We start from the raw sequence: 230,686 nt of genomic DNA, 5'->3' as shown, positions 1-230,686 counted from the left end.
GAGGCCTGGGGCCCCAGCACAGGGCGCGGCGTGCTAGGGCAGTCCGTCACCGGGCGCTCGCCGTCGCCGTCCTCCTTCATGGCTTCAAGGTCGGCCAGGGTCACACTGCTCCGGTAGCAGCCCTTGGCATCGATCAAGTGGGCCTCGCTGTGGCCGGAGCGGCTCAACCGGGTCACTGCCTCGCTGACGCCCTGATCCGGCGGCAGGGTCACGCAGTCGTGGCTTAGCAGGTCGTGGAGCCGGGCATCCTGCAGCACGGCGCGGCTGCGACCGGCGGAGAGGTCCAGGCCCCGCTTCGCCAACTGGATATCGAATAGCGAGCGACCGAACAGCTGTGCCGCGATGGGACTGGCAAGGATCACGCTGGCCAGCGCCGCTGTAGTCAGCGCGTAGTTGCCGGTGAGCTCGAAGACGATCAGCAGGCTGGTCAGAGGAGCGCCGATCACCGGCGCGGTCACCGCCACCATGCCGCAGACGGCATAGAAGACGAAGGTGTCCTGGGCGCCGCCGAGGGCGCCGACCAAAGTGCCGCACAGGGCCCCGAACAGCGTGCCGATGACCAGCGCCGGGCTGAATATTCCACCGCCAAAGCCCATGCCCAGGCACAGCGCCGTGGCGGCCAGCTTGAGGCCCAGCACCAGTAATAGCTCCTGGGCGCCAAAAGCACCTGCAATGGTGGCGAAGCGCAGGGTTTCCTGGCCCATGCCGAGGATGTCTGGCACCCATAGGGCGGTTACGCCGAGCAGGGCCCCGGCAATCGCCGGTCGCAGCGAGGGAGGGAAGGGCAGTCGTTCGGCCAGCCGACCGACGCCGAGGATCGAGCGCATGTAGGCACCTGCCACCAGGGCGCCCAAGCCGCCGATGAGCACGAAGACGGCGAATTCCCAGGGGCGGGGCAGCACGGTATCGGCGACATGAAAGAGGGCGCCGCGGGAGAGCACATTGGTGGCGATGACGTGCCCGACGATGGCCGCGGCCGCCACCGGGGCGAAGGCGCGCAGAGCGTAGTGGCGCAGCACCACTTCATGGGCGAAGACGATGCCGGCCAGGGGGGCGTTAAAGGCCGTGGCGATGGCCGCCGCCACGCCACAGGCGATGGTGATGTTGTCCTCGGAGCGGCCCAGCCGGAGCAGCCGCGCCCCTAAGGACCCCAGGCTCGCTCCCAGATGCACCAGAGGGCCGTACTGCCCTACCGAGGCGCCAGCGCCAAGCGAGACCAAGCCGGAGAGCGCCGAGAGCGCGCCTTCCCGAACCGGCAGCCGCCCGCGGCGAGTCTGCACGGCGGCGATGACGTCGGCGGGGGTGTGAGGGCGGCGCCCGGGCAGCGTGCGGTGCAGCTGACCCACCACCAGCCCACCCAGGGTCGGCACCAGCACCGTCGCGATCACCAGCGCCCCGGGGTGGGGGAACATCATGCGCCCCCGGGGCGAGACCAGCAGCACGTCGTTAAGCCACAGCACGGCCGCCACGAAGCTCACCGCGGCCAGCGCCGCCAGGCCTCCGATCAATGCGCCTAACGCCACCAGTCCCAGGAAGCGCAGCATTCCCTTGGGCCCGTGTGGAACATCTTGCCCTGCATCCGGCATGGTCATCTTCAAGGTGTAGGCGGGTCGGTCACCGCTTGCAAGGATGATCGACCCTGGCGGGGCGAGGGGAAACCGCCTCATCCCGCTTTTCGCGACCAAGCTGCACAGGCACGATGCTCTGATCCAGTGTGGCTTCAAGAGTCAGTCAGGCAGAACTATGGCCTCGCTACTCGTACTGGGCCTCATGCTCAGCTTCAGCCGTGAATGTAGCGCAGGCGGGCATCCCGCCGCAGGCGGAAGATGGTGACCACGTTGGTCACAAAGATCATGCTTTCGGCGAGGGTGCCGCCAATCGAGCCGGCCAGCAGGTTGCTGATGACCCAGCACAGCGCGGCCAATGCCAGAGCGGCGCGCATGGCGATGCCGCTTAGCATGAACATGCCCCAGGTGCCCAGCAGCCCGGCCGCCAGCGCCGGGATATCCCGTGGCCCACTCCAGGTCAACAGAGCCACCGCCAGCGTGGCCAGCAGCATCATGATCATCAACCTGCGGTGACGCGGGAAGCGGCGCACCAGGGCGATGCGCAATACGATCAGCGCTGAGATCCCGGCCGCTACCCAGCTTTCAAACAGCGCGAACTGGGCGGCGAAGGCGACGTTGGCGAAGAGCAGCAGCACAAACAGCTTGTCATCACGCTTGCTGGCGAACCCCACCAGGCACAGCGCCAGCGCCACCAGGCTTACCGCTTGGCCCAGTAGCCATCTCAGTCCGATCTCTTCCATGCCAATATCCGCGTTACCGTTGAAAATGGGAGAGGCTAGCATGCCTCCCGCTCGACGTTTGCCGTGTCGGGTGGCTAGCCGCTGCACCGATCATACGCCTCGCCAGGCCTCGTGAAGAATCTTTGGCTACGATGAAAGGGCTGTTTTCATCTTCATGACGGTCTCTACGCTTGTTCATGTCTTACGTTGCCTGATGCCAGGATCAGGCCGGACATGAAGCTGACACGGTCGGACATGGGACAGTTATCGGCATCTCGTAATGTTTTAATTCGACGAGACGAGGTGCGTGCCAGTTTTGACGCTCCCACCTTGACCTGCTGGCATAAGGTGCTGAAGTTGTTCCGTGATTCCACCATGAGATGCTGCATGGGGATCCAAGCCAATAACGATATCGAGCATCAGCGGGCGGATACCGCGTTTCAGGTACAGCACCTGGAAGCGCAATGAGCCGGAATCGTCGATGCCTGCCATAAGGAGGCCGAATGAAGCCACTTTCGAGCACAGGGTTTGCGCTCTTTGGTGCCATACTCATCGCGATCAGTTACGGGCTCGCCCGTTTCGCCTTTGGTCTGTTCGTGCCTCCCATACGCGATGAGCTGGAACTCACGCCCTATGTGATCGGTATCATCGGTTCTCTCCCTCTTATCAGTTTTCTGTTGGCTACGCTGGTCGCGCCGTTTGCCGCGGACCATCTCGGTGCCCGCAACGCGGCGGTGCTGTCCGGTGCGTTCGGTGTCGGTGGTCTGACGCTGATCAGTCAGGCATCTAGCGCGCTGACACTCGGTGCGGGGGTGTTCGCCTGCGGTGTCTGTACTGGGTTGATGATGCCGGCGCTGACGGCTGCCATGCAGGCGTTGGTGAGGCGCTCGTTGCACGGGCGTGTTAGCTCGGTCATGAACGCAGGCACCAGTATTGGCGTGGTCGTGGCCGTGCCGACGGTGCTGTTCATGGCCGGCGCATGGCGCCTTGCCTACATTTCCTTCGCCGTGCTGGCTGTCATCGGCGTGATCGGTGCCTGGTTTCTCCTGCCCTCGGTATCTCGGATCCTGCCGGCAAACGCCGCGCCGCCTGCGCCGATCAGCGAATTACCATGGTCGCGCCTCATCAGGCTCTCGCTGTTTGCCTTCGTGATGGGCTTCGTCTCGGCCGCTTACTGGATATTCGCGCCTGACCTTGTTGTTACCCTGGGTGGCCTACCCGCCAACGCTACCGGTTGGCTATGGCTTGCGGTGGGTATTGCCGGCCTGGGTGGGGCCGTGGTGGCCGACCTGGCCGATCGCAACAATCCCCCCATTACGCATGCCCTGATGCTGATGATGCTGGCCGCAAGCCTTGCACTGATTGCCGCCAGCCCAGGCCAATCGGTGCTGGCGGCATTTTCAGCGCTGGTCTTTGGCTTGGCGTATATGAGCCTGACGGGACTCTACCTGATGACCGGCATTCGCCTGTTGCCGGGCCGGCTGTCAACGGGGCCCGTGCTGCCCTTTATGGCCGTGTCGCTTGGACAGGCGACCGGCTCGCCCGTCGTCGGTATGTTGGTGGACGCTTATGGCTATGCCAATGCGTTCTCTATTTTCTCTGCTCTCGGCATTCTGGTGGCGATCCTCTCGCCATTTTACCCGGGCTACATTGCCCAGGCGGAAGAAGAGGAAGGCGACGAAGATACCGGTCTCCAGGCCGCATACGACTACCAGCTGCAGGACGATGAGGGCGAGCCCCTTCATCCCGAAGCGGATATTGTTGAGGAAGCAGAAGAAGCAGAAGCTGAAGCCGCCGAAGCTGAAGCTGCCGCAGCGAATGCCGCCGCCGATGAAGCTGGCGAAGCGTCCGAAGAAACCAAGGGCTCTGAAGAAGCCAAGGACGCCGAAGCGGGCAGGGATTCTGAAGAAGCTACGGGGTCTGAGGAAGCCAAGGATTCTGAGGAAGCCAAGGACGCCGGAGAATCCCCAGCATCTGACGAGTCTGACGCCAACAAGCCAAACAATAAGGGTAATACCTGAGGTATCGGTCACCGGCCTTTTTCTCGGCCAAAGGCCGGTGACCGGCTTCTTCACAGCGGTGGGCTAGATGGCCTGAGTTCTGATGAACGGGTATCGATGACCGGGTCTCGATGACCGGGTCTCAAGAGCTCAGTTAAGCGCAGGGTCTATCGACGTCGGCGTGGCGATGGAAATCGAGGGCGCCGCTGATGGGCGCCACTCGCGCTGGGTCGACCAAGAGGCGGATTACTTGAAGCGGGTTCGCGCCTTCTCGAGGGATTCGCTAAGCGAGGCCCAGGCACGCTCCGCGCCGGCTTTCACATCATCCCAGGCGTCGTCGCTCGAGTTGCGCAGCTCGTCGAGCTTCTGGCGCATCTCATCGCGCTTGGCCTCGAGCTGATTGACCTCTTTTTCATGCTCGATACGTTTATCGGCTTCAGCGCTTTGGGCACGCGCCTTCATCTTATCGACTTCGGCCTGCAGCTCATCCAGCTTGGCGCGCAGTTTCTGTTCGTAGGCATTCCTGTCGCTCATGTGGGTCTCCTTTCCGGCTTCTGACAAGTGGAACCTTGAAGATAGCCTATCGCCTGGCGACGAGGCATCTGCGCCTCAGGATGGCATACTCCGCCGGGTTGATTGCAAGGGAGCGGCCTTATTGCGCCGCGCGGTCACTCAGGGCCATCAGGAAATCCTGAATGCGTGCAGCATTGGTCCCCAGGTCACTCTGGCCGATCCTTGAAGCTGAGCGCATATCGACGCGAACACCGTCGTCTTTCTCTGTCAGGCGAATCACCACATCGTCCTTGAAGCCGAACCAGCGGGTGGTCGCCGTGGCCTCAAGTTTCGAATCACTGACGGTGGCAATCTCCCAGCCCTGAGCGTCTACCGTGGCTTCTACCGCCGCCATGACATCCTCCATTGAAAGCGGCAGCTTGATCGCCTTCAGCCTACCGTAAGCGGCTTGCTGCTGGTCGGCGAAGCGCTGCGGATAGGCCACAGCATTGGGAGCAGCGTCGCGTGCCTCTGCCAGCGCCTCGAAGGTGGGCGGATTCTCAAGATCGGTAGTGATGTCATGGATCGGTGGCACCGTCTGCGCGCGCTGCATCATGTGGGCGGGAAGGGCGACCATCGCCACCACTGCCGTGCTAGTGATAAGCCCTGCCAGCAATGGGCGTGGGCGGCGGCAGAACGCCGCGATAATGACCGCCACCAGCCCCACCGCACCGGCAGCCGCCGCAATGTGCGCGCCTTGTCGCAGCATCGAGAACGACGTCCCAAGCGATACCCAATCCCATCGATAGGCCGTACCCGAGCCTGCCATCAGCACGCCCGCCACGATCAGCAACACAAACCCCAGCCAGGCAACTACAATCGGCCATGCACCGCCGCGCGGGCGCGGTTTGAATATCGATGATGCCATCTCGACTCCTTGTTGGTTATTTGTCCGCTATTCACAGGCGGTTCAGCGGGCTCGTACTTTCTATCGAGTTGTCTCTGTATCAGTGGTCTTCAGCATACGTGCTGGGGGGTGCTCTTGCCCATGCCGGCCGGTGATCCATTGTCCTTGTCTTATCGGACTCTCACCAAGAGCGGAGGAGAGGCTAGTAACCCCTAGCCTGGCGGAAAACCTAAGCCCGGCGCTATTCTTTACGGCAGCCTCTATGTCATCAGCACCTATGTCATCAGCACCTATGTAATCAGTCTCTGTTCCCCCAGCTTTATGGAGCGAACCCCAAGCGCTATGCCTTTCACGCCTCCCGCGAACCCCTTTAACGGTCAGGCTGATAAAAACGCCGACCACGGCATCACGCATCCCGCTACGACAAGTGTCGCCGTGATCATGGCCGCCGGCGCCTCGCGGCGCTTCGGTGCCGACGACAAGCGCCTGGCAACGCTGCCGGATGGACGCCACCTGCTCGCCGCCACCGTGGCGTTGGTGACGACCGCCTTTCCTGCTCTGCGCGTGGTGCTGCGTGAAGACGACGACCCCCAGGCACTCGGGCTTTCAGCCGATACCCCTATCATTCGCACCGCCCATGCCAGCGAAGGGCTGGGCGCGAGCATCAGAGACGCATTCATCGCTCTGCAAGGCGATGATGACCTCATCGACATGCAGGCCGCCGCCATTCTGCTCGGCGATATGCCCGCCTTGCGCCCCGAAACGTTAGAGGCCTTACAGCGCCAGATAACTCGCCAATGCATCGTGCGACCGGTGCAGGCCGGCAGGCCTGGCCATCCCGTGCTGTTCGGTCGAGCCTTCTGGTCTGAGCTTGCGGCCTTGGGTGGTAAAAATCGCTATAACGAAGAAGGGGAGAATCTCAAGGATGAAGGCGCGCGAAGCGTGATCCGTGCCAACCGGGAATACGCCATTGAGCTCGCCGTCGATGATCCGGGTATTCACCTGGATATCGACCATTCCACCGATCTCAGGCGCCTATCCTGAACAAGGACACTGATGAAAGCCTGTCACAGCACAGATGGCTCGGGTGTTCGCCTGTTACGCTAGCTTTTTACTTAGCCCGAAAGGAGCCGTGACATGTCTGCCGCCTCAGCGTCACCCCGCATCACCTTGCACCCACATTCCGGCCGGGTGCGCATCTATTCGGGTAACACCCTGATCGCTGATACCGAAAACGCCATCGAACTGTGCGAGCGGGGCTACCCCGATCGCTACTACATCCCCAAGGAGGATGTGGCTATGTCGATGCTGTCGATGTCTTCCACCGTCACCCATTGCCCCTTTAAGGGCGACACCGTGTATTACTCGCTCGACACTATCGCCGATGTGGCATGGAGTTACGGACAACCGAATGAAGAGATGAAAGCGATTGCAGGGCACTTGGCGTTTGATGGCAAAAAGGTCACAGAGCAGCTGGGATGATGGTGGTTTTCGCTCATCTCTGATCGCTTTGCAGGGAGGACGTATGCACCAAGTGGCAGCGCACTGGATAGTGGGATTACTGAGAGACAGGAATATTCCCTTTCTCATCTGCGGAGGGCTTGCGGCCAGGGGGTACGGCTCTGAGCGTGCACTAAACGATATCGATCTTTTTGTGCCCGGCACGCACTTTGGGGAAGTCGTTCAGGCGGGGCATGATTATGTATCCAAGAGTGCTGCTCGCCGACAGGAAGAGGGCTGGTATTTAACCTACGTTCAGTTCACATATGAAGGTATTAAAGTGGAGGTGGGTAATGCTGATGACGCTCGAATCTTCGACATGAATAAACAGACTTGGATACAGCTCAATATAGACTTTTCGCGCTACAAGACAGTTCGGCTGTTGGGCATGGATTTGCCCCTTATGCTGAAGGAGGATCTAGTCAAATATAAGTCAGCACTTTCACGCCCAGTAGATATCCAGGATGTTCGTGACATCAATGAGCGCGAATAGCCAGGCCATGAGCTGGATGCCGAAATCTCCGGTTCGCTACGTTGTTATCACCGGAGGTGGCAGGCATTAGCATGGACGCCGAATCACAGATCAAGGAGTGGGTGAAAAATGACCTTGAGCGCATGGAGGCGCTTACCGTAGCGGCTGCGCTGGACTTGCCAGAGTGGTGTCTTGCTGCGGGGTTTGTCCGAAATCTGGTCTGGGACAAGATGCATGGGTTTTCGTCGGCGACACCGTTAAATGATATTGATCTGATTTACTTCGATTCATGCGACTCGAGGGAGTCTGTCGACCGAGAAATGGAACAACGGCTCACCAGTGCCTCAGGACTTCCCTGGTCGGTAAAAAACCAGGCAAGAATGCACGAGCGGAACCTGGATAGCCCCTATGATTCCACAGAAGATGCCATGAGTTACTGGGTTGAAGTGGAAACAGCGGTCGGTGTCGCGCTGGATGGTGACGGAGAAGTGGTGTTGGTGGCCCCTTTCGGCGTTGCACCATTATTTAACTGCACCATCACGCTGAACGCTAAAAGGCCCAAGCCAACAGACTTCAATAGCCGCATAGGCGCGAAAAGGTGGCTGGAAATCTGGCCGAAGCTAGTGGTGAACACCTGAGGAATGCGAGCACGGCGTCACCTTTTGCATTGCGCCTTCGCCTGCATGCCAGAGCCACCCCTGCGCTGCGCACGGCGGTGGTTGGCAACTACTGTGATGCCGAATAGCCGAAGGTGGCCGATGGCTATGTCTGGTCGCTACCTTAGCTAAGGGCAAGGATTCGGGAACAGTTAGCATGGGAGAAGAACATGGACGTGATCGAGATCGTCGCCATCATGGCCTGTACCATCTTTGCCGGTGCGGCCGTCTACATCAATGTCGCTGAGCATCCCGCGCGGCTGTCGTGCGGCACCCAAGTGGCGGCGACGGTGTTCGGGCCGAGCTACCAGCGAGCGGCCATCATGCAGGCGTCGCTTGCCATTCTCGCCGCGGTGGCCGGGGCTGTCGTTGCGCTGGGGGGCGGGGGCTGGCTCTGGTGGCTTGGGGCGTTGGCGATTTTCGCCGTGGTGCCCTTTACCTTCATCGTGATCATGCCGACCAACAAGCAGCTGCTGGAGCCGGAGAGGGATCGCACCTCGGAGGCAACCCGGCGATTGCTGGTGAGGTGGGGCAGACTGCACGCCGTGCGCAGCGCCCTCAGCCTGGTTGCCGCGCTCCTCTACGTCTCGCTTGGCGTGGCCGCCTGACCGCGGCCAGCACGCCATCCCTCGGAGCTGGCCTCTCAAGCCGCTGACGCCCGGCGCTGTTCAGCATCCAGCAGTAGGCCGTGGCCAGTTCCCCCCGCGCCTGCCAATGGCGGACGCGGGTGATGCCTGAATCAGTTCTGAGTTAGTTCTGCATGGGAATGCCATCTTCCCACCTGAAGCCGATACCGCCGCCTTTCCAGACGCCTTCGCCAAATGGGCTTGCCTGATCAATGTTCAGGTGCGCCGGTAAATCAAAGCCAGGTGCAAGCGCTTGAACGCCGCGAACGGTACTGCGATGCATGATCCGTAACCCCTGTTCATCGGCGGGCAAGTGGGCGCCAGGGGCGGCGCGATGCGCGACCGCCAGATTGTCGATAAAGACGCAGTCGTTTTCCTGATACTCGAATTCGATGGCGTAGCCATTTTCCAAACCGGCATTGAGTATGTCGTTGTACTCATGGCAAAGCTGCTTCATTTCCTCGGCATTCAACAGCCGAAAGCCATCCTCATCGGGCAGTTTCTCAATGACAGCGCCCGTCATGCCCAGGTGCAGCCAAATGCACTTTTTCTTCGAGATCGGGTGCTCATGCACCACCGGATGCAGGACGCCAGACGCGGAATTGACCGAGGAAAGACGCCCCCAGAATGCTTTACGATCTTCCGGCAACGCATCATAAGCGGCACCCTGATGGGCGAAATAGGTGCCGCCGCCTTTTTCCGCCGGGCGAATGATGTGGTAACCCGAGTGCGAAAAGGTATCCGGGATAAAGCTGCCATCATTGTGCCATTGTGGGCCCACGCCGGGGATGCCGTGACGGGGATCGTTAGACAGGCGGAAGATGTGCTGATTGCCCTTGGGAGTGGCCGGGTGCACGCCGTGGGTGCTGTGCAATTCCTTGCCGCCCCACCAGCAGCTGGCGCGCAGAAAATCCTCGGCGTCCAATGGCGTTTCGTTCTTGAACACCAGAAAGCCGCGATTGGCCATTTCCTGCTCGAGTGCTTCGACAACGTCTGCTGGCGGTGTATCCCGCGAGGACAAGTCGATGCCCCTCACCTCGGCACCTATCGGGTCAAGCGGCGTAATGGTGCCGCCAAACCTTTCAATCGTGGCAACGCGTTCTGGATCGAGGGGCAAGATAGTCGATGGGCTAGTCGTCATGGCTAACCTCCTATCACTGTTCCCGTGCGGCGGTCGCAGAGCAGCAAACGCGACCTGGCGAGGTAAGCCCGTTCGTGAGGGCAGGGCAACTATCAAGTGCCAACCATCATGGGCCGCACAGGATGAATGTGCCCTTATTCTCTCAGAGTGCTCCAGCAGGACCAAACGACCGGCAGCTAGGGCATGAATGGCTCGCCGCCCATGACTGGCATTGGCGATTTTCATGGGCGAATTACACTGAAGAGCACATTGGCCAATGGAGGGTGGCGAGATGGCGAATATTGTTGTCTGCGCAGACGGTACCTGGAACCGCCCCGAGGATGACCTGAAAAAGGATGTTCCCACCAATGTGCTGCGGCTCTCCCGAGCCATCAATCCGGTAGGCGGTGACCTGAAGCAGCATGTCTTTTACGACTGGGGGCTTGGCTCATACCACGACAGCCTGAGCGCGGGGGTGACCGGTAAGGGCATCCAAAAGAACATCATGGATGGTTATCGCTATATCCTGCATAACTACGCTCCCGGCGACCGGATATTTCTGTTTGGCTTCAGCCGTGGTGCCTACACCGTGCGAGCGATAAGCGGGCTGATCAACAACTGCGGCATTCTCAAACGCCAGGATGCGCGCCTGGTGACAGAGGCCTGGAAGATCTACAAGAGCCCCAGCGCGAAGAACCATCCCCACGGCGAGGCCGCCAAGGCGTTTCGTGCCCGCCATAGCCATGCATCGCGGCAGGTGCATTTCATCGGCGTCTGGGACACCGTTGGTGCCCTGGGGATTCCCCATAGCCTGATGGGGCTCTTCGATCGGGATGACGAATTCTACGATACCAAGATTGGTGCCAACGCCTCGGTGGTACGCCAGGCCCTGGCCATTGATGAAAAGCGCGAAGACTTCGAGCCCACCCTCTGGCGGCCCAGAGCGGGGGTCGACATGAAGCAGGTCTGGTTTGCCGGTGTGCATACCGACGTGGGTGGCTCCTATCCGCCGGATAAAGAAACGGGCCTTCGCGCCTCTGATACGCCGCTAGAGTGGATGCTCAACGAGGTCGAAGGCGCGGGCCTGATGCTGGAGCGGCATCTACGGGCTAGCCTGACGCAAGGAGAGCAGGGCAAGCTCCACAAATCCCGTAAAAACGTGTACCGGTTGAAGCCTCCGTTGCAACGGGAACTGATCGTCTCAGGCAAGCCTACCCTCATTCACCCCAGTGTTAGGCGCCGCTACGAAGCCGACCCCAGCTACAGGCCACCCCAACTGAAAAGACTGGTCGATCGCTACGGCTGGGAGCATCTGGACGTGGGCGCCTGACCGCGGGCGCATCGACGGCACGCGGCCAAGCCAAGCTCGTGAGATCAGTCCGCCTCGCTATTCGTAATGCTGCTGCCAGCGCTTCACCGCTATCTGCTCCTTGAGCAGTTCCAGCATATCCACCAGCACCTGCTCGGTGATCTGCTCGGTTTTGGGATCGGTGCGCAGCCAGGCATCGAAGCCGCTGTCGGCCAGATGCTCCACCAGCGATGAAAACTCCGCCGACTTCAGCCCCGTCAGCGCCTCGTCGACCAGGTGGCAGGCCAGGTCGGAAAGCGATCCTTCCAGGCCGCGCGTCAACTGGCTGCCCATCGGCAGACGTGAGAGCCGCTTGAGCTCCGGGCTTTCCGCCAGGGTGCGGCTAACCAGACCGCGCACATAGCGCAGGGTATCGTCTCGGTTGTTGGTGTAGGCATCGCCCGCCATGGCCTCCAGCCGCTGGCTGACCTCGCGTATCAGCGCCTGTTTGCGAGGCTCCACCACACGCTCGACCACCGAGGACGAGAGCCCATCGCCGGAACGCAATTCCTGCTGCACGTTATCGAGCATGCGAATGGCGATACGGTCGGTCAGCTCCTCCATCAGGATATCCACGTACTTGGCGGCCACACCGTAGAGGTACCAGCGACGTACATCGATCAGCCCCATGCGTTGCAGGCGGTGCAGCAGCGAGATGACGCGCAGGATACGCAGCAACCTAAAGCCGCCCAGCGGGATGCAGCCCAGCACGTCGTACCAGTGCACGAAGGGATAGAAGAACCAGCGGTGATAGTGCCGCTCGGCGATGGCCACTGCCCAGCCCAGCAACACGTCGAGCAGGAAGATGCTCACGAACGCTAGGTCGATACTGAGGAAGTTGGCGTGGATGTTCTGCTCGTAAGCGCCATACAGGCCGGGCGCCACCGCCTCGAAGGCAGCGTTCAGCGGTGGTAGCAGGAACAGGCTATCGAACAGCAGCAGCGACAGGTTGACGATCACCAGCGCGATGATGAACAGGTCCCACACCAGATGGGCCCGTTCCAGGGCCGGCGAGGTCGTGCGGGTGGCAGGCATGGTGCCTCCTTGAACTCGATGCCGAGGGGTTGTTGTCCATCCTATAGTCTCCGCCTGCCGTCGACACCCTAGGCAATGTCTGAAAAGTACTACGCTCGCCCATACGGCGTTAAAAATCGGCTCGGGCGCGAGTCCGATCAAGATGCTCATTTACACCCCGTAAACTCCGCTCTTTCGCCAATTTTTGCCTTGTCTGGCCTTCGCTCGTCGACTTTTCAGACAAAGCCTATACGTGCTCCTCGATGTCGGCACCGCACGGCATTCAGGCGTTCACCGTGCCCATGACGTCAGGTGGCGTCTCGCCATTCCTGTAGAAGCCGGTTCACGAGTTCGCCGGCGGGGAGTTCGCGTGCCAGTGGCGCGCCCTGTCCGGCCCAGTGCGCCGCGAATTCATGATGGCCAAGACCGGCCGCCGCTGCGTTGAGCCGCTTGGTTGCGTCGTACGCCACAGGGTAAGCGGGGGGCGTCGTTTCGAGCATGGCTTCGGGCGTGGCTTCGGCGTGGCGAATCAGGCGGTTGAGGATGCCGCGTGCCGGGCGCCCCGATAGTACCGACGTCATGCGGGTCATCTCGGCGCGTTCGCTCTTGAGGGTCGAGCGATAGCCTTCGTTGGCCGCCGATTCCGGGCACAGAATAAAGGCGGTTCCCAGTTGGGCAGCAGAGGCGCCGAGCGCCAGGGCAGAGCGGATGCCCTGGCCATCCATGATGCCGCCGGCCGCGATGACCGGCAGGGCCATCTCCTTGACCAGCCGGCGAACGAGCACAGACGTGCTTAGCCGTTCATCTTCTGCCTGCGGATCGAAGCAGCCGCGATGCCCGCCCGCCTCAAAGCCCTGGGCCACGATCGCGTCGACGCCTCGCGCCTGGATAGTTCTCGCCTCTTGCAGGCTGGTGGCCGTCGCCAGCGTGTAGATGCCGGCTTCCCGCAGGGCGCGTATCCGCGTCTCGGAGGGTAAGCCGAAGTGAAAGCTGACCACGGTGGGGCGCGTCTCGAGCAACATCTCAAAGGCTATATCGTCTTCCACGAAGCTGCGGTAGATCTCATCGAGCTCAGCCGGCGGCTCACCGCCACTTTCCCGAAACAGCGGCGCCAGATGCGCGAGCCAGGCCGACTCCCGAGCCGCGTCACGCAATGCGGGCGCATGGCAGAAGACGTTGACGTTAAACGGGCGAGACGTCAGCGCCCGGGTCTGTTCGATCATGGCCCGGGCCTGGTCGACGCCGCTGGCGCCGATGCCCAGGGAACCCAGGCCGCCGGCGTTCGACACGGCCGCGGCCAGTTCCGGCGTGGCGACGCCAGCCATGGGCGCCTGGATGATCGGCTGGATGCTCAGCCGGTCGGTCAGGGGATTCGACGGTGTCATGTGAACGGCCTCCACGAGCGCGAGAAACGATGGCTTTTTTTATTCTCATATTGAGAATAAATTAGGCTAATGGATCCCAAAAGGCGAATATCGTGGACCTGGAAACCCTGAAAATCTTCGAGGCCGTCGCCGCTGAGCTGAGCGTGACGCGGGCCGCCACGCGGCTCGGGCGCGCCCCTTCCAACGTCACGACGCGCATCCAGCAATTGGAAGCGGAGCTGGACGCGGAACTGTTCATTCGACTCGGTAAGCGCATCACGCTTTCGACGGCGGGCCAGCGCTTCCTGACCTATGCACAGCGCCTGCTGGCGCTGGAGGACGAGGCCCGGCAGGCCGTGGGCGCCGGTAGTGGCGGCAGTTTGCGCATCGGCAGCATGGAAAGCACGGCCGCCAGCCGGCTGCCTGCACCGCTGGCGGCCTTCAACCGCGCCCATCCGGCGACCCGGCTCGAGGTCAGCACCGGCCCCTCCGGCCCGCTGGTAGAAGAAGTTCGTGACGGGCGGCTGGACTGCGCCTTCGTGGCCTTGCCCGCCGAGCTCGAGAATGAGAAAGCACTGACCGAGATGGGGCTGCAAAGCGCACCGGTATGGGAAGAATCGCTGCTGCTGCTGTTGCCGCCCGCCGATGCCGGGGCCACCACACCGGCGGAACTTATCACCCGTACTCGCACCCGCATCCTGGCGGCCTTCAAGCCCGGCTGCACCTATCGGGCCATGGCGGAGCAACGGCTCGGCATCGTCGCCGGGAGCGAGTGGCGTATCCAGGAGCTGGGGTCCTACCACGCCATGGTGGCGGCCGTGTCGGCGGGCGCCTGCGTCACCCTGCTGCCGCGCAGCGTGTTGGACCTGAGCGGCGTGTCGGATGACCTGACCACGCTGGAGATGGGCACCGTCACCACGCGTTTGCTGTGGCGCCGCGGCTACGAGACGCCTGCGTTCCAGGCGTTTGCCGAGCAGTTTTTGGGGGACGCATGACCCGCGCACCCACGCGGCTGCGCTCTGCCATTATCATTTGACACCAGCAGGTGGCATGGCGTCCTTTATGGGCGCGGTAGCGGTACATGACGCAACAAGGGAGTGTTTGATGAACGTCGAGAGCGTAAGGAAAGAAGACTATCGTGAGCTGCTGGATGTCTGGGAGGCATCGGTCAGGGCAACCCATGATTTCTTGCGCGAACAGGACCTGTTGGAGCTGAAGCCACTCATTTACGAGCAGTACTTCGGCGCGGTCGATTTAACGTGCGTCAAAGACGGGAGTGGTGAAATCCTAGGTTTCTGTGGCGTGCACGACGGCAATATCGAGATGCTGTTCATCGCACCGCATGCGCGCGGGGAGGGCATCGGCTCTTTGCTGCTGGATGATGCAGTGACAGCCCAAGGCGCCACCAGGGTAGACGTGAACGAACAGAACCCACAGGCGCTGGGCTTCTACCAGCACAAGGGATTTGCCGTCAGGGACCGCTCACCGCTAGACGGATTGGAAAAGCCCTACCCATTGCTGCATATGGAACTCGTGGATACGCCGTGACGTGCAGCGTCAGCGGCGCCGCCGCGCAGCGCCTTGCTCATCCCGATAGTTTCCCACAGCCCATTATCGCTACCCTTATGGTGGGCAAGTGGCGTTAGCGCCAAGCATCCGATGCCTCGGTTGATGTTGCGCGGATTATTCTCATGAGACTGACGTTGATCAAAAGCCTAAGTGAAATTGTCGCCAAACGGTGACATTCTGACTCCCTCGTTCTAGGCTGATGGATCAGCCGATACGCAAGGGAACTGCCGATGGCCGAGCACACCGCCTCACCCCGCATGACCCTTCATCCGCATTCCCCGCGGGTGCGAGCCCTTGCTGGCGCCCCCCTGATCGCCAATACCTTCAATGCCATCGAGCTGCGCGAGCGCGGTTATCCACAAAGGCCTGGTCTTAAAGAAGAGCTGCCGCGAGCGGATGTGGATATGTCGAAGCTCACTGTTTCTTCTACTGTCACTTACTGCCCCTTCAAGGGCGACACCGCCTATTACCCGCTGACCGATATTGCTGATGTGGCCTGGAGCTATGAACGTCCGATTGACGAGATGCAGGCGATCGCCGGACGGCTGGCCTTTGATGCGGAAAAGGTGACGGAGCTTGTGGAATGATGGCCGCTATCGACCCAAAGCGCTCCTTCCGAAAAATGCAGCAAGCACGCGAATTCGGTAAAAACTGCCTGATCAAAGTTAATATCATTACGAATCATGCGGTTGCGTCTGACTCGGTAGCTGTATTGTTCAGAAAAACGTGCCAGCACGTTCATCCAATCATAGAGCGCGCTTAATACCTATTAGTCTCCGTCAGCACTGAGAGGTTTAAATGACTGATAATAGTAAAACCAAGAAAGTCAAAGTAAAAAGAAATATCTATGAGCATGGGTATTTAGGTTCAATTGCATTAAATCAGCTAAAGCAGGCTAAAGCTGAAGAGGATGGCCACCGCTTTAGGTGGATAATCCCATCAATGGCTTTTTCTGTGTTTCGCGTAGAGGCACTATGTAATATTTATGGGGGGCAATTATTTCCGCATTGGACTCATTTTGAGTCTACTTCATTCATCGGGAAAATTGCGATGATATCTGAGTTTCTCAACATTGAAGTAGATTTTTCAGCGGAGCCATGGCAAACATTGAACAACATGAAACGTTTCCGAAACGCACTAGCTCATGCAAAACCTCAAAAGGTTACAGAGATTCATGAGGTGCCGGAGAGTCGCCCTGAAAGGTTAGTGCCATTCCCGCAAGATAAGAAGACTATCATGTCATATTTATCAATAGAAAATGCTGAGCACTTCGAAGAAGTAGCGACTGAATTAGAAATGATGTGGATGCAAGGCGCTAAATTATCAGGACATTCAGTTGATACGATTGGCGCACCGACATATGAAACCATAGGTTAAGGCTAACAAGCGAATGTTGTCGGACTGTTTTTCCGCTGCGCTCCAAGTCAGCCGCAAATACGGGCGTTATGGTTTACATCACGCTCTGATTAGAGAATAGATTTATATGAATTTTAAACAGAAAAGAGAAAAGACTAGTGCGCGTTGGAACTTTTTTTCTAAAGCGGATGTTCTTGGCTCGTTCGACTTTATGACCTTAACTATATCACTAGACTCACTTGGTATGGATGATTTCAATCGCTTGGAGGGATTGCTGGCTAGTGGGGACTACAAAGATGGAGTTTTAAATCGAAATCTTGAATATGACCTATATGAAAACCTCAAAAAGCTGTATGGCCTTTCATTTCATGAGTACACCCACTTCATAGATTCCACATCGACTGCTTGGGGTGCGACCTTCTTGCTTAGTCTAAATGAGGCATACCTGACGAATCCCGATATATTTGGTGTGGAAGAAAGTGAATATCATAAGGCCAAGTATTTCTTTGATTTAGCTAAGTCATTCAAGCTTCCTGATTACTATACAGCAAAGACTCCTGAGGTAGATCCTTCTACTCCTTGGTCATATCAGGTAACGGCAGGCAAGAGATTCAATAACAAGGGAGAACTCTCAGATACTCCCATAACGTTTATCTCTTTTGGGAACTCAAATGGGGAAAGAATTGTCAGGTCGCCTCTATCTATGATTGCAGTTTTAGAGGTTTCGGCTATGGCCCAGGAAATCCTCTACAAAAGCTTTTTAGTAAATGTGCTTCCAGAAGATTCCCGCTTGGTAGAAAGCTCGCTGCTGGAAAGAGAGTCTTTGAGTTTTATATACAACCATGATCTTACCGAGTACTCTGCATGCGCACATTTAGTGGCCAATACCCACGGGTTTACTGATATTATAGTGGCTTATAGGGTTTGCGAGAAAATCGCGACAGTTGTGCTTAATTTTACCGACAAGTGTTTTGATGAGATCTGCTTTTCTAAGTCCGCTAAAAAAATACTTCAAATTGATAAAGATGAGTCTCTCAATGTCGTGTATAAGAGTTCTATAAAAAACAGAGATAGAGGTTTTATCTTCTATTTGATTTGCCTTTTAATGCCAAAAGGGAGTTATGAATATAGCGAGGAAATCATCAGAGGGATATCAGATTCATTGGGAAATATGGGTCTCAATTACCATCAAGTTATAATGGCTGCGAGGCGAGAAGTTGAAGTGGCTTCACAAACGCTGTCAACATCACCAATAAGATCAGTATCAAAACTTTCTGGATCTCTGCTCAAAAATTTCGATCAAAAGCTGGCAGGCAAACAAGGGATGTATGACTTTTCATCTTTTGACCTGCCTCCTGTTCTTCTGGGTGATTGTGAGACCGTTACTGCAAGCCCAGGAGTTGATAATGCCTTAAAAAAATTCGATATCGAAGAGGCATACAACGAACTAGTTGAAGGGCAACTATGGGTAGAACGCTTTTCAGAAGCCTGTTCATAAGGGCCATAACAAGGCGCTGCTGCGGAAAATGTACTAGCTAGCGCTCCAAAAGTTTCCGCAGAGCGCTGGCATTATATCAAAGCTTGATGAAGGACCGTTCCTAGCCGAAAGCTGACTTACAATTCGGCCTATATTATAAAAGGGCAGAAGCCCATCAACTCCCCAGCCCACTCACCCTCATCACTCTTCTCTGCGCCGCGTCCAGCAACTGACCGCGGCCGGTTTCCACCAGCGTTAGCCAGTGGCGGGCGCGGGTGATGCCGGTGTAGACCAGCTCCCGGGTGAGGATGGGGTTCGGCGCATCGGGCAGCACTAGGGCGGCGTGGGTGAACTCGGAGCCCTGGGATTTGTGTACCGTCATCGCGAACACCGTCTCCACCGCTTGCAGGCGGCTGGGCAGCACCCACTTGATGCGGTCGGTGCCGTCGCCGGCGGGGAAGGCCACCCGCAGCAGGCGGCGGTCGTTGCCGGCCACAGAGCGCGGGCGCGGCATATCCAGGGTGATGCCGATATCGCCGTTCATCAGCCCCAGGCCGTAGTCGTTTTTCGTCACTAGCACCGGGCGGCCAGGGTACCAGCGTTGGCGGCCGTCCTGGCTGTCGATCAGTTTTTCCCGCTCAAGCGCCTGGCGCACCCGCTCGTTCAGGCCTTCCACGCCCCAGGGGCCACGGCGCAGTGCGCACAGCAGTTGGAAATCACCGTGCGCCGCAAGCACGGTGCGGGCCCAGTCATCGAATGCTTTCTGTTCCGCGTCATCCGCCGGGCGCCGCTCGGCCATCACGCTCAGGAAATGGCGATAGCCCACCGGTGGCGGCAGCGTTTCGTCGTGGTGTAGTCGGCCCTGGCCTGCATTGGGAAAACGCTCGGGGCAGCCGGTCACGGCCAGGCGGGCCAGGCCGCGCTCGTCGTCGGCGGAAAGCTTCAGGTGTGAGAGGTCCGCGAAGCCATGGTTGAGGGCGTCACCGATGGCGCGGCGCTTGTCGGCGGGCTCGGCTTCCAGATTGATCGCGGCGGCCAGTTGACCGATGCCGCTGTCGGCGGTGAAGCGGTGGCTGACGCGCAGCATAGCGATGGCCTGGTCCAGCGGCTGGCCGTCGGTGTTCAGGGTGTTCTCGGGCAGCGGCTGGCCGGTGGCCTGGGCCAACCACTCGGCGGTGGCCGGGGTGTAGTGGCCGCCCTCGGCCCGGGCGCATAGGTCACCCAGCACGGAACCGGCCTCCACCGAGGCGAGCTGGTCCTTGTCGCCGAGAAGCACCAGCCGCGCTCGGGGCGGCAGAGCCTCGAGCATCGCGGCCATCATGCCCACGTCCACCATCGAGGCCTCGTCCACCACCAGCACGTCAAGCGGCAGCGGGTTGTGGCGGTCGTGGCGGAAGCGGCGGGTGTCGGGGCGCGAGCCGAGCAGGCGGTGCAGGGTGGAAACCTCCTTGGGAATCACCTCGCGCAGCCGCTCGGGATCGTCGGCGAGGCCGTTGAGGTCGAGCCTGGCTACTTGGCCGGCGATGGACTCGTTGAGCCGCGCGGCGGCCTTGCCGGTGGGCGCGGCCAGGCGGATGCGCAGGGCCTGCTCTCTTGCACCCTCACCTTCGCTGAAGGCTTGAGCCTGAAGCAGAGCGAGCAGGCGTACCACTGTGGTGGTCTTGCCGGTGCCGGGGCCGCCGGTGATCACCGCGAAGCGCGAGCGGCCGGCCAGGGCGCAGGCCGCCTTCTGCCAATCGAGGGGCGGGGGCTGTGTCGGCTCGGGAAACAGCGCATCGAGAATCGGGCGCAGGCGGGCCGCGTCCGGGGTGTCGGTGTTATCCGTTTCACTAAGCCTTGCGACGATCCGGCTGTGGATATCCTGCTCGTGCTGCCAGTAGCGGCGCAGGTAGAGGCGTGGGCACGCATTGGTGCCGGCGAGCACAAGCGGGGTGCTGCCGGGGCCTTCGGCCACCAGCTCGGGCTGTGCCAGCGCCCTGCGCCAGGCGTCGAGCTCCAGCGCGGCCATCACCCGGCTGGGCAGCGGCGGCGGGTCCTCCAGGCTATCGCCCTCCGGCGGCAGCGAGAGCGCCAGGTCCGGGGTGGCCAGCGTCTGGGCAAGGTCGAGACACACATGGCCGCGGCCGAGCTGATGGCTGGCCAGCGCCGCTGCGAGCAATAGCAGAGGTGAGGCCTCACTTACGCTGCTTTCCTTGTCCTTCCCGCTTTCACGGCTCGCTTCGCGATGTAGGAAGGCGGCGAAGGCGCGGTCCAGCGAACGCAGCCAGCCGCGATTCACCCAGCGGTCGAGCAGGGCGAACAGCACCGCGTGATCGGTCAGCGCGGTTTCGGGCGCTCGAATAAGCGCGTTTTCGGGCGCTTGAATCAGCGCGGTCTCCGGGGCGTCGGTATTGACCGGGGAGGTGTTGGAAGATGTCGGCATCATGCGGCGGCCTCCTCGGCACTGAATAGGGCATCGAGCGCGAGGATCAGCTCGCTTGGCGGACGTTCGGCGTGCACGCCGCGGGAAGGCGCGCGGGTGCCGCGCAGGAAGACGTAGAGCGCTCCGCCCAGGTGGCGTTCGATATCGTAGTCCGGCAGCCGGGCTTTGAGCAGCCGGTGCAGGGCCATCAGGTAGAGGCAGTACTGCACGTCGTAGCGCTTCTCCAGCACGGCCTCAAACATCGCCGCCTCGGTGTAGGCGGCATCATCCGCACCCAGGTGGTTGGACTTCCAGTCGAGCACGTAGAAGCGCCCTTCGTGTTCCACCACCAGGTCGATGAAGCCCTTGAGCATGCCATTCAGCGTATCGGGCTCCAGCGCCGGCCGTGGGCGCCCACCGAGTGTGTGAGCGCTTACGAGGGCGTCCAGCTTGCGCGTATTCACCTTGTGGGCGGCAAACCAGAATTCCAGCTCGACGCGGTAGTCGGTGGCGCCGTTCAGAGCATCCAGGCGCAGCGGCGCGGCCTCGCCATCGCCCGAATCCGGCACTGGCAGCGGCGTGGTCAAGAGCTCCGGCAGCCACTGTTCGAGGGCGGCGATCTGGCCTTCCCAACCGCGACGATTGGCGCGCCGGGCCAGGGTATCGGTACGTAGCTCGGCGTCCTCGGCAATCTTGGCGAAGCCTTCCTCGCCGGCCCATTCCAGCAGGCCGTGCAGGAAGGTGCCCGCCGAGGGCCCGCGGGGGAAGCGGTGAAGCGAGCCCTCGCTCACCGTGGCGGCGTTGGCATCGAAGGGCTCGTGGATCACCTCCATGGCCGTCGCCTCATCGGCGGTGGTGGGTTCGGGGGATGGCTCGGTCTCGTTGGAGGCTTCTGCGTTGTTCTCATCTGGGGTGGCGCCGGTACGCAGCGCCGAGTAGCTGGCGATCCACCAGTGTTCGCGAATCGCCCGGGTGGGCGCGCGGGCCTCACCCAGCGGCGTGTCGTCACTGGCGAGCTCGACTGGCGTGGTATCAACCTCGGGGGCGTCCTGCACCGTGACTCTTGGAGCGCCATCATTGTCGTGCTCGTCGGCCAGCGCCTCGAGCGCCGGGCGCAGGTTATCCGGCGTTAGCGCCTCGCCCCCAGCGATCAGATGGCCGACGGCGCTGCGCTCGATGGCCTCCAGCGGCGCCAGGCCGAGCCAGGTAGCGTGACGGGCGCGGGTCAGGGCGACGTAGAGCTTGCGCAGATCCTCGCCCAGCCGCTCGTGGTCGGCGCGGGCGAGCGTCGCTTCGTCGGCGGACAGCGTCAGGCGCAGGTGGCCATCGTCATCGTGCCAGCGTAGCGGCAGGTCGCCGGCCTTTACCGGGCGGAAGGCGGCGATGAAAGGCAGGAATACCAGCGGGTATTCCAGGCCCTTGGACTTGTGGATGGTCACCACCTGCACCAGGTCGGCGTCGCTTTCCAGGCGCAGGCGGTGGGTGTCGGATTGCGCCTGCGGGTGCGCGCGCGACTCGGCCAAGAAACGCAGCAGGGCATGCTCGCCGTCGATCTCGGTGCTGGCCTCCTGGAGTAATTCGCCGAGGTGCAGCAGGTCAGTGAGCCGTCGCTCACCCTCGGGCACCGCCAGCAGCCTGCCGGGCACCGCGAAGTCGGCCAGCAGCCGATGCAGCATGGGCAGCACGCCACGGCGCTGCCATTGGCGGTGGTAGTCGCGGAATTGCATGACCCGCGACTCCCAGGCCAGCTCGTCTTGCTGGGGGCCGCCGTTCAGGGCATCGAGTTCGGAAAGCGACAGCCCGAGGCTGGGTGTGGCCAGCGCAGCGCGCAGGCAGCGCTCGTCGTCCGGCGCGGCGCAGGCGGCCAGCCACACCTCCAGCTCGGCGGCGGCCTCGGTCTCGAACACGCCTTCCTTGTCGGAGAGGTAGACGCTGCGGATGCCCCGGGCCAGCAGGGCGGCGCGGATGGCGCGGGCCTCGCCGGCGTTGTTGACCAGCACGGCCAGGTCCGACGGTGCCAGCGGCTTAAGCGCTTCGTTTTCGGTAAAGCCCGTTTGCCCGGCCTGGCCCTCGCGCAGGAGGCTTGCCATCTCGGTGGCGCAGCGCCCGGCTAGCTCGTGAAGATAGGCCGATTTCGACAGGGCCTCTTCAGCGTCCAGGTGCCAGAGCGTCAGCGCCGGCTGGGGCGCGCCGTGTCTAACCAGAGCATCCTTCCTGCCATTCGCGTCCACCGGGGCGAAGGGCACCGGGTTGTCATCCCCGCGCCTGAACAGGAAGGCGCCGGCTTCGCTCTGTTCGGCGTGTTCGAACACCCGGTTGACTGCCTCGACCATTGGCGTGGCGGAGCGGAAGTTGGTGCCCAGGGTGACGTGGCGGCCGGCGGTGTCGCGCCTAGCTTGAAGGTAGGTGTGAATATCGGCGCCGCGGAAGGCGTAGATCGCCTGCTTGGGGTCGCCTATCAACAGCACGGCGCTCTCTTCACTGTCATCAGCGGCGCCGCGATTCTCGGCTAGCCGGTAGACGCGGTCGAACAGCCGGTACTGCACCGGGTCGGTGTCCTGGAATTCGTCGACCAGCGCCACCGGGAACTGCTCGCGGATACGCGCGGCAAGGGTCTTGCCGGCCTCGCCGGCGAAGGCGGCGTCCAGCCGATGCAGCAGGTCATCGGGGCCGAGCTCAGCGCGGCGGCGTTGTACGGTCTCGCGGCGGGCGGCCATCCAGTGCACGGCGTGGGCGAGCAGGTCGGCGAAGGGGTCGGGCAGCTCGGCGAGCTGATCCGGTAGCGCTTCCAGGGCCTCGAGCGCCGGCAGATTCGGTGTGGGGTCTTCCTTCCATATCTCGGCGATGCCCTCGGGCGTCAGGCGCTTCCAGGCGGCATCGGTCAGCGCCGGCTTGGCGAGTTCGGGATCATTCGCCCAGTCGCGCAGGGCGGCGATCCAGTTGGCGCGGCTTCGGGCGTTGAGCTTCTGGCCGTTGAACGCCTTGCGCTTGGCGGCGGCCTCGAGCAGTTCCTCCAGCTCGTCCAGCCAGACCGGCCAGGGCGCCTTAATTTCGGCCAGCGCTGCGGCGCGCTGCTCACGGTAGTTGGCCAGCGCCTCGAAGGGCGGGGGTGCGACGGGCAGGGCGGCGGCGTGGGTGCGCAACCGGCCGGCGGTGTCGTTGAGGGTGTCCGGGGTGGTCCAGTAGCGGGCAATGATCTGCAGCGCCTCGGGGTCGAGGTCATAGTAGAAGCTGCGCCAGTAGTCCCGGGCGATCTCCAGGTCCATCTCCGACTGGTCCAGCGACATCTCCAGGGCGAACAGGCTGCCGCTGTCGAAGGCGTGCTCGCGCAGCATGCGGTGGCACCAGGCGTGGATGGTGGAGACGGCGGCCTCGTCCATCCATTCGGCGGCCAGCCGCAGGCGGCGGGCGCAGGTTGGCCAGCTCTCGCGGGGGTAGCTGTCGCGAAGGGCGATCAGCGGGTCGTCGCTCGGCTTCTCATTGCTCAATGGAACGCCGCCCGACGGGGCGCCGCCCGACACTTCGTCTTCAGGCGCCACGTTATCCACCGGTGGTTCGGCGAAGAGGTCGCCTGTCATGGACGGGGCTTTTCCTGTGGCAGCCCTTTGCGGAGGCGCTGTGGACCCTTCCCTGGGCGCTACCGATGCCATCCCTGGCATCGGACCTCCGCTACGGTCTGCCCCAGGCGCCCCTTCGTGGCTATCGCTACTTACCAAGGAGCCAAGGGCCGTCACTGATTCGGGCGTGTCGTCGGGCGCCTGTGGAGAGAAGGCTTCGGCGGCCTGCACTAGCCGGGCGCGGATGCGGTCGCGCAGCTCCTGGGTGGCGGCGTTGGTGAAGGTAACCACCAGGATCTCCGGCGGCGTCAGCGGTCGGGGAAAGCTGGCCGCGTCGGCTTCATGTTCTTCGTTTGAGCCCCGCGGTCCAAGCACCAGGCGCAGGTAGAGCAGGGCAATGGTGAAGGTCTTGCCGGTACCGGCGCTGGCTTCGATCAGCCGGCTGCCGGTCAGCGGCAGGGCAACCGGGTCGAGGCGTGGCGTCTCGGAGGCCTGGGTGGCGACATCGCTCATTTCGTGCCTCCCTTGCTGCCTTGCTTCTTGTCGGCACTCTTAGTCTTTACGGCATCATGTAGCGGGGCGTAGAGCGCATTCGTCAGCTCGGTGAAGTGCCGCCCGGCGGCCTGATGGCGTACCAGGTGCTCAAAGTCGCGCCACTGGCGGGCAAGGTACGGATCGCGATCGCGCTCGCCGGGCGTGTAGTCGTTACCCTCGAACACCTGAACGGCGGCCTTCCAGGCCTTGAGGTCGGCTTCTTCTGCCTTCTCTTCATCACCGAAGACGCGGGCCAGGGCGCCGTCGTCGCCGCCCTTCTCGTGCCAGGCGAAGGCGGTGTCGCGGGCCAGCGGCAGCGGGGCGGTCATGCCGGCGCGCCAGGCGCGGGCGATGGCCTCCAGGTGCTTGCGGGCGGTGCTGGCGTCCAGCGGCGCCAGGGTGCCGCCGCCAGCGCGGGAGAGCAGCACCGTGGTCATGGGGCCGATGGCGAGCTGGCCGGCCAGATGCGCGACCCAGGGGGCGAGCCAGTGCTTCCAGTTGTATTTGCCCTTGTTGACCAGGCTGCTGGTCATCAGCACCAGCCGGCAGCGCTCGCCGTCTTCGTTCTCCCGCAGGCCGTCCAGCCAGTCCTCGATGTGCAGGGGGCCGGTATCGGTGGCGAGCTCCAACGACACTGCCGCTGGGGTCTCCCAGGCGAAGGGCCAGGCTTCGAGCTGGTCGGCGTAGTCGCCAAGCACCTTGTCTAGCGGCTCGACGAGTTGCTCGCGCATCAGCTCGGCGAAGCCGCCCATGGCCAGGCGGCCCTCGCGCTCCAGGCGCTCCAGAGTGTCGTGGATGGCGGGTGTCGGCGGCTCGGCTGCGTCCACGGCGCGGCGCCCGGACTCGATCAGCGCCTGCTGGAGCTGCCAGTGGTCCAGGCCATCCAGGGCGAAGGGTTCGTGATCGGGGCTTTCCAGCGCCTCGCGCTCCAGGTAGACGCCGAGCCGGGTGGTGAAGAAGGCTTTGACCGGGTCCTTGAGAAAGCCGGAAAGGCGCGCCAGGGGCAGTGCCGTGTCGATCTCCATCGGTGGTAGCTCGCCGTCTACGGCGGCTTCGGGAGATGGCTGGCCGGCGTGGATTGCCCGCCATTCATGAGCGTAGGTAAATAGTGCCGGGTTGTCGGAAAAGCTCTCTACCGTGCCCGACCCCGCGCGGCTTTCTACTGCGCCCGAACCCGCACGGCTTTCTACCGTGCCCGAACCCGCACGGAAATATTTCCGACTAAACGGCTGTAGCGGATGCTCGGTGGTCAAGGCGTCGACCAGCGCCTGGCCGGCGTCCTCATCCTCCGCTGTGCCGGCGAGCCGCCAACCAGCGGCGAGGTGGTCGCGCAGCTGGCCAAGCAGCACCGAGGGTGGGCGTGGCTCGTTGTCGTGAATGCTGCGGCCGACCCAACTGATCATCAGGCTGTCGCGGGCCGAGAGCAGCGCCTCGAGGAACAGGTAGCGGTCGTCCTCCCGGCGCGAGCGGTCGCCGGGGCGGTAGTCGCTGCCCATCAGGTCGATGTCCAGCGGGCGCTGCACGCGTGGGTATTCGCCGTCGTTCATGCCCAGCAGGCAGACGTGGCGGAAGGGGATGGCGCGCATCGGCATCAGGGTGGCAACGTTCACTGCGCCGGCCAGGAAGCGCTGAGAGAGATTGGCTTCGTCGAGCTGGCCAAGCCAGTGCTCGCGCACCACCGAGAGCGGCAGGGCCTCGGTCAGGCCGGCGTCCTCGGTGGTCTCCTGCCAGTCTTCCAGCAGTTCGCCCAGGCGGTTGAGGGTGGCGAGGTCGGCCTCGTCCTCGGCGGCGAAGCACTCGCTCAGCAGGTCACGTAGGCGACGGCACCAGGTGGCCACGTCGGCGGGCTCGGATAGCGCGCGCCACTGGGCTTCGAGGGCATCGAGCAGGTCCATCAGCGGGCCGGCCAGGGCCGCTTCCAGGCCGCCGATGTCACCAAAGGGCTCGATGTCGTGCCAGGGGCCGTCCGCCGTATCGCCCACGGCGTAGCCCAGCAGCAGCCGGCGCAGGCCGAAGGCCCAGGTGTTGGCGGTGAGCCCGCCGGGTAGGTCGAGCTGGGCGCGCTGCTCGGCGTTGAGCCCCCAGCGGATGCCAGCGCCCTCGATCCAGCGGCGCAGCACCGGCAGGTCGTCGGCGGTCAGTCCGAAGCGCCCGCGCAGGGCAGGCACTTCCAGTAGGTCGAGCAGGTCACTGACCGTGAGCCGCGATTCCGGCAGGTGCAGCAGCGCCTCCAGCGCCACCAGCAGCGGCTGACGGTGGCGGCTGGTCTGGTCGGAGAGCGTGAAGGGAATATGGCGCGGGTCGTCCTGGGGCAGCCGGCCGAATACCGCCTGCACGGCGGCGGCGTAGGTATCGATGTCCGGCACCATCACCAGCACGTCACGCGGGCGCAGCGTGGGGTCGGCGTCGAAGGCGGCCAGTAGCTGATCGTGAAGGATCTCTACCTCGCGCAGGGCGCTGTGGGCGACGTGGAAGCGCAGGCTGCGGTCATGAGCCGGGTCCACCGCTGGCCAGGTGTCGCGGGTCTCCTGGGGTGGCCGCAGTTCGAGAATGTCGTCCTGCAGTTGCTGTAGCAGCCCCGCGGCTTCGCCTTCGGCGGGCGAGTCGAACAGGTCGATGCGCAGCGACTCGGCATCGAACAGCGCCCGGTAGGCGTCCTGGTCGTCGAACTCATCGAGCAGGCGTAGGTAGTCGCGGCCCTGCTTGCCCCAGGCGGCCAGCAGCGGCTGGGCGTGCAGGTGAAGCTGGGTGTCATCGAGTTCGAGCGGCATGCCGGGGCGATGGCGCTGGCGCCGGCGGGCGGCCCGCAACAGATCCTTGTGCTCGATGATGTCCGCCCAGTAGTGGCGGCAGGGGTTATGCACGCAGAGCAGTACCTGGGTGACCTTCGACACCGCGGCCAGGGCCTCCAGCGTCTGGCGGGGCAGCGAGGAAATGCCGAATACCACCACCCGGCGCGGCAAGCCAGCCGGTCGCGTCTCTTTGTTCAGGGCGTCGGGCGTCAGTTCGCGGCAGGCCTCGAGGAAGCGGGTGTGCACCCAGGCGCGGCTGGTGGCGAGGCCGTTTTCGCCCAGTCCTTGAGAAATGTCGTCGCGCAGCCGCCGCCACAGCGCTGGCTGCCAGCATTGGTCCTCGGCCAGTGGCCGGGCCTGGCCGCGGGCATCGATCAGCTCGTCACGGCCCTCGGCCCAAGCGGAAAGCCAGTCGGCGCGGTAGACCTGGTATTGGTCGAACAGGTCGGCCAGGCGCTCGGCGAGCTGGTGGCGCTTGCGCAGGTCATCGTCGTCAGCCAGGAAACGGGCGAGGGGGGCGAAGGTCTCGTCATCGGTAAGCTCTGGCAGTAGGCGCATCAACCGCCAGATAAGGCGCGGTTTGTCGAGCGGCGAGGCCGGCGGCACGGCCTCGTTTCCCAGCACTGCACGATAGGCCTGCCACAGATAGCGCGCCGGCAGGGTGACGTCCATCGCCGCGGCGATGCCGGCGCCGGCGGGCGGATCGGCGGCCAGCGCCAGCTTCAGCCACTGGCTGATGCCGTTGCTCTGCACCAGAATCACTTCGTCTTCCAGCGGCCCCAGCGGATGAGTCCGCAGCCATTCCACCGCCAGGTCGCGCAGCGTTTCCAGGCGATTGCCGTGGATCACCATGAAGCCGGGGCTGAGCTCGGTTCCCTGAGAGAGACTAAGGGGCATGGCGATTCCTTCGCGACGATGAGGTGAGGATCAATGGTGCCGCAAATCGCCGAGGGTATGAAGCGGGCGAGATTAGGGTGAGCATTGATGCTGGGCAGGAGTCGAGAAGGCGTGCCAGTCTTGCCTGGCGAGAATAGCGATCTGGTGCCTTTTTCACCTGCCTTTTTCACCTGCCTTTTTCACCTGCCTTTTTCACCTGCCTTTTTCAATCTGGCTGGGAGTGACCTTTACCATGAGCTTATCGACACCGCTGACCACGCCGGACTATACCCAGTACAAGGTGGAGAACTCGCCCTACGCTGATTGGCACGCGGCGCTGACGCGCACTTGAAGAGGCTGTCGGGAAGCGGATGCATGAATAACGATCACGTTGAATTCGACGCCACAATCGACGCCCCGATCGGGGTGATCGCCGATACCCATGGCACGCTGCGCGACGAAGCATTGGCGATGCTGGAGGGCTGTAGGTTGATCCTGCATCTCGGTGATGTGGGCAGTCGCGACCGTGATGAGGCTATTCTCGCGCGACTGGGCGAGCTGGCGCCGGTGCTCGCCGTGCGCGGTAACGTCGACACCGCAGACTGGGCCGAGAAGATGCCCTGGCATCGTGATCTCACAATCAACGGCTGGCGTCTGCATTTGGTGCACGACATCGCCGATTTCGATGCCGAGACGCCATGCGATGCCGTGCTTCACGGCCATTCCCACAAGGCACGCAACGAGTGGCGTGACGGACGGCTGCTGTTCAATCCCGGTGGCGCCGGTCGGCGCCGCTTCTCGCTGCCACTGACGCTTGGCAAGCTGTGGGCCGATGCCTCGGCCGTGCGCGGCGCCATCCTGCATCTACCGCTGTAGCCTTTATCAAGCGTGGCGATGCCCGGCTCTCTCGTCGACAGGTGACTAGGGGGCGGCAGTTGCAGCAGTCATAAGGCCGGGGTATTTCATGTTGACTGGTGGCCCTTCACCCCAAGTCGAAGGGAATTTCGCCGGCCTCGTGGGCGAGTAGCCACTGCTTGCGACCGATGCCGCCGGCATAGCCGGTCAGGCGCCCGTCACTGCCGATCACCCGGTGGCAGGGCACGACGATGGCCAGCGGATTCTGGCCGTTGGCGCGGCCCACCGCGCGCTGGCCGCCACGGCGGTTAAGCTGCTCGGCTATTTCGGCGTAGCAGCGGGTCTCGCCGAAGGGAATGGTGGCAAGTGCCTGCCAGACACGTTGCTGGAAATCGGTGCCCTTGGGAGAGAGCGGTAGATTGAAGGTCTGGCGTAGGCCGTCGAAGTATTCCTCTAATTGGGCGCGGGCGCGATCGGTCAAGGCATTGGAGTGGGTCGGCTCGGTTGCCTCCGCCTCGGTGACGAAGGCGATCTCGGTAAGCCCTTCGTTATTGGCGCGCAGTCGAATTAGGCCCAGGGCCTCGCTCTCCGGCGGGCGGTAGTAGTCGATAGCGACGGCGAGATCGTCGGCTAGCGGGGCAGCGGATGAGTCGCCGTCCCGTTCGGCGAGATCATCATCGCGCTGATCGAGGCGGGAGACAGCGGGGGCAGAGGACATGACGGTGACTCCTGGAGCGGTCGTGCCGGCGCGGCGCTGAGAAAGCGCAGCAAGAGGCACAGGAAACAGCACTACCGAGACCATAGCGGAAAGTGACGCCTCTTGCCGGGGACGCCCCGACTTTCTTGCCGCATTATTGTGACTATTGCCGGTCGTATCGCACACGGGACCACCTGGCGAGGTAGCCTCGCGGGCTCCCCGATCGAGGGACCGTAGTTCAGTCGTTGGCGTTGGGCGAAGATGTCGAAGAGGCTGTGGCTTATTGGGTAAGCGCGTCGTGCTGGATTGATATTGAGACCTGACCGAAGGGAATCTTGGCCGCGCTGGCGTGTCCCTGTAGGGTAGGCGGGCCCGTTTTTGAGGAGGCGTCATGTTCCCGAGTTTTTCCCTTCGCTATGCACACTTGCCAGCGCGCATGAGTGCTGAGTGCGCCCCGACCCCGGTGACCAAGCCGCAGCTAGTGGCCTTCAACCATGCGCTCGCCGAGGAACTCGGCTTCGATGCGGCTGCCTTCGACGCCGGGCAGGCCGCCGATGCGCTCTCAGGCAATGCGCCGCCTGAAGGCAGTGCGCCGCTGGCGATGGCCTATGCCGGTCATCAGTTCGGTAACTTCGTGCCGAAACTAGGCGATGGCCGGGCCCTGCTGCTGGGTGAGGTCGTTGACCGCGAGGGGCAGCTTCGTGAACTGCAACTCAAGGGCGCCGGGCGCACGCCTTTCTCTCGAGGCGGCGATGGCCGTGCCCCCTTGGGGCCCGTGCTGCGCGAGTACCTGGTCAGCGAAGCCATGCATGCGCTGGGTATTCCGACGACCCGCGCGCTGGCGGCGGTGACTACCGGGGAGCGTATCGTGCGTAGCCTCGCCGAGCCTGGCGCGGTGCTGACACGGGTGGCGTCAAGCCATCTTAGAGTGGGTACCTTCCAGTACTTCGCCGTGCGCCGCGACGTGGAGGCGGTCCAGATCCTGGCCGATATGGCCATCGAGCGGCACTATCCGCACCTAGAGTCGCTCAGCGGTAGCGAGCGCTACCTTTCGCTGCTCGAGGCCGTGATCGCCCGCCAGGCTGAGCTGGTGGCACGCTGGATGGGGGTGGGCTTCATTCATGGGGTGATGAATACCGATAACACCACGATCTCCGGCGAGACGCTGGACTACGGCCCCTGTGCCTTCATGGACACCTTCGACTCGGACACCGTGTTCAGCTCCATCGACCAGCGTGGCCGCTACGCCTTCTCCAATCAGCCGCATAGCGCCCAGTGGAACCTGGCACGTTTCGCCGAGACGCTTTTGTCGTTGCTCGACGAGGATCGCGAACGCGCCATCAAGATGGCGACCGACGCTATCGAGACCTTCCCCGAGCATTTCGAGGCCAGCTTCGGCGCGGTCAAGCGCGCCAAGCTGGGCCTTCTGGGCGTCGAGGCCGACGATGAGTTGCTGGCCCAGCAATTGCTGGATGCCATGCAGGCTGGCCATGCCGATTACACCCTGACGTTCCGCCGCCTGGCTGATGTGCTCGAGAGCGAAGAAGGCGAGTCGCGCTTGATCGAGCTCTTCGACACTCCCGATGCCATCGCCTCCTGGTTGGTGCAGTGGCGCGAGCGTGTGGCCCGTGAGGATGTCGATACTGCGACCATTGTTGCGCGTCTGCGCGCCACCAATCCTGCGGTGATTCCCCGTAACCATCAGGTCGCGCATGCCTTGAAGGCGGCCGATGATCAAAATGACTACGCTCTCTTCGAATCGCTGCTGGCGGCCGTGACGCGGCCCTTCGAAGATCCTGACGGCGAGGTCGACTATCGCCAGCCGCCACAGTCCAATGAACAGGTGCTTCGCACTTTCTGCGGCACCTGAGGCAACCAGACTGATAAAGGGCTAAAGAGGGTCTGAAAAGGGACTAGAAAGCAGACCTGCGCTACAGCAAACGGCCGCCATGTTACGCATGGCGGCCGTTCTTTGTTGTGACGGATAAGCAAGTTGTTGTGGATAGCACGTTGTTATGGATAGCAAGGTGCGCCGGATGTCGCGGTGTGACGTTTCGGACTGGGAGACCCTGGCGGGCTCGCCACCCGCCAGGAGGTGTCCACATGGGCCTTGACGTTAATCCAGGACGGTAGCCGCCATGATCAGGCGGGATCTATCGTCAGCAACAGTCGCTCATGGCTTGCCGGCAGGTCGGGGCTCCGATGTACCAAGCCATGTTCCTCGTTGCCGATCCACCCGCTGCCCTTGAGAAGCGCCAGGTCACCGGTGCCGAGCCGTCGAATGGCGGATGGGGCGGCGGCGATCTCGGGTTTGTCCGGCCGCGGTGCCCCCAGACCCTGACGGTTCACGGCCCATTCGGGGAGCCATTCACAGCCGGGGCCATGGTAGGTCGTGACCAGGCGCACCGGCAGATGGTCGCAGTGAAAGCGTGGACACATGGCGGATGCCAGGCGGCGCAGGCGCAGTCCCACGGCCTCGGTGTCAAACAGGCAAGCCATGGCCTCGGCCAACGTCACGATATCCTCGATGAGGGCACCGCAGGCATCAGGGGCATGCAGTCGTTGCGCAAGCTCGCAGCGCAGAGCATCGCCGGGTGGACCCAGCCAGGAAAGGGAGAGCGCGCTGTTCGCCTGGAGCTGGGCGTTGACGCCGGCCTGTACCTCCTTGGGGAGTTGCCGGCGCAGGATGGCGATGTTGATGTCATCCTCGAAGATCCGGGGCAGGATGCTGATATCCTCGCCCTCGGCATGGCGGGGTGTCTCGGGAAAGTCGGGTGAGTCGTGTGAGTCAGGTAAGCCGGGTGCGTCATGGCGTTGTGCGGTCGTCATCATGGCATGGTCTCCGAAAATACATGGGTCACATAAGTGATATGATATAACGTAACTTTTATTGCGCTTGAAGCAAGGCCCACCCCGTCTGACCGGGGGATACCTGGTCGTGCGCCCCATCACGCCTTCTCGCACCGCTGGCTGGAGTCCTGTTGCCGAGTATCACGGCCCATGGGCGAGACCACAGCCCTCATCCGCATGACCATGATGGTGCCCATGACGATGACTAAGACCAAGACCGTGGCGTCGATAAGGCTTTAAACGTGGCCACTCGCAGGGGATGCCGCAAACGAGGCCGTCCTGGGGACTCGCACACGGTCATGCCTGCCGCTCGGGCTTCTACATCGAAGTGCATCAAGGATGCACCCCAGCGGACGAGGTGGCGCCTACTATCCGACGCTTGAACAGTCCGGCCAGACCGGACAGGGCAAACAGGATGGCGGCCAGGCTGACGATGGTGGGACCGGTGGGGGTATCGAGCCAGTAGGCGGTCTGCAGGCCACCGGTAGTTGAGGCAGCCCCGATCAAGGCGGTCAGTAGTGCCATGGCTTCCGGTGTGCGACAAAAGGGCCGCGCGGCAGCGGCAGGGATGATCAGTAGCGCGGTGATCAGCAGCGCCCCCACCACCTTCAGCGCCACGGCCACAACGATGGCCAGCGAGAGCGTCAGCACCCACTGCTCGCGTCTGGGATCGATGCCGCTTGCCCGGGCGAGGTCGGCGTCCAAAGTGGCGGTGAGCAGTGCCGACCAGCGCCATCCCACCAGGCTTGTAACCAGCAGCGCGCCGGTCCCAATGAGTGCCAGGTCGTCCTTGCCGACGGCCAGGATGTCGCCGAACAAGTAGGCCGTCAGGTCGATGCGTACCCCGGATGAGAAGGATACCGCCACCAGGCCGAAGGCGAGCGCCGAGTGCGCCATGACCCCGAGCAGCGTGTCCATGGCATAGCCCCGGCCGTTGAGCAGTGAGACAAGTGTGGCCATCAGCAAGGACACCAGCAGCACGCCGACGAAGAGGGAGGTTGAGAGCAGCAGCGACAGCGCCACGCCGAGGATGGCGGCATGGGCGGTGGCGTCGCCGAAGTAAGCCATTCGCCGCCAAATGACAAAGCAGCCCAGCGGGGCGGCGGCGAATGCCACGCCGAGCCCGGCCAGGGCGGCGCGAACCATGAAGTCATCGAACATCAGGGGCTGGCCTCCAGGCGGCTTGTCTCGGTGGGCTGCGGTGCGGCCATGTCGACAGGAGGGGCATGGCGGTCGCGGTCATGATGATAGAGCGCCAGGGCATCATCGGTATCGGGGCCAAACAGCGCCTGATAGGCCGGCGAGCTGACGACTCGCTCGGGCGTGCCCTGGCAGCAGATGTGGCGGTTCAGGCAGACCACGCGGTCTGTGGCGCGCATTACCACATGCAGCTCGTGGCTAACCATCAGCACCGCACAGCCCAAGTCGCGACGCACGCTTGCGATCTGGCGATAGAAGTCGGCCGTGCCGCGGTGGTCGAGACCCTGAGTCGCCTCGTCGAGCAGCAGCAGGTCGGGCTTATCCAGGAGCGCCCGGGTGAGCAGGACGCGCTGGAACTGGCCACCCGAGAGGTCTGCTACCTGTTGCTGACCCAGTCCGGGAATGCCGGCCTGCTCAAGGGCCTGGCGTATCGCCTGCAGTGGGTGGCGACGCGGCAGATTCAGGAAGCGGGTGACCGTCATCGGTAGAGTGGCATCGATGGCCAGCCGCTGGGGGACATAGCCGATGGTGAGGCCTGTCTGACGCACGAGCCGGCCACCTGCCGGCCGGACGGCGCCGATGATGGTGCGCAAAAGGGTCGACTTGCCGGAGCCATTGGGTCCGACCAGGGTGACGATCTCGCCGCGATCGAGGTGCAGGTCGATGCCCTGGAGGACGGTCTGTCCCCCGAGGGCGACGTGCAGGTCATCGATTGACAGCAGCGGCATGGCGATTCTCCGGTATGGGCTTGATGCTAATGATAATGTTATATCATAACATTATGTGTCACAATCGCCTTCTGTCGACTGCGCCCCCTGGAGAAATAGATGAAGATGAACACGTTGTTACGCTCGCTTTGCCTGCCTTGGCTGCTGGTGCCCGCGTTCGCTGCCGCCGAGGTGCCTGCGGTGGCCGTGGATATTCCGCCGGTCCACTCTCTGGTCGACCGTGTGATGGGAGAGCTTGGCTCGCCCGATCTGGTGATTCAGCCGGGGGCCTCGCCTCATGGCTACGCCATGCGCCCCTCGGAGGCCGAGGCGCTAGCGCATGCCGATGCCGTGTTCTGGGTCAGCGATGCGCTGACGCCCTGGCTGGCCGGGGCTCGTGAGTCGCTTGCCGACGAGGCGCTGAAAGTGGCGCTGATGGAGACCGCCGGTACACGGCAGCTCGCGTATCGCCAGGGAGCAGCGCTCGAGATCCATGCACATGACGACCACGACCACGGCCATAGCCATAGCCACGAGGGAATGGATCCACACGGCTGGCTCGATCCAGTGAATGCCCAGGCCTGGCTCGAGGCCATCGCCGAGTCGCTTGCTGACCTCGATCCCGCTAATGCGGACGTCTATCGTCGCAATGCGTCCAAGGGACAGGCTGAGCTTGAGACCCTGGTCGATGAGCTCAATGACCGCCTTGCCGACGCTCGCGATGCGCGTTTCATCGTGTTCCACGATGCCTACCAGTATTTCGAGACCCGTTTCGATGTTCAGGCGCTGGGGGCGATCTCTCTGGGCGATGCCTCGGATCCGAGCCCGGCACGCATCCGCGCCATTCAGGACCACGTTGCCGAACTCGGTGTTCAGTGCGTTTTCCGCGAGCCGCAATTCAGCCCGGCGTTGGTGAAGAGCGTGTTTGAGGGTACCGGGGTTGAAACATCGCTTGTCATCGACCCGCTGGGCGTCGACTTGCCACTCAATGCCGACCTCTATCCACAGTTGCTGCGCCAACTGGCCGATGGCGTCGTGCGCTGTGCCTCCGAGGCATGATGGCCGCGGCGGGCAGGCCAGGTACGATATTGCCTTCGCTATTTTTGTTATGATATAACCTCTCCTTTTTTAAGCCCTCTTTCAAGCTCCTCCAAGCATCGGCAAGGCCAAGGCAGGCATTTCACATGACATCAAACTCAACTGCCCCCGTCCTGAGGGTGGATAACCTACGCATGCGTCTTGGCGGACGGTTCGCGGTCGATGACTTGTCTTTCCAGGTGAGCAAGGGCGAGCGCGTCTGCCTGATTGGCCCGTCCGGTTCGGGCAAATCCCTCACCGCCGGGGCGATCCTCGGCATCCCGCCACCCGGGACTACCCTGAGCGGTCACATTCATATCAATGGCCTCGAGGTCGGTGGCGTGCGCGCGACACGGCGCCCACCGGCGGCTCGGGCCGGCATGGTCTTCCAGAGCACGCATGCCGCGCTGAATCCGCTGGTCAGTGTCGGCGCGCAGCTGAGAGAGCCTTTCATGCGCTTTCATGGGCTCTCTCGCCGGGAGGCGCAGCGTGCAGTCGTCAAGCTGCTGGGGCGAATGATGATCGATGCCCCGGAGCAGGTTGCCCGGCGCTCCTCGGCGGCGCTTTCCGGCGGCCAGCGCCAGCGCGTCTGCCTGGCGCTGGCACTGGCCTGCAAACCGGCGCTGATCGTTGCCGATGAGCCGACCACGGCCCTCGACGTCCTGACCCAGGGCGAGGTGTTGTCGCTGCTGCGTGAGAGCACGGGGACGGCGGATACGCCAGCGCTGCTTTTTATCTCCCATGACATGAATGCCGCAGCAACGCTTTGTGAGCGGGCGCTGATCATCGACGACGGTAGGCTCGTGGAGAGCGGCCCCCTGGCCCAGCTCATGGCCGACCCGCAGCATGCGTTTTCCCGGGAGCTGGTCTCGGCGATCCAGCAGGATGCCGTTGCCTCCACGGCCAGTTTGGCGCCACGGCATGAGATGACGGGGTAGCTTATGTGGAGCGACACATTCAATGACGACACACTCAACGACGATGGTTCACTGCTCAGGGTCGCCGGGCTGAACAAGTCCAGGCCCGGGCCGTGGCGGCTCTGGCAGGGCCGGGAGCGACACCACACACTCAAGCACATCGATTTTGGCATCCGCCCGGGGGAGCTCATTGGCCTGGCCGGTGTGTCCGGTGCCGGCAAGACGACGCTGCTGAGCCTGATGCTTGGCCTTGAACGGGCCGACAGCGGCGAGATCGTCTGCCAGGGGCGGCGCATCGTGCCCGGCTCTGTGCGCTCGCTGCGCTGGTATCGGCGCGCCGTGCAGTACATCCCTCAGGATCCGGCCGCCTCGCTGGACCCGAATATGAGCGTTCGCGAGCTGATTCGCGAGCCGTTGGCGCGGCTGGCAATCGACTGTGTCCACGAGACACGGGTGAGGGAGACGCTCGAGCAGGTTGGCCTGGACGAGCGTTACCTGACGCGTCGTCCCGCCGAGCTCTCCGGTGGACAGGCCCAGCGCGTGGCCATCGCCCGGGCGGTCGCCGTGCGTCCGCGGCTGCTGCTGGCCGATGAGCCGCTCAGCGGCCTCGATCTGCCGGTTCAGGCAAGGATCACCCAGCTACTGAAATCGCTCCATCATGATGCCGGCATTGGCCTGCTGGTGATCTCGCATGACCTCTCGGTGGTCTGTCGGCTGTGTCAGCGCACCATCGTGCTGGATGACGGTGCGATCATCGAGGATCGCCCCACCGAGGCACTCTTCCGTTCTCCCGCGCATGCGCGCACGGCGGCGCTGATCCAGGCGGCGTCGACCCTGTCGGGCCAGGATTTCACCTTATTTCCCCCTCATGCCGCCACGCCGGCCTTTCGTTCCCAGGAGTTAGCCCCTTGACCCTTCGCCATGCCTTGCCGCTTCCGCTCACGCTTCTTTCTCTGCTGGTGCTGGCCGGCTGCCAGCAGGAAGAATCGTCTACCGAGCCTTCTTCCAGCGAGGGCGATTCCGCCAAGACCGCTGAAGTCGACGATCGGCGCCTGAAGGTCGCCATGCTGCAGCCGCCGCGCTCCGGGCTGAACCCGCTGACCGATGATGCCTTCAAGCTGTCGCGCTGGAGCACCGCCGAGACGCTGATCCGCCTCGATGACGACGGCAGTCCGCAGCCCTTCCTGGCCACCGAATGGGAACGGCGCGATCCGCGTACCTGGCGCTTCGCGATCCGTGACGGGGTCACTTTCCACGACGGTAGCCCGTTGACCGCCGAGCGCGTGGTCGCCTCGCTGACCGCCGCGACCCAGGCGGCGCCCAAGCCGCGCATCCTGGACGGCGTGTCGATGGAGATCGAGGCCGATGGCGATGACGCGGTGATCGTGCGTACCGCCGAGGCCGACCCGTTGGTGCCCAACCGGCTATCCAGTCCGCAGCTGGCGATCATGTCGGCCAAGGCCTACCGCGACAACGGCACCGTCAATCCGATCGAGGCCGGCACCGGGCCCTTCGTGCTCGAGGAGATCAACGGCACCCAGAGCGCCCATCTCGACCGTTATGAGGAGTACTGGGGTGAGCGGGCTGAGCTTGCCGGCATCGACGCCGACTATGTGCCGGATGGCACGGCACGGGGGGCGGCGCTGCGCACCGGCGAGGCCGATGTGGTCGAGGCCGTGCCGGTCTCTCAGGTCGCGCTGATCGATCCCGAACGGATCCACGAGGTGCCGATGCCGCGCACCAATACCCTCTATCTGAATACCGAGTCCGGGCCCCTCGCGGACCCCGAATTGCGGGCAGCGGCGCGCGAGGCGGTCGATCGCGACGCCATCGTGCGCACCGTCTACGAGGGCCGTGCCGATGTCGCCAACGGCCTGCTGGGACCGGCCCTGAAATGGGCCGAAGGCCTGCGCTCGCCGGTGGACGGACGGCCCGCGCCGGCGGCCGCCGATGGCGCCAGCATCACGCTTGGCACCTTCACCGACCGGGCCGAACTGCCCGAGGTCGCGGTGCTGGTGGAGCAGCAGCTCGAGGCTGCGGGCTTCGATGTTCAGCAGGAGGTACGCCAGTACGCGCATATCGAGGCCGACATGCTGGCCGGCGAGTTCGATGCCTTCATTCTGTCCAGGGCGACCATGCTCGATTCCGGCGATCCGGTGGCCTACATGGCCAGCGACTTCTCTTGTGAGGGCTCCTTCAACATTGCCCAGCTCTGTGACCCCGAGGTCGAGGTGGCGCTTGAGAAGGCCGCTGAGCTGGCGCCGGGGCCTGAGCGCCGTAAGGCGATCATCGACGCCGAAGCCGCGATCCTGAGTACCGATGCCGCCGTGCCGATGCTCCACGAACGTGTCATCCAGGGCGAATCCGTGCGCGTCGCCGGCGCCGTGCGCGACCCGCGCGAGCGCGAGCTGATCAACGAGCATACCCGGTTCATCGACGATGACGGCGAGTAACCCAGGGGATATGCCCGCGGCAGGCCCACGGCCGTCGCGGTGGCGCATCATCGAGTGGGGCGCACTGCTGCCGACGCTATCGCGACTGATCACGCTCGTCGTCGTCATCTTGCTGGTCGGCCTGCTGCCCTGGCTATCGGGACGTGACCCGGCGCTGAGCATCCTGCGCGCGCGGGCCGGTGCCCAGAACCCGACCCAGGAGGCGCTCGAGGCCATTCGCACGCAGCTGGGCCTTAACATGGAGCCGCTCGAGAAGTTGCAGCATTGGCTCACGGGACTATTGCACGGCGATGCCGGTATCTCCTGGATCTCCGGCACACCGGTGTTGCCGGGCATGCTGAAGGCGACGGGCGTCTCGCTGACACTGATGGCGGCGGCGCTTGGCGTCGCGTTTGTTACCACCCTGCTGATCTGTCTGCCGGCGCTGCGCCGCGGCCTCGCGGGACGCCCGGCGCCGACCACCGGAGCCGTCGGGGCCGCGATCACGGCGCTGCCGGAGTTTCTGCTCGCCGCGTTGCTGCTGGTGGTGTTCGCGGCCTGGCTGCGCTGGCTGCCGCCCTATGGCTGGGGCGAGTGGCGCCACCTGGTGCTGCCGGCGCTGTCGCTGGGATTGCCGGCGGGTGGTCTGCTGGGCCGGCTGTTCAGCGACGCGATGACGTCGGCCTTCGCCGAACGTTGGGTCGCGACCTGGCACATGGCGGGTTTCTCGCGGTGTCGCATCGTGCTGGCGGTGCTCAAGCGCACCCTGCCGAGCCTGATGCCGCAGGTAGGCCTGGTAATGGTGGGGCTGACCGGCGGTGCGATCGCCGTCGAGCAGGTTTTCTCCATTCCGGGCCTCGGCCGCGCCACACTCGGCGCGGCCGAGGCCCAGGATCTGCCGGCACTGCAGACCGGCATCCTGATTCTGCTTGCCATCGCCATCGTGTTGGGCGGCCTCGCCAACCTTGGCCGTTCCTTGCTGCTGGGCGGAGCGATGCGGGCGGGGGCGGTGCCAGTCGCCGCCTGCGTGAATCGTGGCGGCCGCGGTCGCTGGGTCGTGCCGGCGATGGCGGGGCTGCTGCTGCTCTTGATCATTGTTGCCGGGCTCGGGCGCGACCCGATGAGCTCGGCCTACCTGCGCCTGCAGCCACCCAGTCTGGCACTTCCTCTGGGCGCCGATGGTGTCGGGCGGGATATCCTGGCACGCGTGAGTCATGGTGCGCTTTCTACCATGGGCATGGCGCTGGTCACGGTGTGGGTCAGCTTCGTGCTGGGAATACTGATTGGCCTGATGCCGCGGCTGGCGGCCGGTCCTATCGAGATCACCAATGCCACGCCGCCCGTCATCGCCGGGCTGATCGTCGCCGGGCTCATGGGGCCCAGTGCCGCCGGCGCGGTGATCGCCGTCACGGCCGTGAGCTGGGCGCCGCTGGCTGCACACACGTCTGCTCTGGTGACCGAGACGATGGGGCAGGCGCATATCCGCATCACGCCAATGCTCGGCGTGGGGCGTTGGCGCCTGCTTTGGCGCTACGTGCTTCCTCCGGTCATCGGGCCGGTGTTTCGCCACGCGATGCTGCGTCTGCCCGGCACGGCGTTGGCGCTGGCGGCACTCGGCTTTCTGGGGCTTGGTCCGCGTCCACCGGCGCCAGAGTGGGGGCTGCTGCTGGCGGAGAGCATGCCCTACCTCGAGCGGGCGCCCTGGGCGGTGCTGGTGCCGTCGCTGGCGCTGGTGCTGATGTCGGTTCTGGCGGTCTCGCTGGCAAGCCTATGGCGCGGCCCCGGTGGCCGCGCGTCGCTGCCCTCGCGCGAGTAGCCTGGCAGGGAGAACGGGCGTTGCTCACCCAGCGCCAGAGGAGGCGGCAAGGGTGGGCTAGAAAGAAAAACGAGATGGGGAGAGCTGAACGGAGGCCAGAGAGGGGAGTTGAATAGAGGAGTGGAAGGTATAACGAAGCGCGCCGGCCCAAGGGCCGGCGCGCTTCGTGTTGCGTGGGTGAGGGAAGCCCGCCGCCAAGACGGCGGGTGAGTGAGGCATCAGGACAGATCGAAGCGATCGGCGTTCATCACCTTGGTCCAGGCGGCCACGAAGTCCTTGACGAACTTCTCCTCGCTGTCGTCCTGGGCGTAGACCTCGGCATAGGAGCGCAGAATCGAGTTAGAGCCGAACACCAGGTCGATCCGGGTCGCGGTGAACTTGGTGTTGCCGCTCTTGCGATCCACGATGTCGTAGGCGTTCTTGCCCGTGGGCTCCCAGCGATTCCGCATGTCGGTCAGGTTGACGAAGAAGTCGTTGGTCAACTGGCCGACGCGGTCGGTGAACACACCATGCGGGGTGTCGCCATGGTTGGTGCCCAGCACCCGCATGCCGCCGAGCAGGACGGTCATTTCCGGCGCGGTCAGTCCCATCAGTTGGGCGCGGTCGAGCAGCATCTCCTCGGGTTTGACCACGTAATCCTTCTTCTGCCAGTTGCGGAAGCCATCGGCTAGCGGCTCCATCGGCTCGAAGGATTCGGCATCGGTCATCGCCTCGGTGGCGTCGCCCCGGCCCTTGGAGAAGGGCACATGCACCTCGTGGCCCGCTGCCTTGGCGGCCTGCTCGATGCCCAGATTACCCCCCAGCACGATGACATCGGCGATGCTGGCGCCAGTGTCGGCGGAGATCGTCTCGTAGACTTTGAGGACCTTGGCCAGGCGCTCCGGCTCGTTGCCGGCCCAGTCCTTCTGCGGGGCCAGGCGGATTCGGGCCCCGTTGGCGCCGCCGCGCATGTCGGAGCCGCGGAAGGTGCGCGCGCTGTCCCAGGCGGTGCAGACGAGTTCGTTGAGGCTTAGGCCCGCCTCCGCGATTTTCGCCTTGACCACTTCTTCGATGTAGTTGGTCTCGCCCTGGGGCACTGGATCCTGCCAGATCAGGTCTTCACTGGGTACTTCCGGCCCGATGTAGCGCGACTTCGGCCCCATGTCGCGGTGGGTCAACTTGAACCAGGCGCGCGCGAAGGCATCCTTGAAGTACTCCGGGTCCTTCATGAACTTCTCGCAGATGGCCCGATAGGTCGGATCCATCTTCATCGCCATGTCCGCGTCGGTCATCATCGGGTTATGCCGGATGGACGGGTCCGTGGGATCGACCGGTTTGTCTTCCTCCTTGATATCGACAGGCTCCCACTGGTTGGCACCGGCGGGGCTCTTCTTGAGCTCCCACTCATGGCCGAACAGCATGTCGAAGTAGCCCATGTCGAACTGGGTGGGGTGGGTCGTCCAGGCCCCTTCCAGACCGGAAGTGACGGCGTTGGTGGCCTTGCCTTTCAGATTGGGGTTGAGCCAGCCAAAGCCCTGCGCGTCGACATCGGCGCCTTCCGGCTCCGGCCCGAGCGCCTCGGCGTCGCCATTGCCGTGGGTCTTGCCGACCGTGTGGCCGCCGGCGGTCAGTGCTGCGGTTTCCTCATCGTCCATGGCCATGCGCGCGAAGGTTTCGCGAACCTGCTCGGCGCTCTTGAGCGGATCGGGTTGGCCATTCACGCCCTCCGGGTTCACGTAGATCAGGCCCATCTGCACCGCGGCCAGCGGATTCTCCATGGTGTCTGGCTTGTCGACGTTGTCGTAGCGCTCATCGGAGGGCGCCAGCCATTCCTTCTCGGCTCCCCAATAGATGTCCTTCTCGGGATGCCAGATGTCCTCGCGACCGAAGGAGAAGCCAAAGGTCTTGAAGCCCATCGACTCGTAGGCGACGTTGCCGGCCAGGATGAACAGATCGGCCCAGCTGACCTTGTTGCCGTACTTCTTCTTGAGCGGCCACAGCAGGCGGCGGGCCTTGTCGAGGTTGCCGTTGTCCGGCCAGCTATTGAGGGGCGCGAAGCGCTGATTGCCGGTGCCACCGCCACCGCGGCCATCGGCCAGGCGGTAGGTGCCGGCCGCGTGCCAGGCCATACGTATCATCAGGCCGCCATAATGGCCCCAGTCGGCCGGCCACCAGTCCTGGCCGTCGGTCAGCAGGGCGTGCATGTCCTTCTTGAGTGCCGCGACATCAAGCTTCTTGACCTCTTCTCGATAGTCGAAGTCTTCGCCCATCGGGTCGGACTTATGATCATGCTGATGGAGGATGTCCAGATTCAGGGATTCCGGCCACCAGTTCGTGTTGGAATGACCGCTGGCCGTCTGACCGCCGTGCATTACCGGACATTTGCCTGCGTTGTTGCCGTGCTGTCCTTCGTCCATCGCGTTATCTCCCGTCATCTCTGCTTGAGGGGGCTAAAGCCCCTGTCACGTCCGTTTGTCCCGTAACCACGCCACCCGCTGGGTGATTGACATGCTCATGTCAGACAGTAGAAGGGACGATGTGTTTTACCCTTGCGCTACTTGTCAGCTTAGTGGCGGCACTCACAGCTTCAATTTTTCTTTACTCAAGAAGCTGATAGCTAATATTCATCAATTGGTGGGCCTGCGGTAAAACTCGCTTCACTGGTCATCATGTCTTGGAAAATATCAGGCGTGCACCAGCATCGCCCATGGTAACGGCGCGGTTATCCTCAACGGTTACGTCGCGCAATGACGCTCTGGTCCGTCGGGCTGGAAGCTGACCTAAGTTCAATTGCCGCCGCGAAAAATACTGACATAACGTGGGGTATTGCCTATTTCCTGAGACCTCAAAACGAGACCTCAAAACACAACAACAAGGATCCATTTCGTGAAGATCAATGCCGCCGTGCTGCAGGAAATCGGGAGCGCTCGCCCCTACACACGCACCCGCCCACTGGTGATCGAGGAACTCGAGCTCTCTCCTCCGGGCGATAATGAGGTGCTGGTAAAGATCAAGGCCGCCGGCCTGTGCCATTCGGACCTATCAGTGATGGACGGCAACCGGCCTCGGCCCGTGCCCATGGCGCTTGGTCACGAGGCGGCGGGGGTGGTGAAGTCGGTGGGACGAGGCGTCACCGATCTTGCCGAGGGCGACCATGTAGTGGCCGTCTTCGTGCCGAGCTGCGGTCACTGTGCGCCATGTGCCGAGGGTCGGCCGGCGCTCTGTGAGCCGGGGGCCAAGGCCAACAATGCTGGCACCCTGGTGGGGGGCGGCCATCGCCTGCACCGTGCCGATGGCACGCCGGTCAATCATCATCTCGGGGTCTCCGCCTTTGCGGACCATGCGGTGGTGTCACGAAACTCTCTGGTCAGGATCGACCCGCGTTTGCCATTTAGGCATGCCGCCTTGTTTGGCTGCGCCGTGCTTACCGGGGTGGGGGCGGCCATCAACTCGGCGGGCATCCGTGCCGGCCAGACGGTGGCAGTGATCGGTTTAGGTGGGGTGGGGCTCAACAGTGTGCTGGGTGCTCTGGTAGCCGGTGCCAGCGACGTGATCGCCATCGACCTGGATGATGACAAGCTGGCGTTGGCCAAGCAGCTGGGCGCGACACGGGTGTTCAACAGTGCCGATACGGATTGCGCTGAGCAGGTGCGAGAGGCAACACGGGGGGGCGTGGATTGTGCCATCGAGATGGCAGGCTCGGAGAAGGCCCTGGAGTTCGCCTACCAGGTCACCCGTCGTGGCGGCCTGACGGTCACTGGCGGGCTCGCCCATCCCGACCGAAAGGTGGCCATCCAGCAGGTCAGCCTGGTGGCTGAGGAGCGCACCCTGCGAGGCAGCTACGTGGGTAGTTGCGTGCCGGTGCGCGATGTCGGTCGCTACGTCGCTCTCTTCCAGCAGGGCAGGTTGCCCGTTGACCGACTACTGTCACGGGTACTGACCCTTAAAGACATCAACGATGGCTTCGAACAACTTGCGGCTGGTCAGGCCGTGCGTCAGGTAGTGGAGTTTGAATAGACCACTCGGATGACGCCTCGGACAACGATCATGCCGCAAGGTCGCTGCTCAACAACGCCAATACGGGTTCAACCTGGCTGACGTGCAGGATGAGTTGCACGTTGCCTGGGGCGTCTTCGGGCGTGGGGGTGACCACGGCGAATTCACCTTCCTCGAGATGAAATTCGTGGATCTCGCGCACGCCCGCGGCAGTCCGGCAGCAAATCGAGCGGTAGGCATCGTCTTCGCCATACGTCAGTCGATGGTAGACCTTGAAGAAGGTGTACAGAGCAAGGCCACCAGGGAAATCGGGCCAGCGGGCGGGGCTTTCGCGGGTCTCAACATCGATATGCTTGCCGTTTTGCTCTGCCGAGGCGATGGCGTTGGCCAGGGGGGCGGCGAGAAGCGATTCGTCGTCACTCGGAAGTGGTGTCAGGTCCGCCAACGCCTGCTGATAGAATGCGAAGCTTGTGGCAATGTCGCTTTCGTCGCGCAACATCAAGTCGTGATGGTGCAGATCACCCGGTGCGAAGGCGCCGTTTTCCCAGCCATGGATGACCTTAAGGCAAAGCCGCCCATCGCGTAGCGGTTTCTTGAGCAGGGCGTCCAGGGCCACCCGCAAATGCAGCTTGCGCTCGGCTACCTCGTTGTCGAAGGCCTCATAGGGCATGGCAAAGATTCTGTGAAGGCGCCCTTCGGCGTGTTCCTTGGCTTCCGTGTATTTCATCCCAATTCCCTGCAGGTGATTGTTGAAGTTAGACGATCTGTGGGTTTATCGATTATCGGCTGACGCTGACATTACCTTAGGAAAAGTTAATCTGGACGAAAAAGATGATCCGGCTGCATGGGTGACGACACCGCCCTGACGCGCGATAATCGTACCGTCCTACACAATTCATTCATTTGTCGCCAGGGGAGTCCCCGACCGCGCTGACGCTTTAGGCAGAGGCGAGTCGGACTGAGAGTGCACGGCGTGCTGACCCTGGAACCTGATCCGGTTGATACCGGCGGAGGAAGTGCGACATGCCCTACCTGACGTTTGCCGCGCTGGTCGCGGCGCTTTTGCTGTTTACCTGGCTTGGCCTGCGCGCCCGGCGCACCCATGGAGCGCTTGCCGGCGATGTGGTCGATGACTACGTCACCGCCCGCAACTCCCAGACCGCCTCGACGCTGGGGCTATCCTTTCTGGCCTCCGGCATGGGGGCCTGGATTCTCTTTGCGCCACCCGAGGTGGGTGCCTTCGTGGGGCCGATTGCGCTTGCCGGCTATGCTATCGGCGCGGCGCTGCCTTTCGTGGTGCTTGCCGCCTGCGGGCCGGCGATTCGTCGCTATCTGCCCGAGGGGCGCAGCATTGGCGAGTTCGCCGAACGCCGTTACGGGGCCGGTGTGCGTCGCTATGTGTCGCTGATTTCGGTGCTCTACATGGCCTGTTTCCTGGCGGCGGAGCTGACGGCCATCGGCGGCATCACGGCGCTATTGTCTGATGTGCCACCGGCGCTGGTGGTCATCGGCGTGGCTGTCTCGACTCTTCTCTACACGGCGCTTGGTGGGCTGCGGGCGAGTCTAGCCACTGACCGCTGGCAGGCGTTGCTCCTGATCGCGTTGCTGTTGATCGTCGGCGGGCTGGGCCTGTCGCGGCTGCCGGATTTGCCGGAAGGCGCCGCGCTGCCAAGCATACCCACGGGGAGTGCGCTGTCCGTGGCGCTGACGCTTGTCATCGCGGTGACGGCGGCGAACCTTTTCCACCAGGGCTACTGGCAGCGGGTCTGGGCGGCGAAGAGCGGTCAGGCGCTGGGGCGCGGGGCGCTGTTCGGCGGCCTGATCACCGTTGCCGTGGTCGCGGTGGTGGGGGGCCTTGGCATCCTCGCTGCCATGTCGGGCGTCGCGCTTGGTGAGCCCCCGATGCCGTTCTTCGCGCTGCTGATCGATGCCCCGGCCGGCCTCAAGCTGCTGGGCCTGGTGCTGGCGGTGACCCTGGTAGCCTCAAGCGTCGATACACTGCAGAACGGCATTGCCTCGCTGTCGGTGGGCGATGGACGTGTCAGTGGCCGCACGGGGCTCGGCCTGCCGATGGCCCGCTGGCTGACGGTGGCGTTGATGGTGCCGGTGGTGGTGCTGGCGCTGCAGAATCTCTCGGTGCTGCGGCTGTTTCTGATTGCCGATCTGCTGTGTGCCTCGGCGATGGTGCCGGTGCTGCTCGGCCTGTGGTCGCGCATGACCACGACGGCGGCGGTGGCGGGTGGTCTTGCGGGGCTTCTCGGCGCGGTCATGCCCGGCTGGGTGGCCCAAGGCAGTGTCATGTCAGGGCTTATGGCGGCAAGCTTTCCCGGGGGCGTGCCGACCCTTGCCCCCTTCCTCGGTGCCCTGATCGCCTCGACGGTGCTGAGTGTTGTCATCGCATCGCTGCGTCCGTCATTTGCCCCCCGTATCGGCTAGCAGGCCATCAAGGGTTTGCAAGGCTATAACATGGCGGCCACTATTCGGGTCTTGATGATCAATCCGCTGATAGGAGGCTCCATGTCTGATACGCCCAAGGATCCACGCCGGCGCTATTCCGCCCCGGTAGTCGATGGCCTCGGGAAGTCCGCCAGTCGCGCCATGCTGCGTGCGGTGGGCTTTACCGATGACGATTTCACCAAGCCGCAGGTGGGCATCGCCTCGACCTGGAGTCAGGTCACGCCTTGCAACAGCCATATCGACGGCCTCGCCGACGAGGCCAAAGCCGGGGCCGACGACGCCGGTGGCAAGGGCGTTATCTTCAACACCATCACCATTTCCGATGGCATCGCCAACGGCACCGAGGGCATGAAGTACTCCTTGGTGTCGCGGGAAGTCATCGCCGATTCCATCGAGACCGTGGCCGGCTGCGAGGGCTTCGATGGCCTGGTGGCGATCGGCGGCTGCGACAAGAACATGCCCGGCTGCCTGATCGGGCTTGCGCGCCTCGATCGCCCCGGCGTGTTCGTCTATGGCGGTACCATCCTGCCTGGCGAGAAACATACCGATATCGTCTCGGTCTTCGAGGCAGTGGGCGCCCACGCCAAGGGAGATCTTGACCTGATCGATGTCAAGCGCATCGAGGAAACGGCAATTCCCGGCCCCGGCGCCTGTGGTGGCATGTACACCGCCAACACCATGGCCTCGGCCATCGAGGCACTGGGCATGAGCCTGCCGGGCAGCTCGGCACAGAACGCCATCTCCCAGGCCAAGCGCGACGATTGCGCCGCTGCCGGCGCCGCGGTGCTCGAGCTGCTCGAGCACGATATTCGTCCCTCGCACATCATGACCCGTGAGGCCTTCGAGAACGCCATCACCATCGTGATTGCACTGGGCGGCTCCACCAACGCGGTGCTTCACCTGATCGCAATGGCGAACAGTATCGGCGTCGAATTGGGCCTCGAGGACTTCACCCGGCTCGGCAAGAAGGTCCCGGTGCTCGCCGACCTGCGCCCCAGCGGCCACTACATGATGAGTGAGCTGGTCGAGATCGGTGGCATCCAGCCGCTGATGAAGATGCTGCTCGAGGGAGGCCTGCTGCACGGCGATTGCCTGACCGTGACCGGCCAGACGCTTGCCGAGAATCTCGCCGGCGTGGCGCCGTATCCTGACGATCAGCGCATCATTGCCCCGCTCGATGCGCCGCTGAAGGCGGAGAGCCACCTGCGCATTCTGCATGGCAACCTGGCACCTGAAGGAGCGGTGGCCAAGATCACCGGCAAGGAAGGCGTGCGCTTCACCGGCACCGCCCGGGTGTTTGGTTCCGAGGAAGAGGCCCAGGCCCGCATCAACGATGGTACCGTGGTGGCCGGGGACGTGGTGGTGATTCGCTACGAAGGCCCGCGTGGCGGTCCCGGCATGCGCGAGATGTTGACGCCGACCTCGGCGATCATGGGGCGCGGGCTCGGTGATTCGGTCGCCCTGATCACCGATGGACGCTTCTCCGGTGGCAGCCACGGCTTCGTGGTCGGCCATATCACGCCGGAAGCCTTCGACGGCGGACCGCTGGCGCTGCTCGAGGATGGCGACCAGATCACCATCGATGCCGAGGCCGATACCATCACGGTGGCGCTGCACGAAGCGGAGCTCGAGCGTCGACGTGCCGCCTGGCAGCAGCCGGCACCGCGCTACCGCCGCGGCGTGCTTGCCAAGTACGCCAAGACCGTGAGCTCCGCCTCCACGGGTGCGGTGACCGACCTGCCTGACTAGGCATTGTCAGTGAGTGCCATGCCTGCAGGCCGGTTGCTTTAGGCTGGCGTCAGGCGGGCCCCGGGCGGCCAAGACACAGGACTGACGGTGTTGGTCGCTCAGGGCTCGCAGTTGGCGGTATGGCGCAGGCGCAGCTTGGCGCGCAGATGCCGAGCGAAGACGTCGACGCCGATGTTGAGCAGGGCGGTGATCAGAATCAGCACCATGGCGCGATCGAAGCGGATCTCCTGAATGGCGCTGTCGACATAGAACCCCAGGGTCGTGATGCCGAGAATGCCGAGGATGGCGGTCTCGCGCATGATGATCTCCCAGCGGTAGAACAGCAGCGCCAGGAAGGGGCCGTAGAGGCGCGGGGTGAGCTCATAGGCATAGCGTTCGAGGCCTTGAGGCGCATCCGGGCGCAGGTTGACCTCGTTGCTGCGACGCCCGACCAGGTGGGCGATGATGCCGCCGTTGTGAATGGCAAGCGCCACCACCGCCGGCAGCATCGACGGCCCCCACAGCTGCAGCAGGATGAATGCCAGCAGGTACTCCGGGGTCGAGCGCATGACCACCAGGAGCCCATGGCCCAGTAGATGGGCCAAGCGGTTGCCCGGCTTAGCGTTACCAGAGCGATGCGTTCTGTTCTGATCAAAACGCCGCTGAAAGAAATGGCGTGACACCAGCGGATAGAGTACCAGTGCGAGTATGCCGGTCAGTACCAGGGCGATCTGGGTCAGCACCAGGGTATGCCAGATACCGGGCAGCGCCTCATGGGCCATGAGGTCGCCAAACCAGCTGGCAAGGCCGGATACCCCCTCCCCATGGCGCAGTGGCGCCGGCACGATGTCCTCGGTGAAAAATCGCGAGACGTTGCTCCACACGATCGGCAGCCCGCTTCCCAGGCAGAAGGGCGCCACCACCAGATACACCGGCACCAGCAGCGGACGCACCCAGAGCCTCAGGGTGGCGATTAACACGTAGAAGAGCAGCAGCAGGGCACCCACGGTGTTGTAGTGGCCCTGGGCAAAGGCGGATTCCAGGTAGAAGCCGATCGTCGGCATGCCGACGAAGCCCAGCACGGCGCTTGAGCGCAGCCCACACTCGAGACGGTAACTGGTATAGCTGACCAGGTGTGGCCAGGCATCGCGCAGCCGCGTAAAGGCAAGGGCCGAGAGCCGCCCACTGCCGGCAGGCAGCACGTGTTCGGGCAGGGGGTCGGTCTCTTCGAGAATTTCGGCAAAGACCTTGGCGAATACCCCTGCATACGGCAGGGCGATGGCCAGCACTCCGGTCAGCGGGTGCAGGCCGAAAAACTGCAGGAAGATCAGTGCCCAGAACAGTTCATGGATGGCGCGCACGAAGGCGCAGGCGCTGCGCACCAGGCGTGAGCGGAAGGCCAGTGCCAGAAGGAAGCCTGCCGCGGCGCCGAGCCCCACGCCAACAAAGGCGAAAGCCAGGGTCCGCAGCAGCGCGACCCCCAGATCATCGACCGCGCTGATATCCGGCTGCACCAGGCCCTGCAAGAGTCGCAGCAGCTCATGCCAGGGTTCGTGAGCGGTAATCGATAAGTCGGCGATGCCCAGGCAGAAGATGGCCAGGGCCACAAAGCCAAGACTTAAACGAACCGTTGCGGAATGCCACATGGGGAAGGCCTTGCGGTGGATGCCTCAATAGAGCGGCAGCAGGTCCTGAGCGGTGAGCTGCACGCTGGGCGCATCCAGTGCGATACCGCCCTCGGCGATGCCGATGACGCGATCGGTATAGCGCAGTGCCAGCTCGACATCGTGCATGGCAAGCACGGCGGTGGGGTAGGCTCGGGTCAGCTCGACCATCAGCGTTTCCGACTGGGGGCCATCCAGCGCCGAGACCGGCTCGTCGGCCAGCAGCACCTCGCCGCCCTGATGAATGGCGCGAGCCGCCGCCACCCGCTGGCGCTGGCCACCGGAAAGCTCGCCGGCGCGCGCCCAGCACTTGTCGTCGATCGATAGCCGCTCAAGCAGTGGCCGGATGGCCGCCACGTCGCGGCGGAAGGGCTTCGCCAGGGTCACCAGGTTGTACCAGGTGGGGTGCATCGCCAAGGCGCCCATGTAGACGTTATGAAAGACGCTTAACGACGCGACCAGTCCTAGCTCCTGAGGCATCAGGGCGGCGCCTCGGCCCCGCCAGTGCTGATGCATCACCGAGAGCAGACTCGACTTGCCGGCACCGCTCTTGCCCACTAGCGCGACGCGCTCTCCACGCTTGAGGGTCAGGTTTAGCGGCCCCAACACTCGCTGGTGGCCATAGTCGGCGACCGCATCAATCAGGGCCAGCGTGCTCATCAGTCGATCAGGCCCAGTTCCTTGCCGACGGATTCGATGATCGCGTAGTCATCGTTGCTGGCCGGGATGAAGCCGGAGCGGGGGAAGCTTTCCAGCAGCTCCGGGTCTTCCATGTTGAGCAGGGCCTCGCGGACGCGGTCGGCGAAACCGGCGCCGAAGCGCTCATCGACATCGCCGCGAATGGTCCACTGATAGTCAGGGTAGTGCGGTGTCTTCCACACCACCTCGACCTGGTCGGTATCGATGTTGCCGGCCTCGACTTCGTTTTCCCATACCGTGTAGTTGACCGCGCCCAGGTCATAGGCACCCGAGGCCACCAGCGAGATGGTGCGGCTGTGGTTGCCGCTGAAGCCGACCCGCGAGAAGACCTCTTCCGGCGGCTGGCCGAAGGCCTCGCGCAGATAGTACTCGGGCATCAGGCGACCCGAGGTGGAGCCCTTGGAGCCGAAGGTGAAGGTCATGTCGCGCATTTCGTCGCTGAGGCCCTCACCTTCCTCGAGCCCGGTGCTCTGGTGGGCGATGAAGTAGGTCATGAACTCGGCGTCCTCGACGCCTTGGGCGAGCGCACGGGAATCCTCCACCCGGGCGCGGGCCTGAACGCCGGAGAGGCCGCCGAACCAGGCCAACTGGACCTGGTTGTTACGAAAGGCGGTCACGGCGGCGGCATAGGACTTCACGGGCACGAAGCGCACATCGACATCGAGTTTTTCTTCCAGATAGTCGGCCACATTCTGGAAGCGCTGCTGCAGGCGGGTCTCGTCTTCATCGGGGATGGCGGTGAAAACGAAGGTCTCGGCACTGGCCACCGGGGCGGTCAGCAGCACGGTCAGGGCGAGCGTCAGGCGCTTGAGCATCGACATTATCCTTGTGAAGCGAAGGTGGGACCGCCGCGGCGGGTGTGATCAGTCGATATGGTACGCAAAAAAAGGCTGCCTTGTCCTGTGCAAGCGGCAGGCAGGGCGGCCAGCACCGCCCTGCAATATGGCCATCGCTGATGCTTTCCCCGGTCTTTTACCTCATTCACGCAGCCGGATCGGCGCCGGGTCGTCGGATGTATCCTCGGACGGTGAGATGACCCGACCGATGATCGCCGCCTCGTGATACCCCAGTGCCCGGAGTTCGGCGACGCAGGCCTCGGCGTCGTCTGCCGGTATGCCGGCCAAGAGGCCGCCGGCGGTCTGGGGGTCGAATAGCAGCCCGTAGCGGGGGTGCTCTCGCCAAGGAACCGGGTCGCGAATGGCCCGGCGCAGGCGCGCGTTGGCCGGCTGCAGCGAGCTCAGAATGCCGGCCGCGGCGGTCGCCTCGGCGCCTTCTAGCAGCGGCAGGGCCGATAGCGACAGCTCGGCATCGACGCCCGACGGGCGGGTCATCTCGATCAGATGGCCAAGCAGGCCAAAGCCTGTGACATCGGTACAGGCGCGGGCGCCGTGAGCCTGCAGACAGGTCGCGCCGGCCTGGTTCGACTGGCACATGCTGTCCAGTGCCGCATCGATCCAGTGGCCCCGTGCGGCAAGCTGTGCCTGGGCGGCAAACAGGGTACCGGTGCCCAGCGGCTTGGTCAGGATCAAGGCATCGCCCGGGTTAAGGCCGTCCTTGCGCAGGGTATGTTCGGGCGCTTCATCGATCAGGCCGTTGATGGAGAACCCCAGCGCCAGCTCCTGACCCTCACCGGTATGGCCGCCGACCAGCTGACAGCCCGCGGCGTCGAGCACCTCGACGGCGCCGGTCATCATCTGACGAAGAGTATCCTCGACCTTGGCTTCAAGCCCTGGCGGCACCGTAGCCACGGCCATCGCTGTCTGGGCCTTTGCCCCCATGGCAAAGATATCGCCCAGCGCATGGTGGGCGGCGACCTGACCGAACACATAGGGGTCGTCGATGAAGGCCCGGAAGAAGTCGATGCTGTGCACCATGGCCTTGCCCGGCGGCACCCTGACCACGGCCGCGTCATCGGGAGAGGCGAGTCCCACCAGCACGTCGTCATGTTCGATAGGGGAGAGGCCCGCGAGCGCGCGAGACAGTACCGAGGCGCCGACCTTGGCACCACAGCCGCCGCAACGCATGGCCAGCGCCGAGAGCGCCTGGGTGTGTTCGGCGTTGTCCAGCGTCACGCGGCTCTCGCTTCGGGACGGCGTCTGATCGGTCATTGCCGGCAGATCGTTGAAGCGCGCCATGAAGCGCCGGTCGATCCGGTCCTTCCAGCGCCATAGCCAGGCGCCGGCCCAGGAAAAGGGGCCGCGAGAGGCCACGGCGTAGCGGTCGCCACTGCTGATCAGGGCCAACCACTGGCGCTGTGGACAGTAGGCGGTCAGCGACCTGTCGATCAGGCTGGCGCGCAGGTTGTCGGCCAATGGTCGCCCCTGGCGTACCGCGAAGACCCCGGCCTTCTCCCGGGGGCGACCGTCCTGGTTGGCAATATCGCCGGCGGCGAAAATATCGGGGTCACTGACGCTTTGCAGGTAGTCGTTGACCCGGATGAAGCCCTGCTTGTCGAGTGCGAGACCCGTATCCTCGAGCCAGGCGGCACCGCCGGCCTGGGTCACCCAGACGGTCTCGTCGGCGCTGAAGGCCTCGCCCTCGGTATCGATCAGCCGGCCGGCCTCGACCCGGGTGATCGGTCGATTGACGTGAACGGCGACGCCGCGGTCTTTCAGTAGTGACGTGAAACGTGCCCGTACCCGGCGATTATGGGTGGGCAGGATCTCGCTGCTCTGGGTGAAAAGCGCACACTCGAGGATATCCGGGTCGCGGCCCTGTGCGTCGAGTTCATGGCGCAGCCGATATTGCATGGCCAGCAGTAACTCGACACCTCCCGCGCCGCCACCCACCACGGCAAGGCGCATGGGGCCCTGATGTTGTCCTGAGGACTCGGTGAGGCGGGTGAGCAGGTCGCGCCAGCGTTCACGGAACTCACGGATCGGCTTGACCGCCACGGCATGATCCTGGGCGCCGGGTACCTGGCCGATTCGGGGTGTCGAGCCGATGTTGATCGACAGCTTGTCATAGGGCAGCGGCGGGCGATGGGCGAAAGTAACCGTTCTCTCTGTGCGCGCGATGCCGATGGCTTCATCGCGCACGAAACGGGCGCCGGCGGCTTGGGCCAGGCGACGCAGGTCGATGTGTACCTCGTCGAAGTCATAATGGCCGGCGACATAGCCCGGTAGCATGCCGGAGTAGGGCGTGTGGGTATCTCGGCAGACCAGGGTCAGGCGGATCCCGGGCTCGGGGTGCATGGCGAAGCGTCGCAGCACCGCGACGTGGCTGTGGCCGCCCCCGATGAGCACAATATCTCGCCTGACGGGGGGCTCTGCTGATTGCATCCGCATGGTCTCTGACGCTAGGTAAGTGAAGGTGGCGAGCCGGCGCGTGCCGACCGGAGGCGTAGGCATCGCTCTCATGGACGGCGGTTTGCCAGCAACAAAAAATCCAGCCTCATGGCAAGGCTGGATTTTCATTGTCTATCGACCGGACGTGGCTTGTCGCCGTGGCATTGTCACGGTGTCGCGATGTTGGCATCGCAACCGTGCTTAAAAGCGATCAGCGATTTGGCCTGCCATCAGGTCAACATAATAGGGGGCTGTGTGGCTAGGGCGGCAGGGGACTGCCATCATCGACGCAGACGCAATGGCGCAGCGATTGAAGCTCATCGACCGAGAAGTGCTCGATCTTGCCGGCCAGCAGGTCGCTTAGCCGTTTGGAAGGAATGCCCGCGCGTTGGGCAATCTCGCGATTGGGGAGCTCGGAAAGAGCGATCTTGCGTGAAACGATGCGCATCAAGCGCGAGCGCTTTTCCAGTTCCCTGACGTCCAGATCAGGTGCCATTCGCGAGGATTCGAGGGCATCCCAACCGGTCGATAATCGTGCCGTACTCATGACGCTCCGTAGACTTGGCTTTCGATGGGCTCAGCATGCAAGGTTTTGGCGACTTGCGCCAGAGGAATTATCACGATTTTTGCGATCTTTTTTCCTCGTGGTCAAGACCCGTATGTGGCGTCATCGTGCTAAGGCGACAAGGGGAGTAAACTGGTGTTCCGATACCCCTGACTGGACGTTTTGCATGGCGCTTTCCGCGACCCCTTACAAGGTGGATCTCAATCTCACCGATCTTGACCGTAACGTCTATCAGACGCTGCGTTTCACTGTGGCTCGTCATCCGTCCGAGACGGAGCCGCGCATGGCGGCCCGTCTGCTGGCCCATGCACTTTGGTATGACGAGTCGCTGGCCTTTGGCCGGGGGCTATCCGATGTTGATGAGCCTGCCCTGTGGGTGAAGAGCCTGGACGGGCGCGTGTTGCACTGGATCGAGGTCGGTCAGCCGGATGCCGAACGCCTGACCTGGTGTTCAAGGCGCACGGAGCAGTTGTCGTTGCTCGCCTACGGCAGTTTGCGGGTCTGGGAAACCAAGGTGCTGCCCTCGGTCGCCACCCTCAAGAATCTGTCCATTGCCGCCCTGCCTCAGGAGGCGCTGGAGGCGCTGGCCCAGGATCTGCCGCGCAGCATCAATTGGGCCATCATGATTTCTGAAGACACGCTTTTCGTGACGGATGAACGTGGCCAGCACGAACTCGCCCTCGAGTGGCTGCAGGGTGGGCGCGATTGATCAACAGGCGGTGTCCATGGCCAAGACGGTGGCGAAGCAGATATCGACGGGAATAAAAAGCGATAGAGTCTATCCATTGGTCGCATGAGCATGGTGACGTCGCGCGACCCCGTGCTAGCTTTTTAGCGAATATGCATAAAATTGGTAGGGCAACCGGCGAGAGCCGGGTGCCGGGTCGCTGCAGATAACCAACAACATCGGGGCCGTGGTGCCGTGTCACCAAGCGCGATGCCACGAGCCCTGTCACAAGGAGTTTCCATGCGCGTTCTCAAGTATGCTCTCGCTGCGTCAGTGATCGCGGCCTCATCATCGGCCATGGCCCAACAGATTTCGATTGCCACTGGTGGTACCGGCGGCACGTATTATCCTTATGGCGGTGGCCTCGCCGAGCTAATCAACAACCAGCTCGAGGGCTACGAAGCCGTTGCCGAGGTGACGGGCGCCTCGGTCGAAAACATGGCGCTGATCTACCGCGAGGACTCGGATCTGGCCATCGCCCTGGCCGACACGGTTTATCAGGCCTACACCGGCACCGGTGACTTCGAGGGCCGCCAGGTAGAAGACGTGCGTGCCATCGCCTCGCTGTATCCGAACGCCGTCCAGATCGTGACCCTGGCAGACTCCGGAATCGAGAATCTTGCCGATCTCAAAGGCAAGGTGGTGTCGGTGGGGGCACCAGGCAGTGGTACCGAGCTCAATGCTCGCGCCGTTCTCGAGTCCAACGGCATCACTTACGATGACTTCGACCCACGCCGCTTGAACTTCAACGAGACGGCCGATGCGCTGCGTGATGGCGATATCGCGGCCGGTTTCTGGAGCGTTGGTCCGCCGACCAGCTCGATCCTGAACCTGGCCACCACTCGTGATATCCACCTGATTGGGCTCTCCGACGAGGAAGTCGCCAACGCCCGTCAGGAATCCGAGGTGTTCGCGCCCTACCAGCTGCGCGCCGGCATCTATGAGGGCATCGAAGACCCGGTGCAGACCATCGGCATTCCCAACGTGCTGACCGTCAACGCCTCGATGGATGAGCAACTCGCCTACGATGTCACCAAGCTGTTGTTTGAGCAGACCGACAAGCTGATCGACATTCACCCGGCGGCCAACGACACCACGGTAGAATTCAGCACAGACGCCACGCCGATTCCATTCCATCCGGGTGCCCTGCGTTACTACGAGGAAGTGGGTGCCGATATAGCAGACGCTCAGCGTCCGTAATGACATGACGTCTTCGAAGCATGACGATCCAAAGGGGCGGGCCAGTAGGCTCGCCCCCTTGTGTTGTGGCTCACGCTTTCCAACGGCCTGGCTGCCTGTTTTCCGGTCGGGAGTCGCCTCGCGGTGGCTCGCTTTGGCGGCGATACTGATACTGGCCGTGACTGACATCACGTCAGTCCTTGCGGCATCACAGCGCCACGACGGTACGGCAACCGCCAAGGCCAGTGCTGGTCCGTCTCAGGATCGAGTGCTCGAGGTGAGGGGGCGTCGCGATACGCTGCTGGCGAGCCTATCGGTGCCAGAGGGCGAAGGTTGGTGTCTCGAATGGAACCACTCGGTCGAAGGTTTCCCGGTCCTTGATTGCTACCGCAACGACCAGGGGCAGATGGTGCTTGAGCGCAGCCATCAGCCGGATTTTGCCGCCGGGCTTGGCCATGTGCCGGGCCGGGGGCGACAGGTCAGCGATGGCCATGGCGGTTACTGGATCGAGGATATCCACGAGCCGGTGCTCGGCAATCGTTATCTGCTGAGAGTCGGGTCGCTGCGGGTCAACCATCGCTTGATCCATGCTGGCAAGACCGTAAGTTTGAGCGAGCTGGCAGCGGGGCAGCGGGTGAGCATCGAGCTGCGTCCAATGCCTGCGCCCTGATCGTTTTTCTTACGCCCGTCGGCTAGTGGAGCAGTCGGGCGATATCATCGTATTGAAGGGACTCTATGAGCGATTCGGAAAACTCCCCTGTCGTGCCTGGCAGTCAGACCAATCATGCGCGCCCCCTTCTGTGGTTGATCGCTTTCGTGGCGGTGGGCCTGTCGCTTTTTCAGCTCTATTCAGCCGGTATCCAGCCGCTGGGCCTTTTCTATCAGCGAAGCATTCACCTTGCGCTGATCATGATGTTGGCCTTTTTGATGTTTCCTGTCTTCGGCCCAAAGCGCCGTCGGGGCATCGTGGGAGGAGTGATTGACCTGGCCTTCTTCGCTGGGGCGGTCGTCACCGGCGGTTACCTGGTGCTTTATCTGGATGACATCTTCAACCGTGCCGGCTTCTGGAACGATACCGATATCATCATCGGCTGCATTGCCACGGTCACGGTCCTCGAGGCCAGCCGCCGGGCGGTGGGGCTCGGCATGACGGTGATCGGCATTCTGGCATTGCTCTATGCCTTCGCTGGCCCGCGGGGTGAGCTGCCCTGGCTGGGTCAGTTCCTGCCCGGCATCATGGAGCATCGCGGCTACAATCTGGATAGGGTCGTGGGCCAGTTGTACCTGGGGCAGGAAGGCATCTTCGGCCTGCCGATGGGGGTGGCCGCCACCTACATCTTCATCTTCGTGCTGTTCGGCGCCTTCCTCGAGATCACCGGCGCCGGCAAGTTCTTCATCGATCTGGCCTATGCGGCCACCGGTCGCCAGCGGGGTGGCCCGGCCAAGGCGGCGGTGCTCGCCTCGGCGGGCATGGGTTCGATCTCGGGCAGCGCCATTGCCAACGTGGTCACCACCGGGGCCTTCACGATCCCGCTGATGAAGCGACTCGGCTTCAAGCCGGCCCAAGCCGGGGGTATTGAGGCCGCGGCGTCCACCGGTGGACAGATCATGCCTCCGCTGATGGGCGCTGGCGCCTTCCTGATCGCTGAATATACCCAGATGCCCTACCTCGAGGTGGTCAAGGTCAGCGTGCTGCCGGCGGTGCTGTACTTCGCGACTGTCTACCTGTTCGTCCACATCATCGCCCTCAAGCAGGGAATGCAAGGCATGCCGCGCGCTGAACTGCCACAGATGCGCGAGGTGATGCGCTCGGGCTGGCATTTCCTGCTGCCGCTTGGGGTGCTGGTGTGGCTGCTGGTAATGAACATGTCGCCAATGCGGGTGGGCTACTTTGCGGTGATCACCATGCTGACGGTGGCGGCACTTCGCTTCTCGGTGTGGTTTCTGTTCGTGGCGCCAGCACAGGGCAAACCGGTAACAGGGCCGCGCATCGTTGAGGCGCTGTGGTCGGGTATCGTCAAGGTGACGCAGGGCCTGGAGCTCGGTGCGCGTAATGCCGTGGCGGTATCAATGGCCTGTGCGGTGGCCGGGATCATCGTGGGCGTGGTGGGGCTGACCGGCCTTGGGCTCAAGTTCTCGGCCATGATGCTGGCCTTCTCGGATGGCAACCTGCTGCTGGCGCTGCTCATGGTGCTGCTGGCGAGCCTGGTGCTGGGGATGGGCCTGCCGGTCACGGCGAGCTATATCGTGCTGATAGTGCTGGTGGGGCCGGCACTTTCCAATGAGTTCGGCGTGCCACTGCTGATCGCCCACCTGGTGGTGTTCTGGTATTCCCAGGACTCCAACGTCACGCCACCGATTGCGCTGGCGGGGTTTGCCGGGGCGGCGATTGCCGGCAGCAAGCCTATGGAGACCGGCTTTCAGGCCTGGAAGTTTGCCAAGGGCCTTTACTTGATCCCGCTGTTCATGGTCTTCAATCCGGAGATCATCATCGGCGGCCCTGTGCCGGTGGTGATCTGGAATGGCGTGATTGCCATTCTGGCGCTCGGTGCCTTCGCCGCGGCCCTGGAGGGCTTCCTGTTCACCCGCATGTCCTGGCCGGTGCGGCTGGCCATCGTGCCGGCAATCATTGGAGTCTTCTACCCTGATCTGCGCGCCGAGGTGGCAGGCGCGGCGGTGATGGCATTGGCCATTGCCGGTAACTGGCTTGCCTGTCGCCGTGAGGCCTCACCGACGGTGAGCTGATGGCGCCAGTCATCCAGCGAAAGGCGAGGACGTTGGCACGTCGCATCAAAAGGTGAGTCAAAAAGGCAGGCTGTTACGCCACGAAGGCCCCGCCGGGTGATCCCGGCGGGGCCTATTATTAGTGTGGCTGCATGGGTTAACGGCTAGGGTGACACAGCACTCATTGCATCATGCCGGTCTCGCCTCAGGCGTTTTCAGGTGCCTTGTCTGCTGTCTTGTCAGTCGTTGTCTTTTGATCTGACTGGCTGACGGCCTTTTCGCCTGCTTCCAGCTCCTCGTTTGGTGCAGTTTCCACCGGCTCCAGCATCAGGGCCATGGGGCCCGGCTCGCTGTTGGCGCTCAGGGCCAGGGGTTGTGGTTCGGCGGTCGACCACAGCACTCGATCATCGGCGTCACGGACCTCGGCCTGGAGTACCTGGCGGTGGTCATCGTTCAGGTCTTGGCTCGGCATGCTCAGGCTGAAGGGCAGGGGCAGGGCGATCTTCTCGGCGTCGAAGACTTCCTCGGACAGCAGCTTGGCGTTGCCATTCTCGAGGGAGACGTCGATCAGCTGTACGTGGATGTCGGCCTTGGGCGGCAGGCTGATGTTATCGGGACCGCTGAGCGTGCCGCTCAACGTCAGTGTGGCGGCGTTTTCCAGGGCCTCGCCCTGCTGATCGCCATTGTTGCCATCAGCGTTCTGCTGGCTGAGGTTCTTCTCGGTAGAGCCCTGTTCCTTGCCATGCTCGGTGCCTTGATTGGTGCTGCCTGCATGGCTGTTGGCGGCGGTGTCTTCGTTGCCAGCATCGCAGGCGGCCAGAGTCAGGGCGCTGGTCAGGGCGGCGATCAGGGTCAGGTAGCGTGTCATTAGGGCGTCTCCTTCTGGTATTTCCGAGGGCGGGCCTCGGTATGGCCGGCAATCCTGCCGACGTCGATGGGATGACCCTAACAAGCAAGTACGCACGCAGGGTGCAAGTTGCTGTCTCCGCCGGGCGACGCCCAACCATCAAGAGACTTCCCCCAGCGCGTGCGAGGCGGTATGCTGCGCGGTTTTCAGGCGGCTGGACCTTGGTTGTGTCGGGCCGTTTCCTCGCCCCGCTGTGCGCCATCCAAAGGTTGTGCAGCCCCAACTATCAGGAGCAAGGCGATGCAGCCGTCGAACGAGCCACCCCGCGTTGGCGTGATCATGGGATCCAAGTCGGACTGGCCAGTGATGGAGCATGCGGTGACGATGCTCGAGACACTCGGCGTGACCTACGAGACCAAGGTGGTGTCCGCCCACCGGACGCCCGATCTGCTCTTCGACTACGCCAAGAGTGCCGCCGAACGCGGCCTCTCGGTGATCATCGCTGGTGCCGGCGGCGCCGCCCACCTGCCCGGTATGGTGGCCGCTCAGACGCCGCTACCGGTGCTCGGCGTGCCGGTGGAGTCGAAGTCGCTCAAGGGGCTGGACTCACTGCTGTCGATCGCCCAGATGCCCGGCGGTATCGCGGTTGGTACCCTGGCCATCGGCAAGCCCGGCGCCACCAACGCGGGCTTGTTGGCGGCACAGATCGTCGGCCTGCAGGATGCTAAGGTCCGTGAATCCGTCGAAGCCTTCCGGGCCGAGCAGACGCAAAAGGTACTGGATAACCCTGATCCCCAGGCTGAGTAGGAGAAGCTGTCATGAGTGATGCTGCGAATAACGCGACTGGAACCACCATCGGCGTGCTGGGCGCCGGCCAACTGGGGCGTATGTTGGCCCTTGCGGGTTACCCGCTGGCCAACCGCTTCGTGTTCCTGGATACCACGGGCAACCCGAGCGCCGGCATCGGCGAGGTGATGATCCTCGACCCGAAGGACCAGCAGCGCCAGCTCGAGGATTTCCTCTCCAAGGTTGATCTGGTCACCTACGAATTCGAGCATCTGCCGGTATCGCTGGTGCAGGCCATCGAGGCACACAGGCCGGTTTACCCCGACAGTCAAGCCATTCGCGTCTGCCAGAACCGCGCCGAGGAAAAGGCGCTGTTCGATCGCCTGAGTATCCCCACGCCGGCCTATCGGCTGGTCGAAAGCGCCGAGGAACTCGAGGCCGCAGCGCGCGAGCTTGGCACGCCGGTGGTCGCAAAATCGGTCACCGAGGGCTATGACGGCAAGGGGCAGGCAGTGCTCAAGTCGCCTGAGCAAGCGAGCGATGCCTGGGCTTCGATCAAGCATTCGCGACTGATCGTCGAATCCTTCGTCGACTTCGTGCGCGAGGTATCGATCATCGCCGTGCGTGGCCGCGACGGGGAGGTGGTCTTCTATCCGATGGCCGAGAACCAGCATGTCGACGGCATCCTGCGTTACTCGGTGGCACCGCTACCGGACCTTGATGACAGCGTTCAGCAGACCGCCGACGATTATATTCGTGCGCTGCTCGATGAGCTTGATTACGTCGGGGTGCTGACTCTTGAGCTGTTCCAGACCCGCGATGGCGGCCTGATGGCCAACGAAATGGCCCCACGGGTCCACAACTCTGGCCACTGGAGCCAGGACGGCGCGGCGACCAGCCAGTTCGAGAACCATCTGCGCGCCATTCAGGGCCTGCCGCTTGGCGATACCGCGGCCCGCGCGCCGACCTGCATGGTCAACGTGATTGGCCGCGAGGGCGACCCCGCCGAGCTACTGGCCATTGAGGACAGCCACCTGCATCGCTACGGCAAGGCCGAGCGGGCCGGACGCAAGCTGGGTCACGTCAACCTGGTGGCGCCGACGCATGAGGCACTGATGGAGAAGGTGCGCGCCTGCACGGCCCTGCTCCCCGAGGCCCCGGCACCCAAGATGAGTTTCGAAGACTAGATCCTGCGTGCTGATCAGAGCCTAGGCAAGACGACGCCGCATCCCGAAGGGTGCGGCGTCTTTGTCTGTGATCGACAATCTTGATCGCAGGCGGTGGGCTTACACGCTCAGCCCATCAGCGCCAGGCTCGCCAGCCCGCCCCCCAGCACCAGCAGCGTAAAGAGACACAGCGCCAGGATCAGCGGCTTGACGCCCAGCGCCTTGAGGCTCGCCAGTCGGGTATTGAGGCCGAGTGCGGCCATGGCCATGGTAAGTGCCATTTGGCCGGTCACTACCAACCCTTGGTACAGCGCCGCCGGCAGCGTGACCAGGCTGTTGAAGATGACCATGCCCACGAAACCGAAGGCGAACCAGGGAATCGTCATGCCCCTCGCCGGGCGCCCGGCGTTTTCACCGCCATCCTCTGCCGTGCGGCTCAGCCACCAGCGGCCGACGATCAGCAGGAAGGGGACCAGCATCATCACCCGCACCAGCTTGACGATCACCGCATTGGCCAGCGCATCGGGACCGATGGCATCACCGGCAGCGACGACCTGGGCGACCTCATGCACGGTGGCGCCGATGTAAATGCCGAAGAGCCCTTCGGGCATTCCGGTCAATGGATAGAGTAGCGGATAGACCAGCATGGCCAGCGTGCCGAACAGCACGACGGTAGCTACTGCCATCGCGGTGGCGGCGGGGCGGGCGCGGATCGTGGTCTCGGTGGCCAGTACCGCCGCGGCGCCGCAGATGGCGCTACCGGCACTCGTGAGCAGGGCGGTCTCCCGGTCCAGGCCCAACCAGCGGGTGCCGAGCTGGTAGCCGATAACCAGCACACTTGAGATGACCAGCAGGTCGAGCAGTAGAATCCTGGGGCCCAGTGCGATCACCTGCTCGAGCGTGAGCGACAGCCCGAATAGCACAATGCCACCGCGTAGCAGCCAGCGAGTGGCAAAGGCGAGGCCGGGTCCGGCGCCCTCAAGAAACGGCAGGCGGGACAGGTGGCCGGGCAGACGGTCGAGGGGGATATTGCCGAGCACCAGGCCCATCAGCAGCGCAAACACCAGCGGGCTCACGCCGCTATCGGCGAGCCCCGGAAGGGCGGCCGCGGCGATGCCGGCTAATGACACGAGCGCACAGAGCAGTAGGCCTTGCCACATGATCGGATCTCCTCAACGTGAGATGACAAGGCTAGGCGAATATAGATCGAAACGTTATGGTTTAATAACGATATCCCTATTCGGTAGAGCCGATATGACGCCCCCGGTGAGTTTTCGCCAGCTCCAGGTCTTTGTGACGATCGCCCGCAGCGGTACGGTGAGCGCCGCTTCCCGCCAGTTGAGCCTCTCTCAGTCGGCAACCAGTCAGGCGCTGTCGGATCTGGAGCGGGCGCTCGATGTCGCACTTTTCGAGCGGCTGGGTCGCCGCCTGCGCCTCAATGACCGTGGGCGTCACCTGTTGCCCCAGGCCGAGCGCTTGCTCGATGGCATGCAGGAGTTCGTCGCCTCGGCCCGGGAGCCTGAGGGGGCGCTGCGCGGTACCTTGATGGTGTCGTCCAGCGCCACCATCGGCACCTATCTGCTGCCGCCCCTGGCGGGCGTCTTCGGGGAACGTCATCCCGGCGCCGACCTACGCCTGAGGCTGCGCAACAGCGGGGAGGTGATGACGGATTTGCTGCGCTTCGAGGCGGACCTTGGCCTGATCGAGGGGCAGTGCCACGAACCCGGGCTTGCCAGCGAGCCCTGGTGCGATGATCAACTGCTGGTGGTGGCCAGTCCCCGTCACTCGCTGGTGGCGCGGCAAGGCCTCGATGGCGAGGCGCTGACCGAAGCCCACTGGATTCTTCGCGAGCAGGGCTCCGGCACCCGTGAGGTCTTCGAGGCGGCGATGGCGCCGGTGCTGCAGGCAGCACCTTCTCGCCGCCTTAGCGTGCGCATGGAGCTTGGCCAGCACGAGGCCATCAAAGAAGCCGTGAAGGCGGGGCTGGGGCTCGGCTGCCTGTCGCGGCTCAGCGTAGTGGGAGAGCTCGAGCGCGGCGAACTGGTGGCGCTTTCAACGCCGCTGTCGCTGGTGCGATCCTTTTCGCTGGTGTGGCACCCCGAGCGCTATCGCAGCCCGCTGTGGCAGGCCTTCAAGGTCTTTCTCGACGAGGCGCGCTGACGCGTCGCCGGTCGCCTGGCAGATTAGAGGTCCTCCAGCCGCCACACCTCATAGGCCGGCTCCTCATAGGGGTGGGCCTTCTTGAGTGCGGCCACGGCATCGTGAATCAGCGTTTCGTGGCAGACCAGCTCGATCTTCAGTTCCTGGACATATTCCAGTTCGCCGACCCGGCCGATATGTGGGTCGGCACCGTTTGTCGGTCGGAACTGCCCGGTACCGGCGGTCTGAAAGCAGCAGGCTTCGTAGTCACCGATACGGCCGGCACCGCTTGCGAAGACGGCCTCCTTGACGGTGTCGGCCTCCTCGGCGGGAACGAAAAAGGCGAGCTTGTACATGGGGTTATTCCTTTTGAGTGAAGAAGCGCAAAAAAAATGTGTGCAGAAGGAACTTATTGTCCAGAATTTGTACAAATAGATTGTGTTGTACAGGGCTGGCGCACCTATCTTCGCGTCCAATGGCCACTTTGCGTGGTGACTCGAGCCTCAATGTTTGGACTCGAGGGCAACATCTTCAACAGGCAGTTCCTATTACCAGGCAAGTCCTAACGGAGTATGTTCAATGAAAGCCATCACAGTCGCAGCACCTAAATGGATGGGCGCGGGTCTTCTCGGCCTGATGCTCGCAAGCACGGCACAGGCAGATCACCATGGCATGGCTAAGGCCGATATTGTCGATACCGCCATCGAAGCCGGTCAGTTCTCTACCCTCGTGGCGGCAGTCAAGGCCGCTGATCTGGTCGACACCCTCAAGGGTGAGGGGCCGTTCACCGTCTTTGCACCCACCGATGAAGCCTTTGCTGCCTTGCCGGAGGGTACCGTCGATACCTTGCTGATGCCGGAAAATCAGGATCAGCTACAAGCAGTACTGACCTATCACGTCGTACCCGGCAAGATCATGGCAGAAGATGCCATGGCGGCCAGTTCGGCCACCACCGTACAAGGACAGGACCTCACCATCACCACTATGGACGGCAAGGTGATGATCAACGATGCAACCGTGACCGCGGCCGATGTGAAAGCCAGCAACGGTGTCATCCATGTGATCGATTCGGTTCTGATGCCTGAGTGAGGCATCAATGTCTGAACTGATGCCAGTACCGATGTCCAGTACCAGTGACCGGTACCAGTGACCGGTATCAGTGACCGGTATCAGTGAAAGGCGTGTGAGATAGCCTTTCTCCTAGCCGACGCCATCCCGTCGCGCCCCTATACCGCCTCCCTCGGGAGGCGGTATTTTTGTGGTTAGACGCTGTGGCCCCCCGCCTGGAAGCCGCCAGGGTGGTGCTTGCTGGGTGAGGGGCATGGTTGCTGATTCAAAGAAAACGTCATTTACCTTCCGGGAGATGAGCATGGACGATCAACTGGCGGCATTGTTGGAACGCCTGGATCTAGCGCCCAACGGCTCGCTTTCACCTCTGAGCGGCGGTGATATCGCGGATGTCGCGCGTCTTGAAACTCGACAGGGGCCGGTGGTGATCAAGCATGACGACCCGGCACGTTTGGACGGTGAGGCCGAGGGACTCAACGCATTGCATGATGCCCTGTCGGGCAGTGCACTGCGGGTGCCCAGGGTGCTCGGCCAGGAAGGGCCTTGGCTGGTGATGGAGGCGCTGAATGTGGCAACGCGCAAGGCCAAACGGGCCACCAGCGATTTGGCGCTGGGCGAAGGCTTACGTACGCTTCACGGTGTAACCCATGAGTCCCACGGCTGGCCGCGCGATAATGCCTGTGGCCAGACGCCTCAACCCAATGCCCGGCTCGATGATGGTCGCGCCTTCCAGCGTGAGCGGCGCCTGAAGCCACTGGCGGCGGCCTGCCATGACAAAGGGCTGCTGGATCAGCGGCTGAAAAAGCGGCTCGATACGCTGTCCGAGGATCTTAAGAGCTGGCTGCCTGATGTGCCGGCAAGCCTGGTGCACGGGGATCTGTGGTCGGGCAATGTGCTGCATACCGGTAGTGGTCCGGCGATTATCGATCCGGCGGTATATGCCCACTACCCGGAGGTGGATCTGGCCATGCTGACGCTGTTTGGCAGTCCTTCCGATGTGTTTTTCGAGGCTTACTGGAACGGTAGCGGCCCTGATGATTGGCCGAGGCGGGAAGCCCTGTTCCAGCTCTATCCGCTGCTCAATCATCTGCTGATGTTTGGCGGTAGCTATCGGGGGGCGGTAGAGCAGGCGCTGGGGCGCGTCGAAATGGGCTAGATCAGGCTGGCTGATGTGTTGCCGGCTGTTAGTGGCCTGCGACCTTCTTTAACCAGTCGCGTCCTCGCTGCCACCAGTGTCGCGCCGGTGTGTCGGCATCCGTGTCAGTGTGATTAAGGAAATCGGCCAGGGGACTGACCTGGCTGGCACGGTCGAGCATCGGCGCATGACCGCAGCCAGGCACCTCGAGACTGACGAGGTTTGGTTGATCCTGTCGCATGCGCTCGATGCTCTCATGGGCCAGCAAGGGCGAGGAGGCGCCGCGAATCACCATCAAGGGGCATTGGATGGCGCGCCAGTCAGCCCAGGTATCACGCGGTGTGTCATGAATGAATTGCTCGACGATGCGTGGATCGTAGTGGTAGGTCCAGCTGCCGTCGGGTAGGCGGCGGGCACTGTCCAGTGCCAGTTGCCGCCAGGCATCGTCGCTGTCGATGCCAAAGCCCGTGTAATGGTGGCGCAGTTCGGCCTCGAGATCGCCGAAGTTGACGAAGCGGTGCATGCTGCCGAAATAGGAGGCGAGGCTTGCCAGGCCGTCCGGATCGAGCTCCGGGCCGACGTCATTGAGTACCAGGCGCTCGATGCGCGAGGCGGTCGTCGGTTCGGCGGCGAGCAGCAACCCCAGTAGCCCACCCATCGAGGTGCCGACCCAGGGCACGCGCTCGAGCTCGAAGTGGTCGAGAATCGCCACCGCGACTTCCTGGTAATGCGCATATAAATAGTCATGGGCGGGGTGGAGTGACCAACTGGACAAGCCGCGGCCTGGTGTATCAGGGGCCAGGATCCGCCATTCAGGCCCTAACTCTCGCGCCAGGGCCGCGAAATCGCCACCATGACGGGCCAGGCCATGCCAGGCCACCAGGGTGCGGGGAGCCTCGGGGTTCCAGATGCGCACGGCGACCTGCAGTGCTCTGATCTTGACCAGTTCCAGGCGATCCATGGCTTGACCCCTCTGATGGCGTGACACGCGCTGATGGCGGTGATTAAGCGCCATGCCGTGATGTATGCTGCATGGCAGCATAACCCAGAATGACGCACGACAACCATGGTTATACTCAAGTGCGCTCGTTGGCGATCATGACGCGAAGGTGGTCGGTAGCGTCGGGATGATGGCGATGCCGGGCATGCCATAGCCAAGCTCAATCGTGACCGAAAAGAGGAATAATCGTTAGCCTGCTAGTATACATACACGCATGTAGCTATAATATGTTGTATCTGACATCAGCGTGATCCGCCGTTGCCTCTGGCAACGGGGCGGGGGAGTAGGTATTAACGCCTTCCCCTGTGCTATACCTGTCTCTCTCATCTTCCTATGATCAAGGAACGCTCATGCCGCTCACCACTGACTTTTCTGCTTCCGGCAGGCGCCTGACACGGCGGGCCATCATGTTGCCCCTGGCGATGTCCATCGCCCTGGCAAGTCAGGCTCAAGGCGCTGATTTGTTGAATATTGCCAACGATGCGCTGGAAAACGATGCCAGCCTGGCCTCAGCGCGAGCCAGCCTGCAAAGCACCCAGGAAAGCCGCGATGTGGCGAGCGGAGACTTGCTGCCCCAACTCAATGCCACAGGCCAGGTCGCGCATAATCAGTCCTATGACCGTCAGGAAACGGCGCTGACAGGTGCTAGTCAGGGAAGCGATGACGCCTACAATAGCGGCAGTCTGGCGCTCGAGGCCAGCCAGGCGCTCTATGATGCGGCCAATGCGCGACAAGTGGATCAGGCCGAAAGCCAGATCGATCAGGAGGCGCTGTCGCTGGTGGCAAGTGAGCAGCAATTGCTGTTCGATGTCTCGAGCGCGTATTTCGAGATTCTGCGTGCCAACGACATTCTCGCCGCGCGCCAGGCTCAGGAACGCGCTATTTCGCGTCAGTTGGAACAGGCAAGCGAGCAGTTCGAGGTCGGTCTGATTGCCATCACCGATGTCGAAGAGGCACGCGCAAGCTACGATCAGGCGCGCGCCGAGCGTATCACGGCGCAAAGTGACCTGGAGGTCAGCTTCGAGGCGCTTGAGCGTCTGACCGGCAAGCGCTATCAAAGCATTGAAAGCCTCTCTGAAGATCTGCCGGTCGAGTTACCGACACCAACGGATCGTGATGAATGGGTCGATATGGCCCTTGAGAAGAGTCCGCTTCTCAAGAGCGCCATGGCAGGTGTCGAGGTCTCTCGCTCAAGCGTCGAGGTAGCCAAGGCCGGACGCCTACCGGTGGTTGAGGCCTTCGCCAACTACAATTATGGGGAAAGCGACCGAGATCAGGTCGAAGGCCACGATTCGTCCAGTCAGGTCGGTGTGCGTGCCAGCCTGCCGCTGTATACCGGTGGTTCGACCAGCGCCCAGATTCGCCAGAGCACCTATACCCTGGCGGCCAGCCAGTACGATGCCGAGGCGCAGCGGCGTTTGACCATCCAACAGGTACGTTCGCTTTATACGCAGGTACGTAACGATGTGGCGACCGTCGAGGCGCGCCGTCAGGCGGTGGTCTCCAACCGCAGCGCCCTGGATGCGACCCGGTCGGGCTATGAAGTCGGTACCCGTAATATCGTCGACGTCCTGGCGGCCGAACAGAACCTCTACGATGCCATCTCCAACCTGGCCGTCGCGCGCTACGACTATGTACTCGACAAGCTCGAGCTGCACCAGCAAGCCGGTACGCTGGATGTCCAAGTGCTTCGTGAGCTCAATGCTCAGCTCAGTGAGGACCAGTCGGTGATGCTGGACGTCAGTGAGGGCAGCAGCGGCTACGATGCCATGATGGAGATCGGCGAGCGTCCACAGCCGGATGCCTGAACCATTGCCGCCGCCCACCTCGGGCGGCGGTTTTTGAGTAAGCTTTTATCAGCGTCTTTTCAGCCTGGCGTTTAAAAACGCCAGGGAAAGACGAGCTGATCATTGATACGCAAGCTACCCACCGTTCAATCCCCTTGAGCCTGCCGGCCTGAGTTCGCCGTTGGGATGGGTTCGTCCTGTCAATATCCATACATGTATGGATGTTTTTAGAGGGCATATCGGCGGTAGTGGCTACGCATTGATTTCATCATTCAGCAGGAGAAGGACATGCACGATAACGCGACCCCCATGCGACGTTGGCAACTGACGTTGCTGGGCCTGGCCCTTGCCGGCCTTGTGGCCGGATGCAACAGCGAGTCGAAGGGGCAGGCGCAGGCCGCGGGCAGTAGCCAGAAGGCGCCTGCGACGCCGGGCGAGGTGATGTCGATTGAACGGCGTAATATCGCCCTCGACAAGTCCTACCCCTCCCTTCTCAGCAGCGAGAACGAGGTGACCGTGGTGGCCCGCGTCAGTGGCCTTCTCGAGGCACGTCAGTTCGAGCCCGGTGATCGGGTCGAGAAGGGCGAAAGCCTCTATACCATCGAGCCTGCCACCTATCAGGCGGCGATGCGCAGTGCTGAGGCCGACTTGCAGAGTGCCAAGGCTGAGCGGGAGCGTGCCCAGCGAGATGCCAACCGTTATGAGCGCCTGCTCAACCAGAACTCGGTCAGCCGCCAGGATTACGATGAGGCCCTGGCGGATCTGCAGGTGGCGCGGGCGACCGTTGCGCAGAACGAAGCGGCGCTGGATAGCGCGCGTATCGATCTCGACTACACCGATGTCGAGGCGCCGGTGAGCGGTGCCATCAGTCTGAGCGAGGTCAATGTGGGCAACCTGGTGGATCCGGGAACTGCCCTTGCCACCATCACCCCGCTGGACCCTCTCGAGGTGCGCTTCCAACTGCCCCAGGCCGATGCCCTGGCGCTGCGTCGTCAGCGTAATAATAAGGACGCACCGATCGAGGCGACCCTGTCACGCCCTGCCGAAGGAGGCAGTGCCGCTCAGCACCTTCAGGGAGAGCTCGATTACCTGGGTAGCCGGGTCAGCGAGAGCACCAGTACCGTCGAGGCGCGGGCGATGTTCGACAATCCCGAAGGCAGCTTTTTGCCGGGGCAGTTCGTGCGTATCTCACTGGCCGGCCTCAAGCGGTTTGATGTACTGGCGGTGCCAGAAATTGCGGTGACCGAGGGACTGATGGGGCCGCAGGTGTTTGTGCTGGACGATGACAACAAGGCACGTGCGCGCACCGTCGAGCTCGGCGAGACCGCTGGCCACTGGCTGATCATCAAGGACGGTCTGGAGGCCGGGGACCGGGTGCTCGCAAGCGACCCCGGCAGTGTCCAGCCGGGTACCTTGATCGAGCCTCAGCCGTTCGATGGCCATGCAGCAAGCGGGAGCTGATCCATGACGTTTTCCGATTTCTTCATCCGGCGGCCGGTATTTGCCACCGTGCTGTCGGTGATCATTGCCCTGGTAGGCATCATGGCGCTTCGTGTGCTGCCCATCGAGCAGTATCCGAGCGTGGTGCCGCCGACGGTCTCGGTCAAGGCCAGCTATCCGGGGGCCGATGCCGAGACGGTGTCGCAGACCGTGGCCGCGCCGCTTGCCCAGGCGATCAATGGCGTCGAGGACATGCTCTACATGAACTCGACCACCGCCGACAACGGCTCGTTGTCGATGAGCATCGCCTTTGCGATCGGTTCGGACGGCGATACCAACACCATCAACGTCAACAATCGCGTTCAGCAGACGTTGTCGCAGCTTCCTGAATCGGTGCAGGCGCAAGGGGTGACGGTCGAGCTGAGTTCCAGCAGCATCCTGATGGTGCTGGGTCTGACCTCGCCGCAGAATGACTACAGCAATATCTTCATGCAGAACTACGCGACCCTCAATATCCTCGACGAGCTGCGCCAGGTGCCTGGCGTGGGCAGTGCCGAGGTACTGGGGGGCGGCGAGTTCGCCATGCGTATCTGGCTCAACCCGGACAAACTGGCCGAGTACGACATGACACCGGCCGAGGTGGCCGATGCGGTCAGCTCCCAGAATACCGAGGTGGCGGCCGGGGGGCTTTCGAAGACGCCGCAGGGCGAGTCGCGAGCCTATAGCTACACCATTACCGCGCCCGGGCGCATGCAGAATGCCGATCAATTCCGTGACATCATCCTGCGCACCAACCCGGACGGCTCGGCGCTGCGACTGGATGACGTGGCGCGTATCGAACTGGGAGCCTCTTCCTACAATATCGATGCGCGACTGAACGGCGGCACCATGACGCCGATCATGATCAATCAGCAGCCGGGTGCCAATGCGCTGGAAACGGCCAAGCAGGTGGTCGCCACCATGGACCGCCTCAAGGAGCGCTTCCCGCCGGGACTCGAGTACGAGGTGCCCTATGACACCACGCTGTTCATCGATGCGTCGGTGAAAACCGTGGAGCATACCTTCATCGAGGCCTTCCTGATCGTTGCCGCGATAGTGCTGATCTTCCTGCAGAACTGGCGGACCACGGTGATCGCCATGTCGGTGGTACCGGTCTCGGTGGTGGGCACCTTCGCCGGACTCTATCTGTTTGGTTTCTCGATCAACCTGTTGTCGCTGTTTGCGCTGGTGCTGGCCATCGGCATCGTGGTCGATGACGCCATTCTGGTAGTGGAAAACGTCGAGCGGATCCTCGAGGAAGACCCCAATATCACGATTCTGGCGGCCACGAGCCGGGCCATGAAGGAGGTGGGCGGCCCGGTCATCGCGACCTCGCTGATCATGTCGGCGGTCTTCGTGCCGGTGGCCTTCCTTGGCGGCTTCACCGGGCAGATCTATCAGCAGTTCGCCTTGACCATCGCGGTGTCGGTGGCGATCTCGGCGGTGGTGGCGCTGACGTTCACGCCAGCGATGTGCGCGATCTTTGTGCGCCACAAATCGCGTCATCCGCAGTCCCGGCTGGTCAGGGGCCTGACCGCGCCGTTGCGCGGCTTCGATCGCGGCTTTGCCGCCATCACCCGTGGCTATCTATGGCTGGTGGATCTGCTGGTCAAACGCTGGGTGCTGGCGCTGGCGTTAGGGGTCGCGACCTGCGTGGGCTCCTATGCGCTTTACGAGCGTACCCCGACCTCGCTGGTGCCGGAGACCGACCAGGGCATGGTACTGGCCAGCGTCACGCTTCCCGAAGCGGCGTCACTCGAGCGCACCCAGGATTACATGGCAACGCTCAGCGACAAGATCGAGCAGGTGCCCGCGGTACGCTACGTGGCCGCCGTGGCGGGATATGACATGCTCTCCAGTGCGGTCAATAGCGCCCGTGGCATCATGTTCATCGCCATGGAACCCTGGGCCGAGCGTGACATGAGCGCCACCCAGCTGATCGGCCAGATCATGCAGTTCGGTGCCGGCATCGATGGCGGCAAGACGATGGCCTTTAACCTGCCGCCGATCATCGGCCTGTCGACCACCGGGGGGTTCACCGGCTACCTGCAGTCTTACGAAGGGGCCAATGCGCAGGAACTCTATCAGGCCTCGATGAAGGTGATGCAGGCGGCGAATCAGCGTCCTGAGCTTAACCGAGTGTTCACCACCTACAACGCCAATGTGCCGTCCTATCGTGCCGATATCGATCGCGAGAAAGCGCTGAGCTATGGCGTATCACTGGACGATCTGTACACGACGCTGTCGAATACGTTGGGCAGTGGCTTCGTTAACTACTTCTCGTATCGTAGCCGTAACTTCCAGGTCTACATGCAGAATGAGGCGGAGTTCCGCCAGACCCCGGACGCCCTGGATCAGATCTTCGTGCGTGGCGGCGATGGCAACCGCATCCCGCTGTCCGAGTTCGTGACCCTCGAGCGCGAGTCCACGGCCTCGGTGATGACGCGCTTCAACGTCTACCCGGCGGCGCAGTTCCAGGGGGGGCCGGCCGAGGGCTACAGTTCAGGCCAGGCGGTCGCGGCCATGCAGGACGTGGTTAAGGATACGCTTGGCGATGGCTGGGGCATGGGCTGGACCGGTACCGCCTATCAGGAAACCAGTGCCGGCAATGCGGCCACGCTGGCGGTGGTGTTCGGTATCGTCATGATCATGCTGATCCTGGCGGCTCAGTACGAGAGCTGGTCGCTGCCGCTTGCCGTGATCACCGCCGTGCCCTTTGCCTTCCTGGGGGCCATCGGCGGCATCGTGTTGCGTGGGCTGGATATCAGCGTCTATGTCGAGATCGGTATGCTGGTGGTCGTAGGTCTTGCGGCCAAGAATGCCATCATGATCGTCGAGTTTGCCGAGCTGCAGCGCAAGGAGCATGGCAAGTCGATCCGCGAGGCGGCCATGATTGCCTCCGAGCTGCGTTTCCGTCCGATCGTGATGACCTCGCTGGCGTTCATCTTCGGTACCCTGCCGCTTGCCACCGCTACCGGGGCCAGCGACACCAGCAGTCAGCACATCGGGACCACCGTTGCGGTGGGCATGGCCTCGGTGGCCGTGCTGGCAAGCCTGTTCGTGCCGACCTACTACGCGATGATCGCCCATGTGCAGCAGTGGCTGGCCGAGAAGCGTGGTAAACATCATGACGAGCGGTCGCTGGAACAGCAGCACGACTGATCGCGTTCACGTGATGACAGGACAAGGCCGCTTCCTTCGGGAAGCGGCCTTTTTCTTTAGTAGAACACGGTCGTGAGGGGCTCAGGCGTGGCTGGCGGCCGGATCTGTTGGGGGGAGGGGCGCATCACGTGACAGCAGGTCGAGCAGATTGTCGATGATCACTCGGCCACGTTCGGTGAGGGAGTATTCCTCTGGCGTGCGCAGCCAGTCATGCAGCATGCCGCCGATGGTGTATTCCATCATCTGTGCGGCCCGAATGGCATCGATGTTGGGTGCGAGCTGTCCGGATTGCTCGGCCATCTGGAAGTGGCGCAGCATCGAGGCGTAGCAATCCTGGGCCATCTTGTGCTGCATCTCGAGCGGGTCGATATCACTGAAAAACTCGCAGCGGTGCAGGATGATCGAGAGGACGCGACGATGACGTGGCTGCTCGATACGCAGCAAGGCGTGTCGGAGCGTCAGGCGAATGGTTTCGAGGGGAGTGCGGCCTTGTTGAGGCGCCTCGAGTTCGAGTGTCAGCTCCTCGAAGGGCAGGTGTACCCGGTCGATCATGGCATGAAAAAGATCCGCCTTGTTCTTGAAGTGCCAATAGACGGCGCCTCGGGTCATGCCAGCATGACGGGCGATCTGCTCGAGAGTGGTGCGGGCAACGCCTTTCTCGAAGAAGATATCTTCGGCGGCGCTCAACAGTGCCTCGCGTGTCGCTTCGGCGTCGGCTTTGGTCTTTCGGGCCATAAGGAAGGCAGGATTCTTGATCACAGGAAAGGTAGCGCTATTCTAGCGCAATGAGCACCTGCTTACATGCATGTATGTATAAATTATGGTCGCATGCAGAGCGCGTCAGGCTCGTCATAGCCGCCCTGAAGGCGTATAACGTCCTGCATCAGGAAACACTGTTTTCAAAGATGCACTCGACCCGGATAGCGCGTGCATGATGCGCTGGATGCAGGCGGCCCACATTTGCCTTGGGCCACCCTCGTTTGCCTCGATTATCCAAAGGAAGATATGCCCATGGCTCGTGCCCCCTTCGAACTCGCCGGTGTCAGAGTGGCGCCCGGTTCCCGTGCACAGATCGATGTGCCGGTCGCCAAGCTGTACACCCATGCACCGCTGCATATTCCTGTCGAGGTGGTGCATGGTCGCCAGCCCGGTCCCACGCTGCTGGTCTGCGGTGCTATCCATGGCGACGAGATCAACGGCGTCGAGATCGTGCGCCGACTGCTGCGTTCCAAGGGGTTGCAGGGCCTGCGTGGCACGCTGATCGCGGTGCCTATCGTCAACGTCTTCGGTTTCGTTCAGCACACCCGCTACCTGCCGGACCGGCGTGATCTCAATCGCTGTTTCCCGGGCAGCGAATCTGGTTCGCTGGGTTCGCGAGTGGCGGCCTTGTTCCGCGAGCAGATCGTCGATCAGGCCACCCATATTATCGACCTGCACACAGGCGCTATCCATCGCACGAACCTGCCGCAGATACGCGCTCAGCTGACGCCGGGTAGCGAAACCGAGGCCATTGCCATGGCGTTTGGTGTGCCGGTCATCCTCAATGCCGAGCTGCGCGAGGGAAGCCTGCGTCACTATGCCCAGAATCGCGGTGTGCCGGTGCTGACCTACGAGGCCGGCGAGGCGTTGCGCTTCGATGAGTGGGCGATTGCGCCCGGCGTGCGTGGCGTGCGTCGCGTGATGCGGGCCATCGGCATGCTGGCAAGCGATCGTCGTCGTGCGACGCCGCGTCCCGCTGAAGTCGCCAATGGTTCGAGTTGGGCGCGAGCGCCGATCGATGGCATCTTGCGGCCCAAAGTGCACCTGGGGACCCGCGTTGCCAAGGGCGAAGTGCTCGGCAAGGTGGCCGACCCGTTCGGCAATTCGGAAGAAGAGGTTCGGGCACCGGCCGATGGCATTGTCATCGGCATGGGGAATCTACCGCTTGCCAATGAAGGGGAGGCGCTTTTTCACGTGGCACGCTTCGATGCGATTGAGGAAGCCGAAAGCGCCGTCGAGACCTTTCAGTCTGACTACGATCCCTCTCCCGACGGCATGTCCTAGGCAATGTCTGAAAAGTACTGCGCTCGCCCATACGGCGTTAAAAATCGGCTCAAGATGCTCATTTACACCCCGTAAACTCCGCTCTTTCGCCAATTTTTGCCTTGTCTGGCCTTCGCTCGTCGACTTTTCAGACAAAGCCTAGCATCAGCCAGGTGTCATGCCCCTGGCCAGGCCAGACGCTATGTCGCTCAACGCCAGCCGTCCATGGCCTTTGCCGGCTGGCGGCTCAGTGCTGGTGTCAGGCTGGCTGGGCCAAGCGTTCTTCAGAGACAAGCGAGAGCGCTTCGTCGAAGACCTCAAGGCCGGCGCCGTCGCGATGGGCGTTTTCCGAGAGGTGACGGCGGAAGCGACGACCCCCGGCACACCCCTGGAACAGTCCCAGCAGGTGGCGGGTAATATGGTTGAGCTTGGCACCCTCAGCCAGCCGTGCGGCGATGTAGGGCCGAAACGCGCGGGCCGCGTCATGGCGGCTGGCGGCGGGTCCCTGTTGGCCATAAAGCGCCTCGTCGACGCCTGCCAGCAGCCACGGGTTCTGGTAGGCCTCGCGTCCGATCATCACGCTGTCGACATGACCGAGATGGGCACGGCATTCGTCCAGTGTCTTGATACCGCCATTGATGCCGATATGCAGCTCGGGACGCTGCTGCTTCAAACGATGCACGCGGCCGTAGTTGAGCGGCGGCACGTCGCGGTTCTGCTTGGGCGACAGGCCTTCGAGCCAGGCCTTGCGAGCATGCAGGGTGAATACCTCACAGCCGGCGGCGGCGACGTCGTCGATGAAGCGCTCGAGATCCGCGTCCTCGTCCTGATCGTCGATGCCGATGCGGCACTTCACCGTCACCGGGATTGACACCGCCGCCTGCATCGCCTTGACCGCCGCGGCGACCTTGTCCGGATGCGCCATGAGGCAGGCCCCGATCAGGTTATTCTGCACCCTGTCGCTTGGGCAGCCGACGTTCAGGTTGACCTCGTCGTAGCCCCAGGCCTCGGCGATGGCCGCGCATTCGGCGAGCTCGCCCGAATCGCTGCCACCAAGCTGTAGCGCCAAGGGGTGCTCCACGTCGTCATAGCCTAGAAAGCGCTCACGGGGGCTGCCATGCAGTATCGCCCCGGTCGTCACCATCTCGGTATACAGCAGGGTGTGATGGCTAAGCGTTCGCGCGAACGCCCGATAATCGCGGGTCGTCCAATCCATCATCGGCGCGACGGAGAAGGTGCGATCCAGAGGTGTAGAGTTCGTCGCGTTGTCCAGATCAGTCATAACGGTCCAGGTCAGTCATCACGTTGCGGTGTTGTGGCGGTCTTCTGCTATCGATGCCACGCAGCATGATCGCGAGGGCTCGCCTTTGCTGAAGGATCGGGCGTTTCGGGGCGATGCGGCGAGCACGTCGTGAAAGAGGGCGTATTCTCCCATACCTGCTTGTCAGGTGCATGCTTGGCTGGCTGATGGCTGATGGCTGATGGCTGATGGCTGATGGCTACGGCTAATGGCGGGACATATTCTGATCGTTGCCCTGGCATGGCAGGGGGCATCGAGTGCACCTTTATAGCGCGGACTACCAAGCGTCGGTCATTTCACGATGATGGCGTCTATAACGCGGAACGCTTGCCAGCACCCAAGCGGCCTTAGCGGTGATATCGCGTACTCGGCTCTTGGATTGATGTAGGTTTAATGCCAAGCAAATCCTGATGCGCGCTATTGTCGATAACCTACCGGATTGCCTGCAGGCAGTGGTCGCCTGACTTTTTAGTGCGAAACGTATTAAAGGCGCTCGATGTTTACCAGGTGACCGATGATGGGGAACCCCGCCTTTTTGGCTGCCTCTTCTGCTTCCATCTGGGCTTCCAGACGAGAAATGCTGCTGGAGCGGTGCTCGAAGATGGTATCGAGTTCCAGGCGTTTGGTGCGCACGGCAAGCTTCACCAGGTGGCCTGTCTTGTAGGATTCAACCTGCTGCTTGGTGGGGCGCTGAGGCTTACTGGGTTGCTTTGCAGGGGCGGTGGCTTGATTAGCGGCCTGAGCCAGGCGTTTGGCTCTTTCTTTTTCGCTGTTATCTTGGAATGCATCGATTTCACGACGCATGCTTTCTTCAAAATCGCTTAAACTACTCATAATGTGTGCACGTTTCCTAGTGACATGTCATTTACCACTATATGGGTTAGTGGTGTCTTGTTCATGATCTGTATTTATCAAGACTCTACATTATCGGTGGCCAAGTCTTAGTGGGCTTGGAGATGGCTTGATGAACACGGTCAATATGTTTCTTGGTAGTGCTTGTTTATATTCCAGCTTGGTGATTAATCGACGTTCATAATAATATTTGGTCTTTCTCTAGACTCTAGATGATGGATAATGTTGCCAACCAACACTTGCAACCTAAGGGGGCATCTTCCAAGGTCATGGGCCGACGATATGGCGTTCAGGTGTCAGTAGGTACATGCCGTATGTGTATCACACCATGAGTATCGTTAACTAGATGGGAATGCCATGCAGCATTGGCGCTAGCGCGAGGCAAGCGCTGCTTATCTAGAGCCATTGGGCCGAGATGGTATGATGATCCTCTGACGATACATGACCCTTGACTCTTTGGCTACTCCCTGCCGAAGCGCGATGAATGAATCTTGGCTTAGGTGTTGTATGCGGGTATTTGCCACGCATATTTTGCTGCCATGTGAATTCAGGCATTCGCGATGATGGATACTAGGCGTCAGAATGTCTGTAAGGAAACGGTCGGATAGAGGCAGATATGCATGATGATGCCAGAAAGATGCTAAGGCGGCCGCCGCATTGGAAGGCTGGCGCCCTTAGTCTCGTATTAATGTGGGGGATGGCTGGTTGCGATCAGAGCTCGGCGCCGTCGACCGGCGAGCAGCGAGAAGAGACAGCCCCCATGCAGAATGAGACAGCATCATCGGTGCAGGGGAATGTCACCACTGAGACTCAAGAGACGCCCGAACCGCTCTCCGAGCCCGTCAGCATGACGGTGACGACGGAATTGACGGAGTCTCGGCGTCTTGAAGTCACGGGACGTACCAACCTGCCCGAAGAGGCCCGCTTAGAGGTGCTACTAGAGCGTCATGCCAGTGGCGTCAATTGGCAAATTCGGACCCAGGTACGCGACGGAGGATTCGTGGTGGGGCCGTTAGGCCCTGGGAGTGGCCTGGTGGGCGGGCGCTACGTGATTCGTGTCAGGATGCCGGTGGCTGATGTCCAGCCGAATGCGGTCAAGGCGCGTATTGGTGAGCGCGGAGAACACTTGAAGGGGCCGCTGGTCGCTCGCTCACCTCATGGGCTGGGTAATATCGTCGAATTTAGCAGCGACTACCTGTTCGACGGCTAGCAGCCTTGTTGGGTGGGGCGAATAGAGGGGGGTTGAGCCTGGTGCAATAGCCATGCGATAGGCACATAAGTGGGTTAGGCACTTACACGGGATAGGCACATAAAAGAAATGCGCGCCGGTTTAGCCGGTCACGCAAAAAAAGAAATGCACTGAAGGCGACATCCAGGCGATGGCGGGATTGCCTTTGCCTGATGACGTTGTCGTCTCCAAGGTGGCGATTCGAACACTGCCCTGGAGACGCTCGTGCAGTATAGGGATTCGGCCTTTGCGGAATAAGTGGGTACAATCGAAAACCAGTGTTTCCATTTTGGAAACGAATGCCTGTGACATTCTGTGAGGAGCCGAGGATGGCGGTACTCGATGCGCTTAGGGTCTTCGTTGAGGTCGTAAGAGCCGGCAGTTTTACCGCGGCCTCACGCCGGCTGGGGATTTCCAAGTCCATGGCGTCCAAGCGAGTCGCGGCGCTGGAAGATGAACTGGGGGTCAACCTCCTGCATCGCTCGACCCGTTCGTTGCACCTCACCGAGGCGGGCCAGATCTATTACGAGCATGGTCTGCGGATACGTGAGGAGCTGGATGCCGCCGAAGCCCAGGTGCAATCGGTCACGGCGCGGCCGAGAGGGCAGCTCAAGATCAGTGCTCAGGTCAGTTTCGGTTTCATGTACCTGGCAGCGCCCACCACTGCCTTCATGCGCCGCTATCCCGATGTGGCGGTCGAGATTCTGCTCGAGGACCAGCGCTTCGAGCCCATTGACGATGCCGTCGATCTGGCGATCCGCATGGGCCCTCTGCCACCGTCGAGTCTTGTCTCGCGGCCGCTGTGCAAGGTGGTCTATGGTCTCTATGCAGCGCCTGAGTACCTGGCGAGAGTCGCCGACCCCATGCATCCCCGGGATATCCGCGATCACGACACCATCTTCTATGGCAATTACGACCTGGGCGCTCATTGGCGCTTCTCGCTCAACGGTCAGCCCCTGGATATCGAGCCTCAATCGCGTCTGGTGATCAATAACCTGCTGGGCGTGGTAGAAGCGGCCAAGGCCGGCTTTGGTCTAGCTTATCTGCCGACCTTCGCTGCCCGCTCGGCCGTCGCCGAAGGCCAGCTGGTGCCACTTCTGCAGCCTTACTGGAACGAGCATGGCAGCATGCTGGTACTGTTTCGCTCGCGAAAGTACCTGCCGGACAAGACCCGCACTTACCTGGATTTCATCACCGACTGGTTCCGTGAGCACCTGGACTTGTAGGTGTCGTGCTTGGTGACGGTCAATTGAGGAAGAGATGACGCCTAGAAGCGGCGACCTCTTTGGTCGCGCCTGGGTCATTCGACAATCGACTCGCACCCTTCACTCTTTACCAGGGAATCGGTTCACCGGCCCAATCCCAGAAGCTGCCACTATCGGCGGGAGTACGGTCATTCATTACCTCAAGCAGATGCTCGGCGACAAAAGACGGCGTGAACAGCTTGCCGTCTGGCACCCTGGCCTGGAAAGGCTCGGACAGTGCGGTATCGGTGGTACCAGGATGCAGGTTAAGCAGAATAGCCTGCTTGTTGAGGCGCTTCAGTTCGACGCTCGCCCCCTTGAGCAGCATGTTATGGGCCGCTTTGCTGGCGCGGTAGGCGTACCAGCCGCCTAGCCCGTTGTCGCCGATCGAGCCGACCCGTGCCGAGAGACTGGCGAAGATGGCCGGGTGCTTGCCTTTAAGCGAAGGCGACAGCGTTTTCAGCAGCATCGCTGGGGTCGCCGCATTGACATAAAAAAGATGCTCGAGGGCCGCGAAGCTCAAATCGTCGAGCTTCTTCTCGGGCGCGATACCGCGTTTTTCGTCATGCAGGGTGCCGATGGCATTGAAGATCAGGTGGACCTTGGTGGCCTCAAGGTGAGCGGCCAGCGTCGCAAGACCTTCGTCGGTGGTGATATCCAGCGCTAGGTGGACAAGGCGCGGATCATCATGCTCAAGCGCCTGTCGCGAGACGGCAATCACATGCCCGGGACGGTGGCTTGCCAGTAGTGCCTCGAGCATGGCACGGCCAATGCCGCCCCCGGCGCCGGTAATCACGGCAGTGAAGTCGTCGGGAAGATGTTTGAGCATGAGTGCGTCCTTGTCGTGGTTGGTCAAGCAAGCGATAGGGGCGATGCATCACGTGTTCACAGGGGGTTGGTTATGGACTCGGCGGGTCACAAATGATTCCCGGCTGATGGGGAGCGGGGGAGTGCGTATAATGCCCGCCAGGTTTCCTCTTCATATGGATCGATCGACATGACCGTACGTACCCGTATCGCGCCGTCTCCGACTGGCGATCCCCACGTGGGCACTGCCTACATCGCGCTGTTCAATCTTTGCTTTGCCCGCGCACATGGCGGTCAGTTTATTCTGCGCATTGAGGATACCGATCGCGAACGCTCTACCGCCGAGTCAGAGCAGATGATCCTCGATTCCCTGCGCTGGCTGGGGCTTGACTGGGACGAGGGCCCGGATGTCGGCGGTCCTCATGGCCCGTATCGTCAGAGTGAGCGCGGCGATATCTATGCCGAGTATGCTCGCAAGCTGCTCGATACCGGACATGCCTTCAAGTGCTATCGCACCAGCGATGAACTGGATGAGCTTCGCGAGTCACGTAAGGCGGCCGGCCAGCACATGGCCCTCAAACCGGACGACCTCGCGCTGCCAGCCGAGGAACAGGCACGGCGCGAAGCCGAGGGCTGGCCCTATGTCGTGCGCATGCACGTGCCCAGCGAAGGCACCTGCGTGGTCGAGGACATGCTGCGTGGCACGATCGAAGTCGAATGGGTGCAGGTTGACGCACAGATCCTGCTCAAGTCCGACGGCATGCCGACTTACCATCTGGCCAATGTGGTCGATGACCACCTGATGGGCATTACGCATGTGTTGCGCGGTGAGGAATGGATCAACTCGGCACCCAAGCATCAGTTGCTCTATGAGTATTTCGGCTGGCCGATGCCGACCCTTTGTCACATGCCGCTGCTGCGTAACCCCGACAAGTCGAAGCTTTCCAAGCGCAAGAACCCGACCTCGATCAACTATTATCGTCGTATGGGCTTTTTGCCTCAGGCGGTGACCAACTATCTGGGACGCATGGGCTGGTCGATGCCCGACGAGCGCGAAAAATTCAGCCTCGACGAGATGATGGCGCATTTCGACATCCAGCGTGTGTCGTTGGGTGGCCCGGTCTTCGATCTGGAGAAACTGACCTGGCTCAACGGCGTCTATATTCGCGAGGATCTGGACGATACCGCCTTGTTACAGGCGCTGCGTGACTGGGCGTTTAATGAGGACTATGTTCGCCAGATTCTGCCCCAAGTGCGCCCACGGGTGGATACGCTGTCTCAGGTCATGCCGCTGGCGGGCCATTTCTTCTCGGGCCTGCCCACCATTGACGAGGCGAGCTTCTCGAGCGTCAAGATGGAGCGCGATGAGTTGGTCAAGCTCCTGCAGTTCCTGGTCTGGCGTCTCGAGGGAGTGGCCCGCTGGGACAAGGAATCGCTGTTGGCCGAGGTCAAGCTGCTGGGCGAGCATTTTGAGCTCAAGATGAAAGCCTTCCTGGCGCCAGTGTTCATTGCGATTACTGGTTCGGCAACTTCGACCTCGGTCATGGATGCCATGGCGATCCTGGGCTCTGACATGACCCGCGCTCGTTTGCGTCATGCGATTGAGGTGTTGGGGGGGGTGTCGAAGAAACAAGCCAAGCGCCTCGAGAAGGAATTTCGCGAGCTGTAGGTCGGCCCGCTAAAATTATCGGAATGTCTTGACGATAACGAGGCGTGTGAGTACTATACGCCTCGTTCTCGAGAGACACGGGGCCTTAGCTCAGCTGGGAGAGCGCAACACTGGCAGTGTTGAGGTCAGCGGTTCGATCCCGCTAGGCTCCACCAGTCTCGAAAGAAACGAATACGGGTTACGATGCGTCCCATTCGTCTAGTGGTCCAGGACACTGCCCTTTCACGGCAGTGACAGGGGTTCGAACCCCCTATGGGACGCCACCCGATTCTCCTACAGCAGTTGTCAGCATAAAAGATCAGACGCTTATAGCGTCTTTTTTTGTCGCTGTTATTCCGTCTGCCCCCTTCTTCTGCACTTGACCGACACCGTCTTGGTGGTTGCTGGTCTCATCCTCCTCGCTAGATCCTTCGTTGGCGCTTTTCGACGATTTCGCCTTCTTGATGCTTGACATAGACGTCGAGTTGTCCACGTCCCCCTCGATGGGCTGATGCCTTGTGTATAATTCTTATACTCTTCAACCCCGAGCATGACTTTTCTAATAAAACCATGTAAATCAAGTAGTTAATATTGATTAAAAAATGATCAATCTGAGCGTAACCCCGCTGTCATGGTGGCTGCTGGCAGTTTTCTCAAGGTTTTGAACAGACTTATCCACAGAAAGTGTGGAAAACGCGGCAAGGCCCGGGTACAGCCGGGTTGCCAGAGGTGGTGGCAGGGGAAAACCGTGTTCGAAGAGCCGCTTATTCGCGCGCCAGCTCGACAATTGATGCTTAAAGGCTTCGACAGAAATTGTGCAGAACCGATGGCTGCCTTGAGTCTGTCAGTCGTGTCTGGAGGTATGCTAAGAGGGTGGCGATGTCGTGACGTCGCTTGCTCAGGTGGGAGTATTGATCGGATCAGGGTGAAGACGGAGGGGGAATGCCTCAATGCGGCCCGAGCGTTATCGGGCCTTGGGTATCGCTTGAGCGAAGGGATGCGTCAGAACGCGGCTCTGGCGCGTGACGTCAGTCACGGCGCAGTCGCTTGAGAAGTGATGAGGTATCCCAGCGGCCGCCGCCCATTGCCTGGATGTCGCCGTAGAATTGATCGACCAGCGCGGTAACCGGCAGTCGGGCATCGAGCTCGCGAGCCTGGTCGAGGCAGATGGCTAGGTCCTTGCGCATCCAGTTGACGGCGAAGCCGTGGTCATACTCATTGTCGATCATGGTCTTGTGACGATTCTCCATCTGCCAGGAGCCGGCAGCACCCTGGGAGATCACCTCGATGACCTGCTCGCGGTCGAGTCCGGCCTGCTCAGCAAAGTGCAGGCCTTCGGCGAGTCCTTGTACGAGACCGGCGATACAGATCTGATTGACCATTTTGGTCATTTGGCCGCTTCCAGCGGGGCCGAGCAGATTCAATGCCCTGGCGTAGATATCAAGCACACGCTGGACGCGTTTGAAATCCCTTTCCTCGCCGCCGCACATGATCGTCAGCGCCCCTTTCTCGGCACCCTGCTGGCCGCCTGACACCGGGGCATCGATAAAGGCGACACCCTGCGCTTGGCAGGCCTCGTCGAGTTCGCGGGCCAGGTTGGCCGAGGCGGTGGTGTGGTCGACCAGCACCGCCCCTTTGTGCATGCCGTGCAGGGCGCCATCCTCTCCCCGCGTGACCTGGTGCACGTCGTCATCGTTGCCCACGCATACCAGTACCAGATCGGCTCCCTCGGCGGCTTGTCGGGGTGTGGCGTGGTAACTTCCTGCGTATTCTTTTGTCCAGGCCTCGGCTTTGGTCGCGGTTCGGTTATAGACGCGCACTGTGTAGCCTTGCTTGGCCAGATGTCCGGCCATGGGATAGCCCATGACGCCAAGGCCAATGAAGCTGATGGTCTGAATGGCAGTATCACTCATGTGGATCTCCTATGGATTGAGGGTGCCGCACTTGCTTCGACAATCCGGTTTGACGACCCGGCTCGACAGTGTGTCTCGACGAACAGTAGCGGCATACGCCGGTAGGCCGTTACAAAAAGAGGCCGCCCGTGGGCGACCTCTTTCATGACGGCATGACCCTACCGGTTTACTCGGTAGGGTAGTCGCGCTTTTCGTAGCCAGTGTAGAGCTGGCGCGGGCGGCCGATCTTATAGTCGCCACTGCTGATCATCTCGTTCCAGTGAGAGATCCAGCCAATGGTGCGTGATACGGCAAAGATCACGGTGAACATGTTGGTCGGGATGCCGATCGCCTTGAGGATGATCCCGGAATAGAAGTCGACGTTCGGGTAGAGCTTGCGCTCGATGAAGTATTCGTCTTCCAGGGCGATTTGCTCGAGGCGCTTGGCAATCTTGAGTTGTGGGTCGTCGGCCATGCCCAGTTCGCCCAGCACCTGGTCGCAGGTTTCCTTCATTACCTTGGCGCGCGGGTCGAAGTTGCGATAGACCCGGTGACCAAAGCCCATCAGCTTGAAGGGGTCGTTCTTGTCCTTGGCGCGATCGATGAAGGCCTGGATGTTCTCCTCGGATTCATCGCCGATCTCATCGAGCATGTTCAGAACGGCTTCGTTGGCACCGCCGTGGGCTGGTCCCCAGAGGGCGGCGATGCCGGCACTGATGCAGGCGTACGGATTGGCGCCAGTAGACCCGGTCAAGCGAACGGTCGAGGTCGAAGCGTTCTGCTCATGGTCGGCATGCAGCATGAAGATGCGATCCATGGCCTTGGCGAAGACCGGGTTGATCTCGTAGTTCTCACAGGGGTTGCCGAACATCATGTACAAGAAATTCTCGGCGTAACTCAGGTCATTACGCGGATACATGAACGGCTGGCCGATGTTGTACTTGTGGCACATGGCGGCCAGCGTCGGCATCTTGGCGACCAGGCGGATCGCACTGATACGGCGATCTTCCTCGCGGGTGATGTCCATGTGATCGTGATAGAAGGCGGCGAGTCCGCCTACCACGCCACACATGATCGCCATGGGATGCGCGTCGCGACGAAAGCCCTTATAGAAGTTGGCCAGCTGTTCATGAACCATGGTGTGGCTTCGCACGGTACGCTCGAATTCCTGGTACTGCTCGTCACTTGGCAGTTCGCCGAATAGCAGCAAGTAGGAGAGCTCGGGGAAATTCGAGTGATCCGCCAGCTGATCGATCGGGTAGCCACGGTGCAGCAAGACACCATTAGCCCCGTCGATGTAGGTGATGGCTGACTGAGTGGCGGCGGTCACCATGAAGCCTGGGTCGTAAGTGAACAAGCTAGCCTCGCTGAGCTTGCGCACGTCGACCACGTCGGGGCCAGTAGTGCCGGAGTAGACCGGCAGCTCGATGGCCTCGTCCAGACCATCTATTGTCAACTGTGCTTTTCTGTCAGCCATGCTAGGCTCCTTATTGTCTGGTATCTGGCGTAAGTCCTTGACTCGCTTGAAGTGAAGGCGAAAAAAAGTTAGCCCACTATAGAAGCGATCCCAGGATTGTCAATTCGCCTTTGGGTTGGCCGCCTTGTGCATTCTTGTAGCTTCTGTACTTGTTTTGTATAATTAATGGTGCTTTGCATCATTGTGCGCCTTTCCCGGTATGGGTCAAGGCGTAACTGCTGGGGGGGTCGGATGTCGCAATTTGTCATGTTTGCGTCCAGTCCTTATAATCCACCTCGCGCGATTGGCCTATAGGTACGGTCGTGGCGACTTGGCAGACGGCCGAGCCCTTCCTCAAAACCACCGCCCGCTCGGGCTCTAGTCCCGATGCACCCCACAGCGGGCCAAGAGAGTGTGTAAAGAGCCGTGAATAGCAAACGACCCGTAAATCTCGATCTCAGCACGATCAAGTTCCCTCTCCCGGCACTAACGTCGATCACTCACCGCGTTACAGGCATCATTCTTTTCATCGGCCTGATCTTCGCCTTCTGGGCGCTGGATACGTCGTTGTCTTCCCCGCAGGGATTTGATGCTGTCAGTAATGCGATTGCCCACAACTTCCTGGCAAAGCTTATCACCTGGGGTCTGCTGTCAGCCCTGGCCTTTCATTTCGTGGCAGGTATCAAGCACCTGTTGATGGATGCCGATATTGGCGTGACCCTTGAGGGTGGTATTAAGAAAGCACAGATCACTGTGGTGGTCAGTGCCGTTCTGGTGATTCTGGCAGGAGTCTGGGTATGGTAACCAACATTACAAACTTCGGTCGCAGCGGTCTGTCTGATTGGCTGATCCAGCGCGCCTCGGCCGTCATTCTGGCGCTTTACACGCTTTTCATCGTCGGTTACCTACTGCTGCACCCGAACCTGGATTATGCCACCTGGAGCGGTCTTTTCGGCGCGACCTGGATGCGCATCTTCTCGCTGTTGGCGTTCGTGTCGATGGCAGCTCACGCCTGGATCGGTCTGTGGACGGTCACTACCGACTACATCAAGCCGACTGGCATTCGAATTAGCGCCCAGGCCGTCATTATCCTGGCGATCTTTGTTTTTCTGGTGTGGGGCGTACAAGTCCTGTGGGGGGCCTGATAAATGTCTAACATGCGTAGCCTGACCTTTGACGCAATCATCATTGGTGGCGGCGGTTCCGGCCTGCGTGCCGCCCTAGAGCTTGCGAAGTCCGGCAAGAAGACGGCGGTACTCTCCAAGGTCTTCCCGACTCGCTCGCACACGGTGTCAGCTCAGGGGGGGATTACCTGCGCGATCGCCTCCGCCGACCCCAATGATGACTGGCGCTGGCACATGTATGACACCGTCAAGGGCGGTGATTACATCGCTGACCAGGATGCGGCGGAATACATGTGTTCCGAAGGGCCGAAGGCGGTGTTCGAACTCGAGCACATGGGCCTGCCGTTCTCGCGTTTCGACAACGGTCGTATTTACCAGCGCCCGTTCGGGGGGCAGTCCAAGGACTTCGGTAAGGGCGGTCAGGCGGCTCGTACCTGTGCGGCAGCTGACCGTACCGGCCATGCGCTGCTACACACGCTCTATCAGAACAACCTGAAGAATAACACCACCTTCCTTAACGAGTGGTATGCGGTTGATCTGGTCAAGAATGCCGATGGCGACGTGGTGGGATGTATCGCCATGTGCATCGAGACCGGCGAAGTGGTGCATGTCAAATCCAAGGCCACGGTGCTTGCCACCGGTGGTGCCGGTCGTATCTATGCATCTACCACCAATGCCCTGATCAATACCGGCGACGGTATCGGCATGGCCCTGCGCGCGGGCTTCCCGATGCAGGACATGGAGATGTGGCAGTTCCATCCGACCGGCATCTATGGCGCTGGCACCCTGGTCACCGAGGGGTGTCGCGGCGAGGGTGGTTATCTGGTCAACAAGGATGGCGAGCGCTTCATGGAGCGTTACGCACCCAACGCCAAGGACCTGGCCGGTCGCGACGTGGTCGCGCGTTCCATGGTCATGGAGATTCTCGAGGGTCGGGGCTGCGGCGAGAATGGCGATCACGTCATGCTGAAGCTGGATCACTTGGGCGAAGACGTACTCGGTAAGCGCCTTCCGGGCATCGTTGAGCTGTCCAAGACCTTTGCCCACGTCGATCCGGCCAAGGAGCCGATCCCGGTCGTGCCGACCTGTCACTACATGATGGGGGGTATTCCGACCAACGTGCACGGCCAGGCGGTCATGCAGGACGAAGAGGGCAACGACCAGATCGTCAACGGCTTGTTTGCCTGTGGCGAAGCGGCCTGTGTGTCGGTTCACGGTGCCAACCGCCTGGGGGGCAACTCGCTGCTCGACCTGGTGGTATTTGGTCGCGCCGCCGGCATGTATATCGAAAGTGCGCTGAACGAGGGCATCGAGTATCTGGACGCAGCCCAATCCGACATCGATGCGGCCATGACGCGCCTCAACCGCTGGAACGAATCCAGTGGCGGTGAGTCCGTGCCAGCGCTCAAGGCTGAGCTGCAGGACATCATGCAGAGTGCCTTCGGGGTCTTCCGTCAGGAAGACAACATGCAAGAAGGCGTCAAGAAGCTCGCCGAACTGCGTGAACGTATCAATAACGCTCACTTGGGCGACAAGTCGAATGCCTTCAACACCGCGCGTGTCGAAGCCCTGGAACTCGATAATCTGATGGAAGTGGCCGAGGCCACAGCGGTCTCCGCGCTGGAGCGTAAGGAAAGCCGTGGTGCGCACTCCCGTTACGACTATCCGGATCGTGACGACGTCAATTGGCTGAAGCACTCCGTGTTTTTCCCGGCAACCAAGACGCTGGGCAAGCGCGACGTCAACTTCTCGCCGAAGACCGTCGACACCTTCGAGCCTAAAGTCCGTACCTATTAAGGGGGTCCACGATGTCCATGCTTCAGGTATCCGTCTACCGCTACAACCCGGAAACCGACTCCGCGCCCTACATGCAGGAGTTTCAGGTGGACACTCAGGGCCGCGATGTAATGGTTCTGAATGTCCTGGCCATGATCAAGGAGCAGGACAGCTCCATGGCTTATCGTCGCAGCTGCCGTGAAGGGGTCTGTGGCTCCGACGGCATGAACATGAACGGCAAGAACGGCCTGGCCTGCATCACGCCGCTTTCTGAAGTGGTCAAGGGCGGTAAGCTGACACTACGTCCGCTGCCTGGGCTGCCGGTCATCCGTGACCTAGTTGTCGACATGGCGCTGTTCTACAAGCAGTACGAGCGCATTCAGCCGTATCTGCAGAACGATAATCCCGAGCCTGCTATCGAGCGTCTTCAGTCGCCGGAAGATCGCGACAAGCTCGACGGCCTGTACGAGTGCATCCTGTGCGCCTGCTGCTCGACGTCCTGCCCGTCGTTCTGGTGGAATCCTGACAAGTTCGTCGGTCCGGCCGGTCTGCTGCAGTCTTATCGCTTCCTGGCCGACTCGCGCGACGAAGCGACCAGTGAACGTCTCGCTGAGCTTGAGGATCCGTTCAGCGTCTTCCGCTGCCGCGGGATCATGAACTGCGTGGCAGTTTGCCCGAAGGGCCTCAACCCGACACGGGCGATTGGCAAGATCCGCGAGATGCTGCTGGCGAATGCTACTTAAATCGTCGCGCTCGTCTTGCTATCATGGGCTCCCATATCAGGATGTGGCGTTTTGCCACACCTGAGCCGGCCCCGTCGCCAAGAGCCGGTGCCTAGTGCACCGGCTCTTGGCGATCGAGACCTGGGCTTTCGGTTCATGCCGAAGCCCGCCGGATAGGACACAAGCCCAACCGGCAGGGCAACAGTCACGCCGATGCGGCGATGCCGTATATGGCGCCGATAACACCCCATCAGTGTAGGGTGACCGAGACATGCAAGAAGGCATAATGGAGTTGATGTGGCGCACATCTCATATCAGTGGCGGCAACGCTCACTATGTGGAAGCGCTATATGAACAGTACCTCGTCGATCCAAATGCTGTCCCCGACGAGTGGCGCAATTACTTTGATCAATTGCCCCGCCCGGATGGCAGTCCCTCCCAAGACATTCCGCTCAGCCCGATTCGCGACCAGTTCTACCAGCTTGGCCAGTCCCGGCGTAGTGCTCAGGCCACCGCGAGCGTCGACAGTGGTGAGAGCAAAAAGCAGGTCAAGGTTCTCCAGCTGATCAATGCGTATCGCTTTCGCGGGCATCAGAAGGCCGATATCGACCCGCTGAAGCTGCGTAGTCAGGTGCCGGTACCTGATCTTGAGCTGTCCTTCCACCAGTTGACCGAGGCCGATCTGGATACAGAATTCCAGACCGGCTCGTTCTTCCTGGGCAAGGATAAGGCGCCGCTCAAGGAGATTGTCGATGCGCTGGAGCAGACCTACTGTCGCTCCATCGGCTGCGAGATCATGCACATCGTCGACACCGAAGAGAAGCGCTGGCTGCAGCAGCGTTTCGAGTCGGTGCGCTCCAAGCCCAAGTTCAGCCCGGACGTGCGCAAGCATGTCCTCGAGCGTCTGACGGCAGCCGAGGGTCTGGAAAGTTATCTGGCATCCAAGTATCCGGGTACCAAGCGCTTCGGCCTCGAAGGTGGCGAAAGCTTCATCCCGATGATGGACGAGATCATCCAGCGGGCCGGTGGCTACGGCACCAAGGAAGTCGTCATTGGTATGGCGCACCGTGGTCGTCTCAATCTGCTGGTTAATATTCTGGGCAAGGCTCCCTCCGATCTGATCGAGGAATTCGACGGCAAGAAGGTGATCTCTCAAGGCTCAGGTGACGTCAAGTATCACCAGGGGTTCAGCTCGAACGTGATGACGCCGGGAGGTGAAGTTCACCTGGCGCTGGCGTTCAACCCGTCGCATCTGGAGATCGTCTCTCCGGTGGTCGAAGGTTCGGTTCGTGCTCGTCAGGATCGTCGTGATGACGCCGATGGCAGCATGGTGCTGCCGATCAGTATCCATGGTGACGCCGCCTTCGCCGGCCAGGGCGTGGTTATGGAAACCTTCCAGATGTCACAGACCCGTGCCTATAAAACGGGTGGCACGGTGCACATCGTGATCAATAACCAGGTGGGCTTTACGACCTCCCACCCTGGCGATACACGCTCCACCGAGTACTGTACCGATATCGCCAAGATGGTTCAGGCGCCGATCTTCCACGTCAACGGCGATGACCCCGACGCGGTGCTGCACGCGACCCAGGTGGCGATCGACTATCGCCATCAGTTCAAGCGTGACGTGGTCATTGACCTCGTGTGCTATCGCCGTCGTGGCCACAACGAGGCCGACGAACCCTCCGGCACCCAGCCGATGATGTACAGCAAGATCAAGGATCATCCGTCGGCGCGAACGCATTTCATCAAGCGTTTGGTTGATGAGGGCGTGATTGGCGAAGACGATGCCAAAGCGCAGATGGAAAAGTATCGGGACGATCTGATGGCCGGCAATCATGTGGCCAACGCCCTGGTCAAGGAGCCGAACACCTCTCTGTTCGTCGATTGGGCGCCGTATCTCGGCCATGAGTGGACCGGCGATGCCGATACCACCGTCGACATGAAGCGCATGCAGCAGCTCGCTACCAAGATGTGTGAAGTGCCGGACGGTATTCAGGTCCAGCGTCAGGTCGCCAAGATCTACGAGGACCGGCGCAAGATGGTGGCCGGCGGCATGGCGCTGAACTGGGGCTTTGCCGAGACCCTGGCCTACGCCACGCTGCTCGATCAGGGGCACCCGATTCGTATCACTGGCCAGGACAGCGGACGCGGCACCTTCTCCCACCGCCATGCGGTGGTGCACAACCAGAAGGACGGCAGCACGTACGTGCCGCTCGAGCATATTGCCGAGGACCAGCCGCGCTTCACTATCCACGATTCTTACCTGTCGGAAGAAGCCGTGCTGGCCTTTGAATATGGCTATTCCACCACCATGCCCAACGCGCTTGATATCTGGGAGGCCCAGTTCGGGGACTTCTTCAACGGCGCCCAGGTGGTGGTGGACCAGTTCATCTCCTCCGGTGAAACCAAGTGGGCGCGGTTGTGCGGTCTGACCATGCTGCTGCCTCACGGCTATGAGGGGCAGGGGCCCGAGCACTCTTCCGCGCGCCTCGAACGTTTCCTGCAGCTGTGTGCCGAGCACAACATGCAGGTCTGCGTACCGACGACGCCGGCACAGATCTTCCATCTGTTGCGCCGTCAGGTGATTCGTCCGCTGCGTAAGCCGCTGGTGGTCATGTCGCCGAAGAGCTTGCTGCGCCACAAGGAAGCGACGTCCACGCTAGAGGAACTGGCTCACGGCAAGTTCCAGATGGTACTGCCCGACCAAGGGAATCTCGAGGCCGAGAAGGTCAAGCGGGCGGTGCTGTGTTCCGGCAAGGTCTATTATGACCTCGCCACCTATCGCGCCGAGAATGAGCGTGAAGACACCGCGGTGGTTCGCATTGAGCAGGTCTATCCCTTCCCCAAGGAAGAACTGCAAGAGGCCCTCAAGGCGTATCCAAATCTCGAGCAGATTGTCTGGTGTCAGGAAGAACCGCTCAACCAGGGCGCCTGGTATCAAAGCCAGCATCACCTGCGGGTAGTAGCAGACATGTTGCGCGATGGCATGGGACGCGACCTGAAATTTGCGGGTCGTCCCGCCTCTGCGGCGCCAGCCGCCGGTTACATGTCCGTGCACGTAGAACAGCAGCGCCAACTGGTGGATGACGCCTTCAACCTTTGAAGGTATCCCCATCGGACGAGAGAGAACTCATAAGGGAAATTCAATGGCTACCGAGATCAAAGCGCCAACCTTTCCGGAATCTGTTGCCGAGGGCAGCGTCGCTGCTTGGCACAAGAAGCCGGGTGACAGCGTCGAGCGTGACGAACTGATTGTCGAAATCGAGACCGACAAGGTGGTGCTCGAGGTCGTAGCACCCGAAGCCGGTACGCTTTCCGAGATCAAGGCCGAAGAGGGCGATACCGTCACTTCCGAGCAGGTGTTGGGTACTCTCGGCGCTGCAGGCGAAGCGAAGAGTGAGCCCAAGGCCGAGGAGAACGCCGACGATAAGGCCGCTGAAAAGAGCGACGCCCAGTCGGCGCCGAAGGCCGAAGCTTCTGGCAAGACCCATGACGTCAAGGCGCCGACCTTCCCGGAGTCCATTCAGGAAGGCACGGTTGCGACCTGGCACAAGAAAGTCGGTGAAGCGGTCAAGCGCGACGAAGTGCTGGTCGATATCGAGACCGACAAGGTGGTGCTCGAGGTTGTTGCACCCGCTGACGGCGCACTTGCCGAGATCAAGGCCGAGGAAGGCGCTCAGGTCGAGTCCGAGGCGGTGCTGGCAAGCTTCGCCGAAGGCGCTGGCGGCGATGCCGCGCCCGACAAGGCCGAGGCGTCTGCTTCGCAGGGCAGCGGCGACGATCAAGGTGGCGACGAGAAAGTCGGCGACAAGATCCTTGCCCCGGCGGCGCGCAAGATGGTCGCTGAGCATGACCTTGACGTGGCCAAGATAGAAGGCACCGGCAAGGGCGGTCGCGTACTGAAGGAAGACGTTCAGAAGGCCGTCAAGGAAGGCGCCGCCCAGAAGTCCAAGGCGGCGCCGACCAGTGCTGCAGCGCCTGCTGCGGCCGCGGCGCCTGTTGCCGAGGGTGAGCGTCCTGAGAAGCGTGTGCCGATGAGCCGCCTGCGCAAGACTATCGCCAAGCGCCTGGTCGAGGCCCAGCAGACCGCGGCCATGCTAACCACCTATAACGAGGTGGACATGGGCGCCGTGATGGACCTGCGGGCCCAGTACAAGGACACCTTCCTCAAGGCTCACGACACCAAGCTTGGTTTCATGGGCTTCTTCGTCAAGGCGGCTTCCGAGGCGCTCAAGCGCTTTCCGGACGTCAATGCGTCCATCGACGGCGGCGACATCGTCTACCACGGTTATCAGGATATCGGTGTAGCCGTGTCCACCGACCGTGGCCTGGTCGTGCCGGTGCTGCGTGACACCGACAGCATGAAAATTGCGGATGTCGAGAAAACCATCGTCGACTTCGGCAAGCGAGCCCGTGCTGGTAAGCTCGGCATCGACGAAATGCAGGGCGGTACCTTTACCATTACCAACGGCGGTATCTTCGGTTCGCTGATGTCGACTCCGATCCTGAATCCGCCGCAGACTGCGATTCTTGGCATGCACAAGATTCAGGAACGTCCGATGGCGGTGAATGGCAAGGTCGAGATTCGTCCGATGATGTACCTCGCCGTGTCATACGACCACCGCATGATCGATGGCAAGGATGCGGTCCAGTTCCTGGTCACCATGAAGGAACTGCTCGAGGATCCGGCACGCCTGCTGCTCGACGTTTGAGCCAGCGTGACGCCAACGATTCCAGCGAACTGAAAACAGGAAGGAAAGCATGGCCGATAAATTCGATCTGATCGTCATTGGTGCGGGCCCCGGCGGCTATGTCGCCGCCATTCGTGCCGCCCAGCTGGGTCTGAAAACTGCCTGCGTCGAGAAGTGGATCGACAAGGAAGGCAAGACCGTGCACGGCGGCACCTGCCTGAACGTGGGCTGTATCCCGTCCAAGGCACTGCTCGAAGCTTCACACAAGTTCGTTGAAGCGCAGCACGACTTCGACGACATGGGCATCCAGGCGGGCGACGTCACCATGGACGTCACGAAGATGATGGCCCGCAAGGACAAGATCGTGAAGAACCTGACCGGCGGCATCGCGGGTCTGTTCAAGGCCAACGGTGTGACCGCCCTGGAAGGCGCCGGCAAGGTGTTGTCCGGCAAGGAGGTCGAGGTCAGCAAGGATGGCGAGAAGGTCGTCTATGAAGCCGACAACATCGTCATTGCTTCTGGCTCCGTGCCGGTCGAGATTCCGCCGACCCCGCTTACCGAAGGCCTGGTGGTCGATTCCACCGGCGCACTCGAGTTCGAGGAGACCCCCAAGCGACTCGGCGTGATCGGCGCTGGCGTCATCGGTCTCGAGCTTGGCAGTGTGTGGAGCCGTCTGGGTTCCGAAGTCACTGTTCTCGAGGCCATGGACAGCTTCCTGCCGATGGTCGACCAGGCTGTCGCCAAGGAGACCCAGAAACTGCTCAAGAAGCAGGGGCTGGACATCAAACTGGGCGCCCGAGTCACTGGCTCGGACATCAAGGACAACGAGGTCGTCGTCAAGTACGCCGACAGCGAGGGCGACAAGGAGATCACCTTCGACAAGCTGATCGTCTGCGTCGGCCGTCGTCCTTATACCCAGGGCCTGCTGGGCGACGATGCCGGGGTCAAGCTCGATGAGCGTGGCTTCATCTTCGTCGATGATCAGTGCCGTACCAGCGTGCCGGGCGTCTACGCGATCGGTGATGTGGTGCGCGGCCCGATGCTCGCTCACAAGGCGTCTGAGGAAGGCATCATGGTCGCCGACATCGTCGCCGGTCATAAGGCCGAGATGAACTACGATGCCATCCCGAGCGTGATCTATACCTTCCCGGAAGTGGCCTGGGTGGGCATGAACGAGCAGGAAGCCAAGGCGGCCGGCATCGAGGTCAAGTCCGGCTCCTTCCCGTTCGCGGCCAGTGGTCGCGCCATGGCCAACAATGCCACCGAAGGCATGGCCAAGGTGATTACCGACGCCGAGACCGACCGCGTACTGGGCATGCATATCGTCGGTCAGCACGCCGGCGAGATGATCGCCCAGGGCGTGATCGCCATGGAATTCGGCTCCAGCGCCGAGGATCTGGCGCTGACCTGCTATGCACACCCGACCATGTCGGAAGCCGTGCACGAAGCCGCGCTGGCGGTCGATGGTCACGCGATCCACATGGCCAATCGCAAGAAGCGCAAGTAAGTCGTCGAACAACGAGCGCCGCCTAATAGAGCGGCGCCATGCTCCGACCGGTTCGGGGCGAACGGGGATGACTTGGCACGCTACAACGGTGGCGTGTCACGATCATCGTTCGAGTCAAATGCAACCAATGGCATGACACGATGAATCTTCACGAGTATCAGGGCAAACAGCTGTTTGCCGATTATGGTCTGCCGGTATCCAAGGGCTTCGCCGTGGATACCCCGGAAGAAGCTGCAGAAGCTTGCAACAAGATCGGTGGTGACAAATGGGTCGTCAAGGCCCAGGTGCACGCTGGTGGCCGCGGCAAGGCCGGCGGCGTCAAGCTGATCCAGAGTCCGGAAGAGGCCAAGGCGTTTGCCGAGCAGTGGCTGGGCAAGAAACTGGTGACCTTCCAGACCGACGAGCACGGCCAGCCGGTCGCCAAGATTCTGGTCGAGAACTGCACCGACATCGCCAATGAGCTGTACTTGGGCGCCGTCGTCGATCGCACCACCCGTCGCGTGGTGTTCATGGCCTCCACCGAAGGTGGTGTGGAGATCGAAAAGGTCGCCGAGGAAACGCCCGAGAAGATTCTCAAGGCCGAGATCGACCCGCTGGTCGGCGCTCAGCCGTACCAGGCACGCGAACTCGGTTTCGCGCTGGGCCTTAACAAGGAACAGATCAAGCAGTTCACCAAGATCTTCCTGGGCCTGTCGAAGCTGTTCCACGACAAGGATCTCGCCCTGCTCGAGATCAACCCGCTGGTGATCACCGGCGAAGGCAATCTGCACTGCCTCGACGCCAAGATCGGCCTGGATGGCAATGCCCTCTATCGCCACCCGGACCTGCAGGCCATGCAGGACCCGTCTCAAGAAGACGAGCGTGAAGCCGAAGCGGCGGCCTGGGAGCTGAACTACGTAGCCCTCGACGGCAACATCGGCTGCATGGTCAATGGCGCTGGTCTGGCCATGGGTACCATGGATATCGTCAATCTGAACGGCGGTAATCCGGCCAACTTCCTTGACGTGGGCGGTGGCGCCACCAAGGAACGCGTCGCGGAAGCGTTCAAGATCATCCTCTCCGACGACAACGTCAAGGCCGTGCTGGTCAACATCTTCGGCGGTATCGTGCGTTGCGACATGATCGCCGAGGGCATCATCGGTGCCGTCGAGCAGGTCGGCGTCAACGTGCCGGTCGTGGTGCGTCTGGAAGGCAACAACGCCGAGCTGGGTGCCGAAAAACTGGCGTCCAGCGGTCTGAACATCATCGCTGCTACCAGCCTGACTGACGCGGCACAGCAGGTCGTCAAGGCAGCGGAGGGCAAGTAATGAGTATCCTGATCGATAAGAACACCAAGGTCATCTGCCAGGGCTTCACCGGTGGCCAGGGAACCTTCCACTCCGAACAGGCCATCGCCTACGGTACCCAGATGGTCGGCGGCGTGACCCCGGGCAAGGGTGGCCAGGAACACCTGGGCCTGCCGGTATTCAATACCGTCAAGGAAGCCGTTGCCGAGACCGGCGCAGAAGCGTCCGTGATCTATGTGCCGGCGGCGTTCTGCAAGGACTCCATCCTCGAGGCGGCCAACGGTGGCATCAAGCTGATTGTCTGCATCACCGAAGGCATCCCGACGCTCGATATGCTGGATGCCAAGGTCAAGTGCGACGAGCTGGGCGTGCGCCTGATCGGTCCGAACTGCCCGGGTGTTATCACACCGGGTGAAAGCAAGATCGGCATCATGCCGGGCCATATCCATCAGCCGGGCAAGGTCGGTATCGTGTCGCGTTCCGGCACCCTGACCTACGAAGCCGTCAAGCAGACCACCGATCATGGCTTCGGCCAGTCGAGCTGCGTCGGTATCGGCGGTGACCCGATCCCGGGCTCCAACTTCATCGACATCCTCGAGATGTTCGAGCAGGACCCGCAGACCGAGGCGATCGTCATGATCGGCGAGATCGGCGGCACCGCCGAGGAAGAAGCCGCGGCCTACATCAAGGCCAACGTGTCCAAGCCGGTAGTCGCCTACATCGCGGGCGTGACCGCGCCTCCGGGTAAGCGTATGGGCCATGCCGGTGCCATCATCTCCGGCGGCAAGGGCACGGCTGACGAAAAGTTCGGTGCCCTGGAATCAGCGGGCGTCAAGACCGTACGCTCCCTGGCCGAGATCGGCGATGCGCTGAAGCAGGCCACTGGCTGGTAAGCCAGCGATCTGCCTCATGGCACAAAGGGCACCCCGCGGGGTGCCCTTTTTTTTGCCGAGGGTCAACCCGCTAGGTCATCAACCTGGTCGGCCATGCCCAGTAGCTGTACGTCGATGCCGTTGCCATTATCGTTACTGGCAGTCATCTCGTCGGGCAGCGACTGGTCGTCTCCATAGGCCTTGAAGGAAAAGCGCCAGGCCTCGCCGGGGGCAAGGGTGTTGTCGGAGTTGTCTTCCACGCGGTAAGTGCCGTCGTCCTCGGTCAGGCTGCCGTTCCACAGCGTATCGATATCCGCGGAGAGGTCGAATTGTACCTCGGGGTTAACGATCTCATCATCGGAGACGTTCTCGATGAAGACCTCGGCGACATAGCCCGATGACCAGCTGCTGGTGGTATTGCTGGTCGCCAACAGCTCGGTGCCGTCCTCGACCAGCCCTGGTAGCTCAGCGTCGCCATTCAGGATTGATGAAGCATCAGGGGTTGCGAGCGGCTCGCCCGAGAAGACATTACCCGATGCCATATGAAGGGTGCTGCCATCGCCGAAGACGGCGAATTCCATATTGGTGAGGCTATCGTGGCTGCCTTTGCCAGTGATCTCAGCGCCTTTGGCGTTGAGGGCCACCTGATGGTCGGCATAGTCACCGACATAACGTGCCGTGTCGATGCCATCACCGCCATCGAGTCGATCGGTGCCATCGATCCAGTCGTCTCCCGGTCCGCCTTGGAGGATGTCATTGCCGGCGCCACCGGTCAGGGTGTCATCGCCCAGGTTGCCGTTAAGATAGACACCATCATCGGAGCCTTGTACGTCATCGCTGCGACGTGAACCGACCATATAGTCGAAGATCACATCATTGGCCTCGGCATCGGTGATGGCGCCGAAGCTCTCGCCACCCGAGTTGGTCCACACGGCAGGGGACATGGTGTCGGCATCGGGGTCACGCACGGATTCAAGGACCCGTACGCTATTATCATGGTCGCGCCCACCGTGGAAATTGACGTCGCGATCGGTATAGGCGACCTCGACGTCGTTGCCCACAGAGGAGCGCCAGGAGGCGAACACCAGGCCATGGCGCATGCCAGTGTCCTCGAGTCCACTGAAGCTGCCGTTGTAGCTCTCATGCAGCTCAAAGGCGTAACCATTGCCGCCGCTGCCCTTGTTGATGGCTCCATGTGCGGCGATATCCTCGACGTTCGTGTCTAACGTCTTGGAGAAATAGAACGCATGCGACGGGCCATCGTTGACCGTGATGTCGTTCAGTTGTGCATCGACGGTACCCTCAAGGGACACGGCATGGTAGCCGGTCAGTTCATGCATAGGACTGTCGAAGTCGCCGGCCTCGGCTGTGCCCAAGTCGAACTCAACGCTGAAGCCTCCAAGGCTGACATCGTTGACCGTTGAGAGCCGTTCGACCTGCGTCTTACCTCCCTCAAAATCAAAATGTACACCGCGATCGAGCGTGACGCTGTCGCCATCGACAGACGCCACCTTGGCCATGCTGGTACGCAAGTCGGCATGTTCGACCTTGCGCCAGGACGTATCGCCGATTTCATCGAAGAAAGCGTCGTCGTTGTCCTGAGAGAGGCGTATGGTGTCGCCGACCTGGAGGTCATGGTCGCGATCCAGCGCAAGGCTCTGATCGCCCTCGCTCATCGCTGACTCCAGCTCGCCTTGGTCGGTATTTTCTGTGCCATTCAGATGGATGGCATGATCGTCATTACGCTCCAGCGCTTCATCATTGAAACGGACAGTCGTCTGTTCGGAACCTGCTCCGATCAGAGAAATATCGGAACGCTCGATGGTGATGGCGTCATCAAACTCGAAGGTACCGGCGGCAAGCCTTAGGGTCGATCCGGCTTCGGCTTCATTGATCAACGTCTGCAATTCCTCGGCACTGGTATCGTTGCCGACATCAATGTACGAACTCATGATTTGTGTCTCTCCTGTGTCTTTAAAAGGCGACAGTACTTACTGACGATAATGGGTGGCTTTATGGGCTAAATGTCTAAAATTAGTGCCTATGTTGTTGCCATTTGAGGACACTTTCTTCCGGTTGAAAGTGCGCATTATTGGCCGATATCGTGCGATGCGAAGAAGTAGGATAGAGACCAAAAAAGTGTTGTATAAGCAGATGAGTGGGTCAATGAGGAGCATGAATTTTTTGCCATATAGCAATTTAGTTTTTGGTCATTTACCAATAAGTATTAAAACATTTTATCCTTTTATGGCAGCAGTGCTGGGAGCCTTATCGCATGGCAGTTGAATCGCGAACCGTGCTCGGTGAGGCTTTAGAAAGCTGTCGTCACTCCCTGCGTTGGGCCTGCTTTTTTAGTCTTTTCATTAACCTGCTGATGCTGACACCTGCTTTATACATGCTGCAGGTGTACGACCGCGTTATTACCACAGGCAGCGAGGCGACACTTGTGGTAATGACGCTACTGGTCGTTTTCTCTTTCTGCATCATGGGGGCGCTGGAATGGGTTCGTAGCCGCGTTCTGGTACGGCTCGGTAACCGTTTCGATATGCAACTGCATGATCGCCTACATGGCGATATGTTCTGGCGGGACCTAAACCTGTCGGGACGTCATGGCGCCTGGCCCCTAGATGACTTGGCAACGTTACGTCAGGCGCTGGCGGGGGGAGGGCTGCTGGTCTTCTTTGACGCCGTCTGGGTGCCTGTCTACCTGATCGTGCTGACCCTTTTTCATCCATGGTTTGGTAGCTTTGCCGCTGTCGCGGGGGTGTTGCTGCTCGCGCTGGCGGTGATCAACGAGAAGGTCACTCGACAGCTTCTCGACGATGCCAGCCGTGACCAGGCTGAGTCTCGAGAACTTGCCGCCAGCAATCTGCGCAATGCCGAGGTGCTACATGCCATGGGCATGCTGGCAGGCATCCGCAGGCGCTGGGCCCGGCAACATCGGCGCTATTTGGCCAAGCAGTCAAAGGCCAGTGATCGTGCCGGTCTGCTATTCAGCCTAACCAGAACCCTGCGTCTGGCTGCCCAATCGCTGATTCTCGGTCTGGGCGCGCTGCTGGTACTCAACGAGCAGATCACCCCCGGCATGATGATTGCCGGTTCGCTACTGATGGGACGTGCCTTGGCGCCGATCGATCAGGCTATCGGCAGCTGGAAAAGCGTGGTCGCGGCGCGTGCTGCTTATCGACGTCTCGAGGCGCTCTTTCAAGAAGTGCCGGATAATGAAGAGCGGATGGCGTTGCCACCCCCGCGGGGCGAGCTGGCCCTCAAGAGCGTCTCCGCGGGACCGCCGACCCAGGAGCGGCCGGTCATAAGAGGCGTCAACATCGCCATTGCCGCCGGCGAGCATGTCGGCATCATTGGTGCCAGTGCCGCTGGTAAGTCGACACTGGCCCGCGTGTTGCTAGGTATCTGGCCGGCCCGTCACGGAAGTATGCGCCTCGATGGCGCGGAGATCACCCAATGGCAGCGCGAATCGCTGGGCCCCTACCTCGGCTACCTGCCACAGGATATCGAACTCTTTGAGGGCAGCGTTGGCGATAACATTGCCCGCTTCGAGGCGTTGGATGCCGACAAGGTGGTAGTCGCGGCCAAACGGGCCGGTGTTCATGAGATGATTCTTCATTTACCCGAAGGCTATGACACCTTGCTAACCCCGAAAGGGGGTGTCTTATCCGCCGGACAGCGACAGCGCATCGGGCTGGCTCGCGCCCTGTATAACGATCCGTCTCTGGTCGTCCTCGACGAGCCTAATTCCAATCTCGATCACCAGGGTGAAAAAGCGCTGACGACGGCGATGCAAGAATTGAAGCGCGAGGGGGTGACTCTTTTGGTGATCAGTCACCGTACTGGCGTATTGAAGGAGGTCGATAGCTTATTGTTGATGGAACAGGGCCAGGTACGTCTGTTTGGTCCCCGAGAGCGGGTGTTGGCGAGCATGGCCGGGGAGGCGCAGACATGAACATGTCCACGGGGTCATCGCCGGATGCAGAAAAAGCATCACTGGGTGCCAACGTCACCGCCACTGCGACCGACATTCACGATGAGGGCCCGCCGATAGGTGACCGCCGACATCGCGGTATCGGGATCGGGATCCTGCTGCTGTTGCTGGTTGGCTTCGGTGGTTGGGCGGTATCGGCCGATCTGGCCGTGGCGGTCATGGCGCCGGGACGGGTGACCGCCGCCTCCTTCAAGAAGACCGTTCAGCACCTCGAGGGGGGCATCGTCGAGCGTATCGCGGTCGCCGATGGAGAGCTTGTCGAGCGAGGCGATACCTTGATCACCCTTGATTCCACCCGTATCGACGGTGAGCTTGAGATTGCCCGCATGCAGTACTGGGTCAATCGTGCCACGCAGGTGCGCTTGCAGGCCGAGCAGGCCGACCAGCAGCGCTTGAACTATCCACCCGCCTTACTTGATCAGGAGGATCGGCGCCTCACTCAGGTACTGATCGTTCAGCGTCAGCTGTTCTTGGCGCGACGACTGCGACTTCAGAGCGCACTGGACGCGCTAGACGAACAAATTGCACAGCGCCGCCGCCAGATCGAGGGGCATGAGGCCTTGATCGATGCAACCGAGCAGCAGCTTGCGTCGCTACGAAAAGATGTAAAGGCACTTGGCTCGCTGTACCAGGACGGCTTCGGCGACAATCAGCGCCTGCACGAGATGCAGCGCGACATTCTGCGCTATCAGGGCGAGCTCGACGAGCATCGTGCCGATATTGCCCGTCTACGCTCGAAGGTCGGCGAGTATGTCCTGCAGAAAGAGGTCCGCGAGCAAAAGCACCAGGAAACGGTCAGCGATCAGCTCCGCGAGGTTCAGCATCAGGTCGCCGACGCGAAAGAGCGTCTGGCCATGTTGCGTGACCAGCAGCGTCGCTTGAATATTTCGGCACCAGCCGCGGGTCGTGTGGTGGGGCTTGCCGTGCACACTCGCGGTGCGGTGCTCGACCCTGGCATGCGAGTTCTCGACATCGTGCCAGTCGGTCAAGACTTCGTCGTCAAAGCCCGTGTCACCGACCGAGACATCGATCATGTGAAGATCGGGCAGCCGGCGGAGGTGCGCTTCACAGCCTTCAATCGCCGCCAGTCGCCGCTGGTGGAAGGCGAGGTGCAGCGTGTTTCTGCCGACAGCTTCGAGGACGAGGCCAGCGGGGAGCATTACTACAAGGTGCGAATTTTGCTCAAGCCCAAGGCGTTGGCAACGCTGCCAGCGGATCTATCGCTGCGCTCGGGCATGCCGGCCGAGGTTCGCCTGCAGGGCGGCGAGCGGACCTTCGCCAGTTACCTGTTCAAGCCAGTGAACGACATGTTGGCGCGAGCCATGCGCCCCGGCTGATAGGGTGTTCTTTAAGGAAGCAACGTCCGTTGCAAGCGTTCAGTTAAGCGCTCCACCCTGTCACTCACGTCGGGACGCGCACTCGGTAGGTGCTACGTCATGTGTCGATTTGGCGGCCTGAGAGTCGCCGCTCACCGACTGTGGCGGTATCGGGGCCGCCATTACCGGCCAGCCATGCCAGCACCGGGGCGCCTGCCAGCAAATACCAATGGTAGGTAACGAAACGCCAGATCAAGATCGCGGCCGCGGTGGTTTCGCCGCCTAGTGTGGGGAGTAAAAATGCACCGATGGTCAACTCGACGCCCCCAGCGCCACCCGGCAGCAGACTCAGTTGTCCGGCTGCCATGGCCAGCATCTGTACCATGAAGGTCCAGACCCAGGCGATGTCGACACCTAGGCCATCCAGCGTCAGGTACAGCAGGCTGTAGCGGGCAAGCCAGTGGGTGCTGCACAGAGCGAAGATGGCGGTGAGCCGCAGTGGTGGTTGGCCAAGCGTGATGGCAAGCCCTTGGCGGAAGTGCAGCATATGACGGCTCAGACGGCGACGCCTCGCCTGGCTTAGCCCCAGGTGCTTGAGCGGCACACGACTCAGGCGCAGTACCCGGGGCAGATAGATCAGTAGCAACGCCATCATCACCAGAAGCATCACCAGTACCGCGCTTGCTAGCTGTATCAGCTCGGGCCGGTGCCAGGCACTCGGATGCAGCAGGGCATAGCCGCCCATCGCTGCCAGGGCGAGCAGGAAAAACAGCATGTCGCAGACTTGATCGATCACGAATAGCCCGGAAGAGGTAGCGGGATGCACGCCGTGACGCTTGAGCAGCATCATCAGCGTCAAGGGGCCGCCGCTACCACCGGGTGTGGCGCAAGTGGCGCACTCGGTCGCCATCACCATGGCAACTGCACGCCGCTGTCCCAGGGGGGCGGATGAAAATCGGGTCAGCGTTCGGCCTGTCGGTGATGGAGCTGCTGGGACGCCATCCTGCTGCGCTCGCCTAAGGCCGCGAGATCCGCCGCGACCGGCAAGCAGAAAACGCAGGCGCAGTGCATTGAGATTCCAGCAGCCCAAGACCAACGCAAGCATCAGCGCCAGGCGTGAGAGGGGAAAATCCAGTAGCGCCGCAAACGGCGTCAGACCATCGAGCAGCATTGGGATCAATGCCGCCACCAGCAGGGCCACGATCAGCATGACTCTGCTGCGCAAGCGCCTCAAATCCTGCGTCGATCTCTTCATAAGGCGTTGAATATGCGATGTCATCGGCAAGCTGTCATGAGCGTACTTGAAAGTGCATTGCCGTCTTTAGCGACGTATGCCGGCTTGCTATCCATGCTCACGGTGAGTGTCGGTGGCGAGCGTTGGCGACAGCGTGCGGTAGTGGTCGAGTAGACCATCGATCACCTTTGACCAACGATAGTGGCGCTCCACGTGGCGACGGGCATGGCGGCCGATGGCTGCGGCATCGTTGAGGAAAAGCTCTTCCACGGCCCGGGCCATGGCATTCGGAGAATGAGGCTCGCAGAGCACGCCGCACCCCAGCGGCACGTTCTCGTTAAGCGCACCGGCCCGGGCGGCCACTACCGGTAGGCCGCTGGCCATGGCCTCCAGGGCCACCAGGCCGAAGGTCTCACGGGTGCCGGCATGCACCATGGCATCGGCACTGGCAAGCGCACGGGCTACCTCGTTGGGTGAACAGCAGCGACTGATCACGCTGACGTTGTCGGGCACCTGGGTCGGCATGCCCGGCCCCATCAGCAGCAGGTGATAACCACGGCCCAGCTGCCGGGCAGTCGCCAGCAGGTCATTGACGTTCTTCTCTCGGGAGTTGCGCCCGGCGAACACCAGCAGCCGGGTGGCGTCGGAAAGCCCCAGCGTCTGGCGCAATTGGCCGTTGCGACGGCGGGGGTGAAAGGTATCGAGGTCGACCCCCAGCGGCTGGACGCGGATGCCCTCGATGCCCCAATCCGCGAGTCGCTCGCCCATTGAGCGGCAGGGCACCAACACGCTATCGAAGCGCCCATAAAGATCCGCCACGTAGTGTTGCAGTCGTCTGGCCACCGGCGCACCAAAACGGTCGCCCATCAGCCGGGGCAGGTCGGAGTGGTAGAATCCCACTACCGGCACGCCCAGCTGCTGGCCGGCCTCCAGCGCCGCCCAGGCGGTAACGTAGGGGTCACCTGCCTCGATCAGGTCCGGGCCAAGCTCGACCAATGCCTCTCGCCAGGGGCGGCGTCGAAGCGGAAAGCGATAGCCCTGCCCCAGCGGTAGGCGACAGGCGGGCAGGGTTTGCAGGGTACCGAGGGTCTGACGCTCGCTGGCTGGCACCAGCAGGCTTGCCTCGACGCCTGGCAGGGTCGCCAAGTGACGGTGTTTGGCCTGAAGATAGGTGCGCACGCCGCCGCTGTCCGGGGCATGAAACATGGTGACGTCGGCGAGGTACAAGGCCATCTCCTTTTGCCGTGAACATGCGCCAGAGAATAACGACGCAATGCGACAGTTCGACGACAGTGGGCTCGCCTTCCCCCCGGAATACCGTCTATTGCTCGATAGGTAGCACTTCGTGGCCATGCATGAGACATATGACAATACGCGTACACGACAAGGAGAGTGGTAATGCCATCTGATACCGGTTCCGGCCGTCAAGGTGACCGTCATTCATGCGAGCAGCAATCGCAGGAAGCTGGCTCGCTCGATAGTCAGGCCACGTCAGGATCAGGCCCCGCATCACCCCGTGAACAGGCCTATTACCGCACCGAGCTCGAATACGCGCTGGGTACGCCATTCACCACCGGCAATCATGTTGATGTGCTTCGCAACGGTGTGGAGATCTTTCCTGCCATGCTGAAGGCTATCGAGGCCGCCGAGGAAAGCATCGATGTGGTGACCTACGTTTACTGGACCGGCGAGATCGCGCGGCGCTTCGCCGATACCCTGGCGCGAAAGGCTCGCGAGGGGCTGCGGGTGCGGGTCGTGCTGGATGCGGTGGGAACGCAGCAGATGTCGGACGAACTGGTGACCCAGATGCGTGAGGCCGGCGCTGAGGTGCGCCTGTTCCGGCCGATCAGGCTGCCGAGGCCCTGGCAGGCCGACAAACGGACCCACCGCAAGATCCTGGTATGCGACGACCGCCTGGGGTTCATCGGCGGAGTCGGAATCGCCGAGGAGTGGGAGGGTGACGCCCGTACGCCGGACGAATGGCGCGAGACGCACCTGCGGGTGTCGGGTTCAGCGGTCATCGGGCTGCATTCGGCCTTTCTCGATAACTGGAACGAGTGTGGCGCCTGGCAGTGGCAGCCGATCCGTCAGGCACCGCCGGTTCACGAGGAGGGCGTGCTGGTCCAGTGCGTGCGCGCATCCTCGACCATCGGCTGGACCGAATCCGCCGCCATGCTGCGCTCGCTGGTGGCGGTCAGCCATGTTCGGCTGCGTATCGTGACCGCCTACTTTGCCCCGGATGACGCCCTGGTCGAACAGATGGTCTCGGCACTCGAGCGTGGCGTCGAGGTGGAGTTGCTAGTGCCGGGGCGCTACAACGATAGCCGCCTGTCGCAGCTGGCTGGGCAGCCGAGTATCGAGCGGCTGCTGGATGCTGGTGCCAAGGTCTGGGTATTTTTGCCCACCATGCTGCATGCCAAGGTGATTACCGTCGATGGCCGGCTGTCCTGCGTGGGGTCAGTGAACGTCAATCATCGCTCGATGGGCAAGGACGAGGAATGCTGCGCCCTGATGCTCTCTGATGCCGTCACGGCAACGCTGGATGGGCAGTTCGACGATGACTGCCAGCGTGCGCAGTACATGGATGCCGACACGTTCCGGCAGCGCGGACGCTGGACACGCCTCAAGGAGCAGGGCGCCCGGCTGCTGCTGGAGCAGCTGTGAATCAGGCCGAGCCCTGCTTCGCGATGGTCCCTGCCAGCTTGCGAGACACGGGCGAAAACGACAACGCCCTGGCCAGTGGCCAGGGCGTTGTCGTGTCACAGTCGGTCAGCGTGGATCAGCCAACCGGACGAGCCACCAGCGAGCGCGTCTCTTCGCGTGCTTCGGTAAGCGCCACGCGCGTCATGTCACCGAGTTTGAAGCGTTCTTCGCCCTCGATCTGGATGCGGCCTTCCTTGTCGTCGATGACCACCTTGTCGCGTTCGCTGTGCATCAACGGTGCCGGGATGAAGGCGGTCGCGCCATTGTCGACCAGACGCACGCGCATGCCGCCGCGGTTGATGGCGATGATCTCGGCCTCGAACTCCTGCTGCTCCTTGGCCGCTTCAGTCAGGTAGCGCACATAGAGCCAGTCCTTGACGTCGCGCTCGGCCATGCGGTTCAGGCGGCGACGCTCGGTGAGCTGCTCGGTCAGCGCCTGGCTGGCCTCGGCCGGGGCGCTCTCATTCTTCAGTACCCGCTTGATCAGGCGATGGTTGACCATGTCGCCGTACTTGCGGATCGGCGAGGTCCAGGTAGCGTAGGCGGCCAGGCCCAGGCCGAAGTGCGGGCCAGGCAGGGCGGACATATTGGTGAAGCCCTGGAAACGACGCAGGCGCACATCGAGCCAGGCATCGTCGCGGGCCTCTAGCTCGCGCTTGAGCTCGCGATAGCGCGGCAGCTCGATGAGCGCCTCGCGTTCGACCTGAATATCCTGGTCAGCGAGAAACTCGTGAGCCGCATCGGCTTTTTCCGGCTCGAAGGCACGGTGCACGTTGAAGATGCCGTGACCGACTTTGTCCGCCAGCAGGTCGGCGCAGCAGGCGTTGGCCGCGATCATCGACTCCTCGATCATGCGGTTGGCGATGCGCCGATCTTCGGTGCGGATGTCCAGCACATTGCCGGCGTCGTCCAGATCGAAGACGTAGTCAGGACGGTCCTTGAACACCAGCGCATGGGCGGCGCGCCAGGCGCTGCGTGCCTCGGTCAGGTCGCGCAGGGCGGTGAGCTGCGGCGCGATGGCCTCATCCGGTGTCCAGTCGCCCTTGCCCTCGATCCAGTCGGAGACATGGTCGTAGACCAGGCGTGCCTTGGAGGTCATGGTCGCCGCGAAGAAGCGATAGTCGCCCAGGTTGCCTTCGGCATCGATGTCCAGCGCACAGGCCAGTACCGGACGCTCCTTGCCTTCCCACAGCGAACACAGGTCGTCGGCCAGCACTTCGGGCAGCATGGTGACGTTCTGGCCCGGGAGGTAGACGGTGAAGGCGCGGGTACGCGCTTCAAGGTCGGCGCTATGGCTCTCATCGACATAGGCGGTGGGGTCGGCGATCGCCACCGTCAGGCGCCAGCCGCCGTTGTCCAGGGGCTCGACGCGCAGGGCATCGTCCATGTCACGGGTCTTCTCACCATCGATGGTGAAGAAGGGCTCGGCGGTGAGATCCTCGCGCTCGAGGCCTTCATCGGCCATCGGCCAGTCGTCGCCGGCTTCCGGTGAGGCCTGCTCAAGATCATGCCGGGCAAGCGTCACGCGCCAGGGCACGGCCGGGTTGTCGGACTTGGCCACCAGCTCATCGATCTGGGCGAAGAAGCCGCGGTCGCCCTCCTTCATGGGGTGGCGGACCAGACGAGCGACGACCCAGTCGCCATCGGCGATGCTGTCTTCGTCGAGGCTGCGCTTGATGCGCGACTTGATCACGTTCTTGACCGACGGGTGGTCAGGCACCACGGCCAGACGGTCTTCGCGCTTCTGCACCCGAGCGACGAAGCGTTGCAGGCCGATCTCCAGTAGGCTATCCGGCTCGACCGAGGTCTTTTCGCCTTCTTCCTTGAGGATGGCCTTGACGCGATCACCATGCAGCACCTGCTTCATGGCGGGGGGCGGCACGAAGTAGGAGTCGCCGTCGTCGGTCTCGAGGAAACCAAAGCCCTTGTCGGTGGCCTTGATCACGCCCTCGACCCGGGGAGTGGTATCGTGGATCTGCTGCTTGAGCTGGGCAAGCATGGAATTATTCTGGAGCATCGGACACTTTTACATGGCGAGAAGAGTGGGAGCCACTATACGGATTCCACCCGCCTGCGCCAATCGGGGCGGGGGCGTACGGCGCTTGCGTGTTCTCCATCACGCGGCTGGTGATAGCCTTGAGTGACCTCGGCGCAGACAGCCAGTCACTCCCTTGGGTATGCTATCGACTGAGTTGCCAAGGAGCCCCCATGTCCCCCCAGTTGATCGTCACCGACCTCGACCGCACCCTGCTCAACGCCGACCATGATCTGGACGCCCACACCATCGAGACCTTCCAGGCCCTCGCCGAGTGCGGCCACCATCTGGCCATTGCGTCTGGCCGTCATTATCGTGACATCCTGCCGCTACGTGAGCGGCTCGGCGTGCCGGCCCATATCATCAGCACCAACGGCGCCTACCTGCATGGGCCGGACGATGCGGTGCTGGCCACTCAACACGTACCCGAAGACCTGGCCCGCGAGCTGATCGCGCTGGAGCGTCCGCCGGGCATGCGGCTGAATCTCTATCGCGACGATGATTGGCTGATCGATGCCCCCGCGCCTGAGCTCCTCGCGCTGCATGCGCATACCGGTTTCGGCTATCGGGTGGCCGAGCCCGCTGACTTCGATGGCATCGGCGTCGGCAAGGTGCTCTTCATCGGCGAGCCAGCGTCGCTTTCTGCTATCGAGGCGGCGGTGGAGGCGCGCCACGGGGCGGCCCTGCACCTGACCTATTCGCTGCCCGGCTCACTCGAAATCATGGCCGGCGGGGTCAACAAGGGCACCGCTCTGGCGCGTCTGCTCGAGCGGCTGGGATTGCCGGCCGAGGCCTGCATGGCCTTCGGTGACAACCTCAACGACACCGAGATGCTGGACCTTGCCGGTCAGGCCTTCGTGATGGCCAATGCCCATCCCGAGTTGCCCGGGCGGCTGCCCCGTGCCACCCGCATCGGCCATCACGATGATGCCGCTGTCGCCCGCACGCTGCGTAAGCATTTCTTCGACTAGTCGGGCGGCCCGGTTCGGCGATCGAGCGGCGAGGCGAGGGCATTCCACTTACCACCTTGGTCGCAAGCATCTTGCCGGGCCATCACGGCATCCACCATGATCGCGTTATACCGCCTTGATCATCATCACGGCCGCCTTAAATGCCACCTGGCACCTTCGATGGCGCCATGGACTCGGACTGCCATGCCCCTGTCGCGATTTTTGCTGCCATGACTCATTCACCCGCCACCCTGATCGTAGTCGATGACGATCCGGAAATCCGTGAGCTGCTGGCCGACTATCTCGGGCGACACGGCTATCGCACCCTGATGGCGGAAGATGCCGAGGCGCTTCAGACGCTGCTGGTCGGCGAGAGGCCGGATCTGCTGATCGTCGATCTGATGCTGCCCGGCGATGATGGCTTCACGATCTGTCGCCGGGTGCGTCGCGACAGCGAGGTGCCGATCATCATGCTCACCGCCAGCGCCGATGAAACCGATCGCATCCTGGGACTCGAGCTCGGCGCTGACGATTACCTCGGCAAGCCCTTCAATCCCCGCGAGCTGCTGGCGCGCATCAAGGCGGTGCTGCGGCGTACCCGCCGGCCGCCCGAGCAGAGCGCAGAGCCGCACCCCGACCAGGCGCGTCTGGTGGCCTTCGGCGACTGGCGGCTCGATCGGGTGACCCGCGAGCTGATCGATGGCGACGGTGAGCGTAGTGCTCTGTCCGGCGCCGATTTCCAGCTGCTGCAGGTGTTTCTCGAGCACCCCGAAGAGGTGCTGTCCCGGGAGGCCCTCTATGATTTGAGCCGCGGGCGCCCGGCGCCGCCGCTGGATCGGTCCATCGACGTGCATGTCTGTCGGCTGCGCCAGCGCTTGGGCGAGGATGCCCAGCACTCCCAGCTGATCCGCACCGTACGCGGCGCTGGCTATGTGCTGGCCACCCGGGTGGACGCGCTGACGTGAGCGCGGGCGCCGACGAGGGCGAGGTGGGCGCCGGTAGGGGCGCGGCATCGGGTGCCGACAACAGCGCCTGGCGCCGCCTGAGGCGCACTCTGGCCCGGGGCCTGCCCGGCAGCCTGCGCGGTCGCTTCGTGCTGATCATGCTGGTCGGGGTACTCGGCGCCCAGCTCGCAAGCTACGCGCTCTGGACCCATCAGGCCCGGGACAGCCGCCTCGAGCAGGTCGATGAACTCTCCCGCAACGTCGCCTACAGCGTCGCCTCCACGGTGCGTTTCTTTCGCTCGCTGCCGGTCGACTATCGTCATGTCGTGCTCGATCAGTTGCGCGACATGGGCGGCACGCGTTTCTTCGTCAGCGTCAACGATCACCGCATTCCCGTCGACGATATCGGCGAGGGCGCCGCCCAATCGGTGGTGATCGACAACTTCCACCAGATACTCGCCTCCGAGCTCGGCGTCGATAACGCCCGCGTCGAGTTCTCCTCTCCCGACACCCTGCGGCTGTTCAACAACGAGGTGCTGCTCAACGACCTGCCGCCCCGCTGGGGGCGTCACAGCCTGCTGCTCGATCCCGTCGACCCGCCGATTCTGGTTGTGCAACTGCCGCTGGATGCACAGGGCTGGCTCTATGTAGCGACCCTGCTGCCGGTGCCTGAGCTCTTCGAGGATGGCTGGTTGTCCGGCGAACGCCTGTTCGCGGCGCTGATCGTGCTGCTTGCCGTGATCGGGCTTTCACTGCTCGGCATCCGCAGCGCCACCCGGCCGCTGGCGCGGCTGTCGCGGGCGGCCCGTCAGCTCGGCGATGATCTGGACAGCCCACCGCTGCGCGAGACCGGCCCCCGCGAGGTGGCGGCCACGGCGCTGGCCTTCAACCGCATGCAGCGGCGCATCCAGCACCAGGTCGAGGAGCGTGAGCGGCTGTTCACGGCCATTTCCCACGACCTGAAAACGCCACTGACGCGCATGCGGCTGCGCGCCGAGATGCTCGACGATGCCCATCAACGCGAGCGCTTTTGTGCCGCCCTCGACGAGCTGGACTTGCTGGTCAAGGGCGCGCTTGCCTCGGTGCGGGGGCTCGACCTGCATGAGGCCATCGAGCCGGTCGACGTGCGCGCGCTGCTCGAGGGCCTCGCCGAGGAGATGGTCCTGCAGGGCGGTGAGGTGACCGTCACCGGCCGGGCTGCGCCGCTGCCCGCCAAGCCGCTGGCGCTCAAGCGCTGCCTTTCCAACCTGCTGGAGAACGCCGTCTTCTACGGCAAGCGGGCCGAGGTGCACCTCGACGACAGTGCCGCGATGCTCACGATCACCCTGCGTGATCATGGCCCCGGCATCGCCGAGGGGCAGCGCGAACGGGTCTTCTCGCCCTTCGTGCGCCTCGAGCCCTCGCGGAGCCGCCATACCGGGGGCAGCGGGCTGGGGCTTGGCATCGCCCGTCACATCCTGCGTGCCCATGGCGGCGAGATGACGCTCGATAACCATCCCGGCGGCGGCCTAGTGGTGACCCTTAAGGTGTCGCGTCACGCCGATCATGACGAACTGAGCTGACGCCGCGTCGGCCGGCTCCGGTTGCCTCGGTAACATGGCCTCGAGGGCCCTCGACCGGGCGTGGCAGGGGGGCGAGAAAAGTGCGACCTTTGGTTTATATACCTTAGTTTAATCAATGGGTTATATATTTCAGTCGTGTAAGAAACCCGCAACACTATCCAGCACTAGGTAACCCCTCGCCTGTCCTCGAATGGGGTAGCGTGTCATCAGCCGCGAGTGAATCGGCTCACGACAATCAATAACAATCGATGGAGACACGCCCCATGCGCGCATTGCTGAGATTCCCGCTCAAGAACACGCTCCTCGGTCTCGCGGTCACCGGCGCGGTGGCCACATCCCCGGTGCAGGCCGGTGAGGTCGAGGTGCTGCACTGGTGGACCTCCGGTGGCGAGGCTCGTGCCGCCAATGTCTTGAAGGAACTGATGGAGGCCGAGGGCCACACCTGGAAGGACTTCGCGGTGGCCGGTGGGGGCGGGGAAACCGCCATGACGGTCCTCAAGTCCCGCGCCATGTCCGGCAATCCGCCGTCGGCGGCGCAGATCAAGGGCCCGGAGATTCAGGAGTGGGGCGAGCTTGGCCTGCTTGGCAACCTCGACGACGTGGCTAATGCCGAGGACTGGGACAGCCTGTTGCCCGAGGTGGTCGCCAACATCATGCGCCACGATGGCCACTACGTGGCGGTGCCGGTCAACGTGCACCGGGTCAACTGGCTGTGGGCCAATCCTCAGGTGCTCGATGAGGCCGGCGTCGAGGTGCCGACGAGTCTCGATGAGATGTTCGAGATCGCCGATGACCTGCGCGACGCGGGCGTCATCCCGCTGGCCCATGGCGGCCAGCCCTGGCAGGACGCTACGGTGTTCGAGACCGTGGTGCTTGCCGAGGCCGGCAGCGACTTCTATCGCCGCGCGCTGGTCGAGCTCGATCCCGAGGCGCTCAACAGCGAGACCATGATCGACGCCCTTGCCACCTTCAAGCGCATGCGCACCCTGATGGACGACGGCATGTCGGGACGCGACTGGAACATCGCCACCTCGATGGTGATCGGTGGCCAGGCCGCCATGCAGCTGATGGGCGACTGGGCCAAGGGCGAGTTCACCGCCGCCGGCCTGACACCGGGCGAGGACTATGTCTGTGTGCCGGCGCCGGGTACCGAGTCGGCCTTCACCTTCAACATCGACAGCCTGGCGATGTTCAAGGCCAGCGACGATGAGGCGCAGGCGGCGCAGGACGACCTGGCGCGGCTGGTGCTGGAGCCGACCTTCCAGGAGGCCTTCAACCTGGCCAAGGGCTCGATCCCGGCCCGCGCCGATCTCGACATGAGCAACTTCGACGCTTGCGCAAAGCGCTCCATGGAAGACTTCCAGGCGACCTCCGAGAACGGCGGCCTGGTGCCCAGCATGGCCCACGGCATGGCGGTGCGTGCCTCGGTGCAGGGCGCCATCTTCGATGTGGTCACCAACTTCTTCAACGACCCGGACATGACGCCCGAGGCCGCCGCCGAGCGGTTGGCGAACGCCGGCAGCTCGCTGCTCTAGGCCCGTCGCCGCGCGCCCCGGACCCGCTGTCCGGGGCGCGCTCCTCCCGTCTCATGGTTGACGAGGCCATTGCCTCGAGGACGTACTCATGTCGACTTCTCTTTCCCGGGGGCGCACTGCGCGCGCGTCAGCCCAGCGCTCGCCGCTTGGCTTGCTGACCGATTGGATCCCGCGCCTGGTGCTGGCGCCCTCGATCGCCGTGTCGCTGTTCTTCGTCTACGGCTTCATGATCTGGACTTTCGTGCTGTCGCTGACCAACTCGCGCATGCTGCCGAGCTACGACTTCGTTGGCTTCGCCCAATACGCCCAGCTAATGGTCAATGACCGCTGGTGGGTGGCCGCCACCAATCTGATGGTGTTCGGCGGGCTGTTCGTCGCCATCTGCCTGGCGCTGGGCGCGGGGCTGGCCATCCTGCTCGACCAGCGCATCCGCCAGGAAGGCAGCCTGCGCACCATCTATCTCTATCCCATGGCGCTGTCGTTCATCGTCACCGGGGTGGTCTGGAAGTGGCTGCTCAACCCGAGCCTCGGCCTGCAGGCCATGGTGCGCGGCTGGGGCTTCGAGAACTTCACCTTCGACTGGCTGGTGAATCCGGACATGGCGGTCTACACCCTGGTGATCGCCGCCGTCTGGCAGGCCTCGGGCTTCGTCATGGCGCTGTTTCTGGCCGGGCTGCGTGGCATCGACGACAGCATCATCAAGGCCGCCCAGCTCGATGGCGCGAGCCTGCCTCGCATCTATGCCCGGGTAGTGATGCCCTGCCTGCGCCCAGTGGTGTTCAGCGCGGTGATGATCCTGTCGCATATCGCCATCAAGAGCTTCGATCTGGTGGTGGCGCTGACCGGTGGCGGCCCCGGTTATTCAACGGATCTGCCGGCCACCTTCATGTACACCCATGCCTTCACTCGTGCCCAGATCGGGCTCGGCTCGGCCAGTGCCATGCTGATGCTGGGCGGCGTGTTGGCGATCCTGATTCCCTATCTGTATTCCGAACTGCGGAGCCGTCGCCATGGATAACGTGATTCGTCGCCGTACCCCGGGCGCGCGGCTGGCCCGGGCGGTGCTCTATGCCGTGCTGATCGTCATGGGGCTTGTGTACCTGCTGCCGCTTTTGATCATGCTGCTGACCTCGATCAAGCCGCTCGACGAGATCGGTGCTGGAACCCTGCTGGCACTGCCCGAGAACCCGACCCTCGCGCCCTGGATCACTGCCTGGGGCGAGGCTTGCACCGGCATGCGCTGCGAGGGGGTGGGGGGCTACTTCTGGAACTCCTTCGCCATCGTGATCCCGGCTGTGGCCATCTCCACCGTGGTCGGTGCCCTGAACGGTTACGCCCTGACCAAGTGGCGCTTCCGCGGCTCGGAGCTCGTATTCGCGCTGATGCTGTTCGGCTGCTTCATCCCCTTTCAGGTGGTGCTGTTGCCGATGGCGCAGACGCTTGGCTGGTTGGGGCTGTCGAGCTCCCGGGCGGGCCTGGTGCTGGTGCACGTGGTGTTCGGCATCGCCTTCACCACCCTGTTCTTCCGCAACTTCTACGTCGCGGTGCCCAGCGAGCTGGTGTCGGCGGCCAAGCTCGACGGCGCGGGCTTCTTCCGCATCTTCTGGCGCATCCTGCTGCCAGTATCGGCACCGATCATCGTGGTCTCGGTGATCTGGCAGTTCACCCAGATCTGGAACGACTTCCTGTTCGGCGTGGCCTTCTCGGCCCATGACACTCAGCCGGTCACTGTGGCGCTGAACAACCTGGTCAACACCTCCACCGGGGTGAAGGAATACAACGTCAACATGGCCGCGGCGATGATCGCCGCGCTGCCGACGCTGGTGGTTTATGTGCTGGCCGGCAAGTATTTCGTGCGGGGGCTCACCGCGGGCTCGGTCAAGGGCTGATGGCGAATTCATGGCCGGTGTGCTCTTCGGGCAAAGCGCCGAGGGCTCTAGAAAACTGGCGGCGCTCGGTCGCCGCGGCCTAGCCATCACGATGCGAACAATAACGAGGTAATCATCATGTCAGCGTTGGAAATTCGCGAGGTCCGCAAGGACTTCGGCAGCACCCGGGTACTCAAGGACGTCAGCCTGGCCATCGACTCCGGCGAGTTCCTGATCCTGGTCGGGCCCTCGGGCTGCGGCAAGTCGACCCTGATGAACGCCATCGCCGGCCTCGAGCCGGTCACCGATGGCCAGATCCTGATCGGTGGCGACGACATCACCTGGCGCACGCCCGCCGAACGCGATATCGCCATGGTCTTTCAGTCCTATGCGCTCTATCCGAGCATGACGGTGCGCCAGAACATCGCCTTCGGCCTGGAGATGCGCAAGGTGCCCAAGCCCGAGCGCGAGCAGGCCGTCGAGCGGGTCGCGGACCTTCTGCAGATCACCCACCTGCTCGAGCGCAAGCCGGCCCAGCTCTCCGGCGGCCAGCGCCAGCGGGTGGCGATGGGCCGGGCGCTGGCTCGTGAGCCGCAGATCTATCTGTTCGACGAGCCGCTCTCCAACCTCGATGCCAAGCTGCGTGTCGAGATGCGCACCGAGATCAAGAAGCTGCACCAGCGCCTGGGCACCACCATCGTCTACGTCACCCACGACCAGATCGAGGCCATGACGCTTGCCGACAGCATCGCGGTGATGCGCGACGGCCATATCCTGCAGCTTGGCTCGCCGGACGAGGTCTATAACGACCCGGTCGACATGTTCGTGGCCGGTTTCATGGGCTCGCCGTCGATGAACTTCATCACCGCGACCCTCGAAGGGCAGGTCGGCGACTACCGGCTGCGTATCGAAACCCCCGGGGAGGAGGCGCTGGTGCTGCCCTGGCCTGGGAACCGAGTGACCGCGGCGCTTGCTGGCCGGCTCAACCAGCCGGTGGTGCTGGGTCTGCGTCCTGAGCACTTGAGCGAGCAGGACGCGCGGCTCGAGGGACAGCAGGAGGGCACACTGCTCGAGGCGAGGGTGACGGTCGTCGAGCCTACCGGGGCGGATATTCTGCTGCGTCTGCCGCTGGGGGAAGGGGAAATAACGGCGCGCGTGGGGCCCAAGTGTCCGGCGGCGGCCGGTGAACGCCTGGCGCTTCGCGTCGACATGAGCCGGGCGGTGCTCTTCGACCCGGATAGCGAAGGTCGGCTCGCCTGAGCTCAGGAGGCCCCTGGGGTGTGTTAGGCAGAATCTCGACCGGCTTAACACGCATCAGCCCCGCCGATTGGCGGGGCTGATGCGTTTGATGCTCGACATATGGCCCGTCAGCGCTAATGCACGGTGATGACGGTGCACTCGGCGGCGTGGCTGACCTTGTGTGAGACGCCACCTACCACCAGGCTCGAGAAGTCGCCGAGCCCGCGGCTGCCCATCACGATCGCATCGGCCTCGAGTCGCTTGGCCTGCTCGAGGATGGTGCGGCTGGGCTCGCCCTGGGCGAGGGTCGTGTCGACGTGCTTGGCGCCCATGGCGGTCGCTTCCCGGGCGGCCCGGTCGATCAGCTCGCGGCCGTATTTTTCAAGCTCGTTTGACGTCGTTTCCAGCGTCACCGCGCCGAGCCCCCAGATCAGCGTGGTCTCGTGTGCCAGCGCTTGTGGAATATGCAGGATATGCAGGGTGGTATCGCTATTCTTGATCAGCTGGCAGGCGACTTCGAGCGCCTTGCGGGCGTGTTCTGACCCATCGACGGGCACCATGACCGACTTGAACATGGCATCATCTCCTTGGTGGATATCCTTCCATGCTAGCCAAACCTCCCCTTGCTGACTTGATCCCGGTCAACACTCTTAACACTAGTCATCAGAGCTGCCAGTCGACGTGCCACGCTTCTGGCTTGCAGCATCATCGAGTCGGGACAGGCGTTGCCACAGCTCGCGGCGCAGCTCGACCAGCCGCGGTGCCTCGCCGTTTTCAAAGGGCAGGGGCCGTGCAAGCCCCAGTGCCTTGAGCCCGAGGCGCGCGCTCATCAGCCCGACGCCGAGCCCCTGAGCGGCCCGGGTCGAGAGCCGCCCGGCGAGATCCATCGACAACCACTCCATGCCGATATCGCCGGCAAGCTCGCTGCTGCCGGCAAAGGCGACGTTATAGAGTACCTGGCGAAAGAGCCGGAGGCGGCTGGCATAGCCAAGCTCAAGCCCGTAAAGGCGCGCCAGGCGGTCGATCATGGCCAAGTTGCGCCACGCCACCAGTGCCATGTCCAAGAGCCCAAGCGGGCTCGCCGCGACCAGCACGGCGGTGTCGCCCGACATGCGGGCGATGAGTCGCCGTGCCTCTCGATCGCGGGGGGCGAGCAGGTGGTGGGCCAGCAGCACACGCTGCTCGGCGCCACCGTGATGATCGTCCTGTGCGGCGAGATAGCCCTGCCAGTGAGGGTGATCGCTATCCAGGCCGAGTCTATCGCGTAGCGACTCGGCAAGACGCTGTGCCTCATCTGGCTTGGCCTGGGAAAGCTCGGCCAAATGATCGCGCAGGGCGCCATGTCGACGCAGGCGGCGCAGTCGCAGCAGCTCTTTGGTCAGTGCCTTGCCGGCGAGACCTACACCGGCGAGCAGCAGGAGACTCCAGGCACCGGCGAGCCAGTCGCCGTTCAGGGCGGCGGTGAAGGTGGACTCGGCGGCCTCGACGGCGCCCAACAGCAGACCGCTGCCCAACAGGCCCATCAGCCCCCAGCGTCGCCGCCGTGGACGGGCCAGGCTCGAGGCCAGGTCGGTTTCTGCCGCGTCTTCCTCAAGAGGGCGGCTTGCCTGAGTGTCCGGGAAGGCCGTGGCGGGGCGCGGATCCTGCTGGCCAAGGCCGGTCTCGAGCGTGGGATCGACCGTGAAGCGCTGAGAGGGTCGGGGGTCGGTCATTGCAGCTTGTCTCCGAGCAGCCAGTCGAGGGTTGCGTCGAGGCGGATATGGGGAAGTGCCCCCTCGCCTCGCGGTGCGGGGCGGAAGGCGCGGAAGTCAAACCCCTGGCGAGCCCAGAAGTCTGCATTGGGAAGCCTTGGCGGCACCTCTCCGGGAAAGACCAGCACCGACTCATTGTCCAGAGTGATGCCGCGCAGTGCCGGCGTACTGCGTCCCTGATGCTCGACGCGATGGGCACTGGTCGTGCGGATCGACGCCAGTGAGAAGGCCTTGACCGGCACGTCGGCGAAGCGAAGGTCCTTGAGCGGTTCGGCCAATAGGGCTTCGAGCAGGGTGACCAGATGCGGATGCTGCTCCGGCGTTACATGATCGGCCTTGGTGGCAGCAATGGCCAGGCGGTCGATACGCGGCGTGAACAGCCGCGACAGTAGACTACGGCGGCCATAATCGAAGCTCTTCATCAGCGTGCCAAGCGCCCTGGAAAGGTCGGCGAAACGATCTGGTCCGGCATTCAAGGCGCCGAGCACGTCGACCAGCACGAGCTGGCGGTCGAAGCGCCGGAAATGGTCCAGATAGAAGGGTTTGACGATATGCCGCTGATAATAGTCGAAGCGACTGGCCAGGGTCTGATAGACGCTGTCAGCCGGCAGGGCCTTGAGCCGGTCGAGATCATCTTCACCAAGCCCGGGCAGCGGGAAGAACTGCAGCACCGGCGCGCCGTCGAGCTCGCCGGGCAGCAGGAAGCGCCCGGGTTGCAGATCGGCGAAGCCGGCTTCGCGGGCGGCCCGCAGGCCAGTGGCGTAGGCCTCGGCGATCCTTGCCAGATGCGCTTCGTCGGCGGTGGCGGCGGGGTCGAGTTCGGCCACGAGCGAGCGCCATTCGGCGAATAGCGCCGCGTACTCGCCGTCATCGCGCTGAGGGCGAGAGGCGCTCCAGCTGAGATAGTCGTGATCCAAGAGTGGCAGGTCGAGTAGCCATTCACCGGGGTAATCGATCAGATCCAGGGTCAGGGTCGCGACCTCCGGGCCCAGGAAACCACGGCGTTTGGGCCGGTAACGGATCGCCAGACGTAGCTCGCTGATGCCGCGGGTCGGGTCGGGCCAGCGCGGGGGGGCGGCATCCAGCGCTGCCATGGCCGGGTCATAGGGGAAACGCGGTACACCAAGGTCCTGTTGTGCGATGCGCTTGGCGCCGAGCAGGCGTCCCTCCCGGGCAGCGGGCAGCAGATCGAGGCGCGCCTCGAGCCCGGCGTGGCGAAGCTGGTGGACCAGCGAGGTCAGAAAAGCCGTCTTGCCGGCACGAGACAGGCCGGTGACCGCCAGGCGTAGCTGGCGGTCACGACCGCGTTCGATAAGATCATGAAGTTCGCGAGCCAGTGGCTGGCGCATGGGAGAGTTCCGTTCAGCGAAAAGTTCAGCCTCCAATGTGCGGGTGTGGCGCCCGGCTGGCAAGTCGCTGCCAGGCAAGCGCCAGGATAGGCGCAAGCGACAGCGGAATCAGTAGGGCATTCAGACGAGACCAGCCCAGCTCGCTGACTAGTGGGCCGGCGATCAAGGCAGTGACGGCGACGGTAGAAAACACCAGGAATTCATTGGTGGCCTGGGTACGGGCTTTCTCTGCCGGGCGGTAGCTCTCGGTGAGCAGGCCGGTGGCGGGAAGGAAGGTGAAGTTCCAGCCAAGCCCTAGCAGTATCAGCCCGCCGTAGAAGCTGCCAATGCTCTGGTCAATCTGTGCCACCAGGCCGCTCGCGGCGAGCAGCAGGCAACCCAGCACGATCATGGTTCGCGCTCCGAAACGCGCACTCAGGTGGCCGGTGAAGAAAGACGGCAGAAACATCGCCAGCACGTGCCACTGGATGGTGGTGGCGACATGGGCAAAGTCGTGGCCTGCTGCGTTCATGGCCAACGGTGTGGCAGTCATGGCGAGGTTCATGACGCCATAGCCGATCAGTCCCGACAGCACGGCGACGATGAAGGCCGGCTGACGTAGCACCTGGCCCAGGGGACGTGCGCTGCCGGGTTCATGGGTTGTCTCGGGTGGCGGCAGGCGGATGAGGGCAAGTACCAGAAGCGCTAGGACATAGAGCGCCCCGAGCCCCAGAAAGCTTGCCAGGAAGGGCGTGTCCCCAAGCCCACGGCTGGTATTGGCAAGCCAGGGACCGAAGAACGCCGCCAGCACACCGCCCCCCATGACGAGGCCGATGGCCCGATCGCGATGGTGCACCGGCGCCACTTCGATGGCGGCGAAGCGATACAGCTGGCCAAAGCCGATGCCGATGCCGAGCAACCAGGTAGCGAGCATGAAACGCCAGAAATCCGTGTGGATCAGTGCCTCGCAGGCCGCCGCGACGCCGGCGAGCCCGATCAGGTTGCCAAGCAGAAAGCCTCGGCGCCGGCCGAAGCGGGCCATGATCAGTGAGGCGGGCACGGTGGCACACATCAGGCCCAGCCATTGGGTCGCCACCGGAGCGGTAGACCAGGCGGAGGAGGGCGCGAGCTGAGCGCCGATCAGCGGCGAGACGGCGATCAGCAGGATGTTGCCGCTGATCAAAAGCGCCTGACACAACGAAAGCAGCAAGACACTCAGTGGCATGGGAATGTGTCCTCGAGTTGGCAAGAATGAGCGCCGAAGCGTTGACGGTAGACCGATGGTGAGACGCCGTAATGGCGATGGAAGAGCCGGCGCAGCTGTTCGGCGCCGCCCAGCCGCCACTGGTCGGCGAGGCGCTCCAGGGATGGCGCGGGACGAGCCGCAAGCAGCTGACGCCGGGCACTATCCAAGCGCAGGCGCGTGAGATAGGCGCCGGGCGTGGTGTCGAGATGACGTTGGAACAGTCGCGACAGGTGGCGCGGTGTGACCGCCACGCGAGTGGCCATGCTTTCCAGATCGTGAGCGGCAGCGGGATCGGCATGCAGCCGATCCAGTAGTTCGCGTAGCGGGCCGGCCGTGCCTTGCTGATGGCGCAACACCTCGCTGAATTGGGCCTGATCGCCCGGGCGATGCAGGAACATTACCAGCTCACGGGCGACGCGGCCGGCCAGCTCGCTGCCATGGTCGGCCTCGACCAGTGACAGCGCAAGGTCGATGCCGGCCGTCACTCCCGCGCTGGTATAGCGTCCACGGTCCTCTACATAGAGGGCGTCGGGCTCGACGCACACCTCTGGGTGCGCCTGGGCCAGCGCCTTTGCATGACGCCAGTGGGTGGTGGCTCGGTGCCCGTCGAGTAACCCGGCTCTGGCCAGCAGGAAGGCTCCTGTGCAGACGGCGCCGAGACGCCGGACTCGCGTAGCTATCTCGCGTAGGTCGTCGATATGGTGCCCGGCCCTGCATTGCGAGAAGACGCCGCTGCCACCGGCTACCAGCAGGGTATCCGGCGCGCCTGTTGCGTCTAGTCCCGCCCAGTCGGTGTCGGCCATTATTGTCAGGCCGCCATTGGTGGTCAGGGGGCCGCTGGCGCGGGCCACCAGCTCGAGGGCATAGAGGGCGTGGCCTGCGCACTCGTTGGCGCTGGCGAAGACTTGCCAAGGGCCGCAGACGTCGAGGACCTGGCAATCGGGGTAGGCAAGCAGCGCAATGCGGCGGGGCGTGACCGGGGTAGACGAGGTGGGCATGCGTGACTTCCTGAAAGGGCGATGTCCTGCAGTTTGGGTGCACGAGGTGAAGTCCACAATGACCCATATCCCACCGATACAGACATTACTGCCCTCAACGCCTGCCGCAAACGACGATGCCCTGCCGAAAGGCAGGGCATCGAGCAGGCTTGCTTACAAACTCGCCGATCAGCCGGCGAAGGCGACATAGATGGCGATCACCAGGATCACCAGCACAATGCCCGAGGGTACGGCACCTTTCCAGGGCGTCAGGTCGACGGCCTGGCTGTCTTCCTGCACCCAGTCGGTGTCGCGGGGACGCAGCTTGCCGATAATCAGCATTACGGCAACCAGCAGTGCGAAGACAGCGGCCACGAAGTGGAACTCACTCATGATGGTCGGCAGCTTGTTGAACGGCGGTACGAAGTAGCCGGCGAAGATCAACAAACAGCCGCCTATGAGAGCGATCTTGGCGGCCAGCGGCGGCACGCGCTTGGTCAGCAGGCCGACGATCACCACGGCGAGGATGGGGATGAAGTAGATTGCATTCATCTTCTGAAGATAGCCGAACAGGCTGTCCTGACCGGCCAGTAGCGGCGCAATGGTCATCGAGATGAAGGCCATGATCCAGCCAAACACCTTGCCGCAGTTAACCACCTGATCTTCGGTGGCATCCTTCTTGAATACCCCTTTGTAGATGCCCAGGCTGAAGATGGTGGTGGTACTGTTCAGCGCGGAGTTGAAGGACGACAGAATGGCACCGACCATCACCGCGGCGAAGAAGCCAGTGAGGTAGGGCGGCAACACGTCGAAGACCAGATGTCCGTAGGCTTCATCGGCGGCCACGCCCTGATCGGCATAGAGGTGGTAGGCGATGATGCCTGGCAACACCAGGTACAGCGGCCCCAGCAGCTTGAAGAAGCCGGTCAGCAGCACGCCCTTCTGACCTTCGGCGAGGTTCTTGGCGGCGAACGTACGCTGGATGATCTGCTGGTTGGTCGTCCAGTAGAACAGGTTGATCAGGAAGACACCGGTAAACAGGGTAAAGAAGGGCACCTGCTGGTCGGAACCACCGATCGAGTTGAGCTTGTCGGGGTTGGTTTCCTTGAGGATCTCCCAGCCGGCAAACACGCCACCGTCGTCGCTGACCGCCTGCAGACCGAAGTAGACGATCACGAAGCCGCCGACCAGCAAGCCGATACCGTTGAGCGTATCGGACACCGCGACAGTGCGCAGGCCGCCAAAGAGCGCGTAAACCGAGCCGATCAGGCCCACGACCCAAACCGTCAGCCACAGCAGAGCATTACTGGACTCGATGCCGGTCAACCCTGACAGATCGAGCATGCCCTGCAGACCAATGGCCCCGGAGTAGAGAATGATCGGTAGCAGGATGACCGCGTAGGCGATCAAAAAGATCACATTGGTGATCAGCTGAGTGCCGGCATCGAAGCGGATCGACAGCAGTTGGGGCAGAGTGGCGATGCCGCTCTTGAGAAAGCGCGGCAGGAAGAACAGCGCCAGGGCCACCAAGGCGATGACCGCGACGACCTCCCAGGCCATGACGCTAAGGCCATCGCTGAAGGCGGCACCGTTGAGTCCTACCATCTGCTCGGTGGACAGGTTGGTCATCAGCAGCGAGCCGGCGATCAGCGGGAAGGTCAGAGTGCGACCTGCCAGAAAATAGCCTTGGGTACTTTGATGGTCGTCCCGCCGGGTGATCCGCCAGGTAATAAAGGCGACCAGGCCGGTGAAGAACACGAACGACGCAAGGGTCAGGGCATGCACGGCGTAATAATCCTTAAACTGATGGCAAGAGAGGCATTTTTGCCGCTCATGTGCCTAGGAATGGAGTAACTTTACATAGTGGGGCGATGCTAGGCAGCCTTAGACTAAAGCTCTATCCACCTTTCGTCTAAGGCTGCGATAGGCAGTGTCATTTGCTGGCCCCTATGGTCGTCTCACGCCGTCAACATAGTGCTTTGGTCTGCTTTGTCGCCACCGTTTTTCAGCAACATGCTGGTGCGTCGTTCGATGATCAGTCTGGGACGATGGGGGTGACCGGCGGTGGGGGGATAATGCCGAGCAACTGGGCGAGCATGGGGCTGGCCGCGATCAGGAACCCAAGGACGGCGAGCACCTGACCGAGGCGTTTTCGCTGCGGGGTCCGTGCGATCGTAAGCCCGATCAGGCAAGTGACGAGGCCAAGGGTATGCAGCACCAGCGTCAATACGGGCAAGAGATTATGCAGTGGCATAGGGCGTCCTGTTGAGTGCCGCTTGGGAGAGAGGCGTAGAGTCAACTAGGATGAGGCAGGGATTTCAATACGATCAAGGCCTTTCGGCTGCCAGCTTCGCAGCCGGTATCGTCTCTGGTATCGACTCTGATATGGACAGCCAGTTAGGAGAGGATGATGGTCGACGCTAAGCCGGAAGCGGTACTCGACTTCTGGTTCGAGGAACTGACGCCCAAGCAGTGGTTCGCCAAGGATGAGGCCCTGGATGCCTTAATTGCAGCGCGCTTCGAGCCCGTATGGGCTGCCGCCTGCCGCGCTGAGCTTTGGGCATGGCGATCGACTCCGCAGGGACGCCTGGCCGAGATATTGGTGCTGGATCAGTTCTCGCGCAATATGCACCGTGATCATCCGCTGGCCTTTGCTCAGGATACACTGGCGCTAGTACTGGCCCAGGAGGCCGTAGCCCAAGGGGCCGATCAGGCACTGACGACGCGTCAGCGTCCCTTTCTGTATATGCCTTACATGCACAGTGAATCCCTGCCGGTACATGAGGAAGCGTTGAGGCTTTTCGAGCAGCCGGGGCTTGAAGAAAGCCTACGCTTCGAGCATCGCCATCACGATATCCTGCTGCGGTTTGGGCGCTATCCTCATCGCAACGCTATCCTGGGCCGGGAGTCCAGCAACCAAGAGCAGGCATTTTTGGAGCAACCTGGTTCGAGGTTTTGAGGCGTGGACGTTAGGGTGGCGGCGGGTCGGTGACCGAAGATTCCCATCACACGTGGCCGGCACTAGGCATGTGAGTAGTCAGGTTTGATAGTCAAGACGCGCTGTCAGTCGAGATATTTTCAAGGCTCTGTTTCAGCGATGCTGTTTCAGAAACCCGGCGCCATAGGCACTATGTCAGATAGCACCAAGGTGAAAGGTGCTATCTGGAAGTGATCAGGCAACACCTCAACGCGAAGGAGAGCATCTTATGGGTTTTATCGCATGGTTGATCATCGGCGGTCTGGCCGGATGGATTGCCGGTAACATTATGCAAGGTGGCGGGTTTGGCCTGCTGGGCAATATTGGTGTCGGCGTGGTCGGCGCCCTGGTGGGCGGCTTCCTGTTCAGCCTGCTGGGGCTGTCTGCCGGCGGTTTCATCGGCTCGCTGGTCACGGCGACAGTCGGTGCCGTGGTGCTCTTGTGGGTCATCGCCAAGGTCAAGAGCGGCTGACTTGGTTATCGTGATGGCCAAGCCTCCTGTCGTGGGACATCGCTTGGCAATTGCATAAAAAAACCGCCCGGCCAATTGGCCGGGCGGTTTCATTTCAAGGCGTTTCCAACCTCGTCATCGAGACGTGACGATTAGGCAGTGGCGGCGCTTTTGTTGCCGACCAGTTCCTTGAGAGTCTCTTCGATGATGGTCAGGCCTTCCTCGAGAATCTCGTCCTCGATGGTTACCGGCATCAGGAAGCGGATGGTGTTGCCATAAAGGCCGCAGGACAACAGGATCAGTCCCTTCTCGCGCGCCTTCTTGCACAGGGCACCGGCCAGGTCGGCGTCCGGCGTGTGGTTAGCCTTGTCGGACACCAGGTCAATGGCGGCCATGGCCCCCATGTTGCGGCCGTTGTCGACGCAATCGAAGTCCTGTTGCCACTTCTCGAAGCGCTTGGCCAGCTTGTCACCCAGGGCCTGGCTCTTGCCGAGGATATCTTCTTCCTCGAAGGCTTCGAGCACCGCAAGGGTGGCCGCGCAGGAAACGGGGCTGCCGGTATAGGTGCCGCCGAGAGAGTTGGGGCCGCAAGCGTCCATGACCGTGTCGGTACCCACGACAGCGGAGATCGGCATGCCGTCGGCCATGCTTTTGGCCATGGTGATGATGTCCGGCTCGACGCCGCTGTGCTCGATGGCGAACAGCTTGCCGGTACGACCGAAGCCTGACTGCACTTCGTCGATGATCATCATCATGCCGTGCTCGTCGCAGATCTCACGGATTTTCTTGAGAAAGCTCGCCGGCGCTGGATAGAAGCCGCCTTCACCAAGGACCGGTTCCAGCACGATGGCGGCAGTATCCTTGGGATTGGCATCGGTCTTGAGTGCCATCTTCAGGCCGCGTATGGCCTCGTCTTCGCTGACGCCGTGATACGGCACCGGGTACGGGGCGCGGAAGACGTTGCCCGGCATGCTGCCGAAGTCGGTGGCGTAGGGCGCGACCTTGCCGTTCATGGCCATGGTCATGAAGGTACGGCCGTGGTAGCCGCCGTCAAAGCAGATGACGTTGTTCTTGCCGGTGGCGCCGCGCGCAATCTTGACCGCATTTTCCAGTGCCTCGGCGCCGGAGTTGGCCAGCATCACCTTGCCATGGCCGCGCACGGGCGTGACTTGGCTGAGCTTCTCGGCAACCTTCACGTAACCTTCATAAGGCATCACGGTCTGGCAGGTGTGCATGACGCGGTCGAGCTGGTCCTTGACTGCCTGCACGACCTTCGGGTGACGGTGACCAATGTTGAGCACGCCGATGCCGCCGGCGAAATCGATAATGCGGTTACCATCGGCGTCCCAGATCAGCGCATTCTCGGCGCGATCGGCAAACTGCGTGGCCGGGCTAGCGGCCCCGTTGGCCACATAGCGCTGCTTGAGTTCGTTGAGTTGGGCGTTGTTCATCAATCTCTCCTGTCGGATTCACCTGGTGCTCAAAGGCCACCAATACAGACGTACTTGAGTTCAGTGTAGTCGTCCAGGCCGTGACGTGAGCCCTCACGGCCCAGACCAGATTCTTTGATACCGCCAAAGGGTGCCAGCTCAGTCGAGAGGATCCCTTCGTTTATCCCCACCATGCCATATTCCAGCGCCTCCATCACATGCCAGATGCGGGCATAGTCACGGGCATAGAAGTAGGCCGCCAGACCAAACTCGGTGGCATTGGCCATGGCGATGGCGTCGGCATCGTTCGTGAAACGGAACACCGGAGCCAGAGGGCCAAAGGTCTCTTCGCGTGCGACGCGCATTTCCGGCGTCACGTCGGCAATCACCGTCGGCTGATAGAAGGTACCGCCAAGCGAGTGGGGTTCACCCCCACAAATCAGGCGGCCGCCGTGCTCGAGTGCATCACTGACATGCGACTGTACCTTGTCTACCGCCGCTTTATTGATCAGCGGCCCCTGACTGACACCGTCTTCGAGTCCATCACCTACGCGAAGTTCGCTGACGCGGGCGGCCAGCTTCTCGACAAAGGCATCATAGACCCCGTCCTGGACCAGCAGGCGGTTAGTGCACACACAGGTCTGGCCGGAGTTGCGGAACTTGGAAGCAATGGCGCCTTCCACGGCGGCGTCCAGGTCGGCATCGTCGAAGACGATAAAGGGTGCATTGCCGCCAAGCTCCATGGACGCCTTCTTGACGGTGCCGGCGCACTGCTCGAGCAGTTTCTTGCCGACCGGCGTGGACCCCGTGAAGGAGACCTTGCGGACACGCGGGTCGGTCGTCAGTACTTCGCCGATGTCCGCGGGCTTGCTTGCTGTGACCACATTCAGCACACCGGCGGGCAGGCCGACGTCCTCGGCGAGTTTGGCCAGTGCCAGGGCGGTCAGCGGCGTGGCCTCGGCGGGCTTGATGACCACCGTGCAGCCGGCAGCCAGGGCCGGGGCGACCTTGCGGGTGATCATCGCCAACGGGAAGTTCCAGGGCGTGATGGCGGCCACCACGCCAATGGATTCCCGCATCACCATCAGGCGCTTGTCATCGCTGTGGCTGGGCAGCGTCTCACCGGCCATACGCTTGGCTTCTTCGGCGTAATATTCGATGAAATTGGCGCCATAGGCCACTTCGCCCATCGACTCGGCCAGCGGCTTGCCCTGTTCCTGTGTCATCAGACGTGCCAGCGGCTCCTGATGAGCCATCACCGTATCGAACCAGCGACGCAGGAGTGCCGAGCGCTCCTTGGCCGAACGCTTGCGCCAGGCCGGCCAGGCCGCATCGGCGGCGGCCACGGCGTCGCGGGCGCCATCGGCGTCAAGGTCTGCGACCTCGGCAATGGTGTCGCCGGTAGCGGGGTTGGTCACGGCAAAGCGCGTCGGCGCATCGCACCACTGACCGTTGATATAGGCCTTGGACATCAGCAGATCGGACGACATTGTGAAAGAGCTCCGGGGGTTGTTGGTGCCATATTCAACAAGTGTGCATTATTTACAACAAACCGCCAAGCCTTATCTCGGCGTTCCGTCAAGGCTTTTCCGAGAGGTGAGTCCATGCCGGCTGATCCAGGTCATTATTGCGCTGGTTCAGTAGGCAGGGATCGGCGAATCCCTCAGTTTCCGCTAAACTATGCGCCGAAAATCCCTATGGTTGTCTTGATGACAACCTGCGCGTGGTGAGGTGAGTCTTGGTCGATCCCCTGAGTGCCTGGTGGGCTCAACAACTTGTGCTGTGTGACTGGGCCTTTTCGCCCGATCCGACGGCCATCGAGCCATCCTTGGCCGTTCAGCGACTCGCCGAAATGGAGATCGCGGATCGCGGCGAACTGGGCTGGCAACTAATCGAGGCCTTTGCTCCCGGCGCGGTAAATCCGTTGGGCCATCTGGAAAGTCTGGAACTGCTGGCGCTTTCGGTGGCTGCCGGGTGGCTGCCGGTCGAGCAGGCCCGTGCCTGGGTGGCACGTATTGCCGGTGATATCTGTGCTCACTGCAATACCCTTGAGAACTGGCTAGTGGCGCTGCGTCAGGCACGAGGCGTGCTTGGCTGGGAGCGTGGAGATGACGGTTTCCTGGAGGCCTGCCATGCCCTTTCAACGCTGGAGCGTGAAGGTGCCGGCATCACCTGGGAGGTACTCGCCGAGACGGTAAGACGTCTGCCCCAAGCGCCGTTGTGGCCGTCGGCGCCCAGTGAGCAGGCCTGGCGGCTACGCGCCGCCTTTGCTCCCGTGCTGGCGGCCGGTGCCGACGAGGCGCTGGATGCTCCCCAGGCGAGGGCCTTTCTCGCCGATGAGTGGCAGGTTCATGACCGCGATGGTCTGGTGCGCCTGCTGCTGTGGCTTGCCGGACAGGGCGATCGCTATGCCTGGGATCTGGATGCCACACGGCTGCTCGAGGCCTCCGTTGAACAGCGCGACGCCTGGCTCGCGGGGCAGAAAGGCGGCTCGGTAGCCTCCGGCAAGGTGCTGCTTGGCTTCCTGTCACGTGGCGAAACGCTGGAATGGGCGGCCTGGGACTGGCTGCGTCTGGTCGATCTGGCCTATGCCGGCCTGGCACTTGGCTGGCTCGCTCAGGCTGAGGCGGATGCCTTTGCCCACCATGCTCTGGATCTGATCACGCGTCGCTACAGCGACTGGGTCGCCATGGTCACGGCCTATCAGCGGGGGCGCAGTCTCTTTGAGGGCAGCGACAAGATGGCCGAGCTCGATCAGGACTGGGCGCTGTTGTTGCAGTCACCGGCAAGCCCCTGGCGAGAGCCGCTCAAGGCCTTGCAGGACGATGCCAACCGTGAGGCTTCACAGGCGGCGATGCGGGCCTGGCGTGCCGATGCGCGTCACTGGGTGCTGGCACTGGCCTCGGTACGTGAACCCGAGCTATTGCTTCGCCAGGGGCCGAGGCCATCCCTGGCGGAAAGTGTCTACAAGGATGCGCAGCACTATCTGAAGGAAGTGCTCGGCCTCTATCCGGATGACGGTGTCGCCGGACTTGCCCGCTACTGGCTGCCGGCACAGGCCCATCACCTCAACCAGCTGGCGGCCGATGCCGACCATAGTGCGCTGCCGAGCCTGGTCACGCCCTTCGGCAAGCCAGCCGCGGAGGGGCTCGCTCAACGCGATGCCCTCAAGGGCTGCAGTCGCTTTTCGGCCACTGTGCATATGGCCGAGAAGTACGCCTTCTATCTACAGATGGCAGATGACAGTGGTGAGTTCGATGCCGACGGACTTTCACGACTGGCTGAATCGTTACGGGGCGTGCTGGGGCGTTTCTATCCGGATGCTCGGCGGCTGCTCAATGCCTGGGCCTGTTGGGAGGCCGCGCTGCCTGAGCCGCCGCTCGAGCAAAGCACCCCGGTGTCGCTTGCCCACGAGATCCGCTGGCATAGAGATGACCCGGGCAGCCCCTTTCATTGGCTGGACTGGCGGGCAGGGGCTAGCTGGCAGGAGCCCGGCCCGCGACTCAGCCTGCCACGCTTCACTGCCCTGGCACTGGTCGGGCCGCTCAACGGCGGCGCCTGGAGCGAGCCGCTGCCTGAGAGCGCCCGCGAGGTGTCGGCCATTCAGGAATGGATGGATGGTCATTATGGCTTGCAGGATGGCGAGGCGCTCCGGGAGTTTCTCGACTTCCTGCTGAGCGCCGGTGATCGTCAGGAATACCAGATCAACTACGCGCCCTACACCCTCAATGCCGCAAGACTCGCATCGGAAATCGCCACACTCGAGAGCGATGACTGCAGCGAAGACGAGCGTAACCATCTTTTGCGCCTCAAGCGCATCCGCGACAACGAAGCAGGCTGCAATACCTTCGATATGGCGGCCTGGGATATTGCTCAGGCCGTTGATCTGGCAATCGCCGGCCGACAGCTGGCGTGGTTGAGCGAGGCGCAGTTTACCTCGGCTCTCGATCAGTCGGCGACGCTTGCCGCGAAGCATTATCCGGGATGGCAGGCCTATGCTCGGGGGCTTTATGCCGGTTTCTCGTTCTTCATGGGGGAGACCGAGGAGCGCAAGACGTTTCTGTCGAGCTTCCGCGAGGCGCTGGTGAGCTGGTTGACCGGGGCGCCGCCACTGGCTGGTCCTTGGGCGAGCCTGGATTTTCCGGGCGCTCGACCGCGCCACTGGGCGCCTATGCATATCGATACCTTGCCGGGCGATGCGCGCACTCTGCACTAGCGTAACAGGGGCATCGTGAGCGGGTGCTTGCCATAAGCGCTGCGCGAAAAGCTCGTCATACCTTGCAGTAGGCACTATCATGGGCGGCTTTGCGGTCTCGATACTATTGAGACTCTTACCGATCAGTCACTTAGCACGGAGTCGCCGCGTCGCGATCCGGCCACAGAGAGGAGGTCAGCACGATGTCGCGGATTGCCGTCACCACAGCGCTTCTCGCCCTGCATGCCGGACTCGCTGGTTGCGCGACGTCGCCGTCACCCGCGCCCAAGGTTCCCTCGGATTACTTCGCCACCCAGCTACCGGGGCTTTCCAGCGGGCCGATGTCGCCCGTGGATAACCCGCTGCTCGATCATCAAGGTCTGGAACAGCCAAGCCGAGAGGTGGTTCGGAAGGCACTATACGAGGAACATGAACGCTGGCTGGGCACGCCTTATCGGCTGGGCGGCGAGAGCCGCCATGGTATCGACTGCTCGGCGTTGATTCAGACCATCTTTCGTGAGCGCTTCGACACCGAGTTGCCGCGCACCACCTCACAGCAGGTGAATCAGGGGCGGCGTATTAAGCGCAGCGCACTAAAAGCCGGAGACCTAGTGTTCTTCCGCCCGCCCGGCACTTATCGCCATGCCGGCATCTATGTTGGCGACGGTTTCTTCTTGCATGCATCCTCGTCTCAGGGGGTCTCCCTGTCACGTCTCGACAATAGCTACTGGCGTCGCTACTACTGGCAGGCGCGCCGTCCGCTGGCACCCACGCAACTCGCTCAGCGAGCGATTCTGGCCACCAACGGCTAAACCGAGGGTGTCACCGAGATTGTCTCGATGTGGCCCGTCTCTTGCGAGTGCCCCATGACTGGCATCTCATGATTCAAGCTCACACGTGTGATTGATGGCGTACTTCCCTGGCCCTCAGCCTGGGCTCCTTCATCGTCTTCATCAATTTCTACGCTCCCCAGCCGCTGCTGCCTGAACTGCGCGCTACTTTCGGCGTCTCCACGATGATGGCAAGCCTGGCCATGTCCTGTGCGACCCTGGCATTAGCCGCCTCACATCTGGGGGCAAGTCTTGGAGGCTTTTATCTTGAGCTTTCTGGCAGCTAGGCGGCTGGCGTGGGGTAATTTTGGCCGCCGAGCTGATGCTGATGGCTACTGCCGCGCTGAGTATCGGGTTGTGGCGATGCGATCGGTCAGTTAAGACTACCCCTTGAGCGCCCCCTGGGTGCCCGCCTCATCGCCCCACACTTCCTCAAGACGGTCGACTCGCCCACAGGCCGACTTGTAGAAGTTGTATCTCAGGCTGTTGGTCTTGTGGTAGTTCTGGTGGTAATCCTCGGCGGGATAGAAGGCCTTGAAGTCTTCGATCTGCGTGGCGATCTCGCGATCAAAGCGAGCCTGCATCTCATCAAGACTCGCCTTCGCCATGGCTCGCTGCTCTTCGTTCATGGGGAAGATCGCGCTGCGATAGGATTTCCCGGCATCGCAAAACTGGCGATCGACGGCGAAGGGATCGATGTTGCGCCAGAAAACCTCGAGCAGTTGCTCGTAGCTGACATCGTCAGGGTCATATTTCACCCGCACGACTTCGGCATGATCGGTGCGCTCCGCAGAGACCTGCTGATAGGTCGCGGTGTCTGCGGCGCCGCCACTATAGCCCGATGTGGTCTCGAGTACGCCTGGCACCTTGTCGTAGGCTTCTTCCATGCACCAGAAGCAGCCACCAGCGAAAACCGCATCCTTTGAGTCCGCGGCGAGTGCATTGGCTGAAGCGCCGATGGCCAGTGCTAGCGGCAGCGCTTTGAAGAGGCATCGAGTCGCCGGGCTAATGAGGCGTGTAGCAGCATGCTGATAGTGCGCCATGGTCAATCCCTTTGCGTTGGTGGGTGTTCGTTGGATGGGAACTCAGCACAAGGGTTCCCTGCCAGAGATCTCAATATTCGCCAGAAGTTGGCGTTGGCGTTCTTGATGGGCGCAAAATCGGTTGCTTGACCGCTGTCGTTCTTGGCAAGCGATAGCTCGCCCGTCGCCATCGGCGCCAGTCGCCTGCATACGGTCTGTAAGGAAGCATCTAGGTATGTGACTCAATGGGCATGGCTGGCCCTTGAGTCGCTACCGTATTCGTCATGTTAAGGAGTTATTCTGTTGAACCGACAACGCCTCGTCATTCTTGTCCTCATTGCCCTGGTGATAGGCGCCTTTTACTTGAGTGGCGCCCATGAGTTTCTGACCCTTGACGCCATTAAGGCTGAGCAGGCCCGCTTCCAAGCCTGGCTTGCCGATGATCCCCTGACCGTAATCGGCGGCTTTTTTGCCCTTTACGTCGTGATGGCAGCGCTGTCATTGCCGGGGGCCGCTTTATTGACGTTGCTCGGCGGGGCGCTGTTCGGACTTGGCCTGGGCCTGGTGATCATTTCCTTCGCCAGCACTATTGGGGCGAGTCTTGCTTTTCTGATCGCCCGCACCCTGGCTCGCTCGCCCTTGGAGCGGCGCTTTTCCCGTCAGCTCGATCGCATCAATCGCGGTATCGAACGGGAGGGCGCCTTCTATCTGTTCACACTGCGCCTGATCCCTTTGTTCCCGTTTTTTGTCATCAACCTGGTGATGGGGCTGACCCGGATGCGCCTGGTCACCTTCTACTGGGTCAGCCAGCTGGGCATGCTGCCGGGCACTGCTGTCTTCGTGAACGCGGGACGCGAGCTGGGAACCCTCGAGTCGCTGGGCGGCATATTGTCGCCGGGCCTGCTGGCGTCCTTTGCGCTGATCGGGGTCTTCCCCTGGTTGGCTCGCTGGATCGTGGAGATCGCCAAGCGTCGCCGCATTGCTCGTGAGTACGATAAGCCTCGGCACTACGACTACGACATCGTAGTCATCGGCGCGGGCTCAGCCGGGCTGGTAGCGAGTTATATCGGCGCGGCGGTCAAGGCAAAGGTGGCGCTTGTCGAGCGCGACAAGATGGGAGGCGACTGCCTGAATACCGGCTGCGTGCCCTCGAAGGCGCTGATTCGATCGGCTCGGCTCGCTCAGGAGATGCGCGAGGCCAAACGGTTTGGACTTTCTGCCGCAGAGCCTGAGGTCGATTTTTCTGCGGTGATGGGTCATGTCCATCGCGCCATCGAGGAGGTCGAGCCTCATGATAGCCCTGAGCGCTACCGCGGTCTTGGCGTTGAGGTCGTTCATGGCGATGCCTGGTTGCAGACGCCCTGGGAGGTCCGCGTCGGCGAGCGGGTGTTGACCACACGGCATGTGATTGTTGCTACCGGCGCCCGGCCGCGGGTGCCTGAGCTCGAGGGCCTGGAAGAGCGCGATGTGCTGACGTCCGATAACCTCTGGGCGCTTGAATCCTTGCCCAAGCGTCTCGTGGTGCTGGGCGGTGGGCCGATCGGCTGTGAGCTGGGTCAGAGCTTCGCCCGCTTGGGCAGCCGCGTGACGATGGTGCAAAGTGGCTCTCAGTTGTTGGCGAAGGAGGATCGCGATATCGCCCAGCTAGTCGAGAGCCGGCTAGAGGCCGAAGGCGTGCGCGTGGCGCTGGGCGCCCGGGCGGTTCGGGTTGAGCCGGGCCCCAGTCATGGCGACAGTGGTCGGGTACTGGTCATTGAGCGTGATGGCCCCGAGGGCGTGGAGACCGAGCGGCTGATCTTCGATCGGCTGCTGGTGGCGGTGGGCCGGGAGGCCAACGTCAGTGGCTTCGGCCTCGAGGGGCTCGGCGTGCTGCCCCGTGGCAACGGCACCATCGATGTCGATGGCACTCTACGCAGCCTGCACCCGAACATCTGGGCCTGTGGTGATGTGGCCGGCCCCTTCCAGCTGACTCATGCCAGCGCTCATCAGGCCTGGCATGCCACGGTCAACGCCCTGTTCGGTGAGTTCAAACGCTTCACCGTCGACTATCGCAACCTGCCGGCGGTGACCTTCTGCGACCCTGAGGTTGCAAGGGTGGGACTCAACGAGCGTGAGGCCGCCGCTCAAGGCGTGGAGGTCGAAGTGACCCGCTACGCCTTCTCGGAGCTTGACCGGGCGATCGCCGATCAGCACACCGAAGGCTTCATCAAGGTGCTGACCGTACCGGGCAAGGACCGGATTCTGGGGGCCAGCATTGTGGGTCACGGCGCCGGTGAGCTGCTGGGTGAGTATACGCTGGCCATGACGCACGGCATCGGCCTCAACAAGCTCTTGGCGACTATCCATCCCTACCCGACGTTCTCTGAGGCCGCCAAGGCCAGCGCCGGGGTGTGGAAGAATGCCCATAAGCCCGAGCGGCTGTTGGGTTGGCTTGAGCGCTACTTTGCCTGGCGGCGTCGCAGCGCCCATTCATCGGCCACCGCCAAGAGCTCGACTACAAGGAGTGAGTCCCATGCTCGATCGCTGGACCAATGAGTGGATCAAGCCCCCGCTGGCTAGCCTTGCCAAGGGGCTTGCTGGACGAGGCGTGACCCCCAGCCAGGTGACGGTAGCCAGTTTCCTGATCGGCATGTTGGCGCTGCCACTGTTGGCGCAGCAGGCCTATGGCTGGGCGCTGGTGGCGATCCTCGTCAACCGCCTGGGCGATGGTCTGGATGGTGCCCTGGCGCGCCACACCGGGCAATCAAGCGACGCCGGTGGTTTCCTGGATATCGGCCTCGACTTCCTGTTCTATGCCGCGGTGGTGCTGGGCTTCGCCCTGGCGAATCCGCCAGCCAATGCGCTGGCCGCAGCGCTATTGCTGTTCGCCTTTGTGGGTACCGGCAGCTCCTTTCTGGCCTTCGCCATCATGGCCGCCAAGCACGACCTGGCAAGGCCCAGCTTCGAGAGCAAAGCCTTCTACTACCTGCATGGCCTCACCGAGGGCACCGAAACCATCCTGGCTTTTGTGGCCTTCTGCCTGTGGCCCGAGCAGTTTGCCGTGCTGGCGTCGGTCTTTGCTGCGGCCTGCCTGCTGACGACCGGTACTCGACTATGGGGCGGCTTTCATACCATCAAGGCTCAAGAGGGACGCGCATGAAACAAGGAAAACGGCACGTCACATCGACCCTCGCTGGGCTAATGGGCATGCTGCTGGCAGGCGGGGCGTCGGTTTCCTTTTCGCAACCGCTGTTGGCCGCCGAGACGGCTTTCAGTCCAAGCGACATACGTAATTGGCCGACACGTTCTTTCGACGGAGAGACCGATTACCAACTGGTAGAAGAGCAAGGGGAGCAGGTGCTTCAGGCACGGGCCCGTGGTCAGGCGTCGGCCAAGTACCTGGAGCAGGACATCGACCTGAATCGCACCCCCTATCTGCACTGGTGCTGGCGCGTCACTTCAACCTATCCCGGGCTTCGTGAAACGACCAAGGCAGGCGATGATTACCCGGCGCGAGTCTACGTGGCGCGCAAGACCGGCTGGCTGCCGTTCCAGGTGCAGTCGGTGAACTATGTCTGGTCATCGAATCAGTCAGCGGGTAGTGCCTGGGCAAATGCGTTTACCGACCGTGCTCAACTGCTGGCACTGCAGGGTAAGGAAGCGCCGGTTGGGGAGTGGATGGCCGAGGTACGCGATGTACGTGAGGACTTCAGTCGCTTGTTTGGCGAGCGGCCTGAGCGCCTGAGTGGCGTTGCCCTGATGACCGATGGCGATAATGCGGGAGGGGATGCGAGTGCCAGTTATGCGCGGCTGCATTTTTCCGATTCGCCTAATCCATCGCGCTGCCCGGGTCAGTAGAGGGTGTCGATGGCTATCCGCAGAATCTGGAGGGGATCTAGTATCTGATGCACAAAAAAGGGGCAGCCCTGGGGCTGCCCCTTTTGCGTGTCAGCGTTAGCTGAAGCAGTGCGGCAGAGCTTAGTGCTCAACGCCACCTTCGCCGTGCACGTGGCCGTGCTCGACTTCTTCGTCGCTTGCTTCACGCACTTCGGCGATTTCGACGTCGAAGTTCAGATTCTGGCCGGCCAGCGGGTGGTTGCCATCGACGGTGACGGTGTCACCTTCAACCTGAGTCACGGTGACCATCAGCGGGCCGCCCTGAGTCTGAGCCTGGAACTGCATGCCCGGCTGCACGTCTTCGACACCCTGGAAGGCATCACGCGGCACTTCTTGCACCAGGCCTTCCTGGATTTCGCCGTAGCCTTCTTCCGGTGTAACGGCTACTTGCAGCTTGTCGCCGTCAGCCTTACCTTCGAGCTCTTTTTCCAGGCCCGGGATGATGTTGCCGGAACCGTGCATGTAGGTAAGCGGCTCGCGACCTTCGGAGCTGTCCAGCACCTCACCAGAATCATTTTTCAGGGTGTAGTGGAACGCGACTACGGAGTTCTGCTGAATTTGCATTGGGGGACCTTTCGGTGAGTGCATGTCGCGCTAATGGTAACGCGATGGTGCAAGGGCTGTCAGGGGCGGCTGGGATTTTTTCAGCTTCTAAGGGTAGATCATGACGTTGATTCAAGCCTGTGGGTGGCAGTTGCGTGCAGCGCGGGGCAGGGATACCCTGAGTCTGATTATCTATCGCCCTTACATCTGACCAAAATCCCGCTGGAGAGAATGTCCATGACCGTGACGCTGATCTGGCTGATCGCCTTTGCCGTGATCCTGTTATTGACCGTTAAGAGCTGGAGCGGGGGGTTGGGAACCTTCTTCGAGCAAAAAATGCCGTCGCTGCTGGTCAGTGGTGGCGACGATCGCTGGGTCTGGTGCCCGGCCATTGCCGTGCTAGGCGCCACTGCCTTGATTCGCCCGGTCGATATGATATTCACCGTGATCCTCTTGGCGTTGATCGTGTGGCTTGGCAAGAGTCTGGTTGGTTGGATCATGGATCGGGTCAAGATGCACTGAGCCAAGGTACAGAACTTGGCTACTGCTCTAGGGTCCTATTCCTCGACGAGCCCCGGGTAGAGCCCTTGAATGGTTAGCGTCGATGTCACGCTAGGTGGCAATGACTAAAAGCAACAACTGTCAGCACGACTGAAAGTAACGACTATCAGCAACGACTAGGCCCGCGAGCATACTCGCGGGCCTTTTTGCGTTCTGAAGGCTTGTCAGATTTTTCTTGCCGAGTTCTCGGGCACGTATCGTGTCTTCTTTCAGTAGGGCGCGACGCTCAGGTTGGCGCCGCTGCCAATCAGTCGCACCCGTTGGCCGACTTGGAAAGCGCGATCGGCTTTCTGTACCACAATGACGCTCTGCCCGCTGTCGCGACGTATTTCCATCTCCCAGGCCGCGGTTCGGTTAGCGGTGTCTTCGACCTTCTTGCCGGCCACGCTACCGCCAATTGCACCGGCTGCTGTCGCAAGTGTCCTGCCCGAGCCTCCGCCGATCTGGTTGCCCAGTAGGCCGCCGATCACGGCGCCGCCAATGCCGCCGAGCGCACCGCTGTTCTGGTCGCTTGCTTGAATCTGCACTTGGCGAAGTGCGGTGATGGTGCCATAGCTAACCGTCTGGGCGGTCTGCGCCTGGTTGCCACGGTACACATCACCCGAATAGGGACTGGTGTTGGCACAGCCAGCGAGCGTCAGTAGGCCGGCGGCCAACAGGGGGAGCAGGGCGTGTGTCTTGAGGTGGGGCATGGGGAGGTCTCCTGTTGATGGCGCGATAGGGGTGACAGGGTGTGCGCCAAACCAATATAGAACGCTGTTTGATAATTAGTCTAACGCCATTCCCGGTGCTCGACCAGTCGCTCGTTGGCTGAAAATTCTCGTCGTGTCCTTAGCATTGCCTGTCCGGGGCATATTGGGCAAGGAATGAGTAGAGAAAGGTGAGGAGTTGTCCCTTGAGTGCTTCACCATGAAAAAGCCCATCCCGCATTGCGGGATGAGCCAGTGGTCCGTCTTTTATTAGCGCCGGGAGGGATTATTCTTCTTCAAGTGTTTGCGTGTCGCCGGTCAATACTTCGTCCCAGGCATCATCGAGTGAGTAGCCTGCACGGCTGTCGACAGTATCGATGACCTCGACGGCGTGCTGCAGGGATTCCCCGTTGCCTTTCAGGGCTACCACCAGTTTGGCGAGTTCCTGCTTGCTGAATGTGCTGGCAATGAGATCGGCTTGGTGGGTCAGTTCGATGCAGTTCATGTGTAACACCTTTTGTGCAGTGGCCATTCACGATGGCGTTTATGTGGCGTTTGCTACTCATGCCGGGCCGGGTAAGTGCCCGATGCTGCAGATGCGAAGTGGTCACAAGCTTGGAAAGACCATCGCCCAAGGCGCTTGGATCATCAATGGGAGCGCCCGTGTTGTAGCCCAGTGCAGGAGAGCGTTAATCGGGGTAGCGATGCGCTTGCCTGTGCTGTGACTTGACTATGGTGCAGCACAGCAGAATCAACCATGCCTCATTGGCATCACGACATGTTGTAGCCTAACTACAGGCGGTTCTTTACGTCGTTGATGTTGTCGATATCTTTCATGAAATGTTGGTTTGGTCGCTAAAGTGAGCGCCATTAAAAAGGGGAGGCCGATTGGCCTCCCCTTAGTGGAGCGATACCGTTAGTCGGGCGCGTAGCGCCTCAGGCGAACTGGTTCATGGTGTTGTCTTTGCCGCCTGCCTTGAGTGCGCCGTCGCCGGAGAAGTACTCCTTGTGGTCGTCGCCGAGGTTCGAGCCGGCCATGTCCTGGTGCTTGACGCTTGCCAGGCCCTTGCGGATTTCCTGGCGCTGTACCCCTTCGACATAGGCCAGCATGCCTTCTTCACCGAAGTAGCCCTTGGCCAGGTCGTCGGTGGACAGCGCTGCCGTGTGGTAGGTGGGCAGGGTGATCAGGTGGTGGAAGATGCCCGCTTCACGCGCGGCATCGCGCTGGAAGTTGCGCGTCCAGTCGTCGGCTACCCGGCCAAGCTCGGTGTCATCGTAGATGGCATTCATCAGGTCGCCGCGATCATAGGCGCTGATGTCTTTGCCCTCTTGCTCCCAGGCATCAAAGACCTGTTGGCGGAAGTTGAGTGTCCAGTTAAAGGAGGGCGAGTTGTTGTAGACAAGCTTCGCATCTGGGCAAACCTTGCGGATGCGATTGACCATGCCGGCGATTTGGCCGACGTGGGGCTTCTCGGTTTCGATCCAAAGCAGGTCCGCGCCATGCTGTAGCGAGGTAATGCAGTCCAGCACGACACGATCTTCACCGGTTCCCGGTTTGAACTGATAGAGGCCGTTGGCCAGGCGCACGGGCTTCCTGAGTGATCCATCGAGCTTGATCAGGGTATCACCCTCGGCAACGTCGTCGGCCGAAGACACGGCAGTCGTCTCGAGGAAGCGGTTGTACTGGCTGGCCAGGTCGTCGGGTTCGTGCGAGACCGGGATCTTCTGGGTCAAGCCGGCGCCCAGGGAGTCGGTACGGGCGACAATGACACCATCGTCGACGCCAAGCTCGAGAAAGGCATAGCGAACGGCATTGATCTTTGACAGGAAGTCTTCGTGGGGCACGGTGACCTTGCCGGCCTGATGACCGCACTGCTTGGCATCCGAAACCTGGTTCTCGATCTGGATGCAACAGGCGCCGGCTTCAATCATCTTCTTGGCCAACAGGTAGGTGGCCTCTTCGTTACCGAAGCCGGCATCGATGTCGGCGATGATCGGCACGACATGGGTCTCGAAGTTATCGATCCGGTCCTGAACGGCGCGGGCGGTGACTTCATCGCCTGACGCTCGTGCCTCGTCCAGTGCCTTGAACAGGTGGCCCAGTTCCCGGGCATCGGCTTGGCGCAGAAAGGTGTAAAGCTCTTCGATCAGAGCCGGCACACTGGTCTTCTCATGCATCGACTGATCCGGCAGCGGTCCGAACTCCGAACGCATTGCCGCGACCATCCAGCCTGACAGGTAGAGATATCGCTTGGCAGTGGTGCCGTGATGGCGCTTTACCGCCAGCATTTTCTGCTGCCCGATGAAGCCGTGCCAGCAGCCCAGCGATTGGGTGTACTGGTTGGCATCGGCGTCGTAGGCCGCCATGTCGGCTCGCATGATGCTGGCGGTATAGCGGGCGATCTCGAGCCCCGTGCGAAAGCGATTCTGGGTCTGCATGCGCGCCGCATACTCGGGATTGATGGTGTCCCACTTGCCGTCTTGGGCGTCGCGCAGGGCGGTCAGGGTCTGGAGTGCATCTTGGTATGCTGACATGGAGCCATCCTCATCGGTCGGTTCGGTAGTTCCTGACGGCGGCATGTGGTGCTGATTGGCTCATGCTGCGCTGCAGGATACATCAAGCGTTGATCAGGCAAGCGATCTTGTCTGTGCTGCCTTGGTCGAAAGGGATGGAGCATTAATTGTGTTGTAGCCGACAACAGATCTTGGTGTGTAAAACGGTTGTTTTAATGCCACCCTTGTATCGACTATGGCCCATCATGGCGGGATATGACTATGGTTACTTAGCGGTAGAGAGCGTTGTAGTAAGACTACAAGTCGGATGGTTTTCGGCCTCGGTTGTAGTCTTGTTTCGGGGAAATATAGGAAGGAGTTTTGAATCAGTTGCCTAGCTCGAGGCGCATATTGCGATGCGGTATGCCCGCGTCGAGAAATTCATCGCCGAAGGCGACGAACCCCAAGCGTTCGTAGAAAGGAAGTGCATGCGTCTGGGCGGCAAGCTCGACATGAGCATGGCCATGGGAGCGAGCGGCCTCGATGGAAGCGTGCATCAGCGCCACGCCGATACCCAGGCCGCGAGCCTCGGCCAGCACGGCAACGCGCCCGACATGACCGTCGGGCAGCAGCCGGGCGGTGCCCAGCGGGGTCGTGCCACGCCAGGCAAGAAAATGCAGGCAGTCACCGTCGCGACCGTCCCACTCTTCCTCTATGGGGACGGCCTGTTCTTCGATGAAGACCACTCGGCGGATTTCACCGGCAATGTCACCAAGCTCGCCCCAGCTCCCTTGTTGCAGGACGAGCTCAGCGATGGACTTGCTCATTCGTCATCCTCTTCAAAGGCGCCATCGCCGGGCCAGCTCAGGCTGCCGCGATCGAGCAGGCCGGCGATCAGCGCCGCAGCGCCGGGGTAGTCGAGCATATCGGCGTCGATGGAGGCGTTGGACGCCATTGCCTGAGCCAGGCCCGGGGAGCAGACAAGGCCATCGCCGTCGACGAACAGGGTCGCTTGGCTGTCGTCCAGTGCGCGCCAGGCAAAGCGTGAGCCCAGGCTGCGTTCCAGATTTCCGCCGGCCTCAAGTTCGGCGACGAGTTCCTCGACCGGCGTCGGCGATTCCTGCGGCACCAGTTGATCGACGTACTTGGGCTGAGTCATCACCCGGCCGAACCACTGGGCCAATTGGATGGGGTCGTCGAGGGTCTCGAGAATCAGCCGACGCATGCGCTCAAGCGCCTCGTCGTTCAGCTCGCCGGGATCGGCGGGGGGTGTCATACCGGCATCGCTGTACCGCTTGGAAGACGGCAGCGTTTCTCCCAGGTAGTCGGCGAAGGAGGTGACGGCTTCATCGGCGGAAAGCGCCCGAAAGCCCACCGAGACGGTCATGCAGTCATCGGACTGGCTGATGCCGTGGTGGGCTTGGCCCGGAGGCAGATAAAGCATGTCGCCGGGCTCCAGCACCCAGTCCTTGCCGGGGGCGACCTCGAAGTGCTCGAGGATGCGTAGATCGATGCCCTCGATGATCGGTGCCTCATCATCGGTCGGCCCACCCAGCTGCCAGTGGCGTTGCCCGCTGGCTTGTAGCAGGAATACATCGTACTGGTCGACATGCGGGCCGACACTGCCACCCGGCGGAGCGTAGCTGATCATGATGTCATCGAGACGCCAGCGCGGCACAAAGCTGAAAGTTTCCAGCAGGTTGGCGACTTCGGGGACATAGTGATCCACGGCCTGTACTAGAAGACTCCAGTTGCTCTCGGGCAGACGTGAGAAAGTGGTCTCATCGAAGGGGCCATGGCTGACTTTCCATGGCTGCGGGTTGCCCTTGGCATCCTGGCCGTGTTCTTCGACCAGGCGCGCTTCAATGCCCTCCTCGCAGGCAAGACCTGCCAGTTCGTTCGGCGACAGCGGGCTCTCGATGTCCGGAAAGGCACCACGGATCAGCAGCGGCTTGCGCTGCCAGTACTGGTCAAGAAAGTCGGCGGCACTGAGGCCGCCAAGCATGGGCAAGGGCGTGTCGGCAGGCATGGTGTGGAGTCCTCGGGTGAAGGCAAACAGGCGCTGGCGCGAGCCAGCGCCTGTCGGTGACGCAGTGGGTGGAGGCCCATAATGGGCCGTCCGTGTCGGGTTTTACAGGCTAGAGCGCCTTGGCCTGTGCCGCGGCATTGCCAATATAGGTGGCCGGGCTCATGGCCTTGAGTTCGGTCTTGACGTCGGCTGGCAGCTCAAGCGTCTCGATGAAGGTAGCGAAGCCGACCTGGTCGATGCGCTTGCCGCGGGTCAGCTCCTTGAGCTTTTCGTAGGGCTTCTCGATGCCGTAACGGCGCATCACGGTCTGAATCGGCTCGGCCAGCACTTCCCAGCTGTTGTCCAGGTCGGCATTCAGGCGCTCCGGATTGGCCTCGAGCTTGCTGATGCCCTTGAGGCTTGCCTGGTAGGCGATCAGGCCCTGGGCCAGGCCGGTGCCGAGGTTCCTGAGCACCGTGGAGTCGGTTAGGTCGCGCTGCCAGCGGGAGATCGGAAGTTTCTGGGCCAGGTGACTCAGCACGGCATTGGCGATGCCCAGGTTGCCCTCGGAGTTCTCGAAGTCGATCGGGTTGACCTTGTGCGGCATGGTCGAGGAGCCGATCTCGCCGGCTACGGTGCGCTGCTTGAAGTAGCCCAGCGAGATGTAGCCCCATACGTCGCGATCGAAGTCGATCAGGATGGTGTTGAAGCGGCACACGGCATCGAACAGCTCGGCGATGTAGTCGTGCGGCTCGATCTGGGTGGTGTAGGGGTTGAAGGTCAGCCCCAGTTCGGAGACGAAGGTCTCGGCGTTGGCCGCCCAATCGATGTTCGGGTAGGTCGCCAGGTGGGCGTTGTAGTTGCCCACGGCACCGTTGATCTTGCCGAGCATCTCGACGCGCTCGATCTGCTGGAGCTGGCGGCGCAGGCGCGCGGCGACGTTGGCCATCTCCTTGCCCAGGGTGGTGGGGCTCGCCGTCTGGCCGTGGGTCCGCGAGAGCATCGGCTGGTCGGCGTGCTCGTGGGCCAGCTTGACGATGGCCTCGGTGACCTCACGCATCTGCGGCAGCAGTACTTCGTCCAGGCCGCCACGCAGCATCAATGCGTGGGACAGGTTGTTGATGTCCTCGCTGGTGCAGGCGAAGTGGATGAACTCGGTGACGGCGTTGAGCTCGGCGTTGTCCTCGACCTTTTCCTTCAGGAAATACTCGACCGCCTTGACGTCATGGTTGGTCGTGCGCTCGATATCCTTGATGCGCTGGGCATCCTCGACGCTGAAGTTGGCGACGATGGCGTCGAGCCAGACGCTGGCATCGGCCGAGAGGGCCGGCACTTCCGGGATGCCGTCATGGGCGGCCAGGCGTTGCAGCCAGCGCACCTCGACGGTAACGCGAGCACGGATCAGGCCGAATTCACTGAAATGCTCGCGCAGGGCTTCGGTCTTGGTGCCGTAACGGCCGTCGACGGGGGAAAGAGCGGTGAGGGCAGAGAGTTGCATGACAGTCATCCAGTGCGGTGAGGAAAAAGGGGCTTATGGCCGAGCAGCAGGTCAAGGATTAGCTGAGCTCATCGAGGGCGCGCCGCATGGCGCCGCGCTGGAAGATCAGTTTCCAGCGCCGACCGCCCTGCTGATGCCACAGCAGGGCGAAGCGTACGCCGGCTAGCAGGGCGGCTCGCACCCGCTCCGGCATCATGCGCTGTTGTAGGAGACTCGGTTCGCCCTGCACCACGATGCGATAGCGGAAGGTCGAGATGGTGTCCTGATAAATCTCGCCAAGGCTTGCCACCACATTCTCGTGGGTATCGCCGAAATGTTCGGCCTGGCCTTGAACGCGGGTCAGTCGGGTGCCGAGGGTGTCCATCATCTGCGGGCTCTTGCGCAGCTTCTGCGACAGCAGCAGCAGCGAGAAGCCGTAACGCAGCACCACCGGGTTGGCTTGCTGCTTGCCGACCACGGCGTTCAGGGTGTCGAGACCCTGGCGGAGGTAGTTGGGATGGCCGCCGTAGATGGCCTCGAAGCTTTCCGGGTCGGTGTCGACGGTGGCACGGATCAGTGTCTGCCAGGCGCGTTCGTCGACCTGGCCGGTGCGAGCCAGCTCGTCGACCACGACCGCGGCCTGGAAGACACCGGCCAGGGCGAGTACCTGACGACTGATGGGGGAATCCGGTGCGCGATGAATCGGCGTGGTCATGAGCGGCGTTCCTTGTCCTGCCAGGTGTTAAGGATCACGCCGCCGCCCAGGCAGATATCGCCGTCGTAGAGCACCAACGATTGCCCCGGTGTCACGGCGCGCTGAGGGTCATCGAAGATGACCTCGACACCACCATCCTCTCGGGGGCGCATGAAGCAGGCGACGTCTTCCTGACGATAGCGGGTCTTGGCCATGAAGCGGCCTTCGCTTGCCGGCGCTTCGCCAGCGACCCAGTCCATCGGCTCGGTGATCAGCCGGTTGCTGTAGAGCAGTTCATGGTGCTTGCCTTGCACGGCAATCAGCACGTTGCGCTCAAGATCCTTGTGGGCCACATACCAGGGGGCGTCCGGGTGGTTTGGTAGGCCACCGATGCCGAGACCCTGGCGCTGGCCTAGGGTGTAGTACATCAGGCCGATATGCTCGCCGATGACCTCGCCTTCAGGGGTCTCGATGACGCCTGGCTGGGCCGGCAGATACTGGCGCAGGAAATCGGAGAAGCGCCGCTCGCCGATGAAGCAGATGCCGGTGGAATCCTTTTTGCGCGCCGTGACCAGATCATGTCGCTCGGCGATGGCACGCACCTCGGGTTTCTCTAGCTCGCCAACCGGGAACAGCGTGCGGGCGATCGCGGCTTCAGGCACGGCGTGCAGGAAGTAGCTCTGATCCTTGTTGGTATCCAGGCCCTTGAGCAGACGCGGGCGGCCCTGGCGCAGGCCTTCGCGCACATAGTGGCCGGTTGCGATCTTCTCGGCGCCGAGCATCTCGGCGTACTCGAGGAAGACCTTGAACTTGATCTCGCGGTTACACAGGATATCGGGATTCGGCGTGCGCCCGGCCTGGTACTCGGCAAGGAAATGCTCGAAGACGTTATCCCAGTACTCGGCAGCGAAGTTGGCCGTATGCAACTTGATGCCAAGTTTGTCGCAGACCGCCTGGGCATCCGCCAGGTCCTCCTTGGCGGTGCAGTATTCGGTGCCGTCGTCCTCGTCCCAGTTCTTCATGAACAGGCCTTCGACCTGGTAGCCCTGCTCCATGAGCAGGACGGCGGACACGGAGGAGTCGACACCGCCGGACATGCCGACGATGACCTTGCCCGCCGTGGGGGCGTGCGCGGCGGATGACCCGGCAGCAACTGACATAGGCGCTCTCGACGTCATGAGGGGAATGGAGTGGCGTTAAATGGGTGGGGATTATACACGATAGTGACAGGCTGCTTCGACCACGTGTTGCGCCGTTGTTGCCTGTTCGCCCGGCAATGTGGCGGTGCCCCTTGCGTCAGGAGGTGGCTCAGCGTTCCTGGATCACATCCAGGGGGAAGGTGCGCCCTCGTTTCATATCGCGGATTCGCCGCATCACCAACGGGCTTCTCAGTCGGCCGGCTCTCTCCAGCGTTTCGAGCTCATCCAGTGTCAGCCAGTGGATCGCCAGGATATCCGGGTCCAGATCATTGCCAAGGTGCGCCAGTGCCATGCCGGAAAAACCGTGGCTATGGAAGGTCAGGCCGTCCGGGGCGTGATAGACGTAGAGGCCCAGGTAATCCGTGATACCGACGTGCCAGGCGGTTTCCTCGCGGATTTCACGTTCAGCGGCGGCGCGTATGCCCTCTCCCGGCTCCAGGTGGCCGGCGGGCTGGTTGAATAGCGTATGAGGCCCGCCGCGGTTCTCCTCGACCATCAGGAAGCGCCCGGCACGTTCGATCACGGTGGCTACCGTGACCCGAGGCGACCAGCGACTCATGGTTTCCCCCGTGACGTCTTGCGCTGGCGGCGGCCAACGTTTCCGTTTTGGCCGCTCTTCGCCTGCTCGCCTCGTCCCTTCGTGCCCTTGTCCTTCTTGCCTTGCTCGCCGCGGCGCTGGGGCTTGGTAGGGGCGTGCAGTGTTTCCCGGCGCCACTCGCCCGGCGCCAGGCCATCCAGGCGCCAGGAGCCAATGGCCACACGGATCAGCCGCAGGGTAGGGTGGCCGACTTCAGCGGTCATGCGGCGCACCTGGCGGTTCCGTCCCTCGCTGATGGTCAGCTCCAGCCAGCGGGTAGGAATCTGTTGGCGTTCGCGTACTGGCGGGGTGCGTGGGCCGACGGGTGGCGCGTCGAGTCGGCGTACCTTGGCGGGCCGCGTCGGACCATCATTGAGTAACACCCCCTGGCGCAGGGCCTCCAGCGCTGCTGCGTCGGGTTCGCCCTCTACCTGTACCCAATAGGTCTTGGGTTGCTTGTGCTTGGGGTGCGCGATGCGGTGGATCAGTTCGCCGTCGTCACAAAGCAGCAGCAGCCCTTCGGAGTCGTAGTCGAGGCGCCCGGCCGGATAGATGCCCGGCACCTGGATGACATCGGCCAGGGTGGCGCGCCGCTCTCCGGGTTCACCGGTACGGTCGGTGAACTGGGATAGCATCCGGAAAGGCTTGTGCAGCAGGTAAAGAGTGCTCATGAGCACTAGCTTACCGGCAAGCGGCGCGGGATGGCAGGGGCGTTTTAGCATTATTGCTTATGCGCCGAGTCGAGCACGCTGATATAATGCGCCAGCTTACTGGAAGCGCCCTCGACCCAGCTGGGGCCTGCTGGCAACACCCTGCTGGGCGCAGATGTTCCCTGAAATACCCGGCGCAATCACCTTGCCGGGCAGGTTGCAACGAGCCCCTGAGGCGGACATCGTGATCGCGCGCTACCGATCCAGTTTCATGCCACCGCAGTGACCAGAGAGATCAACGCCAACATGTCAAAAACGCCGAAGATTATCTATACGCTCACCGACGAAGCGCCGGCCCTGGCTACCTTTTCCCTGCTGCCGATCATTGATGCCTACACCGATTCCGCTGGTATCAGCGTGGAGACCCGGGATATTTCCCTGGCCAGTCGCATCGTCTGCCTGTTTCCCGAGTACCTGAGCGATGAGCAGAAAATCGGCGATCACCTCTCTGAGTTGGGTGATCTGGCCAAGACGCCTGAAGCCAATATCATCAAGCTGCCCAATATCAGTGCCTCGGTACCGCAGCTCAAGGCGGCCATTCGTGAGCTGCAGAGCCAAGGGTACAAGCTGCCCGATTATCCCGAAGAACCCAGCAGCGATGTGGAGCGCGACATTCAGGCGCGCTATGACCGGGTCAAGGGTAGCGCCGTTAATCCGGTGCTGCGCGAAGGCAACAGCGATCGCCGCGCCCCCAAGTCGGTCAAGAACTACGCCCGCAAGTATCCGCACCGCATGGGTGAGTGGAGTGCCGACTCGCAGTCACATGTCGCCTGCATGAGCGAGGGCGACTTCTACGGCAGTGAGCAGTCCACCACCATGGCAGCCAATGGCGCCGTTAAGGTGGAACTGGTCGGCAAGGATGGCACTACCCAGGTGCTCAAGGAGAAAGTCTCGGTATTGGCCGGTGAAGTCATCGACGCCGCCGTCATGAGCCACAAGGCGCTCTCCTCCTTTATCGCCGAGCAGATTGCCGATGCCAAGGCGCGTGATGTGCTGTTCTCTCTGCACCTCAAGGCGACCATGATGAAGGTCTCCGACCCGATCATGTTTGGCATTGTGGTCGAGACCTTTTATCGCGAAGTGCTCAACAAGCATGCCGAGGCGCTGGAGAAGGTGGGCTTCGATGCCAACAACGGCATCGGTGATCTATACGCCACCATTGCCAAGCTGCCCGCCGATAAGCAGGCTGAAATCAAGGCAGATATTGACGCCCTCTACGCTGAGCGTCCGTCTCTGGCGATGGTCGATTCCCACAAGGGTATTACCAACCTGCACGTGCCAAGCGATGTGATCATCGACGCCTCCATGCCGGCGATGATTCGTGACTCGGGCAAGATGTGGGGTGCCGATGATGCCTTGCACGATGCCAAGGCGGTGATTCCGGACCGCTGTTACGCCACCATCTACCAGGCCACCATCGACGACTGTAAAGCCAATGGTGCCTTCGACCCGACCACCATGGGCAGCGTGCCCAACGTCGGCCTGATGGCCCAGAAAGCCGAGGAGTACGGCTCGCACGACAAGACCTTCCAGATTCCCACTGACGGTACCGTGCGTGTCACCGGTGATGGCGGCGAGGTGCTCTTCGAGCATAGCGTGGAGGAAGGCGATATCTGGCGCATGTGCCAGGCCAAGGACGCCCCGATCAAGGATTGGGTCAAGCTGGCCGTGGCGCGCGCGCGTGACAGTGAGACGCCCGCCATCTTCTGGCTGGACGCCCAGCGCGCCCACGACGCGGAGCTGATCGCGAAGGTCGAGACCTACCTCAAGGATCATGACACCAGCGGTCTGGATATCCGCATCATGGCGCCAGAGGAGGCGATGAATCTCACCCTTGAGCGTACCCGCCGCGGTGAAGACACCATTTCCGTGACCGGTAACGTGCTGCGCGATTATCTCACCGACCTTTTCCCGATCATGGAGCTTGGCACCAGTGCCAAGATGCTCTCCATCGTGCCGCTGATGAACGGCGGGGGGCTGTTCGAGACCGGCGCAGGCGGCTCCGCGCCCAAGCATGTTCAGCAGCTCATCGAAGAGAACCACCTGCGCTGGGACTCCCTGGGCGAGTTTCTGGCCTTGGCGGCGTCGCTTGAGCACCTGGGCAAGACCTTCGATAACGCCCGCGCTCGGGTGCTGGCCAAGGCACTGGACGAGGCCAACGGCAAGTTCCTGGACAGCAACAAGTCGCCGTCGCGCAAGGTCGGCGAACTGGACAATCGCGGCAGCCACTTTTACCTGGCAGTCTATTGGGCCGAGGCTCTGGCCGCCCAGGATGAGGACCAGGAGCTCAAGGCGCTATTCGGCAAGCTGGCCGAAGAGTTCCATGCCAAGGAATCGGTGATCGTCGAGGAATTGACCGCTGTGCAGGGTAAGCCCGTGGATATTCAGGGGTATTACCACCCCGACGGTGAGCTGACCGAGAAAGCCATGCGCCCGAGTGAGACCCTGAATGCGGCGCTGGCGCTGGTCGCCAAGGGCTAAACGTCTTTCGTTGCTCTAGGCACGCATGTGCTCCGGCCCTCGTCCGCCTGGCGGACGAGGGCCCTTTACGTTTTAGGTTCTCGACAAAACGCCTGCGCAGCGTGCTTGGTAAGCGATATTGAAGGTCCAGGCGAGCAAGGGCCTTGCAAGCGGCGCATCACGGCCGCATCTTATGAACTGAACCCCCGGCGAGCCTTGGCGTCCAACCATAGTTGATGCGTACATGGATTACCGGCTTGAGAAGATGGGTAACGCCTTTTATGTTCAAGATAGACGACCCTTACAGAAGTCACGCCATAGCGTCGCTGGAAGCTGGCATGACACGGCCGTCCGACCCTCAGGAAGAGGGCGATGATGACGTAGCGGTTGAGAATGCCGAGCCTGATCTGGCACCGCCGCCCATGTACAAGGTGGTGTTGCACAACGATGACTTCACGCCAATGGAGTTCGTGGTTGAGGTGTTGCAGACCTTCTTCAACATGGATAGTGAGAAGGCTGTGCAAGTAATGTTGGCAGTGCATACCCAAGGCAAAGCGACCTGTGGGATTTTTACCCGCGACATTGCTGAAACCAAAAGTCATCAAGTCAATCAATATGCAAAGGAGTGTCAACACCCGCTTTTGTGCGATATCGACACAGCCGACTGACGACTGGCAAGCTGATTGTCAGGCAAACGGAAGACAGCCAGTGCAGGATCGGCATGATCGGCTCGAACCTCGAGCTTGTGAATCCCGAGAATGTACCCGATGGTGAAATTGCCGGCGATTGCCGGCCGACGCCCGAGGTGGCGAGAAGGGGACTGCCATGCTGAGCAAAGAACTCGAACTTACGCTGAATACGGCCTTTACCGTGGCGCGTTCCAAGCGTCATGAGTTCATGACCGTCGAACACCTGCTGCTGGCGCTGCTGGATAATGCTTCAGCGGCAGACGTGTTGCGTGCCTGCGGTGCCAATCTGGACAAGTTACGCTCGGATCTGCAGGACTTCATTAACTCCACCACGCCGCTGATCCCCGAGGATCAGAACGACCGTGAAACGCAGCCTACCCTTGGCTTCCAGCGTGTGCTACAGCGCGCGGTCTTCCATGTACAGTCCTCTGGCAAGAGTGAGGTCACCGGGGCCAATGTGCTGGTGGCGATCTTCTCCGAGCAGGAAAGCCAGGCAGTCTACTTCCTGAAGCAGCAGAATGTGGCGCGAGTGGATGCCGTCAACTACATCGCCCATGGCATTTCCAAGGTGTCGGGACACGGCCAGCAGTCGTCGTCTTCTCCGTCTCAGGACGCCGAGGAGGCCGAAGAGGGCGTCAGCGAGGGCAATGCCCACCCGCTGACCGGTTATGCCACCAACCTGAATGAGCAGGCGCGTCTCGGCAAGATCGACCCACTGATCGGTCGCGACCATGAGCTCGAGCGCGTGGTGCAGATCCTTGCCCGCCGGCGCAAGAACAACCCGCTGCTGGTGGGTGAGGCTGGTGTGGGCAAGACTGCCATCGCGGAAGGTCTGGCCAAGCGTATCGTCGAGGAAGACGTGCCTGAGGTGATTGCCGACGCGGTCGTCTACTCCCTGGACATGGGCGCACTGCTCGCCGGTACCAAGTACCGGGGCGACTTTGAAAAGCGTCTGAAGAGCCTGCTGGCCGAACTCAAGAAGCAGCCCAATTCGATCCTGTTCATCGATGAGATCCATACCGTGATCGGTGCCGGCGCAGCCTCTGGCGGGGTCATGGATGCCTCCAATCTGCTCAAGCCGTTGCTTTCATCGGGAGAGTTGCGCTGCATCGGTTCGACCACGTTCCAAGAATTTCGTGGAATCTTCGAGAAGGATCGGGCACTGGCGCGTCGCTTCCAGAAAGTCGACGTCATGGCGCCGTCCGTTGAGGACACTATCCGCATTCTCAAGGGGCTTCGCGGACGCTTCGAGGAGCATCACAAGCTCAAGTACACCGATGGGGCGCTGGAGAGCGCATCGCGGCTTGCTGATCGCTACATCAATGATCGTTACCTGCCGGACAAGGCCATTGATGTGATCGATGAGGCTGGTGCCCATCAGCGCTTGCTGCCACCAGAAGTGCGAGTGGATACCATCGATGTCGACCAGGTCGAGGCGGTGGTGGCCTCCATTGCCCGTATTCCGCCGAAGAGTGTCTCCAATTCTGACCGCAAGCTACTCGAGAATCTCGAGCGTGACCTGAAAATGCTGGTCTTCGGTCAGGACGAGGCGATCACGGGCCTGTCGGCCGCCATCAAACTGTCTCGGGCGGGACTCAAGTCGCCGGACAAGCCGGTCGGCAGCTTCCTGTTCAGTGGCCCCACCGGCGTTGGCAAGACCGAAGTGGCTCGCCAGTTAGCTTCGCTGATGGGAGTCGAGCTGGTGCGCTTCGATATGTCCGAGTACATGGAGCGTCACACCGTGTCGCGCTTGATCGGTGCGCCGCCGGGCTATGTTGGCTATGACCAGGGCGGGCTTCTGACGGAAGCCGTCACCAAGCAACCGCATTGCGTGCTGCTGCTCGATGAAATCGAGAAGGCCCATCCGGATGTCTTTAACCTGCTGCTGCAGGTCATGGATCATGGCCGCTTGACCGACAATAACGGCCGAGAAGCGGATTTCCGTCATGTCGTGCTGGTCATGACCTCAAATGCCGGTGCCGAGCAGATCACGCGTCGTTCCATTGGCTTCAATCCGCAGGATCATTCGACCGATGGCATGGAGGTGATTCGCAAGACCTTCTCACCGGAGTTCCGCAACCGTCTGGATGGCATTATTCCGTTCAGCTCGCTGCCCTCCGAAGTGGTGCGCAGCGTGGTCGATAAGTTCCTGGTTGAGCTCCAGGCTCAGCTTGACGAGAAGCGGGTTCAGCTCGACGTCGACGAGGACGCGCGTGCCTGGTTGGCTGAGCGTGGCTATGATCCCGACATGGGGGCGCGCCCGATGGCTCGCCTGATTCAGGAAAAGCTCAAGAAGCCACTGGCCGAGATGATTCTGTTCGGCACACTGGCCGAACAAGGTGGGGTCGTACACGTGACACTGGACGAGAGCAGCGACGAGTTGCACCTCGCCACCGAAGAAGAGCTCGCGGAACCTTGAGGGTTCAGAGCCTTGATGGTTTGACGGCGATACTTGCCTAGCCACCACCGACCGGCGCCCTGTCTGATGACGGGGCGTCTTTTTTTTGGCCGGTCGGTTGGTGAAAGGCGCGCCGGGGCTTTGCCCGGAACGCTTAACGGGAACGGTAGACGATGCGTCCCTTGGACAGATCGTAGGGAGTCAGCTCGACCTTGACCTTGTCGCCGGTGAGGATGCGGATGTAATTCTTGCGCATCTTGCCCGAGATGTGGGCGGTCACGACGTGGCCGTTTTCCAGCTCGACGCGAAACATGGTGTTGGGCAGCGTATCGACGATGACGCCTTCCATTTCGATATGGTCTTCACGAGCCATATAGGCATTTCCTCATGATGGTTATTAGCAAAGCGATGTCTTGATGATGACTGCGCCGGTAGCATCGCGGCTGGAAAGGCCGGGATTGGGACGGAGCGTTGGCCACCTATCATCAATATAGCGCGGTATTGTGCCGTATGCCGGACGTCAAGGCAAAACATGGTGTGCTTAAGCGCCGCTTAGCGCTGCATCATGCCATTGGAATCGTGCGTCGCCAGTGGCGGCCATCGAGGTATTCCAGGGGCTGAAAATAGCGCTTATAGTCCATCTTTTTGCATTCACGAATCCAGTAGCCCAGATAGACGTGTGGCAGTTGCTCGCTGCGGGCGCGTTCGATCAGGTGCAGTACCGCGAAAGTGCCCAGTGAGCGCCGAGCAAGCGTCGGTGATGGGTCGAAGAAGGTATAGATGGCTGACAGGCCGTGACCCAACCTATCGATGGCGGTGACAGCCACTAACTGATCGCCGAGCCGAAACTCCAGCAGGCGCGCATAGGCATGGTCCAAGGTCAGAAAAGTGCGGTACTGCTCGTGACTGGGTGGAAACATGTCGCCATCGGCATGGCGAGTACGCACATAGCGGGCATAGAGTTCATAATGTTCGGGGTCATAGCTGGCATCACGTTCATGCACGGTCAGGTCGGCATTGCGATTGATGAGCTTGCGCTGACTGCGGCTGGCGGCAAACTCCGCGACCGGTATGCGTACCGAGATGCAGGCACGGCATCCCTCACAATGAGGTCGATAGAGGTGTCGACCGCTGCGGCGGAACCCGAGTAGGGTCAGGGCATCGTATACCCCCTGGCCGGGAGATTCCTGAGGATCAAGAAAGAGGGTGGTCGCTTCGTGGCCCTCGAGATAGCTGCAGGCATGGGGAACCGTCAGGAAAAAGCGCAGGTCCCGAACCGGATGCTGCGGAGCGCGACTGCTCACGTTCAACGGCCCCCTTCGTCATTGATGCCATCGTGGCGGTGCGTGGTGAACATTCGCGGCGCGATGCTCTCTTGCCCCTCGATATACTGATCAAGATAGCTGATGAATTCCTGGCGAGCGATCTCGCGTGCGCCCATGCTGGCCAGATGCGAAGTATGCATCTGGCAGTCGATCATACCGCCGCCCAAGGCTTGAAGCTGGCGGGTCAGGTGCACCAACGCGATCTTGGAGGCATCGGGTTCACGGCTAAACATGGATTCACCGAAGAACACACGACCCATGCCGACCCCGTAAAGACCCCCGACCAGGCAGCCGCCGCGCCAGACGTCGATCGAGTGGGCATAGCCAAGCGAGTGGAGTGCAATATAGGCTTCGCGCATCTCATCGTTGATCCAGGTGCCTTCTTCCGCGGATCGTACGGCGGCGCAGGCTTCAATCACCGTCGGGAATGCCGTGTTCCATGTCACCGTGAAGCCCGCATTGCGCAGCCGTTTGGAAAGGCTGCGGCGAATACGAAGCTCGTCAGGGAACAGCACCATGCGTGGGCTGGGGCTCCACCACAGGATCGGCTGACCGTCGCTGAACCAGGGGAAGATGCCGCGGCGATAGGCGGCGATCAGCCAGTCAGGCGTAAGCGAGCCGCCTGCGGCGAGCAGGCCATCCGGCTCATCGAGTGCCTGTTCGAGCGGTGGAAAATGCACAGGAGAGGGAGGCAACCAAGGCAACATGGAGAGAACGAGTTCGTTGTTGGAGAGGCGAGAGTGCCTCAAGGGCTGTGTTTAACGCGATGTGTTCAACGGCAGTGGTTCATGCTTAGTGTGACGGGGTTAGCGGTCCGCCTCAAGCATGTCATGGCCCCTGGGGGCGAATGTCTGGCGGCGAGGGGAATGAAGAGTGGCATGGCCCCTGTGCCCTGACCCCAAGGCTCGGTATCATGCCTGTCGATGTAGGACACACGAAGACGCCACAGACGGCGCAAGGGGAATGGCGACTTGAGTGTCAAGAACAAGGCAAGTAGCCGTCGCGAATCGGCGGCTGGTGCCAAGGAGAGGGCGCGCCACTTCGGGGTGCGACTGCAAGGTGCCGCCCGTGAGGGCGTGGTGATTTTGCTGCTGGCGGCCTGTGTTTTCCTGCTGCTGGCAATGTTCAGCTATGAGGCGTTGGATCCCGGCTGGTCGCATAGTGGCCCGGATGTGACGGTGAGCAACTGGATGGGCCCTGTGGGCGCCTGGCTAGCGGATGTGCTGTATTCGCTGTTCGGTGCCAGTGCTCTCTGGTGGCCGGGCATGCTGGGATTCGCCGGCTGGCGGATGAGCCGTGTGCGTCAGGTGAATCTTGAATGGGACACCCTTGGGCTCGCGGTGCGCACCGGTGGACTCTTCTTGCTGGTGATGGGGACGACCACCCTCGGGGCCTTGCATTTCTTCAACCCGGAAAGCGGGCTGCCCTATGCCGCCGGCGGCATCATCGGTGAGGAAATGGTACGCAGCCTGACACCCCTGGTGGGCAACCATGGCACCACCTTGCTGTCATTAGTCGCGCTGCTGTGTGGTTTCCCGCCATTCACCGGGGTCTCCTGGCTGAGAGTGATGGATGAGGCCGGTCACCTGATGCAACGCGGCATTGCCTGGTGTCGTGATCGGGCACAGCAAGCACGCGAAGAAGCGGACGCCCTGACCTCGGACGCCGATTCTGCTGGCGAATCCGAGCAGGCATCAGAGTCGACGGCGTTTGCCGGTGCCAATGGTGAGGCGACAGTATCCGCCCGGTGGTGGCAGCGCCTTTGGCCCTGGAGTCGCCGCTATAGCGACGACGAGATGCCCGAGTGCGAGGCAGGGCTTCGTGAGCCACAGTGGAACCCTGATCAAGGCACCGACATACCTTGGGATGTGCCCGAGCGCACGCCCTCTGCCAAACAGCCCGGCGCTGCCTATAGTGAGCGTATGGCGCCTCAGGCTGCGCCCGCAAAGGCGCCCACCGCTGAGCCGGCGGCCCAGCCTTCAGCCGCTATGACAGGGGCTTCAGCAGCGGCTGGTGAGGCACGTCCAACCAGCGCCGCATCCACATCGCAGGCCGCGGCCGCGACGGAAAGCGCGTCGTCGGCAAGAAAGCGCACCGCAGAACCCGAGGAGTCAAAGGCGCCCCCGATGCGGGCCGAGACGATTCCCGACCCTGTATTGCCGGATGATGAGGAGGCGCCCTGGGCCGGGATGTCGCTGCGCGCCGAGCGGGATATGCCGGACAAGGGCTCGGAAACGCCCCGGGAACCGACTCAAGCCTTGGTGTCAGAACCGGCATCAGACACCGGTGCTGAGTCCGAGGCTGAGACTGGCTCTATACCTACTGATGAGGCAACCGATCCCTACCAGGATCAGGATGATCGCCCCGCACCGGCGATGGCATCCTCTGCATCCGCCCCTCAGTCCGTTGCCCGCCATGGTCGTCGCGAGCCGATGATCAGCTGGCAGGAGGCGGACTGGGACGATGAGACGCCGACCCTAGGAGAATCATCGCGCGAGTCGGTTCGGGATAAATCGCCTGAGTTAGAGGGTAACGTAGGCAGTGAGACGCCCGCAGCGGCGCCACCGGCAGCCTCAGTGCCTCCAGTACCTCCAGCAGCCCCGGAGCCCACGTCGAACGCCGAATCGCAGGGCGCAGGACATGATGAGCGCGCGCCTACGGCAACAAGACCGGCGGCAGACGAGGGCGTGACGCAAGACAAGTCAGGCACGCCAGAGCGCACGACTGACGAGCCCGCTTCAGTGGCGCAGGCCGATGTGCGCCCTGCGTCTCCTTTAGAGCCGAGAGTGGCCAGCGCCGAGCAGGCCCGTGCCGCGGCTGATGATCCGGGTGAGCCTGCGCTGTGGACCGTCGAGCACTTGCAGAATCAACGTTCTACGGTTGACGATCTGCCGGATCTGGATGGGAAATTGCCCTCCTTACGGTTGCTGACACCCGCCGAGGCCCAAAAGCCCAACTACAGCGAGGAGCAGCTCGCCGAGATGGCCGAGCTGCTCGAGGTGCGCTTGCGCGAGTATGGCGTCAAGGCCGAGGTGGTGCACACCTGGCCTGGACCCGTGATCACGCGCTTCGAGATCAAGCCCGCTGCCGGGGTCAAGGTGTCCAAGATCAGTAACCTGGCCAAGGACCTGGCGCGCTCCTTGATGGTCAAGAGTGTGCGGGTGGTCGAGATCATTCCCGGTCGTCCCACGGTCGGCATCGAGATTCCCAACCCGCATCGGGCGATGATTCGTCTGCGCGAGGTCATCGATTCTGATTGTTATCAGGATGAGGGCTCGCCGTTGACCATGGCGCTGGGTCAGGATATCGGCGGGGCACCGGTGGTCGCCAACCTGGGCAAGATGCCGCATCTGTTGGTCGCTGGTACCACCGGCTCGGGCAAGTCGGTGGGGGTCAATGCCATGTTGATCTCGATGCTGCTCAAGGCCTCGCCCGAGGAAGTGCGCATGATCATGGTCGACCCCAAGATGCTGGAGCTGTCGGTGTATGACGGTATTCCGCATTTGCTGGCGCCGGTGGTCACCGACATGAAGGAGGCCGCCAATGCCCTGCGCTGGTGCGTGGCCGAGATGGAGCGTCGTTACAAGCTGATGGCGGCCATGGGCGTGCGTAATATCGCCGGCTTCAACGCCAAGCTCGACGAGGCCGAGCGGGCCGGGGCCCAGGTCGCCGACCCGCTATGGGAGCCCCAGCCCTGGCAGATGCATGAGGCCCCGCCGGTGCTCGAGAAACTGCCTTATATCGTGGTGGTGATCGACGAGTTCGCCGACATGTTCATGATCGTCGGCAAGAAGGTCGAAGAACTGATCGCAAGGCTTGCCCAGAAGGCGCGTGCCGCTGGTATCCATCTGATCCTCGCCACCCAGCGGCCCTCGGTGGACGTGGTGACGGGGCTGATCAAGGCCAATATTCCGACCCGCATGGCTTTCCAGGTCTCCTCGCGCATCGACTCGCGGACCATTCTCGATCAGGGCGGTGCCGAAAACCTGCTGGGTCATGGTGACATGCTCTACCTGCCGGCCGGCGCAGGTTTGCCCATGCGTGTGCACGGCGCCTTCGTCGATGACGATGAGGTGCACCGGGTCGCCGAGGACTGGAAGCGTCGCGGTGAGCCTGAGTACATCGATGAGATCCTGTCTGGCGGTGTCTCAGCGGATGCCCTGACGGGACTCGAGGGCGATGGCGGTAGCGGCGATGATGACGCCGAACAAGACGCGCTCTACGACGAGGCGGTGATGTTTGTCACCGAGTCGCGTCGCGCCTCGATCTCGGCCGTGCAGCGTCGCTTCAAGATTGGCTACAACCGGGCAGCGCGCCTGGTCGAGACCATGGAAGGCGCCGGTGTGGTGTCATCCATGGGCACCAACGGTTCCCGCGAAGTGCTGGCGCCGCCGCCGGTAGGCGACTGACGCCGGTCGCTGTCGTTTCACAAATCGTGCAGCAAACAAGGAAGGCGCGTCGCCGGGGCAGCCTGGCGACGCGTCCCCTGTCTGAGTAGTGCGTCTTTGCTGAAGGCACGCGAAGACGGGACACATTCGCCGGCCATTGCCGGCCAAGGAGACGCCATGACACCGACACGCCTTGCCACCTTCGGCTTTGCCCTGATGATGCCCCTCACGGCACTTGCTGATGCCGGCGCCGAGCGTCTGACGCAGTTGCTTGAGCCGATCAACACCTATCAGGCTGACTTTGAGCAGCAGATCCTCGATGGCAGCGGCCAGCGCCTGCAGCAGGCTAGCGGCCGCATGTGGCTATCACGTCCGGGGCGCTTTCGCTGGGAGGTCGAGTCTCCCTATCGTCAGGAGGTGGTCTCTGACGGTGACGATGTCTATCTGCATGACCCGGACCTTGAACAGGTCACGGTGCAGCCGCTGGATACACGGGTGACCCATACCCCGGCCCTGCTGCTCTCGGGCAGCGTCGACGAGCTCACCGAGAACTACGACGTCGAGCGTCGCCAGCAGGGCACGGCGGAGTCCTTTACCCTCGAGCCCCACAACCCCGATACCCTCTTCGAGGAACTGCAACTGACCTTCTATGGCGAGCAGCTGGGCATGCTGCAGATGACCGATAGTACCGGGCAGCGCACCGCCATCGACTTCGGGAACGTGGAGCAGAATGCCAACATTGATGAAGCGCGTTTCGCGTTCGAGATCCCTGACGGGGCCGACGTGATAAGGGAAACCGCGCGCTAACGCCCTCGAGGTGACGTCTCCGCCTGTATCATTGTCCTTGCCGCATCCAAGTACTCAAGCCCAAGTACTTAAGCCCAAGTACTTAAGTCCAAATACCCAAGCCCCTGAGCCTTACGGCCGGGGGCTTTCGGTTTACGCTTTGCTTTTTTGGAGAGGGCGCAGACACTTTTCAGACATGGCCTAAGTCAGCCTTGCTGGTCGGCCTGCGCATCGAGTTCGGCACGCCAGTCGAGCATTTGCTTAAAGCGCTTTTCCTGGCCGTATTCGCTGGGGGTGTAGAGACGGGTGCGTGGCGCACCCTCGGGCCAGCAGTCATGTGATGAACCGGCCGGGTAGCCGTTGGCTTCGTTATGGGCATAGCGATAGCCCTCACCATGGCCGAGGGATTCCATCAGCTTGGTGGGCGCATTGCGCAGATAACTGGGGACTTCCAGGGTCGGGTGCTCGGCGGCAAAGGCCTTGGCTCTGTTCCAGGCCTGGTCAATGGCATTGCTCTTGGGGGCAATGGCCAGATGAATGGCCGCCTGGGCGATAGCCCGCTGGCCTTCATAGTCGCCCAGGCGCAGGTAGGCATCCCAGGCGGCCATGACCAGCGGCAGCGCCCGTGGGTCGGCATTGCCAACGTCTTCTGAGGCGATTGCGGTCAGGCGCCGGATGACATCCAGCGGGTCGCCACCGCCTTGGGTGAACTGGGCGATGTAGAGCAGCGCTGCATCGACGCGGGAAGAGCGGATCGACTTGTGGATGGCGGAGAGCAGATCGTAGAAGTGATCGCCCTGCTTGTCGAAGGCACTGGCCTGATGGCCGAGCACTTCGGCCAGGCCCTCCTTCTCGAGCCGTTCGCCGTCATCGTCGGGTACGGCGAAGTCGCAGGCCGTTTCCAGAAGGCCGAGCGCCCGGCGGGCATCACCGCCAGCGGCGTGGGCAAGCAGCTTGAGTACCTCATCTTCGGTGCGGATGCGCCTTGCTCCCAGGCCGCGCTCCTGATCCTCAAGGGCCTGGCGTAGCACCGAAAGCAGCTCTTCTTCATCGAGCGCCTTGAGCACATAGACCCTAGCCCGCGACAGCAGCGCCGAGTTGACCTCGAAGGAAGGGTTCTCGGTGGTGGCACCAATCAGCGTCAGAAGGCCCGATTCCACGTGCGGCAGTAGGGCATCCTGCTGGCTCTTGTTGAGGCGGTGAATCTCATCGAGGAACAGAAGAGTAGGGCGATTCTGGCCCTGGGCCACGCCCGCCCGTTCCACGGCTGCGCGGATATCCTTGACTCCTGCCATCACGGCCGACATGTGCTCGAGCTGGGCGCCGGACTCATTGGCGAGGATCTCGGCGAGCGTTGTCTTGCCGACGCCCGGTGGACCCCACAGGATCATCGAGCGCACCGTGGCCGTTTCGACCATGCGGCGCAGTGGCTTGCCGGGGCCGACCAGTGCCTGCTGACCGATATAGTCGCTCAGCTGGCGCGGTCGCATCCTGTAGGCTAAGGGAGCGTGTTCCTGGGCGTGCTGCTGGCTGAAAAGGTCCATGTGCATCGGGTCCTGTGGCGGGAGTGTTCGGCGTCGCTTTTCAGTAAAAATATCTATAAGCATAGAGCTTCTAGCGCTAGGCAGGCCGGTGGTGAAGGCGCTAGGGTTAGACATTCTAGGCTGGCAGCAGGTGGGTCACCATAGGTTGAGATATGAGGTATATCTAAAAAGGTAGGATGTAGATTGCGCTTGTGAGGTAAGCCTTTGTCGCCATTTCATGTTAAGACTACCCCTGCTTACATGCTGGTCGTGCCGATTGTTGAGTGAGACATTGGTGGTTAGCGATGAGCGAATGGAAAGATCATCGAACCCGTGGAGGCTTGTAGGATCAAATGACCATACAGACGTTCGCCCGGACAGCACAGGAGGTTCCGTCATGCCGATGCTGAATCAATTACGCCAGGATCACGCCAACATGGCGCGCCTATTGCACGTGCTGAAGCTCAAGCATAAAACGCTGGCGGAAGGTGAAAGCCCCGATTTCCAGTTAATGCGCGAGGTTGTCGACTACATCCTCGACTACATGGATGGCTTCACCGTGCCATTGGAAAAGGTCTTTGGTCAGGAGTTGATGGCCAAGGCACCGGAAGCCGAGGGGCTGAGCGAGCGGCTGGCCAATAATTATCATGCCCTTCACGAGCGGCTGATGCAGCTCTCGCAGGACCTGGATATGATCCTGATGGACGTGGCGATCCCCATGGATCGGTTCGCTGACGACCTGGGGGCTTATCTCGAGGCCCACCGCGCCTATCTGCGCGATGAGCGAGAGGAGCTCTTCCCGCTGATTCGCGAGCACTTCGATGACGCGGCCCTTGATAAGCTGGCGGAGTCCCTACCAGAAGGGGCAGAGGCCAAGCTTGAGCGCCTTCAGGATGCCTATCCCGAGCTTTATGAAGAGCTGCGTGCGGCGCCTGACCCCATGGTCTGATCCTTCCACGTGTCTTGCATCGCCTTTGTCTCACCGTCCGCATCGATAAGACGGCACGAAGCAAAGGGTCACTTATTACGCCGCCGCCCGGCCAGATGGCCGGGCGGCGGCGTATCGGCATGCGATAGGCTCGGCCCTTGGCCGGTGGCTGGGGTAGAATGAGTCACTTCGCGGTGGTCAGGCGGGAGCGGTCGTTGATCCAAGACCATGATGAAACTCGCCGCGGCTGGTCGTGAGAAGCCTTTCAACACAAGCCAAGGGTGTGCGTCGAGTGACGCCAAGGAGCCTCAGTCCATGCAGCAGATTCAGGCCCGTTGTGCATGAGCGGTCCGGTTCTGATCTTTGATTCCGGCGTCGGTGGCCTCTCGGTAGTGGCCGCCATTCGTCACCGGCTGCCCGAGGTGGCGCTTTGCTATGCCTGCGACAACGCCATGTTGCCCTATGGCACCAAACCGGATGAGTGGCTGGTACAGCGTATTCTCAACGTCTGCCAGGCCGCCGTGGCGGTAAGTCACGCCAGCGCCCTGGTCGTTGCCTGCAACACCGCGAGCACCTTGGCCCTCGAGGCGCTGCGCAACGACCTTGAGATCCCGGTCATTGGTACGGTGCCGGCCATCAAACCGGCGGCGGCGGCGAGTCGCAGTGGTCATCTTGCGCTGCTGGCGACCTCGGCGACCGTGCATCGCCCCTACACCCGCCGGCTGATCGACGACTTCGCCGGCGGCTGCCGGGTGATGCGCCTGGCCGCTGACCCGCTGGTCGAGCAGGCCGAGCGTCAATTGGCCGGCGAACCGCTGGATCCCGATGTGATCTCCGCCTGCCTGGCGCCCCTTTGGGAGGACACGGCGCTGGATACCGTGGTGCTGGGCTGCACACACTTTCCGTTGCTGACCCCTGCGCTCGCCGCCGCTGCACCACGACCGATTACCTGGGTCGATTCGGGGGACGCCATTGCCCGGCGTGTGGTGCAAGTGGTCGCGCCGCTGCCTTTTTCCACTAGCTCTGGCGGCGGAAACCCGGGCGTTGAAGCCCAGGGTGCTTCCTGGGCAACCGCGCCGGGCGGCACTCTCGCACCGGTGCTGTCGCGGTATGGCTTCGCGGCGCCAGGCAGACTCATGGTAGCGGCTACGGCCCTCGAATCCTGACCTTATTCCCTTATCGATTTCACCGATTTAACGCTTCACAAGGAGACTCTGTGGCCGTACCCGTTGTCGACCCCGCCCGCTATGGCGAACAGCTAGAGGCCAAGCGCGAGCGTATTTCCACCCAGTTTGCGCACCTGACGACGCCTGAGCTCGAGGTCTTTGCCTCACCGGCGAGCCATTACCGCATGCGCTGCGAGTTTCGTATCTGGCGCGAAGGGGACGAGCTTTTCTATGCCATGTTTGAACCCGACCCCGAGCGACCCGACAAGAAACGTGCGGTGCGAGTCGACCAGTTCCCGGTGGCAAGCGAGCGGATCAATGAGCTGATGCCGCTTCTGCTTGAGGCAGTGCGCGAGGATGACGTGCTTAGCCGCAAGCTGTTTCAGGTCGATTTTCTCACCACGCTTGCTGGCGAAGCACTGATCACCCTGATTTATCATCGTCCCCTGGGCGAAGACTGGGAGGCCGCGGCGCGTGCGCTGGAAGAGCGTTTGGGGGTCATGATCATCGGTCGCTCACGCAAGCAGCGCCTGGTGCTGACCCGTAACCATGTCTGGGAGCACCTCACGGTCGATGGTCGCGAGTTCACGTATCAGCAGGTCGAGAACAGCTTTACGCAGCCCAATGCCGCCATCTGCGAGTCAATGCTGAGTTGGACGCGGGATGTCACGCGTCAAAGCCAGAACCGCGATCTGGTCGAGCTTTACTGTGGCAATGGCAACTTTACGGTGGCGCTTGCCGAGAACTTTCGCCGGGTGCTGGCAACCGAGATTTCGCGCACCTCGGTTGCTTCTGCCAAGGCTAACCTTGCGGCCAACGCAGTAAACAATGTACATGTGGCACGTATGTCGGCAGAGGAGTTCTCTTTGGCCCTGAAGGGGGAGAAAGGAGGGCGTCGGGTGGCCGAGATGGGGCTTGCCGACTACGATTTCTCTACCGTATTAGTCGATCCGCCCCGTGCGGGACTTGATGACGATAGCTGTGACCAGCTCAGCGATTATGATCGTATCGTCTATATCTCATGTAATCCGGATACGCTGGTCGACAATCTGGAGCGCCTGACACAGACCCATGACATATCGCGCTTCGCCCTGTTTGATCAGTTTCCCTGGACGCATCACTGCGAGTGTGGGGTGTTGCTCGAGCGCCGGGCATGAAGTCAAGTGCCGATGCGTAACTGACATGCTCCATGACAAAGGGTTAATACAGTAGGGGTGCTCCATGCACTTCCGTATGCTTAAGGCATCCATGACCGTCATGGACGAGTCTACGAATATCCCGCCGACCAAGAAGGGTTGGTGTAAGCCGAGGTGATTGATGCAACACGTCGCGATCGAAGACAAGCAGGAATTGCTGGCCCAGCTTAAGGAACAGCTGGAGCACCGACTGGACGATGAAAAGGTGAAGGCCGTCGCTTCCTTCGCTGAAGTGTTCTTTGCCAATGCGCCCTTTGCCGACTTGGCTGAGCGCCGTCTCGAAGATCTCTACGGGTCGGTGCTCTCCGCCTGGCATCTTATTCAACAGCAGAACCCCGATGATCCCGTTGTGCGGGTCTTCAACCCGGATTATGAGGGGCATGGCTGGCAGTCGACCCATACCCAGGTCGAGGTGATAGGGCGCGACATGCCGTTCCTGGTCGACTCGGTGCGCATCGAGCTCAACCGGCGCGGTATCACCGTTCACTCGATCTATAACGCGGTGCTTGCCACCAAGCGCGATGCCAAGCATCAGCTCAAGTACATGACCAGTACCCATGCCAAGGATGCCCCGGAAGGGCGCGAGTCGCTAATCGTCATCGAGGTCGACCGCCATTCCGACCCCGACTTGCTGGCCGACATCGAGGCGAGCCTGCATGACGTGATGGCCGATGTGCGCACGGCGGTAGCGGATTTCGATTCGATGCGGGAGCAGGTCAAGGCTTCTCTCGCCGAGCTCAAGGCCGTCAAGCCGGCTGAGGTCACCGCCGCGGACCACAAGGAAGCGATTGCCTTTCTCGAGTGGCTGCTCGAGGATAATTTCACCTTCCTCGGCTATGACGATTATGACGTCGTTCAGGTCAAGGGCCAGGATCAGCTCAAGAAACGCAAGGGCAGTGAACTGGGTGTCTTCACTCTCGATGCCTCGCGCTATCAGGAGCGAATCCGTAACGACCAGGGCGTCGACGGTGATCATTACGTGCTGGTGCCCGAGTTGCTATCGTTTGCCAAGAGCGCCTATCACGCCCGAGTGCACCGTCCGACCTACCCTGACTACATCTCCATCGATCGCTACGATGATAAGGGCAATGTGATTGGCGAGCGCCGCTTTCTGGGCCTGTTCGCCGCCACTGTGTATAACGACTCGCCACGTCACATCCCGGTACTGCGCCGCAAAATTGAAGCGGTCATGCAAGCTGCCGGCGTCGACCCGCAAGGTCACGATGGTCATCAACTGCGCCAGATCCTCAACGTCTATCCGCGCGATGACCTCTTCCAGATCAGTACGGAAGAGCTGACCCGCACCGCGGTGGGCATTCTCAATATTCGCGAGCGGCGCCGGGTGCGCCTGTTTGTACGCGAAGACCGTTTCGGCAAGTTTTATTCCTGCCTGGTGTTCGTGCCACGCGATGTCTTCTCCACTGATCTGCGTGTGCGCATCCAGAATTTGCTCTGCCATGAACTCGATGCCACCTTCGGTGATTTCAACACCTATCTGTCCGAGTCGGTGCTGGCACGCATTCAGCTGATCCTGCGCTTTAATGGCAGTGCCCCGGCTGATTACGATCTTGAACGCCTGGAACACAAGGTCAGCGCCCTGGCGACCAGCTGGCGCGATGATCTGCATAACGCCATGGTGGAAGGCTTCGGTGAAGAGCAGGCCAACCGTCTGCTGGATGTCTATCGCGATGCCTTCCCGGCCGGTTACCGTGAAGACTTTAGTGCGCGCTCCGCGGTCTATGACATTCATCACTGCGCCGAAGTCGAACAGGGTTTACCGCTATCGCTGTCGCTGTACCGCTTGGTCGAGGAAGACGTCGACGGCGTCAATCTGAAGCTCTTCCACAAGGACCGTCCGATTCCGCTCTCCGATGTGCTGCCGGTGATGGAGAATCTGGGCCTTAGAGTGATCGGCGAGCGCCCTTACGAGATCACGTCCCGCGACGGCAACTTCTGGATTCACGATTTCCAGCTCGAGCACCATGGCAGTGAAATCGTCAACCTGCAGGAAATGCGCGAGTCCTTCACCGATGCTTTCCAGCGCATCTGGGGCGGACAGGCCGAGAATGATCCCTTCAACCGCCTGGTGATAGGCGCCAACCTAAGCTGGCGTGAAGTCGCCATGCTCAGGGCCTATGGGCGCTATCTGAAGCAGATTCGCTTTGGGCTGTCCCAGCTGTATATCGCCACCACACTGGCAAGCCACCCGGAGATCACCCGCGAGTTGGTAGCGCTTTTTGAGATGCTCTTCGACCCGGAGCAGGAAGGCGACCGCGCTGCCGAGGCCGAGGCTTGTCAGTCGCGCCTGCTGACGTTGCTCGACGATGTCGCTAGCCTCAACGATGATCTGTTGATGCGCCGTTATATCGAGCTGATTCAGTCGACCCTGCGCACCAACTACTACCAGCCGGATGCCGACGGCGAGCTTAAGGACTACTTCTCCTTCAAGCTTGACCCGTCCCGGATCACTGGCATGCCCAAGCCGCGACCGATGTTCGAGATCTTCGTCTACTCGCCGCGGGTCGAGGGCGTACACCTGCGCGGTGGCAAGGTGGCCCGTGGTGGCCTGCGCTGGTCGGATCGTCGCGAGGATTTCCGTACCGAGGTGCTGGGCTTGGTCAAGGCGCAGCAGGTCAAGAACGCGGTCATCGTGCCCGTTGGTGCCAAGGGTGGTTTTGTCTGCAAGCGTCTGCCGGAAGGCGGTGATCGCGATGCCATCCAGCAGGAAGGTATCGCCTGCTACAAGATATTTATTCGTGCCCTGCTGGATGTGACTGACAACCTTGAAGCCGGCAACGTCGTGCCGCCGCTCAATGTGGTGCGCCACGATGCCGACGACCCCTACCTGGTGGTCGCTGCCGACAAGGGGACCGCTACCTTTTCCGATATCGCCAACGAGATCTCGTTGGAGTACGGCCACTGGCTGCGCGACGCCTTTGCGTCCGGTGGTGCCAACGGCTATGACCACAAGAAGATGGGCATCACCGCCAAGGGGGCCTGGGAATCGGTCAAGCGCCACTTCCGCGAGCAGGGCGTGAACACCCAGGCCGACGAGTTCAGCGTGGTGGGCATCGGTGACATGGCCGGCGACGTCTTCGGCAACGGCATGCTGTTGTCCGACAAGATCCGCCTGGTGGGCGCCTTCAACCATATGCACATCTTCGTCGACCCGACCCCAGATGTCGCCGCCTCCTTCGCCGAGCGCAAGCGGCTCTTCGATCAGCCGCGCTCCAGTTGGGAAGACTACGATGCCTCCTTGATCTCCGAGGGTGGCGGCATCTTCAAGCGTAGCGCCAAGTCGATCCCGATCTCGGCGGCCATGAAGAAGGTGTTCGGCATCAGCGAGGACAAGCTGTCGCCCAATGATCTGATGCACGCCATGCTCAAGTCATCTGTCGATTTGATCTGGAACGGCGGCATTGGCACTTACGTCAAGGCAGAGGCCGAGACCGATGCTGATGTTGGTGACAAGGCCAACGATTCGCTGCGCGTCAACGGCAACGAGCTTAACTGCCGCGTAGTCGGCGAGGGCGGTAACCTGGGCTTGACCCAGCGCGGCCGCATGGAAGCCGCTCACAAGGGCGTTAGGGTCAATACGGACTTCATTGATAACGCCGGCGGGGTCAACTGCTCTGACCACGAGGTCAATATCAAGATCCTGCTCGACGACATCGTCAAGCGCGGTGACATGACCGATAAGCAGCGCAACCAGCTGCTGGCGAGCATGACCGATGAAGTCTCCGAGCTGGTGATCCGCGACAATTATCGTCAGACCCAGGCGCTGTCGTTGTCCGAAACTCTTTCCAAAGAGGGCTTGGGGCCGTACCGCCGCTTCATCAACGAGCTCGAGAAAGGCGGGCAGCTCGACCGTGAGCTTGAGTTCTTGCCAAGCGACGAGGAAATGCTTGAGCGTGCCAGTGCCAACCAGGGGATGACCCTGCCTGAGCTATCGGTGCTGATTTCCTACGCCAAGAGTGTGCTCAAGGGCGACTTGATTGCCTCTGACCTGCCGGATGATCCCTACATCCAGAAGCACTTGGAGAGGGTCTTCCCGAACGTCTTGGTGGAGCGCTTCCATGACGAGATGTACGAGCATCGCCTGAAGCGCGAGATCGTGGCGACACAGATCGCCAATGATCTGGTCGATCATATGGGCGTCGTCTTCGTGCGTCGTCTGATCGATACCACCGGTGCCGGCCGTGCCGAGATTGCCAGGGCCTATATCGTGGCCCGCGACAGCTTCAATCTGGATAGTCTATGGCAGCAGGTCGAGGCGTTGGATAACCAGGTGCCGAGCGAGGTGCAGTACCGCATGATGCTCGACCTGATGCGTCTACTGCGCCGATCCACCCGCTGGTTCCTGCGTCAGCGTACGGGCATGACCGCCAAGGATTGCATCGCCCACTTCGCCCCCCGTTTGACACAGTTGCAGGAGAGCATCGGCAAGCGCCTGCGCGGTGACGAACTGGGTGCCTGGACCGAGCGTCGTGATGAACTGACGGCGATCGGGGTGCCGGATAGCCTGGCCAATGTGGTGGCGGCGACCGGTAGCCTTTATGCCGGTCTTGGTATTATCGAGGCCGCCAAGCAGACCAATGAGAAGATCCAGCGTGTCGCCGACGTCTTCTATGAAGTGGGTCATCGTCTGGAACTGCCGTGGATGACCGAGCAGATCAATGCGCTCGAGGTGCGTGATAGCTGGCAGGCACAGGCCCGTGAAACCTTCCGAGACGATCTGGATCGCCAGCAGCTGGCCTTGACGGTCGGTGTTCTGCGCATGGAAGACGGGCCGCGCGAAGTCGAGAAGCGCGTTGAGAAGTGGTTTGATAGCCATGAGGCCATGTATCAGCGCTGGTGCCGTCTGCTCGAGGAGGTCCACTCGGGTTCTCAGGGCGGTTTCCCGCTGTTCGCGGTCGCTATCCGTGAGCTGGTGGATCTGGCCGAAGGCTATACCGAAAGCTGATCCCTTGCACTGGACTCAGCTGTGTCAGCGCGCAGCTTTCAAGGCCACAGGTGTTCAAGGCCACAACGCAACGACCCCGCCAATGTCGGGGTCGTTGCGTTATGAGCAGAGATGTTTATAGGAGGAAGACGGTGGCCAGGCCCAGGAACGCCATGAAGCCGATCACGTCGGTGACGGTGGTCAGTACCACTGAGCCCGATAGAGCGGGATCGATGCCCAGGCGCTTGAGGCCCAGCGGGATGGCGATACCGGCGATGCCGGCAGCGAGCATGTTGATGACCAGGGCGACAGCAATGATGCCGCCGATACGGATATCCTGAAACCACAGGGTGGCGATGACCGCGACAACCAGGGCCCACAACACACCATTGATCAACGAGATGCCGATCTCCTTGCGCATCAGCCAGTTGCTGTTGGTGCGGCTGATCTGACCCAGTGCCAGGCCGCGAATCGCCAGGGTCAGGGTCTGGCTGCCGGCGATGCCGCCCATGCTGGCGACGATGGGCATCAATACCGCCAGGGCGACGATCTGATCGAGTGCCGCCTCGAAGCGTCCGATCACCCAGGCGGCCAGGAAGGCGGTCATCAGGTTGATGCCGAGCCATACCGCACGACGCTTGGCGCTGGGTATGACCGGAGCGAACAGGTCCTCTTCCTCGTCGAGGCCGGCCATGTTCATCAACGCCTGGTCCGAGCCCTCGCGGATGACGTCGACGATGTCATCGATGATGATGCGCCCAAGCAGCAGCCCCTTTTCGTCGACCACCGGTGCCGATACCAGATCGTGGGTCTGGAAGAGGGTGGCGACATCCCAGGACTTCATTGTCACTGACACACTGTCGATGTCACTTTCCAGAACATCGGCCACGGCAAGCTCTGATGATTGTGAGACCAGGCGGGCCAGCGGTAGCACGCCGACGAAAATGCCATTGCGGTCGACTACCATCAGCGCATCGGTATTGTCGGGGATAGACTGATTCTTCCAGCGCAGAAACCGCTGCACGGTCTCGAGCGTGACATCGGCACGTACACTCACGGTATCGGTGCGCATCAGGCGACCGGCGGAGTCTTCCTCGTAGGAGAGTGCCTCCTGAAGTCGCGCGCGCTGCAGCTCATCCATCGAGCGCAGCATGTCTTCGGCCACCTGCTGCGGCAGATCCTCGAATAGCTCAGCCAGGTCGCTGGTGTCCATATTCGAGGTGGCGGCAACGATCTCATGATGGTCCATGTCCTCGATCAGGGTGCTGCGCACCTCGTCATGCACATGCAGCAGCACTTCGCCGTCGACATCCTGCGCCACTCGCTCCCAGAGCCGTGTCCGAGCGGCCAGGGGCAGGGATTCAAGCAGCAGGGCGATCTCTGCCGGTTCGAGGTCATCGAGCACCTCGTCGATGAGGGCGAAGTCATCCTCGACTAAGGCCTTATGAATGCGTGATAGCCGGCCTTCCAGCGTGTCGGTGGTCTCGGTCATAGGATCTCCCTGAAATGAAGCGAGGCGAGGCCGCGTTGACGGGGTATGGCTGACAGCGACGCCGCTTTGGCCTAACGTTGGATACGTACAGCAGACCACCAGTAGACCACAAAAGGAGAGGCCCATGGCAGGCAGCAGTGACAGCTATCACGAGCCGGTGGAAGAATTGAGTGCCGACACGCGTGATTATCATCGAGCCATTGTCTCGCTGATGGAGGAACTGGAGGCGGTCGACTGGTACAACCAGCGAGTCGATGCCTGTCAGGATCCTGAATTGCGTAAGATTCTGATTCATAACAGAGATGAGGAAAAGGAGCATGCAGTCATGACACTCGAGTGGATTCGTCGTCATGACAAGACCATGGATGCACACCTGCGTGAGTTCCTGTTTACCGACGGTGAGATCGCTCACTGAGAGCGTCCTGATGCCGTTTTCTCCGATGCGACCCCGCCCTGTGCGGGGTTCGTCGTTTAGGGACTGTGTGCGCTATAATCCTGGCCGATTTTCTACTCGTGATTGTTAACCTGTTCGCGTTCGTCCATTCGTGTTCACAAGCTCAGGGAGTTCCATGTACGCCGCTGCCCGCTCGATACTTTTCCGCCTCGACCCCGAGGCAGCCCATGGTGTGACTCTGACGGCACTTGATCTGGCACATCGGCTGGGGATGTCCGGCAAGCTTGGTGGTGGCGAGCGTGTCGACGACCCTGTTGAGCTGATGGGGCTGCGTTTTCCCAACCGGGTAGGCCTTGCCGCAGGACTCGACAAGAACGCCGATCACCTGGATGCGCTTGGTGCGCTGGGGTTTGGTTTCGTCGAGGTCGGCACCGTTACCCCGAAGCCGCAGCTGGGTAACCCCAAGCCGCGTCTGTTCCGCCTACCGGAAGCGGGGGCGATCATCAATCGTATGGGATTCAATAATGCGGGCGTCGACCATCTGATCGAACGGGTCAAGAAGAGCCGCTATGACGGATTGATCGGCATCAATATCGGCAAAAACCTGACCACGCCGGTAGAGCAGGCGGTAGACGACTATATGATATGTCTGGAACGAGTACATGCTCACGCCGACTACATCACGGTCAACATTTCGTCGCCCAATACGCCTGGGCTTCGTAACCTGCAGTTCGGTGAGCATCTGGATCGTTTGCTCGGTGCGCTGCGCGAGAAAAGCTTGCGCCTCGATAACGCTAGCGACAGGACCGTGCCCCTGGCAGTGAAGATCGCCCCTGACATGAGTAGCGAAGAGGTGGGGTTGGTGGCTGAGGCACTGGTCGCCAATAGTATCGATGGCGTTATCGCGACCAACACTACCCTTGCCAGAGAAGGGGTTGCCGGAATGGCCCACGCCGACGAGGCGGGCGGGCTCTCGGGCCGTCCGGTGTTTGAATCGTCTAATCGAGTGATTCGCGAATTGCGACGCAGGCTGCCGGATATGCCGATTATCGGCGTCGGCGGCATCGACAGTGGCGAGGCGGCTATCGCCAAGCGTGGGGCCGGGGCAGACCTGGTACAACTTTATTCCGGTTTCATCTATCGTGGCCCGCCTCTGGTAGGCGAATGCAGCCGGGCACTTAAACTGGCGGCCCAGTAATCCATCGTTCAGGTGCCTTTGCTTACCCGCATCGTCAGGCACACAAAGGGCACTGGCTTAAGCGTCGGATCGTCGCCAAGTTAGGGAAAGGTCAGCCAGCATTTGGCTCAACACGAGGCCTGTCAGGCAGTCAGTTCGACGCCGAAAGCCCGATCAGATGGAGACAAAAAGGCCCGTGAGTACACGGGCCTTGGGGCATGAATCCGGGGAATTGTGTGAACCAGAGCTACATGAACAGGGGCTTCACGAAAAGGACTACATGACCATTGGATTTTTGTGAATGCCGGACACGCCTGTCATGCCCGACCACTGATCCCCTCGACCTTCACGCCAACCGCTCATCCAATATTCGCGAAGATTAACTTCCTGACTGGGACATTCATCACGGGAACGGCCGCTGATCCCTGCCTTGTAACCGTGAACATAAGCGCGCTGGAAGCGATCACGTTTCTGTCGTTTCATCGGATGGCCTCTTGATGAACCAGTTTCAACTGCAAACCAGTATTAATGGGGCATAGGCTGGGACGAGCACAGATTGCCAAAAGCTAACCGCAAAACCGAGGCTCAGCGCCTGATGCCGATAGCGTCCTTGAACCAGATAATACATGCGTACCGCGTAGCTACCCCTCTACAACTAGCGCACCCGCCTAGCCCATGTCGACAGGCGATTTGGAATAAGCGTACTACCAAAACAGCTTTTCAGGAATATGACGGCGCATGGCGCCAGGTGGCTTTTTCATGAAAGATTCACAAGATATTGAAACATTGACGTTATTTGCCACCTGCCCGAAAGGCATGGAGCTCTTGTTGGCCGAGGAGCTTGAGACCTTCGGGATGGCAATCACCAAGACCACCGTGGCCGGAGTGCATATTTCTGGCCCCTTGGAAGCAGCTTATCGCGCTTGCTTGTGGTCACGCCTGGCCAATCGCATCGTTCTCAGCCTGTCGCGAGAAGAGGGCATCGAAACGCCTGAACAGATCAAGGCCTGCGCCGAAGCCATCGATTGGCGCGATCACCTGCCCCTGGGCAAGACGCTCGCAGTAGACTTTCATGGCCTGTCAGATGCCATTCGTCATACCCGCTTCGGTGCTCAAACGGTCAAGGATGGCGTCGTCGACGCCCTGAGACGTACCGGCCGCGAACGGCCAAGCGTCGACCCGCGTGAACCCGACCTGCGCCTCTATGCGCACCTGCATCGTGGCCGCCTGATGCTTGGCATCGACCTGTCCGGTGAAAGTCTTCACCGTCGAGGCTATCGACGTGAACTCGGTCACGCGCCGCTCAAGGAAAACCTCGCGGCGGCACTGCTCGTGCGCGCCGACTGGCCGGCACGTGCCAAGGCAGGCGAAGCGTTGATTGATCCGTTGTGTGGTGCGGGCACCTTGGTGATCGAGGGCGCGCTGATGGCGGCCGATGTGGCGCCGAACCTGTTGCGCGAGCGCTTCGGCTTTCATGGCTGGGCAGGCCACGACGAGGCTTTGTGGCAGGAGGTCAAGCGTGAGGCCGAGGCCCGGGCCAGCCTTGGCCGCAAGCGTTGCAAGGCCAAGATCTATGGTCGAGACCAGAGCCCTCAAGCGATCTCGGCGGCTCGCGCCAATGCGATGCGGGCCGGCATCCCGGCGCTGATCGACTTCCAGGGAGCATCGGTCAAGCAGCTGTCTCGTCCCGACGATCTGCCCGCCGATGCTCAAGGGCTCCTGATCACCAACCCGCCCTATGGCGAGCGTATCGGCGAGCTGCCAGAGTTGGTACCGCTCTATGCGACCCTCGGCGCTCGCGCTCAGGCACACTTCCCTGGCTGGCGCCTGGCGATGTTGACCGGTAACCCCGAGCTTGGCCACCGCACGGGGCTTCGGGCTTCCAAGCAGTATGCCTTCAAGAACGGCCCTCTGGACTGCAAACTGCTGCTGATCGAACTGGATCAGGGGCAGGCGAAGGCATCTGAACCCGAGTCGACCGCGCCTAGCAAGCGCCGTATCGTCGAGGGTCAGCCAGCCGCTGACGGCCAGACCCACGAGGGGGCTGGCAGCATCCCCGAAAAGGCCTCTCATCAGGCCTCGAAGAAGCCGGCCGCTCAGCCTTCCGAGCAACCGTCGCGCTCGGAAGGGGCGCAAATGTTCGCCAATCGTCTGCAGAAGAACCGCAAGCGGCTCAAGTCCTGGCTGAAGCGCAGCGGAGAGTCCTGCTACCGGCTGTATGACGCCGACATGCCCGAGTACGCCCTGGCCATCGATGTCTACGGTGATCGCGTGCATGTGCAGGAGTACGCGCCGCCCAAGTCGGTGAATGCCAATCAGGCCCAGCGCCGGCTGCTCGATGCCTTGGGGGTGATTCCAGAGGTGCTCGGGGTCTCGCCTGAGCATGTTCATATCAAGCAGCGCGAGCGCCAGTCGGGGAAGGCTCAGTACCAGAAACACGCCGCCAGCGGCGAGCGCTTTCAGGTTCGCGAGGGCAGGGCGGTGTTCTGGGTCAACCTGCGCGATTACCTGGATACCGGGCTCTTCCTTGATCACCGGCCGGTGCGCCGGCTGCTGGCCGAGATGGCGCCGGGCGCGCGTTTCCTGAACCTTTTCTGCTACACCGCCACCGCGACCGTGCAGGCTGCCCTGGGTACCGAAGCCGAAGGCGGCGCAAGCGATAGTGTCAGTGTCGATCTCTCGAATACCTATCTCGAGTGGGCGCGGGAGAACTTCGCCCTGAACCGCCTCGACCCCAGTCGCCATCGGGTGGTGCGCGACGATTGCCTGCGCTGGCTCGAGACTGCCGGCAGCGAGTTTGACCTGATCTTCCTCGACCCGCCGACCTTCTCGAATTCGAAGAAGATGGACGCGACCCTCGACATTCAGCGCGATCACGTTCGGCTCGTTGAGCTGGCCATGGCACGCCTGGCACCGGGCGGTACTCTGGTGTTTTCCAACAACCAACGGCGTTTCGCGCTTGATGCCTCGATCGCCGAGCGCTTCGCGGTGGAGGACATATCGGCGAAGACCTTTGACCCGGATTTTCAACGCCGTCCCGACTTGCACCACTGCTTTTTGATTAAGCATCGGGCCGCGGTATGACGGAAGGCAAGGATGAATAACGAGTCGCGTCTGACGCTCTACACCACCCTGGGTTGCCATCTCTGCGAGGAGCTGGAAGCCTGGCTTGCGCGGCTGGGACCCGAGGCGCCAGCGCTCGTGCGCGTCGAGATATCAGACGATGCGGCGCTGCTGGCGCGCTACGGCGAGCGAATCCCGGTGCTTGAAGATGCGGCGGGACAGGCACTGGAGCGGGGCTTCGAGCCCGAGCGTCTGGCGGACTGGCTCGCCGCTCGGAGCTGGCTGGATCATGAGGCCTGGCGGCAGGTTCAGCAGCCTGCCGGGGTGGACGAGCGTCACGTCAAAGGTGCGGTGATGCGAAACGGTCGCCGTTTTCTTGGCGGCTCGGGCGTTGAGGAATGACGCCTAGGGCGAGCGTCTAGAGGGCATCGAGCAGTGAGAGCTGCTTGACCGCATCGCGCCCCTCGGGGGTGTCGTCCTGGGCTTCCAGTACCTTGTGAAAGCCCCGGGAGGTCTGGATGGTGGCGACGTCCTCCAGCCACAGCATGGCCTGGGCATGGTCGTCCGCCAGCCGATGCTGAAGCCCGCCAAACTGAGTGCCGATCTGGCCCCAGGCGCGGCTGAAGATCCAGTCGCCGAACATGTCCTGATGCACGTGCACCAGCACATAGTCATGATTACTTTCCCAGCGAACGATCACGGCGGCTCCTGGCGGGTTGATGCGCGACAGATAGGGCGCGACAACAAGGATATGGAAACAGAGGTAGTCGGAGGCAAGCCCACCCTGCGAGGGCTGACTGGCATGCTATTGTAACGGCCTGGCCGGCATGAACAACCCATCCCGCTTGCCATGGGCATGTATGTTCCCGTCCCGTAATACCCTGTGAAGCTGCAAGGAATTGCCATGCGTTTGTTTATCGACTCCCAGGTGCCCAAGGCCGAGACCTGTTTCGCTGAACTTGGCCCGATCACCCGACTGCCCGGCCGCGAGATCGATGGCCAGGCGGTGCGCGACGCCGAGGCCGAGGTATTGGTGGTGCGCTCGATCACCCGGGTCGACGAGGCGTTGCTCGAGGGCTCGACGCTGCGCTTTGTCGGCACCTGCACCATCGGTACCGATCATGTTGATCAGGCGGCACTGGAGGCCCGAGGGATCGGCTTCGCCAACGCCCCGGGCTGCAATGCCGAGGCGGTGGTCGACTATGTGCTCTCGAGCCTGCTCACGCTTGCCGAGCGCGAGGGTGTCGAGCTCGATCAGCGCCGGATCGGTATCGTCGGTGCCGGTAATGTGGGGGGGCGACTCTATCGACGCCTGACGGCCTTGGGGCTCGACTGCCGGGTCTGTGATCCGCCGCTCGCGGAACAAAAAGCCGAGCAGGACGTCGGGCTAGAGATGGCCTTCGACGACCTCGATACGTTGATCGATGAGTGCGATGTGCTCTGTCTGCATACCCCGCTGGTGCGCGAAGGCAAGCATCGCACCCATCACCTGCTCGATGAGGACCGCATCGCGGCCCTGGCGCCGGGCAGCTGGCTGCTCAATGCTGGTCGTGGCGACTGTGTCGATGGTCAGGCGTTGCTGACGCGATTGGCGGCGCGAGGGGATCTGCGCACCGTGCTGGATGTCTTCGAAAATGAACCGGCCATCGACGAGCCCCTGTTCAGGCTTGCCGATATCGCGACCCCGCATATCGCCGGCCACAGCCTGGATGGCAAGCTTCGCGGTACCCATCAGGTGTATCGCGCGGCCATGGAGCACTTGGGCTTGCCGGTGCGGGTCGCGCTTTCCGATCTGGCGCCGCCGCCGCCCCTGCCCAGCCTGATACTGGATGCGGGACTCACGCCCTGGGAGGCACTCCGGCTCTGCGTGCGCGCCTGCTATGACGTGCGCCGGGATCACGATGGGTTGCGGCGCTATCAGCGGGAGCGGGGCCTTGCCGCGGGGTTTGATGCCTATCGCAGCGAGTACCCGCTGCGCCGCGAATTTTCGACACTGACGATACGTCTGCGCACGGACGCATCGACACTCGCCCCGATGCTTGATGCGGCAGGCTTTGCGGTGCATCTCGAAGAGGCGCTACCGGCACAGGATGAAGCCGTGATCGGGTCCTGAGCCGCGATGGGGCATGGTCACAGGCTGTAAAGCCTCAGCCTAGTGATCGTATTTTCGACCTTAGTCTTATAAGAATGCCCTGCACTTTTTCGATCCTGGGACATCGTCTCTAGGATAGGGACACCGGGGCTGCCCTAGATGATCACGGACAGGCAAGCTTGCTCGCTCATTTTCCGAGGGAAGCAAGACCATGTCTGATACCCCGCCGCGCGAGGTGCGCGCTCCTTCCTTTCTCGATGCGCTGGTGCCGGTGGCCGTGGTCGTTACCATGCTGGTGCTGGCGGTCGTGCTGTTCGGTGCCGATGCCTCCTGGGGCCCCAATCAGGTCGTGCTGCTGTTGGGCGCCTTGTTGGCGGGCCTGGTTGGCATGAAAAATGGCCATGGCTGGCATGAGATCGAAGAGGCCATCAACCACGGCATCCAGATCTCGCTGGGCGCCATCCTGATCCTTTTGGCCGTAGGGGCCATGATCGGTACCTGGATCCTCGGTGGTGTGGTGCCGTCGATGATCTATTACGGGCTCGACGTGATTGCCCCGCAGTACTTCTATGCCAGTGCCTGCCTGTTGTGTGCCGTGGTGGCACTCTCGGTAGGTAGTTCCTGGACCGTAGCCGGCACCCTGGGCATCGGCCTGATCGGCATCGCCGATGGCCTTGGCCTGTCACCCGCAGTGAGCGCCGGTGCGGTGATTTCGGGGGCCTATTTCGGTGACAAACTCTCGCCCCTGTCTGATACCACCAACCTGGCGCCGGCCGCCGCGGGAGTCGAGCTCTTCGAGCACATCCGCCATATGCTGTGGACCACGGTGCCGAGTCTTGTGATCGCCCTGATCGCCTTCTGGGTATTGGGGCTCAAGGCCGAAGCTGGCCTCGCGACCCCCGAGCAGGTGCTGGCGCTGCAGGGCAGGCTCAACGACAGTTACGCCATCGGGCCGCATCTACTGATTCCGCTGGCGATGCTGCTGGTGATGGCGGTGCGCCGCTGGCCGGCCTTTCCGACCATCGTTATCGGCGCCTTGATGGGTGCGGTATTTGCCGTGATCTTCCAGCCTCAGGCGGTGCTGTCCCTGGCCGGCGCGGCCGACCTGGCGACGCCCCTGGCCCTCTTGAAGGGGGTGTGGATGGCGCTTTTTGATGGCTATGTGGCGAACACCGGCAATGCGGTGTTCGATGACCTGCTGAGCAAGGGCGGGATGGCGAGCATGCTCAATACCATCTGGCTGATTCTTTCGGCGATGGCCTTTGGTGGCGTGATCGAGCGTCTGGGGCTTCTGGAGCGCCTGGTAAGGGGTATGCTGGGGGTCACGCAGAGTGCGGGAGCGCTGATCATTACCACCCTGGGCACCGGGCTTTCATCGAACATTATCACCGGTGACCAGTACATCTCGGTGATCCTGCCGGGGCGCATGTACCGGGCCGAGTTCCGTCGCCGCGGGCTGGCGCCGGTCAATCTGTCACGCTCGCTGGAGGACTCCGGGACCATTACCTCGCCGCTGATCCCCTGGAACAGCTGTGGCGCCTACATGGCGGCCACCCTCGGCGTGGCGACCCTGTCCTACCTGCCGTTTGCCATCTTCAACCTGGTGAACTTCGGCCTCGCTATCGTCTATGCCATGGTCGGCTTCAAGGTCGTGCCGCTGGCCGACGACGATGCCGAAGGCAGCGAGCCGACGCCGATAGCCGAGTCGTTGGTCAGCGAGGCCCGCTAGGGCTCGACTGCCACTTCCGTCATCAAGCGGTGCTCGAGATAAAAGGTCGAAACAAAAGGGCCCGCCCTCGTGATGAGGGCGGGCCCTTGTTTTTACGGCTTAAAGCGTTGCCGGCGGGGAAGTGATGGCTCAGCGGTAGGCCGATTCCTTCAGCGCGCGAATGCGATCATCCAGCGGCGGATGGCTGGCGAACAGCTTCTCCATCAGCTTGCGGCTCTGGCCGGTCGTGATGGCAAAGGCCGTCAGCGTGTCAGGCATCTGATCCGGCATTTCGTGCTCGGCCTTGAGACGCGCCAGGGCGTTGATCATCGCACCGCTGCCGGCGAGCTTGGCGCCCGCGGCGTCGGCACGATACTCGCGAAAGCGCGAGAACCAAGCGACGATGATCGAGGCGATCAGACCGAAGACGATCTCGGCGACGATCACCACCGCGAAGTAGCCGAAGAACCCGAGGCCACCGTTGTCGTCCTTGCGCAGGAAGCTGTCGACCAATTGAGCGACGACGCGGGCGAAGAACATCACGAAGGTGTTCAGCACACCCTGAATCAGCGCCAGGGTCACCATATCGCCGTTGGCGACGTGGCCGATCTCATGAGCCAGCACCGCACGGACCTCTTCCCGACGCATGCGGTTGAGCAGGCCCGAGGAGACCGCGACCAGGGCATCGTCCTTGTTCCAGCCGGTCGCAAAGGCGTTGGACTGCTCCGCCGGGAAGATCCCGACCTCCGGCATCTTGATGCCGGCTTCGCTCGCCAGCTCGGCGACGGTCTCGAGTAGCCATTTCTCGGTGGCGTTGCTCGGCTGTTCGATGATCTGGGTGCCGGTGCTGCGCTTGGCCATCCACTTGGAAATGAACAGCGAAACGAGCGAGCCTGCCATGCCGAACACGAAGCAGAAGATCAGCAGGCTGTTCATGTTCATGCCCTGGGCGTTCAGGTAGGGCTCGACCCCGAGCAAGCGCAGGGTGATGCTGGCGATCAACACGACCGCGAGGTTGGTAGCCAGGAAAAGAAGGATGCGCATCATGTGGAGTAAGCTCCCGCTAAGAGGGCTGGGCGCCGACGGATGCCGGCGCGTTCAATACGTTAGCTTAGATACGTCTTATGAGGGTCGGTTTCAAGTCCTATGATCGCGGATCGATAAAGTCGTTGCTTAACACCGTCACTGACGATAGCGCGACAGGAAGCGACCGAAGCGCTCCAGGGCATCTCCCAGCTGGTCGGCCCAGGGCAGGGTGACGATGCGCACGTGATCCGGTTCCGGCCAGTTGAAGGCGGTTCCCTGCACCAGCAGAATCTTCTCCTGCAGCAACAGGTCCAGCACCATCTTCTGGTCATCGACGATCGGGTGCACCTTGGGATCGAGCTTGGGGAAGGCGTAGAGGGCGCCCTTGGGCGTGGTGCAGGAAACGCCGGGGATGTCGTTGAGTTTCTCGACGGTGATGTCGCGCTGTGCCTTGAGGCGCCCGCCGGGCAAGACCAGGTCGTTGATCGACTGATAGCCCCCCAGAGCCGTCTGAATGGCGTGCTGGGCCGGAACATTGGCGCACAGGCGCATCGAGGCCAACATGTTCAGGCCCTGGATGAAGTCGGCGGCACGCTGCTTGGCAACGTTGCCGGAAAGAATCATCCAGCCGGAGCGAAAGCCCGCGCAGCGATAGCTCTTGGATAGACCGTTCATGGTCACCACCAGCTGGTCATCACCGGCGAGCGCCCCGGTGGAAACATGCTCTACCTCGTCGTAGAGGATCTTGTCGTAGATCTCATCGGAGAACACCACCAGGTTGTTCTCGCGGGCGATTTCCAGTAGCTCGCGAGTCACTTCCGGGGGATAGACGGCACCGGTGGGGTTGTTGGGATTGATCACCACGATGGCCTTGGTGTGGCTGGTCACCTTGGCGCGGATGTCATCCATGTCCGGTGCCCAGTCGGCCTGCTCGTCGCAGCGATAATGTACCGCCCGGCCGCCTGAAAGATTGGTGGCAGCGGTCCACAGCGGATAGTCTGGCGCCGGAATCAACACCTCGTCACCGTCGTTGATCAGCGCCTGCATGGCCATCACGATCAGCTCCGAAACCCCATTACCGACGAAGATGTCCTCGATGCCAACGCCGGGAATCCGCTTGCGCTGGCATTCCTGCATGATCGCCTTGCGTGCCGAGTAGAGCCCCTTGGAATCGCAATAACCCTGGGCGGTGGGCAGGTTGCGCATCACGTCCTGCAGGATTTCTTCCGGTGCCTCGAAGCCGAACGGTGCCGGGTTGCCGATGTTGAGCTTGAGGATGCGCTGGCCTTCGTCCTCGAGACGCTTGGCGTGGTCGAGCACCGGCCCGCGAATGTCGTAGCAGACGTTGTGAAGTTTATGGGACTTGTTGATGAACGTCGGGTTATCCATGGGGTGTCCGGGTAGTGTGTCCAGGGGTAGCCCCGCTTGCGCGGGGCCCGGCGCGCGTATCGTCGGCGCATTACGCAGCCGCGTTGACGGTGTCAGGAATCGGCGTTGGCTTGCGCGTCTTCACTGTCGGCGTCATCGGCTTCAGGCTCCGGCGGCGGTGGAATGTCCGCTGGAGTCTCGAGGGTCAGCCGGCCCAGCTTGCCGTCGCGCAGTTCATGCAGCAGCACCTCGGCGCCCCGGTGCAGGTCGACTTCGCCGCCCGCGCGCAGACCGCCGCGCTTGGCGGCGATGTCGCGCACGATGGCGTTGCCGTCGAAGCCGGCCACGGCCAGCAGGTCGGTCTGCTTAGGGCCATCGGCCTCGACAGAGTCGGCGGCGGCGTTGCCCTGATAGGGCGGCAGCGCCTTGAGCTTGTAGCGACCGGTCAGCGCCTCGGGGTAGCGCTTGGCCAGTTCGGCGGCGGTGACCACGGCGACGTCCAGATAGTCGATGGCGGTATCGCGGATGGCGCCGCTGGCCGCCAGTCGGTGAGCACTGGCCTGATCCTCGATCTTCGGCCATAGCACCCCGGGCGTGTCGGTCAGCGCCACGCGGCCATCGATGCGCACCTTCTGCTGACGCTTGGTCACCGCCGGTTCGTTGCCGGTCTTGGCGATCTTGCGCTTGGCGAGCCCATTGATCAGGGTCGACTTGCCGACATTGGGAATGCCCATCACCATCACCCGCACATCGCGGTCGGCACGCACGTCGCCGGCCAGCTCATGACAAAGCTTGGGAATGTGCTTGAGCTCGCGGGTCTGGGTGGTGGTTACCGCCAGGGCTCGGGTGTCGGGCTGCGCATCGAAATAGGCCACCCATTCCTGGGTGCGCGCCGGGTCGGCCAAGTCGGCACGCGAGAGGATCTTGAGCACTGGCTTGTGCTCGGTGAGTTCGGCCAGCATCGGGTTGGCGCTGGAATAGGGCAGGCGGGCGTCGAGCACCTCCAGCACCACGTCGATTTCCGGCAGCGCCTCAGTGATCTGGCGGCGTGCCTTGTTCATGTGTCCTGGGTACCAGCCCAGCATGGCCTCTTCTCCTGCGCGTTTCTAACGGCCGACCATCTTAGCAGATGGACGGCCGGCTGGGGCCAGCGGGGAAGGGCAGGAGCGTGCGATTTGGCCTTTGATACGACGCACATGATTCGCTGCATACGGGGAGCGATGGCGAATCATGTGTTTCAGGCGGGAAGGGCGGCGAGTCGCTTGACTCACTCGTCTCGGTTGAAGTCGATGGCCACCGAGTTGATGCAGTAACGCAGGCCGGTCGATTCCGGCGGGCCATCCGGGAAAACATGGCCCAGGTGGGCATCGCAGTGCGAACACACCACTTCGGTGCGCTGCATGCCGTGGCTGGTGTCGTCATGCTCCTCTACCGAGCCTTTACCCAGTGGGCGGTCGAAACTCGGCCAACCGCAGCCGGCATCGAACTTGTGCTCGTTTTCGAACAGTGGCGCGTGACAGCAGACGCAGTGATAGATCCCTTGAGCTTCTCTGACCTGATGATCACCGCTAAAGGGAGGTTCGGTGCCTTTTTCCCGGGTGACGCGATACTGCTCGGGGCTGAGTTGGCTGCGCCACTCGGCATCGCTTTTCTCAATCTTCTTGCGCATGGCGTACCTTCCGATATCAGAAATGATCGCTTACGGGCGAGGGCGGTCGTTTGGAAGCGCAGCCGACGCGCGCCATCCATGCCCAGATCCTACTGTGCCACTGCTGGCCGTCGTCTCACAACGCGCGGCGCAAGCCTTTGGCCATGTCATTATTTGCCCTATTCTTCTTGCGGTATCAAGGCTCGATTTCCAGTAGCCTCTTGGTCTGCACGATGACTAACGGCTAGCTCATCACGCCTGTCGACTGCTTGATCATGCCTAACGACGTCCCACGGCGCCTTCATTACTGTCTTGAACTGCCTTAAAGAGTAGCCTGTATATGGGCAAACGCTCGGCACAACAGTCGCTTGACAGTGTGCGGTGTGCTCAGTAACATACGCGCCATCTTAAAGAGGTCTTGCCACGTCCCATTCGTCTAGTGGTCCAGGACACTGCCCTTTCACGGCAGTGACAGGGGTTCGAACCCCCTATGGGACGCCACTTCGATCATTCTACAAGCAGTAAAGCGTTTGTGAGATGTGCGGAAATAGCTCAGTGGTAGAGCATCGCCTTGCCAAGGCGAGGGTCGGGAGTTCGAATCTCCTTTTCCGCTCCATGCGTCCCATTCGTCTAGTGGTCCAGGACACTGCCCTTTCACGGCAGTGACAGGGGTTCGAACCCCCTATGGGACGCCACTTCGATCATTCTACAAGCAGTAAAGCGTTTGTGAGATGTGCGGAAATAGCTCAGTGGTAGAGCATCGCCTTGCCAAGGCGAGGGTCGGGAGTTCGAATCTCCTTTTCCGCTCCATGCGTCCCATTCGTCTAGTGGTCCAGGACACTGCCCTTTCACGGCAGTGACAGGGGTTCGAACCCCCTATGGGACGCCACTTCGCAACGCCCAACGATAAGCGGAAATAGCTCAGTGGTAGAGCATCGCCTTGCCAAGGCGAGGGTCGGGAGTTCGAATCTCCTTTTCCGCTCCAATCGTTCCTTCCTTAGGTGTCATCCGCACGACACTCGATAGCCGCAAAATCTCAGCAGTTTCCCCCTCCGCATTTTATCTGTGTTCTTTTATACGTCTCTGCACGTCTATTTGTTCGCTGGCATTGAATTCTGAGCACTCGCCCCTATCCTTAGTGTCCTAATTTTTTAAACCATCTCACAGGTGTCCTGATGGCTGAACCGGCGCTGTCGATCCGTGGCCTGACCAAGGTGTACGGCAACGGCTTTCATGCCTTGAAAGGCATCGATCTCGATGTCCAGCAGGGTGATTTTTTCGCGTTATTGGGTCCCAATGGGGCCGGCAAGTCCACTACGCTCGGCGTGGTCTGCTCGCTGGTGCAGAAGAGCGCCGGTAAGGTATCGGTCTTTGGTATCGATATCGATAAGGACTTCGCCCACGCCAAGTACAACCTCGGCGTGGTGCCCCAGGAGTTCAACTTCAACCAGTTCGAGAAGGTCGAGGACATCATTCTCGCCCAGGCCGGCTACTACGGCATGTCTCACCGCGAGGCCAAGCCCCGTGCGGCGAAGCTGCTCAAGGATCTGGGCCTTTGGGACAAGCGTGACGGCAGCGCTCGTGCACTCTCCGGCGGCATGAAGCGTCGTCTGATGATCGCTCGTGCCCTCATCCATCGCCCCAAGCTCTTGATCCTCGATGAGCCTACCGCTGGCGTGGACATCGAACTGCGCCGCTCCATGTGGGATTACATGCGCCGCATCAACCGTGAGGAGGGCACCACCATTATCCTCACCACGCACTATCTCGAGGAAGCCGAGAGCCTGTGTCGTAATATCGCGATCATCAATAACGGCGAGATCGTCAAGAACACCAGTGTGCGAGAGCTGCTCGGCCAACTGAATACCGAAACCTTCCTGCTCGACCTGGCCGAACAGGTGAACGAAGTGCCGACCCTTGAAGATTTCCAGATCGAGAAAGTCGACTCAAGCCAACTGGCCGTCTCGGTCAAGCGTGGTCAGCGGCTCAACGACGTCTTCCAACAGCTCTCCGATAAGGGGCTGACCGTGGTGTCGATGCGCAACCGGGCCAACCGGCTGGAAGAAATGTTTGTCTCGATGGTGGAAGAGTCCAACGCGGAGGCCGCGAAATGAATCCCATGCAGATAGCCGTGGCACTGTGGACCCTGGTCGGCAAGGAAGTACGCCGCTTTACGCGTATCTGGCCGCAGACACTGCTACCGCCGTCGATCACCATGACCATGTACTTCATCATCTTTGGCAACCTGATCGGGTCGCGAATCGGCGAGATGGATGGTTACGACTACATGGACTTCATCGTCCCTGGCCTGATCATGATGGCGGTGATCACCAACAGCTATTCGAACGTGGCCTCGAGCTTCTTCTCTAACAAGTTCCAGCGCTCGATCGAGGAAATGATGGTCTCTCCGATGCCCAATTGGGTGATCCTTTCGGGCTTCATTCTCGGCGGCATGGCACGTGGCCTGGGCGTTGGCATCATCGTCACCGGGGTATCGCTGTTCTTCACCCGTATCGAGGTGGCGCATCCCGTGCTGACCGTTCTTGTCGTCGTGTTGACCGCCGCGTTGTTCGCCGCCGGAGGTTTCATCAACGCGCTGCTCGGCAAGAAGTTCGATGATATCTCCATCGTGCCGACCTTCATCCTCACGCCGCTGACCTATCTGGGTGGGGTCTTCTATTCGATCTCGCTGCTGCCGGAGTTCTGGCAGGGCGTGTCGATGCTCAACCCGATCCTCTATATGGTCAACGTCTTCCGTTATGGTTTCCTGGGGGTTTCCGATATTCCGGTCGGCTGGGCACTGGCCGCCATCTGCGCCTTCATTACCGTGCTGTTCGCCATCGCCCTGTGGATGCTCGAGCGCGGTAAAGGCATCAGGAGCTGAGCATGACGCATGATCGCCCCGAGACGCTCGCCGAGGCCCCGCTGGGGCGCGAGTCCGCCTATCCGGATCGCTACGACCCGGCCTTGCTGTACCCGATCGCTCGGGCCGCTAACCGCGCGCCGCTTGGCATCCGCGAAGACGCCCTGCCATTTGACGGTGAGGACGAGTGGCACGCCTTCGAGGTCTCCTGGCTCACGCCCCGCGGCAAGCCGGTGGTCGGCGTGGCGCGCTTTCGCCTGCCCGCCGACTCGCCGAATCTGATCGAGTCGAAATCCTGGAAGTTGTACCTGAATAGCTTCAACCAGACGTCATTCGCCTCCCGCGAGGAGGTCATCGCCACTCTCGAAAAGGATCTCGCCGCCGCTGCCGGGGCGCCGGCTTCGGTTGAGCTCTTCGGCGTCGACGATCAGGCCCTGGCCACCCAGCGCCTGCCCGGCGACTGCATCGACGAACTCGATGTGGCGATCGATGCCTATACGCCCGACCCCGCCTTGCTCGCGGTCGGGGAAGAGATCGTCGAGGAAACCTTGCACTCGCACCTGCTCAAGTCCAATTGCCCGGTCACCGGTCAGCCTGACTGGGGAAGCGTGTTGATTCGCTATCGCGGCCCGCGGCTCGATCGCGAGGGGCTACTGAAGTATCTGGTGTCCTATCGTCAGCATCAGGACTTCCACGAGCACTGCGTCGAGCATATCTTCACCGACCTGATGGCCCGTGCTCGCCCCGAGCGGTTGCTGGTGCTGGCCCGCTACGTGCGTCGCGGCGGCCTGGATATCAGCCCCTGGCGGGCAACGTCCGGCGAGCGACCGCCCGAGCCGCTGCGTCTGGCGCGCCAATAGTCACCTGGCGTACAGTCAGGCTATATGCATGTAGGCGGGCAGGGTGCGACGCAATACGCGTGGCGCTGCCAGCCACCCCATTGCTCTAAGGAGAACCGGATGGATGCGATGACGCTGCTGCATGAACGCAGCTCCATGGGCAAATTGCGAGGTCCGGCGCCCGACGCCGATCAGATGGATGCCATCTACCGCGCTGCCCTGCGTGCTCCTGATCACAAGGAGCTCACCCCCTGGCGTTTCATCGAGTTCTCGGGCGAAGGCCTGACGCGGCTCGGAGAGGTGTTCGCCGAGGCCGAGTTTCACAACAACCCGCATATCGACGATGCCGCCCTGAACGCCGCGCGCAAGAAACCGTTGCGGGCGCCGATGATCATCGCCGTGGTCGCCAAGATCACCCCGGACCTGCCCAAGGTGCCCCCGCTCGAACAGTCGCTTTCTGCTGGTTGTGCCGCCCATGGCATGCTGTTGGCGGCGCAGGCCCTGGGGCTTGGCGCGATGTGGCGCACAGGTCACTATGCCTTCGACCCTACGGTCAAGAAGGGGCTTGGGCTCGATGAGGACGACGAGCTTGTCGCCTTCCTGTACCTGGGGCAGATGGGTGGGCGTCAAAAGCCGGTGCCAGCCCGTGATCCCGCTGACTTCGTCGAGCGCTGGAGTTGAAGCATGCGTCAGGCCGGTGTGCCGCATCCGCGCCTACCGCTGCCGCCGGCGGGGCAGGGCGATGACCTGAACGCCTTTCGGGACTGGCTAGAAGCGGCCATTCCGCTGGTGCCGCAGTTGGGTATCACGGGTATGCACTGGCAGGACGACACACTGGTGTGGTCGCTGTCGCTTGCCCCCAACCTCAACGACAAGGGCACCGGCTTTGGCGGCTCGCTTGCCGCCCAGACCACCATGATCGGCTGGAGCTGGGTCACGCTCTGGCTGCGCTCCCAGGGCCGTGAGCAAAACGTGGTGGTCGCCGAGGCCAGCCAGCGCTTCAAGGCGCCGGTGACCGGCGACTATCGCATCCTGTGCCGCCCGGAAGACCCGGCGGGGCCAGCAGCTCTGGCTGAGCGACTGACAAGTCGTGGCAAGGGGCGCATCGCACTGCTTCAAGAGCTCTATTGCGGCGACACCCTGTGCCTTACCGCTCGCGGCGACTATGCGGTATTGCCCTGAAGAGATTGGAAAAATTTGCGGGCTGACTTGCAATCGATACCTGATCTCGATACAGTATGCGCCGTTCTGACGCGGAAGGCGCAGCCCCCACGGCAGAGCTAAAAATTGCGGAGGGGTGTCCGAGTGGTCGAAGGAGCACGCCTGGAAAGTGTGTAAGTCGAAAGGCTTCGAGGGTTCGAATCCCTCCCCCTCCGCCACCGAATAAAGAAGGGCATGTTTCTGAGGCTAATCAATAGCTTAGGAGACATGCCATTTCTCTTTTTTACCACATGTGTTTACCACATCATGGCACGGCTGCACTCATGGCGAGTGAAGTAAATGCCACTGCCACTTGCATCAGCTCAACTTGGTTTCATCCCCCCCCCCTCAGTGCCTTTCTAGCGTACTCCTTAATCTGTTCGTCGTTCATGTCCGTAACGATGTCGCCGGTAAAGGTAATGGCTACGTCCTGCCTATTCCCGTTCGGATAGACTTGAGCTGCTTTAACGTCGCAGCCGCCTGTTCCACCGCGAGTGATCTGGATGTCTTCAATTTCCATTGTGCTGAGCTGCCTATTGCTGTTGGTTCGGTCATATTATAGCACATATCTATTGTGCTGTTGTTATCGATAGCTCTTTATGACTTGACAGTGTGTTTGCAAAAATAAAGCCCCACCGAACAGATGAGGCTTGTTGTCAATGACTCAAGGTATGTCTTGGGGGGGAGGTTTCTCTTACAGCGCGGTGCCACTATTCCTGGCTGATCGACAGGCCCGCTTCACGGATGCCGGTGAGATGTCGAAGTGTTCCGCTGTGGCCTTGATGCTGGCGCTGGTGTCCTGACGCCGCCCGTCAGCTTGGTGAAGGGCTCGGTGCTGAGCACACCCAGGCCGGATTTGCCGGCAGGGCGGCAGTGACCAGGACGGAGGCACCGAGGTGGGCGTTGACCGCCGCGACGACGTCGCCCTCGGCGTCCGACGCTAGGCTGACGGTGATCTCTTTGCTGGACATGCTCACCGCCAGCGCCTGAGAGGTCTCGACGGAATCGACGTAACGTACGCGGAACTGGTTGCAGCCCTTGCCTACGGCGTTGGCGGTATAGATCACTGCGGTATCGGGGGCGGCCTGGTCGGGCGTCAGTACCGCGGCGGTACTGGGCGCTTAGTTGATCCATGCCAGCAGGACCGGCTCGGCAAACCAAGAGAAGGCTCCCAGTGCCGACAAAAGGATCGACAAGCCAAGGCAGAACCGGATGAACGGCGAAGCCGGTAGCTCGACCTTGAGCCAGAGCCATTGGATCGAGGCTCTCCCTGATCTACGATGTGCCATGCAATAACCCTGTGTTGAAGGCGCGCCAACGCCTGATGCATTCAATGCTCCGGTTGCCCCCGGGGCTTTTCTATTTCTTCCCTTCGTCCTCTGGTGGCCGATTATCTCGCACCGCTCTTCGGTGCGCTGGATGTCGTCGGTTCCCATCATGGTTTGGTAGGGCCTGGACTGACAGGGCCTGGTATCGAGAATCGTCAGGACATTATAGGGCCCTGGTTCCCCAGTCTGGGTATAAGGCGCTTTACTACAGCACCTTGCTGCATGGTGAGATGCCTTGTCGCTGTGGCAATGCCCATATTGACCTTGGGTAACACCTCCAGCAGGTTGAAGGCGGTTAACTTGGTTCCCTTCGGGTGGATCCCCCCATTCTGCCAGCGCGGATTGTCGGTTCCGTGATCAGGCCGTTGTGAAATGCCGATCTACAACGGAGAAGCCCGCCAATGTCGGGCTTTGTAAGTTCGAGCGGACGTGCAGGCTCATGTTCTCCACCATGGCCGCCATGGATTGACCGATGTGGCGATGCTTTAGGTCAGGCCCTGATCGTCTTCGTGAAGACCTGGCGGTGGCCACCGTGCGAATCGGCCTAGTGTCTGCGTTGATCTCCACGACGCGAGCGCCGTGATGGAAGTCCTTGGGCATTTGAAGCTCCTGCGCAGGTGAGCATGATTGTGATGGCTTTTCTTGCGCGGAAGCGGGTGGGGCTATAGCGGTGGGCGTTGTGGATGGGCAAACTACAACACCTATTAGGGTTTTATCCAAGGGAAGGTTGGAGGTAACGGAAATGCCGCGTATAGCAATGATTTCACTTGCATCGCTATCTTATATTTACTGTTTGGGTTATGTGTCTTTCTTTGGATACTTCGGATGGGTTTCTGGGGATGCTTGGTGGCTGAATATCCCAGCAAAAGACCTCTTGGTCAGAGGTGTTTTTTCTCTGCTTTTAACTAAAGCATGGTGGGGGTTCTTGCTTTTCGTGGTTTTCTTGTTTTCTTGTTTTTACTACAAAGAAATTGATGCCTTTTATAAGGGTAATTTAAAGCACAGGCTGTTCAGGGAATGGGTTGTGTGGGGGGCTGTTTTTTGCGGCGTAGCAGCAGGGACTGTCTCATCTATGCCGGGGTCTCTTCTTGATATAATGGATAATGAGAAGGCGAATGTTTCAAAAATGATAGAAGAAGGCGAGCCGGATTTGGTCTGTTTGGTCAACTCAGATGAGTGTGTGAAAGGTAAGGTTCTCTATAGCAACAGTGATGTGTATGTCTTGTATGTGGGTGGTTATGAGAACGGTGGCTTGAGAGTGGTGAATAGGTCCTTGGTGGAGCGCATTGATTTAGGTTGGCCTGAAGCTGGAAGAAATGCGATTCAGGGTGTTGCAGAATAAACTACTCCTCCCGACCCCACGCCCGCCATTTGGCGGGCTGATTCCTTTCCGATCATCACAGCGCTTACCACACTACATGCCCCGATTCTTTCCGGGGCCTCTGCCGCCACCGAAGGCTGGCGTATTTGCTTCCCAGCCCCGCCACGATCGCCGTCTACAAAGACCAGATATCTTCCAACACACCGCGCACGGCGGCGATGACGGGTTCGTCGCGCCGTTCCTTGAGCCATACGAAGCTCAGTGCACAGGGCAGGCTGATGCCTTTGGCAACGACAAGGCCACGTTCCTGGCGCTCCTGCAGGGCATTGGCATCACGGGCCAGGGCCAGGCCGACGCCAGCTCGTACCAGGTCGATCATGCAGGGTTCCTGATCGACCTGGGCCACGCGGTTCGGTGTGAGGCCATGTGCCAGCATCCGTTGAGTCAGCAGCCGGTAATGAACGGAGCGCGGCGGGGTGACGATCCAGGGCAGGGCGGCCAGGCTGGGCCAGTCGGTGCGTGCCAGGCGCGATGACCAGCCGGCCGGGGCGATGACCTTGTAGTTGAAATGCGTCAGTTCGATCATCTCCACCACCGGAGCCCCTTCCCCCGTGTCCGGCATTTGGCCGGGCGACTCCATATAGAAGCCGACATCCAGTTCGCGTTTCAGCAGTGAATCGAGCACATAGCCGCTGGTGCCGTGATGCAGCTCCGTCTCGACCTGAGGGATCCGCTGCACTAGTCGGTGCAGCAAGGCGCCTAGGCGAATGAATTCCGGGTCGACGATGGTGCCGATGCGCAGGTGTCCGCGCACCGTCTCGTGCATCGACTGGGCGCTGATGTTGAAGGCTTGCAACGACGCGAGCGCCGTCTCCGCAGATGGCAGCAGGGCGTGGCCATCGCTGGTCAGCGCGAGCCCTTGAGCGTGGCGCTGGAAGAGCGTGAGGCCCAGGGTCTCCTGCAGCTGCTTGAGCTTGAGGCTGACGGCGGGCTGGGTCAGATGTAGCTCCTCTGCGGCGCGGGACACGCTGCCCTGATGGGCCACGGCCACGAAGGCGCGCAGCGCCTTGAGGTCTTGCATGTCTACCTCCCTGGGAACAGCCATTGTGGCGAGCGATAAGATATTTGTAAATCTTATATCTCGCTTTTGGCTTTCTCAATTGATTCCACGCCGCCTTGAGTTAGTTTTAAGGCCACAAGGCCCAGCATCATGGGCTATAAAGTGTGCATTGCAGCATAAGACAAGAGGCGGACATGACCACCGAGCGCATCGAGCATTATATCAATGGCCATAAGACTAATGGCGTAGACGATCGTTACCAAGACGTCACCAATCCGGCCACTGGCCAGGTGACAGGCCATGTCGCGCTGGCCTCCCAGTCGGACGTGGATAGTGCCGTGGCCGCCGGCCAGGCCGCCTTCCCCGCCTGGGCTGATACCCCGCCGATTCGCCGGGCACGAGTGATGTTCAAGTTTCTCGAGCTGTTGAACGCCCATAAGGACGAGCTGGCCGAAGCGATCACCCGTGAGCATGGCAAGGTGTTCACCGATGCCCAGGGTGAGGTGGCGCGCGGCATTGATATCGTCGAGTTCGCCTGTGGCATTCCGCAACTGCTCAAGGGTGACTACACCGAGCAGGTCAGCACCGGTATCGACAACTGGACGACCCGCCAGCCGCTGGGCGTGGTCGCGGGTATCACGCCGTTCAACTTCCCGGTGATGGTGCCGATGTGGATGTTCCCGGTAGCGATTGCCGCCGGCAACAGCTTCGTACTCAAGCCGAGCCCGCTGGATCCCAGCGCTTCGCTGATGATGGCCGGTCTGCTCAAGCAGGCCGGCCTGCCGGATGGCGTTTTCAATGTGGTGCAGGGTGACAAGGACTCGGTGGAGGCGCTGATCGACCACCCTGACGTCAAGGCGCTGTCCTTCGTCGGTTCCACCCCCATCGCCAACCTGATCTACGAGCGGGGCGCGCGTAACGGCAAGCGCGTCCAGGCGCTGGGTGGTGCCAAGAACCACATGGTGGTGATGCCGGATGCCAATCTGGACAAGGCCGTTGATGCCCTGATCGGTGCGGCCTATGGCTCCGCTGGCGAGCGCTGCATGGCGATCAGTGTGGCGGTGCTGGTCGGCGATGTGGCCGACAAGATCGTCCCGCGTCTGGCCGAGAGGGCCCGCGACCTGAAGGTCAAGAATGGCCTGGAGCTCGATGCCGAGATGGGGCCCATCGTTACCGCTCAGGCGCATCAGCGCATCAATGGCTACATCGAGAAGGGTGTGGCCGAAGGCGCCGACATGATCGTCGATGGCCGCGATTTCGATTCGTCCACTACCGGTGAAGGCTGCGCCGACGGCTTCTGGATGGGCGGCACCCTGTTCGACAACGTCACCCCGGAGATGACCATTTATCGGGAAGAGATCTTCGGACCGGTACTGGCCTGCGTACGCGTGCCGGACGTGGCCACCGCTGTTCAGCTGATCAACGATCACGAGTTCGGCAACGGCGTGAGCTGCTTCACCGAAAGCGGCAGCGTGGCCCGCGAGTTCGGTCGGCGTATCCAGGTCGGCATGGTGGGCATCAATGTGCCGATCCCGGTGCCGATGGCCTGGCACGGCTTCGGTGGCTGGAAGCGCTCGATGTTCGGCGATACCCATGCCTATGGCGAGGAAGGGGTGCGCTTCTACACCAAGCAGAAGTCGATCATGCAGCGTTGGTCGGATTCCATCGACGCGGGCGCCGAATTTGCCATGCCGACGGCCAAATAATCCCCCCTCCATTGACTGACCGGTATGCCGGCCGATCGGGGCGATCCCCCGGTCGAAGACCCCCCACGGGCGGGCCGGCATGCCCAGCGAGAGCACGCCATGGCTGATCAGACCAACAACACCCATGCCTTCGACTATATCGTGGTGGGCGCCGGCACCGCCGGCTGCCTGCTCGCCAATCGTCTCAGTGCGGACCCGGCCAACCGGGTGCTGCTGATCGAGGCCGGCGGGCGAGACAACTATCACTGGATCCACATTCCGGTGGGTTATCTGTACTGCATCAACAACCCGCGGACTGACTGGCTATTCCGCACCGAGCCCGATCCCGGCTTGAACGGTCGCTCGCTGATCTATCCGCGCGGCAAGACCCTCGGTGGCTGCTCCAGCATCAATGGCATGCTCTATCTGCGTGGCCAGGCTCGCGACTATGATGGCTGGGCCGAGCTGACCGGTGACGATGCCTGGCGCTGGGCGAACTGCCTGCCCGACTTCATGAAGCATGAAGATCATCATCGCCTGGATGAAGGCGGCGACGCTGACGCTGAACACCGTGACTTCCACGGCCATGGCGGCGAGTGGCGTATCGAGAAGCAGCGTCTGAGCTGGCAGGTACTGGATGACTTCGCCACTGCGGCGGTGGAATCCGGCATCCCTCGCACCCGTGACTTCAACCGCGGCGACAACGAGGGGGTGGACTATTTCGAGGTCAACCAGCGCTCGGGCTGGCGCTGGAATACTTCCAAGGCCTTCCTGCGGGGCGTCGAGCGGCGCGGTAACCTGACAGTCTGGCATTCCACCCAGGTGCTGGGGCTCGACTTCTCGTCAGACGAGGGCGGCGAGCCCCGCTGCTGTGGGATCACGGCCGAGCGCGCAGGAGAGAGGGTCGTGGCGACGGCGCGTCGCGAGGTGGTGCTTTCCGCCGGTGCCATCGGCTCGCCGCAGCTGCTGCAACTCTCAGGGGTCGGTCCGGCGTCGCTGCTTGCCGAGCACGGCATTTCGGTGGTGGCCGATCTGCCCGGCGTGGGGGAGAACCTGCAGGACCACTTGCAGATCCGCTCGGTCTACAAGGTAAAGGGCGCCAAGACCCTCAACTCCATGGCCAGCACGCTGTTCGGCAAGGCGAAGATTGGACTGGAATACGTTCTGAAACGTTCCGGGCCGATGAGCATGGCACCGTCCCAACTGTGTGCCTTCACCCGCAGTTCCAAGGACTACCAGCATCCCAATCTCGAGTATCACGTCCAGCCGCTGAGTCTCGAGGCGTTCGGCCAGCCGCTGCATGACTTCCCGGCCATCACGGCGAGCGTGTGCAACCTCAATCCGACCAGCCGGGGCACGGTGCGCATCAAGAGTCGCGATCCGCGTAAGGCGCCGGCCATCTCCCCCAACTACCTGAGCACGCCGGAGGATCGCCAGGTCGCCGCCGACTCACTGCGGGTCACGCGCCAGATCGCCGCTCAGCCGGCCTTCGCCAAGTACGAGCCCGAGGAGTTCAAGCCGGGGGCTCAGTACCAGAGCAATGACGATCTGGCGCGGCTGGCCGGCGATATCGGCACCACCATCTTCCATCCGGTAGGCACCGCCAAGATGGGACGCGACGACGATCCCATGGCGGTGGTGGATTCCCACCTTCGGGTCAGAGGGGTGACCGGCCTGCGCGTGGTGGATGCCAGCATCATGCCGACCATCACCAGCGGGAATACCAACTCGCCGACGCTGATGATTGCCGAGAAGGCAGCGGGCTGGATCTTGGCAGCGCAATGAACCCGATAGGAAGTTGCGAGAAAACCGGTGGCTATTTCAATGCGAACTATTCTGCTGGTTATGTCGATTCTTCCCGTTGGCACTAGTACTACACTGGCGTTAAGCGCTCGTCGGTTGCGAGTCCAGCTTAGACTTTGTTCCTAGCCAGCGGAGCGACATTCTGACACTCTCATGGCACTTGCAGGCGTTGGGGTAGAGACGACGCTGCGCAATTTTTTTTCCCACATCCAAGGAGGCTCGCTATGCCCCAGACTATCGCCATCATCGAAGGAGATGGTATTGGTCCTGAGATCATGGATGCCACGCTCAAGGTGCTCGATGCCCTGGACTGTGGCTTGGATTATGACGTGATCGAGGCGGGGCTGGGGGCTTTGGAGAAGCACGGCACCTTGATTCCCCAGGCGTCGCTGGACAGCATTGCCGAGCACGGCCTGGCCCTTAAAGGCCCGCTGACCACACCGGTGGGCAAAGGGTTCTCATCCATCAACGTTCAGTTGCGTCGCCATTTCGACCTGTACGCCAATGTGCGCCCGGCGATCAGCTTCCCCGGTACACGTTCGCGTTACGATGACATCGACCTCATCACGGTGCGCGAGAATACCGAAGGCGCCTACATGGCCGAAGGCCAGAGCGTGAGTGAGGACGGCGAGACGGCGGTCGCGAGTATCCGTACCACCCGCAAGGGGTCCGAGCGCATCGTGCGCCATGCCTTTGAACTGGCTCGTGCCAAGGGGCGCAAGAAAGTGACGGCGGTGCACAAGGCGAACATCATCAAGTCGAGTTCCGGGCTCTTTCTCGATGTCGCTCGAGAAGTCGCCAAGGATTTTCCTGAGATCGAGTTCCAGGAGATGATCGTCGACAATGCCTGCATGCAATTGGTGATGAATCCCCATCAGTTTGACGTCATCGTTACCACTAATCTGTTCGGCGATATTCTCTCCGATCTTTGCGCGGGTCTGGTCGGCGGCCTGGGCATGGCGCCGGGGGCCAATATTGGCAAGCAGGCGGCCATCTTCGAGGCGGTACACGGCTCGGCGCCGGACATCGCCGGCAGAGGCGTAGCCAACCCCTGCGCTTTGCTGTTGGCCGCAGCAGAGATGCTGGATTATCTGGATATGAAGGACAAAGGCACGCGGATTCGCGTCGCTATCCGCAAGGTGCTTGAGACGTCTCGTGAACAGGTGACACCGGACTTGGGTGGCAGCGGGACGACCGAGACCTTCGCCAACGCCTTGGCGGCGGCCGTCAAAGACTAAACGTTCGTCCTTATGTCATCTTGGACCTTGCCGGGGGCGATGTTTGCTTTTTTACTCATGCCACTTCCGTAACGGCTATTACAAGCTTGGTATGGCAATGGCTGCGCCATGTGATGAATGACCTGCTGAAATTCACCTATAGAGCCTTATAGCTTTTGAGGTTCAACTTCAGGGCTCTCCATCAGCCTCTGGACTATGTGGCGCTCCGATCACACTCGGCATTAGCCGCGTAGAGTCTGTAGAAAACCAGCGGATATCATAAAAAGAGCCAAGTATATCGCTTGGCTCTTTTTTTGTGCCAGCTCACTACTGCAGCGCTATGCAACGAGAACAAGTTCGCGTTGGCGTGCAGCAGTAGGCGCTATGGCTCTTGTCATGGAGATGTCGGCTCTTGAGACTCGCAGACCGTGCGGTTACGACCGGCTTCCTTAGCCTGATAGAGGAGGTCATCAACTCTCTGCAGGCACTCATCAAAGTCGCTGTAAGCGGTTAACGAGCAAACACCAATACTCACGGTGATATGCAATGGAGGTGAAGCTGTTTCCAGCATTGGCGTGGTGGCCAACAGCTGGTGAAGCCGTCGGATGGCGCATTGGGCTTTTTCCATGCTGGTCATTGGCAACATGCCCAAGAATTCCTCGCCACCCCAGCGCCCCAAGACATCAGACTGACGGAATGCTTTCCGAAACAGCTCGGTGAAAGACACGAGAATCTCATCGCCGGCTTGGTGGCCGTGCGTATCGTTGACTTTCTTGAAGTGATCCAGGTCGATCATGATGAGTGTGGCGGGAGGCGTGCCGCTTTGGATGAGGGCTAGTTCCTGATGTAGGCGCTGTTCAAAAGCTCGACGATTGAGTAGGCCCGTAAGCGGGTCTTCGGCAGCATGTTCGGCCAGCCGGTTCCGAGTTATCTTGAGTTCGCGTATCAGTTTGGCCTGTTCGCGGTGGGCCTGCATCAGTTCCATGTGTGCCATCACCTGGTTGGCGAGGGCCTGTAATGCGAAGCGTTGGCGCTCAGTTAACTCGCGGGGCTGATAATCAAGCACACAGAGCGTACCCAGAGGATAACCATCGCTGCTTTCCAGTAATGCGCCGGCGTAAAAGCGCAAGTGTGGCTCTCCTGTCACCAATGGATTATTGGCGAAACGCGAATCTTGTTCGGTGTCAGGGACAATGAACAAGCCAGGCTGCAGAATGGCATGCTTACAGATCGAAATGTCCAGGGGAGTCTCGCGGACGCCGAGTCCCTTCTCTGATTTAAACCACTGACGATCACTGTCAATAAAGTTGATGACGGCGATGGGGGCATCGCAGATGATAGATGCCACCTCTGCGATGTCATCAAACGCCATCTCCTCAGGGGTATCGAGGATCTGGTAACTGGCCAGCGCTTGTAAACGCTGCTGTTCATATTCGGCTGAAAAGGGCCCGGTGTTGTTAGGCATGGGCGCCAGCGTGTCTAGGTGAGTCAGCGAAGTTGTTCATGGATACCAATGCAAAGAATAAACGTATATTCAGTGATCGTATCCACGAACCCTTCCTACAGCAATTTATAATCTACTTAACATCAGCGGCAGCATTGAATCTCGTCGCAGGCAAGTGTTCACTCCTCTCTGATGGCTCTTGCCAGCATGTCGGCCATGGGCTTACCGACGTAGCTTGCGAAGCTGCGCTCGCCGGTGCGGATCATGACTTCTGCCGGCATACCTGATAGCAAGCGCATGCTCTCCGTCATATCATTTTCGCCTGATTCGGTGACACGGATTCGGACCTTGTAATAACGGGCCCGGGTCGCTTCATCCTCGAAGCTATTTGCGCTGACGTGGACCACTTCGCCGTCGATGATGTTGGAGACTCGCTGGTTGAAGGCACTGAAGCGAATTTCAGCCGGCTGGCCGATATAAAGGTGGTCGATGTCACGGTCGGGCACTCTTGCTTCGACGATGAAACCGTCGCCAGCGGGAACGATATCCAGCAGCGGGTCACCACCGCGAATCACCGCTCCCAGGGTGTGGACCTTGAGGCCCACCACAGTGCCCGCTACCGGGGCGATGACCTCGGTGCGCTTGAGCTTGTCGTTGAGAGCAACCAGCCTTTCCTCCGCGTCGGTCACTTCAGCCTGGACCTGGCGCAGCGACTCGCCAATCTGCTGCTGAAACTCCTGCAAGCGAATCTGCTTTTGCAGCTCGTTCTCGCTGATTTGAGAGCGCAGGCGGGCGACTTCGGCTACCTGACCGGCGTTGTCGCTCTGATACTCGAGGCTCTCACGCTCCATCTCGCGCATGCGCTGGCTACTGATCAGGCCGTTGCGGAATAGCTTACGGTGGTTGGCGACGTCGCCGTTTAGCGAGTCGATGCGCCGCTGAGTAATGGATTGGGTGTTGACCAGTCCGGCAATCTGCTCATTCATCTGCAGGATCTGCTCATCAAGGGCCGCCATGGTGCTGATCAGCGACTGGCGGCGTACGGTGAATAGACGCTGCTGAACTTCGAGCACTTCCTGAACGCGTTGATTGTTCGAATTGACCAGCGTATCGGGGAAGGTCAGGGTCTCGGCATCGCTGTACTCCGCCAGCAACCGTATTTCGGTGGCCCTGGCGATGAGGTATTCGGCCTCGACAATGTTCTGCTGAGAGCGTGCCTGAGTGTCGTCTAACGCGATGAGGACGTCACCGGCTTCGACATGATCGCCATCCTCGATGCGAATCGACTCGACGATACCCCCCTCCAGGTGCTGAACCGTCTTGGTGAAGCTTTCTACTGACACCGACCCCGGAGCAACCACCGATACGGCGAGGCTGGCCATGACCGACCAGCTACCGAAGCCGCCAACGGCGACCAGCAGCACGGCGAGGCCAAAGCGACGATAATTGTTATCGTTCAGTGGCAGGTCATTGGCAGGGCCGGCATGGCCCGACTTGGCTGAGGTCATGACGGGGTCTCCTCGCCGCCCTCATGGCGGCCTCTAGCACTAGGTTTTAGCTTGGTGACGCGTTGAGGACCGGTCGATGGAGCAGGGCGCCCACCGCCTGCCACTGCTCGTGCAACGGGCGGCACCCGAGTGGGCGGTGCAAGCGATGCAATCTGGCCATCGTTGAGGACCAGGATGCGGTCGACCTGCTGCAAGAGGCGCTGACGGTGGGTGATGATCAACGCCGTCGTGCCTTCCTGGCGTAACCTCACCAGACACTCGGCCAGTGACTGTTCACCGCTTTCATCCAGGTTGGCGTCGGGCTCGTCCAGCACCACCAGCACGGGTTTGCCATAGAGTGCTCGAGCCAGACCAATACGCTGTCGCTGACCGGCGGATAGTGAGGTGCCACCATGGGACAACCACGTGTCATAGCCCTGTGGAAGTCGAAGGATCATCTCGTGCACACCAGAGCGCTGAGCGGCCTGAACCACCAGTTGCGCATCGACCTCCTGGAACCGGGCGATGTTCTCGGCAATGGAGCCATCAAATAACTCGATATCCTGAGGCAGGTAACCGAGGTGTGGGCCGAGTGCAGTGCGCTCCCACTGATTGATATCCGCCCCATCGAGTCGCACGCAGCCAAGCTGTGCCGGCCACAACCCAAGCACGACTCGGGCAAGCGTCGACTTTCCGGCGGCACTTGGCCCGACCACGGCGACATGTTCGCCCTTGGCGAGTTTAAAGTTGATGTCCTTGAGTGTCGGCAGACGCTCGCCCGGCGGGGCGGCATTGACGGCCTCCAGACTTAGCCGTCCCTTGGGCTTGGGTAGCGGCATGCTGGGCGCATCGGCCGGCACGGCCTCAAGCAGCTCCTCCAGACGCGCCCGCGAGGTGCGCGCGCTACTGAAGCCCTTCCAGCCATTGATCATCTGATCGATAGGGGCCAGCGCCCGGCCCATCAGAATGGAACCCGCAATCATCATCCCGGGGGTCAGCTCACCCGCGAGCACCAGGTAGGCACCAAGCCCGAGGATCAGAGACTGAAACATCAGCCTCAGCACCTTGGAGGTGTTGGTCAGTAGGCCGGCACGATCGCTTGCCTTGGACTGCAGCACCAGGTATTCACGATGGCGTGCTGCCCAGCGTCCCTGGATGCCGGGCAGCATACCCATTGCATGCAGCACTTCGGCATTGCGCAGGTTGCTGTTGGCCAAGTCCTGGGACATGACGTGCTGGCCGTTGGCATCAGATAACAGCTTCTTGGTGGTCTTCTCGTTGATCACCGCAATGGTTGCCAGTATCAGGCCCGCGCCCAGCGCAAAAAGGCCAAACCACGGGTGAAAGAGCGCCAGCACCCCGATGTAGACCGGTACCCAGGGCGCGTCGAAAAAGGCGAACAGGCCGTTGCCTGAAAGGAACTGGCGCAATGTGGTGAGGTCATTCAGCGGCTGAGCGGATGGCTTGCCTGGCGTTGCCAGCGACCGCTTGAACATCGCGCTGTATAGCCTTGGGCTGATCAGAGTATCCAGGCGGTTGCCGACCCTGACCAGGATGCGCGACCGAACCAGTTCCAATGCTCCCATCACCACAAAAAGAAACACCACTACCAGGGTCAGCATCAGCAGCGTTTCCTGGCTGCGAGTGGTGATGACGCGATCATAGACCTGCAGCATGTAAAGCGGAGGGACCAGCATCAGCAGGTTGATGAACAGACTGAAGAGGCCAACATAGATGAAGCTGCGTCGGCAGTATTCGAGGACCTTTTGCAGGTCGTTACCTTCCCCGGAAGAGGCCATGTTGATATCCCGTTGCGTCGTGTTGCCGTTTTTATTGTTGCCAGGAAGGCTATTGCCACCTTGCGTCCTGGCCCTTTCTTTCCATCGAAGTACAAAAGTGAGTGGAGGCTCCTGCGCACTGCCCTGTTGCGAAAGAGAAAGCGTCTCGATTTCTATAATGACGCCATTTACCACTACCTGTTTTTTAGTATTAGGGAGGTGGTAGTGGTTGGGCTAAACCAGAGATTACTTCTAAATGGCCAGGTTGCAAGTAGATAATGGGGTTGTTGTGAGGTTTTTTTTGCAGGTTTATTTGGCTGGCGCTTATGTGATGAGTTTTTACATATTTTCCTGTTTTTTTTATGACTTTATGGTCAAAATTAAAGGTTGAATTGTTTAATGTTTATTCAGTAGGCCTCTCGTCTTTACGAGAATGGTTTTTCTAATGCGCAAAGCGCTTTGATACGCATCGTAACGTTTTTGTTGAGGCTATATTTTCATGTAATATATTGTATTTAAAAGGAATTTATTTTGTTACGTGCTTCATTTTCCCATTTTGAAACCCAGTGTAAAAATACCTTTGACGTGTAAAAAACCCCATCTAGACTCGTTTCTAATCGGACCGATAGCCGGGTTAAGGCCGTGAGTTTCGATTTCTGTAGCGGGAATAATTGCGAAGGCTCTGTACCTTTAGGCAGGGGCTCGGCGCTATAAAACATCAAAGTGGCGCAAAGAATACGCTAACTAAAATATTATCGCGGGGTAGGGAAAATGTATTCCATGTCATTCGTGTCCAGTCGTCTCAAGTCCATCGCGGCCAAGATCAGCAATGGGGATAAACTGGAAGGCAATATCTTCCAGAGTCACGGAATTAGTGTCACACCGCCCCAAACCGCCTGGGGAGATTCGGTCAAGGCAATGCGAATGACTCTTGAAGATGCTCGCGACAACCTGTCGGTATTCGAGCGCTTCGAACGCCCCTTCGTCTTCGATCACCTTCCGTCCCCCAAGCCCGGCAAGCTCAAGATGATGCTCGAGGCTCTGGATGAGCAGGGGCAGGTATTGCCAGGATCTGGCTACCGCTATGGTTTTGAAGTCGATGAACAGGATGCTGTAGGCGATCAGACCGAACCCCCGGTCAAAGACACCGCTGACCAAGGCAGTCAGCAAGACGGCCCCGATGGAACCGAGGTGCCGGTGGACGAAAGCAAGACGCCTTCAATCGAAAAAGCGCCTTCGGTTGAAGAAGAGAGCGAGACAGATAACGAATTGCCGAGCGAGCCAGTGGCTCAGGATGAAGAGACAGCACCAGTGATGCTGGCCCGCAGCGCCGAACCTGCCGCTTCCTCAGGGCCTTCGCCTCTGGCCGAGCCCACGACCTTGGCCGCTGCGGCGGCCATCGCACCGGCAAGCTTTACGACCATCCGGATCGAAGCCGAAGACCTCACCGATAGTGATGGCGATGGCAATTCTGCCACCTTGAGCGGAGCAGGCCTCGCGGTAGTGGCTGGTGCTGAAAATCCCCTCAACACCGACAATGCCTCGGGCAATGCCTACGTCGATTATTCGGCCGATACGGGAGAGACCCTGACCTTTACCTTTAGCGTCGATGAGGCCGGTGAGTATGAGCTCGCGCTTGGCTATGCCCTTAGCCAGAACACTGATGGGTCCGACCGTAATCGTCCGCTGCGTCTTGATGTCAATGGTGAGCTTCAGGATCGAATGTTCGACCTGCCCAGCACGACGCTGAACAGTACGCCGTCAGACTTCAGCGATTTCGGCGAGCGCACGATTCGCGTTCAGCTAGAACAGGGCGTGAATACGGTCAGCTTGACCTCCAATGGCGCCAGTGGTCCCAACGTCGACTATCTGGAGGTGCGTGCGCCGGACCCGGATGTCTACGTCGTTCAGGGCGAGGATCTGGATATCGGACCGACATCAGATACCGAAGATACCGGCACTAACCGCGTAGTAACGCTCGACAATATCGCCACCTTGGGGGAAGGCAATAATGAGACGTTCCGCGTTGGTGCCGAGGGAGCAAGCTATCTCGACTGGGCTTTTGGCAATGCCGATGCCTACGGCGATTTCACTCTCGATGTAGCGACCGCTGGTACCTACAGCGTGACCGTGACCTACGCGACAAGCAGCGGCCGTCCGCTGGATCTGTCCCTGGTCGACGGCGGGACGCTGACCCCGCTTGGCCGTTTTGACTTCAATGCGACGACGGCGCCGGATTATTACCCCGACGATACTTTTGCTGATATTGCAGAACCCAATCGCCCGGGCGACGGCACATCCTCCGCATGGGAAGGCTGGTCCACCGAAACCCTGCAAGTCTCCCTCGCCGCTGGCAGCAATACGCTGCGCCTGGGTGGTGAGACCAACGGCCCCAATATCGACAAGGTCGAAGTGGCACTGCTCGAGGCCGACCCGGTTGACCCCACCGGGCCGGTGATCGATGCCATCGTTGTGCAGGCCGAAGACGCTGTCTTAGGGGCTGGTAACGATGCAGGCACTCTGGTACGTGATGCCCAGAATCCCGAGAACGGCTCAAGCTTCCAGGGCCTTCGTCCCGATTATTCTGGCACTGGCTACGTCGACTACGGTAGCGTGCCGGGCGATAGCCTGACCTTCACGATTAACGTCGTGGAAGCGGGCGACTATGACCTGAACTTCCGCTACGCCAGCAACGGTGATCGGCCGTTGAACCTTGCCGTGAACGGAAGCGCGATTGGTGAACAGCCGTTTGTCACCACGGACCCGGATGGCGGCGGCGAGGCTGAAGGCTTCGACAACTGGGGTTACCAGAGCCTGACTACGGCTCTGGTCTCCGGTGACAACACCATCACCCTGAGCATTCCTACTGACGCTGGAAGCGGACCGAACCTCGACCGCCTTGAGGTGACCACCGCCGGCACCGGCCCGGTGGGCGATGTCGTGGCGGATGCCGATGCAAGCCCGCTTACCTTCAGCGCCGACAATACCGTCATCAATGCTGCGATCGTGGGCGAAGCCGGTTTCAGCGTGACCGGCCTCGATGATGATATTGCGTCTGTGGCAGTGAGCTTCGATGGCGGTGTGACCGTCGAAGAGGTGACCCCGGCCCCGGATGGCAGCTTCACTCTCGATCTGTCGGGTCGTGACGACGGTGACCTCACGGCCACCCTGATTGCCATGGATGCCTTCGGCAACCGTGCCGAGCAGACCCTGGCGCTGACGCTTGATACCACCGCCGATGAAGGCAGTGACCTGGCCCTCGATGGCCCGGTTGAGCCCATTGAAGCCGACGGCAGCGACGCCGTGGTCTTCAGCGTGGCGGGCATCGATGCCGACTCGACCCTTGAAATCAGCTTCGACGGCGGCGCGACCCGCCAGGCGGCGACGAGCGATGGCGATACCCTGACCGTCGACCTGTCAGGGCAAGCGCCTGGCGATGTCACGGTGACACTATTCGTGACCGACACGGCGGGTAATGAAGCGAGCGCTGCTGACACGGTGACGCTTGCGGCCCCGGCGGGGCCGACGGATCCGGTGATCGAGCCTATTGTCGTTCAGGCTGAAGCCGCCGAGCTGGGCGCTGGCAACGATGCCGGGACACTGGTGCGCGATGCCCAGAATCCCGAGACAGGAGGCTTCCAGGGCTTGCGTCCTGACTACTCCGGTACCGGCTATGTCGATTACGGCAGCGCTGATGGAGATAGCCTGACCTTCACGATCAACGTCGTGGAAGCGGGCGACTATGACCTGAATTTCCGCTACGCCAGCAACGGTGATCGGCCGTTGAACCTTGCCGTGAACGGAAGCGCGATTGGTGAACAGCCGTTTGTCACCACGGACCCGGATGGCGGCGGCGAGGCTGAAGGCTTCGACAACTGGGGTTACCAGAGCCTGACTACGGCTCTGGTCTCCGGTGACAACACCATCACCCTGAGCATTCCTACTGACGCTGGAAGCGGACCGAACCTCGACCGCCTTGAGGTGACCACCGCCGGCACCGGCCCGGTGGGCGATGTCGTGGCGGATGCCGATGTGACGCCGCTTGCCTTTAGCGCCGATAACACCGTCATCAATGCTGCGACGGCCAGCGAGGCTGGGTTCACTGTGACCGGGCTCGATGATGATATCGCTTCTGTTGGTGTGTCCTTCGACGGCGGTGTGACCGTCGAAGACGTCACGCCAAATCCAGATGGTAGCTTCACGCTGGATCTTTCTGGTTTCGCTGATGGCGATCTGTCGGCCACGTTGATCGCCATGGACGCCTTCGGCAACCGTGCCGAGCAAAGCCTGGCGCTGACGCTGGATACCACCGCCGATGAGGGCGGTGACCTGGCTCTCGATGGTCCGGTTGAGGCTATTGAAGCCGACGGCAGCGACGCCGTGGTCTTCAGCGTGGCGGGCATCGATGCCGACTCGACCCTTGAAGTCAGCTTCGATGGCGGCGCGACCCGCCAGGCGGCGACGAGCGATGGCGATACCCTGACCGTCGATTTGTCAGGTCAAGCACCTGGCGATGTCACGGTGACGCTGTTGGTGACCGACACGGCGGGTAACGAAGCGAGCGCTGCAGACACGGTGACGCTTGCCGAGGCCGGCCCGCTGGTGCTCGATGTCACCTTCGATGACACCACCATCACGCCCTACAACGAGACGCAGGATAATCCGGCAAGCGGCACCGGTGCCGCAGTGGAAGATGATGGCGCCACACTCTCACTGACCGACAACGTCTGGAAGCGTGCGGCGCTGCCGAATGAGTACACCATCACCGACCAGACCGTGCTGACCCTGGATGTGGCCATTTCCACCTCACCGCTGTCGGAAATTGTCGCCATCGGCTTCGATGCCGATTCCAACCCCTTCAATGGCGGCAATAGCGTCTATCAGCTTGGCGGGACCCAGAGCCAGGGCGGCTTCGTCGATCTGCGCGGTCAGGGCGTCGACAACGGCGATGGGACCTTCCGCTTTACCATCGACCTGTCAGCTCATGCCGGCACCACGATCGATTCGCTGGTCTTCGTCAACGATGATGACCTGGGTGATAAAGGCAGTGCGAGCTTCAGTGCCGTCAGCCTGTCGGAAGCCGAAGTCGACGACACCAACAATGCGCCGCGCGTGGTGGGTGGAGGTATCGCCGATCTGAGCCTCGATGAAGGTTCGAATATCGAAGTGGACTTGCCCTTCGTCGATGACGATGGCGACGACATGACCTTCAGCTTCGTGATCACCGATAGCGATGATCAGCCGGTCGCGGTAGACGGCCTGAGCGTGGTCGATCGGGTGCTTTCCGGAAGCCTCGAGGGGCTGGCGCCCGGGAGCTACACGGTGACGGTGACGGCGGATGATGGCAGCGCCAGCACCACGACCGATTTCGTGCTAAGCGTCGAGAATGTCAACGATGCGCCGGTGGCAGAACCTGCTGCTCTCGAGCCTTACTTCGGTGAGGTAGGCGAGAGCTTCATTCAGATTCCGCTTTCGGATTTTGCTCCCCTGTTCTCCGATCCCGACGGTGACAGCCTGACCCTTTCCGCCGAGGATCTGCCTGCTGGGCTCGAGGTGGTGGGAGGTGTGATTCAAGGCACGCCCAGTCAGGGGGGCACCTTCGACGTGGTGATTCGGGCTACTGACCCGGACGGCTTGTCGGCGACTCAATCCCTGAGTTTTGTCATCGAGGGCACCCAGGTCGGCGACGCCATCACGATTGAGGCGGAGAACTTTACCGATCTTGATGCCAGTAATCTGATCGTGACCGGCAATGCCGCAGCCTCCAATGAACAGCTGATTCGTCTTACCAGCAATACGCCTGCCACTATTGGCACCGACCTGTCGGCGAGTGGTGTGGAGCCCGGCTGGTATGTCGCGCGTCTCTATGTGTTTGACGAAACCGATGGCGAGGGTGCATTGACCCTGACCATTGGCGACACCGTACTGGAGGCCCGCAACACATCAAGCGACAGCTTGAGTGCCGATGTGGTGCTGAATGATGACTTCGGCACCATTGTGGGCAGCGGGGCGCGAGGTAACGCCGGCCAGAGTGGCAACCGCAAGGAAATCGTCTTCGAAACGCCTTTTGAGGTCACCGCCGGTGATCTGGCAGGGCTCGAACTGCGCGGTGCCGGCGGTGAGCTGATGCGCATCGACTCCCTCGTGTTCGAACGTATCGAAGAACCGGTCAACGCGGTGCCGACCCTCGACGGACTGGCAGCAGATGTAAGCGTCGACGAGAACAGCACTGCCGTCGCGAGCCTGGTGATCGATGATGCCGATGGCGACAGCCTGACCGTCACGCTCTCCGGTGCCGATGCGGCGTTGTTCACCTACGACAATGCAAGCGGAGGGTTGTCGTTTATCAACCCGCCGGATGCGGAACTTGCCGCCGACAGCGATGAAAACGGCATCTATGAATTGACCGTGACGGTCACCGATGGCGAGGACAGCGTATCCCAGGACACCCTGATCACGGTGGTCGATCTCAATGAAAGCATCGCTATCGATCAGACCGTATTCTCGGTCGATGAGAACCTGACCGAGATCGGTGCGATTCCGTTGGTCGATGAAGACGGGGTTACCACCGGGCTTAACGCCCCGGTGTTTGCCATCACCGGAGGCGTCGATGCGCCACTGTTTACCATCGACGAGACCACCGGCGTGCTCAGCTTTACCAGCGCCCGTGACTTCGAGCTGGCGGTGGATGATAACGAGGACGGTGTTTACGAAGTAGAGGTAACGGTTACCGACGGTGACCTTACCGACGTCCAGACCCTGGACGTCACCGTCAATGACGTCGATGAGGCGCCTTTCTCGCCGCTCAGCCTGCAGATTCAGGACGGCACGGTGACCAGCTTCGATGACGATGCCAACGATACCGATACCACGGTGCGCAATGCCGACAATCCCGAGGATAACGATAATCTGGAGAATGGATTGCGCCCGGGCTTCACCGGGACCGGCTATCTGGACTTCGGCGATACCGCGGGCGACAACGTTACCTGGCAGGTCGAAGTGACCCAGGCGGGCCAGTACGACATCAGCGTGCGCTATGCCACCAATACTGATCGCCCGCTGGACCTGGCCATCAATGGCGCCGCGCCGGTCGGCCTCGACATGCTGGCGACCGACCCCGATGGCGCCGGGCCAGAAGAAGGCTTCGACAACTGGGCGTTCGAGACCGTCACCGTCACCTTGGAGGCGGGTACTAACAGCATCGAACTGGCAATACCTGAAGGCGCGACCACTGGTCCCAATATCGACCGGATCGAAATCACCGAGGGCGGTACCGGCCCGATTCCTGTCGATGAGAGCGCCGACGCCGATGGCAACCTGACCCTGACCGCCGCCGACGAGACGCTTGAGCCTGGGCAGCTTGCCACAGCGCTGTTCAACGTCGCCGGGGCCGATGATGACATCGTGGCCTATGAAGTCAGCCTCGATGGGGGCACGACACGCACGGTCGTGACCCCGGATATCAATGGCGATATCGCGGTGGATCTTAGCGGCCAGAGCGGCAGTGTCACCGTGACGCTGATCGTCACCGATGCTGTCGGTAACGAGGCTCAGGCCAGCGATAGCGTAACCATCGACGATGGTGACACCGGCCCGGCGCCGTTCGCTTTCGACATCGAGGGAGAAGCCCTGACGCTGTTTGATACCGACAACGTGGGCGACACCCTGGATACCCAGGTGCGCGATGCGAGCAACCCCGAGACCAACACTAACGCTGGCGAAGATGGCCTATGGGATGGCTATTCTGGCACCGGCTACCTGGACATGGGGGGAGATATCGGCGATGCCGCGGCCTTCGACGTGGTCGTCGATGACGCGGGCACCTACACCTTGACGGTGCGGTATGCCAATGGCGGCGGCAACGGCGCAGATCGGCCGATGGATATCCAGGTCGGCGGCACCTCACAGGGCAGCCTGGCCTTCGCTTCTACCGGTATTGATACCGCCGGATGGGAGAATTGGACCGAGACCACCATCGAGGTCGACCTTGAGGCAGGCAGCAACACCATCCGCCTGGAGAACCTGAACGGGAACGGTCCCAACATCGATCGTCTCAGTGTTACACGCGACGGTGTCGAGCCACCGGATGTGGTCGAGCCGGGCGAGCGATTCTCGGTCAAGATCAACTTCCAGCCCGAGGGGGTGGCGGTGCCGGATGGCTACATCGCCGATAATGGCAAGGCCTTTGGTACCCAGTCGGTCATCATCGACGGCCAGACCCACCAGTACGGCTGGGTCACCGAAGCGTCGATCTACGACGACGATGCAGGCACGACGCCGCTGGATATCTCGAGCCTGACCAGCGTGGCGGTCAATGACCGTACCGATGATATCGCCGGTCTCGATGCGCGCCAGGGCACCTACGCTCATTTCGACCAGCCTGGAAGCGCCTATGTGCGCGCCGGATGGGAAATAGAGCTGGAGGATGGTTACTACGAGGTCACGGTCTCGATTGGTGATACCTCCGGGCCTTATGACAGCTTCAATGTGCTGAACGCCGAGGGGGAGCTCATTAACGATCCCTTCACGCCGTTCCGTCCCGCCGACTTCCCGGCGGATGCCAATCCGTCCGACGATACCGACGGCTTCCGTTCGGATCTGGTCACTCGCGTGGTTCAGGTCACGGATGGTCGCTTGACGCTCGATTCCCTGGGCCTTGATAACGAAAACACCGAGATCCAGTACATCGAAATTCAGGCACTGCCCGACCTGACGCCGAGTGATCAGCGTGAGGCGTTCGAGGACTACGCCTTCTTCACCGATGCCCGCGCGATCGCCGGCGTCGGTGAGAATGAGTTGGAAGTGGACCTTGATCCCGAGGATGGCAGCCTGCCCAGTGGTGTCGACCCAACATCGGATATCTTCATTGGCATCTCGGTCGTGGATGGCCGCGGCGGGGCGCTGCTTGAGAGCCTGGCCGACGGCTCGATTCGTCTGATCGAGACCCTCACCGGTGAGGAAGTCAGCTTCAACGCCAACACCACCGGCGGTTTCGACTCCTTGACCATCTCGCCGAGCCAGCCACTCAAGGAGTTCACCAGCTACACATTGGTGATCGACGGCTTCCAGGATCGCGGGCTCAACGACGATCCCAGTGCGCCAACCCGTGAGTTCCAGAAGTACACCAACACCTTCGTGACCGGTGAGACACCTGAGGTCGTCGCTCGCGACGTGGCCTTCAATGATGTGGTGGAGCTCAACGGCGCTGACGATTCGGCCTTTGGGTTCACCTCGCTTGAGATGAGCCCCGACGGCGCCTACATGTACATCGCGACCATCAGCGGTGAGCTGTTGCGCTATGACGTCGACCCGGTCGATGGCTCGCTGGGCAATCGCCAGGATCTGAGTCTACCGAACGATTACTTCGACCAACCCGGAGAGAGTCAGCAGCGGGGCATCATCGGCCTGGTGGTGGACCCCACCGACCCGAACGTGCTTTGGGTGACCGACAACTATCCGATTCCGCTGACCGGGCGTGACAACGGTGTACCCGACTTCAGCGGCCGGATTACCAAGATCACTCTGGACGACGGTCCCGGCTTCTCCGGCACCGCCGAGGCCTATATCACCGGACTGCCGCGCTCCAACGGCGACCATGTGACCAATAGCCTGGAGTTCCGCGAGAATCCTGACTATGACGCGACCACCAACCCGGACGTGCCGAGTCATCTACTGTATCTGATCCAGGGCTCGAATACCGCCATGGGTGAGCCGGACAGCGCCTGGGGCAACCGTCCCGAGCGTCTGCTGAATGCCGCGGTGATGGAGATCGACCCCACCCGTGATGCACCGGCCGGCGGCTTCGATGTCACTACCGAACCGCTCCCCGAGGACGGCCAGAACCGGCGCTTCGACGATCCCGACGGCCATCCTAAGGATGATCCTATCCCGATGGGTGACGGCGAGTTCCTGGTATTTGATGAGCGTGGCGTCGCCACCGTTCAGGACGCCAGCGGCAACGTGCTGCAAAGCTACTACGACCCCTTTGCCGAAGATGCGGTGCTAACGATCTTCGCGACCGGGGCGCGCAACGCCTATGACCTGGTGTGGCATTCCAACGGCTTCCTCTATGTGCCGACCAACGGTTCAGCCGCCGGGGGCAATGTACCGGACGACCCGTCGACCCCTGAGGATGAACGCTATACCAATGTCGAGAAGCAGGACGACTATCTGTTCAAGATCGTCGAAGGTGGCTACTACGGCCATCCCAACCCGCTCAGGGACGAGTACATTCTGAATGGCGGCAACCCGACCGCAGGCACTGACCCGAATCAGGTCGACAAGTACCCGAGTGGCACCAACCCCGAGGGCACCTACGATATCGCTGGCGTCTACTCCTTGGGCGAGAACCGTTCGCCCAACGGGGCAGTGGAATACACCAGCGGTGTGTTCGGCGGCAACCTGCAGGGTAATGTGCTGTTCACCGAGTACTCCGGCGGTGACGATGTTCGCAGCGTCACCCTGGACGCCAACGGCAACGTGATTGGCGACGATGTGCTGCGTGATCCCGATGGCAATGTCATCACCTACGTCGACCCGCTGGATATCATCGAGAACCCGGCTACTGGCCAGCTCTATCTGCTGACCTTGAATCGCGGCAACGGTCAGAGTCAGATCATCCGGCTCGATCCGGCGCCGGGTGGCGTCGTGGATCCGGTGGACCCCGATCCTGAACCGGGCGACGATCTGGTGTCGCTGCTGGTCATCCAGGCCGAAGATCAGACGCCCGCTGACGGTACCGCCGTTACGACGGCAACGGGTAGTGATGCCGAGATCGAGATTCGGGATATCAACAATCCTGAAACCACCGAGGGCTTGCCTAACGGTCTGCGTCCCGGCGCCTTCGGTATCGATGGCAATACCGACGACAATGACGGAACGCCAGGCGGTTATGCCGACTTTGGCTCCACCAACGTCGACTTCCTCACCTTCAGCTTCGACCTTACCGCTGACCAGGCAGGGGACTCAGTACTGCGCCTTCGTTACGCCAATGGCGGCGACGCCGATCGTCCACTCGAGGTGTTCGTCAATAACGTAAGCGTCGGGGTATTTGATTTCAGCCCGCCGGCAGGCATCGTCGATACGGATGAACGCTGGGCCGAGTGGCTGACCGAAGACGTGGCAGCAACGTTGGTTAGCGGCCAGAACACCGTGCGCCTGCAGGCCACGGATAATACCGGCCCCAACATTGACCAGCTCGAAGTGCTGCAGTCTCCGCCGGATAGCACGCCCGGCTTCGATGAGTACGAGGCCGAGGGAGCGGCATTGGATGGTGCGGTGGTGGTGCTGGCCAGTGACGACGATCGTAATGCGTCAGGCGATGGCTTCGTCGACTTCGATGGTGCGGCTGACCAGACCATTACCTGGACCATCGATGCGACCGAGGCGGGCAGTTATGACATCGGCTTCCGCTATGCACTGGCGGCGACCAAGGAGGACCGCCCGCTGGGGCTTAGCATCAACGGCGTCGATCTTGGTCAGTTGAACTTCGTCGGACAAAGCAACGCCGACGAGAGCGACTGGTTCTTCCAGAATGCTCTGGTCACGCTGCAGCAGGGTAGCAACACCATTACGCTCACCGCGCCTGGCGCGGTAGGCCCGAACATCGACCTGCTGAGGGTGCCCGATGCACCGTCTGATACCTTTGTTCCGGTCTATGCCGACGTCTCAGACGGCTCGCGTATCGAGCTCGAGAGTGGCGACAGTGCGCGTACGCTCAACGAGTTAACCGCCGACTTCTACTTCACGGTGGATAGCACCGGGCTCTATCGCCTGGATCTGGCGGCCAACGCTGGCGCCGATGATGGTCAGGGCCTGACGCTGACCCTGAACGGTCAGCAGGTAGAAGTGCTGACCTATCCAGGGGAGGGCGATGCGGGAGAAGAGGGTGCCTATGTCGAACTCGAGGCGGGCGTGGAGTACAACCTGCGGGCGGTATCCACGGCTGACGGCGCCGATGATCTGGACTATCTGGATGTCACACCGGTCGTCGGTAACGATAATGCCGATATCGAGGTACAGAGCGGCGATGCCGCCTATTACTCAGACCGGTTGCACTTCAGCTATCTGGAGAACAACAGCGCCTCGAACCCAGACCGTGACTTCAAGGAAAGCGCCACGGTCACGATCTCCAATACCGGCAGTGAGGTGCTTGAGATTCTCGATGCCGATATCGAGGGGCCCTTCGTGCTTGAAAACCCGTCGGTCTTCGATGGTCTGACGCTTGCGGCAGGGCAATCCATCGAGGTCACGGTGCTGTTCGACAGGGCGAGCTATGTGGCGCCCACCAACGATGGCGGTGACGGTGTCTTCGAGGGGCTGATTCGCCTGACCACCAATGACGCTGACTCGCCGGTCGCCGAGGTCCACATGGCCGGCTTCTGGCAGGCACGGGATGAGGGGGGCTGGGAGCCCAACGTCAATGAAGTATGGGAGGTATTCGGCTTCGGTAACCGCATCGACGGGCTACCGACCACCGGCGGCGGCGAAAACTCGGTGCTCAATGACTTCGACCTTTACCGGCCGGTCAATGATGACGAGGTGTTGTCTCGCTACTGGTCGCTGGCTGACGGTGTCGGCGAAGCCAAGATCACCCAGCTGGCGGCCTACCATGGCGGTGGCGGGGCGACCCTGGGCATTCATAACCCCGGCAACAAGGGCCAGGATGTCATCTTCTCCAACCATGCCGGGGATAATAACCAGACCCTGCTGCCGGTGAAGAGCAATGGTCAGTTTGCCACGGCAAGCTTCGGGCTCGATGACATCCCTGCTGGGTGGTCTGGCACCGGTGTCTTCGGCATCGAGGTAGCCAACCTGTCGACTGACCCGTCGCTGAATCCCTCGGGGGGTGGTACACCGCCTGCCGATGCCGATGGAATTGAACGCGGCTACACCGTGCGCATGTTCCGGGCACTCGACGCCGACGGCAACGTGATTCCCAACTCCTATGTGGGGATCATGGACTACACCGGCATTAACTATGACTACAACGACAACATGTTCCTCATTGAGGGCGTGACGCCAGTTGCCGGTGGTGAACTGACGGTCATTAACAATGATGTACTGCCCTCCAACGATCGACTGGTGATGTCGCGGATCGAAAATCCGGTCAACAACCAGGTGGTGCATGATGAAGCCACCATTACGTTGCGCAACGATGGCTTCGAAGATCTGACGATCGACGATGTGGCGGTCAGTGATACGACGCTGTTTGAGCTGACCGAGGCGTTCAGTGGATTAACGCTGGTGCCTGGCGAGTCGGTGGATATCACGGTGCGCTTTATTGCCGATGACCCGAACGATGGCAGCCTGTACGAGGCGAGCCTGATCATTAGTTCAAGCGACGCCGATGAAGGCGAGAAGGTGATCGAACTCGCGGGGCTTGCCCAGAACCAGTCCGAAAGCGGTCAGGAACCGACGGTGCAGGAGATCGTCAACGCCTTCGGCTACTCCACCAATGTGGTTCAAGATCAGATGAACAAGGGAGGGCTGGTAGAGGCCAACGGTGACGAAATTCTGTCGCCCTACTTCCAGCGCGCCGATGGAAGTTCACCGGTCAATATCACGCAGTTGGCTGCTTATCATGGGCAGGGGGACATTGCGCGGCTGTTTATCCACGATGTCGATAGCCGTGATCTCGATGAGGTCATCGTTCACGACGAGCAGGACGGTCAAACGTTGTTCCCGCGGGCACTCAATAGTGGCAGCCAGAAAGCCGCCGTCAGTATCGAGCGCGATGATCCCTTCGGTTTCTTCGCCGAGATATCTGATCGCCAGGGCTACATCTCCTGGTCTGATCCTGACGCGAACCTTTACGAGGACACCATTGATGCCATCGGTAATCCCGGCAATAACCTCAACTGGGACGACAATGACGGTCATCTGATTCGTGTCTATGTGGCCAAAGATGGTGCCGGCAACGTGATCCCGAATACCTATATCGTGATTCAGGACTACGCGGGGGTGAACTACGACTACAACGACAACATCTTCTTGGTGGAGAACGTAACCACCTATGATCCCACTGGGGTGGAAGATGCCGACGGTAACGGACGGGTGGATCTGTACGACGACGATGACAACGACGGCGTGCCGAATTTCCTCGACAACCCGGACCCGGAGCCGGTCGATCAGACCGCCTTCAACGCGACCGAAACCGCTTGGGCAGTAGGCAGCGAAGGCCTGACACTCGAGGGCAAACTGTATGACAACGGTGGGCAGGGCGTGGCGTATAACGACACCACCGCTAGCCACTCAGGGGCCGCTTTCCGATCCGATGAGGCGGTGGATATTTCCAACGGTACGGAGGCACTGGGTTACATAGACGATGGCGAGTGGGTCGAGTACACCCTCAACGTCGAGACGGCGGGCACCTATACGCTTAGCTTCTCGACCTCCGCGACCACCGATGGCAAGTCCATCACCGCCGCCTTCGAACAGGGGGCAGGTTTCTATACCCCGGCGCAGGTGCAGACCTTGCCCAACACCGGCAGCTTCACAAGCTTCCAGACCGTCGGTCCGTTGACCTTTGAGCTGGAAGAGGGTGAGCAGGTGCTGAGGCTGACCTTTAATGGTGGCCAGTTGGATCTGGCGTCGTTCACCCTGGACTTTGTAGCACCGGTGGACGACGGTCAGAGTGCCTTTAATGACACGCAAACCGCCTGGGAAGTGGGCGCCGAGGGGCTGAGCCTGGAAGCGCGCTTCTATGACAACGGTGGCCAGGACGTCGCCTATAACGATACCACCGCTGCCCACCAGGGTGATGCCTTCCGGTCCGACGAGGCGGTGGATATCTCCACGCCCTCGCAGGCGATCGGCTTCATCGAAGACGGCGAGTGGGTGGAATACACCATCAATGTGGCGGAAGACGGCGTCTACGAACTGGATTTCCTGACCGCATTGGCCTCCTCCAGCCCGGCCGCACGCTCGGTTACCGCGAGCTTTGCCAAGGGCGACACGCCCTACGCGACGGCCTCACCGGTTGGTGTGTCTCCAACAGGCAGTTGGACGAACTTCACCCAGACTGACACTACCCAGGTAGCGCTCGAAGCGGGTGAGCAGGTGCTGCGGCTGACCTTCAATGGTGGGCCCATGGATCTGGCCTCGTTTAACCTAGTGCCTGTTGATCCCACCCCGGTCAACCAGGCCCCGGAGGTGGAGGCCGGTATTAATGACATCACGATGGTGGAAGGCGAAGCAATCGACTTCAGTCTGCCGGACGATGCGTTTGTCGATGGCGATGGCGATAGCTTGACCTATACCGCCAGCGGCCTGCCCAGTGGCATATCGATGTCGACGGCAGGCGTGTTCTCCGGTACGGCGACAAGCGCGGGAAGCTTTGACGTTATCGTGACGGCTACGGATGGTCAGGACAGCGTTCAAACGGCGTTTACGTTAGCGGTTGAGGAAGCACCGGTGGATGACGGCCAGCAGGCCTTTACGCCGGATGGCGCGGCCTGGGAGGTAGGCAGTAGCTTCAGCCTCGATGCGGTGAACTACGACGAGGGAGGCCAGGACATCGCCTACAACGATGCCGATGCCGCCCAGATTGGTACGGCGGTGCGTCCCGGCGATGGCGTGGATATTGTCGGCGACGGTGATGCGATCGGCTGGGTAGATGAGGGCGAGTGGGTGGAATACACCCTCAACATCCAGCAGGCGGGGGTTTACGACCTGTCGTTCCTGTCAGCCCTTGGCGATGGTAGCGGTGCTCAGCGCAGCATCGCGGCGACCTTTACCAAAGGCGACGGCACGCCCTACGTATCGACCGATCCGGTGGTGATATCGCCGACCGGCGGCTGGGGCGACTTCCAGCCCACCGATGCCACCCAGGTGGCGTTGGAGGCCGGCGAGCAGGTGCTGCGACTGACCTTCAATGGCGGGTCGCAGGATCTGGCCTCATTCAGTCTGGCGCGCGATGGACAGCAGGCCTTCAACGCAGGTGGCACTCCCTGGCTGGTGGATGCCGACGACGGTCTGGCGCTGGATGCCGCTCAGTTCGACGAGGGGGGTCAGGACGTTGCCTACAACGATGCCGATGCCACGCAGATTGGTTCGGACTTCCGCTCTGAGGAAGGGGTGGATATCGTCGGGCAGGGCGAGGCGATTGGCTGGGTGGATGACGGTGAATGGGTGGAATACACCATCAACGTCGAAGAGGCAGGAAGCCACACCCTATCGTTTGTGACCTCGTCACCTAACAATGGTCGTACTATCACTGCGGCGGTTGAGCAGGAGGGGGGCTTCTACGATCAGGCAAGTGGTTCGGTGCCGAACTCCGGTGCTTGGGGCGTCTATGTCGATGGGCCCTCGTTGACTCTGGACCTGGAAGAAGGGGTGCAGGTACTCCGCATCACTTTCAACGGCGGCTCGCAGGACCTGGCGTCCTTCCAGATCACTCGTGATCCGGATGTGGCACCGGCCAGCGCTCCGAGCGTGACCACGTTGATGACCATGTCCGACGACAGCGATGCGACCCCGGCGCCTGCCGATGACGACGCGCCGATGAGCGACGATGTGGCGCTCCAGGGTGTCCAGGCGGAAGACCAGGGAGGCCTGCTATGACAGCCAGCATGTAAATGGCGAGAAATGCGTGTGCAGGTGAGCCGGAGAAGAAGAATGCGTGAGGTACGACGCGCTTTCCGGCCACTCTCAGACGCAAGCTGAAAGATGGGAGCAGGCCTGAAACGTTCCCATGCAGGTAGAAGGCTTCACTGCGCGCATCACTCTGGGTGCGCGCAGTTTTTTGTGCCTGCTTGAAGCACTATGAAGTGAGGGGCCTCGCATGCCTTACGCTTTAGCGTGTCCGGCGAGACCATGCCTCGCGTTACCCTCATACTTCATCAAAATTGATGACCACTTTCTCAACCTGCAGGCAAAAGGGCCCGGCGGTGCGGTCGGCAATCAGGAAGCCGATTTGGTGAATGTCGGCAGGTATCAGCGGTGGGGCGTCACTCAGCACGGTGCCGCGTTTAACCGCTTCAAAGGCTTCCCAGCTAAAGGTGAATGTCTCCCAGGTATCTTCACGCGGGGTGAAGGTCACGCGGTAAGCGCTTGAATCGCCAAGTGCCGTGCTCTTCAGGCGGAGCTGATAGGGGCGTCCATCGCCGCGTACCGTGATGGACACTGATTTGGCCAGGGCGAAGCTTGGCTCGAAAGCATCGGGGTCGCGGCGAACAGACGCAAAGCCGCCGCCGTTCTCAAGCGATACCTCGCCATGAAAGCGGCCCTCGCCGTGAGAAACGCTGAAGGCGCTCTGGGACACGCCGCCCATGACGCCGTCATCCACGGCATACCAGCGCTGTTGCTCCTGCGGATCGTCGAATCTCAGCTCCATCTGTCCTCCTGTGATTGCTGCTTTTTTGTACTAAGCATCGTCACGCAAATATCGCTATGCTGCGATGATTTTTACTTATGGCGCTAATTATTAGTACGGACTGGTCAGCTCTTCAACGTTACTAGTAAACTGGTCTAATCAACTTGGCGATCGTGCAGACGCGCTGAATCAAGCCTTGAAGCTATTGAAACGGGAGTTGCCGAATGGCGAACGAAACCTTATTGACACCGACCCGCTTGGGTAGCCTGACGCTGCCCAACCGTATTCTGATGGCGCCGCTGACCCGTGCCCGTACGCCTGACAGCGTGCCGGGCAAGTTGCAGGAGGCCTACTATGGCCAACGCGCCGGCGCGGGACTGATCGTCAGTGAAGCGACCAATATCTCACCGACGGCTCGGGGCTATGTGTATACGCCGGGTATCTGGACTGACGAACAGGAAGCCGGCTGGAAGGGCGTCGTGGACGCCGTGCATGCCAAGGGTGGGCGCATGGCGCTGCAGTTGTGGCACGTTGGCCGCGTCTCTCACGAGATGGTGCAGCCGGACGGCCAGGCGCCGGTGGCGCCCAGCGCGCTGAAGGGCGAGGGCGCTCAATGTTTCGTGGAGTTCGAGGACGGCACGGCCGGCCGGCATGAGACCAGCACCCCGCGGGCGCTGGAGACCGACGAGATTCCCGGCATTGTCGAGGACTATCGCCAGGCGGCCATCCGCGCCAAGCGGGCCGGTTTCGACATGATCGAGGTGCATGCCGCCAATGCCTACCTGCTCAACCAGTTCCTGGCCACCGGGACTAACCAGCGTACCGACCAGTACGGTGGTTCGCTTGAAAACCGTGCGCGCTTCCCATTGGAAGTGGTCGACGCAGTCGCCGAGGTGTTTGGCCCGAAGCTCACCGGCATTCGCCTGACGCCCTTCATCGAGATTTTCGGGCTGACCGACGATGAGTCCGAGGCGATGACATTCTATCTCCTTGAGCAGCTATCCAAGCGTGGCCTGGCGTATGTACACGTCAATGAGCCCGATTGGGCCGGTGGTGACATCCAATTCAGCGACGACTTCCGTCGTGCGATGCGGGCGCGTTTTACCGGTAGTCTGATCTTCTGCGGCCACTATGACGCCGAGCGCAGTGAGCGGATTATTAGCGATGGCATTGCCGATGCGGTTGCGATCGGGCGTTCCTACATCGCTAACCCGGACCTCGTCGAGCGCTTCCGTGTGGGGGCCGAGCTCAACGAGCCGAATCCGGACACCTTCTATGGTGGCGACGAGAAGGGTTACACCGATTATCCCTTCCTCGACAACGGCTTTGATCGCCGCGACTGATTGGTTCTGGCCTTGTGACTGGCCGATGCTTTGCCCCTTTTGCCCCCTCAGTGAGGGGGCTTTTTTGTGGGTATTGAGGGCAAGGCGGCGGCCCCTATGTCCATGCACACATCGGATAATGTCATCCGGCCATCGGCCGAGCCCATCTGGGCGTTGGCGTTCGCAGTCAACGGAGACTGATGCTTATACTGATGGCGCATCTCGGTCAGGAGCGGGTTCATGAATCTCGAACGTGTCGTATTCGGCTTTTTCATCATTCTTACCTTAAGCCTCAATTACGCGTTCGTCGCGGGAGGTGTTGCGACCCCTGCTCATCACAATGTCTGGATTCTCACCTTCACTATCATCGTCAACTTGGTGGCGATCGGCTTGAAACTGGGGGATCGCTCTCAGACCGGCGCGTTGCTGCTGGCGTCCGGCCTGGTGGCTGGCCTTCTACTGATCACGGCACGCGTCGTGTGGATCGTCGCGGAACCCGGTGACGGGGGGGGACCGGTGCCTGGCGACATGGCGGATATCGTCTCGATCGCAACGGGGGCGCTGATTGCGAATATCATCGCCACAGTGATTCTTGTCGGCGACACGCTGCTCTCGCGGCGCTAGGCCATGCCCGACAACTGGCCATCACTCGCCGAGTCTTCAAGCAGAGCCTTGCATGGCTTGGAGACTGGTGCAGCGTGATAGCCGCAATCTGGTACAGCCCGTGGGAGGGTTGAACGCGTGAGAAATACCTCCGATCTCGACCGCGTGGCAATGATTGTCCTGCGCTTTATGCGCCGGCCCCTGTTCGTACTGCTGTTCGTGTATTCGTTGGGCATCATGGGCATGGCGCTGATGCCAGGCCAGGTCGTCGATGGTGAGACGACGCACATGAGCCTCTTCCATGCCTTCTATTTCTTCACCTATACGGCGACCACGACTGGTTTCGGTGAACTGCCGAACGGCTTCAGCGAGGAACAGCGCCTATGGACGATCTTCTGTCTCTATACCGGCGTCATCGCGTGGTTCTATGCGATCGGTTCCCTGATTCGCCTGGTGCAGAATCCCCACTTCATCCGAGCCATGGATGGGTTCAGGTTCGCCCGCAGGGTCAAGCACAACGTGGAGCCCTTCGTCATCCTCTGCGGTTTTGGCGATGCCGGCAGTCTGCTTGCCCGGGGGCTGAGCGACCACCTGATGCGCGCGGTGATACTCGATTCCGACCCGGAACGCATCAAGGCTCTGGGTGTTCGCGATTACCGGGTCGCGATGCCAGGACTCCATGCGGACGCCAGTGTGCCGAAACACCTGCTGGCCGCGGGGCTGGAACACCCTGCATGTCGGGCCCTGGTCGCGTTGACCAACGACGATGATGTCAATCTCAAGATCGCGGTAATGGCACGCCACCTCAATCCGCAGCTTCCCGTTATCTGTCGTTCGACCTCTGCCCGCCACGAGGCCAATCTGCGGTCGCTCGAGAATGTCACGGTTGTCGATCCCTTCGAGATATTCGCCCAGCTTGTTTCCTGGGCGATCGCACGCCCCGAACTGCATAACCTCAATGCGTGGGTTGTAGGGCAACGTGGCGTCAAGCTCGGAGAGCTGATACAGGTGCCGCGAGGTAAATGGATCCTGTGCGGATATGGGCGGATGGGGCGCTGGATACATCACGACCTTCAGGCGCATGGCGTCAACACATGCATTATCGACCCGGACGTGGAGACCAACCAGGCGGGGAAAGATACGTTCTTGGTTCAGCAGCACGCCGATCATGCGGCCCTGGTGACGGCGGGAATTGAAGATGCGGCAGGAATCGTCATCGCGACGAATCGCGATGCCGACAATCTCAGTACGCTGTTGTCAGTTAACGCGCTCAACCCTGATGCATTGCGCATCGTACGCCAGAACAGTCACGAGAATCAGCTCGCGTTCGATGCGGCCCGAGCCGACTTGATCCTTCAGCACAGCCTGACAACGGCACGTCGGATCCTGAAGCTTTTGATTTCGCCCCTCGTTCAGGAGCTGATCGACTGGCTAGCGGAGCGTGAACCGGAGGAGACCAGGGCCGTCACGACTCGGCTAAAGGCCGTCTTGGCTGAGCGTCCCCCGCACCTGTGGTCGATCAGGCTGGTCCCGGAAGCGGCGCCGGCGGTGACCGAATATCTGCATAACGAAGGCGAGGTCACGCTTGCCGCCTTGTGCCGTGATGCGCGCAAGTTCCCGGAGAAGTTCCCTTGCGAGGCACTCGCGATACGCCGGGCAGGCCATTCGATCATGCTTCCCCATGAGGCGTGTCAGCTCGAAGCCGGTGACGAGATTCTTTTCTGCGGGATACAGTGGGTAGAGTCGATGCTGCAGGCGACACTGCATAACCCTTATACGCTTCGGTATGTGGTGACGGGTGTCGATGAGCCCCGCGGGGCCGTGTTCGTGTGGCTGAAGGATAAGCTTATGCGTCGTCGCCGCGATGCGGCGCCGAACGGTCGTCAGCCCCGATGATGAGACATCACCTGTCGCGCGTGAGCGTGCCGGGATCCCCCCTTGTCAGAATGAGTTAGCCCCCTCAATGAGGGGGCTTTTTTATGCGTGGCAGACGTGACGCTTGGCCAATAAAGCCGAAGTCGCTAGGCCTGTGAGGCCGCCAGTGCCTGATCAAGATCGGCGATGATGTCGTCGACGTGTTCGATGCCAATCGACAGGCGCACCATGTCGGGACGCACGCCGGCGGCCTTGAGCTCTTCGTCGTTGAGTTGGCGGTGCGTCGTCGAGGCGGGGATGGACGAGCAGGTCTTGGCATCGCCGATATTGACCAGGCGCAGGATCAGTTGCAGGGCATCGTAGAAGCGAGCACCGGCCTCGCGCCCGCCCTCGATGCCGAAACTCAGGATGCCGGATGCGCGGCCATCCATGTAGCGTTTGGCGAGGCCGTGATCCTTGTGACTCTCAAGGCCAGCGTACTGTACCCAGGTGACATGGGGGTGCTGTTCCAGATAGGTGGCCACCTTGAGGGCGTTGTCGCAGATACGCTCGATGCGCAGGGATAACGACTCGAGCCCCTGCAGCAGGTTCCAGGCAGCCTGAGCCGACAGGGCCGCGCCCATGTTGCGCAGTGGCACCACTCGGGCACGGGCGATGAAGGCCGCATCGCCGACGTCGCGCGTATAGCTGACGCCATGATAGGACACGTCCGGTTCGGTCAAGAGCGAGAAACGCTTGGGGTGATCGGCCCAGGGGAACTTGCCGGAGTCCACGATCACGCCGCCCACCGTGGTGCCATGGCCGCCGATGTACTTGGTAGCCGAGTGGATGACGATATCCGCACCATGTTCGATAGGGCGCCACAGGAAGGGCGTGGGCACGGTGTTATCGACGATCAACGGCACGCCGTGTCGATGGGCGATATCGGCCAGTGCCCTAAGGTCGACAACGCCGCCTGAGGGGTTACCGACGCTCTCGCAGAACACCGCCTTGGTGTGATCATCGATCAGGGCGTCGATACCGTCCAGATCATCCTTGTCGGCAAAGCGCACGGAGATACCCTGGCGGGGCAGGGTATGAGCGAACAGATTATAGGTGCCGCCGTAGAGCTCGCTGATCGACACGATGTTGTCGCCTGCTTCGGCGATGGTCTGGATCGCGTAGGTGATCGCCGCCATGCCCGAGGCCACTGCCAATCCTGCGATACCGCCCTCAAGGGCCGCGACGCGCTCTTCGAGCACGGCACAGGTCGGGTTCATGATTCGTGAATAGATGTTGCCCTCGACCTTCAGGTCGAACAGGTCGGCGGCATGCTGGGCGTTGTCGAAGGCAAATGAGGTCGTCTGATGGATCGGCACGGCCACGGCATTCTGATTATCCGGGGAGTAACCGTGGTGAAGAGCGAGCGTTTCTCTTTTCATGACGCATCCTGAAAAATGATGACTGAAGGGTGAATGACAGCATAGCAGGGCAGCCCTCAATGCATGCTACCAACGCTTTTGGACTTTCGCTTATAACGGGTCAACGCAGCCCAACAGTTCATCGGCCGCATCGGTTGACGGGGCAATCTCAGCGGCCTGGTGGGGAAACGGTTTTAGAGGAAACAGCTTTATTAGGTGCTCGCGTCGGCCTGCTGCAGGCACTCTGGTCTACGCTTGAAAGACCACCCTTTCTGGAGTCGTTGCCATGTCGCCTGTTTTGCCACTCGCTCTCGTCTTGCTGATGTCATCTGCCACGCTGCTCGCTCAGGAGAGTACGCCGGATCTGGTGCCCGGCATGTGGGAGTTCAATAGTGTGACCAAAGTCGAGGGCGACCTGCCGATTCCCGATCAGACGGAATCCCATCAGGAATGCCTGACGAAGGCCGATATTGCCGATGCTCAACGCTCCCTTATTCAGGAGCAGGAGGGCTGTGAGCTGATCGAGTCGACCAGCAATCAACAGCGCATGGATTACCGAATGATCTGTCGGGGTAACGGCGGCGAGGCGAGTATCGATGGCAACCTTCTGTTCCTTGGCGAGCGGGCCAAGGGGCGCGTAGACGTGGAAACCACCACGCAGATGGGGGCGATAAGGATGCACAGCACGATCGAGGCCCAGCGGTTGGGAGAGTGCTGAGCCATTAAGGCCGGTTTGCTAGTTAAGCCGAGCCTTAACGAGCGGCGCCCAAACGAGCTAATTTCTAACCGGCTTCTGCGCTGTCGGTGTCGGCGGTCTCGGGTGCCTGTGGTAGTTGGCGAACCCATTCCTTGGCCTCGTCCCTGTGGTGGGTACCGAAGACGCGCACCTCGAGCGGCTTGAAGAGCTGATTCTCGATAGACACCAGCGGTCGCAGCCAGTCATGGTCGGTGACCAGGGCGGCACGGTAATAATGTTCTATATCGCCGATCTGGGTCAGACCATAACCCAGGTCGCGCATGATGGCCGACAGCGTCATCCAGCGCATCTCATCGATTTCTACGTAGAGGCTGACGCGCGAATGGGTCTTCTTCAGGGCCTCGACGGCGTCGATGGCTTGCTGCAGGTCATCGGCGTTCACCCGTCCACTGGCACGTAGTGCGACTACGTGGTTGGCTTCGCTGGGCAGTAATTCGATCATGTCATTACTCCTATCGGCTGTGGCGATATCGTCCTGCCAAGTGTGCGAAAGACGAATTCTCCCTTGAGCATAGCAGTCGTCACGTCCGGGTCTTTAACCTGTGGCCTTGTCATCAGGGCGCCATCTCGTGGGCCAGACGCTGGGCGACCGCCTGGGGTGAGCCTGTGCGCCTGGCCAGCAGGTCATAAGCGACCGGCACTACCAACAGAGTGAAAACCGTGGCGGCGGCGACACCGCTGAGAATCACGATGCCGATCACCATTCGCGTTTCAGCGCCCGGTCCGCTAGAGAGAATCAATGGCACGGCGCCGGCCATGGTGGTCACGGCAGTCATCAGAATCGGCCGTAAGCGGGTCACCGAGGCATCGATCAAGGCGTCGCGGAAGGCGCTGCCCTGGTCGCGCAGCTGGTTGGCAAACTCGACGATCAGGATGCCGTTCTTGGCGGCCAACCCAATCAGCATGACAAGTCCCACCTGGCTGTACAGGTTAAGCGACTGTCCGGCAACGTAGAGCCCCAGCAGGGCACCGCACAGCGCCAGCGGCACCGTGAACATGATCACCAGGGGGTGTATGAAGCTCTCGAACTGGGCTGCCAGCACCAGGAACACCACCAGCACACCGAGTGCCAGGAGGAAGGAAGTCGCGCCGCTTGCCTGCCTGAAGTCGCGTGAGGCGCCCTTGAGGTCGGTCTGCGCTTCTGCCGGCAGGACCTCGTCAACGCTTGCCTGCAGATAGGAAAGCGCCTCGCCGAGGGGATAGCCTTCGGCGAGCTCGGCTTCAAGGGTGATGGCGCGGATGCGGTTGAAGCGATTGAGGGTGCTGGCGCCGGCGAAGTCAGTTAGCGTTACCAGGCTTGCCAGCGGAATCAGCTCACCACTGCGGGCCGAGCGCACCTGAATGCTGTCCAGCGAGCTTGGGCTTCGCGTATCGCTGGGGTTGCCTTCCAGTATCACCTCGTATTCCTCGCCATCATCCACGTAGCGGGTCACGTTGCGACCGCCTAGCAGCGTCTCGAGGGTGCGGCCGATCTCGCTGACGGTGACGCCGAGTTCGGCGGCCCGCGGGTAGTCGATATCCACCCGAAGCTGAGGCTGGGTTTCGTCGTAGTCGCTATCGAGCCCGGTCAGGCGCGGATTGTCGGCGCGGACATGCGCGATCAGGCGGTCGCGCCACTCGGCAAGCTCCTCGTAGGTGCCGCCACCGAGCACGAATTGCACGGGTTTCTCGACGCGGCCACCGAATCCCTGGCGCATCACCGGAAAGGCGCGGACCCCGGGCAGGCCCGAAAGCCGGCTGCGTACCTCGTCCATGATCGCCCAGGCCGAGCGACGCTCGCCCCAATCGGTCAGGCCGATAATGGCGAAGCCATCATTGAAGGTCTCGATGTTGCCATAGCCCCGGGGCGCCCGGATCAGCACCCGGTCAACATCGCCGGTCTCGATCAACGGCAGCAGTCGGGCTTCGATCTCGTTCATGTAATCGAGCATGTAGTCGTAGCTGGCACCGGGTGGGCCGTTGACGACCAGGAAGAAGTTGCCGCGATCCTCCTTGGGTGTGTATTCACTGGGCAGTTCCACCGCGAGCCAGCTGGCGCCGCCCAGCACCGCCAAAAATAGCGCGGCGACCAGCAGACGCAGTTTGAGGGCGCGGATCAGTACCGCACGGTAGATACGCTGGCTGAATTCCAGCAGGCGCTGGACACCGAGGGCCAGGCGACTCTCGTGCATGCCGGGGCTGAGCAGCTTGGATGCCATCATCGGTGTCAGCGTCAGCGCCAATAGGCTCGAGATGGCGACAGCGGCGGAGAGGGTCAGCGCAAATTCGCCGAACAGGCGGCCGATGTCTCCCTGCAGAAAACTCAGCGGCACGAAGACGGCTACCAGCACCAATGTCGTTGCGATAACCGCAAAGGCAATCTGGCGACTGCCGCGAAATGCCGCCACCAGCGGTGTCTCGCCATACTGCTGCATACGGCGATGGATGTTTTCGAGTACCACGATCGCGTCATCGACGATCAGGCCGATGGCCAATACCAGGGCCAGCAGCGTCAGCAGGTTGATGGTGAAGCCGAATACTGCCAGCGCCATGAAGGTGCCGATCACCGCGATCGGCACCGTGACCGCGGGTATCAGGGTCGTGCGCAGGTTGCCAAGGAAGAGGAAAATCACCACGACCACCAGGCCCATGGCGATAAACAGGGTCATTACCACCTGACTGATGGCGCCCGACACGAACACCGAGGCATCGAAGTTGAGGCGCAGGCTCAGCCCCTCGGGCAGTGTTTTCTGTAGGCGCTCCAGCTCGGCGCGCACGCCCTGTGAAAGTTCCAGCACATTGGCGGTGGATTGCTTGATCATGCCAAGCCCCACCATCGGCACGCCGTTGCCGCGAAAGACGGTGCGCTCCTCGACAGCACCGACCTCGACGCGAGCAACATCGCCAAGCCTTACCAGATAGCCATCGGCGCCTTCGGAAAGCACCAGCCTTTGAAAGTCGTCGGCAGTCGAGAAGCTTCGCGGCAGGCGGACCACGAACTGGCGATCCTTGGAAGTAATGGCGCCGCCGGGGAGTTCGACGTTTTCGTCGCGCAGGGCATCCTCGACATCGCCGACGCTCAGGTTGCGGGCGGCCAGGGCATGGCGGTCGAGCCAGATGCGCATGGCGTAGTCGCGCCCGCCGCCGACCCGGACCTGCGAGACGCCGGGTTGTACCGACAGCCGATCGACCAGATAACGGTTGGCATAGTCGGTGAGCTCGGTCATCGAATAGCCTTCTCCCGACAGGCTCAACCACACCACGACTTCCGAGCTGCTGTCGGCCTTCTGGATTTCCGGCGGCTCGGCCTCATCCGGCAGGTTGCCTCTGGCTCCTGAGATACGGTCACGCATGTCGTTGGCGGCGGCGTCGATATCCTGATCGAGGCCGAATTCGACCGTGATCTCGGATTCGCCATCCTGGCTTGAGGAACTGATGGTCTGGATACCCTCGATACCGGAGATTCGATCCTCGAGCACCTGGGTGATACGAGTCTCGACGACGCTCGCTGATGCCCCCGGGTAGCGCGTGTCGACGCTGACGATGGGCGGGTCGATGGCCGGGTATTCCTGTAGCGGTAGACGCTCGAGGGCCAGCAGGCCGAAGGCCACGATCAGCGCGGCCAGAACGGTTGCCAGTACCGGGCGTTGGACGGCGATATCGGACAAACGCATCAGGCGTCATCCGCCATGGTCGAACGGCCCGTGGCTGGCCGACTGCGTTGAAGGATGTCCGCAACGGTCGTGGAGTCATCGACGATGCCCAGTACCTTCACGGCCTGTCCATCGCGAGTGGCCTGGCTGCCATGGATCACCACCAGGTCGCCATCACGCAAGCCGTCTAGGATTTCGACGCGGCCGGCACGCCGAGCGCCGATGGTCACATTGCGCTGATGCGCGATCATCTCCGCTTCATCGATCACCAGCAGCGATTGGCGACGCCCCTCGGGTATCAAGGCGGCTTCGGGTATCACCAGCGCCTGGCGTGACGCGCCGTCGAGCGTCACTTCCATCAGCATGCCGGGGCGCAATCGGCGCTCGTCGTTGGCAAGCTTGGCGCGAACCGTGATGCTACGGCTGACCGGCTCGATGCGCGTACCGATACTGGCAATCTGGCCCTCAAAGCGTGTCCCAGGATAAGCCGAGCTCTTGGCCGTGAGCGGTAACCCCTGTGACAGCAGCGCGATGCGGCTCTCGGGTACCTGAAAATCGAGTTTCACGACATCGAGCTTATCCAGGGTCAGTAGTGCCATGCCCGGCGTGACCAGGCTCCCGACACTGATATCGCGAAAGCCGACCTCCCCAGCAAAGGGAGCGCGT

Annotated in this window: 174 protein-coding genes, 9 tRNA genes and 1 riboswitch (2 of these 184 only partly in view); of the genes, 104 read left to right on the top strand and 79 right to left on the bottom strand. The window is 61.6% G+C overall.

What is annotated here, in order from left to right; all coding sequences use genetic code 11:
• On the bottom strand, positions 1-1,667 hold the 5' portion of the coding sequence (locus ETC27_RS05335; protein WP_240724811.1) for a chloride channel protein. The gene continues 163 nt to the left of window position 1, outside the view; the window shows 1,667 of its 1,830 coding nt (coding positions 1-1,667); its start codon is at positions 1,665-1,667; the stop codon falls past the left edge of the window.
• A 113-nt stretch (positions 1,668-1,780) separates the two neighbouring features.
• The gene (locus tag ETC27_RS05330) at positions 1,781-2,308 is read right to left on the bottom strand and encodes a YgjV family protein (protein WP_136253966.1); all 528 of its coding nucleotides are present in this window, start codon (positions 2,306-2,308) and stop codon (positions 1,781-1,783) included.
• Between the two features lie 482 nt (positions 2,309-2,790).
• On the opposite strand from ETC27_RS05330, the gene ETC27_RS05325 reads away from it, so the two are divergent.
• Positions 2,791-4,308: an MFS transporter gene (locus ETC27_RS05325; RefSeq protein ID WP_136253965.1), complete on the top strand. Its 1,518-nt coding sequence runs from the start codon at positions 2,791-2,793 to the stop codon at positions 4,306-4,308.
• A gap of 225 nt (positions 4,309-4,533) precedes the next feature.
• Here the strand turns inward: ETC27_RS05325 and ETC27_RS05320 are convergent, their stop codons facing one another.
• Together ETC27_RS05320 and ETC27_RS05315 are read right to left on the bottom strand one after the other, a co-directional pair.
• Complete coding sequence (locus tag ETC27_RS05320) at positions 4,534-4,821, bottom strand: sll1863 family stress response protein (protein WP_136253964.1); 288 nt, start codon at positions 4,819-4,821, stop codon at positions 4,534-4,536.
• Between the two features lie 118 nt (positions 4,822-4,939).
• Positions 4,940-5,707, bottom strand: a complete 768-nt coding sequence (locus ETC27_RS05315; RefSeq protein WP_136253963.1) for a DUF1499 domain-containing protein — start codon at positions 5,705-5,707, stop codon at positions 4,940-4,942.
• Positions 5,708-6,028: 321 nt separating this feature from the next.
• Between ETC27_RS05315 and ETC27_RS05310 the strand changes: the two genes are divergently transcribed.
• From ETC27_RS05310 to ETC27_RS05290, 5 genes are all read left to right on the top strand, one after another.
• Positions 6,029-6,730, top strand: a complete 702-nt coding sequence (locus tag ETC27_RS05310; protein ID WP_136253962.1) for a nucleotidyltransferase family protein — start codon at positions 6,029-6,031, stop codon at positions 6,728-6,730.
• 93 nt (positions 6,731-6,823) lie between these two features.
• On the top strand, positions 6,824-7,168 hold the full coding sequence (locus ETC27_RS05305; RefSeq protein WP_136253961.1) for a DUF427 domain-containing protein: 345 nt from the start codon (positions 6,824-6,826) through the stop codon (positions 7,166-7,168).
• A gap of 43 nt (positions 7,169-7,211) precedes the next feature.
• Positions 7,212-7,679: a hypothetical protein gene (locus ETC27_RS05300; protein ID WP_136253960.1), complete on the top strand. Its 468-nt coding sequence runs from the start codon at positions 7,212-7,214 to the stop codon at positions 7,677-7,679.
• 71 nt (positions 7,680-7,750) lie between these two features.
• Positions 7,751-8,296: a nucleotidyltransferase family protein gene (locus tag ETC27_RS05295; protein WP_136253959.1), complete on the top strand. Its 546-nt coding sequence runs from the start codon at positions 7,751-7,753 to the stop codon at positions 8,294-8,296.
• Positions 8,297-8,484: 188 nt separating this feature from the next.
• Positions 8,485-8,922, top strand: coding sequence for an anthrone oxygenase family protein (locus ETC27_RS05290; RefSeq protein ID WP_136253958.1), 438 nt, complete (start codon positions 8,485-8,487; stop codon positions 8,920-8,922).
• A gap of 142 nt (positions 8,923-9,064) precedes the next feature.
• Here ETC27_RS05290 and ETC27_RS05285 read toward each other — a convergent pair whose 3' ends face one another.
• Entirely contained in the window at positions 9,065-10,306 is a 1,242-nt protein-coding gene (locus ETC27_RS05285) for a TauD/TfdA dioxygenase family protein (protein WP_240724810.1), read from the bottom strand.
• Between the two features lie 46 nt (positions 10,307-10,352).
• Between ETC27_RS05285 and ETC27_RS05280 the strand changes: the two genes are divergently transcribed.
• Complete coding sequence (locus ETC27_RS05280; protein WP_136253957.1) at positions 10,353-11,390, top strand: T6SS phospholipase effector Tle1-like catalytic domain-containing protein; 1,038 nt, start codon at positions 10,353-10,355, stop codon at positions 11,388-11,390.
• Between the two features lie 57 nt (positions 11,391-11,447).
• Here ETC27_RS05280 and ETC27_RS05275 read toward each other — a convergent pair whose 3' ends face one another.
• The gene (locus tag ETC27_RS05275; protein WP_136253956.1) at positions 11,448-12,443 is read right to left on the bottom strand and encodes an ion transporter; all 996 of its coding nucleotides are present in this window, start codon (positions 12,441-12,443) and stop codon (positions 11,448-11,450) included.
• A 287-nt stretch (positions 12,444-12,730) separates the two neighbouring features.
• The gene (locus ETC27_RS05270) at positions 12,731-13,807 is read right to left on the bottom strand and encodes an NAD(P)H-dependent flavin oxidoreductase (protein ID WP_136253955.1); all 1,077 of its coding nucleotides are present in this window, start codon (positions 13,805-13,807) and stop codon (positions 12,731-12,733) included.
• A 92-nt stretch (positions 13,808-13,899) separates the two neighbouring features.
• Between ETC27_RS05270 and ETC27_RS05265 the strand changes: the two genes are divergently transcribed.
• The 5 genes from ETC27_RS05265 (at position 13,900) to ETC27_RS05245 (ending at position 18,209) form a co-directional block, all read left to right on the top strand.
• Positions 13,900-14,781, top strand: a complete 882-nt coding sequence (locus ETC27_RS05265) for a LysR substrate-binding domain-containing protein (RefSeq protein WP_136253954.1) — start codon at positions 13,900-13,902, stop codon at positions 14,779-14,781.
• A gap of 109 nt (positions 14,782-14,890) precedes the next feature.
• Complete coding sequence (locus ETC27_RS05260) at positions 14,891-15,334, top strand: GNAT family N-acetyltransferase (protein WP_136253953.1); 444 nt, start codon at positions 14,891-14,893, stop codon at positions 15,332-15,334.
• Positions 15,335-15,585: 251 nt separating this feature from the next.
• Positions 15,586-15,942, top strand: coding sequence for a DUF427 domain-containing protein (locus ETC27_RS05255; protein WP_136253952.1), 357 nt, complete (start codon positions 15,586-15,588; stop codon positions 15,940-15,942).
• Between the two features lie 211 nt (positions 15,943-16,153).
• Positions 16,154-16,732 carry a hypothetical protein gene (locus ETC27_RS05250; RefSeq protein ID WP_136253951.1) on the top strand — a complete coding sequence of 193 codons (579 nt, stop codon included), beginning with the start codon at positions 16,154-16,156 and terminating at the stop codon, positions 16,730-16,732.
• 106 nt (positions 16,733-16,838) lie between these two features.
• Positions 16,839-18,209 (top strand): hypothetical protein, encoded by a 1,371-nt coding sequence (locus ETC27_RS05245; RefSeq protein WP_136253950.1) that lies wholly within the window; start codon positions 16,839-16,841, stop codon positions 18,207-18,209.
• A gap of 154 nt (positions 18,210-18,363) precedes the next feature.
• Here the strand turns inward: ETC27_RS05245 and recD are convergent, their stop codons facing one another.
• From recD to recC, 3 genes are read right to left on the bottom strand one after another with little or no spacing between them, the layout of a single operon-like run.
• A complete protein-coding gene (gene recD / locus ETC27_RS05240) occupies positions 18,364-20,610 on the bottom strand; it encodes an exodeoxyribonuclease V subunit alpha (RefSeq protein ID WP_136254206.1) in 2,247 nt (748 codons plus the stop codon).
• Positions 20,610-24,659, bottom strand: coding sequence for an exodeoxyribonuclease V subunit beta (gene recB, locus ETC27_RS05235; protein WP_136253949.1), 4,050 nt, complete (start codon positions 24,657-24,659; stop codon positions 20,610-20,612). Before recB ends, recD begins: the two co-directional genes overlap by 1 nt.
• Positions 24,656-28,369, bottom strand: coding sequence for an exodeoxyribonuclease V subunit gamma (recC, locus tag ETC27_RS05230; protein ID WP_136253948.1), 3,714 nt, complete (start codon positions 28,367-28,369; stop codon positions 24,656-24,658). Before recC ends, recB begins: the two co-directional genes overlap by 4 nt.
• A gap of 354 nt (positions 28,370-28,723) precedes the next feature.
• Here recC and ETC27_RS05225 point away from each other — a divergent pair, with 354 nt between their 5' ends.
• Positions 28,724-29,224 carry a metallophosphoesterase family protein gene (locus ETC27_RS05225; protein WP_136253947.1) on the top strand — a complete coding sequence of 167 codons (501 nt, stop codon included), beginning with the start codon at positions 28,724-28,726 and terminating at the stop codon, positions 29,222-29,224.
• Positions 29,225-29,330: 106 nt separating this feature from the next.
• Here ETC27_RS05225 and ETC27_RS05220 read toward each other — a convergent pair whose 3' ends face one another.
• Positions 29,331-29,921 (bottom strand): methylated-DNA--[protein]-cysteine S-methyltransferase, encoded by a 591-nt coding sequence (locus ETC27_RS05220; protein WP_136253946.1) that lies wholly within the window; start codon positions 29,919-29,921, stop codon positions 29,331-29,333.
• A gap of 370 nt (positions 29,922-30,291) precedes the next feature.
• On the opposite strand from ETC27_RS05220, the gene ETC27_RS05215 reads away from it, so the two are divergent.
• Positions 30,292-31,770, top strand: a complete 1,479-nt coding sequence (locus tag ETC27_RS05215; RefSeq protein WP_136253945.1) for a protein adenylyltransferase SelO — start codon at positions 30,292-30,294, stop codon at positions 31,768-31,770.
• Between the two features lie 272 nt (positions 31,771-32,042).
• Here the strand turns inward: ETC27_RS05215 and ETC27_RS05210 are convergent, their stop codons facing one another.
• The 3 genes from ETC27_RS05210 to ETC27_RS05200 all read right to left on the bottom strand — a co-directional run bounded on the left by ETC27_RS05210 (position 32,043) and on the right by ETC27_RS05200 (position 34,678).
• Positions 32,043-32,732, bottom strand: a complete 690-nt coding sequence (locus tag ETC27_RS05210) for a DUF1826 domain-containing protein (protein WP_240724808.1) — start codon at positions 32,730-32,732, stop codon at positions 32,043-32,045.
• Positions 32,733-33,083: 351 nt separating this feature from the next.
• Positions 33,084-33,911: a metal ABC transporter permease gene (locus ETC27_RS05205; protein ID WP_136253944.1), complete on the bottom strand. Its 828-nt coding sequence runs from the start codon at positions 33,909-33,911 to the stop codon at positions 33,084-33,086.
• On the bottom strand, positions 33,911-34,678 hold the full coding sequence (locus ETC27_RS05200; protein WP_136253943.1) for a metal ABC transporter ATP-binding protein: 768 nt from the start codon (positions 34,676-34,678) through the stop codon (positions 33,911-33,913). Before ETC27_RS05200 ends, ETC27_RS05205 begins: the two co-directional genes overlap by 1 nt.
• 105 nt (positions 34,679-34,783) lie before the next feature.
• Between ETC27_RS05200 and ETC27_RS05195 the strand changes: the two genes are divergently transcribed.
• The 5 genes from ETC27_RS05195 (at position 34,784) to ETC27_RS05175 (ending at position 40,899) form a co-directional block, all read left to right on the top strand.
• A complete protein-coding gene (locus ETC27_RS05195) occupies positions 34,784-35,716 on the top strand; it encodes a zinc ABC transporter substrate-binding protein (protein WP_240724807.1) in 933 nt (310 codons plus the stop codon).
• 125 nt (positions 35,717-35,841) lie between these two features.
• Positions 35,842-36,672 carry an ATP-binding cassette domain-containing protein gene (locus ETC27_RS05190; protein WP_240724806.1) on the top strand — a complete coding sequence of 277 codons (831 nt, stop codon included), beginning with the start codon at positions 35,842-35,844 and terminating at the stop codon, positions 36,670-36,672.
• 3 nt (positions 36,673-36,675) lie between these two features.
• Positions 36,676-37,563: an ABC transporter ATP-binding protein gene (locus tag ETC27_RS05185; RefSeq protein ID WP_136253941.1), complete on the top strand. Its 888-nt coding sequence runs from the start codon at positions 36,676-36,678 to the stop codon at positions 37,561-37,563.
• Complete coding sequence (locus ETC27_RS05180; protein ID WP_136253940.1) at positions 37,560-39,104, top strand: ABC transporter substrate-binding protein; 1,545 nt, start codon at positions 37,560-37,562, stop codon at positions 39,102-39,104. The genes ETC27_RS05185 and ETC27_RS05180 overlap by 4 nt, the downstream gene beginning before the upstream one ends.
• Before the next feature lie 10 nt (positions 39,105-39,114).
• Positions 39,115-40,899 carry an ABC transporter permease subunit gene (locus ETC27_RS05175; protein WP_136253939.1) on the top strand — a complete coding sequence of 595 codons (1,785 nt, stop codon included), beginning with the start codon at positions 39,115-39,117 and terminating at the stop codon, positions 40,897-40,899.
• 218 nt (positions 40,900-41,117) lie between these two features.
• Here ETC27_RS05175 and katG read toward each other — a convergent pair whose 3' ends face one another.
• Positions 41,118-43,295 carry a catalase/peroxidase HPI gene (katG, locus tag ETC27_RS05170; protein ID WP_136253938.1) on the bottom strand — a complete coding sequence of 726 codons (2,178 nt, stop codon included), beginning with the start codon at positions 43,293-43,295 and terminating at the stop codon, positions 41,118-41,120.
• Positions 43,296-43,764: 469 nt separating this feature from the next.
• Between katG and ETC27_RS05165 the strand changes: the two genes are divergently transcribed.
• Entirely contained in the window at positions 43,765-44,895 is a 1,131-nt protein-coding gene (locus ETC27_RS05165; protein ID WP_136253937.1) for a zinc-dependent alcohol dehydrogenase family protein, read from the top strand.
• Positions 44,896-44,923: 28 nt separating this feature from the next.
• Here ETC27_RS05165 and ETC27_RS05160 read toward each other — a convergent pair whose 3' ends face one another.
• Positions 44,924-45,601 (bottom strand): hypothetical protein, encoded by a 678-nt coding sequence (locus tag ETC27_RS05160; RefSeq protein WP_136253936.1) that lies wholly within the window; start codon positions 45,599-45,601, stop codon positions 44,924-44,926.
• Positions 45,602-45,775: 174 nt separating this feature from the next.
• Positions 45,776-45,908, top strand: a riboswitch (TPP riboswitch).
• Between ETC27_RS05160 and ETC27_RS05155 the strand changes: the two genes are divergently transcribed.
• Together ETC27_RS05155 and ilvD are read left to right on the top strand one after the other, a co-directional pair.
• Positions 45,898-47,310 carry a sodium:solute symporter family transporter gene (locus tag ETC27_RS05155; RefSeq protein ID WP_136253935.1) on the top strand — a complete coding sequence of 471 codons (1,413 nt, stop codon included), beginning with the start codon at positions 45,898-45,900 and terminating at the stop codon, positions 47,308-47,310. (Overlaps the previous riboswitch by 11 nt.)
• Positions 47,311-47,391: 81 nt before the next feature.
• On the top strand, positions 47,392-49,080 hold the full coding sequence (gene ilvD, locus ETC27_RS05150; RefSeq protein WP_136253934.1) for a dihydroxy-acid dehydratase: 1,689 nt from the start codon (positions 47,392-47,394) through the stop codon (positions 49,078-49,080).
• A gap of 98 nt (positions 49,081-49,178) precedes the next feature.
• Here ilvD and ETC27_RS05145 read toward each other — a convergent pair whose 3' ends face one another.
• The 5 genes from ETC27_RS05145 to ETC27_RS05125 form a co-directional block, all read right to left on the bottom strand.
• Positions 49,179-50,705 carry a PhnE/PtxC family ABC transporter permease gene (locus tag ETC27_RS05145; protein WP_136253933.1) on the bottom strand — a complete coding sequence of 509 codons (1,527 nt, stop codon included), beginning with the start codon at positions 50,703-50,705 and terminating at the stop codon, positions 49,179-49,181.
• 24 nt (positions 50,706-50,729) lie between these two features.
• On the bottom strand, positions 50,730-51,383 hold the full coding sequence (locus ETC27_RS05140) for an ATP-binding cassette domain-containing protein (RefSeq protein ID WP_136253932.1): 654 nt from the start codon (positions 51,381-51,383) through the stop codon (positions 50,730-50,732).
• A complete protein-coding gene (locus ETC27_RS05135) occupies positions 51,383-52,237 on the bottom strand; it encodes a putative selenate ABC transporter substrate-binding protein (protein WP_136253931.1) in 855 nt (284 codons plus the stop codon). The genes ETC27_RS05140 and ETC27_RS05135 overlap by 1 nt, the downstream gene beginning before the upstream one ends.
• A gap of 162 nt (positions 52,238-52,399) precedes the next feature.
• Positions 52,400-54,772: a selenide, water dikinase SelD gene (selD, locus tag ETC27_RS05130; protein WP_205742688.1), complete on the bottom strand. Its 2,373-nt coding sequence runs from the start codon at positions 54,770-54,772 to the stop codon at positions 52,400-52,402.
• 196 nt (positions 54,773-54,968) lie between these two features.
• On the bottom strand, positions 54,969-55,256 hold the full coding sequence (locus tag ETC27_RS05125; RefSeq protein WP_136253930.1) for an XRE family transcriptional regulator: 288 nt from the start codon (positions 55,254-55,256) through the stop codon (positions 54,969-54,971).
• A gap of 184 nt (positions 55,257-55,440) precedes the next feature.
• Here ETC27_RS05125 and ETC27_RS05120 point away from each other — a divergent pair, with 184 nt between their 5' ends.
• From ETC27_RS05120 to ETC27_RS05105, 4 genes are all read left to right on the top strand, one after another.
• A complete protein-coding gene (locus ETC27_RS05120; protein ID WP_136253929.1) occupies positions 55,441-55,983 on the top strand; it encodes a YaeQ family protein in 543 nt (180 codons plus the stop codon).
• A 258-nt stretch (positions 55,984-56,241) separates the two neighbouring features.
• Entirely contained in the window at positions 56,242-57,201 is a 960-nt protein-coding gene (locus ETC27_RS05115) for a TAXI family TRAP transporter solute-binding subunit (protein ID WP_136253928.1), read from the top strand.
• 166 nt (positions 57,202-57,367) lie between these two features.
• Positions 57,368-57,850: a DUF1850 domain-containing protein gene (locus tag ETC27_RS17530; protein WP_439331792.1), complete on the top strand. Its 483-nt coding sequence runs from the start codon at positions 57,368-57,370 to the stop codon at positions 57,848-57,850.
• 65 nt (positions 57,851-57,915) lie between these two features.
• Positions 57,916-59,925: a TRAP transporter permease gene (locus ETC27_RS05105; protein WP_136253926.1), complete on the top strand. Its 2,010-nt coding sequence runs from the start codon at positions 57,916-57,918 to the stop codon at positions 59,923-59,925.
• Between the two features lie 184 nt (positions 59,926-60,109).
• On the opposite strand, the gene ETC27_RS05100 is transcribed toward ETC27_RS05105, so the two are convergent.
• Positions 60,110-60,772: a YbaY family lipoprotein gene (locus ETC27_RS05100; protein ID WP_136253925.1), complete on the bottom strand. Its 663-nt coding sequence runs from the start codon at positions 60,770-60,772 to the stop codon at positions 60,110-60,112.
• 279 nt (positions 60,773-61,051) lie between these two features.
• Here ETC27_RS05100 and purE point away from each other — a divergent pair, with 279 nt between their 5' ends.
• Positions 61,052-61,558 (top strand): 5-(carboxyamino)imidazole ribonucleotide mutase, encoded by a 507-nt coding sequence (gene purE, locus ETC27_RS05095; protein WP_136253924.1) that lies wholly within the window; start codon positions 61,052-61,054, stop codon positions 61,556-61,558.
• A gap of 11 nt (positions 61,559-61,569) precedes the next feature.
• Complete coding sequence (locus ETC27_RS05090; protein ID WP_136253923.1) at positions 61,570-62,724, top strand: 5-(carboxyamino)imidazole ribonucleotide synthase; 1,155 nt, start codon at positions 61,570-61,572, stop codon at positions 62,722-62,724.
• Positions 62,725-62,831: 107 nt separating this feature from the next.
• Here the strand turns inward: ETC27_RS05090 and ETC27_RS05085 are convergent, their stop codons facing one another.
• Complete coding sequence (locus tag ETC27_RS05085) at positions 62,832-63,863, bottom strand: YeiH family protein (protein ID WP_136253922.1); 1,032 nt, start codon at positions 63,861-63,863, stop codon at positions 62,832-62,834.
• Positions 63,864-63,957: 94 nt separating this feature from the next.
• Between ETC27_RS05085 and ETC27_RS05080 the strand changes: the two genes are divergently transcribed.
• Positions 63,958-64,863 (top strand): LysR substrate-binding domain-containing protein, encoded by a 906-nt coding sequence (locus ETC27_RS05080; protein WP_136253921.1) that lies wholly within the window; start codon positions 63,958-63,960, stop codon positions 64,861-64,863.
• 23 nt (positions 64,864-64,886) lie between these two features.
• Here the strand turns inward: ETC27_RS05080 and ETC27_RS05075 are convergent, their stop codons facing one another.
• The gene (locus ETC27_RS05075; protein WP_136253920.1) at positions 64,887-65,198 is read right to left on the bottom strand and encodes a YqfO family protein; all 312 of its coding nucleotides are present in this window, start codon (positions 65,196-65,198) and stop codon (positions 64,887-64,889) included.
• Positions 65,199-65,421: 223 nt separating this feature from the next.
• Here ETC27_RS05075 and ETC27_RS05070 point away from each other — a divergent pair, with 223 nt between their 5' ends.
• Entirely contained in the window at positions 65,422-65,931 is a 510-nt protein-coding gene (locus ETC27_RS05070; protein ID WP_136253919.1) for a fasciclin domain-containing protein, read from the top strand.
• Positions 65,932-66,211: 280 nt separating this feature from the next.
• A complete protein-coding gene (locus tag ETC27_RS05065) occupies positions 66,212-67,066 on the top strand; it encodes a fructosamine kinase family protein (RefSeq protein WP_136253918.1) in 855 nt (284 codons plus the stop codon).
• A 28-nt stretch (positions 67,067-67,094) separates the two neighbouring features.
• Here ETC27_RS05065 and ETC27_RS05060 read toward each other — a convergent pair whose 3' ends face one another.
• Positions 67,095-68,006: an alpha/beta fold hydrolase gene (locus ETC27_RS05060; protein ID WP_136253917.1), complete on the bottom strand. Its 912-nt coding sequence runs from the start codon at positions 68,004-68,006 to the stop codon at positions 67,095-67,097.
• A 389-nt stretch (positions 68,007-68,395) separates the two neighbouring features.
• Here ETC27_RS05060 and ETC27_RS05055 point away from each other — a divergent pair, with 389 nt between their 5' ends.
• From ETC27_RS05055 to ETC27_RS05045, 3 genes are all read left to right on the top strand, one after another.
• Positions 68,396-69,853: a TolC family outer membrane protein gene (locus ETC27_RS05055; RefSeq protein WP_240724805.1), complete on the top strand. Its 1,458-nt coding sequence runs from the start codon at positions 68,396-68,398 to the stop codon at positions 69,851-69,853.
• Positions 69,854-70,120: 267 nt separating this feature from the next.
• Entirely contained in the window at positions 70,121-71,293 is a 1,173-nt protein-coding gene (locus tag ETC27_RS05050) for an efflux RND transporter periplasmic adaptor subunit (RefSeq protein ID WP_240724804.1), read from the top strand.
• A gap of 3 nt (positions 71,294-71,296) precedes the next feature.
• Positions 71,297-74,473 carry an efflux RND transporter permease subunit gene (locus ETC27_RS05045; RefSeq protein ID WP_136253916.1) on the top strand — a complete coding sequence of 1,059 codons (3,177 nt, stop codon included), beginning with the start codon at positions 71,297-71,299 and terminating at the stop codon, positions 74,471-74,473.
• Between the two features lie 81 nt (positions 74,474-74,554).
• On the opposite strand, the gene ETC27_RS05040 is transcribed toward ETC27_RS05045, so the two are convergent.
• A complete protein-coding gene (locus ETC27_RS05040; RefSeq protein WP_136253915.1) occupies positions 74,555-75,208 on the bottom strand; it encodes a TetR family transcriptional regulator in 654 nt (217 codons plus the stop codon).
• A 276-nt stretch (positions 75,209-75,484) separates the two neighbouring features.
• On the opposite strand from ETC27_RS05040, the gene ETC27_RS05035 reads away from it, so the two are divergent.
• On the top strand, positions 75,485-76,516 hold the full coding sequence (locus tag ETC27_RS05035) for a succinylglutamate desuccinylase/aspartoacylase family protein (RefSeq protein ID WP_136253914.1): 1,032 nt from the start codon (positions 75,485-75,487) through the stop codon (positions 76,514-76,516).
• Positions 76,517-76,754: 238 nt separating this feature from the next.
• On the opposite strand, the gene dusA is transcribed toward ETC27_RS05035, so the two are convergent.
• Positions 76,755-77,777 carry a tRNA dihydrouridine(20/20a) synthase DusA gene (gene dusA / locus ETC27_RS05030; RefSeq protein WP_136253913.1) on the bottom strand — a complete coding sequence of 341 codons (1,023 nt, stop codon included), beginning with the start codon at positions 77,775-77,777 and terminating at the stop codon, positions 76,755-76,757.
• Between the two features lie 501 nt (positions 77,778-78,278).
• Positions 78,279-78,629 carry a hypothetical protein gene (locus tag ETC27_RS05025; RefSeq protein WP_136253912.1) on the bottom strand — a complete coding sequence of 117 codons (351 nt, stop codon included), beginning with the start codon at positions 78,627-78,629 and terminating at the stop codon, positions 78,279-78,281.
• A 778-nt stretch (positions 78,630-79,407) separates the two neighbouring features.
• On the opposite strand from ETC27_RS05025, the gene ETC27_RS05020 reads away from it, so the two are divergent.
• Both ETC27_RS05020 and ETC27_RS05015 read left to right on the top strand, forming a co-directional pair.
• Positions 79,408-79,857, top strand: coding sequence for a hypothetical protein (locus tag ETC27_RS05020; protein ID WP_136253911.1), 450 nt, complete (start codon positions 79,408-79,410; stop codon positions 79,855-79,857).
• A 347-nt stretch (positions 79,858-80,204) separates the two neighbouring features.
• Positions 80,205-81,101, top strand: a complete 897-nt coding sequence (locus ETC27_RS05015; protein WP_136253910.1) for a LysR family transcriptional regulator — start codon at positions 80,205-80,207, stop codon at positions 81,099-81,101.
• A 106-nt stretch (positions 81,102-81,207) separates the two neighbouring features.
• On the opposite strand, the gene ETC27_RS05010 is transcribed toward ETC27_RS05015, so the two are convergent.
• On the bottom strand, positions 81,208-81,948 hold the full coding sequence (locus ETC27_RS05010; RefSeq protein ID WP_136253909.1) for an SDR family NAD(P)-dependent oxidoreductase: 741 nt from the start codon (positions 81,946-81,948) through the stop codon (positions 81,208-81,210).
• A gap of 168 nt (positions 81,949-82,116) precedes the next feature.
• Between ETC27_RS05010 and gltX the strand changes: the two genes are divergently transcribed.
• The 3 genes from gltX to ETC27_RS04995 all read left to right on the top strand — a co-directional run bounded on the left by gltX (position 82,117) and on the right by ETC27_RS04995 (position 83,858).
• Positions 82,117-83,595, top strand: a complete 1,479-nt coding sequence (gltX, locus tag ETC27_RS05005; protein WP_136253908.1) for a glutamate--tRNA ligase — start codon at positions 82,117-82,119, stop codon at positions 83,593-83,595.
• Positions 83,596-83,674: 79 nt separating this feature from the next.
• Positions 83,675-83,750, top strand: a tRNA-Ala gene (locus tag ETC27_RS05000).
• A 32-nt stretch (positions 83,751-83,782) separates the two neighbouring features.
• Positions 83,783-83,858 (top strand) — tRNA-Glu (locus tag ETC27_RS04995).
• Positions 83,859-84,602: 744 nt separating this feature from the next.
• Here ETC27_RS04995 and ETC27_RS04990 read toward each other — a convergent pair.
• Both ETC27_RS04990 and ETC27_RS04985 read right to left on the bottom strand, forming a co-directional pair.
• Positions 84,603-85,487 carry an NAD(P)-dependent oxidoreductase gene (locus ETC27_RS04990; RefSeq protein WP_136253907.1) on the bottom strand — a complete coding sequence of 295 codons (885 nt, stop codon included), beginning with the start codon at positions 85,485-85,487 and terminating at the stop codon, positions 84,603-84,605.
• 166 nt (positions 85,488-85,653) lie between these two features.
• Entirely contained in the window at positions 85,654-86,943 is a 1,290-nt protein-coding gene (locus tag ETC27_RS04985) for a citrate synthase (protein ID WP_136253906.1), read from the bottom strand.
• A gap of 405 nt (positions 86,944-87,348) precedes the next feature.
• On the opposite strand from ETC27_RS04985, the gene sdhC reads away from it, so the two are divergent.
• The 9 genes from sdhC (at position 87,349) to sucD (ending at position 98,924) form a co-directional block, all read left to right on the top strand.
• Positions 87,349-87,726 (top strand): succinate dehydrogenase, cytochrome b556 subunit, encoded by a 378-nt coding sequence (gene sdhC / locus ETC27_RS04980; RefSeq protein WP_136253905.1) that lies wholly within the window; start codon positions 87,349-87,351, stop codon positions 87,724-87,726.
• The gene (gene sdhD, locus ETC27_RS04975; RefSeq protein ID WP_136253904.1) at positions 87,720-88,067 is read left to right on the top strand and encodes a succinate dehydrogenase, hydrophobic membrane anchor protein; all 348 of its coding nucleotides are present in this window, start codon (positions 87,720-87,722) and stop codon (positions 88,065-88,067) included. The genes sdhC and sdhD overlap by 7 nt, the downstream gene beginning before the upstream one ends.
• 3 nt (positions 88,068-88,070) lie before the next feature.
• On the top strand, positions 88,071-89,843 hold the full coding sequence (sdhA, locus tag ETC27_RS04970) for a succinate dehydrogenase flavoprotein subunit (protein WP_136253903.1): 1,773 nt from the start codon (positions 88,071-88,073) through the stop codon (positions 89,841-89,843).
• Between the two features lie 11 nt (positions 89,844-89,854).
• Positions 89,855-90,565: a succinate dehydrogenase iron-sulfur subunit gene (locus tag ETC27_RS04965; protein ID WP_136253902.1), complete on the top strand. Its 711-nt coding sequence runs from the start codon at positions 89,855-89,857 to the stop codon at positions 90,563-90,565.
• Positions 90,566-90,815: 250 nt separating this feature from the next.
• Positions 90,816-93,650, top strand: coding sequence for a 2-oxoglutarate dehydrogenase E1 component (locus tag ETC27_RS04960; protein ID WP_136253901.1), 2,835 nt, complete (start codon positions 90,816-90,818; stop codon positions 93,648-93,650).
• A 43-nt stretch (positions 93,651-93,693) separates the two neighbouring features.
• Positions 93,694-95,259: a 2-oxoglutarate dehydrogenase complex dihydrolipoyllysine-residue succinyltransferase gene (gene odhB / locus ETC27_RS04955; RefSeq protein WP_136253900.1), complete on the top strand. Its 1,566-nt coding sequence runs from the start codon at positions 93,694-93,696 to the stop codon at positions 95,257-95,259.
• Between the two features lie 49 nt (positions 95,260-95,308).
• Positions 95,309-96,745: a dihydrolipoyl dehydrogenase gene (gene lpdA, locus ETC27_RS04950; RefSeq protein ID WP_136253899.1), complete on the top strand. Its 1,437-nt coding sequence runs from the start codon at positions 95,309-95,311 to the stop codon at positions 96,743-96,745.
• 140 nt (positions 96,746-96,885) lie between these two features.
• Positions 96,886-98,052 (top strand): ADP-forming succinate--CoA ligase subunit beta, encoded by a 1,167-nt coding sequence (gene sucC / locus ETC27_RS04945; protein ID WP_136253898.1) that lies wholly within the window; start codon positions 96,886-96,888, stop codon positions 98,050-98,052.
• On the top strand, positions 98,052-98,924 hold the full coding sequence (sucD, locus tag ETC27_RS04940; protein WP_136253897.1) for a succinate--CoA ligase subunit alpha: 873 nt from the start codon (positions 98,052-98,054) through the stop codon (positions 98,922-98,924). The genes sucC and sucD overlap by 1 nt, the downstream gene beginning before the upstream one ends.
• 62 nt (positions 98,925-98,986) lie before the next feature.
• Here the strand turns inward: sucD and ETC27_RS04935 are convergent, their stop codons facing one another.
• The gene (locus tag ETC27_RS04935) at positions 98,987-100,855 is read right to left on the bottom strand and encodes a cellulose binding domain-containing protein (protein ID WP_136253896.1); all 1,869 of its coding nucleotides are present in this window, start codon (positions 100,853-100,855) and stop codon (positions 98,987-98,989) included.
• Between the two features lie 323 nt (positions 100,856-101,178).
• On the opposite strand from ETC27_RS04935, the gene ETC27_RS04930 reads away from it, so the two are divergent.
• Positions 101,179-102,864: a type I secretion system permease/ATPase gene (locus ETC27_RS04930; protein WP_136253895.1), complete on the top strand. Its 1,686-nt coding sequence runs from the start codon at positions 101,179-101,181 to the stop codon at positions 102,862-102,864.
• Complete coding sequence (locus tag ETC27_RS04925; protein ID WP_240724803.1) at positions 102,861-104,240, top strand: HlyD family type I secretion periplasmic adaptor subunit; 1,380 nt, start codon at positions 102,861-102,863, stop codon at positions 104,238-104,240. Before ETC27_RS04930 ends, ETC27_RS04925 begins: the two co-directional genes overlap by 4 nt.
• Before the next feature lie 97 nt (positions 104,241-104,337).
• Here the strand turns inward: ETC27_RS04925 and gpgF are convergent, their stop codons facing one another.
• Together gpgF and gpgS are read right to left on the bottom strand one after the other, a co-directional pair.
• A complete protein-coding gene (gene gpgF / locus ETC27_RS04920; RefSeq protein ID WP_205742687.1) occupies positions 104,338-105,444 on the bottom strand; it encodes a glucosaminyl phosphatidylglycerol flippase in 1,107 nt (368 codons plus the stop codon).
• A gap of 117 nt (positions 105,445-105,561) precedes the next feature.
• A complete protein-coding gene (gpgS, locus tag ETC27_RS04915) occupies positions 105,562-106,680 on the bottom strand; it encodes an N-acetylglucosaminyl phosphatidylglycerol synthase (protein WP_136253894.1) in 1,119 nt (372 codons plus the stop codon).
• 171 nt (positions 106,681-106,851) lie between these two features.
• Between gpgS and ETC27_RS04910 the strand changes: the two genes are divergently transcribed.
• Positions 106,852-108,117, top strand: a complete 1,266-nt coding sequence (locus tag ETC27_RS04910) for a phospholipase D-like domain-containing protein (RefSeq protein ID WP_136253893.1) — start codon at positions 106,852-106,854, stop codon at positions 108,115-108,117.
• 115 nt (positions 108,118-108,232) lie between these two features.
• On the opposite strand, the gene ETC27_RS04905 is transcribed toward ETC27_RS04910, so the two are convergent.
• The gene (locus ETC27_RS04905) at positions 108,233-110,173 is read right to left on the bottom strand and encodes an exoribonuclease II (protein ID WP_136253892.1); all 1,941 of its coding nucleotides are present in this window, start codon (positions 110,171-110,173) and stop codon (positions 108,233-108,235) included.
• A 191-nt stretch (positions 110,174-110,364) separates the two neighbouring features.
• On the opposite strand from ETC27_RS04905, the gene ETC27_RS04900 reads away from it, so the two are divergent.
• The 7 genes from ETC27_RS04900 to ETC27_RS04870 all read left to right on the top strand — a co-directional run bounded on the left by ETC27_RS04900 (position 110,365) and on the right by ETC27_RS04870 (position 118,310).
• Positions 110,365-111,162: an HAD family hydrolase gene (locus ETC27_RS04900; RefSeq protein ID WP_136253891.1), complete on the top strand. Its 798-nt coding sequence runs from the start codon at positions 110,365-110,367 to the stop codon at positions 111,160-111,162.
• 209 nt (positions 111,163-111,371) lie between these two features.
• Entirely contained in the window at positions 111,372-112,106 is a 735-nt protein-coding gene (locus ETC27_RS04895) for a response regulator (protein WP_136253890.1), read from the top strand.
• A gap of 137 nt (positions 112,107-112,243) precedes the next feature.
• Positions 112,244-113,647, top strand: a complete 1,404-nt coding sequence (locus tag ETC27_RS04890) for an ATP-binding protein (RefSeq protein ID WP_136254198.1) — start codon at positions 112,244-112,246, stop codon at positions 113,645-113,647.
• A gap of 263 nt (positions 113,648-113,910) precedes the next feature.
• Positions 113,911-115,182 (top strand): ABC transporter substrate-binding protein, encoded by a 1,272-nt coding sequence (locus ETC27_RS04885; protein ID WP_136253889.1) that lies wholly within the window; start codon positions 113,911-113,913, stop codon positions 115,180-115,182.
• An 88-nt stretch (positions 115,183-115,270) separates the two neighbouring features.
• A complete protein-coding gene (locus ETC27_RS04880) occupies positions 115,271-116,200 on the top strand; it encodes a carbohydrate ABC transporter permease (RefSeq protein ID WP_136253888.1) in 930 nt (309 codons plus the stop codon).
• On the top strand, positions 116,193-117,071 hold the full coding sequence (locus tag ETC27_RS04875; protein WP_136253887.1) for a carbohydrate ABC transporter permease: 879 nt from the start codon (positions 116,193-116,195) through the stop codon (positions 117,069-117,071). The genes ETC27_RS04880 and ETC27_RS04875 overlap by 8 nt, the downstream gene beginning before the upstream one ends.
• A 117-nt stretch (positions 117,072-117,188) precedes the next feature.
• A complete protein-coding gene (locus ETC27_RS04870) occupies positions 117,189-118,310 on the top strand; it encodes an ABC transporter ATP-binding protein (protein WP_136253886.1) in 1,122 nt (373 codons plus the stop codon).
• A 113-nt stretch (positions 118,311-118,423) separates the two neighbouring features.
• Here ETC27_RS04870 and ETC27_RS04865 read toward each other — a convergent pair whose 3' ends face one another.
• From ETC27_RS04865 to ETC27_RS04835, 7 genes are all read right to left on the bottom strand, one after another.
• On the bottom strand, positions 118,424-118,864 hold the full coding sequence (locus tag ETC27_RS04865) for a universal stress protein (protein WP_136253885.1): 441 nt from the start codon (positions 118,862-118,864) through the stop codon (positions 118,424-118,426).
• A gap of 81 nt (positions 118,865-118,945) precedes the next feature.
• The gene (locus tag ETC27_RS04860) at positions 118,946-120,001 is read right to left on the bottom strand and encodes a TIGR01620 family protein (protein WP_136253884.1); all 1,056 of its coding nucleotides are present in this window, start codon (positions 119,999-120,001) and stop codon (positions 118,946-118,948) included.
• A complete protein-coding gene (locus tag ETC27_RS04855; RefSeq protein ID WP_136253883.1) occupies positions 119,998-121,389 on the bottom strand; it encodes a YcjX family GTP-binding protein in 1,392 nt (463 codons plus the stop codon). Before ETC27_RS04855 ends, ETC27_RS04860 begins: the two co-directional genes overlap by 4 nt.
• 25 nt (positions 121,390-121,414) lie before the next feature.
• Positions 121,415-122,593, bottom strand: coding sequence for an MFS transporter (locus ETC27_RS04850; protein WP_136253882.1), 1,179 nt, complete (start codon positions 122,591-122,593; stop codon positions 121,415-121,417).
• Positions 122,584-123,612 carry a GlxA family transcriptional regulator gene (locus ETC27_RS04845; protein WP_136253881.1) on the bottom strand — a complete coding sequence of 343 codons (1,029 nt, stop codon included), beginning with the start codon at positions 123,610-123,612 and terminating at the stop codon, positions 122,584-122,586. Before ETC27_RS04845 ends, ETC27_RS04850 begins: the two co-directional genes overlap by 10 nt.
• A gap of 168 nt (positions 123,613-123,780) precedes the next feature.
• Positions 123,781-125,376, bottom strand: a complete 1,596-nt coding sequence (locus ETC27_RS04840) for a solute:sodium symporter family transporter (RefSeq protein ID WP_136253880.1) — start codon at positions 125,374-125,376, stop codon at positions 123,781-123,783.
• 250 nt (positions 125,377-125,626) lie between these two features.
• Complete coding sequence (locus ETC27_RS04835) at positions 125,627-125,845, bottom strand: hypothetical protein (RefSeq protein WP_136253879.1); 219 nt, start codon at positions 125,843-125,845, stop codon at positions 125,627-125,629.
• Positions 125,846-126,001: 156 nt separating this feature from the next.
• On the opposite strand from ETC27_RS04835, the gene ETC27_RS04830 reads away from it, so the two are divergent.
• On the top strand, positions 126,002-126,550 hold the full coding sequence (locus tag ETC27_RS04830; protein WP_136253878.1) for a DUF924 family protein: 549 nt from the start codon (positions 126,002-126,004) through the stop codon (positions 126,548-126,550).
• Positions 126,551-126,797: 247 nt separating this feature from the next.
• Positions 126,798-127,040: a GlsB/YeaQ/YmgE family stress response membrane protein gene (locus ETC27_RS04825; RefSeq protein WP_136253877.1), complete on the top strand. Its 243-nt coding sequence runs from the start codon at positions 126,798-126,800 to the stop codon at positions 127,038-127,040.
• 131 nt (positions 127,041-127,171) lie between these two features.
• Here ETC27_RS04825 and gabT read toward each other — a convergent pair whose 3' ends face one another.
• On the bottom strand, positions 127,172-128,470 hold the full coding sequence (gabT, locus tag ETC27_RS04820) for a 4-aminobutyrate--2-oxoglutarate transaminase (protein ID WP_136253876.1): 1,299 nt from the start codon (positions 128,468-128,470) through the stop codon (positions 127,172-127,174).
• A gap of 29 nt (positions 128,471-128,499) precedes the next feature.
• Entirely contained in the window at positions 128,500-129,921 is a 1,422-nt protein-coding gene (locus tag ETC27_RS04815) for an NAD-dependent succinate-semialdehyde dehydrogenase (RefSeq protein ID WP_240724829.1), read from the bottom strand.
• 266 nt (positions 129,922-130,187) lie between these two features.
• Between ETC27_RS04815 and ETC27_RS04810 the strand changes: the two genes are divergently transcribed.
• Both ETC27_RS04810 and ETC27_RS04805 read left to right on the top strand, forming a co-directional pair.
• Positions 130,188-132,665 carry a DUF1266 domain-containing protein gene (locus ETC27_RS04810; protein ID WP_136253874.1) on the top strand — a complete coding sequence of 826 codons (2,478 nt, stop codon included), beginning with the start codon at positions 130,188-130,190 and terminating at the stop codon, positions 132,663-132,665.
• Positions 132,666-132,847: 182 nt separating this feature from the next.
• On the top strand, positions 132,848-133,456 hold the full coding sequence (locus ETC27_RS04805; RefSeq protein ID WP_136253873.1) for an NlpC/P60 family protein: 609 nt from the start codon (positions 132,848-132,850) through the stop codon (positions 133,454-133,456).
• Positions 133,457-133,857: 401 nt separating this feature from the next.
• Here the strand turns inward: ETC27_RS04805 and msrA are convergent, their stop codons facing one another.
• The gene (gene msrA, locus ETC27_RS04800; RefSeq protein WP_136253872.1) at positions 133,858-134,517 is read right to left on the bottom strand and encodes a peptide-methionine (S)-S-oxide reductase MsrA; all 660 of its coding nucleotides are present in this window, start codon (positions 134,515-134,517) and stop codon (positions 133,858-133,860) included.
• Between the two features lie 282 nt (positions 134,518-134,799).
• Here msrA and ETC27_RS04795 point away from each other — a divergent pair, with 282 nt between their 5' ends.
• The 3 genes from ETC27_RS04795 to ETC27_RS04785 are packed head-to-tail and all read left to right on the top strand — an operon-like array spanning position 134,800 to position 138,333.
• The gene (locus tag ETC27_RS04795; RefSeq protein WP_136253871.1) at positions 134,800-137,031 is read left to right on the top strand and encodes a dihydrolipoyl dehydrogenase family protein; all 2,232 of its coding nucleotides are present in this window, start codon (positions 134,800-134,802) and stop codon (positions 137,029-137,031) included.
• Positions 137,009-137,635, top strand: a complete 627-nt coding sequence (locus ETC27_RS04790) for a CDP-alcohol phosphatidyltransferase family protein (protein ID WP_136253870.1) — start codon at positions 137,009-137,011, stop codon at positions 137,633-137,635. Before ETC27_RS04795 ends, ETC27_RS04790 begins: the two co-directional genes overlap by 23 nt.
• Positions 137,632-138,333, top strand: a complete 702-nt coding sequence (locus ETC27_RS04785) for a DUF3047 domain-containing protein (protein ID WP_240724802.1) — start codon at positions 137,632-137,634, stop codon at positions 138,331-138,333. The genes ETC27_RS04790 and ETC27_RS04785 overlap by 4 nt, the downstream gene beginning before the upstream one ends.
• A gap of 120 nt (positions 138,334-138,453) precedes the next feature.
• On the opposite strand, the gene ETC27_RS04780 is transcribed toward ETC27_RS04785, so the two are convergent.
• Positions 138,454-138,936 (bottom strand): FKBP-type peptidyl-prolyl cis-trans isomerase, encoded by a 483-nt coding sequence (locus ETC27_RS04780; RefSeq protein WP_136253869.1) that lies wholly within the window; start codon positions 138,934-138,936, stop codon positions 138,454-138,456.
• Between the two features lie 216 nt (positions 138,937-139,152).
• Here ETC27_RS04780 and ETC27_RS04775 point away from each other — a divergent pair, with 216 nt between their 5' ends.
• Positions 139,153-139,437: a hypothetical protein gene (locus tag ETC27_RS04775; RefSeq protein WP_136253868.1), complete on the top strand. Its 285-nt coding sequence runs from the start codon at positions 139,153-139,155 to the stop codon at positions 139,435-139,437.
• Between the two features lie 248 nt (positions 139,438-139,685).
• Here ETC27_RS04775 and ETC27_RS04770 read toward each other — a convergent pair whose 3' ends face one another.
• From ETC27_RS04770 to ETC27_RS04725, 10 genes are all read right to left on the bottom strand, one after another.
• Positions 139,686-140,168: an outer membrane lipoprotein gene (locus tag ETC27_RS04770; protein ID WP_136253867.1), complete on the bottom strand. Its 483-nt coding sequence runs from the start codon at positions 140,166-140,168 to the stop codon at positions 139,686-139,688.
• A gap of 283 nt (positions 140,169-140,451) precedes the next feature.
• Positions 140,452-140,670 (bottom strand): hypothetical protein, encoded by a 219-nt coding sequence (locus tag ETC27_RS04765; RefSeq protein WP_136253866.1) that lies wholly within the window; start codon positions 140,668-140,670, stop codon positions 140,452-140,454.
• Between the two features lie 431 nt (positions 140,671-141,101).
• On the bottom strand, positions 141,102-142,700 hold the full coding sequence (locus ETC27_RS04760) for an isocitrate lyase (RefSeq protein WP_136253865.1): 1,599 nt from the start codon (positions 142,698-142,700) through the stop codon (positions 141,102-141,104).
• 344 nt (positions 142,701-143,044) lie between these two features.
• Complete coding sequence (locus tag ETC27_RS04755; RefSeq protein WP_136253864.1) at positions 143,045-143,485, bottom strand: GNAT family N-acetyltransferase; 441 nt, start codon at positions 143,483-143,485, stop codon at positions 143,045-143,047.
• Positions 143,482-144,687 (bottom strand): cupin domain-containing protein, encoded by a 1,206-nt coding sequence (locus ETC27_RS04750; RefSeq protein WP_136253863.1) that lies wholly within the window; start codon positions 144,685-144,687, stop codon positions 143,482-143,484. Before ETC27_RS04750 ends, ETC27_RS04755 begins: the two co-directional genes overlap by 4 nt.
• A gap of 109 nt (positions 144,688-144,796) precedes the next feature.
• Positions 144,797-146,164 carry an adenylosuccinate lyase gene (purB, locus tag ETC27_RS04745; protein ID WP_136253862.1) on the bottom strand — a complete coding sequence of 456 codons (1,368 nt, stop codon included), beginning with the start codon at positions 146,162-146,164 and terminating at the stop codon, positions 144,797-144,799.
• A gap of 58 nt (positions 146,165-146,222) precedes the next feature.
• Positions 146,223-146,858: a high frequency lysogenization protein HflD gene (hflD, locus tag ETC27_RS04740; RefSeq protein WP_136253861.1), complete on the bottom strand. Its 636-nt coding sequence runs from the start codon at positions 146,856-146,858 to the stop codon at positions 146,223-146,225.
• A complete protein-coding gene (gene mnmA / locus ETC27_RS04735) occupies positions 146,855-147,997 on the bottom strand; it encodes a tRNA 2-thiouridine(34) synthase MnmA (protein WP_136253860.1) in 1,143 nt (380 codons plus the stop codon). Before mnmA ends, hflD begins: the two co-directional genes overlap by 4 nt.
• Before the next feature lie 148 nt (positions 147,998-148,145).
• Positions 148,146-148,595, bottom strand: coding sequence for an NUDIX hydrolase (locus ETC27_RS04730; protein WP_136253859.1), 450 nt, complete (start codon positions 148,593-148,595; stop codon positions 148,146-148,148).
• Positions 148,592-149,284: a pseudouridine synthase gene (locus ETC27_RS04725; RefSeq protein ID WP_136253858.1), complete on the bottom strand. Its 693-nt coding sequence runs from the start codon at positions 149,282-149,284 to the stop codon at positions 148,592-148,594. The genes ETC27_RS04730 and ETC27_RS04725 overlap by 4 nt, the downstream gene beginning before the upstream one ends.
• Positions 149,285-149,569: 285 nt before the next feature.
• On the opposite strand from ETC27_RS04725, the gene ETC27_RS04720 reads away from it, so the two are divergent.
• From ETC27_RS04720 to clpA, 3 genes are all read left to right on the top strand, one after another.
• Positions 149,570-151,804, top strand: a complete 2,235-nt coding sequence (locus tag ETC27_RS04720) for an NADP-dependent isocitrate dehydrogenase (RefSeq protein ID WP_136253857.1) — start codon at positions 149,570-149,572, stop codon at positions 151,802-151,804.
• Positions 151,805-152,064: 260 nt separating this feature from the next.
• Positions 152,065-152,451, top strand: coding sequence for an ATP-dependent Clp protease adapter ClpS (gene clpS, locus ETC27_RS04715; protein WP_136253856.1), 387 nt, complete (start codon positions 152,065-152,067; stop codon positions 152,449-152,451).
• A gap of 157 nt (positions 152,452-152,608) precedes the next feature.
• Complete coding sequence (gene clpA, locus ETC27_RS04710; protein ID WP_136253855.1) at positions 152,609-154,891, top strand: ATP-dependent Clp protease ATP-binding subunit ClpA; 2,283 nt, start codon at positions 152,609-152,611, stop codon at positions 154,889-154,891.
• A 133-nt stretch (positions 154,892-155,024) separates the two neighbouring features.
• Here clpA and infA read toward each other — a convergent pair whose 3' ends face one another.
• The 3 genes from infA to aat form a co-directional block, all read right to left on the bottom strand.
• Positions 155,025-155,243 carry a translation initiation factor IF-1 gene (infA, locus tag ETC27_RS04705; RefSeq protein ID WP_007111068.1) on the bottom strand — a complete coding sequence of 73 codons (219 nt, stop codon included), beginning with the start codon at positions 155,241-155,243 and terminating at the stop codon, positions 155,025-155,027.
• Positions 155,244-155,433: 190 nt separating this feature from the next.
• Positions 155,434-156,174, bottom strand: coding sequence for an arginyltransferase (locus ETC27_RS04700; protein WP_136253854.1), 741 nt, complete (start codon positions 156,172-156,174; stop codon positions 155,434-155,436).
• Positions 156,175-156,176: 2 nt separating this feature from the next.
• Positions 156,177-156,902: a leucyl/phenylalanyl-tRNA--protein transferase gene (aat, locus tag ETC27_RS04695; RefSeq protein ID WP_136253853.1), complete on the bottom strand. Its 726-nt coding sequence runs from the start codon at positions 156,900-156,902 to the stop codon at positions 156,177-156,179.
• A gap of 264 nt (positions 156,903-157,166) precedes the next feature.
• Here aat and ETC27_RS04690 point away from each other — a divergent pair, with 264 nt between their 5' ends.
• Entirely contained in the window at positions 157,167-160,604 is a 3,438-nt protein-coding gene (locus ETC27_RS04690; protein WP_168709024.1) for a DNA translocase FtsK, read from the top strand.
• Between the two features lie 156 nt (positions 160,605-160,760).
• Positions 160,761-161,390 (top strand): outer membrane lipoprotein periplasmic chaperone LolA, encoded by a 630-nt coding sequence (gene lolA / locus ETC27_RS04685; protein ID WP_136253852.1) that lies wholly within the window; start codon positions 160,761-160,763, stop codon positions 161,388-161,390.
• A 185-nt stretch (positions 161,391-161,575) separates the two neighbouring features.
• Here lolA and ETC27_RS04680 read toward each other — a convergent pair whose 3' ends face one another.
• Positions 161,576-162,913 carry a replication-associated recombination protein A gene (locus ETC27_RS04680; protein ID WP_136253851.1) on the bottom strand — a complete coding sequence of 446 codons (1,338 nt, stop codon included), beginning with the start codon at positions 162,911-162,913 and terminating at the stop codon, positions 161,576-161,578.
• Between the two features lie 382 nt (positions 162,914-163,295).
• Between ETC27_RS04680 and ETC27_RS04675 the strand changes: the two genes are divergently transcribed.
• The 4 genes from ETC27_RS04675 (at position 163,296) to ETC27_RS04660 (ending at position 171,145) form a co-directional block, all read left to right on the top strand.
• Positions 163,296-163,841: a hemerythrin domain-containing protein gene (locus ETC27_RS04675; protein WP_136254195.1), complete on the top strand. Its 546-nt coding sequence runs from the start codon at positions 163,296-163,298 to the stop codon at positions 163,839-163,841.
• Between the two features lie 320 nt (positions 163,842-164,161).
• Entirely contained in the window at positions 164,162-164,986 is an 825-nt protein-coding gene (gene murI, locus ETC27_RS04670) for a glutamate racemase (protein WP_136253850.1), read from the top strand.
• 50 nt (positions 164,987-165,036) lie between these two features.
• Positions 165,037-166,143: a tRNA (uridine(54)-C5)-methyltransferase TrmA gene (trmA, locus tag ETC27_RS04665; protein WP_136253849.1), complete on the top strand. Its 1,107-nt coding sequence runs from the start codon at positions 165,037-165,039 to the stop codon at positions 166,141-166,143.
• A gap of 160 nt (positions 166,144-166,303) precedes the next feature.
• A complete protein-coding gene (locus ETC27_RS04660; protein ID WP_136253848.1) occupies positions 166,304-171,145 on the top strand; it encodes an NAD-glutamate dehydrogenase in 4,842 nt (1,613 codons plus the stop codon).
• A 115-nt stretch (positions 171,146-171,260) separates the two neighbouring features.
• Here ETC27_RS04660 and mgtE read toward each other — a convergent pair whose 3' ends face one another.
• Positions 171,261-172,616, bottom strand: coding sequence for a magnesium transporter (gene mgtE / locus ETC27_RS04655; protein WP_136253847.1), 1,356 nt, complete (start codon positions 172,614-172,616; stop codon positions 171,261-171,263).
• 124 nt (positions 172,617-172,740) lie between these two features.
• On the opposite strand from mgtE, the gene ETC27_RS04650 reads away from it, so the two are divergent.
• Positions 172,741-173,031 carry an encapsulin-associated ferritin-like protein gene (locus ETC27_RS04650; RefSeq protein WP_136253846.1) on the top strand — a complete coding sequence of 97 codons (291 nt, stop codon included), beginning with the start codon at positions 172,741-172,743 and terminating at the stop codon, positions 173,029-173,031.
• Positions 173,032-173,185: 154 nt separating this feature from the next.
• Positions 173,186-174,208: a quinone-dependent dihydroorotate dehydrogenase gene (locus tag ETC27_RS04645; RefSeq protein ID WP_136253845.1), complete on the top strand. Its 1,023-nt coding sequence runs from the start codon at positions 173,186-173,188 to the stop codon at positions 174,206-174,208.
• Between the two features lie 255 nt (positions 174,209-174,463).
• Here the strand turns inward: ETC27_RS04645 and rmf are convergent, their stop codons facing one another.
• A complete protein-coding gene (gene rmf, locus ETC27_RS04640) occupies positions 174,464-174,670 on the bottom strand; it encodes a ribosome modulation factor (protein WP_136253844.1) in 207 nt (68 codons plus the stop codon).
• Between the two features lie 276 nt (positions 174,671-174,946).
• Between rmf and rlmKL the strand changes: the two genes are divergently transcribed.
• The gene (rlmKL, locus tag ETC27_RS04635; protein WP_136253843.1) at positions 174,947-177,271 is read left to right on the top strand and encodes a bifunctional 23S rRNA (guanine(2069)-N(7))-methyltransferase RlmK/23S rRNA (guanine(2445)-N(2))-methyltransferase RlmL; all 2,325 of its coding nucleotides are present in this window, start codon (positions 174,947-174,949) and stop codon (positions 177,269-177,271) included.
• 12 nt (positions 177,272-177,283) lie between these two features.
• Positions 177,284-177,652 carry a glutaredoxin family protein gene (locus ETC27_RS04630; RefSeq protein WP_136253842.1) on the top strand — a complete coding sequence of 123 codons (369 nt, stop codon included), beginning with the start codon at positions 177,284-177,286 and terminating at the stop codon, positions 177,650-177,652.
• A gap of 16 nt (positions 177,653-177,668) precedes the next feature.
• On the opposite strand, the gene ETC27_RS04625 is transcribed toward ETC27_RS04630, so the two are convergent.
• Positions 177,669-177,950: a WGR domain-containing protein gene (locus tag ETC27_RS04625; RefSeq protein ID WP_136253841.1), complete on the bottom strand. Its 282-nt coding sequence runs from the start codon at positions 177,948-177,950 to the stop codon at positions 177,669-177,671.
• A 204-nt stretch (positions 177,951-178,154) separates the two neighbouring features.
• Between ETC27_RS04625 and pdxB the strand changes: the two genes are divergently transcribed.
• On the top strand, positions 178,155-179,363 hold the full coding sequence (gene pdxB / locus ETC27_RS04620; protein ID WP_136253840.1) for a 4-phosphoerythronate dehydrogenase PdxB: 1,209 nt from the start codon (positions 178,155-178,157) through the stop codon (positions 179,361-179,363).
• A 190-nt stretch (positions 179,364-179,553) separates the two neighbouring features.
• On the top strand, positions 179,554-181,071 hold the full coding sequence (gene nhaC, locus ETC27_RS04615; RefSeq protein WP_136253839.1) for a Na+/H+ antiporter NhaC: 1,518 nt from the start codon (positions 179,554-179,556) through the stop codon (positions 181,069-181,071).
• A 129-nt stretch (positions 181,072-181,200) separates the two neighbouring features.
• On the opposite strand, the gene htpX is transcribed toward nhaC, so the two are convergent.
• The 4 genes from htpX to msrB all read right to left on the bottom strand — a co-directional run bounded on the left by htpX (position 181,201) and on the right by msrB (position 185,113).
• Positions 181,201-182,097, bottom strand: a complete 897-nt coding sequence (gene htpX / locus ETC27_RS04610; protein ID WP_136253838.1) for a protease HtpX — start codon at positions 182,095-182,097, stop codon at positions 181,201-181,203.
• Between the two features lie 135 nt (positions 182,098-182,232).
• On the bottom strand, positions 182,233-183,465 hold the full coding sequence (locus tag ETC27_RS04605) for a pyridoxal phosphate-dependent aminotransferase (protein ID WP_136253837.1): 1,233 nt from the start codon (positions 183,463-183,465) through the stop codon (positions 182,233-182,235).
• Positions 183,466-183,557: 92 nt separating this feature from the next.
• Entirely contained in the window at positions 183,558-184,529 is a 972-nt protein-coding gene (ylqF, locus tag ETC27_RS04600; RefSeq protein ID WP_136253836.1) for a ribosome biogenesis GTPase YlqF, read from the bottom strand.
• 182 nt (positions 184,530-184,711) lie between these two features.
• A complete protein-coding gene (gene msrB / locus ETC27_RS04595) occupies positions 184,712-185,113 on the bottom strand; it encodes a peptide-methionine (R)-S-oxide reductase MsrB (protein ID WP_136253835.1) in 402 nt (133 codons plus the stop codon).
• Positions 185,114-185,517: 404 nt separating this feature from the next.
• On the opposite strand from msrB, the gene ETC27_RS04590 reads away from it, so the two are divergent.
• From ETC27_RS04590 to ETC27_RS17245, 13 genes are all read left to right on the top strand, one after another.
• Positions 185,518-185,593 (top strand) — tRNA-Glu (locus ETC27_RS04590).
• A gap of 40 nt (positions 185,594-185,633) precedes the next feature.
• Positions 185,634-185,708, top strand: a tRNA-Gly gene (locus ETC27_RS04585).
• 3 nt (positions 185,709-185,711) lie between these two features.
• Positions 185,712-185,787 (top strand) — tRNA-Glu (locus tag ETC27_RS04580).
• Positions 185,788-185,827: 40 nt separating this feature from the next.
• Positions 185,828-185,902: transfer RNA gene (locus tag ETC27_RS04575), tRNA-Gly, on the top strand.
• Between the two features lie 3 nt (positions 185,903-185,905).
• Positions 185,906-185,981 (top strand) — tRNA-Glu (locus ETC27_RS04570).
• A gap of 21 nt (positions 185,982-186,002) precedes the next feature.
• A tRNA-Gly gene (locus ETC27_RS04565) sits at positions 186,003-186,077 on the top strand.
• Between the two features lie 190 nt (positions 186,078-186,267).
• Positions 186,268-187,206 (top strand): ABC transporter ATP-binding protein, encoded by a 939-nt coding sequence (locus tag ETC27_RS04560; protein ID WP_136253834.1) that lies wholly within the window; start codon positions 186,268-186,270, stop codon positions 187,204-187,206.
• Positions 187,203-187,976, top strand: a complete 774-nt coding sequence (locus ETC27_RS04555; protein WP_136253833.1) for an ABC transporter permease — start codon at positions 187,203-187,205, stop codon at positions 187,974-187,976. The genes ETC27_RS04560 and ETC27_RS04555 overlap by 4 nt, the downstream gene beginning before the upstream one ends.
• A 2-nt stretch (positions 187,977-187,978) precedes the next feature.
• The gene (gene queF, locus ETC27_RS04550) at positions 187,979-188,815 is read left to right on the top strand and encodes an NADPH-dependent 7-cyano-7-deazaguanine reductase QueF (protein WP_136253832.1); all 837 of its coding nucleotides are present in this window, start codon (positions 187,979-187,981) and stop codon (positions 188,813-188,815) included.
• A gap of 99 nt (positions 188,816-188,914) precedes the next feature.
• Complete coding sequence (locus ETC27_RS04545; RefSeq protein WP_136253831.1) at positions 188,915-189,475, top strand: nitroreductase family protein; 561 nt, start codon at positions 188,915-188,917, stop codon at positions 189,473-189,475.
• A gap of 3 nt (positions 189,476-189,478) precedes the next feature.
• The gene (locus ETC27_RS04540) at positions 189,479-189,976 is read left to right on the top strand and encodes a YiiD C-terminal domain-containing protein (protein WP_136253830.1); all 498 of its coding nucleotides are present in this window, start codon (positions 189,479-189,481) and stop codon (positions 189,974-189,976) included.
• Between the two features lie 109 nt (positions 189,977-190,085).
• Positions 190,086-190,173 (top strand) — tRNA-Ser (locus tag ETC27_RS04535).
• A gap of 480 nt (positions 190,174-190,653) precedes the next feature.
• Positions 190,654-190,797: a hypothetical protein gene (locus tag ETC27_RS17245; RefSeq protein WP_168709023.1), complete on the top strand. Its 144-nt coding sequence runs from the start codon at positions 190,654-190,656 to the stop codon at positions 190,795-190,797.
• A gap of 9 nt (positions 190,798-190,806) precedes the next feature.
• Here the strand turns inward: ETC27_RS17245 and ETC27_RS17240 are convergent, their stop codons facing one another.
• From ETC27_RS17240 to ETC27_RS04525, 3 genes are all read right to left on the bottom strand, one after another.
• On the bottom strand, positions 190,807-191,061 hold the full coding sequence (locus ETC27_RS17240) for a hypothetical protein (protein WP_168709022.1): 255 nt from the start codon (positions 191,059-191,061) through the stop codon (positions 190,807-190,809).
• Between the two features lie 54 nt (positions 191,062-191,115).
• On the bottom strand, positions 191,116-191,283 hold the full coding sequence (locus ETC27_RS17235; RefSeq protein ID WP_168709021.1) for a hypothetical protein: 168 nt from the start codon (positions 191,281-191,283) through the stop codon (positions 191,116-191,118).
• A 396-nt stretch (positions 191,284-191,679) separates the two neighbouring features.
• A complete protein-coding gene (locus ETC27_RS04525) occupies positions 191,680-191,922 on the bottom strand; it encodes a hypothetical protein (protein ID WP_136253829.1) in 243 nt (80 codons plus the stop codon).
• Positions 191,923-192,064: 142 nt separating this feature from the next.
• Between ETC27_RS04525 and ETC27_RS04520 the strand changes: the two genes are divergently transcribed.
• Complete coding sequence (locus ETC27_RS04520; RefSeq protein WP_136253828.1) at positions 192,065-192,664, top strand: hypothetical protein; 600 nt, start codon at positions 192,065-192,067, stop codon at positions 192,662-192,664.
• A 154-nt stretch (positions 192,665-192,818) separates the two neighbouring features.
• On the opposite strand, the gene ETC27_RS04515 is transcribed toward ETC27_RS04520, so the two are convergent.
• The gene (locus ETC27_RS04515) at positions 192,819-193,724 is read right to left on the bottom strand and encodes a LysR family transcriptional regulator (RefSeq protein ID WP_136253827.1); all 906 of its coding nucleotides are present in this window, start codon (positions 193,722-193,724) and stop codon (positions 192,819-192,821) included.
• A gap of 173 nt (positions 193,725-193,897) precedes the next feature.
• Between ETC27_RS04515 and ETC27_RS04510 the strand changes: the two genes are divergently transcribed.
• From ETC27_RS04510 to ETC27_RS04500, 3 genes are all read left to right on the top strand, one after another.
• Positions 193,898-195,409, top strand: a complete 1,512-nt coding sequence (locus ETC27_RS04510; RefSeq protein WP_136253826.1) for a CoA-acylating methylmalonate-semialdehyde dehydrogenase — start codon at positions 193,898-193,900, stop codon at positions 195,407-195,409.
• Positions 195,410-195,508: 99 nt separating this feature from the next.
• Entirely contained in the window at positions 195,509-197,173 is a 1,665-nt protein-coding gene (locus ETC27_RS04505; protein ID WP_136253825.1) for a GMC family oxidoreductase, read from the top strand.
• Positions 197,174-197,415: 242 nt separating this feature from the next.
• Positions 197,416-198,429 (top strand): isocitrate dehydrogenase, encoded by a 1,014-nt coding sequence (locus ETC27_RS04500; protein WP_136253824.1) that lies wholly within the window; start codon positions 197,416-197,418, stop codon positions 198,427-198,429.
• 373 nt (positions 198,430-198,802) lie between these two features.
• Here the strand turns inward: ETC27_RS04500 and ETC27_RS04495 are convergent, their stop codons facing one another.
• From ETC27_RS04495 to ETC27_RS04485, 3 genes are all read right to left on the bottom strand, one after another.
• The gene (locus ETC27_RS04495; RefSeq protein WP_136253823.1) at positions 198,803-199,873 is read right to left on the bottom strand and encodes a sensor domain-containing diguanylate cyclase; all 1,071 of its coding nucleotides are present in this window, start codon (positions 199,871-199,873) and stop codon (positions 198,803-198,805) included.
• 158 nt (positions 199,874-200,031) lie between these two features.
• Positions 200,032-201,360: an HlyD family type I secretion periplasmic adaptor subunit gene (locus ETC27_RS04490; RefSeq protein WP_136253822.1), complete on the bottom strand. Its 1,329-nt coding sequence runs from the start codon at positions 201,358-201,360 to the stop codon at positions 200,032-200,034.
• Positions 201,357-203,138 carry a type I secretion system permease/ATPase gene (locus ETC27_RS04485; protein WP_136253821.1) on the bottom strand — a complete coding sequence of 594 codons (1,782 nt, stop codon included), beginning with the start codon at positions 203,136-203,138 and terminating at the stop codon, positions 201,357-201,359. Before ETC27_RS04485 ends, ETC27_RS04490 begins: the two co-directional genes overlap by 4 nt.
• Before the next feature lie 759 nt (positions 203,139-203,897).
• Here ETC27_RS04485 and ETC27_RS04480 point away from each other — a divergent pair.
• A complete protein-coding gene (locus ETC27_RS04480; RefSeq protein WP_136253820.1) occupies positions 203,898-219,680 on the top strand; it encodes a carbohydrate-binding protein in 15,783 nt (5,260 codons plus the stop codon).
• 268 nt (positions 219,681-219,948) lie between these two features.
• On the opposite strand, the gene ETC27_RS04475 is transcribed toward ETC27_RS04480, so the two are convergent.
• The gene (locus ETC27_RS04475) at positions 219,949-220,452 is read right to left on the bottom strand and encodes a CIA30 family protein (RefSeq protein ID WP_136253819.1); all 504 of its coding nucleotides are present in this window, start codon (positions 220,450-220,452) and stop codon (positions 219,949-219,951) included.
• Positions 220,453-220,655: 203 nt separating this feature from the next.
• Between ETC27_RS04475 and ETC27_RS04470 the strand changes: the two genes are divergently transcribed.
• The 3 genes from ETC27_RS04470 (at position 220,656) to ETC27_RS04460 (ending at position 224,252) form a co-directional block, all read left to right on the top strand.
• The gene (locus ETC27_RS04470; protein WP_136253818.1) at positions 220,656-221,774 is read left to right on the top strand and encodes an alkene reductase; all 1,119 of its coding nucleotides are present in this window, start codon (positions 220,656-220,658) and stop codon (positions 221,772-221,774) included.
• 219 nt (positions 221,775-221,993) lie between these two features.
• On the top strand, positions 221,994-222,377 hold the full coding sequence (locus ETC27_RS04465) for a DUF6394 family protein (RefSeq protein WP_136253817.1): 384 nt from the start codon (positions 221,994-221,996) through the stop codon (positions 222,375-222,377).
• 117 nt (positions 222,378-222,494) lie between these two features.
• Entirely contained in the window at positions 222,495-224,252 is a 1,758-nt protein-coding gene (locus ETC27_RS04460; protein ID WP_136253816.1) for a potassium channel family protein, read from the top strand.
• 125 nt (positions 224,253-224,377) lie between these two features.
• Here ETC27_RS04460 and ETC27_RS04455 read toward each other — a convergent pair whose 3' ends face one another.
• Positions 224,378-225,652: an O-acetylhomoserine aminocarboxypropyltransferase/cysteine synthase family protein gene (locus ETC27_RS04455; RefSeq protein WP_136253815.1), complete on the bottom strand. Its 1,275-nt coding sequence runs from the start codon at positions 225,650-225,652 to the stop codon at positions 224,378-224,380.
• A gap of 265 nt (positions 225,653-225,917) precedes the next feature.
• Between ETC27_RS04455 and ETC27_RS04450 the strand changes: the two genes are divergently transcribed.
• Positions 225,918-226,349, top strand: coding sequence for a DUF3617 domain-containing protein (locus ETC27_RS04450; RefSeq protein ID WP_136253814.1), 432 nt, complete (start codon positions 225,918-225,920; stop codon positions 226,347-226,349).
• Positions 226,350-226,413: 64 nt separating this feature from the next.
• Here ETC27_RS04450 and ETC27_RS04445 read toward each other — a convergent pair whose 3' ends face one another.
• The 3 genes from ETC27_RS04445 to ETC27_RS04435 form a co-directional block, all read right to left on the bottom strand.
• Positions 226,414-226,830: a SpoIIAA family protein gene (locus tag ETC27_RS04445; protein ID WP_136253813.1), complete on the bottom strand. Its 417-nt coding sequence runs from the start codon at positions 226,828-226,830 to the stop codon at positions 226,414-226,416.
• Between the two features lie 112 nt (positions 226,831-226,942).
• Positions 226,943-230,041 (bottom strand): efflux RND transporter permease subunit, encoded by a 3,099-nt coding sequence (locus tag ETC27_RS04440; RefSeq protein ID WP_136253812.1) that lies wholly within the window; start codon positions 230,039-230,041, stop codon positions 226,943-226,945.
• Positions 230,041-230,686: the 3' portion of an efflux RND transporter periplasmic adaptor subunit gene (locus ETC27_RS04435; RefSeq protein ID WP_240724800.1), read on the bottom strand. Its footprint extends 416 nt past the window's final position; the window shows 646 of its 1,062 coding nt (coding positions 417-1,062); its start codon lies off the right edge, out of view — the gene reads right to left on this strand; its stop codon occupies positions 230,041-230,043. The genes ETC27_RS04440 and ETC27_RS04435 overlap by 1 nt, the downstream gene beginning before the upstream one ends.

It is taken from the genome of Onishia niordana, assembly GCF_004798965.1.
Taxonomy (GTDB): Bacteria; Pseudomonadota; Gammaproteobacteria; order Pseudomonadales; family Halomonadaceae; genus Onishia; species Onishia niordana.
Note: the sequence above shows the minus strand (reverse complement) of the source record. Positions and strands in the feature narration are given on the sequence as shown.

Excerpts from the sequence above, each read along its gene's own strand:
- ETC27_RS05330 (WP_136253966.1), bottom strand. The coding sequence starts at position 2,308 with ATGGAAGAGATCGGACTGAGATGGCTACTGGGCCAAGCGGTAAGCCTG.
- ETC27_RS05325 (WP_136253965.1), top strand. The coding sequence starts at position 2,791 with ATGAAGCCACTTTCGAGCACAGGGTTTGCGCTCTTTGGTGCCATACTC.
- ETC27_RS05320 (WP_136253964.1), bottom strand. The coding sequence starts at position 4,821 with ATGAGCGACAGGAATGCCTACGAACAGAAACTGCGCGCCAAGCTGGAT.
- ETC27_RS05315 (WP_136253963.1), bottom strand. The coding sequence starts at position 5,707 with ATGGCATCATCGATATTCAAACCGCGCCCGCGCGGCGGTGCATGGCCG.
- ETC27_RS05310 (WP_136253962.1), top strand. The coding sequence starts at position 6,029 with ATGCCTTTCACGCCTCCCGCGAACCCCTTTAACGGTCAGGCTGATAAA.
- ETC27_RS05305 (WP_136253961.1), top strand. The coding sequence starts at position 6,824 with ATGTCTGCCGCCTCAGCGTCACCCCGCATCACCTTGCACCCACATTCC.
- ETC27_RS05300 (WP_136253960.1), top strand. The coding sequence starts at position 7,212 with ATGCACCAAGTGGCAGCGCACTGGATAGTGGGATTACTGAGAGACAGG.
- ETC27_RS05295 (WP_136253959.1), top strand. The coding sequence starts at position 7,751 with ATGGACGCCGAATCACAGATCAAGGAGTGGGTGAAAAATGACCTTGAG.
- ETC27_RS05290 (WP_136253958.1), top strand. The coding sequence starts at position 8,485 with ATGGACGTGATCGAGATCGTCGCCATCATGGCCTGTACCATCTTTGCC.
- ETC27_RS05285 (WP_240724810.1), bottom strand. The coding sequence starts at position 10,306 with ATGAAAATCGCCAATGCCAGTCATGGGCGGCGAGCCATTCATGCCCTA.
- ETC27_RS05280 (WP_136253957.1), top strand. The coding sequence starts at position 10,353 with ATGGCGAATATTGTTGTCTGCGCAGACGGTACCTGGAACCGCCCCGAG.
- ETC27_RS05275 (WP_136253956.1), bottom strand. The coding sequence starts at position 12,443 with ATGCCTGCCACCCGCACGACCTCGCCGGCCCTGGAACGGGCCCATCTG.
- ETC27_RS05270 (WP_136253955.1), bottom strand. The coding sequence starts at position 13,807 with ATGACACCGTCGAATCCCCTGACCGACCGGCTGAGCATCCAGCCGATC.
- ETC27_RS05260 (WP_136253953.1), top strand. The coding sequence starts at position 14,891 with ATGAACGTCGAGAGCGTAAGGAAAGAAGACTATCGTGAGCTGCTGGAT.
- ETC27_RS05255 (WP_136253952.1), top strand. The coding sequence starts at position 15,586 with ATGGCCGAGCACACCGCCTCACCCCGCATGACCCTTCATCCGCATTCC.
- ETC27_RS05250 (WP_136253951.1), top strand. The coding sequence starts at position 16,154 with ATGACTGATAATAGTAAAACCAAGAAAGTCAAAGTAAAAAGAAATATC.
- ETC27_RS05245 (WP_136253950.1), top strand. The coding sequence starts at position 16,839 with ATGAATTTTAAACAGAAAAGAGAAAAGACTAGTGCGCGTTGGAACTTT.
- recD (WP_136254206.1), bottom strand. The coding sequence starts at position 20,610 with ATGCCGACATCTTCCAACACCTCCCCGGTCAATACCGACGCCCCGGAG.
- recB (WP_136253949.1), bottom strand. The coding sequence starts at position 24,659 with ATGAGCGATGTCGCCACCCAGGCCTCCGAGACGCCACGCCTCGACCCG.
- recC (WP_136253948.1), bottom strand. The coding sequence starts at position 28,369 with ATGCCCCTTAGTCTCTCTCAGGGAACCGAGCTCAGCCCCGGCTTCATG.
- ETC27_RS05225 (WP_136253947.1), top strand. The coding sequence starts at position 28,724 with ATGAATAACGATCACGTTGAATTCGACGCCACAATCGACGCCCCGATC.
- ETC27_RS05220 (WP_136253946.1), bottom strand. The coding sequence starts at position 29,921 with ATGTCCTCTGCCCCCGCTGTCTCCCGCCTCGATCAGCGCGATGATGAT.
- ETC27_RS05215 (WP_136253945.1), top strand. The coding sequence starts at position 30,292 with ATGTTCCCGAGTTTTTCCCTTCGCTATGCACACTTGCCAGCGCGCATG.
- ETC27_RS05210 (WP_240724808.1), bottom strand. The coding sequence starts at position 32,732 with ATGATGACGACCGCACAACGCCATGACGCACCCGGCTTACCTGACTCA.
- ETC27_RS05205 (WP_136253944.1), bottom strand. The coding sequence starts at position 33,911 with ATGTTCGATGACTTCATGGTTCGCGCCGCCCTGGCCGGGCTCGGCGTG.
- ETC27_RS05200 (WP_136253943.1), bottom strand. The coding sequence starts at position 34,678 with ATGCCGCTGCTGTCAATCGATGACCTGCACGTCGCCCTCGGGGGACAG.
- ETC27_RS05195 (WP_240724807.1), top strand. The coding sequence starts at position 34,784 with ATGAACACGTTGTTACGCTCGCTTTGCCTGCCTTGGCTGCTGGTGCCC.
- ETC27_RS05190 (WP_240724806.1), top strand. The coding sequence starts at position 35,842 with ATGACATCAAACTCAACTGCCCCCGTCCTGAGGGTGGATAACCTACGC.
- ETC27_RS05185 (WP_136253941.1), top strand. The coding sequence starts at position 36,676 with ATGTGGAGCGACACATTCAATGACGACACACTCAACGACGATGGTTCA.
- ETC27_RS05175 (WP_136253939.1), top strand. The coding sequence starts at position 39,115 with ATGCCCGCGGCAGGCCCACGGCCGTCGCGGTGGCGCATCATCGAGTGG.
- katG (WP_136253938.1), bottom strand. The coding sequence starts at position 43,295 with ATGGACGAAGGACAGCACGGCAACAACGCAGGCAAATGTCCGGTAATG.
- ETC27_RS05160 (WP_136253936.1), bottom strand. The coding sequence starts at position 45,601 with ATGAAATACACGGAAGCCAAGGAACACGCCGAAGGGCGCCTTCACAGA.
- ETC27_RS05155 (WP_136253935.1), top strand. The coding sequence starts at position 45,898 with ATGCCCTACCTGACGTTTGCCGCGCTGGTCGCGGCGCTTTTGCTGTTT.
- ilvD (WP_136253934.1), top strand. The coding sequence starts at position 47,392 with ATGTCTGATACGCCCAAGGATCCACGCCGGCGCTATTCCGCCCCGGTA.
- ETC27_RS05145 (WP_136253933.1), bottom strand. The coding sequence starts at position 50,705 with ATGTGGCATTCCGCAACGGTTCGTTTAAGTCTTGGCTTTGTGGCCCTG.
- ETC27_RS05140 (WP_136253932.1), bottom strand. The coding sequence starts at position 51,383 with ATGAGCACGCTGGCCCTGATTGATGCGGTCGCCGACTATGGCCACCAG.
- ETC27_RS05135 (WP_136253931.1), bottom strand. The coding sequence starts at position 52,237 with ATGCTCAAGCGCCTGACGCTCGCCCTGACCGTGCTGCTGACCGCCCCG.
- selD (WP_205742688.1), bottom strand. The coding sequence starts at position 54,772 with ATGCCTACGCCTCCGGTCGGCACGCGCCGGCTCGCCACCTTCACTTAC.
- ETC27_RS05125 (WP_136253930.1), bottom strand. The coding sequence starts at position 55,256 with ATGAGTACGGCACGATTATCGACCGGTTGGGATGCCCTCGAATCCTCG.
- ETC27_RS05120 (WP_136253929.1), top strand. The coding sequence starts at position 55,441 with ATGGCGCTTTCCGCGACCCCTTACAAGGTGGATCTCAATCTCACCGAT.
- ETC27_RS05115 (WP_136253928.1), top strand. The coding sequence starts at position 56,242 with ATGCGCGTTCTCAAGTATGCTCTCGCTGCGTCAGTGATCGCGGCCTCA.
- ETC27_RS05105 (WP_136253926.1), top strand. The coding sequence starts at position 57,916 with ATGAGCGATTCGGAAAACTCCCCTGTCGTGCCTGGCAGTCAGACCAAT.
- ETC27_RS05100 (WP_136253925.1), bottom strand. The coding sequence starts at position 60,772 with ATGACACGCTACCTGACCCTGATCGCCGCCCTGACCAGCGCCCTGACT.
- purE (WP_136253924.1), top strand. The coding sequence starts at position 61,052 with ATGCAGCCGTCGAACGAGCCACCCCGCGTTGGCGTGATCATGGGATCC.
- ETC27_RS05090 (WP_136253923.1), top strand. The coding sequence starts at position 61,570 with ATGAGTGATGCTGCGAATAACGCGACTGGAACCACCATCGGCGTGCTG.
- ETC27_RS05085 (WP_136253922.1), bottom strand. The coding sequence starts at position 63,863 with ATGTGGCAAGGCCTACTGCTCTGTGCGCTCGTGTCATTAGCCGGCATC.
- ETC27_RS05080 (WP_136253921.1), top strand. The coding sequence starts at position 63,958 with ATGACGCCCCCGGTGAGTTTTCGCCAGCTCCAGGTCTTTGTGACGATC.
- ETC27_RS05075 (WP_136253920.1), bottom strand. The coding sequence starts at position 65,198 with ATGTACAAGCTCGCCTTTTTCGTTCCCGCCGAGGAGGCCGACACCGTC.
- ETC27_RS05070 (WP_136253919.1), top strand. The coding sequence starts at position 65,422 with ATGAAAGCCATCACAGTCGCAGCACCTAAATGGATGGGCGCGGGTCTT.
- ETC27_RS05065 (WP_136253918.1), top strand. The coding sequence starts at position 66,212 with ATGGACGATCAACTGGCGGCATTGTTGGAACGCCTGGATCTAGCGCCC.
- ETC27_RS05060 (WP_136253917.1), bottom strand. The coding sequence starts at position 68,006 with ATGGATCGCCTGGAACTGGTCAAGATCAGAGCACTGCAGGTCGCCGTG.
- ETC27_RS05055 (WP_240724805.1), top strand. The coding sequence starts at position 68,396 with ATGCCGCTCACCACTGACTTTTCTGCTTCCGGCAGGCGCCTGACACGG.
- ETC27_RS05050 (WP_240724804.1), top strand. The coding sequence starts at position 70,121 with ATGCACGATAACGCGACCCCCATGCGACGTTGGCAACTGACGTTGCTG.
- ETC27_RS05045 (WP_136253916.1), top strand. The coding sequence starts at position 71,297 with ATGACGTTTTCCGATTTCTTCATCCGGCGGCCGGTATTTGCCACCGTG.
- ETC27_RS05040 (WP_136253915.1), bottom strand. The coding sequence starts at position 75,208 with ATGGCCCGAAAGACCAAAGCCGACGCCGAAGCGACACGCGAGGCACTG.
- ETC27_RS05035 (WP_136253914.1), top strand. The coding sequence starts at position 75,485 with ATGGCTCGTGCCCCCTTCGAACTCGCCGGTGTCAGAGTGGCGCCCGGT.
- dusA (WP_136253913.1), bottom strand. The coding sequence starts at position 77,777 with ATGACTGATCTGGACAACGCGACGAACTCTACACCTCTGGATCGCACC.
- ETC27_RS05025 (WP_136253912.1), bottom strand. The coding sequence starts at position 78,629 with ATGAGTAGTTTAAGCGATTTTGAAGAAAGCATGCGTCGTGAAATCGAT.
- ETC27_RS05020 (WP_136253911.1), top strand. The coding sequence starts at position 79,408 with ATGCAGAATGAGACAGCATCATCGGTGCAGGGGAATGTCACCACTGAG.
- ETC27_RS05015 (WP_136253910.1), top strand. The coding sequence starts at position 80,205 with ATGGCGGTACTCGATGCGCTTAGGGTCTTCGTTGAGGTCGTAAGAGCC.
- ETC27_RS05010 (WP_136253909.1), bottom strand. The coding sequence starts at position 81,948 with ATGCTCAAACATCTTCCCGACGACTTCACTGCCGTGATTACCGGCGCC.
- gltX (WP_136253908.1), top strand. The coding sequence starts at position 82,117 with ATGACCGTACGTACCCGTATCGCGCCGTCTCCGACTGGCGATCCCCAC.
- ETC27_RS04990 (WP_136253907.1), bottom strand. The coding sequence starts at position 85,487 with ATGAGTGATACTGCCATTCAGACCATCAGCTTCATTGGCCTTGGCGTC.
- ETC27_RS04985 (WP_136253906.1), bottom strand. The coding sequence starts at position 86,943 with ATGGCTGACAGAAAAGCACAGTTGACAATAGATGGTCTGGACGAGGCC.
- sdhD (WP_136253904.1), top strand. The coding sequence starts at position 87,720 with ATGGTAACCAACATTACAAACTTCGGTCGCAGCGGTCTGTCTGATTGG.
- sdhA (WP_136253903.1), top strand. The coding sequence starts at position 88,071 with ATGTCTAACATGCGTAGCCTGACCTTTGACGCAATCATCATTGGTGGC.
- ETC27_RS04965 (WP_136253902.1), top strand. The coding sequence starts at position 89,855 with ATGTCCATGCTTCAGGTATCCGTCTACCGCTACAACCCGGAAACCGAC.
- ETC27_RS04960 (WP_136253901.1), top strand. The coding sequence starts at position 90,816 with ATGCAAGAAGGCATAATGGAGTTGATGTGGCGCACATCTCATATCAGT.
- odhB (WP_136253900.1), top strand. The coding sequence starts at position 93,694 with ATGGCTACCGAGATCAAAGCGCCAACCTTTCCGGAATCTGTTGCCGAG.
- lpdA (WP_136253899.1), top strand. The coding sequence starts at position 95,309 with ATGGCCGATAAATTCGATCTGATCGTCATTGGTGCGGGCCCCGGCGGC.
- sucC (WP_136253898.1), top strand. The coding sequence starts at position 96,886 with ATGAATCTTCACGAGTATCAGGGCAAACAGCTGTTTGCCGATTATGGT.
- sucD (WP_136253897.1), top strand. The coding sequence starts at position 98,052 with ATGAGTATCCTGATCGATAAGAACACCAAGGTCATCTGCCAGGGCTTC.
- ETC27_RS04935 (WP_136253896.1), bottom strand. The coding sequence starts at position 100,855 with ATGAGTTCGTACATTGATGTCGGCAACGATACCAGTGCCGAGGAATTG.
- ETC27_RS04930 (WP_136253895.1), top strand. The coding sequence starts at position 101,179 with ATGGCAGTTGAATCGCGAACCGTGCTCGGTGAGGCTTTAGAAAGCTGT.
- ETC27_RS04925 (WP_240724803.1), top strand. The coding sequence starts at position 102,861 with ATGAACATGTCCACGGGGTCATCGCCGGATGCAGAAAAAGCATCACTG.
- ETC27_RS04910 (WP_136253893.1), top strand. The coding sequence starts at position 106,852 with ATGCCATCTGATACCGGTTCCGGCCGTCAAGGTGACCGTCATTCATGC.
- ETC27_RS04905 (WP_136253892.1), bottom strand. The coding sequence starts at position 110,173 with ATGCTCCAGAATAATTCCATGCTTGCCCAGCTCAAGCAGCAGATCCAC.
- ETC27_RS04900 (WP_136253891.1), top strand. The coding sequence starts at position 110,365 with ATGTCCCCCCAGTTGATCGTCACCGACCTCGACCGCACCCTGCTCAAC.
- ETC27_RS04895 (WP_136253890.1), top strand. The coding sequence starts at position 111,372 with ATGACTCATTCACCCGCCACCCTGATCGTAGTCGATGACGATCCGGAA.
- ETC27_RS04890 (WP_136254198.1), top strand. The coding sequence starts at position 112,244 with ATGCTGGTCGGGGTACTCGGCGCCCAGCTCGCAAGCTACGCGCTCTGG.
- ETC27_RS04885 (WP_136253889.1), top strand. The coding sequence starts at position 113,911 with ATGCGCGCATTGCTGAGATTCCCGCTCAAGAACACGCTCCTCGGTCTC.
- ETC27_RS04880 (WP_136253888.1), top strand. The coding sequence starts at position 115,271 with ATGTCGACTTCTCTTTCCCGGGGGCGCACTGCGCGCGCGTCAGCCCAG.
- ETC27_RS04875 (WP_136253887.1), top strand. The coding sequence starts at position 116,193 with ATGGATAACGTGATTCGTCGCCGTACCCCGGGCGCGCGGCTGGCCCGG.
- ETC27_RS04870 (WP_136253886.1), top strand. The coding sequence starts at position 117,189 with ATGTCAGCGTTGGAAATTCGCGAGGTCCGCAAGGACTTCGGCAGCACC.
- ETC27_RS04865 (WP_136253885.1), bottom strand. The coding sequence starts at position 118,864 with ATGTTCAAGTCGGTCATGGTGCCCGTCGATGGGTCAGAACACGCCCGC.
- ETC27_RS04860 (WP_136253884.1), bottom strand. The coding sequence starts at position 120,001 with ATGACCGACCCCCGACCCTCTCAGCGCTTCACGGTCGATCCCACGCTC.
- ETC27_RS04855 (WP_136253883.1), bottom strand. The coding sequence starts at position 121,389 with ATGCGCCAGCCACTGGCTCGCGAACTTCATGATCTTATCGAACGCGGT.
- ETC27_RS04850 (WP_136253882.1), bottom strand. The coding sequence starts at position 122,593 with ATGCCACTGAGTGTCTTGCTGCTTTCGTTGTGTCAGGCGCTTTTGATC.
- ETC27_RS04845 (WP_136253881.1), bottom strand. The coding sequence starts at position 123,612 with ATGCCCACCTCGTCTACCCCGGTCACGCCCCGCCGCATTGCGCTGCTT.
- ETC27_RS04835 (WP_136253879.1), bottom strand. The coding sequence starts at position 125,845 with ATGCCACTGCATAATCTCTTGCCCGTATTGACGCTGGTGCTGCATACC.
- ETC27_RS04830 (WP_136253878.1), top strand. The coding sequence starts at position 126,002 with ATGGTCGACGCTAAGCCGGAAGCGGTACTCGACTTCTGGTTCGAGGAA.
- ETC27_RS04825 (WP_136253877.1), top strand. The coding sequence starts at position 126,798 with ATGGGTTTTATCGCATGGTTGATCATCGGCGGTCTGGCCGGATGGATT.
- gabT (WP_136253876.1), bottom strand. The coding sequence starts at position 128,470 with ATGAACAACGCCCAACTCAACGAACTCAAGCAGCGCTATGTGGCCAAC.
- ETC27_RS04815 (WP_240724829.1), bottom strand. The coding sequence starts at position 129,921 with ATGTCCAAGGCCTATATCAACGGTCAGTGGTGCGATGCGCCGACGCGC.
- ETC27_RS04805 (WP_136253873.1), top strand. The coding sequence starts at position 132,848 with ATGTCGCGGATTGCCGTCACCACAGCGCTTCTCGCCCTGCATGCCGGA.
- msrA (WP_136253872.1), bottom strand. The coding sequence starts at position 134,517 with ATGGCGCACTATCAGCATGCTGCTACACGCCTCATTAGCCCGGCGACT.
- ETC27_RS04790 (WP_136253870.1), top strand. The coding sequence starts at position 137,009 with ATGCTCGATCGCTGGACCAATGAGTGGATCAAGCCCCCGCTGGCTAGC.
- ETC27_RS04785 (WP_240724802.1), top strand. The coding sequence starts at position 137,632 with ATGAAACAAGGAAAACGGCACGTCACATCGACCCTCGCTGGGCTAATG.
- ETC27_RS04780 (WP_136253869.1), bottom strand. The coding sequence starts at position 138,936 with ATGCAAATTCAGCAGAACTCCGTAGTCGCGTTCCACTACACCCTGAAA.
- ETC27_RS04775 (WP_136253868.1), top strand. The coding sequence starts at position 139,153 with ATGACCGTGACGCTGATCTGGCTGATCGCCTTTGCCGTGATCCTGTTA.
- ETC27_RS04770 (WP_136253867.1), bottom strand. The coding sequence starts at position 140,168 with ATGCCCCACCTCAAGACACACGCCCTGCTCCCCCTGTTGGCCGCCGGC.
- ETC27_RS04765 (WP_136253866.1), bottom strand. The coding sequence starts at position 140,670 with ATGAACTGCATCGAACTGACCCACCAAGCCGATCTCATTGCCAGCACA.
- ETC27_RS04760 (WP_136253865.1), bottom strand. The coding sequence starts at position 142,700 with ATGTCAGCATACCAAGATGCACTCCAGACCCTGACCGCCCTGCGCGAC.
- ETC27_RS04755 (WP_136253864.1), bottom strand. The coding sequence starts at position 143,485 with ATGAGCAAGTCCATCGCTGAGCTCGTCCTGCAACAAGGGAGCTGGGGC.
- ETC27_RS04750 (WP_136253863.1), bottom strand. The coding sequence starts at position 144,687 with ATGCCTGCCGACACGCCCTTGCCCATGCTTGGCGGCCTCAGTGCCGCC.
- purB (WP_136253862.1), bottom strand. The coding sequence starts at position 146,164 with ATGCAACTCTCTGCCCTCACCGCTCTTTCCCCCGTCGACGGCCGTTAC.
- hflD (WP_136253861.1), bottom strand. The coding sequence starts at position 146,858 with ATGACCACGCCGATTCATCGCGCACCGGATTCCCCCATCAGTCGTCAG.
- mnmA (WP_136253860.1), bottom strand. The coding sequence starts at position 147,997 with ATGTCAGTTGCTGCCGGGTCATCCGCCGCGCACGCCCCCACGGCGGGC.
- ETC27_RS04730 (WP_136253859.1), bottom strand. The coding sequence starts at position 148,595 with ATGAGTCGCTGGTCGCCTCGGGTCACGGTAGCCACCGTGATCGAACGT.
- ETC27_RS04725 (WP_136253858.1), bottom strand. The coding sequence starts at position 149,284 with ATGAGCACTCTTTACCTGCTGCACAAGCCTTTCCGGATGCTATCCCAG.
- ETC27_RS04720 (WP_136253857.1), top strand. The coding sequence starts at position 149,570 with ATGTCAAAAACGCCGAAGATTATCTATACGCTCACCGACGAAGCGCCG.
- clpS (WP_136253856.1), top strand. The coding sequence starts at position 152,065 with ATGTTCAAGATAGACGACCCTTACAGAAGTCACGCCATAGCGTCGCTG.
- clpA (WP_136253855.1), top strand. The coding sequence starts at position 152,609 with ATGCTGAGCAAAGAACTCGAACTTACGCTGAATACGGCCTTTACCGTG.
- infA (WP_007111068.1), bottom strand. The coding sequence starts at position 155,243 with ATGGCTCGTGAAGACCATATCGAAATGGAAGGCGTCATCGTCGATACG.
- aat (WP_136253853.1), bottom strand. The coding sequence starts at position 156,902 with ATGTTGCCTTGGTTGCCTCCCTCTCCTGTGCATTTTCCACCGCTCGAA.
- lolA (WP_136253852.1), top strand. The coding sequence starts at position 160,761 with ATGACACCGACACGCCTTGCCACCTTCGGCTTTGCCCTGATGATGCCC.
- ETC27_RS04680 (WP_136253851.1), bottom strand. The coding sequence starts at position 162,913 with ATGGACCTTTTCAGCCAGCAGCACGCCCAGGAACACGCTCCCTTAGCC.
- ETC27_RS04675 (WP_136254195.1), top strand. The coding sequence starts at position 163,296 with ATGCTGAATCAATTACGCCAGGATCACGCCAACATGGCGCGCCTATTG.
- murI (WP_136253850.1), top strand. The coding sequence starts at position 164,162 with ATGAGCGGTCCGGTTCTGATCTTTGATTCCGGCGTCGGTGGCCTCTCG.
- ETC27_RS04660 (WP_136253848.1), top strand. The coding sequence starts at position 166,304 with ATGCAACACGTCGCGATCGAAGACAAGCAGGAATTGCTGGCCCAGCTT.
- mgtE (WP_136253847.1), bottom strand. The coding sequence starts at position 172,616 with ATGACCGAGACCACCGACACGCTGGAAGGCCGGCTATCACGCATTCAT.
- ETC27_RS04650 (WP_136253846.1), top strand. The coding sequence starts at position 172,741 with ATGGCAGGCAGCAGTGACAGCTATCACGAGCCGGTGGAAGAATTGAGT.
- ETC27_RS04645 (WP_136253845.1), top strand. The coding sequence starts at position 173,186 with ATGTACGCCGCTGCCCGCTCGATACTTTTCCGCCTCGACCCCGAGGCA.
- rmf (WP_136253844.1), bottom strand. The coding sequence starts at position 174,670 with ATGAAACGACAGAAACGTGATCGCTTCCAGCGCGCTTATGTTCACGGT.
- rlmKL (WP_136253843.1), top strand. The coding sequence starts at position 174,947 with ATGAAAGATTCACAAGATATTGAAACATTGACGTTATTTGCCACCTGC.
- ETC27_RS04630 (WP_136253842.1), top strand. The coding sequence starts at position 177,284 with ATGAATAACGAGTCGCGTCTGACGCTCTACACCACCCTGGGTTGCCAT.
- pdxB (WP_136253840.1), top strand. The coding sequence starts at position 178,155 with ATGCGTTTGTTTATCGACTCCCAGGTGCCCAAGGCCGAGACCTGTTTC.
- nhaC (WP_136253839.1), top strand. The coding sequence starts at position 179,554 with ATGTCTGATACCCCGCCGCGCGAGGTGCGCGCTCCTTCCTTTCTCGAT.
- htpX (WP_136253838.1), bottom strand. The coding sequence starts at position 182,097 with ATGATGCGCATCCTTCTTTTCCTGGCTACCAACCTCGCGGTCGTGTTG.
- ETC27_RS04605 (WP_136253837.1), bottom strand. The coding sequence starts at position 183,465 with ATGGATAACCCGACGTTCATCAACAAGTCCCATAAACTTCACAACGTC.
- ylqF (WP_136253836.1), bottom strand. The coding sequence starts at position 184,529 with ATGCTGGGCTGGTACCCAGGACACATGAACAAGGCACGCCGCCAGATC.
- msrB (WP_136253835.1), bottom strand. The coding sequence starts at position 185,113 with ATGCGCAAGAAGATTGAGAAAAGCGATGCCGAGTGGCGCAGCCAACTC.
- ETC27_RS04560 (WP_136253834.1), top strand. The coding sequence starts at position 186,268 with ATGGCTGAACCGGCGCTGTCGATCCGTGGCCTGACCAAGGTGTACGGC.
- ETC27_RS04555 (WP_136253833.1), top strand. The coding sequence starts at position 187,203 with ATGAATCCCATGCAGATAGCCGTGGCACTGTGGACCCTGGTCGGCAAG.
- queF (WP_136253832.1), top strand. The coding sequence starts at position 187,979 with ATGACGCATGATCGCCCCGAGACGCTCGCCGAGGCCCCGCTGGGGCGC.
- ETC27_RS04545 (WP_136253831.1), top strand. The coding sequence starts at position 188,915 with ATGGATGCGATGACGCTGCTGCATGAACGCAGCTCCATGGGCAAATTG.
- ETC27_RS04540 (WP_136253830.1), top strand. The coding sequence starts at position 189,479 with ATGCGTCAGGCCGGTGTGCCGCATCCGCGCCTACCGCTGCCGCCGGCG.
- ETC27_RS17245 (WP_168709023.1), top strand. The coding sequence starts at position 190,654 with ATGACTCAAGGTATGTCTTGGGGGGGAGGTTTCTCTTACAGCGCGGTG.
- ETC27_RS17235 (WP_168709021.1), bottom strand. The coding sequence starts at position 191,283 with ATGGCACATCGTAGATCAGGGAGAGCCTCGATCCAATGGCTCTGGCTC.
- ETC27_RS04525 (WP_136253829.1), bottom strand. The coding sequence starts at position 191,922 with ATGCCCAAGGACTTCCATCACGGCGCTCGCGTCGTGGAGATCAACGCA.
- ETC27_RS04520 (WP_136253828.1), top strand. The coding sequence starts at position 192,065 with ATGCCGCGTATAGCAATGATTTCACTTGCATCGCTATCTTATATTTAC.
- ETC27_RS04515 (WP_136253827.1), bottom strand. The coding sequence starts at position 193,724 with ATGCAAGACCTCAAGGCGCTGCGCGCCTTCGTGGCCGTGGCCCATCAG.
- ETC27_RS04510 (WP_136253826.1), top strand. The coding sequence starts at position 193,898 with ATGACCACCGAGCGCATCGAGCATTATATCAATGGCCATAAGACTAAT.
- ETC27_RS04505 (WP_136253825.1), top strand. The coding sequence starts at position 195,509 with ATGGCTGATCAGACCAACAACACCCATGCCTTCGACTATATCGTGGTG.
- ETC27_RS04500 (WP_136253824.1), top strand. The coding sequence starts at position 197,416 with ATGCCCCAGACTATCGCCATCATCGAAGGAGATGGTATTGGTCCTGAG.
- ETC27_RS04495 (WP_136253823.1), bottom strand. The coding sequence starts at position 199,873 with ATGCCTAACAACACCGGGCCCTTTTCAGCCGAATATGAACAGCAGCGT.
- ETC27_RS04490 (WP_136253822.1), bottom strand. The coding sequence starts at position 201,360 with ATGACCTCAGCCAAGTCGGGCCATGCCGGCCCTGCCAATGACCTGCCA.
- ETC27_RS04485 (WP_136253821.1), bottom strand. The coding sequence starts at position 203,138 with ATGGCCTCTTCCGGGGAAGGTAACGACCTGCAAAAGGTCCTCGAATAC.
- ETC27_RS04480 (WP_136253820.1), top strand. The coding sequence starts at position 203,898 with ATGTCATTCGTGTCCAGTCGTCTCAAGTCCATCGCGGCCAAGATCAGC.
- ETC27_RS04475 (WP_136253819.1), bottom strand. The coding sequence starts at position 220,452 with ATGGAGCTGAGATTCGACGATCCGCAGGAGCAACAGCGCTGGTATGCC.
- ETC27_RS04470 (WP_136253818.1), top strand. The coding sequence starts at position 220,656 with ATGGCGAACGAAACCTTATTGACACCGACCCGCTTGGGTAGCCTGACG.
- ETC27_RS04465 (WP_136253817.1), top strand. The coding sequence starts at position 221,994 with ATGAATCTCGAACGTGTCGTATTCGGCTTTTTCATCATTCTTACCTTA.
- ETC27_RS04455 (WP_136253815.1), bottom strand. The coding sequence starts at position 225,652 with ATGAAAAGAGAAACGCTCGCTCTTCACCACGGTTACTCCCCGGATAAT.
- ETC27_RS04450 (WP_136253814.1), top strand. The coding sequence starts at position 225,918 with ATGTCGCCTGTTTTGCCACTCGCTCTCGTCTTGCTGATGTCATCTGCC.
- ETC27_RS04445 (WP_136253813.1), bottom strand. The coding sequence starts at position 226,830 with ATGATCGAATTACTGCCCAGCGAAGCCAACCACGTAGTCGCACTACGT.
- ETC27_RS04440 (WP_136253812.1), bottom strand. The coding sequence starts at position 230,041 with ATGCGTTTGTCCGATATCGCCGTCCAACGCCCGGTACTGGCAACCGTT.